This is a genomic window from Tianweitania aestuarii (assembly GCF_018457165.1).
GTDB classification, from domain to species: domain Bacteria; phylum Pseudomonadota; class Alphaproteobacteria; order Rhizobiales; family Rhizobiaceae; genus Tianweitania; species Tianweitania aestuarii.
In genome coordinates this window covers 167,718-398,403 of the sequence record NZ_JAFMNX010000002.1, presented here as the reverse complement: position 1 = coordinate 398,403, position 230,686 = coordinate 167,718, and the positions used below count along the sequence as shown (strand labels likewise).

The 230,686-nt window shown below is 61.4% G+C and carries 191 protein-coding genes, 2 tRNA genes, 2 other RNA genes and 1 pseudogene (2 of these 196 only partly in view); 124 read left to right on the top strand and 72 right to left on the bottom strand.

The genetic code is table 11. The features are described from left to right. On the bottom strand, positions 1–1,188 hold the 5' portion of the coding sequence (locus JYU29_RS09975) for a M3 family oligoendopeptidase (RefSeq protein WP_213984650.1). Its footprint begins 648 nt before the window's first position; only the first 1,188 of its 1,836 coding nucleotides appear in the window; it begins with the start codon at positions 1,186–1,188; its stop codon lies off the left edge, out of view. A 146-nt stretch (positions 1,189–1,334) separates the two neighbouring features. Here JYU29_RS09975 and JYU29_RS09970 point away from each other — a divergent pair, with 146 nt between their 5' ends. Together JYU29_RS09970 and JYU29_RS09965 are read left to right on the top strand one after the other, a co-directional pair. After that, positions 1,335–2,834, top strand: coding sequence for a sigma-54-dependent transcriptional regulator (locus tag JYU29_RS09970; protein WP_213984649.1), 1,500 nt, complete (start codon positions 1,335–1,337; stop codon positions 2,832–2,834). Positions 2,835–3,040: 206 nt separating this feature from the next. Next, complete coding sequence (locus tag JYU29_RS09965) at positions 3,041–5,029, top strand: peptidoglycan L,D-endopeptidase MepK (protein WP_250157330.1); 1,989 nt, start codon at positions 3,041–3,043, stop codon at positions 5,027–5,029. An 89-nt stretch (positions 5,030–5,118) separates the two neighbouring features. Here JYU29_RS09965 and JYU29_RS09960 read toward each other — a convergent pair whose 3' ends face one another. Both JYU29_RS09960 and JYU29_RS09955 read right to left on the bottom strand, forming a co-directional pair. After that, entirely contained in the window at positions 5,119–5,757 is a 639-nt protein-coding gene (locus JYU29_RS09960) for a 2-dehydro-3-deoxy-phosphogluconate aldolase (RefSeq protein WP_213984648.1), read from the bottom strand. 55 nt (positions 5,758–5,812) lie between these two features. Continuing rightward, a complete protein-coding gene (locus tag JYU29_RS09955; RefSeq protein ID WP_213984647.1) occupies positions 5,813–6,520 on the bottom strand; it encodes an N-acetylmuramidase family protein in 708 nt (235 codons plus the stop codon). 142 nt (positions 6,521–6,662) lie between these two features. Between JYU29_RS09955 and trhO the strand changes: the two genes are divergently transcribed. After that, positions 6,663–7,625, top strand: a complete 963-nt coding sequence (gene trhO, locus JYU29_RS09950) for an oxygen-dependent tRNA uridine(34) hydroxylase TrhO (protein WP_213984646.1) — start codon at positions 6,663–6,665, stop codon at positions 7,623–7,625. A gap of 78 nt (positions 7,626–7,703) precedes the next feature. Next, a complete protein-coding gene (locus JYU29_RS09945; RefSeq protein ID WP_213984645.1) occupies positions 7,704–8,504 on the top strand; it encodes a tellurite resistance TerB family protein in 801 nt (266 codons plus the stop codon). A gap of 60 nt (positions 8,505–8,564) precedes the next feature. On the opposite strand, the gene JYU29_RS09940 is transcribed toward JYU29_RS09945, so the two are convergent. Continuing rightward, a complete protein-coding gene (locus JYU29_RS09940) occupies positions 8,565–9,767 on the bottom strand; it encodes a pyridoxal phosphate-dependent aminotransferase (RefSeq protein WP_213984644.1) in 1,203 nt (400 codons plus the stop codon). Positions 9,768–9,958: 191 nt separating this feature from the next. Between JYU29_RS09940 and JYU29_RS09935 the strand changes: the two genes are divergently transcribed. The 3 genes from JYU29_RS09935 to JYU29_RS09925 all read left to right on the top strand — a co-directional run bounded on the left by JYU29_RS09935 (position 9,959) and on the right by JYU29_RS09925 (position 12,474). Continuing rightward, positions 9,959–10,915, top strand: a complete 957-nt coding sequence (locus JYU29_RS09935) for an EAL domain-containing protein (RefSeq protein WP_213984643.1) — start codon at positions 9,959–9,961, stop codon at positions 10,913–10,915. Next, positions 10,912–11,781 carry an EAL domain-containing protein gene (locus tag JYU29_RS09930; RefSeq protein ID WP_213984642.1) on the top strand — a complete coding sequence of 290 codons (870 nt, stop codon included), beginning with the start codon at positions 10,912–10,914 and terminating at the stop codon, positions 11,779–11,781. The genes JYU29_RS09935 and JYU29_RS09930 overlap by 4 nt, the downstream gene beginning before the upstream one ends. Before the next feature lie 78 nt (positions 11,782–11,859). Then, positions 11,860–12,474 (top strand): glutathione S-transferase family protein, encoded by a 615-nt coding sequence (locus JYU29_RS09925; RefSeq protein WP_213985024.1) that lies wholly within the window; start codon positions 11,860–11,862, stop codon positions 12,472–12,474. A gap of 3 nt (positions 12,475–12,477) precedes the next feature. Here JYU29_RS09925 and JYU29_RS09920 read toward each other — a convergent pair whose 3' ends face one another. Together JYU29_RS09920 and JYU29_RS09915 are read right to left on the bottom strand one after the other, a co-directional pair. Next, positions 12,478–13,497: a TerC family protein gene (locus JYU29_RS09920; protein WP_213984641.1), complete on the bottom strand. Its 1,020-nt coding sequence runs from the start codon at positions 13,495–13,497 to the stop codon at positions 12,478–12,480. A gap of 317 nt (positions 13,498–13,814) precedes the next feature. After that, on the bottom strand, positions 13,815–14,027 hold the full coding sequence (locus tag JYU29_RS09915; protein ID WP_213984640.1) for a cold-shock protein: 213 nt from the start codon (positions 14,025–14,027) through the stop codon (positions 13,815–13,817). A gap of 465 nt (positions 14,028–14,492) precedes the next feature. Between JYU29_RS09915 and JYU29_RS09910 the strand changes: the two genes are divergently transcribed. Further along, a complete protein-coding gene (locus JYU29_RS09910; RefSeq protein ID WP_431192846.1) occupies positions 14,493–15,542 on the top strand; it encodes a transglycosylase SLT domain-containing protein in 1,050 nt (349 codons plus the stop codon). Positions 15,543–15,604: 62 nt separating this feature from the next. Here the strand turns inward: JYU29_RS09910 and JYU29_RS09905 are convergent, their stop codons facing one another. Then, a complete protein-coding gene (locus JYU29_RS09905; RefSeq protein ID WP_213984639.1) occupies positions 15,605–15,820 on the bottom strand; it encodes a hypervirulence associated TUDOR domain-containing protein in 216 nt (71 codons plus the stop codon). A 202-nt stretch (positions 15,821–16,022) separates the two neighbouring features. On the opposite strand from JYU29_RS09905, the gene JYU29_RS09900 reads away from it, so the two are divergent. Further along, a complete protein-coding gene (locus JYU29_RS09900) occupies positions 16,023–16,421 on the top strand; it encodes a DoxX family protein (RefSeq protein WP_213984638.1) in 399 nt (132 codons plus the stop codon). Between the two features lie 52 nt (positions 16,422–16,473). On the opposite strand, the gene carB is transcribed toward JYU29_RS09900, so the two are convergent. The 4 genes from carB to JYU29_RS09880 all read right to left on the bottom strand — a co-directional run bounded on the left by carB (position 16,474) and on the right by JYU29_RS09880 (position 24,210). Beyond that, positions 16,474–19,956, bottom strand: coding sequence for a carbamoyl-phosphate synthase large subunit (gene carB, locus JYU29_RS09895; protein ID WP_213984637.1), 3,483 nt, complete (start codon positions 19,954–19,956; stop codon positions 16,474–16,476). Between the two features lie 201 nt (positions 19,957–20,157). Continuing rightward, positions 20,158–22,179 carry a TRAP transporter permease gene (locus JYU29_RS09890; RefSeq protein WP_250157384.1) on the bottom strand — a complete coding sequence of 674 codons (2,022 nt, stop codon included), beginning with the start codon at positions 22,177–22,179 and terminating at the stop codon, positions 20,158–20,160. A gap of 127 nt (positions 22,180–22,306) precedes the next feature. Then, positions 22,307–23,293 carry a TAXI family TRAP transporter solute-binding subunit gene (locus JYU29_RS09885; RefSeq protein ID WP_213984635.1) on the bottom strand — a complete coding sequence of 329 codons (987 nt, stop codon included), beginning with the start codon at positions 23,291–23,293 and terminating at the stop codon, positions 22,307–22,309. A gap of 125 nt (positions 23,294–23,418) precedes the next feature. After that, complete coding sequence (locus tag JYU29_RS09880; protein ID WP_213984634.1) at positions 23,419–24,210, bottom strand: alpha/beta hydrolase; 792 nt, start codon at positions 24,208–24,210, stop codon at positions 23,419–23,421. A 368-nt stretch (positions 24,211–24,578) separates the two neighbouring features. Between JYU29_RS09880 and ypfJ the strand changes: the two genes are divergently transcribed. Beyond that, positions 24,579–25,463 (top strand): KPN_02809 family neutral zinc metallopeptidase, encoded by an 885-nt coding sequence (gene ypfJ / locus JYU29_RS09875; protein ID WP_213984633.1) that lies wholly within the window; start codon positions 24,579–24,581, stop codon positions 25,461–25,463. Between the two features lie 60 nt (positions 25,464–25,523). Here ypfJ and carA read toward each other — a convergent pair whose 3' ends face one another. Beyond that, on the bottom strand, positions 25,524–26,750 hold the full coding sequence (gene carA, locus JYU29_RS09870) for a glutamine-hydrolyzing carbamoyl-phosphate synthase small subunit (RefSeq protein WP_213984632.1): 1,227 nt from the start codon (positions 26,748–26,750) through the stop codon (positions 25,524–25,526). A gap of 298 nt (positions 26,751–27,048) precedes the next feature. On the opposite strand from carA, the gene JYU29_RS09865 reads away from it, so the two are divergent. From JYU29_RS09865 to JYU29_RS09855, 3 genes are all read left to right on the top strand, one after another. Then, the gene (locus JYU29_RS09865; RefSeq protein ID WP_213985022.1) at positions 27,049–27,498 is read left to right on the top strand and encodes a GatB/YqeY domain-containing protein; all 450 of its coding nucleotides are present in this window, start codon (positions 27,049–27,051) and stop codon (positions 27,496–27,498) included. Positions 27,499–27,531: 33 nt separating this feature from the next. After that, positions 27,532–28,650 (top strand): hypothetical protein, encoded by a 1,119-nt coding sequence (locus JYU29_RS09860; RefSeq protein WP_213984631.1) that lies wholly within the window; start codon positions 27,532–27,534, stop codon positions 28,648–28,650. Between the two features lie 84 nt (positions 28,651–28,734). Continuing rightward, positions 28,735–29,427, top strand: coding sequence for a DUF2076 family protein (locus tag JYU29_RS09855; protein WP_213984630.1), 693 nt, complete (start codon positions 28,735–28,737; stop codon positions 29,425–29,427). Between the two features lie 12 nt (positions 29,428–29,439). Here the strand turns inward: JYU29_RS09855 and JYU29_RS09850 are convergent, their stop codons facing one another. Then, on the bottom strand, positions 29,440–31,107 hold the full coding sequence (locus JYU29_RS09850) for a Na/Pi cotransporter family protein (RefSeq protein WP_213984629.1): 1,668 nt from the start codon (positions 31,105–31,107) through the stop codon (positions 29,440–29,442). 234 nt (positions 31,108–31,341) lie between these two features. Between JYU29_RS09850 and dnaG the strand changes: the two genes are divergently transcribed. From dnaG to JYU29_RS09820, 6 genes and pseudogenes are all read left to right on the top strand, one after another. Further along, the gene (gene dnaG, locus JYU29_RS09845; RefSeq protein ID WP_213984628.1) at positions 31,342–33,285 is read left to right on the top strand and encodes a DNA primase; all 1,944 of its coding nucleotides are present in this window, start codon (positions 31,342–31,344) and stop codon (positions 33,283–33,285) included. A gap of 329 nt (positions 33,286–33,614) precedes the next feature. Next, on the top strand, positions 33,615–35,636 hold the full coding sequence (gene rpoD, locus JYU29_RS09840) for an RNA polymerase sigma factor RpoD (protein ID WP_213984627.1): 2,022 nt from the start codon (positions 33,615–33,617) through the stop codon (positions 35,634–35,636). Between the two features lie 10 nt (positions 35,637–35,646). Further along, complete coding sequence (locus tag JYU29_RS09835) at positions 35,647–35,907, top strand: DUF4160 domain-containing protein (RefSeq protein ID WP_213984626.1); 261 nt, start codon at positions 35,647–35,649, stop codon at positions 35,905–35,907. A 26-nt stretch (positions 35,908–35,933) separates the two neighbouring features. Further along, complete coding sequence (locus JYU29_RS09830) at positions 35,934–36,182, top strand: DUF2442 domain-containing protein (RefSeq protein WP_213984625.1); 249 nt, start codon at positions 35,934–35,936, stop codon at positions 36,180–36,182. 43 nt (positions 36,183–36,225) lie between these two features. Next, positions 36,226–36,650, top strand: a pseudogene (locus JYU29_RS09825) (secondary thiamine-phosphate synthase enzyme YjbQ). A 70-nt stretch (positions 36,651–36,720) separates the two neighbouring features. Further along, on the top strand, positions 36,721–37,014 hold the full coding sequence (locus JYU29_RS09820; RefSeq protein ID WP_213984624.1) for an HlyU family transcriptional regulator: 294 nt from the start codon (positions 36,721–36,723) through the stop codon (positions 37,012–37,014). Between the two features lie 11 nt (positions 37,015–37,025). Here JYU29_RS09820 and JYU29_RS09815 read toward each other — a convergent pair whose 3' ends face one another. The 6 genes from JYU29_RS09815 to JYU29_RS09790 are packed head-to-tail and all read right to left on the bottom strand — an operon-like array spanning position 37,026 to position 43,388. Further along, a complete protein-coding gene (locus JYU29_RS09815; protein ID WP_250157328.1) occupies positions 37,026–37,799 on the bottom strand; it encodes an ABC transporter ATP-binding protein in 774 nt (257 codons plus the stop codon). Beyond that, positions 37,796–38,632, bottom strand: a complete 837-nt coding sequence (locus JYU29_RS09810) for an ABC transporter ATP-binding protein (protein WP_213984623.1) — start codon at positions 38,630–38,632, stop codon at positions 37,796–37,798. The genes JYU29_RS09815 and JYU29_RS09810 overlap by 4 nt, the downstream gene beginning before the upstream one ends. Then, positions 38,629–39,546 carry a nickel transporter permease gene (nikC, locus tag JYU29_RS09805; RefSeq protein WP_213985020.1) on the bottom strand — a complete coding sequence of 306 codons (918 nt, stop codon included), beginning with the start codon at positions 39,544–39,546 and terminating at the stop codon, positions 38,629–38,631. Before nikC ends, JYU29_RS09810 begins: the two co-directional genes overlap by 4 nt. A gap of 29 nt (positions 39,547–39,575) precedes the next feature. Continuing rightward, the gene (locus JYU29_RS09800) at positions 39,576–40,640 is read right to left on the bottom strand and encodes an ABC transporter permease (RefSeq protein ID WP_213984622.1); all 1,065 of its coding nucleotides are present in this window, start codon (positions 40,638–40,640) and stop codon (positions 39,576–39,578) included. Positions 40,641–40,649: 9 nt separating this feature from the next. Beyond that, positions 40,650–42,293: an ABC transporter substrate-binding protein gene (locus JYU29_RS09795; RefSeq protein WP_213984621.1), complete on the bottom strand. Its 1,644-nt coding sequence runs from the start codon at positions 42,291–42,293 to the stop codon at positions 40,650–40,652. Positions 42,294–42,341: 48 nt separating this feature from the next. Continuing rightward, positions 42,342–43,388 (bottom strand): dipeptidase, encoded by a 1,047-nt coding sequence (locus tag JYU29_RS09790; protein WP_213984620.1) that lies wholly within the window; start codon positions 43,386–43,388, stop codon positions 42,342–42,344. Positions 43,389–43,542: 154 nt separating this feature from the next. On the opposite strand from JYU29_RS09790, the gene JYU29_RS09785 reads away from it, so the two are divergent. Beyond that, positions 43,543–44,748, top strand: coding sequence for an OpgC family protein (locus JYU29_RS09785; protein WP_213984619.1), 1,206 nt, complete (start codon positions 43,543–43,545; stop codon positions 44,746–44,748). A gap of 801 nt (positions 44,749–45,549) precedes the next feature. Here the strand turns inward: JYU29_RS09785 and JYU29_RS09780 are convergent. Both JYU29_RS09780 and JYU29_RS09775 read right to left on the bottom strand, forming a co-directional pair. Next, complete coding sequence (locus JYU29_RS09780; RefSeq protein ID WP_213984618.1) at positions 45,550–47,316, bottom strand: glucan ABC transporter ATP-binding protein/ permease; 1,767 nt, start codon at positions 47,314–47,316, stop codon at positions 45,550–45,552. Positions 47,317–47,539: 223 nt separating this feature from the next. Further along, the gene (locus JYU29_RS09775; RefSeq protein ID WP_431192855.1) at positions 47,540–56,104 is read right to left on the bottom strand and encodes a glycoside hydrolase family 94 protein; all 8,565 of its coding nucleotides are present in this window, start codon (positions 56,102–56,104) and stop codon (positions 47,540–47,542) included. 211 nt (positions 56,105–56,315) lie between these two features. Between JYU29_RS09775 and galU the strand changes: the two genes are divergently transcribed. The 5 genes from galU (at position 56,316) to JYU29_RS09750 (ending at position 61,602) form a co-directional block, all read left to right on the top strand. Further along, positions 56,316–57,182 (top strand): UTP--glucose-1-phosphate uridylyltransferase GalU, encoded by an 867-nt coding sequence (gene galU / locus JYU29_RS09770; RefSeq protein ID WP_213984616.1) that lies wholly within the window; start codon positions 56,316–56,318, stop codon positions 57,180–57,182. Between the two features lie 177 nt (positions 57,183–57,359). Further along, positions 57,360–58,670: a sn-glycerol-3-phosphate ABC transporter substrate-binding protein UgpB gene (gene ugpB, locus JYU29_RS09765; protein WP_213984615.1), complete on the top strand. Its 1,311-nt coding sequence runs from the start codon at positions 57,360–57,362 to the stop codon at positions 58,668–58,670. A 119-nt stretch (positions 58,671–58,789) separates the two neighbouring features. Then, positions 58,790–59,674, top strand: coding sequence for a sn-glycerol-3-phosphate ABC transporter permease UgpA (gene ugpA, locus JYU29_RS09760; protein WP_213984614.1), 885 nt, complete (start codon positions 58,790–58,792; stop codon positions 59,672–59,674). Then, positions 59,667–60,530: a sn-glycerol-3-phosphate ABC transporter permease UgpE gene (gene ugpE / locus JYU29_RS09755; protein WP_213984613.1), complete on the top strand. Its 864-nt coding sequence runs from the start codon at positions 59,667–59,669 to the stop codon at positions 60,528–60,530. The genes ugpA and ugpE overlap by 8 nt, the downstream gene beginning before the upstream one ends. A gap of 7 nt (positions 60,531–60,537) precedes the next feature. Further along, positions 60,538–61,602, top strand: coding sequence for a sn-glycerol-3-phosphate import ATP-binding protein UgpC (locus JYU29_RS09750; RefSeq protein WP_213984612.1), 1,065 nt, complete (start codon positions 60,538–60,540; stop codon positions 61,600–61,602). 73 nt (positions 61,603–61,675) lie between these two features. Here the strand turns inward: JYU29_RS09750 and JYU29_RS09745 are convergent, their stop codons facing one another. The 4 genes from JYU29_RS09745 to JYU29_RS09730 all read right to left on the bottom strand — a co-directional run bounded on the left by JYU29_RS09745 (position 61,676) and on the right by JYU29_RS09730 (position 73,220). Continuing rightward, on the bottom strand, positions 61,676–63,898 hold the full coding sequence (locus tag JYU29_RS09745; protein WP_213984611.1) for a mechanosensitive ion channel domain-containing protein: 2,223 nt from the start codon (positions 63,896–63,898) through the stop codon (positions 61,676–61,678). 223 nt (positions 63,899–64,121) lie between these two features. After that, entirely contained in the window at positions 64,122–65,543 is a 1,422-nt protein-coding gene (locus JYU29_RS09740; RefSeq protein WP_213984610.1) for an MATE family efflux transporter, read from the bottom strand. A gap of 143 nt (positions 65,544–65,686) precedes the next feature. Further along, a complete protein-coding gene (gene pbpC / locus JYU29_RS09735; protein WP_213984609.1) occupies positions 65,687–67,753 on the bottom strand; it encodes a penicillin-binding protein 1C in 2,067 nt (688 codons plus the stop codon). 1 nt (position 67,754) lies between these two features. Next, complete coding sequence (locus tag JYU29_RS09730) at positions 67,755–73,220, bottom strand: alpha-2-macroglobulin family protein (protein WP_213984608.1); 5,466 nt, start codon at positions 73,218–73,220, stop codon at positions 67,755–67,757. A gap of 356 nt (positions 73,221–73,576) precedes the next feature. Here JYU29_RS09730 and JYU29_RS09725 point away from each other — a divergent pair, with 356 nt between their 5' ends. From JYU29_RS09725 to preA, 7 genes are all read left to right on the top strand, one after another. Continuing rightward, a complete protein-coding gene (locus tag JYU29_RS09725; protein ID WP_213984607.1) occupies positions 73,577–75,229 on the top strand; it encodes an ABC transporter substrate-binding protein in 1,653 nt (550 codons plus the stop codon). A gap of 144 nt (positions 75,230–75,373) precedes the next feature. After that, complete coding sequence (locus tag JYU29_RS09720) at positions 75,374–76,411, top strand: ABC transporter permease (RefSeq protein WP_213984606.1); 1,038 nt, start codon at positions 75,374–75,376, stop codon at positions 76,409–76,411. Between the two features lie 12 nt (positions 76,412–76,423). Next, entirely contained in the window at positions 76,424–77,581 is a 1,158-nt protein-coding gene (locus JYU29_RS09715) for an ABC transporter permease (protein WP_213984605.1), read from the top strand. A gap of 10 nt (positions 77,582–77,591) precedes the next feature. Next, positions 77,592–80,066, top strand: a complete 2,475-nt coding sequence (locus tag JYU29_RS09710; protein ID WP_250157326.1) for an ABC transporter ATP-binding protein — start codon at positions 77,592–77,594, stop codon at positions 80,064–80,066. Between the two features lie 62 nt (positions 80,067–80,128). Continuing rightward, the gene (locus JYU29_RS09705; RefSeq protein ID WP_213984604.1) at positions 80,129–80,356 is read left to right on the top strand and encodes a DUF3072 domain-containing protein; all 228 of its coding nucleotides are present in this window, start codon (positions 80,129–80,131) and stop codon (positions 80,354–80,356) included. A gap of 266 nt (positions 80,357–80,622) precedes the next feature. Then, complete coding sequence (locus JYU29_RS09700; protein WP_213984603.1) at positions 80,623–82,011, top strand: NAD(P)-dependent oxidoreductase; 1,389 nt, start codon at positions 80,623–80,625, stop codon at positions 82,009–82,011. Positions 82,012–82,022: 11 nt separating this feature from the next. Continuing rightward, positions 82,023–83,360, top strand: a complete 1,338-nt coding sequence (gene preA, locus JYU29_RS09695; protein WP_213984602.1) for an NAD-dependent dihydropyrimidine dehydrogenase subunit PreA — start codon at positions 82,023–82,025, stop codon at positions 83,358–83,360. A gap of 39 nt (positions 83,361–83,399) precedes the next feature. Here preA and JYU29_RS09690 read toward each other — a convergent pair whose 3' ends face one another. Next, positions 83,400–84,032 (bottom strand): TetR family transcriptional regulator C-terminal domain-containing protein, encoded by a 633-nt coding sequence (locus tag JYU29_RS09690; protein WP_431192854.1) that lies wholly within the window; start codon positions 84,030–84,032, stop codon positions 83,400–83,402. A gap of 233 nt (positions 84,033–84,265) precedes the next feature. Between JYU29_RS09690 and aptA the strand changes: the two genes are divergently transcribed. From aptA to JYU29_RS09655, 7 genes are all read left to right on the top strand, one after another. Further along, on the top strand, positions 84,266–85,591 hold the full coding sequence (gene aptA / locus JYU29_RS09685; protein WP_213984601.1) for an omega-aminotransferase AptA: 1,326 nt from the start codon (positions 84,266–84,268) through the stop codon (positions 85,589–85,591). A 76-nt stretch (positions 85,592–85,667) separates the two neighbouring features. Beyond that, a complete protein-coding gene (locus JYU29_RS09680; RefSeq protein ID WP_213984600.1) occupies positions 85,668–86,918 on the top strand; it encodes a Zn-dependent hydrolase in 1,251 nt (416 codons plus the stop codon). Between the two features lie 52 nt (positions 86,919–86,970). Further along, on the top strand, positions 86,971–88,422 hold the full coding sequence (gene hydA / locus JYU29_RS09675; RefSeq protein ID WP_213984599.1) for a dihydropyrimidinase: 1,452 nt from the start codon (positions 86,971–86,973) through the stop codon (positions 88,420–88,422). A 9-nt stretch (positions 88,423–88,431) separates the two neighbouring features. Beyond that, positions 88,432–89,253 (top strand): ABC transporter ATP-binding protein, encoded by an 822-nt coding sequence (locus JYU29_RS09670; RefSeq protein ID WP_213984598.1) that lies wholly within the window; start codon positions 88,432–88,434, stop codon positions 89,251–89,253. 12 nt (positions 89,254–89,265) lie between these two features. Next, positions 89,266–90,147, top strand: coding sequence for an ABC transporter permease (locus JYU29_RS09665; RefSeq protein WP_213984597.1), 882 nt, complete (start codon positions 89,266–89,268; stop codon positions 90,145–90,147). Then, positions 90,144–91,283, top strand: a complete 1,140-nt coding sequence (locus JYU29_RS09660) for an ABC transporter permease (RefSeq protein ID WP_213984596.1) — start codon at positions 90,144–90,146, stop codon at positions 91,281–91,283. Before JYU29_RS09665 ends, JYU29_RS09660 begins: the two co-directional genes overlap by 4 nt. Before the next feature lie 20 nt (positions 91,284–91,303). Then, positions 91,304–92,275, top strand: a complete 972-nt coding sequence (locus JYU29_RS09655) for an ABC transporter substrate-binding protein (RefSeq protein ID WP_213984595.1) — start codon at positions 91,304–91,306, stop codon at positions 92,273–92,275. 67 nt (positions 92,276–92,342) lie between these two features. Here the strand turns inward: JYU29_RS09655 and JYU29_RS09650 are convergent, their stop codons facing one another. The 3 genes from JYU29_RS09650 to JYU29_RS09640 all read right to left on the bottom strand — a co-directional run bounded on the left by JYU29_RS09650 (position 92,343) and on the right by JYU29_RS09640 (position 95,791). Next, positions 92,343–93,041, bottom strand: coding sequence for a TerC family protein (locus JYU29_RS09650; RefSeq protein WP_213984594.1), 699 nt, complete (start codon positions 93,039–93,041; stop codon positions 92,343–92,345). Between the two features lie 113 nt (positions 93,042–93,154). After that, positions 93,155–94,804 (bottom strand): thiamine pyrophosphate-binding protein, encoded by a 1,650-nt coding sequence (locus JYU29_RS09645; RefSeq protein ID WP_213984593.1) that lies wholly within the window; start codon positions 94,802–94,804, stop codon positions 93,155–93,157. Positions 94,805–94,858: 54 nt separating this feature from the next. Beyond that, entirely contained in the window at positions 94,859–95,791 is a 933-nt protein-coding gene (locus JYU29_RS09640) for an alpha/beta fold hydrolase (protein ID WP_213984592.1), read from the bottom strand. A gap of 111 nt (positions 95,792–95,902) precedes the next feature. Between JYU29_RS09640 and ettA the strand changes: the two genes are divergently transcribed. The 4 genes from ettA to JYU29_RS09620 all read left to right on the top strand — a co-directional run bounded on the left by ettA (position 95,903) and on the right by JYU29_RS09620 (position 100,255). Continuing rightward, positions 95,903–97,552: an energy-dependent translational throttle protein EttA gene (ettA, locus tag JYU29_RS09635; RefSeq protein ID WP_213984591.1), complete on the top strand. Its 1,650-nt coding sequence runs from the start codon at positions 95,903–95,905 to the stop codon at positions 97,550–97,552. Between the two features lies 1 nt (position 97,553). After that, entirely contained in the window at positions 97,554–98,324 is a 771-nt protein-coding gene (gene tam, locus JYU29_RS09630) for a trans-aconitate 2-methyltransferase (protein ID WP_213984590.1), read from the top strand. A 99-nt stretch (positions 98,325–98,423) separates the two neighbouring features. After that, the gene (locus tag JYU29_RS09625) at positions 98,424–99,545 is read left to right on the top strand and encodes a beta-ketoacyl-ACP synthase III (RefSeq protein ID WP_213984589.1); all 1,122 of its coding nucleotides are present in this window, start codon (positions 98,424–98,426) and stop codon (positions 99,543–99,545) included. Positions 99,546–99,643: 98 nt separating this feature from the next. Further along, positions 99,644–100,255, top strand: a complete 612-nt coding sequence (locus JYU29_RS09620) for an MOSC domain-containing protein (RefSeq protein ID WP_213984588.1) — start codon at positions 99,644–99,646, stop codon at positions 100,253–100,255. Between the two features lie 6 nt (positions 100,256–100,261). Here the strand turns inward: JYU29_RS09620 and JYU29_RS09615 are convergent, their stop codons facing one another. Both JYU29_RS09615 and JYU29_RS09610 read right to left on the bottom strand, forming a co-directional pair. Further along, positions 100,262–101,107: an SDR family oxidoreductase gene (locus tag JYU29_RS09615; protein ID WP_213984587.1), complete on the bottom strand. Its 846-nt coding sequence runs from the start codon at positions 101,105–101,107 to the stop codon at positions 100,262–100,264. A 137-nt stretch (positions 101,108–101,244) separates the two neighbouring features. Continuing rightward, the gene (locus tag JYU29_RS09610; RefSeq protein ID WP_213984586.1) at positions 101,245–101,559 is read right to left on the bottom strand and encodes a DUF2293 domain-containing protein; all 315 of its coding nucleotides are present in this window, start codon (positions 101,557–101,559) and stop codon (positions 101,245–101,247) included. Between the two features lie 176 nt (positions 101,560–101,735). On the opposite strand from JYU29_RS09610, the gene JYU29_RS09605 reads away from it, so the two are divergent. The 3 genes from JYU29_RS09605 to JYU29_RS09595 all read left to right on the top strand — a co-directional run bounded on the left by JYU29_RS09605 (position 101,736) and on the right by JYU29_RS09595 (position 104,984). Further along, positions 101,736–102,743, top strand: a complete 1,008-nt coding sequence (locus JYU29_RS09605; protein WP_213984585.1) for an ArsR/SmtB family transcription factor — start codon at positions 101,736–101,738, stop codon at positions 102,741–102,743. Beyond that, positions 102,743–103,666: a methylenetetrahydrofolate reductase [NAD(P)H] gene (gene metF / locus JYU29_RS09600; RefSeq protein ID WP_213984584.1), complete on the top strand. Its 924-nt coding sequence runs from the start codon at positions 102,743–102,745 to the stop codon at positions 103,664–103,666. The genes JYU29_RS09605 and metF overlap by 1 nt, the downstream gene beginning before the upstream one ends. Positions 103,667–103,763: 97 nt before the next feature. Further along, the gene (locus tag JYU29_RS09595; RefSeq protein ID WP_213984583.1) at positions 103,764–104,984 is read left to right on the top strand and encodes an alanine racemase; all 1,221 of its coding nucleotides are present in this window, start codon (positions 103,764–103,766) and stop codon (positions 104,982–104,984) included. 3 nt (positions 104,985–104,987) lie between these two features. On the opposite strand, the gene JYU29_RS09590 is transcribed toward JYU29_RS09595, so the two are convergent. The 3 genes from JYU29_RS09590 to JYU29_RS09580 all read right to left on the bottom strand — a co-directional run bounded on the left by JYU29_RS09590 (position 104,988) and on the right by JYU29_RS09580 (position 106,400). Further along, on the bottom strand, positions 104,988–105,290 hold the full coding sequence (locus tag JYU29_RS09590; RefSeq protein ID WP_213984582.1) for a type II toxin-antitoxin system RelE family toxin: 303 nt from the start codon (positions 105,288–105,290) through the stop codon (positions 104,988–104,990). Beyond that, positions 105,291–105,512 (bottom strand): DUF6290 family protein, encoded by a 222-nt coding sequence (locus tag JYU29_RS09585; RefSeq protein WP_213984581.1) that lies wholly within the window; start codon positions 105,510–105,512, stop codon positions 105,291–105,293. It lies immediately after the preceding gene. A 69-nt stretch (positions 105,513–105,581) separates the two neighbouring features. Further along, on the bottom strand, positions 105,582–106,400 hold the full coding sequence (locus tag JYU29_RS09580; protein WP_213985018.1) for a glycoside hydrolase family 25 protein: 819 nt from the start codon (positions 106,398–106,400) through the stop codon (positions 105,582–105,584). A gap of 268 nt (positions 106,401–106,668) precedes the next feature. On the opposite strand from JYU29_RS09580, the gene JYU29_RS09575 reads away from it, so the two are divergent. From JYU29_RS09575 to murB, 17 genes are all read left to right on the top strand, one after another. Then, positions 106,669–108,729 (top strand): putative bifunctional diguanylate cyclase/phosphodiesterase, encoded by a 2,061-nt coding sequence (locus JYU29_RS09575; protein WP_213984580.1) that lies wholly within the window; start codon positions 106,669–106,671, stop codon positions 108,727–108,729. A gap of 158 nt (positions 108,730–108,887) precedes the next feature. Then, complete coding sequence (locus JYU29_RS09570) at positions 108,888–109,574, top strand: J domain-containing protein (RefSeq protein WP_250157325.1); 687 nt, start codon at positions 108,888–108,890, stop codon at positions 109,572–109,574. Next, positions 109,571–110,338: an N-acetylmuramoyl-L-alanine amidase gene (locus tag JYU29_RS09565; protein ID WP_213984578.1), complete on the top strand. Its 768-nt coding sequence runs from the start codon at positions 109,571–109,573 to the stop codon at positions 110,336–110,338. Before JYU29_RS09570 ends, JYU29_RS09565 begins: the two co-directional genes overlap by 4 nt. Positions 110,339–110,509: 171 nt before the next feature. Further along, on the top strand, positions 110,510–111,229 hold the full coding sequence (locus JYU29_RS09560; protein WP_213984577.1) for a lytic transglycosylase domain-containing protein: 720 nt from the start codon (positions 110,510–110,512) through the stop codon (positions 111,227–111,229). Positions 111,230–111,278: 49 nt separating this feature from the next. Beyond that, positions 111,279–111,694: RNase P RNA component class A (gene rnpB, locus JYU29_RS09555), an RNA gene on the top strand. 413 nt (positions 111,695–112,107) lie between these two features. After that, positions 112,108–112,593 carry a division/cell wall cluster transcriptional repressor MraZ gene (gene mraZ, locus JYU29_RS09550; RefSeq protein ID WP_213984576.1) on the top strand — a complete coding sequence of 162 codons (486 nt, stop codon included), beginning with the start codon at positions 112,108–112,110 and terminating at the stop codon, positions 112,591–112,593. Continuing rightward, positions 112,590–113,615 carry a 16S rRNA (cytosine(1402)-N(4))-methyltransferase RsmH gene (gene rsmH / locus JYU29_RS09545; RefSeq protein ID WP_213984575.1) on the top strand — a complete coding sequence of 342 codons (1,026 nt, stop codon included), beginning with the start codon at positions 112,590–112,592 and terminating at the stop codon, positions 113,613–113,615. Before mraZ ends, rsmH begins: the two co-directional genes overlap by 4 nt. Before the next feature lies 1 nt (position 113,616). Beyond that, positions 113,617–113,991, top strand: a complete 375-nt coding sequence (gene ftsL / locus JYU29_RS09540; RefSeq protein WP_431192845.1) for a cell division protein FtsL — start codon at positions 113,617–113,619, stop codon at positions 113,989–113,991. Further along, positions 113,988–115,706, top strand: coding sequence for a peptidoglycan D,D-transpeptidase FtsI family protein (locus JYU29_RS09535; protein ID WP_213984574.1), 1,719 nt, complete (start codon positions 113,988–113,990; stop codon positions 115,704–115,706). Before ftsL ends, JYU29_RS09535 begins: the two co-directional genes overlap by 4 nt. A 54-nt stretch (positions 115,707–115,760) precedes the next feature. Continuing rightward, a complete protein-coding gene (locus JYU29_RS09530) occupies positions 115,761–117,215 on the top strand; it encodes a UDP-N-acetylmuramoyl-L-alanyl-D-glutamate--2,6-diaminopimelate ligase (RefSeq protein WP_213984573.1) in 1,455 nt (484 codons plus the stop codon). Further along, positions 117,212–118,645 carry a UDP-N-acetylmuramoylalanyl-D-glutamyl-2,6-diaminopimelate--D-alanyl-D-alanine ligase gene (locus JYU29_RS09525; protein WP_213984572.1) on the top strand — a complete coding sequence of 478 codons (1,434 nt, stop codon included), beginning with the start codon at positions 117,212–117,214 and terminating at the stop codon, positions 118,643–118,645. Before JYU29_RS09530 ends, JYU29_RS09525 begins: the two co-directional genes overlap by 4 nt. A gap of 25 nt (positions 118,646–118,670) precedes the next feature. Beyond that, on the top strand, positions 118,671–119,753 hold the full coding sequence (gene mraY, locus JYU29_RS09520) for a phospho-N-acetylmuramoyl-pentapeptide-transferase (protein ID WP_213984571.1): 1,083 nt from the start codon (positions 118,671–118,673) through the stop codon (positions 119,751–119,753). 5 nt (positions 119,754–119,758) lie between these two features. Next, entirely contained in the window at positions 119,759–121,141 is a 1,383-nt protein-coding gene (murD, locus tag JYU29_RS09515; RefSeq protein ID WP_213984570.1) for a UDP-N-acetylmuramoyl-L-alanine--D-glutamate ligase, read from the top strand. 11 nt (positions 121,142–121,152) lie between these two features. Then, entirely contained in the window at positions 121,153–122,310 is a 1,158-nt protein-coding gene (gene ftsW / locus JYU29_RS09510; protein WP_213984569.1) for a putative lipid II flippase FtsW, read from the top strand. A 1-nt stretch (position 122,311) separates the two neighbouring features. After that, positions 122,312–123,454 (top strand): undecaprenyldiphospho-muramoylpentapeptide beta-N-acetylglucosaminyltransferase, encoded by a 1,143-nt coding sequence (gene murG / locus JYU29_RS09505; RefSeq protein WP_213984568.1) that lies wholly within the window; start codon positions 122,312–122,314, stop codon positions 123,452–123,454. Next, the gene (murC, locus tag JYU29_RS09500; protein ID WP_213984567.1) at positions 123,451–124,866 is read left to right on the top strand and encodes a UDP-N-acetylmuramate--L-alanine ligase; all 1,416 of its coding nucleotides are present in this window, start codon (positions 123,451–123,453) and stop codon (positions 124,864–124,866) included. Before murG ends, murC begins: the two co-directional genes overlap by 4 nt. After that, positions 124,863–125,831 carry a UDP-N-acetylmuramate dehydrogenase gene (gene murB / locus JYU29_RS09495; protein WP_213984566.1) on the top strand — a complete coding sequence of 323 codons (969 nt, stop codon included), beginning with the start codon at positions 124,863–124,865 and terminating at the stop codon, positions 125,829–125,831. Before murC ends, murB begins: the two co-directional genes overlap by 4 nt. A 58-nt stretch (positions 125,832–125,889) precedes the next feature. Here murB and JYU29_RS09490 read toward each other — a convergent pair whose 3' ends face one another. Continuing rightward, entirely contained in the window at positions 125,890–126,423 is a 534-nt protein-coding gene (locus tag JYU29_RS09490; protein WP_213984565.1) for an MAPEG family protein, read from the bottom strand. 347 nt (positions 126,424–126,770) lie between these two features. Here JYU29_RS09490 and JYU29_RS09485 point away from each other — a divergent pair, with 347 nt between their 5' ends. The 10 genes from JYU29_RS09485 to JYU29_RS09440 all read left to right on the top strand — a co-directional run bounded on the left by JYU29_RS09485 (position 126,771) and on the right by JYU29_RS09440 (position 139,335). Beyond that, positions 126,771–127,697, top strand: coding sequence for a D-alanine--D-alanine ligase (locus JYU29_RS09485; RefSeq protein ID WP_213984564.1), 927 nt, complete (start codon positions 126,771–126,773; stop codon positions 127,695–127,697). Continuing rightward, positions 127,685–128,611, top strand: coding sequence for a cell division protein FtsQ/DivIB (locus JYU29_RS09480; protein WP_347879874.1), 927 nt, complete (start codon positions 127,685–127,687; stop codon positions 128,609–128,611). Before JYU29_RS09485 ends, JYU29_RS09480 begins: the two co-directional genes overlap by 13 nt. Next, the gene (gene ftsA, locus JYU29_RS09475) at positions 128,608–129,918 is read left to right on the top strand and encodes a cell division protein FtsA (protein WP_213984563.1); all 1,311 of its coding nucleotides are present in this window, start codon (positions 128,608–128,610) and stop codon (positions 129,916–129,918) included. The genes JYU29_RS09480 and ftsA overlap by 4 nt, the downstream gene beginning before the upstream one ends. Positions 129,919–130,024: 106 nt before the next feature. Continuing rightward, positions 130,025–131,692 carry a cell division protein FtsZ gene (ftsZ, locus tag JYU29_RS09470; RefSeq protein WP_213984562.1) on the top strand — a complete coding sequence of 556 codons (1,668 nt, stop codon included), beginning with the start codon at positions 130,025–130,027 and terminating at the stop codon, positions 131,690–131,692. A 253-nt stretch (positions 131,693–131,945) separates the two neighbouring features. Beyond that, positions 131,946–132,896, top strand: a complete 951-nt coding sequence (lpxC, locus tag JYU29_RS09465) for a UDP-3-O-acyl-N-acetylglucosamine deacetylase (RefSeq protein ID WP_213985015.1) — start codon at positions 131,946–131,948, stop codon at positions 132,894–132,896. Between the two features lie 193 nt (positions 132,897–133,089). Beyond that, positions 133,090–133,926: an outer membrane protein assembly factor BamD gene (locus JYU29_RS09460; protein ID WP_250157379.1), complete on the top strand. Its 837-nt coding sequence runs from the start codon at positions 133,090–133,092 to the stop codon at positions 133,924–133,926. A gap of 12 nt (positions 133,927–133,938) precedes the next feature. Further along, entirely contained in the window at positions 133,939–135,615 is a 1,677-nt protein-coding gene (gene recN / locus JYU29_RS09455) for a DNA repair protein RecN (protein WP_213984560.1), read from the top strand. Positions 135,616–135,684: 69 nt separating this feature from the next. Then, positions 135,685–138,204 carry an NAD-dependent DNA ligase LigA gene (ligA, locus tag JYU29_RS09450; RefSeq protein WP_213984559.1) on the top strand — a complete coding sequence of 840 codons (2,520 nt, stop codon included), beginning with the start codon at positions 135,685–135,687 and terminating at the stop codon, positions 138,202–138,204. Between the two features lie 91 nt (positions 138,205–138,295). Continuing rightward, positions 138,296–139,042: an AzlC family ABC transporter permease gene (locus tag JYU29_RS09445; RefSeq protein WP_213984558.1), complete on the top strand. Its 747-nt coding sequence runs from the start codon at positions 138,296–138,298 to the stop codon at positions 139,040–139,042. Next, positions 139,039–139,335 carry an AzlD family protein gene (locus JYU29_RS09440; RefSeq protein WP_213984557.1) on the top strand — a complete coding sequence of 99 codons (297 nt, stop codon included), beginning with the start codon at positions 139,039–139,041 and terminating at the stop codon, positions 139,333–139,335. The genes JYU29_RS09445 and JYU29_RS09440 overlap by 4 nt, the downstream gene beginning before the upstream one ends. Here JYU29_RS09440 and JYU29_RS09435 read toward each other — a convergent pair whose 3' ends face one another. Beyond that, positions 139,336–141,162, bottom strand: coding sequence for an aminopeptidase P family protein (locus tag JYU29_RS09435; RefSeq protein WP_213984556.1), 1,827 nt, complete (start codon positions 141,160–141,162; stop codon positions 139,336–139,338). 199 nt (positions 141,163–141,361) lie between these two features. Between JYU29_RS09435 and JYU29_RS09430 the strand changes: the two genes are divergently transcribed. Further along, the gene (locus tag JYU29_RS09430) at positions 141,362–141,526 is read left to right on the top strand and encodes a hypothetical protein (RefSeq protein ID WP_213984555.1); all 165 of its coding nucleotides are present in this window, start codon (positions 141,362–141,364) and stop codon (positions 141,524–141,526) included. A gap of 48 nt (positions 141,527–141,574) precedes the next feature. Here the strand turns inward: JYU29_RS09430 and JYU29_RS09425 are convergent, their stop codons facing one another. Next, complete coding sequence (locus tag JYU29_RS09425) at positions 141,575–142,438, bottom strand: 50S ribosomal protein L11 methyltransferase (RefSeq protein ID WP_213984554.1); 864 nt, start codon at positions 142,436–142,438, stop codon at positions 141,575–141,577. Further along, positions 142,438–143,019, bottom strand: a complete 582-nt coding sequence (locus JYU29_RS09420; protein ID WP_213984553.1) for an SCO family protein — start codon at positions 143,017–143,019, stop codon at positions 142,438–142,440. The genes JYU29_RS09425 and JYU29_RS09420 overlap by 1 nt, the downstream gene beginning before the upstream one ends. A 301-nt stretch (positions 143,020–143,320) precedes the next feature. Here JYU29_RS09420 and JYU29_RS09415 point away from each other — a divergent pair, with 301 nt between their 5' ends. Then, positions 143,321–143,809, top strand: a complete 489-nt coding sequence (locus JYU29_RS09415; protein ID WP_213984552.1) for a CreA family protein — start codon at positions 143,321–143,323, stop codon at positions 143,807–143,809. Positions 143,810–143,848: 39 nt separating this feature from the next. Continuing rightward, on the top strand, positions 143,849–144,490 hold the full coding sequence (locus tag JYU29_RS09410; RefSeq protein WP_213984551.1) for a DapH/DapD/GlmU-related protein: 642 nt from the start codon (positions 143,849–143,851) through the stop codon (positions 144,488–144,490). 9 nt (positions 144,491–144,499) lie between these two features. Here the strand turns inward: JYU29_RS09410 and JYU29_RS18455 are convergent, their stop codons facing one another. Together JYU29_RS18455 and JYU29_RS09400 are read right to left on the bottom strand one after the other, a co-directional pair. Next, positions 144,500–145,585: a sensor histidine kinase gene (locus JYU29_RS18455; RefSeq protein ID WP_213984550.1), complete on the bottom strand. Its 1,086-nt coding sequence runs from the start codon at positions 145,583–145,585 to the stop codon at positions 144,500–144,502. An 838-nt stretch (positions 145,586–146,423) separates the two neighbouring features. After that, a complete protein-coding gene (locus tag JYU29_RS09400; RefSeq protein WP_213984549.1) occupies positions 146,424–147,689 on the bottom strand; it encodes a DUF2254 domain-containing protein in 1,266 nt (421 codons plus the stop codon). A 194-nt stretch (positions 147,690–147,883) separates the two neighbouring features. Between JYU29_RS09400 and JYU29_RS09395 the strand changes: the two genes are divergently transcribed. Continuing rightward, positions 147,884–148,366, top strand: a complete 483-nt coding sequence (locus JYU29_RS09395) for a DUF421 domain-containing protein (protein ID WP_213984548.1) — start codon at positions 147,884–147,886, stop codon at positions 148,364–148,366. A gap of 85 nt (positions 148,367–148,451) precedes the next feature. After that, the gene (locus JYU29_RS09390) at positions 148,452–148,682 is read left to right on the top strand and encodes a hypothetical protein (protein WP_213984547.1); all 231 of its coding nucleotides are present in this window, start codon (positions 148,452–148,454) and stop codon (positions 148,680–148,682) included. 18 nt (positions 148,683–148,700) lie between these two features. Here the strand turns inward: JYU29_RS09390 and JYU29_RS09385 are convergent, their stop codons facing one another. Next, positions 148,701–149,780 carry an FUSC family protein gene (locus JYU29_RS09385; RefSeq protein ID WP_213984546.1) on the bottom strand — a complete coding sequence of 360 codons (1,080 nt, stop codon included), beginning with the start codon at positions 149,778–149,780 and terminating at the stop codon, positions 148,701–148,703. 728 nt (positions 149,781–150,508) lie between these two features. On the opposite strand from JYU29_RS09385, the gene JYU29_RS09380 reads away from it, so the two are divergent. Further along, positions 150,509–153,067, top strand: a complete 2,559-nt coding sequence (locus tag JYU29_RS09380) for an RNA-binding domain-containing protein (RefSeq protein ID WP_213984545.1) — start codon at positions 150,509–150,511, stop codon at positions 153,065–153,067. A gap of 6 nt (positions 153,068–153,073) precedes the next feature. Here the strand turns inward: JYU29_RS09380 and JYU29_RS09375 are convergent, their stop codons facing one another. Then, positions 153,074–155,749, bottom strand: a complete 2,676-nt coding sequence (locus JYU29_RS09375) for an ATP-dependent helicase (protein WP_213984544.1) — start codon at positions 155,747–155,749, stop codon at positions 153,074–153,076. 51 nt (positions 155,750–155,800) lie between these two features. Next, entirely contained in the window at positions 155,801–156,853 is a 1,053-nt protein-coding gene (locus tag JYU29_RS09370; protein ID WP_213984543.1) for a serine/threonine protein kinase, read from the bottom strand. Between the two features lie 172 nt (positions 156,854–157,025). On the opposite strand from JYU29_RS09370, the gene JYU29_RS09365 reads away from it, so the two are divergent. Together JYU29_RS09365 and JYU29_RS09360 are read left to right on the top strand one after the other, a co-directional pair. Continuing rightward, positions 157,026–157,535, top strand: a complete 510-nt coding sequence (locus JYU29_RS09365; protein WP_213984542.1) for a hypothetical protein — start codon at positions 157,026–157,028, stop codon at positions 157,533–157,535. 18 nt (positions 157,536–157,553) lie between these two features. Further along, complete coding sequence (locus tag JYU29_RS09360; RefSeq protein ID WP_213984541.1) at positions 157,554–158,441, top strand: alpha/beta fold hydrolase; 888 nt, start codon at positions 157,554–157,556, stop codon at positions 158,439–158,441. A 56-nt stretch (positions 158,442–158,497) separates the two neighbouring features. Here the strand turns inward: JYU29_RS09360 and JYU29_RS09355 are convergent, their stop codons facing one another. After that, on the bottom strand, positions 158,498–159,703 hold the full coding sequence (locus tag JYU29_RS09355; RefSeq protein WP_213984540.1) for an acyltransferase family protein: 1,206 nt from the start codon (positions 159,701–159,703) through the stop codon (positions 158,498–158,500). Between the two features lie 141 nt (positions 159,704–159,844). Here JYU29_RS09355 and JYU29_RS09350 point away from each other — a divergent pair, with 141 nt between their 5' ends. Continuing rightward, positions 159,845–160,465: a glutathione S-transferase family protein gene (locus tag JYU29_RS09350; RefSeq protein ID WP_213985014.1), complete on the top strand. Its 621-nt coding sequence runs from the start codon at positions 159,845–159,847 to the stop codon at positions 160,463–160,465. Positions 160,466–160,646: 181 nt separating this feature from the next. Here the strand turns inward: JYU29_RS09350 and JYU29_RS09345 are convergent, their stop codons facing one another. Continuing rightward, the gene (locus tag JYU29_RS09345) at positions 160,647–161,141 is read right to left on the bottom strand and encodes a thioesterase family protein (RefSeq protein WP_213984539.1); all 495 of its coding nucleotides are present in this window, start codon (positions 161,139–161,141) and stop codon (positions 160,647–160,649) included. Between the two features lie 122 nt (positions 161,142–161,263). Between JYU29_RS09345 and JYU29_RS09340 the strand changes: the two genes are divergently transcribed. From JYU29_RS09340 to JYU29_RS09320, 5 genes are all read left to right on the top strand, one after another. Then, entirely contained in the window at positions 161,264–162,673 is a 1,410-nt protein-coding gene (locus tag JYU29_RS09340; protein ID WP_213984538.1) for an FAD-binding oxidoreductase, read from the top strand. A 109-nt stretch (positions 162,674–162,782) separates the two neighbouring features. After that, complete coding sequence (locus tag JYU29_RS09335) at positions 162,783–166,628, top strand: AsmA family protein (protein ID WP_213984537.1); 3,846 nt, start codon at positions 162,783–162,785, stop codon at positions 166,626–166,628. Positions 166,629–166,742: 114 nt separating this feature from the next. Further along, positions 166,743–167,858: a transglutaminase-like domain-containing protein gene (locus tag JYU29_RS09330; protein WP_213984536.1), complete on the top strand. Its 1,116-nt coding sequence runs from the start codon at positions 166,743–166,745 to the stop codon at positions 167,856–167,858. Positions 167,859–168,018: 160 nt separating this feature from the next. After that, complete coding sequence (locus tag JYU29_RS09325) at positions 168,019–169,302, top strand: CynX/NimT family MFS transporter (protein WP_213984535.1); 1,284 nt, start codon at positions 168,019–168,021, stop codon at positions 169,300–169,302. Positions 169,303–169,431: 129 nt separating this feature from the next. After that, entirely contained in the window at positions 169,432–170,286 is an 855-nt protein-coding gene (locus JYU29_RS09320) for a formate/nitrite transporter family protein (RefSeq protein ID WP_213984534.1), read from the top strand. 29 nt (positions 170,287–170,315) lie between these two features. Here JYU29_RS09320 and JYU29_RS09315 read toward each other — a convergent pair whose 3' ends face one another. From JYU29_RS09315 to msrP, 6 genes are all read right to left on the bottom strand, one after another. Then, the gene (locus JYU29_RS09315; protein ID WP_213984533.1) at positions 170,316–170,555 is read right to left on the bottom strand and encodes a ribbon-helix-helix domain-containing protein; all 240 of its coding nucleotides are present in this window, start codon (positions 170,553–170,555) and stop codon (positions 170,316–170,318) included. A 6-nt stretch (positions 170,556–170,561) separates the two neighbouring features. Then, positions 170,562–170,738, bottom strand: a complete 177-nt coding sequence (locus JYU29_RS09310; protein ID WP_213984532.1) for a DUF4169 family protein — start codon at positions 170,736–170,738, stop codon at positions 170,562–170,564. Positions 170,739–170,747: 9 nt separating this feature from the next. Beyond that, a complete protein-coding gene (locus JYU29_RS09305; RefSeq protein WP_213984531.1) occupies positions 170,748–171,329 on the bottom strand; it encodes an SspB family protein in 582 nt (193 codons plus the stop codon). A gap of 135 nt (positions 171,330–171,464) precedes the next feature. Further along, positions 171,465–171,821, bottom strand: a transfer-messenger RNA (tmRNA) gene (gene ssrA / locus JYU29_RS09300). 11 nt (positions 171,822–171,832) lie between these two features. Next, the gene (gene msrQ, locus JYU29_RS09295; protein WP_213984530.1) at positions 171,833–172,489 is read right to left on the bottom strand and encodes a protein-methionine-sulfoxide reductase heme-binding subunit MsrQ; all 657 of its coding nucleotides are present in this window, start codon (positions 172,487–172,489) and stop codon (positions 171,833–171,835) included. After that, positions 172,489–173,403: a protein-methionine-sulfoxide reductase catalytic subunit MsrP gene (gene msrP / locus JYU29_RS09290; RefSeq protein ID WP_213984529.1), complete on the bottom strand. Its 915-nt coding sequence runs from the start codon at positions 173,401–173,403 to the stop codon at positions 172,489–172,491. Before msrP ends, msrQ begins: the two co-directional genes overlap by 1 nt. A gap of 191 nt (positions 173,404–173,594) precedes the next feature. On the opposite strand from msrP, the gene JYU29_RS09285 reads away from it, so the two are divergent. The 6 genes from JYU29_RS09285 to JYU29_RS09260 all read left to right on the top strand — a co-directional run bounded on the left by JYU29_RS09285 (position 173,595) and on the right by JYU29_RS09260 (position 179,386). Then, entirely contained in the window at positions 173,595–174,512 is a 918-nt protein-coding gene (locus tag JYU29_RS09285) for a thymidylate synthase (protein WP_213984528.1), read from the top strand. A 42-nt stretch (positions 174,513–174,554) separates the two neighbouring features. Continuing rightward, a complete protein-coding gene (locus JYU29_RS09280; protein ID WP_213984527.1) occupies positions 174,555–175,073 on the top strand; it encodes a dihydrofolate reductase in 519 nt (172 codons plus the stop codon). Between the two features lie 149 nt (positions 175,074–175,222). Beyond that, on the top strand, positions 175,223–176,449 hold the full coding sequence (gene hflK / locus JYU29_RS09275; RefSeq protein ID WP_213984526.1) for an FtsH protease activity modulator HflK: 1,227 nt from the start codon (positions 175,223–175,225) through the stop codon (positions 176,447–176,449). Next, entirely contained in the window at positions 176,449–177,474 is a 1,026-nt protein-coding gene (gene hflC, locus JYU29_RS09270; RefSeq protein ID WP_213984525.1) for a protease modulator HflC, read from the top strand. The genes hflK and hflC overlap by 1 nt, the downstream gene beginning before the upstream one ends. 12 nt (positions 177,475–177,486) lie before the next feature. Further along, positions 177,487–177,672 (top strand): DUF2065 domain-containing protein, encoded by a 186-nt coding sequence (locus JYU29_RS09265; RefSeq protein WP_213984524.1) that lies wholly within the window; start codon positions 177,487–177,489, stop codon positions 177,670–177,672. Positions 177,673–177,820: 148 nt separating this feature from the next. Further along, a complete protein-coding gene (locus tag JYU29_RS09260; protein WP_213984523.1) occupies positions 177,821–179,386 on the top strand; it encodes a DegQ family serine endoprotease in 1,566 nt (521 codons plus the stop codon). A 125-nt stretch (positions 179,387–179,511) separates the two neighbouring features. On the opposite strand, the gene JYU29_RS09255 is transcribed toward JYU29_RS09260, so the two are convergent. Both JYU29_RS09255 and serB read right to left on the bottom strand, forming a co-directional pair. Then, entirely contained in the window at positions 179,512–180,084 is a 573-nt protein-coding gene (locus JYU29_RS09255) for a GNAT family N-acetyltransferase (RefSeq protein ID WP_213984522.1), read from the bottom strand. Next, positions 180,081–180,968: a phosphoserine phosphatase SerB gene (gene serB / locus JYU29_RS09250; RefSeq protein WP_213984521.1), complete on the bottom strand. Its 888-nt coding sequence runs from the start codon at positions 180,966–180,968 to the stop codon at positions 180,081–180,083. Before serB ends, JYU29_RS09255 begins: the two co-directional genes overlap by 4 nt. On the opposite strand from serB, the gene miaA reads away from it, so the two are divergent. Continuing rightward, positions 180,967–181,884 carry a tRNA (adenosine(37)-N6)-dimethylallyltransferase MiaA gene (gene miaA / locus JYU29_RS09245; protein ID WP_213984520.1) on the top strand — a complete coding sequence of 306 codons (918 nt, stop codon included), beginning with the start codon at positions 180,967–180,969 and terminating at the stop codon, positions 181,882–181,884. The genes serB and miaA overlap by 2 nt on opposite strands. Positions 181,885–181,904: 20 nt before the next feature. Here the strand turns inward: miaA and JYU29_RS09240 are convergent, their stop codons facing one another. After that, on the bottom strand, positions 181,905–183,701 hold the full coding sequence (locus JYU29_RS09240) for an ATP-binding protein (protein ID WP_213985013.1): 1,797 nt from the start codon (positions 183,699–183,701) through the stop codon (positions 181,905–181,907). Between the two features lie 348 nt (positions 183,702–184,049). Here JYU29_RS09240 and JYU29_RS09235 point away from each other — a divergent pair, with 348 nt between their 5' ends. From JYU29_RS09235 to JYU29_RS09220, 4 genes are all read left to right on the top strand, one after another. Next, the gene (locus JYU29_RS09235) at positions 184,050–185,831 is read left to right on the top strand and encodes an acetolactate synthase 3 large subunit (RefSeq protein WP_213984519.1); all 1,782 of its coding nucleotides are present in this window, start codon (positions 184,050–184,052) and stop codon (positions 185,829–185,831) included. Positions 185,832–185,865: 34 nt separating this feature from the next. Further along, positions 185,866–186,438: an acetolactate synthase small subunit gene (gene ilvN, locus JYU29_RS09230; RefSeq protein WP_213984518.1), complete on the top strand. Its 573-nt coding sequence runs from the start codon at positions 185,866–185,868 to the stop codon at positions 186,436–186,438. Between the two features lie 85 nt (positions 186,439–186,523). Continuing rightward, entirely contained in the window at positions 186,524–187,120 is a 597-nt protein-coding gene (locus tag JYU29_RS09225) for a LysE family translocator (protein WP_213984517.1), read from the top strand. Positions 187,121–187,182: 62 nt separating this feature from the next. Continuing rightward, entirely contained in the window at positions 187,183–188,310 is a 1,128-nt protein-coding gene (locus JYU29_RS09220) for an ATP-dependent DNA helicase (protein WP_213984516.1), read from the top strand. Positions 188,311–188,332: 22 nt separating this feature from the next. On the opposite strand, the gene JYU29_RS09215 is transcribed toward JYU29_RS09220, so the two are convergent. Next, a complete protein-coding gene (locus tag JYU29_RS09215; RefSeq protein ID WP_213984515.1) occupies positions 188,333–188,743 on the bottom strand; it encodes a SpoIIAA family protein in 411 nt (136 codons plus the stop codon). A 233-nt stretch (positions 188,744–188,976) separates the two neighbouring features. Here JYU29_RS09215 and JYU29_RS09210 point away from each other — a divergent pair, with 233 nt between their 5' ends. The 4 genes from JYU29_RS09210 to ilvC all read left to right on the top strand — a co-directional run bounded on the left by JYU29_RS09210 (position 188,977) and on the right by ilvC (position 194,011). Continuing rightward, positions 188,977–190,905, top strand: a complete 1,929-nt coding sequence (locus JYU29_RS09210; protein WP_431192844.1) for a potassium transporter Kup — start codon at positions 188,977–188,979, stop codon at positions 190,903–190,905. A gap of 49 nt (positions 190,906–190,954) precedes the next feature. Further along, positions 190,955–192,226: an FAD-dependent oxidoreductase gene (locus JYU29_RS09205; protein WP_213984514.1), complete on the top strand. Its 1,272-nt coding sequence runs from the start codon at positions 190,955–190,957 to the stop codon at positions 192,224–192,226. A gap of 81 nt (positions 192,227–192,307) precedes the next feature. After that, positions 192,308–192,961 (top strand): TetR/AcrR family transcriptional regulator C-terminal domain-containing protein, encoded by a 654-nt coding sequence (locus JYU29_RS09200; protein ID WP_213984513.1) that lies wholly within the window; start codon positions 192,308–192,310, stop codon positions 192,959–192,961. Between the two features lie 30 nt (positions 192,962–192,991). Continuing rightward, positions 192,992–194,011 carry a ketol-acid reductoisomerase gene (gene ilvC, locus JYU29_RS09195; protein ID WP_213984512.1) on the top strand — a complete coding sequence of 340 codons (1,020 nt, stop codon included), beginning with the start codon at positions 192,992–192,994 and terminating at the stop codon, positions 194,009–194,011. A 310-nt stretch (positions 194,012–194,321) separates the two neighbouring features. Here ilvC and JYU29_RS09190 read toward each other — a convergent pair whose 3' ends face one another. Continuing rightward, positions 194,322–194,612, bottom strand: a complete 291-nt coding sequence (locus JYU29_RS09190) for a PilZ domain-containing protein (protein ID WP_213984511.1) — start codon at positions 194,610–194,612, stop codon at positions 194,322–194,324. A gap of 135 nt (positions 194,613–194,747) precedes the next feature. Beyond that, positions 194,748–195,197 carry a BA14K family protein gene (locus JYU29_RS09185; RefSeq protein ID WP_213984510.1) on the bottom strand — a complete coding sequence of 150 codons (450 nt, stop codon included), beginning with the start codon at positions 195,195–195,197 and terminating at the stop codon, positions 194,748–194,750. Between the two features lie 140 nt (positions 195,198–195,337). Between JYU29_RS09185 and JYU29_RS09180 the strand changes: the two genes are divergently transcribed. After that, on the top strand, positions 195,338–196,063 hold the full coding sequence (locus JYU29_RS09180; RefSeq protein WP_250157323.1) for a hypothetical protein: 726 nt from the start codon (positions 195,338–195,340) through the stop codon (positions 196,061–196,063). Between the two features lie 2 nt (positions 196,064–196,065). On the opposite strand, the gene JYU29_RS09175 is transcribed toward JYU29_RS09180, so the two are convergent. Genes JYU29_RS09175 through JYU29_RS09165 form a run of 3 tightly spaced genes read right to left on the bottom strand, consistent with a single transcriptional unit; the run spans position 196,066 to position 199,309 of the window. Next, the gene (locus JYU29_RS09175; protein WP_213984509.1) at positions 196,066–197,274 is read right to left on the bottom strand and encodes an ABC transporter permease; all 1,209 of its coding nucleotides are present in this window, start codon (positions 197,272–197,274) and stop codon (positions 196,066–196,068) included. After that, complete coding sequence (locus tag JYU29_RS09170) at positions 197,274–197,975, bottom strand: ABC transporter ATP-binding protein (RefSeq protein WP_213984508.1); 702 nt, start codon at positions 197,973–197,975, stop codon at positions 197,274–197,276. Before JYU29_RS09170 ends, JYU29_RS09175 begins: the two co-directional genes overlap by 1 nt. Beyond that, positions 197,972–199,309: an efflux RND transporter periplasmic adaptor subunit gene (locus tag JYU29_RS09165; RefSeq protein WP_213984507.1), complete on the bottom strand. Its 1,338-nt coding sequence runs from the start codon at positions 199,307–199,309 to the stop codon at positions 197,972–197,974. The genes JYU29_RS09170 and JYU29_RS09165 overlap by 4 nt, the downstream gene beginning before the upstream one ends. A 110-nt stretch (positions 199,310–199,419) precedes the next feature. Between JYU29_RS09165 and JYU29_RS09160 the strand changes: the two genes are divergently transcribed. Continuing rightward, on the top strand, positions 199,420–200,328 hold the full coding sequence (locus JYU29_RS09160) for a PhzF family phenazine biosynthesis protein (RefSeq protein WP_250157322.1): 909 nt from the start codon (positions 199,420–199,422) through the stop codon (positions 200,326–200,328). A gap of 134 nt (positions 200,329–200,462) precedes the next feature. Continuing rightward, positions 200,463–200,538, top strand: a tRNA-Lys gene (locus tag JYU29_RS09155). A 185-nt stretch (positions 200,539–200,723) separates the two neighbouring features. Here the strand turns inward: JYU29_RS09155 and JYU29_RS09150 are convergent. Beyond that, complete coding sequence (locus JYU29_RS09150) at positions 200,724–201,395, bottom strand: OmpW/AlkL family protein (protein ID WP_213984506.1); 672 nt, start codon at positions 201,393–201,395, stop codon at positions 200,724–200,726. A 329-nt stretch (positions 201,396–201,724) separates the two neighbouring features. On the opposite strand from JYU29_RS09150, the gene JYU29_RS09145 reads away from it, so the two are divergent. From JYU29_RS09145 to JYU29_RS09125, 5 genes are all read left to right on the top strand, one after another. Beyond that, the gene (locus JYU29_RS09145; RefSeq protein WP_213984505.1) at positions 201,725–202,603 is read left to right on the top strand and encodes a glycine betaine ABC transporter substrate-binding protein; all 879 of its coding nucleotides are present in this window, start codon (positions 201,725–201,727) and stop codon (positions 202,601–202,603) included. Between the two features lie 85 nt (positions 202,604–202,688). Further along, positions 202,689–203,312, top strand: coding sequence for an ABC transporter permease (locus JYU29_RS09140; protein WP_213984504.1), 624 nt, complete (start codon positions 202,689–202,691; stop codon positions 203,310–203,312). Next, positions 203,309–203,959: an ABC transporter permease gene (locus JYU29_RS09135; RefSeq protein WP_250157321.1), complete on the top strand. Its 651-nt coding sequence runs from the start codon at positions 203,309–203,311 to the stop codon at positions 203,957–203,959. The genes JYU29_RS09140 and JYU29_RS09135 overlap by 4 nt, the downstream gene beginning before the upstream one ends. Continuing rightward, a complete protein-coding gene (locus JYU29_RS09130) occupies positions 203,956–204,882 on the top strand; it encodes an ABC transporter ATP-binding protein (RefSeq protein WP_213984503.1) in 927 nt (308 codons plus the stop codon). Before JYU29_RS09135 ends, JYU29_RS09130 begins: the two co-directional genes overlap by 4 nt. Before the next feature lie 8 nt (positions 204,883–204,890). Next, positions 204,891–205,658 (top strand): 2-keto-4-pentenoate hydratase, encoded by a 768-nt coding sequence (locus JYU29_RS09125; RefSeq protein WP_213984502.1) that lies wholly within the window; start codon positions 204,891–204,893, stop codon positions 205,656–205,658. A gap of 13 nt (positions 205,659–205,671) precedes the next feature. Here the strand turns inward: JYU29_RS09125 and JYU29_RS09120 are convergent, their stop codons facing one another. Next, on the bottom strand, positions 205,672–206,151 hold the full coding sequence (locus JYU29_RS09120; RefSeq protein WP_213984501.1) for a hypothetical protein: 480 nt from the start codon (positions 206,149–206,151) through the stop codon (positions 205,672–205,674). Between the two features lie 134 nt (positions 206,152–206,285). Beyond that, a complete protein-coding gene (locus JYU29_RS09115; protein WP_213984500.1) occupies positions 206,286–206,483 on the bottom strand; it encodes a hypothetical protein in 198 nt (65 codons plus the stop codon). Positions 206,484–206,778: 295 nt separating this feature from the next. On the opposite strand from JYU29_RS09115, the gene JYU29_RS09110 reads away from it, so the two are divergent. After that, positions 206,779–208,641 (top strand): sensor domain-containing phosphodiesterase, encoded by a 1,863-nt coding sequence (locus tag JYU29_RS09110; protein ID WP_213984499.1) that lies wholly within the window; start codon positions 206,779–206,781, stop codon positions 208,639–208,641. A 48-nt stretch (positions 208,642–208,689) separates the two neighbouring features. On the opposite strand, the gene JYU29_RS09105 is transcribed toward JYU29_RS09110, so the two are convergent. The 4 genes from JYU29_RS09105 to JYU29_RS09090 all read right to left on the bottom strand — a co-directional run bounded on the left by JYU29_RS09105 (position 208,690) and on the right by JYU29_RS09090 (position 211,568). Next, on the bottom strand, positions 208,690–209,106 hold the full coding sequence (locus tag JYU29_RS09105) for a PRC-barrel domain-containing protein (RefSeq protein ID WP_213984498.1): 417 nt from the start codon (positions 209,104–209,106) through the stop codon (positions 208,690–208,692). A gap of 201 nt (positions 209,107–209,307) precedes the next feature. Next, complete coding sequence (locus JYU29_RS09100) at positions 209,308–210,744, bottom strand: PepSY-associated TM helix domain-containing protein (RefSeq protein ID WP_213984497.1); 1,437 nt, start codon at positions 210,742–210,744, stop codon at positions 209,308–209,310. A gap of 120 nt (positions 210,745–210,864) precedes the next feature. Beyond that, entirely contained in the window at positions 210,865–211,392 is a 528-nt protein-coding gene (locus JYU29_RS09095) for a hypothetical protein (RefSeq protein ID WP_213984496.1), read from the bottom strand. Between the two features lie 86 nt (positions 211,393–211,478). Continuing rightward, positions 211,479–211,568: transfer RNA gene (locus JYU29_RS09090), tRNA-Ser, on the bottom strand. Between the two features lie 247 nt (positions 211,569–211,815). Here JYU29_RS09090 and JYU29_RS09085 point away from each other — a divergent pair. From JYU29_RS09085 to JYU29_RS09065, 5 genes are all read left to right on the top strand, one after another. Continuing rightward, a complete protein-coding gene (locus JYU29_RS09085; RefSeq protein WP_213984495.1) occupies positions 211,816–212,805 on the top strand; it encodes a glycosyltransferase family 2 protein in 990 nt (329 codons plus the stop codon). Then, positions 212,802–213,209 (top strand): GtrA family protein, encoded by a 408-nt coding sequence (locus tag JYU29_RS09080; protein WP_213984494.1) that lies wholly within the window; start codon positions 212,802–212,804, stop codon positions 213,207–213,209. Before JYU29_RS09085 ends, JYU29_RS09080 begins: the two co-directional genes overlap by 4 nt. Before the next feature lie 59 nt (positions 213,210–213,268). Then, on the top strand, positions 213,269–213,589 hold the full coding sequence (locus JYU29_RS09075; protein ID WP_250157320.1) for a hypothetical protein: 321 nt from the start codon (positions 213,269–213,271) through the stop codon (positions 213,587–213,589). 73 nt (positions 213,590–213,662) lie between these two features. Further along, on the top strand, positions 213,663–214,004 hold the full coding sequence (locus tag JYU29_RS09070; protein WP_189502602.1) for a RidA family protein: 342 nt from the start codon (positions 213,663–213,665) through the stop codon (positions 214,002–214,004). A 202-nt stretch (positions 214,005–214,206) separates the two neighbouring features. Further along, a complete protein-coding gene (locus tag JYU29_RS09065) occupies positions 214,207–214,917 on the top strand; it encodes a nitroreductase (RefSeq protein ID WP_213984493.1) in 711 nt (236 codons plus the stop codon). A gap of 58 nt (positions 214,918–214,975) precedes the next feature. On the opposite strand, the gene JYU29_RS09060 is transcribed toward JYU29_RS09065, so the two are convergent. Beyond that, the gene (locus JYU29_RS09060; RefSeq protein WP_213984492.1) at positions 214,976–215,791 is read right to left on the bottom strand and encodes an alpha/beta fold hydrolase; all 816 of its coding nucleotides are present in this window, start codon (positions 215,789–215,791) and stop codon (positions 214,976–214,978) included. 238 nt (positions 215,792–216,029) lie between these two features. Between JYU29_RS09060 and JYU29_RS09055 the strand changes: the two genes are divergently transcribed. The 6 genes from JYU29_RS09055 to JYU29_RS09030 all read left to right on the top strand — a co-directional run bounded on the left by JYU29_RS09055 (position 216,030) and on the right by JYU29_RS09030 (position 223,111). Next, positions 216,030–217,493 carry a UbiA family prenyltransferase gene (locus tag JYU29_RS09055; protein ID WP_213984491.1) on the top strand — a complete coding sequence of 488 codons (1,464 nt, stop codon included), beginning with the start codon at positions 216,030–216,032 and terminating at the stop codon, positions 217,491–217,493. Then, complete coding sequence (locus JYU29_RS09050) at positions 217,490–218,824, top strand: FAD-binding oxidoreductase (protein ID WP_213984490.1); 1,335 nt, start codon at positions 217,490–217,492, stop codon at positions 218,822–218,824. The genes JYU29_RS09055 and JYU29_RS09050 overlap by 4 nt, the downstream gene beginning before the upstream one ends. 113 nt (positions 218,825–218,937) lie before the next feature. After that, complete coding sequence (locus tag JYU29_RS09045) at positions 218,938–219,405, top strand: DMT family transporter (protein ID WP_250157319.1); 468 nt, start codon at positions 218,938–218,940, stop codon at positions 219,403–219,405. Next, positions 219,402–220,415, top strand: coding sequence for an NAD-dependent epimerase/dehydratase family protein (locus tag JYU29_RS09040; protein ID WP_213984489.1), 1,014 nt, complete (start codon positions 219,402–219,404; stop codon positions 220,413–220,415). Before JYU29_RS09045 ends, JYU29_RS09040 begins: the two co-directional genes overlap by 4 nt. Positions 220,416–220,538: 123 nt before the next feature. Then, entirely contained in the window at positions 220,539–221,894 is a 1,356-nt protein-coding gene (locus tag JYU29_RS09035) for an aspartate aminotransferase family protein (RefSeq protein WP_250157370.1), read from the top strand. 5 nt (positions 221,895–221,899) lie between these two features. After that, positions 221,900–223,111 (top strand): hypothetical protein, encoded by a 1,212-nt coding sequence (locus JYU29_RS09030; RefSeq protein ID WP_213984487.1) that lies wholly within the window; start codon positions 221,900–221,902, stop codon positions 223,109–223,111. A 63-nt stretch (positions 223,112–223,174) separates the two neighbouring features. On the opposite strand, the gene JYU29_RS09025 is transcribed toward JYU29_RS09030, so the two are convergent. Then, positions 223,175–224,920: a hypothetical protein gene (locus tag JYU29_RS09025; RefSeq protein ID WP_213984486.1), complete on the bottom strand. Its 1,746-nt coding sequence runs from the start codon at positions 224,918–224,920 to the stop codon at positions 223,175–223,177. Between the two features lie 267 nt (positions 224,921–225,187). Here JYU29_RS09025 and JYU29_RS09020 point away from each other — a divergent pair, with 267 nt between their 5' ends. Together JYU29_RS09020 and JYU29_RS09015 are read left to right on the top strand one after the other, a co-directional pair. Further along, positions 225,188–227,749: a GcvT family protein gene (locus JYU29_RS09020; RefSeq protein ID WP_213984485.1), complete on the top strand. Its 2,562-nt coding sequence runs from the start codon at positions 225,188–225,190 to the stop codon at positions 227,747–227,749. An 82-nt stretch (positions 227,750–227,831) separates the two neighbouring features. Beyond that, positions 227,832–228,683: a DUF1194 domain-containing protein gene (locus JYU29_RS09015; RefSeq protein ID WP_213984484.1), complete on the top strand. Its 852-nt coding sequence runs from the start codon at positions 227,832–227,834 to the stop codon at positions 228,681–228,683. A gap of 22 nt (positions 228,684–228,705) precedes the next feature. Here JYU29_RS09015 and JYU29_RS09010 read toward each other — a convergent pair whose 3' ends face one another. From JYU29_RS09010 to JYU29_RS09000, 3 genes are all read right to left on the bottom strand, one after another. Further along, complete coding sequence (locus tag JYU29_RS09010; protein WP_250157369.1) at positions 228,706–229,644, bottom strand: GlxA family transcriptional regulator; 939 nt, start codon at positions 229,642–229,644, stop codon at positions 228,706–228,708. 281 nt (positions 229,645–229,925) lie between these two features. Further along, a complete protein-coding gene (locus JYU29_RS09005; protein ID WP_213984482.1) occupies positions 229,926–230,063 on the bottom strand; it encodes a hypothetical protein in 138 nt (45 codons plus the stop codon). 190 nt (positions 230,064–230,253) lie between these two features. After that, a protein-coding gene (locus JYU29_RS09000; RefSeq protein ID WP_213984481.1) for a haloacid dehalogenase type II crosses the window boundary here: on the bottom strand, positions 230,254–230,686 show its 3' portion. It continues 284 nt past the right edge of the window; the window shows 433 of its 717 coding nt (coding positions 285–717); its start codon lies off the right edge, out of view; it ends in the stop codon at positions 230,254–230,256.

Here is a 230,686-nt window from a genome sequence, read left to right as displayed (position 1 = left end):
CGGCTTGCCCTGGTAGTTCAGGAGCACATAAGGGTGGGCTGACGGCACGGTGGGATGGGCAAAGGCGCCGGGCGCCTTGCCTGGACGCACGGCGGCGTCGATCCAGCGCTTGTCGAAGAAGTCGCGCGCGATGTCGGCCATCTTCGGGTCGAAGCGGTTATAGGCAGACAAAACGGTCTGCTTTGCGTCTTCCCAGCTGATCGATGCGGTGGGTGCTTCGGGCAGGGGGGCGTTGCGGTCCCAGTTGTTCATCTGCTCCATGCCGAGCCACTTGGCTTTCAAGGCATAATAGCGGTGCGACAGGCGGGGATAAGCGGCCTGCACAGCTTCGGTCAGCGCATCCACCACCGGACGCTCGACGCGGTTGGCGAGGTGGCGGGCGTCCGCGATATCCTCGAAGCCGCGCCAGCGATCGGAAATCTCGCGATCCTTGGACAGCGTGTTGGTGATCAGGCTGAATGTGCGCAGATTGGCCTTGAAGGTCTCGGCGAGCGCCTCCGACGCTTTCTGGCGCAGCGCCGGATCGGCGTCCTGCAGAAGGTTGAGGGTGGGCTCCAGCGTGAGTTCGGTGCCATCCACGGTGAAGCGCAGCGCCGTCATGGTTTCATCGAACAAGCGGTTCCAGGCGCCGCGGCCCGTGACCGACTTTTCATGGAACAGCTGCTCGACGCGGTCTTCGAGCTGGAAGGGCTTGTCCTTGCGCAGGTCGATCACCCAGGGGCGGTAATGACCAAAGGCCGGATCGGCATCGAGGGCGTCCGAAATCAGATCGTCGTCGACCTGGTTCAGTTCGAGCGTGAAGAAAAGGAGATGCGAGGAGGCATCGGTCATCTTTTCCTGAATGTCGCCATAGAGCTTGGCGCGCTTGGGGTCTGACGTGTCGCCGGCATAAACGAGGCCGGCATAGGACACGATCTTGCCGATCAGTTCCTCAAGCGCCTCATACTCTTTCATGGCACGGCCGAGACCACCGCCGGTCTTGTTTGCCGCTTCCGTTGCGAGCTTGCCTTTCCATGCGGTCTCGAAGCTCTTGGCGTCTTCTGCGGCCCGCGCGAGGTCAGCCTTGAGGGCGGCGGCGTCCATGGACGGGTAGAGGTCGGCCAGGTTCCATTCCGGCAGATCGCTGAGAATGGGCGTGGCGGACAGGGCGGCCGAGGTGGAATGGAGGGGTGTCTGACGATCGGCCATGATGGGTCTCGCTTTGCCTGCTGACGCCGATGTCCAAGCGAAAGGCTTTGTTCACCGGATTTCTTGAGCCGCTATTTAGGGTGCGATGGCAATATGATCCATAAGCCAATCTCGGCACCCAGACCTGAAAGGTGACGGCTTCCCCAATGGCAGGCCCCGTCCTCATCATTGACGACGATCCGGTTCAACGCCGTTTGGTGGATGCCGCGCTGCGGAAATTCGGCTTCGACACGCTTTCGGCCGAAGGCGGGCGGGCGGGGCTGAGCCTGCTCGACGGCCAGCAGGGCAGCGACGTCGCGATCATCGTGCTCGACATGGTGATGCCCGACATGGACGGTCTGGCCGTACTTGGCGAACTCGCCGCGCGCGGCGTCGATGCACCCGTGATCGTGCAAACGGCGCAGGGCGGGGTCGACAATGTCGTGGCCGCGATGCGCGCCGGCGCGTTTGATTTCGTGGTGAAGCCCGCTTCGCCGGAACGGCTGCACAATGCCGTCACCAATGCCTTGAAGGTCGGAAGTCGGGGGAACGAGCAGAAAAAGCGGCGCAAAGGCACGACAAGTGCGCTGACCTTCCGCGATCTCGTGACCCGCAGTTCGAGCATGGACCGCGTGTTGCGGCTCGGCCAGAAGGCGGCGGTGTCCAACATCCCGATCCTGATCGAGGGCGAATCCGGCGTCGGCAAGGAGATGGTGGCGCGCGCGATCCAAGGCACGAGCGACCGGCGATCGAAGCCCTTCGTGACGGTGAACTGCGGCGCGATCCCCGACAATCTCGTGGAAAGCATCCTGTTCGGCCACGAAAAAGGTTCGTTCACGGGCGCCACCGAAAAGCATGCCGGCAAGTTCGTGGAAGCCAATGGCGGCACGCTGTTTCTCGATGAGATCGGCGACCTGCCGATCGATATCCAGGTCAAGCTGTTGCGCGCTGTTCAAACCGGTGAGGTCGATCCGGTCGGGTCCAAGCAGACGATCAAGGTCGATATCCGTCTGATCTCGGCTACCCATCGCGACCTGATCCAGCGCGTGAAGGACGGGCTGTTTCGCGAAGACCTGTTTTATCGCCTGAACGTTTTTCCGATCATGGTGCCGCCCTTGCGGCAGCGGCCGGAAGATGTTGCGCCGCTGGTGCGCCATTTTATCGAGCGGCTGAGTGCGGGCGAAACGAAGGGCCGGGTGACCGGCATCATGCCCGACGCGCTGGCGATGCTCGAAGCTTATGACTGGCCGGGCAATATCCGCCAGCTGGAAAACGCCGTGTTTCGCGCTCTTGTTCTATCCGAAGGACGCTTGTTGCAGGCGGCGGATTTTCCGCAGATCCGCGCCCAGCTCGGCGACGTGGATCTCGACGCTGCCAATCACGTTCGTGCGCGACCGGATGATTCAACGTCGCCGGTGCCGAACGACGACATGGGAGTGCCGGCTGAGCCGCTTCATGGCTTAATGCGCACCTATGACGAGCGCGGCGAGATCCGGTCTTTGGCCGATATCGAAAGAGACATGATCCGGCTGGCGCTCGAGCACTACAACGGCCAGATGAGCGAGGTCGCGCGGCGTCTTGGAATCGGACGCTCGACGCTCTACCGCAAGCTCAAGGAATACGGCCTTGAAGGCGATGCCGATGGCGTCGAACGCCTGGCGTCGTGATGCCGCGCCTCCTAGAGGCAACCCCCTGCTAATAAACGCTTTACCATCGCGGCGCTAAACCGATCACCCGGAGGTGATCGCCTTCCTCTGACCGCATTTGGGCTTCAATAAGCTACGATTAACCATTAGGATCGACAATCGTGGTTATCGATTCACGAATGTCGCCCTCACGGTTGCTGGGGACATCTAGCCGACAAGGCGGTATTTTGACCAAGACCGACGACAATTCGATCGCGAACCGCTCGATTTTCTTTGGCCTGCCCAAGTGGGTTTTTGCGTCGTTTCTTCTTGCAGCCTGCATGTGCTCCGGAACGGTTGCCGCTTCGGCGGAAACCCGGACGTTGAAGCTCTACTTCATCCATACCAAGGAAAAGGCCGAGATCACGTATAAGCGCAACGGGCGATACATCTCGTCCGGCTTGACGCAGATCAACCGTTTCCTGCGCGATTGGCGCCGCAACGAGTCCACCAAGATGGACCCGCGGCTGCTTGATGTGATCTGGGAGGTTTATCAGGCTTCCGGTTCGCGCGATTACATTCATGTCGTGTCGGCTTATCGTTCGCCGGCGACCAACTCCATGCTGCGCGGACGCAGCCGGTCGAGCGGCGTGGCGAAGAAGAGCCAGCATATGCTCGGCCACGCCATGGACTTCTATCTGCCGGACGTGAAGCTCGCCAAGCTGCGCGAGCTCGGTCTGAAGAAGGGCGCTGGCGGCGTCGGTTATTATCCGAAATCCGGTTCGCCTTTCGTCCATTTCGATGTCGGCAATGTGCGCCATTGGCCGCGCATGTCGCGCTCCCAGCTTCTGGCCGTGTTCCCCAAGGGCGACACGATCCATGTGCCGTCCGATGGCAAGCCGTTGCCCGGCTACAAGCAGGCCCTGGCTGCCTATGAGGCCCGCCAGCGGAATGGCGGCACCGTTCAGCTCGCTTCCGAGTCCCGTCGCAAGTCGGGCGGCTTCCTGTCCGCCTTCTTTGGTGGCGGTGCGGATGACGAGGAAGATTCGAGCCCGGAGATGGTGGCACGGGCTTCGCCGCATGCGCCGGCTCAAGCCAGCCGCCGCAGCGCGCCAGCTGCTGCCGCCGCGCCAGCCGCCGCTGCACCTGCCGCGCCTGAGCCTGCTGTCGAGGAAACGCCGGATACGCCCGAAACCATCATTGCCGCTTTGCCTGCACGTAGCGTTCCGGTTCCCGGGTCTGCGCCGCGCCAGCCGACAACGGATGCGTCCGAAGCCATGATGGCTGCGCTCGCGCCCGCTGCTCCGACGCTTGATCCGAAGAAGGCCGTGGAAGAGGCGATTGCCGCGGGTGCCGCCACCACCGGCGCACCGGTTCTCGACGCCCCGTTCAAGCAGGAAGCGGATATCGCCTTCAACGTTCCGTTGCCGACCCAACGCCCCGACTATGCCTACGAGCCGGAAGGTGTGGCGCTGCCGGATTCCACCGCGCTGATGATCGCTCATGCCGAGCGTGATCTGCCGGCCGACGGCCCGACCGTTGCCGCAGCCGTTGTGGACGACGCGCCGCCTTCCGTGACCGCTGCCGCCGTTCAGTCGGGCAGGATCAGCCTGCAGGAACTCGCAGCCGGTGGTGCCGAAAAGGGCGCGCTCGAGGCAAGCGAAGCGACAACCGACGTCGCCAGCCTGCCGCAGGAACAGGTCGCCGAACTGGCCACCGCCTATGCCGCCATTCCGACCGCCCGTCCGGGTGCTCGCGAGCCTGGCTTTGCGATGACGGCGCTCGACACGCAGACATCCGGTGACGAGCCGGAAGAGCGCAAGGCACCGGTCGTGGCGCGCAACGAAGTCATTCTGAGCGGCAACGAAGGTGCGCCGTCGCAGCGTCTCGCAATGCTCGACCGCCAGTCCAACCAGCCGATCGCGCGGGCCATCGACTCCCGCGTGAAGACCACAAGCAAGGGCTCCAAGCCGCGCGCCGGTCAGGGCAAGGCCGAGCCGAAGTCGGTGTCGGTTCCAACCGAACCGGCCGTGGCACGCTGGGCGCTTTCGGGCGAAAAGGTCGCGCAGAACACGAGCGGCACGAAGGCACCGTCCTTCGCTTACAACATCGTTCGCACCGCGCCGCGCGAAGTCTATACGTCCGGCTTCCAGCAGACCGACCTGTCACAGAAGGCAAACCGCTTCAGCGGCAAGGCCGTGGAGTTCCTGCCGGTCGCGCAGTTCAACCAGAACTGAGACACAGATTTCATGGGTAAACGAAAAGGGCGGGACGCCGAAGCGTCCCGCCCTTTTTCATGTCGGGTCGATGATCGGCTGAATGAGCCTCAGGCCGTCTTCAGCTTTGCGGCTTCGGCTGCCAATGCGGTGATCTGGTCCCATGCGCCGGAGGCGATCAGGGCATCGGGGGCGATCCACGAACCGCCGACGCAGATCACGTTCGGCAGGCCGAGATAGGTGCCGGCATTGGACGGCGTGATGCCGCCGGTCGGGCAGAACTGGATGCCCTGGAACGGGGAGGCGAGCGACTTCAGGAAGGCCGCGCCGCCAGCCTGTTCGGCCGGGAAGAACTTCAGGATCTCATAGCCACGTTCGGCGGCCATCATGATTTCGCTGGCCGAGGTTGCGCCGGGCAGAAGCGGAACGTCGCTGTCGGCTGCGGCATCAAACAAAGCCGGGGTCTGGCCGGGGCTGACGATGAAGGTCGCGCCGGCTTCAACGGCTTGCGCGAAATGCTTGGGGTTGAGGATCGTGCCGGCGCCGACCACCGCTTCCGGCACTTCGGCCACCACGCGGCGGATCGCTTCAAGCGCCTGCGGGGTGCGCAGGGTGATTTCCACCGCAGGCAGACCGCCCTTGGCAAGGGCGCGTGCGAGGGGGGCTGCGTCTTCGGCGCGCTCAATCCGCAGAACCGGCATAACCGGCTGGTTTTGGAGGACGGCGCGCAGGCGGGGAAACGAGTTCATGCGAAAGCTCCAGGTGATGTCAGCTTCTAAACCGGTTCAAACAGCCCGGCAACGTTCACCGTTGAGATAGGTTGGGTTGGCGGCGCAACCAGTCCGAGAGGCGTTGGAGCAAGGAGCGGGGCTGCGGCTGGCTTGGGATTGCCATCGCAGGCGAGGGCGCGTTGGTCTGCTGCTTCAAGCGCTTCTGATGGCGGATAAAGGCTGCGGCGAGTTTTTGGTCGTAGCGGCTGGTGGCGTAGGCGGGGCCGTTATAGGCTTTGGCGAAGGCTGCCCAGTTGCGGGCGCGGATGGCTGGCATCAGGCCGGCCTTGTCGCAATAGCGCAGGGTGAGGCGGAGCTGTCCCGCAACGCTTTCGCGGCAATCCGCGACAAGCGCTTCGACGGATGGGTAGCCCAGCCAGCGCCAATGCCCGCCCATGACCTGGCCGATGCCCCAGGATACCGATTCATGTGCTGCCTGATGATCGATGGCAGCGGCCATGCGCAGCATCTTCCAGCGTTCGGCTTGGCTCGACGAATTGCGGATCGCGCCGGCGCGGGGATCGGACAAGCCGGCGGCGCGGGCCTGCTTGCGCTTCAGACCGGACAAACGGCGGTCGAAATAATGGCCTTCGAAGCGGATGAGGGGCTCGTCGCGATCGTTGATGCGGGCCGACGCCTTCCCGCCGCTTTCCACTTCCGCGATGGCGAGAAGGGCTGCGGGATCGAGGCCGTTGGCTTCGGCGAGCTTGATGATGGCGGCTTCGACATGAGGTTCGAACATGGCTGCTTCCTCGTTGGATGGAGGGCGCATCGTGCCTGCGGTGTGCCGCAGGTGGATAAGATCAGGCTCGGATTGGGCGGCGCGCGGTCACGTCGGGCTGAGTTTTCTTGCCAGAACGGCGATGAAGCGCTAACGGGCGGCCATGACTCTATCCACCCCTCCCGTTTCCCCCGAGATCGCCGATCTGCCGGTGCGCGTCGCGGCCTTGTATCGCTTTGCGCCGCTGGCCGACCTCGAGCCGATGCGCGCCGATCTCGTTGCGATCTGCCGCGAGCACGGCATCGCCGGCACGCTGCTTCTGGCGCATGAGGGCATTAACGGCACGATCGCCGGTTTGCCGGACCGGCTCGAAGCCGCACTGGCCGCAATCTGCGCGCGCACCGGTTTGAACGATCTGGAACTTAAGTTCAGCGGCGCGCCTGCCATGCCGTTTCGCCGTCTCAAGGTGAAGATCAAGCGCGAGATCGTGACGATGGGTGTGCTGGACATCGATCCGACCTTGTCGGCGGGGACCTATGTCGCGCCGGGCGACTGGAATGCGCTGATTGCCGATCCTGACACGATCGTGATCGACACGCGCAACGATTATGAAGTGCGTTTGGGCACGTTCACGAACGCCGTTGATCCGGTGACGACCACGTTCGGAGAGTTCCCGGCCTGGGTGGAAGCGCATCGCGCCGAACTCGAAGGACGCAAGATCGCGATGTTCTGCACGGGCGGCATTCGCTGCGAAAAAGCGACGGCCTATGTGCGCAGTGCGGGCTTCGAGGACGTGTATCATCTCAAGGGCGGCATCCTGCAGTATCTCGAGGATGTTCCGGCCGAAAACAGCCTTTGGCAGGGCGAATGCTTCGTTTTCGACGAGCGCGTGGCGGTTGGACACGGGCTGAAGCCGGGTGGTGCATTGCTGTGTCATGCCTGCCGCCATCCGGTCACGGAAGCCGATCGCGCGCATCCGCTTTACCGGGAAGGCGTCTGCTGTCCGCAATGTGCGGAGACGCAGGATCCGGCCGATCGCGCACGCTATGCCGAGCGTCAAAAACAGATCGAGCTTGCGCAAGCGCGGGGTGAAGCGCCGCATCTGGGACCGCGCTTCGCCGGATAGGGCTTCCTTGTATTTCACGCGATGGTTCTTACCTCCGCTTGGCCGGCATCCCGCCGCTCAAACAGACAGGAGCCCTCGATGTTCGACCCTAAGCAATTGCTCGATCAGTTTCTCGGTAGCCAGCGGCAAGGTGGTGCCAGCGGCGGAGCTGGTGGCGGCCTCGGCGGGCTCGGCGGCCTTGGTGGCTTGACGGGTGGGGCGGCAGGCGGTTCGCTGCGCGACCGCGCCGACCAGGTGCTGCAATATGCCAAGAACAATCCGGGCAAGACCACGGCGCTCGCCGGCATGCTGCTTGGCACCAAGAGCGGCCGCAGCCTCGGTGGCTCGGCGTTGAAGATCGGCGGCCTCGCGGCCATCGCCGGTCTCGCTTACAAGGCCTATCAGAACTACCAGCAGAACCAGACCAGCCCGGCTGGTGCGAACGCGGGTGCCGGCGCCAACACGGCGGCCGCTTCCACCGAGCTTTTGCCGCCGCCGGAAGATACCGGCTTTCATCCTTCGCGCCATCCACAGGGCGAGGATGCGTTCTCGCTGGTTCTGGTGCGGGCGATGATCGCTGCGGCACGCGCCGATGGTCATATCGATGCCGAAGAGCGCCAGAAGATCTCGGGCCGCCTCGGTGAAGCGGGTGTGGATTCGGAGATGGAGCAGTTCGTCAACGAGGAACTCGCCAAGCCCGTCGACGTCGATGCGCTTGTGGCGAGTGCCGTGACCGAGGAACAGAAGGTCGAGCTTTACACGGCGTCGCGCCTGACGATCGATCCGGAAACGCGTGCCGAGCGCGGTTATCTCGATCTGCTTGCCGGCCGGCTTCAGCTGCCGGATGCGCTGGTGGATCATATCGAGCAGACGGTGTCGGCTGCAAAAACGGCCGACTAAGCGCCCAACAAAAAAGCCCGGTTCAAACCGGGCTTTTTCTTTGATCCCTGCGCTTGGCGCTTATGCCAAGGCGTTGGTGAAGCGCTGGATGCGGATGCAGGCTTCTTCGAGAAGCGCTTCCGAGGTCGCGTAGGAGATGCGGAAGTTCGGGCCGAGGCCGAAGGCCGACCCGTGAACAACCGCCACGCCTTCGGCTTCAAGCAGTTCGGACACGAAGTCCTCATCCGTGTTGATGACCTTTCCGGATGCGGTCTTCTTGCCGATCACGCCCTGGCAGGACGGATAAACATAGAAGGCGCCTTCCGGAACCGGGCAGGTGATGCCGCTCGCCTGGTTGAGCATCGACACAACCAGATCGCGGCGGTTCTGGAACACGGCCTTGTTCTTCTGGATGAAATCCTGCGGGCCGTTGAGCGCTTCCACCGAAGCCCACTGAGCGATGGTGCAGGCACCCGAGGTCTGCTGGCCCTGGATCATGTCCATTGCCTTGATGAGCGCGACGGGACCGGCCGCGTAGCCGATGCGCCAGCCGGTCATGGCATAGGCCTTGGACACGCCGTTCATGGTCAGCGTGCGCTCGTACAAAGCAGGCTCCACCTCGGCGATCGTCTTGAACACGAAGTCGCCATAGGTCAGATGCTCATACATGTCGTCGGTCAGCGTCCAGACATGCGGATGCTTGAGCAGGACGTCGGCGATCTCGCGCAGTTCCTGTTCGGTATAGGCCGCGCCCGACGGGTTGGACGGCGAGTTCATCAAAAGCCACTTGGTCTTGGGCGTGATGCGCTTTTCCAGTTCGGCGGCAGTCAGCTTGAAACCATTGTCGATCGAGGTCTCGGCGAACACGCTAGTGCCGCCGCAGATTGCCACCATTTCGGGATAGCTCACCCAATAAGGACGCGGAATGATGACTTCATCGCCGGGGTTCAGCGTCGCCATGAAGGCGTTGAACAGGATCTGCTTGCCGCCGGTGCCGACGATCGTCTGCTCCGGCTTGTAGTCGAGATTGTTTTCGCGCTTGAACTTCGCGGCAATCGCTTCGCGCAGCGGCATGATGCCCGAAACCGGCGGATATTTGGTTTCGCCACGGCGGATCGCCTCGATGGCCGCATTCTTGATGTTGTCGGGCGTATCGAAGTCGGGTTCGCCAGCGCCCAGGCTGATCACGTCACGGCCCTTGGCTTTCAGGTCGCGTGCTTTCTGCGTGACCGCGATGGTCGCGGAAGGCTTAACGCGGGAAAGGGCATCGGCCAGGAAAGCCATGGGACAGTCTCCTCAAGGAAAAAGCGGCGATTGCAAGCCGCGACGCGACCTAAACCCCATCATGGCGGCGAGTTCAAGGTGTCGTTGCCGAAGAGAGAGACGTTGCGGAAGATTCCGCTCGTTAACGAGCAATAAAAGCTTCGCTGTCATGTTTCACGAATTATCGACCTGTGTCCCCGAGTGGATCGAGTATGACGCGGAATTTCAGCCGGGCGGAAATCGCGCAGGGCGAAGATGGTATCCATACGGCCGTGTGGGGCAGTTATGTCCTGCAGTCGGCGTTTCAGCCTATCTTTTCATTGGAAGAGGGCAGGCTCTCGCTCGTCGCGTTTGAAGCTTTGCTTCGGCCTGTGCATGGCACGACGGCCGTGTCGCCCAGCCAGTTCTTCCGCCAGGTTCCCGCAGCCGATCGGTTTGCGGTGGAAACGCTGACCCGCACGCTTCACCTGCTGAACGCCGGAAAATGTCTGGACAAGTCGGCCACGCTGTTCGTCAATTTCGATCCCTCTCAGTTCCAGGATCGTGAACTGGCCGACGGCGCGCTGCGTGACATGCTCGCTGTGCTCAAGGTCGCCGATCTCGAGCCCTCGCGCATCGTGTGCGAGATGACCGAGCAGGTATCGACTTGCGAGCCGGTGCTGTTCGGTTTCGTGGAAGCGCTGCGTGCCGAAGGCTTCCGGATCGCCGTGGACGATTATGGTTCTGGCGATTCGGATCTGCGGCGCGTCGAGCAGCTGAAGCCCGACATCGTCAAATTCGATGCCGCATGGATCAACCAGATGATGGCATCGGGCGCGGGAATGGCCTTGCTGAAGATGGTGGTCGCGAGCTTCAGCCAGAACGGCATCGAAACGGTGATCGAGGGTGTCGAAGAAGGCTGGCAGATGGAGCTTGCCCAACATGCCGGCGCGCCGATGGTGCAGGGCTATCTGCTTGCGCGGCCGCAGCTTGCCTTGATGAACTTCACGAGCTTCACCCTGTCGGGGCAGGGCACCCCGCGAGGCTTTGATCCCGCCATTCCGCTTTCGCTGGCGCAGATGCTGCCGAGCGAGTGGACGGCGGCACGGGCTTTGCCAGGTGCGCAGCGCAGCGAGGGCGTGCAGCTGAAACGAAGCCGCACCTTCGGACGTAGACAGGTAATGCGATGATTGACCAGGCGCGGATCGACAACGCGATCATTCTCGATGAGATTGGCATCGCAACCGCCGTGTTCGGCAGCTTTCGCCTGAAATCGGTGTTTCAGCCGATCTTCACGGCAGACGCATCGGCCCTCACGCCGTGGGGCGTCGAAGCGCGGTTGCGGCCCTTGCGCGAAGGCTTGCCGGTTGCGCCGACCGTTCTGGCTGAAACGCTGACCGCGGCGGAAGTGCCGTTCTTCGAAGCGCTGTGCCGCGCGCTGCATATCGACAACCATCCCAATATCGGCGTCGACGGAATGAGCCTGTTTTGCTCGATCGACGCGCGTCATGCGCTTGATCCGGCACGCATCCTGTCCGAGCTCGACCTCCTGTCCGCCAAGGTTGCCGAAGTCGGCATGGATCCGCAGCTGCTGGTTTGCAGCATCGCGGAAACCGAAAAGCTGGAAAGAAGCGTGCTGGTGCGCTTGGCCACTGCGATCCGCTTGCACGGCTTTTCGCTGGGTGTGGACGATTTTGCGGCGGGCTTTCCCTCGCTGGAACAGGTGGCCTGCGTCGAGCCGAACATCGTCAAGGTCGACGGGCCGTGGTTTCGCCGCGTGACCAGCGTGCCGCGGGCGAGCAAGCTGCTTGGACCGCTGTTTGCGGGCTTCCGCCAGTCTGGCGCGAATGTGCTGGTTGACGGCATCGAAACGGTGGACCAGCTGAATGCGGCCATCGATGCCGATGCCATGCTGGTTCAGGGGCCGTTGCTCGCAGCGCCTGCTTTGGCCGGCGCGCTGTTTCCGACCGAGCCGATCGAGCGCGCTTCACTCGGCACGCCGCAAGGCAATGTCGTGCGTTTGTCCGACCGTCGCCGGATCGATCAGCAGCGCTGATCGATCGATCACAGCTTCTCGCTGGTGGAATCACGATCGGCAGGCAAGATGCCGCCGATCTCCAGCGAGGATGCCGATATGCTGACCCTTTACAGCCAACCCGACAGCGGCAACTGCTACAAGCCGCGGCTTCTTCTGGGCAAGCTCGGGCGACCTTTCCGGCATGTCACCGTCAGTTCTGTGAACGGCGAAACGCGCACAGCCGGATTTCTCGCCAAGAACCCGAACGGCAAGGTGCCGTTGCTGGAACTGGATGATGGGCAGTTGCTCGCCGAATCCAATGCGATGCTGCTTTATCTCGGCGAGGGCACGCGGTTCGTTCCCGAGGATGCCTATCAGCGGGCGCTGACCTATCAATGGCTGTTCTTCGAACAATACAGCCATGAGCCCTTTATCGCTGTGCGCCGGGCGCTGACGATCTATCCCGAGCGGGCAGGGGAAGCGACGCCGGAGAAGATGGCGGCGACGCTTCTCGGCGGTAACAAGGCGCTCCAGGTCATGGACACGCAGCTTGCGCAAACGCCGTTTCTTGTCGGCGATTGGCTGACGGTCGCCGACATTGCTTTGTTTGCTTACACGCAGGATGCGGCGATTGCCGGCTTTGAAATGCGCCAGTTTCCCCATGTGGAAGACTGGCTCGGCCGGGTCCGTGCGGATACCGGCCATGTGCCGATGGACTGGCTCGGCGCCTGATTATCAGGGCTCGAGCTGACCCTGTGTCGGGTCTTCCTGGGCGCTGACATCCGGCTCGTTGCGGGTCTTCCACAAGGAATAGAAGATGCCGGCGGCCAGGATGCCGATCGTGCCGAGAAGCGACAGCATCGTATCCACATGGATGCCGAAGGGCACCAGCGCGACCTTGATGCCGATCAGCACGAGCACGATCGCAAGCGAGGTCTGCAGATAACGGAAGCGGTTCATCGCGGCTGCGAGGGCGAAATAAAGGGCGCGCAGGCCGAGGATCGCGAAGATATTGGAGGTGTAGACGATGAACGTGTCCTGCGTGACGGCAAACACCGCCGGCACCGAATCCACCGCAAAGATCAGGTCGACCGTTTCCACCATTATCAGCGCCACGCCGAGCGGGGTCAGGTAGAGCGCGAGCTTGCCGGTCTTCGTGTCGGGCTGGCGCACCGTGAAGTTGGAGCCGTCCAGCTTCTTGGTGATGCGGAAGTGCTTCTGCAGGAAGCGGAAGATCGCGTTCTTCTCGAGATCCGGTTCTTCATCCTGATGCGAGAACATCTTGATGCCGGTGAAGATGAGGAAGGCGCCGAAGAAAACGAGGATCCAGCTGAAGGAATGCACGAGGGCGGCGCCGATGCCGATCATCACGGCGCGGAACAGAATGACGCCAAGAATGCCCCAGAACAGGACGCGGTGCTGGTAAATGCGCGGGATCGCCAGGAAGCCGAAGATGGTGGCGATGACGAACATGTTGTCCATCGCCAGGCTCTGCTCGATCAAGTAGCCGGTGTAGAATTCAAGGCCCGCCTGTGAGCCGCGCGACCACCAGATCCAGCCGCCGAAGGCGACCGCGACCAGCACATAGCCGGCATAAAGCGTCAGGCTTTCCTTGGCCGAGATCTCTTTCTCCTCCTTGTGGAGGACGCCGAGATCGAACACCAAAAGCCCGATTACGATGGCGATGAACGCCACCCAGAAATAGATCGGAGTACCGAGAAAATCGCCCGTGAGGGCGCTGAGAAGCGTATCCATGATTACCGGACCATCTGCCAATTGAACATTGGTGCAGCTCCGACATCACGATTGCGCTTCATGCGCAGATCGCCAGAGGGGCCCGGTCGCTACACCCGCCAATTGGGCGAGATGGCGGCAAAAATCAAGATGGGGGCGGGCAGGCTCGCCTGCCTGTTCGATCACGAACTTGGGAGCGGGGAGGTCCGGCGAGCTTGTAAGTGTGCGGCGGACAAACAAAAGGCGGGGAAGAACCCCGCCCTTCAAATCAAGACCCGATTGTTTCTGCCTGCGCAGGAAGCCGGACCCTGTCGCATCCCAGGAGGGATGCGGACCGATTAGCCGGCCTTGGAAAGGTTCTGCGCTGCGGACTTGCCGGTGCGGCGGTCCTGGGCAACCTCGAAGTTGACCTTGTCACCTTCGTTAAGCGAGGTCATGCCCGAACGCTCAACGGCGGAGATGTGAACGAACACGTCCTGGCCGCCCGTATCGGGCTGAATGAAACCAAAACCCTTCGTGGTGTTGAACCACTTCACGGTTCCTGTCGGCATTGTAACTTCCTGTCGTCTGCGGTTTTCATCAATCCGTAAATCACGGATCAGGGGTCGAAATTTTGGGATTGACGTCAGAAAACGCGCGCAGCGCGGGCCATGAGGTCCGATCAGCCGAAATTCCAGAGCGGGATATACGCGAATCAGAAATACGGATCAAGATCATCCGTTAAGGGCCAAGCCTTGCTCGTTAAGGATTTGCGGCCCGGTTTGGCGGCTCCGGTGCTTGGTGGATCGGCTGGGCGCCTGGAGAAAAAAGATAAGCAAAAATCCGCTTCCGGTAAGCTGTTGATATAGCTCGATACTTCGGAAGGCCCTCTGCAGGACAAAGGTGGAACATGGCCTTTCTGCAACAGCCGGCAGATTAACGAAGCCTAAAGCCTGGTTGATCACGTAAGCTTCATCCTGTACGCAGGCCTTGGGACGGGCAAATCGGGCACTCAACTTTCAGGAGGCGGTGGGGCTTTGCCGACCAGCACGAACTGCTTATGCATTGTCGGACTCGGAGGCCTTCTGGCCAGCGCCGGATGCACTTCCACGACCGCGACCAACCAGAGCGCCTCGCTTGCGCCCGTTGCTGCCGCCACCCCCGCACCCGGCACCTTGCCGGATGCGATGGACATCGCTTCCGTTGATCGCAACACAGCTGCCGGCGACGCCACGCAACAGGGTACGCTGATCACCGCTGTTGCCTATGCCAGCCCGGCGCCATCAAGCGGCGGCGTTGCTGCGCTGGAGACGGCTGTCGCGCAGGCTGACACGACTGAGACTGCCACGGCGCAGCAGGCTGTTGCTTCGGCGGCCGCCGGAACGGATGCCGGCTCGACGCCGCAGGCAGCGGCATTCGTTGCCGAGAAACCATCTGCGCCCGTTGCCGTTGCTGCCAGCGTCGTTGCGCCGGCTGAGACAACCGAAAAGCCGGTTGTCGTCGCATCGCTCGAACCAAGCGCCACGAAGACGGTTGCGGCACGCAGCCCGGAACTCGATACGCTGATCGAGCGCTATGCGCATCTCTATGAAGTGCCGGTGTCGCTCGTTCGCCGTGTGGTGAAGCGCGAAAGCACGTTCAACCCTAAGGCGCGCAACGGCCCGTATTGGGGTCTCATGCAGATCCGCCATGATACGGCGAAGGGCATGGGCTATCAGGGCAGCGCCACGGGCCTGCTCAACGCCGAAACCAATCTGACCTATGCCGTGAAATATCTGAAGGGTGCTTATGTTACTGCGCGCGGCGATCACGATCAGGCGGTGCGCTTTTACTCGCGCGGCTATTATTATGATGCCAAGAAGCGCGGCCTTCTCGAAGAAGCCGGGCTGAAGGGCGGCAGTGCCGCGAAGGTGCGCACGGCCGTGATCGAGAGCGGCGAACAGAAGGCGGCTGAACTCGACCGCGGCGCCCGTATCGTCGCCAACAGCCTGCCAGGCGTTTCCAACCCGACGGCATCCCCTTCGCCGGCGCGCATGGCAAACGCCACTCAGGCATCCGGTTCGAACAGCCTGGCGATTGCCGAATAAAAACAGGCTGTTCAGCCTGCTTCCGCACACCTGCGGGCCGCGACTAAGCCGCGGCTCGCGTCCTACTCCTTGTGAAGTTCGGAGCCGCTTTTCAGCGCGCGGTCGCCATCTTCCTGTTTGACGAGATAGGCCGGCTCCTCCTTTGACGCATTGCGCTTGACCTTGGTGCCCTTGATCGTGCGCTGCACCGGCTTTTCGAAGCTTTCTTCCACCTTGCCCTCGGCGGTGTTGCCGGCCCAGTTCCATTCAACCTTCGTACCCTTGGCGATCTTGCTCATCCGTTTGTGCTCCTTGCTCGTGCGGGTTGAACAGCGAAGGGCTGACGGCAGTTCCCGTTGTGGCGGGTAAGGGCGGACTCTCCTGACTCGAATGGGTTGTGTATTCTTCGTGCAATCTTCCCTTGCGGAATGTGCGAGACGCAATACAAATCCTGTGCTGCTCGGGATGGCGGCGCAGCACAAGCGGAGGAGAGCAGGGGGCATGAAGTACGTCTATTACCTCGCCACAGTCGTCATCACGGCGTTCTATGCGCATAGCGTGTATGGCTACGCGACCGATCCTGCCTTCTGGGCGGGCGAATATGCCAAGGTGGGCTTTCCCACCTACCTCGTCGATGTGATGTTGGTGGTGAAGGCGCTCGGCGTCATCGCCGTGTGGGTGCGCAGGCCGGTCGCGCTGGCGCAACTCGCTTATGCCGGCTTCTTCTACCACACGCTGCTCGCCTGCATGGCGGATCTCGCTGTCGGCTCGCCGGTTGGCGCGATCGCGGCCGTGTTGTTCGTGCTGGTTGTGGTGTCTTGGGCAACGCAGAACTATGCCCGTAGCCCGGCGGCGGCCTATGCGCCGGGTGGGTCAATCATGATCAAGAATCTCGCCTGATCGGATTGAACGAAGCGCGCCCGCTTGGCCGGCGCGCTTCGTGTTCGATGTCTTAGCGGAAGTAATCCTGCAGCGGACGGACTTCCAGGCTGCCAGCCTTGAGGGCCGCGATCGCTTCGGCAACGGCTGCGGCGCCGGCGAGTGTCGTGTAATACGGCACTTTCTGCATAAGGGTCGCGCGACGCAGCGACTTGGAGTCGGACATCGCCTTCTGGCCGTCGGTGGTGTTGAAGACGATCTGCACCTGGCGGTTGCGGATGGCGTCTTCGACATGAGGACGGCCTTCCAGAACCTTGTTGATCTTCTCGGCTTCCACGCCGTTGTCGCGCAGGAAGCGCGAGGTGCCGCCGGTCGCCAAGACCTTGAAGCCGAGATCGGCCAGCTTCTTTACCGACGGCAGCACGCGCTCCTTGTCTTCATCGCGCACCGACACGAACAGCGTGCCCGAGCGGGGAAGATCGACGCCGGCGCCGAGCTGCGCCTTGGCAAAGGCGAGCGCATAATCGTGGTCGAGGCCGATCACTTCGCCGGTCGAGCGCATTTCCGGCCCGAGCAGGGTGTCAACTCCGGGGAAGCGCGCGAAGGGGAACACGGCTTCCTTGACCGCGATATGGCCAAGCTTATGCGGGTTCGGCTTCGTACCGTAATGAGCGAAGGCATCGTCCAGCGTTTCGCCGGCCATGATGCGGGCCGCGATCTTGGCAATCGGGCGGCCAACGGTCTTGGCAACGAAAGGCACCGTGCGCGAGGCGCGCGGATTGACTTCGAGAACGAAGATCTCGCCGTCCTTGATGGCGTATTGCACGTTCATCAGGCCGCCGACATTGAGGGCCTTTGCCATGGCCGCCGTTTGGCGCTCCAGCTCGGCCACCATCTCGTCGGACAGCGAGTGAACGGGCAGCGAGCAGGCGCTATCGCCGGAATGGATGCCGGCTTCCTCGATATGCTCCATGATGCCCGACACATAGACATTCTTGCCGTCGCATAGCGCGTCGACATCGACCTCGATCGCGTCGGTCAGATAGGTGTCGAACAGCAGCGGGTTCTTGCCGAGCAGCGTGTTGATCTGGCCGGTCTTGTCGTTCGGATACTTCTGCTTGATGTCTTCGGGAACGAGGCCCGGCACGGTTTCGAGCAGATAAGTCTGCAGCTGACCGTCATCATAAACGATCTGCATGGCGCGGCCGCCGAGCACGTAGGACGGGCGCACAACCAGCGGGAAGCCGAGCTCGCCGGCGATGAGGCGCGCTTGCTCGACGGAATAAGCGATGCCGTTCTTCGGCTGCAGGAGCTTCAGCTTGTGCAGGAGCTTCTGGAAGCGGTCGCGATCTTCGGCGAGATCGATCGCGTCCGGCGAGGTGCCGAGGATCGGGATGCCGGCCTGTTCGAGCGCGGAGGCGAGCTTCAGCGGCGTCTGACCGCCGAACTGCACGATCACACCATGCAGCGTGCCGGCCTTCTGTTCGGTGCGCAGGATCTCGAGCACGTCTTCGTCGGTAAGCGGCTCGAAATACAGGCGATCGGACGTGTCGTAATCGGTCGACACGGTTTCCGGATTGCAGTTGATCATGATCGATTCATAGCCGGCATCGGCCAGCGCGAAAGCGGCATGGCAGCAGCAGTAATCGAACTCGATGCCTTGGCCGATGCGGTTGGGACCGCCGCCGAGGATCACGACCTTCTTTCGATCCGACACGCGCGCTTCGTCAGCCATCTGGCCGGCAAAAGGCAGCTCGTAGGTCGAATACATATAAGCGGTGGGCGCGGCGAACTCGGCAGCGCAGGTGTCGATGCGCTTATAAACTGGATGAACGTCAAGCTTTTCGCGAATCTTCTGAATCGCTTGCCCGTCGCTCTTCACCAAAGAACCGAGGCGCGCATCGGAGAAGCCCATGGCTTTCAGCTTGCGCAGGTTCTTGGCGTCCCTGGGCAGGCCGTGCTCGCGCACGCGGCGTTCCATCGCGATGATGCCGCCGATCTGTTCGAGGAACCATGGATCGATCTTGCACATCTCATGGACGTCTTCGAGCGAGGTGCCCATGCGGATCGCCTGCGCCACCATGCGCAGACGGTCCGGCGTCGGGGTGCCGAGGGCAGCGCGGATCGCGTTGCGGTCTTCACCGATGCCGAGGCCCGGGATCTCGATCTCGTCCAAACCGGTGAGGCCGGTTTCGAGGCCGCGCAAGGCCTTCTGCAAGCTTTCCTGGAAGGTGCGGCCGATCGCCATGACTTCGCCCACCGACTTCATGGCGGTGGTCAGAACATTGTCGGCGCCGGGGAACTTCTCGAAGGCAAAGCGCGGGATCTTGGTGACGACGTAATCGATCGAAGGCTCGAACGAGGCCGGGGTCGCGCCGCCGGTGATGTCGTTTTCCAGCTCGTCCATCGTGTAGCCGACGGCAAGCTTGGCCGCGACCTTGGCGATGGGGAAGCCGGTGGCCTTCGATGCAAGGGCTGACGAGCGCGACACGCGCGGGTTCATTTCGATGACGACGAGGCGGCCATCGGCCGGGTTGACGGCGAACTGCACGTTTGAGCCGCCGGTCTCAACGCCGATCTCGCGCAACACCGCGATCGAGGCGTTGCGCATCATCTGGTATTCCTTGTCCGTCAGCGTCAAAGCCGGCGCGACGGTGATCGAGTCGCCGGTATGAACACCCATCGGATCGAGGTTTTCGATCGAGCACACGATGATGCAGTTGTCCGCACGATCGCGGACGACCTCCATCTCGTATTCCTTCCAGCCGAGAACGCTTTCTTCGATCAGCACTTCGGTGGTTGGGGAGGCGTCGAGGCCGGAGGCCACGATCTCGAAGAACTCGGCGCGGTTATAGGCGATGCCGCCGCCGGTGCCGCCCATGGTGAAGGAGGGGCGGATGATGGCGGGCAGGCCGACATAGTCGAGCGCCTGCGCGGCGATGCCCATCGCGTGGCTGACATATCGCTGCTTGCGATCGCCTTCGCCTAGGTTCCACTCGGTTTCCAGCGCATCGAGCCGCGCGTCGAGATCATCGCCGTTGCCGGCCTTCAAGGCGGCGCGGCGCGCCTTGTGCGCATCCTTGTCCGTGTCCTTGGCGGCCGACGCATTGGCCAGCATCGACTTCGGCGTTTCCAGGCCGATCTTGGCCATGGCTTCGCGGAACAGCGAGCGGTCTTCGGCCTTGTCGATAGCTTCGGCGTTGGCGCCGATCATCTCGACATTGTAGCGCTCGAGCACGCCCATGCGGCGCAGGGAAAGCGCGGTGTTCAGCGCGGTCTGGCCGCCCATGGTCGGAAGCAGCGCGTCCGGGCGCTCCTTGGCGATGATCTTGGCCACGACTTCCGGGGTGATCGGCTCGACATAGGTCGCATCCGCCAGTTCCGGATCGGTCATGATCGTGGCCGGATTGGAGTTGACGAGGATGATGCGGTAGCCTTCCTCCTTCAACGCCTTGCACGCCTGGGTGCCGGAATAATCGAACTCGCATGCCTGGCCGATCACAATCGGACCCGCACCGATGATCAGGATGGACTTGATGTCGGTGCGCTTGGGCATGGGCTCTATCCGTTTAACATGCGCGTTGCGCCCAAAAGCCGGACGGAATGAACCGGCCAGCTTGGTGCAGCGCTTAATCTTGGGCTAGGCCGGTCTTATAGGGGAGGATGCGCAAGCGCGTAACCCCAAAAAACGCGATCCACAGCGCAAGTTGCAGGAAAGACCTGCGCTGTGGATCGATGTTTGTCGCGTGGTCCGCCGTCAGGCTGCGGTCAGCACCTGATCATGGCCGCGCTGGCGCCACTGGTTCACCAGCACCGGCGCGATCAACAGCAGGCCGATCACCGTGGTGTAGACTTCCGGCATGATGAGCAGGAAGGCCGCAACGATCAGCAGGATGTTCTCCCAGGCCTTTGTCGGCGCCAGCATGTAGCGCGACAGGGCCGCACCCAGGGACGCGATGCCGATGACGCAGCCGGTCAGAGCAAGGAAGAAGTCCGGCCAGTTGAAGTCCTTCGTCACCAGAAGCAGCGATGGCGAGAACACGAAGACGAAAGGTACCAGCGCCTTGCCGAGCCCGAGCCGGAACGCCGTGTTGCCGGTCTTGAACGGATCGCCGCCGGCCATGCCCGCCGCGGCATAGGCCGCAAGGGCCACGGGTGGCGTGATGTCGGCAAGAAGGCCGTAATAGAACACGAAGAAGTGGGCGACGATCGGTTCGACGCCGAGCAGCGCCAGCGCCGGAGCTGCCACGGTGACCATGATGATGTAGTTCGCCGTGGTCGGCACGCCGCAGCCCATCAGGATACAGACGAAGCCCGTCATGATCAGCGTGAAGAACAGGATCAGCGTGTTGGCCTCGACCCAGGGCAGGACGACGGAGAACATCGATGCCAGATTGCCGGCGATCGAGGTCACGATGAAGGACATCTTGAAGCCGACGCCGGTCAGCGTCACCACGCCGACGACGATGCCAACCGTTGCAGCGGCGGCGCCCACGGCCAGCGCATATTTCGCGCCGTCGCGCAGACCATCGAAGATCTCCTGAACCGACAAGCGGCGGCGTGGATTGAGAAGCCCGACCAGCACGCACAGCGTGATGCCCCAGAAGGCTGCGAGGTAAGGGGTGTAGCCGGAAACCAGCACGCCGATCAGAACAGCGAGCGGGATGATGGTCGGCCAATCGCGCTTCAATGCGGCCGTGACATCCGGCATTTCATCGGGGCGCAGACCACGCAGGCCCGTGCGCTTGGCTTCGAAGTGAACCTGGATCAGAACGCCGAAGAAGTGCATCGCGGCGGGAATGATCGCGGCCAGAATGATCGTCGTATAGGGCAGGCCCAGGAACTCGATCATCAGGAAGGCGGCGGCGCCCATGATCGGCGGGGTGATCTGACCGCCGGTGGAGGAAGCGGCTTCCACGGCACCGGCGAATTCGCGCTTGTAGCCGAGCTTGATCATGGCGGGGATGGTGAGCGAGCCGACCGTCACCGTGTTGGCGACGGACGAGCCGGAAATCATGCCGAACAGGGCCGAGCCGAAAATCGAGACCTTGGCGGGACCGCCGGCAAAGCGCCCGGCAACCCAGGCGGCGCAATCAAGGAACAGCTGACCAAGACCGATGCGGGTGGCGAAAACGCCGAACAGAACGAAGTGGAAGACATAGGTCGCGACCACGCCGAGCGGCACGCCGTAGATGCCTTGCGCGGTGAGATAAAGATGGTCGACGAGCTGCGAAACGCTGGCACCCGGATGGGTGAGGATACCCGGCATCCAGGGGCCGAACAGCGCGTAAAGCATGAAGATGATGGCGATGATCGGCAGCGGCCAGCCGACGGAGCGGCGCGTGGCATCGAGCAGCAGCAGGATCAAGGAGCCGCCGAGGATCACGTCCAGGGTGGTCGGATTGCCGACGCGGAAGGCGAGGTCGTCGAGCGGGATCAGCGGCACATGCGCGACCGCGACCACCGACAGGATGGCCAGCGCCCAGTCATAAAGCGGAATGCCGATCGGGCGCCAGAACGAGGCTCGGGCGGGTTCCGAATAGCCCTTCTTCCACAAGGGGAAAACAAGGAACACCAGCGCCAGAACGAGCGCGAGGTGGATGCCGCGATGGACCATTTCCTGCAGCAGGCCAAAACCTGCCGTATAATAATGGAACAGCGACAGGCCAACGAGCAGGCTGCCGACGATCCAGTTCGCGGCCGGGCTCAAAGGGCGAAAGCGAAGCTCGGAATCGAACTGTTCTTCGAGTTCGCGTGCCCGCGCTTCGTCGAGTTCCATCCTGGAAAGGTGGATGGTGTCCTTGTTGTCGGCGTCGGTCACGCGAGGCTCCGGCATGGGGAAGAAGAAAGAGCGCCGCTCCCGAATGGAAGCGGCGCATTCACATTAGCTTTGGCGCGTCGGACGCTTACTTGAGCGCGCCGACTTCGCGGAAGTACTTTTCCGCACCGGGATGGAACGGAATACCGGCGCTGGTCACGGCATTCTCGACCGTGATCGCCTTGCCCTTGGCGTGACCGGCGGCCAGTGCCTTCTGCGTGTCTTCGGCATAAAGCGACTTGGTGATGTTGTAGATGAGCTCTTCCGGCTGCTTGGCGCTGGTCACCAGCTGGGCTGCAACGGAAAGGGTCTCGGTCGCGCCGACGCCCTTGTAGGTGTCTGCCGGAACGGTGTTCTTGGAGAAGAACGGGTACTTCTCGAGGATCTTGTCGGCTTCAGGACCGCTCACCGGCACCAGCGTGATGTTCATCGACGAAGCGATTTCGGTGATCGCGCCAGCCGGGAAGCCGCCGACGAAGAAGTAGGCATCAAGGCCGCCGTCGCGCATCTTCTCGCCGGACGGACCGGGCTTCAGATATTCGGCTTCGATGTCCTTTTCGCTGATGCCATAGGCTTCGAGAACGATGCGGGCGTCGACGATCGTGCCCGAACCCGGCTCGTCGATCGAAACACGCTTGCCCTTGAGGTCGGCAACCGACTTGATGCCGGCATCGGCGCGCGCAACGATGTGCAGCGTTTCAGGGAAGAGGGTCGCGATGAGGCGCAGGTCTTCGACCTTCGGCTTGCCCTCGTACAGGCCGGTGCCGGTATAGGCCCATGCCGCCACGTCCGACTGGGTGAAGCCGGATTCCGACGCGCCGCTCTGGATGGCGTTGATGTTGGCAACCGAACCGTTGGACGCGTTGGCGGTGGCGATCAGCCCTTCAACGCCGGCCGGGCCGGTTGCGCTGATGGAGTTGGCAATGATGCCGCCGACGGGGAAGTAGGTTCCCTGCGTGCCGCCGGTGCCGATGCGGAAGAACGCCTGCTGCGCGAAAGCGCGCGTGGCGCCCACGCCTGCAGCCAGAAGGGCCGTACCGATCGTGAAGGCGCGACGCGAGATTGCAAAGGTCATGGTTTTCCTCTCAAACCTGTTCAGGTCAAAAGGATAACCTTTGATCACAATGCCGTGTCAACGGGCAGGTGCCGAAAGCGGACGCTTTTTACCCAGTCGCCCGCACGTTTTGCGCGTAATTCTTTCTATTCCGCCGAAGCAGAGGCGGTGGCGACCGGCACGTCCTGGTTCTTCTGCATGGAAGCAAGCCATGTCTTCACGACGCTGACATCCGCCTCGCCGAGAAGATGGCCAAGTTCAACCGTCTGGCCTACGACCTCGGCGCCCTTGTTGCGCAAGGCATCGGCGAGGCCGGGGGCGAAACGGCCATAGGTCGCGTCGTTCTTGCCGGCGACGGCCAGGATGGAATCCTTGGCGAGATTGACGTCCGGCAGGGACTTCAAAACCATCATGGGCCGCAGGAGGGCAGCGCGCTGCACGAGATCGGGATGCAGGAAGGACAGGGCGGCAAGCAGATTGGCGCCGTTGGAATAACCGAGATAGATCGCGTTGTTCAGGTCGATGCCGTAGTCCTTCTGCGCACTCGCCATGAACTTAGCGAAGGCGTTGGCTTCCGAGCGGATATCGTCCTGATCGAAGGTGGTGGGCGTAACGCGCTTGTACCAGCGGTTCACGCCGTCCTGCACGACGCGGCCGCGGATGCCGAGCAGCGCCGAACCGGGTGCGGCTTTTGCCGCCAGATCCATCAGGCTCGTTTCGTTGCCGCCCGAGCCATGCAGCAGGATCAGCGTCGGCGACCCCTTGGCGGTGGCCTTGCGGTAATTCGCGACGAAGGCCTGCGAGCGGGTGATGGCAGAGGGCAGCGCGTTGATCGCGGCCGTCTTGGCTGCAAGATCGGCTCTGCTCGGCGCATTGGTGAGCGAGGCCTTTTCCACCAGGCACTTGGCTTTTGGCGTGCTCTTCTGGGAACTGGTCATTGAAGCACCGCACTCGATCTGCGCTGAAGCAGGCAGCGCTGCTGCGCCGACGAGGAAGCAAGAGATGACCGTGCTGGCAAGGATGCGCATCATGGTTCGACCCTGAAAGAGTTTGGTTGACAGAGGGTTAACGCGGCAACTTCTTGCGATGAACAAACATGTCATCGCCGATGGGCAGGCACTTCAAGTTATAATGCAGCACGAATGTGGCACTGCAGCATTGAAACACGCCTTTGTGAAGTTGTTTCGGTGGAACAAACAACAGGAAAGGAAATTGTTGCGCGGCTGCAACTTACGACCTTCCCGCAAGTTATCCGCCGAAGCCGGAGCAACATTGCTGCCGGCCTATCTGTGCGAGGGAAGTTGCCATGCAGTGGAGAGGGCGCCGTCAAAGCTCCAATGTCGAGGATCGTCGCGGTGGCGGCGGTGGTGGTTTCGGCGGCGGAGGTCGCATCCCAATCCGCGGTGCCGGCGGAGGACTGGGGATCGGCGGCATCATCATTCTGCTGATCGGTGCCTGGATCTTCGGCATCAACCCACTCGAGCTTCTTTCGGGCGGCGGCAGCATGGGTGGCGGCGGTCAAACGCAGACGCGCACGGCAGATACCACCAGTTCCGACGAGATGACCCAGTTCGTTTCAACCGTGCTGGCGGAAACGGAAGACACCTGGAACGGCATCTTTCAGGCGGAAGGCGAGACCTACAAGGAACCGCGCATGGTGTTGTTCAGCAACCAGGTGCGTTCGGCCTGCGGCACGGCGTCGTCGGCCTCAGGTCCGTTCTACTGCCCGAACGATGAGCGCGTTTATCTCGACACGACATTTTTCCAGGAACTGGACCAGAAGTTCGGCGCATCGGGCGATTTCGCACAGGCCTATGTGATTGCGCATGAGGTCGGCCACCACGTTCAGAACCTGACCGGCATCCTGCCGCGCTTCAACCAGATGCGCCAGACCATGAGCCCCGAAGAAGCCAACCGCATGTCGGTACGCGTCGAGCTTCAGGCCGATTGCTTCGCGGGCGTTTGGGCCCATTACACACAGCAGAAGGGCCTTCTGGATGCCGGCGACGTGGACGAAGCCCTGAATGCGGCAACCCAGATCGGCGACGACACGCTGCAGAAGCGCACACAGGGCTATGTCGTGCCCGACAGCTTCAACCACGGCACCTCTGCCCAGCGCCGCAACTGGTTCCAGCGCGGCATCGAAAACGGCCGCCTGAGCGACTGCGATACGTTCAACAATCCGGTGTGATTGAAGGCCCTGGGGCCGCTGAATAAAAAAGGCCGGCTTGGAAGCCGGCCTTTTAAGTTTCTAGCGTTCGGCGAGAGCTGGTTCGCCGCGGCGTTCGTGGATCAGGTTTACGAAGCGGCGGAACAGGTAGTGGGAGTCTTGCGGGCCGGGGGAGGCTTCCGGGTGATGCTGCACGGAAAAGACCGGCTTGCCCTTGAGCGCGATGCCGCAGTTCGAATTGTCGAACAGCGAGATGTGCGTTTCCTCGACGGTGTCCGGCAGGGACTGGCTGTCCACCGCAAAGCCGTGGTTCATCGACACGATCTCGACCTTCCCGGTGGTGTGATCCTTTACCGGATGGTTCGCGCCATGGTGGCCCTGATGCATCTTTGCGGTCTTGCCGCCGAGCGCCAGCGCCAGCATCTGGTGACCGAGGCAGATGCCGAAGGTCGGAAGACCGGCCTTGAGCAGGTCCTGGATCACCGGCACGGCATAGGCGCCGGTTGCTTCCGGGTCGCCGGGGCCGTTGGACAGGAAGATGCCGTCCGGCTTCATGGCGAGGATGTCTTCCGCAGCCGTGGTGGCCGGCACAACCGTGACCTTGGCGCCGAGACCCGACAGAAGGCGCAGGATGTTGCGCTTCACGCCGTAATCGATGGCGACCACATGCATGGTCGGCTCGGTCTGTTCGCCGAAGCCTTCGTTCCAGGCCCAAGGCGTTTCGTTCCACACCGAGCTCTGGCCCGAGGAGACGTCCTTGGCGAGGTCGAGGCCGACAAGGCCGGACCAGGCCTTCGCCTTTTCCTTCAGCGCGGGAATGTCGAACTTGCCGCTCGGATCATGCGCGATCACGGCGTTGGGCGCGCCTTTGTCGCGGATAAGCGCTGTGAGGGCGCGGGTGTCGATGCCCGAAAGCGCTACGACGCCGCGACGCTTCAGCCATTCATCGAGATTGCTGGCGGCGCGGTAGTTCGAGGGATTGGTGATGTCGGCCTTGAAGATCGCGCCGACCGCGCCGTTGCGGGCAGCAGGCGTCAGGTCTTCGATGTCTTCGTTGTTGGCGCCGATATTGCCGATATGGGGGAAGGTGAAGGTGACGATCTGGCCGACATAGGACGGATCGGTCAGAATTTCCTGGTAGCCCGTCAGCGCCGTGTTGAAGCAGACTTCCGCGACCGCTTCGCCGGTTGCGCCGAGGCCCTTGCCTTCGATCACCGTGCCATCGGCCAGCACCAGAACGGCGGTGGCGATTTCATCATCCCAGGGCTGGGTTGCCTGGTTTGCCGTTGTTTCGGTTGCCTGATCCATCTTCGTTCTCCACTGCCTCGCTGCGCCTTCGGTTTGGCTTTGGCTCTTCTCGAGCGCACGCTGTGAGCCGCGCTTGAAAAGGTGCGATGCAAAAGCCATATGGCGGGACGGTTGTCGGCCGAGCGCAAGCTCATGGACCGGAACCTCCCCCACATAATCCCCTTGGCTTCGCCGAACAACAGGAAAGCCGGTGTTTTTGCGCGGCATATTGCGGTTTCCCCTGCATCCGGCCTCGGAAGACCTTCCTGCCGCTTCGCAAAGCCACTATGGACTTGAACAAATGGAGACGACCATCATGCTGCGCGATCAATTCGCGAACGGCCTCAAGACCGCGATGAAGAGTGGCGACAAGCGCCGCACTTCCACGCTGCGGCTCATTCTGGCTGCCATCAACGATCGCGATATCGCCAATCGTGGCCACGCCAAGGATCCCGTGGGGGATGACGAGATCCTGGCGATCCTCGGCAAGATGGTGCGTCAGCGCGAAGAATCCGCCAAGGCTTTCGAGGAAGGCGGCCGGATCGAACTGGCGCAGCAGGAGCGCGAGGAAATCGAGGTGATCCGCGATTACCTGCCCAAGCAGCTCGGCGAAACCGAGGTGCGACAGGCCTGCCAGGGTGTCATCGCAGACACCAATGCGAGCGGCCTGCGCGACATGGGCAAGTGCATGAACGCGTTGAAGGAGCGCTATCCCGGCGCGATGGACTTCAGTAAGGCCAGCGGCATCGTCAAGGAGATGCTGCAGTAGGGCGGTTGGTCATCATGCTGCGGTGAACCGCGCGTGATCCGGCGCAGTCTTCGCAGGCTGGCCACGCTGCTCGCCTTTGTGGCGGCGCTGGCGAGTGGGCTCGAAACACTGCCGCACGCTCTGACCGCCGTGCGGCTGGTGCGCGTGGCGCTCGATCCTGTGCAACAAACGCAGATCGAGCTTGAAGCCGTGCCGTCCGAGCAGATCCTCGCCAATGCCAAACAGGCGCTGGGCGAGGGGGATGGCGAGCTGGCGGCTAGTTATCTTGTTCTGGCCGACGGGCGATCGCTGGCCGTGCCGGACGATCTTCGTCAGGCGGTGACGGATGCGAATGCCTTCGACGTTGCCGAGTTCGGCGGCGATGTCTGGGCGGGCTTCGTTCATGGCGAGGCCACGACGCCGGCGGGCTTCGGGGCGGCGCTGGCGCTCGATCTTACTGCCATCGGCGACGTGAAGGACCTCGTCGTCCAGGCTGCCGCTTATCCCGACCACGATATTCTGATCATGAGCCTCGCCAGCATCGGTTTGGCGCTGACCGGCGCGAGCGTGGTGTCTGTGGGTGCGGCCACGCCGGCCAAGCTCGGCGCTTCGACGCTGAAGATCGCGCGCAAGGCACGGCTTCTCCATCCGCGCTTTGTGAGGGTGATGATGCGCGAACTGGGCGGCGCGCTTCGCATTGGCAAGATCGAGGAAGCGGCGACGGCCTTGCGGCGGCTCGATATTACGGCGGCCCGGCGGGCTGCTGCGCAAAGTCTCGATCGAACCGTGCTGTCTCGCTTGCAGGATAGTGCCGCTGATCTCGGACGCGTCGGACGCCGGCAGGGTGTACGCGGCACGTTGGAAACATTGGCGCTGGTTGATCGACCAGCACGGCTGAGGCGGCTGGCAGCGATTTCCGAGCATTTCGGTCCGGGATATCGCGCGGTGCTGCGCCTCGTGTCGGATGCCGGGCGCGTGGCCGCGCGGTTGCTCAGGCCGCTGTTTCGTCTGCTTGAACTGCTTGGCACCGCGCTTCTCTGGCTTCTGACCGCGTTTCTCCTGTTTCGCCGCAGTGTGCGGGTGATCGCACGCGCCGTTGCAACGGTGTTGCCGCCTTATCCCCGTCGCCGCACTCGGCGGAACGTTCCAGTTCCGCCGGTAACATTATTGTAGATGATGCTCATGCTTCGGCGTCTTGGTGGCTGGATGGGCCACCACCATATTCCGCTTCAACAACGCAGTTGAAGGAGCCTAACCGTGGACACGAACGACCGGAAAGCGATCGAAAGCCTGTTCGATAAGCTTGGAACCGTGGAGCGGCAGGCACCGCAGCGCGACGCGGAAGCCGAACGCTTCATCCAGGAAGAAATCACACGTCATCCCGGCGCGCCTTATTACATGGCGCAAACGATCGTGGTGCAGGAGCAGGCGCTGGAAGCCGCACAGCGCCGCATCGAGGAACTGGAACGCCAGCCTCAGGCACAGCCGCAAAGCAGCGGTGGTGGTTTGTTCGGCGGCTTGTTCGGTGGCGGCGATCGCAGCGAACAACAGCGCCGCCCAGCCGGTGCCGTGCCGCGCGTCGGCAGTGCTGCCGCAGGAGCGGCGGGTGCGAGCAAGTGGGGTTCGGGTGCCGGTGCCACTCCGGGCGCCAATCCGGGTCCCGGTGCCGCAACCGATCAGCGCGGCTTTGGTGGTGGCCGCGGCATGGGCGGCATGGGCGGTGGCGGCTTTCTCGCCGGTGCTGCGCAGACCGCGATGGGCGTGGCTGGTGGCGTGCTGCTCGGCAACGCCATTGCCGGCATGTTCGGTGGTGACGAAGCGCAGGCTGCCGAGCCGGCTGCAGAGCCTGCCGCCGAACCAGCGGCGGCGGAAGCTCATGACGAGCCGCAGGTGGAAGATGCAAGCTTCGACGATGGTGGTTTCGATGATGGCGGCTTCGACGATATCTAAGCCGTCCTTCGCTCAGCTCGCGGCGCGAAGCCGCGAGTTGTTGAGCAGGCCACGTTCTTCCAGAACCGGATAAGCGATCGAAGCCAGAAGCGAGTTGATCTGCTTCAGGTCCCGGATCGTGTCGAGATGAATGGTGCTCGTCTCGACACTGCGCACGGAGCCTTCGCGCAGCCGTGCAAAGTGGCGGCGCGCCGTTTCCTTTTCCGTATCGCGCAGCCGGTCCTTTTCCGCCACTAGCTGACGCGCCGTCGTGGCGTCGCGCGACACCAGCACGTTGAAGGCAAGCCGTGCGTTGGCCGCGACCGAGGCATGGAAGGCCGCAAGCTCGCGCCAGCCTTCGCCGGTAAATTCCAGCTTGTGCTGCAGCTTCTTGCGAACATGCACCAGCATGTTGCGCACGATGATGTCGCCGACCTGTTCGAGTTTCACGCAGGCGCCGAGCAGTTCGGCGCAACGCTGCGCATCGTCTTCCGACATTTCGGCGGGATCGATACGGGCAAGATAAAGCTTGAGGCGGGCGTGACGGCGATCAACAAGGTCATCGAGACGCGACAGGGCGTCGATGCCTTTGGGATCGGCCGCTTCATACAATTCGAAGATCCGCGCCAGCATGACCTCGATGATCTCGCAGATGCGCATGGCCTCACGCGTTGCGTTGCCGAGCGCCAGATGCGGCGTCTTCAAGGCCTCGTCATGCAGGATGGTCGGCTCGATATTGCTTAGTTCCGGCTCGGCTTCCGCCTTGGTGGACATCCGCACAATCCCCTCGGATGCCGCAAGAATCAGGCTTGCCAGCGGGATGCCGGCAATCAGCATCAGGCAGTTGAAGGCGATGTGGGCGTTGACGATCTGGTCCGCGCTTGTTGCACCGAGAAGCGTGACGTCGGGCTCGAACGACAGGAACAAGGCCAGCACGGTAATGGACCCAAAGCCGCGCATCAGGAGATTGCCGATCGGAACAACCCGCACAGGGGCAGGCGAGGTCCGTGTCAGAAGCGGCGCGATCAGCGAACTGCCGAGATTGACGCCGAGCACCATCACCACGCCGAGTTCGGGCGGGATCACGCCGCGCGCCGCCAGCGTCACCAGAAGCAGCACGGCCGCGATGCTCGAATGAAATAGCCAGGTCACAAATGCCGACAACAAGAAGGCCGTGATCGGATCGCTCGAGAAATAATCGATGATCAACGGCAACAGCTTGCTTTCACGCAGCGGTTCCGAAGCATGCCCGATCATCTCGAGCGACAGAAGCAGCAGGGCGATGCCCACCAGAATGCGGCCAAGCTGGCGCCATTCGCGCTTCTCGGTCGCCATGAACATGGTGGTGCCGGCGGCAAGGCAGATCGGCACAAGCAAAGACAGATCGAAAGTCAGCAGGCGCACAACAAGAGCCGAGCCGATTTCGGCACCGCGCACGGCAAGCTGGCCGGCGATGCCCGACACGATGCCGGAACCTGCGAAAGACCCGACCAGCAAGGTCACTGCCGTCGAGCTTTGCAGCGCGATCGCCAGTCCCGCGCCGGTTGCAACGGCCGCCAGCGGATTGCGCATGGTGGAGCGCAGCTTGATGCGCAGCACATCGCCATAAGCGCGCTCGACACCGGTCTTCACCATGCGGGTCGCCCAAAGCAGCAGCGCGATGGCGCCCGCGAGATGCAGGAAGAACACCGATCCCGTCATGGCCGCCATCCGGCGTGCGGGCACTGTGCGCCCTGATGATTCAGCATTTTTCGCATTGATTTCGGCACGTTGTGGTTTAGCCGGATAATGGCTTCCAGTGTAAATGTATAGGGCGCTCCAAGCGACAAGGCGTGTCGCTGGTGTTTCTGAAAACCTGTGAACAGCGGGCACTGCGTTGTGCAAAGATGGTATTCGCAGCCGGGTGGGGCTATCTACCGCCTTTAGAGGTTTTCCATGCGCTTTTCCGACAGCTTTCTCGACGAGATCCGCGACCGCGTGCCGATTTCATCGCTGATCGGGACGCGCGTGTCGTGGGATCGGCGCAAGACCAATGCGTCGCGGGGCGATTACTGGGCGTGCTGCCCGTTTCATGGCGAAAAGAGCCCGAGTTTCCACTGCGAGGACAAGAAGGGCCGTTACCATTGCTTTGGTTGCGGCGTGTCCGGCGATCATTTCCGGTTTCTGAGCGAGTTGGACGGGCTGTCCTTTCCCGAAGCGGTTGAGCGGGTCGCCGAAATGGCGGGCGTGCCGATGCCGGCGCGCGATCCGATGGCCGAAAAGCGCGACAAGGAACGCGCTTCGCTGCATGACGTCATGGAAATGGCGACGGCGTTTTTCGAGGATCAGCTGCAGAATGCGGCAGGCGCCAAGGCGCGCGCTTATCTGCGCGATCGCGGCCTGACTTCCGTGACGCAGCGGGAGTTTCGCCTGGGATATGCGCCGGATTCGCGCAATGCCCTGAAGGAGCATCTGGCCGCGAAGGGTGTCGACAAGACCCAGATCGAAGCCTGCGGCCTTGTTGTGTTCGGCGAAGATATTCCCGTGTCCTATGATCGCTTCCGCGACCGGGTGATGTTTCCGATCGAGGATACGCGTGGGCGGATCATCGCCTTTGGCGGGCGCGCGATGTCGTCGGAAGTGTCGGCAAAATACCTCAACTCGCCGGATACCGAGCTCTTTCACAAGGGCAATGTCGTTTACAACTTTGCCCGTGCCCGCAAAGGCCAGGGCAAGGACGGCACGCTGATCCTCGTTGAAGGCTATATGGACGTGATCGCCCTGGCGCAGGCAGGGTTCACCAATGCGGTGGCGCCGCTCGGCACGGCTTTGACCGAAAACCAGATGGAACTGATCTGGCGCGCCACTGGCGAGCCGGTGCTGTGTTTCGATGGCGATGGCGCGGGCCAGCGCGCGGCCTGGCGTGCCGCCGACCTGATCCTGCCGACGGTCGCCGCTGGGCGCACGGCGCGCTTCGTGCTTTTGCCCGAAGGCAAGGATCCCGACGATCTGGTGCGAGAGCAGGGCTCAGAAGCGTTTCGCCGCGTGCTGGGTGACGCGCGGCCGCTGGGGGATCTGATCTGGAGCCGCGAAACCGGCGGACAGGTGTTTGAAACGCCCGAACGGCGGGCAGCACTTGAACAGGTGCTGCGCGAGATCACCGGGCGCATCAAGGATGAAAGCGTTCGTCGCCATTATCAGCAGGACATGCGCGACCGCGTTCATTCCTTTTTCGGCTCGACGCGACCCAACAACCGCTACAACAACAATGATCGCGGCGGCAGTGGGCGCGGCGGCGACAATCGCGGTGGTGGCAATACGAGGCCTGGCGGTGGATCGCGCGGTCCGATGGCGGTTTCGGAAAGCCTGACGCGCTCGGCACTGGTCAAGAACAGCGGCGCCCTGCCGATCCGCGAAGCCGCGATGCTGGTGGCGCTGGTCAATCATCCCGGCCTGATCGACGCGTTTTTCGACGACATCGAGCGGCTGGAGCTCGATCATCCCGTTCTGCGGCATCTGCATGCCGGCATTCTCGATGCGGCTGCCCACCATGCTGCCGGCGATCGCCAGGCGCTGTCGGATTATCTCACCAATTCGGGCTTGAGCGAGCCGCTGGAAAAAGCGAGCCTGCTCGTGCGGCGCGTCGGGATCTGGACCGTGCTCGAAGATGCCGATATCGCCGATACTCGCGACGCCTTCCTTCAGCTTCTATACTTGCACCGCAGCGCATCCACTCTACATAGGGAACTGAAAGCGGCCGAGCTCGCACTTGCAAGTGATACGACCGAGGAGAATTTCCGTCATCTCCTGGATATTCAGGCGCAGTTTCGCGAGTTCCAGGCTGTGGACGCTTTGATCGACGGGTTTGGGATTTCCTCGGGTCGGGCGCGGCAGAGTTGACGAACGACAAGGCGCATTGGGCGATCTTTGTCGATGAATGATTCGCTTTGCGAAGCGAATCATGACAGCTGCCTTGACCTTGTGGCCAAGACGCGGAATCAGGGACAATTCGATTTCGGATCGCGGAAAGGGTTTCCGCGAAGGACGTTAGTGACGCAAACAACAGAATGAACCGTGCGGCCAGCCGGGGGAACCCCCCTTTGTGACGAGGGTTAATCCGGCATTAATTGGGCTCGGCTACGCGGTGGATTGTGCGGGAGCGGCCCCGCCGCATTGATTGAGACGGATGTGCATTCGTGACGCAACCGTCTTCTTGGAGAAGCTGAATCATGGCAGTGAAAGAAAAGGAAGAGGTCGAAACGGAACGCGAAAGCGCTACCGATGGGCCATTGCTCGACCTTTCCGATGACGCCGTCAAGAAGATGATCAAGGCCGCGAAAAAACGCGGCTATGTGACGATGGACGAGCTCAACTCGGTTCTGCCGTCGGAAGAAGTGACTTCCGAGCAGATCGAGGACACGATGGCGATGTTGTCCGACATGGGCATCAACGTGGTTGAAGACGACGAAGCCGCCGAAGAAGGTGGCGAGCGCGATGCGGCCGATGGCGAAGAAGACGCCAACGAGCTGGCCGAGCGCACCGGCACCGCCGTTGCCGCGACCACCACCAAGAAAGAGCCGACCGATCGCACCGACGATCCGGTGCGCATGTATCTGCGCGAAATGGGTTCGGTGGAGCTTTTGTCGCGCGAAGGCGAAATCGCCATCGCCAAGCGCATCGAGGCTGGCCGTGAAACGATGATCGCGGGCTTGTGCGAAAGCCCGCTGACGTTCCAGGCGATCATCATCTGGCGCGACGAGCTCAACGAAGCCCGGATCCTTCTGCGTGAGATCATCGATCTCGAAGCCACTTATGCCGGTCCGGAAGCCAAGCAGGCGCCGGTTGTCGTGCATAATCAGGAAGAAGCCGAAAAGCCGAAGGTCGACGAGCGCGGCCGTCGCGTTCGCGAAGATGACGACATCACCAATGTCGGCGGCGAAAACCGCGTCGAAGACGACGACGACGACGACGACGAGGCCAGCCTCTCGCTGGCGGCCATGGAGGCAGAACTCCGGCCGCAGGTGATGGAAACGCTCGATGTCATCGCCTCGACCTACAAGAAACTGCGCAAGCTGCAGGACCAGGCCGTTGAAGCGCGTCTGGCCGATGCCGATGCGCTGTCGTCCAGCCAGGAGCGCGCCTACAAGAAGCTCAAGGATGAGCTGATCACGGCCGTGAAGTCGCTGTCGCTCAACCCTGCGCGTATCGAAGCGCTGGTCGAGCAGCTCTACGACATCAACAAGCGCCTCGTGCAGAACGAAGGCAAGCTGTTGCGTCTGGCTGAAAGCTATGGTGTTCGCCGCGAGGAGTTCCTGCGCGAATATCAGGGTTCGGAGCTCGATCCGAACTGGATGGGCCGGGTCGGCGAATTGTCCAGCCGCGGCTGGAAGGAATTCGCCAAGTCGTCCAACGCGGCGATTGCCGACATCCGTTCGGAGATCCAGAATCTCGCAACCGAAACCGCGATCTCGATCCTGGAATTCCGCAAGATCGTGAACCAGGTCCAGAAGGGCGAGCGCGAAGCGGCGATCGCCAAGAAGGAAATGGTCGAGGCGAACCTGCGTCTCGTGATCTCGATCGCCAAAAAGTACACCAACCGCGGCTTGCAGTTCCTGGACCTGATCCAGGAAGGCAATATCGGCTTGATGAAGGCCGTCGATAAGTTCGAATATCGTCGCGGCTACAAGTTCTCGACCTATGCGACCTGGTGGATCCGTCAGGCGATCACCCGTTCGATCGCCGACCAGGCCCGCACGATCCGCATTCCGGTGCACATGATCGAAACGATCAACAAGATCGTCCGGACATCGCGCCAGATGCTGCACGAGATCGGTCGCGAGCCGACGCCGGAAGAGCTGGCGGAAAAGCTCGCAATGCCGCTCGAAAAGGTCCGCAAGGTCCTGAAGATCGCCAAGGAGCCGATCTCGCTCGAAACCCCGGTGGGCGACGAGGAAGATTCACACCTCGGCGACTTCATCGAGGACAAGAACGCGATCCTGCCGATCGACGCGGCGATCCAGGCCAATCTGCGCGAAACCACCACGCGCGTTCTGGCCTCGCTCACCCCGCGTGAGGAGCGCGTGCTGCGCATGCGCTTCGGCATCGGCATGAACACCGATCACACGCTGGAAGAAGTCGGCCAGCAGTTCTCGGTGACGCGCGAGCGTATCCGCCAGATCGAAGCCAAGGCGCTGCGCAAGCTCAAGCATCCGAGCCGTTCGCGCAAGCTGCGGAGCTTCCTCGACAGCTGAGTTTCCGACGATGCCGACGATTTCCATTTTCTACGGCATCGTCATTCAGATGTTCTTGAACGATCATGCACCGCCGCACTTTCATGCGGTGTATGGTGAGCATGAAGCGTTCTTCGCCATCGAGAGCCTTTCAGTGATACGTGGGGCTCTCCCTAGGCGCGCTTTGGTTCTTGTGCTCGAATGGGCGCAAGAGCATCGCGCCGAGTTGCTGGAGGATTGGGAGCTATGTCGCTCGCGTCAGATGCCGAACAAGATCCAGGGTCTGGCTTGATCCAGTCCGCTGCGGAGTGGCGGGTCGTGGCCGTTCAGCCGCTTGAAGATTATCGTCTATCGGTTCGTTTTCGCGACGGTTTGGCCGGTAGGGTTGACCTTGGTCCCATGCTGGCGTCGGAGCAGGCGGGCGTTTTAGCACCGCTGCGCGATCCGCACCTGTTCCGCCAAGCCTACCTCGATGGAGGTGTTGTCACGTGGCCAGGCGAGCTGGATCTCGCCCCGGACGCGATGTATGACGAGATTAAAGCCCACGGCGCTTGGGTTGTCTCGTAAGCCCCCTGCATTTTCCTGACAGGCTCGCCACAGGTTCTTGTTCATGCCGCAAATCACCACGACGATCGCCACGCGTGGCGCAGGGCTTTACGAGTTTACGCGCGAAGCCGCGAACTTCGTAGCCAATGAAGGGGTGGAGACCGGTGTTTTGACGCTTTTCGTGCGTCACACATCCTGCTCGCTCCTGATCCAGGAAATGCCGATCCGGATGTCAGGCGTGATCTCGATGCGTTCTTTCAGCGTCTCGTGCCGCCGGCCGATCATCCTTCGATGGACTACCTCGTGCATCGCTTTGAAGGGCCGGATGATATGCCGGCGCATATCAAGTCGGCGCTGACGGCGGTGTCGTTGTCGGTGCCGGTCACGCGCGGCCGGCTGGCGCTGGGCACGTGGCAGGGACTATACCTGTTCGAGCATCGTGATGCGCCGCATCGCCGCGAGATCGTTCTTCACCTGCAACTTGACTGAGTGCGGCTGGAAGCGGGAAGGCTGATGCGCTAGGTCAGGTGTCACGTGATCAAGCCATGAGGAGCCACCAATGTCATTTCTGAAGAAGCTGTTTGGCGGCGGCGGCTCCGAAACCAAGACGGCAACACCCGCGGAGCCCGTCAAGGAGCTCGAGCACAAGGGCTTCCTGATCAAGGCGACGCCTTACAAGGAAGGCTCGGAGTTCCAGACCTGCGGCGTGGTTTCCAAGGAGATCGACGGCGCGGTGAAGGAGCACCGCTTCGTGCGCGCCGACCGTTTCCCCGACATCAACACGGCTGCCGACATTGCGATCGCCAAAGGTCGCCAGCTCGTGGACGAGCAGGGCGACCGCATCTTCGGCTGAGGTCGGCGCTGTTACGCCGACTGGCGGCGGGTGAAGCCTTCGCTCGCCCGCAAAAGGTTGATCGTATAGTCCTTGGTGATGCGGCGCTCGGCCAGCTCGGCCGAGGTCAGCTGCTCGACCTCGGCGCCATCCTGCATCACCATCAGCCGGTCGCACATATGGGTGACGACCGCGAGATCATGGCTGACCATGACAAAGGTCAGCGCGCGGTCGCGGCGGATCTGTTCCAGGAGGTTGAGCACTTCAGCCTGCACCGAGGCGTCGAGCGCAGACGTCGGTTCGTCCAGAAGCAAAATGGACGGTTCGACGATCAAGGCGCGGGCGATCGCCACGCGCTGCCGCTGTCCGCCGGAAAGCTGGTGCGGATAGCGGAAGCGGAAGCCGGAGCCCAGGCCGACTTCATCCAGCGCACGATTGATGCGGCTTTCGCCATCGCCGACGCCATGAATGTCGAGCGGCTCACGCAGTAGGCGGTCGACCGTATGGCGCGGATGAAGCGAGCCGTAAGGGTCCTGAAACACCATCTGAACGCGGCGGTAGAACGCCTTGTCGCGGCGGCGGCCCAATTGCTTGCCGTCGATCGTGATCGCACCGCCGCTGACTGGGGCCAAACCGGCGACCGCACGCAGCAAGGTGGATTTGCCCGAGCCGCTTTCGCCGACCAGGCCGAAGCTTTCGCGCGGCGCGATATCGAGGCTGACACCTTTCAGGGCGCGGAACTGGTCGTAGGTAACTTCAAGGTCGCGGACCGACAGGGCAGGGGTGGAAGCGGCTTCAATCATCATCGTGCCCATTCCGCCTGACGTTCAAGCACGGGAAGCGGATGGCGGCTTGCGCCGATCTTCGGCATGCAATTCAAAAGGCCTTGCGTATAGGGATGCTGCGCTTGCGACAGATCCTTGGCGGCGAGTTCCTCCACGACACGACCGGCATACATCACCAGTACGCGGTCGCAGAAGGACGATACCAGCCGCAGGTCGTGGGACACGAAGATCAGCCCCATCCCTTTGTCGCGCACCAGGCTGTCGAGAATGGCGAGGATTTCGAGCTGCACCGTCACATCGAGCGCCGAGGTCGGTTCGTCCGCAATCAGCAGTTCGGGACCGGCGATCAGCATCATCGCAATCATCGCGCGCTGGCCCATGCCCCCCGAGACTTCATGAGGGTAAAGGTCGAACACGCGTTCGGGATCGCGGATCTGCACGGCTTCAAGCATGGCGAGCGCCCGTTTGCGCGCTTCGCTGCGCGATACGCGCTCATGCGTGCGCAAGGTTTCCACGATCTGCCGGCCGATCGACATCACCGGATCGAGCGAATATTTCGGGTCCTGCAGAACCATGGCGATGCGCTTGCCGCGCAGGCGCCTGCGCTCGGCATTGCTGATCGTGAGAAGATCCTGGCCGTCGAAGCGCAGCCTGTCCGCCGTGACTTGAGCGCTGGGCGCGGTCAAACCGAGGATCGCGCGCCCGGTCTGCGACTTACCCGATCCGCTTTCGCCGACGATGCCGAGCCGCTCGCGACCGAGCGTGAACGACACGCCGCGCACCGCTTCCACGGTGCCGGTGCGGGTTGGAAAGCGAACGGCGAGGTTCTGGACGTCCAGCAAAGGCGCGCTCATTGGCCGGCACTCCGCGGATCGAGCGCATCGCGCAGACCGTCACCCAGCAGGTTGAAGCCGAGGCTGACCAGAAGGATCGCGACGCCTGGTGCGGCTGCGACCCACCATTGATCGAGAATGAAGCGCCGCCCCGATGCGATCATCGCGCCCCATTCGGGCAGCGGCGGCTGTGCGCCTAGGCCGAGAAAGCCGAGGCCGGCGGCGGTCAGGATGATGCCCGCCATATCCAAGGTCACGCGCACGATCAGCGAGGACATGCAAAGCGGCATGATGTGGCGCAACACGATGCGGATCGGCGAAGCGCCCATCAGCCGCACGGCCGAGATGTAATCGGAATTGCGCACCTGCATGGTTTCAGCACGTGCGATGCGGGCATAAGGCGGCCATGAGGTGATGGCGATGGCGATAACCGCGTTCTCGATACCGGGTCCGAGGGCGGCCACCAGCGCGAGCGCCAGAACCAGTTTCGGAAAAGCCAGAAAGATGTCGGTGATGCGCATCAAAACGGCATCGACCCACCCACCGGCATAGCCGGACACGGTTCCGACCAGAAGGCCGATCGGTGCAGCAATGACGGCAACGAGAACAACCACATAAAGGGTCAGCCGCGAGCCGTAGATGAGGCGCGAAAGGATATCGCGACCCTGATCGTCGGTGCCCAGCCAGTGATCCCAGGCGGGCGCCAGCAAACGCGCATTGGCGAGATCGCCGATCGTCGGCGAATAGGGTGCCAGCAGATCGGCAAAGATCGCCACCAGCACCAGAGCCAGAATGATGATCAGGCCGATCAGGGCCAGACGGTTTTCCGCGAAACGGCGCCAGGACACGTAGGCGCGGCCGAGCTTCGCCTGGGTGCGGGACGCAGGCCGGTCGCTCAAGAGCCATTCGCGGCGCGACAGCTTCCCTTCCGCCATCGGCGGGGGCGTCGTGTTTCCCATCACGCTCATCGTGCCCGCGTCCTTGGATCGAGTAGCCGGTAAAGCAGGTCCGACAGGAGGTTGATGGCGATAAACACAGAGCCGATGACGATCGTGCCGCCAAGCACGGCATTCATGTCCGCATTCTGCAGCGAGTTGGTGATGTAAAGGCCGAGCCCCGGCCATGCGAACACGGTTTCGGTCAGCACCGATCCTTCCAGAAGGCCGGCATAGGACAGGGCGATCACGGTCACCAGCGGCACGGCGGCATTGCGCAGGGCGTGCCGCCAAACGATGCGTCGTTCCGACAGGCCCTTTGCGCGCGCGGCGACGATATATTCCTGGCTCAGCTCGTTCAGCATGAAGGAGCGCGTCATGCGCGAGATGTAAGCCAGCGAGAAATAGCCGAGCAGAAGCGACGGCAAGGCTAGATGCGAGAGGATATTGTTGAAGGCCGACCAGTCACGCTGGATGATCGCATCCAGCAGATAGAAGCCGGTGATCGGCGTGAATGTGTATTCGTACACGACGTCGATTCGTCCGGGACCACCGACCCATTGCAGGCGGGCGTAGAAAACAAGCAGCGCCAGAAGTCCGAGCCAGAAGATCGGTACGGAATAGCCGACCAGCCCGATGATGCGCACGATCTGATCGAGCCAGCCGCCGCGCCGCACAGCTGCGAGCACGCCCAGCGGAATGCCAAGCACGGCGCCGAGGATTGTGCCGAGCGTCGCAAGCTCGATGGTCGCGGGAAACACGCGCTTGATGTCGGTCATGACCGGATTGGTGGTCAGAACCGAACGCCCGAAGTCGCCCGACAGCGCCTTTTGCACATAGATCACAAACTGCGTGGTCAGGGGCTCGTTGAAGCCGAGCTCTTCGCGTGTGCGCTCCACCACATTGGCCGGTGCCCGGTCGCCCACGATCGCGAGAACCGGATCAACGGGAATGACGCGGCCGATGAAGAAGGTCACTGCGAGCAGGCCGAGATAGGTTACGACGACCACCACGAGGAAGCTCAGCAGGGATTTCACGAGACTGCGGGCCCGGCGCCCTCGAGGCGCCGGCTGCGTGTCGGATGCGACGCTCATGACGTCAGATCAATCCTTGGTCACGGGACCAACGAAGTTCGTATCGAAGCTCGGACCGAGCTTGTAGTTCTTCACGTTGTTGCGCAGGCCCGCCACTTCGATCTGCTGGAAGAGCATGACGAAGGGGCTGCTATCCAGAGCTTCCTGCTGAAGCGTCTTGTAGGTTTCGGCACGCTTCTGGTCGTCGCGCTCCAGAAGAGCGGCCTTGGTCTGTTCGGTCAGCTCGGGAATGTCCCACGCGTTGCGCCAGGCCAGCGTCTTCGTTGAAGCATCGTCTGCATTGTCGGGGTTCGAGGTGAAGGCTTCCGCGTTCGAATTTGGATCCCAGTAATCCATGCCCCACTGGCCGATATACAGATCGTGGTTACGGGCGCGGTATTTGGTCAGCGTCTGCTTGCCATCGCCGGGAATGATTTCGACCTTGATGCCGGCCTGGCCTGCCGTCTGCTGGAACGCTTCCGCGATGCCGGTGACAGGCTGGGTGTTGCGAACGTCGAAGGTGACGGTGAGACCATCCTTGAGGCCTGCTTTTTCCAGCAGCTCCTTGGCCTTGGCAACATCGAGCTTGTAGGGGCTCGCTTCGAGCGCACCGAGCACGCCCTTGGCCTGATAGGTCTGGCGGATTTCGCCGATGCCCTTGATGAGGGTTGAACCGATCGCATCGTAATCAACCAGATACTTGAACGCTTCGCGCACTTCCGGCTTGGCGAGGTTCTCGTTCTTCTGGTTGAGGCTGATGTAATAAACGGTGCCCTTGGCAGCATCCGTCGTGGACAGGTCAGGGTTCTTGCTGACGGCTTCGAGATCGCCCGGATCGAGATTGCGGGCAACATCGATGTCGCCGGTTTCGAGCATCAGGCGCTGCGTCGCGCTTTCCTTGACATGGCGATAGATGACGCGGGCCAGCGCCGGCTTTTCGCCGTAATAATTGTCGTTGCGCTCCATCACGAGGATCTCGTTGGCGCGCCAATCGCGGATCTTGAACGGGCCCGAGCCCGCATAGTTGGTCTTCAACCAGGCATAGCCGAAGTCTGTGTCGTATTTGTTGTCGTCGCTCGGCGTGACGGCTTCGGCATGCTCCATCAGGAGCTTCTTGTCGACCACTGCGCCGACGGTCGCGGTCAGGCAGTTCAGCACAAAGCTTGGCGCATAGGACTTGTCGACGGTCAGCACGAAGGTGTTGTCATCAACAGCCTTGGCTTTCTCGGTGACATTGTCGCCGTTGAGGCCGAACTGGGTGAGGATGAAGGCCGGGCTCTTGTCGAGCTTGACCGCACGCTCCATCGAGAAGGCGACGTCTTCGGCCGTGAGCGGGTTGCCGGAGGCGAACTTCAGGTCGGGCTTGAGCTTGAACGTATAGGTCAGGCCGTCATCGGACACCGACCAGCTTTCGGCGACACCGCCAACCACCTTGGTGGTGTCGTTGATGTCGAGGCGCACCAGCATGTCATAGCCGTTGCCGATGAACTCGGCCGGGCTCAGCTCGAAGGATTCGGCCGGATCGAGCGTGATCGTGTCGTCGATCGCCCAGGCGAGAACGAGCGTGTCGGCAGGGGTGTCGGCCAGCGTCGGCGCCGTTCCGGCAACGAGGGCGGTCAGGGCTGCGCCGGCGAAAAGCAGGCGGGCATGGGTGTTGATCTTCGACATCATCATGTCAGTGGTTCCCGATTATGGTTGTTGTTTTCTGCCGTCGATGGTGGGTCAGCGAAGCGTCAGGCGCAGAACGCGGAACCAGTTTTCGCGGCAGATTTTGTTAATTTCGGCGTCAGCGTATCCGGCACCTTGCAGACCGGCAACGAGTTTTTGCAGGCCGGCAGCCGAGCCGATTTCGGCCGGGATCATGGCGCCATCGAAGTCCGAACCGAGCGCCACGCCGTCGATGCCGACCTGTTCGACCATATGATCGATATGGCGGATCATCGTGGCGATGCCGGTATCCGCGCGCTCCTGGCCGTCTTCGCGCAAGAAAGCGACGGCATAGTTCAGGCCGACGACGCCTTGCGTTTCCTTGATCGCGCCAAGCTGCTTGTCGGTGAGATTGCGCGCCGAGGGCGTGATTGCGTGGACGTTGGAATGGGTCGCGACCAGCGGCGCGGTGGAATGCTTGGCAACATCCCAGAAGCCCTGTTCGGTGATGTGCGACAGGTCGATCAGGATGCCCATTTCGTTACAGGCCTTTACCAGCGCGCGACCGGCATCGGTGAGGCCCGGGCCCGTGTCGGGCGACGACGGATAGGCAAAGGGCACGCCATGGCCGAACACGTTGTTGCGGCTCCAGACCGGGCCGATGGAGCGCAGACCGGCGGCGTAGAGCGTATAAAGGCCGGACAGATCCTCGCCGATGCCTTCCGCACCTTCGATATGGGCGATGGCGGCGAACGTGCCGGCTGCGATGGCGGTTTCGAGTTCATCAACGCTGCGGCAGATCTTCAACAGGCCGGCGCGGTCGAGGCGACAGGCAATGTCCATCTGCGCCATCGTTGTTTCCAGCGAGGGCGCGCGCTCGAGCGGCGAGGCGACCGGCGTGCTGTAATGCCCCTTGGCGTCGGGCCTGCCGAAGGACAGCCCGCCTGACGGCACGTAGATCGCGCAGAAGCCACCAACCAGACCTCCTTCCGCCGCTTTCTTGAGGTCGATATGGGCTGTGCCGGTTGCGGATTCGAACTCCTTTAAAGGATCGCGTCCCGCCTTTTCCCCACTCCACAAGCGCAGCAGCAAATCATTATGGCCGTCGAAGATCGTGTGCATGTCGGCTCCCGTTCTCGTGAATTGATCGGGCTGAAACAGGCCAGTGGTCAAGCCTCAACTGAATGCATCGCAATGATCCCCAGGAAAATATCGCAACGCAGCAAAACTGAACGACGCCGTGGGAACGATCATGTAGCTGAGGGCTTAATCACACATGACTGCTGATCCGCACTTGCCCCTCAAATCTCAATCCGCCCGCGATACGCGCATCGACGTGTTTCGCGCGCTCGCGCTTCTTTCGATTTTCGTCAACCACGTGCCAGGCACGATCTACGAGAACGCGACGCACAAGAACTTCGGCTTTTCCGATTCCGCGGAAGCCTTTGTGCTGATCTCTGGCATCGCCATCGGCCTGGCCTATGGCGGCAAGTTCGTTCCCGGCGTTCGCCTGCTGATGGCGCTGAAGGCGCTTCGGCGGGCAGGGGTGCTGTATGTCACGCAGATCATGACGGCGCTGGCCACGATCGCGATCTTCGTGCTCGGCGCGACCTGGCTCGCCAATCCCGCTCTTTTGGCGCAGATCAACATCGAGCCGATGATCGACGATCCGGCGCGCTCGCTGCTGGGGCTTGCAACGCTTGGCCATCAGCTCGGCTACAACAACATCCTGTCCATGTATGCGGCGGTTATGCTGTTGCTGCCCATGCTCCTGTGGTTGAGCACGATCAGCCTCGGTCTCATGGTCGGCGTATCGGGCACGCTGTGGCTGCTCGCCGGCATCTACCAGGTCGCTCCGCCGAATTATCCCACGCCGGGCATGTGGTTCCTGAACCCGCTGTCGTGGCAGTTCCTGTTTGCGATTGGTCTGGGCGGCATGCTGCATGTGCGCCGCGGCGGCAAGATCGTTGCCAACCCGTTCCTGATGGCGGCTGCTGCGGCTTATCTGGTGCTCGCCTTTGTTTGGGTGCGTTGGCCGCTTTGGGGCGTGGATGCCTCGCTCGGCCTGCCGGCCGTGTTGACGGGCTTCGACAAGACCTTCCTGTCGCTGCCGCGCCTGCTGCATGTGTTGTCGCTGGCTTATCTGCTGGTTGCCATTCCAGGCCTGTCGGAACTGGCACGCTTGAAGGAAAGCAATCCGCTTGCGAGCCTTGGCCGTCATTCCCTGCCTGTGTTCATCGCCGGTACGCTTTTGGCGATGGTGGCTCAGGTGATCAAGCTGTCGCGTCCCGAAAGCCTGATGCTGGACACGCTGCTGATCGGCACCGGCATTGCCCTGCAGTTCGCGCTGGCCTTTTATCTTGACTGGTACAAGGGCCTGCAGAAGAGCGCGGCCGCCGAGATCAAGCTGCGCAAGGAAGCCAAGCCGAGGCCGATTGCCGACGGCGCCCTGGTGCCCGTTCGCGTCCGCCGCAAGGACTAGGTTTTCGGTTCGATCGATCACAGGGCCCGTCGCGTCTCCGAATGCGGCGGGCCTTGTCGTATCCGCTTCAAACAAGCTTCTCTTCGAGCGTGCCTGTTGGTCTCGCGTATGGCGGTCACACCGATAAGTGCCGCATATCGTGAGTAGGGCGCGCATCCGCCTGTGTGGGGCCGGCCTTACGACGCCGACGAACGTTGTTGGATATAATCGCGGGCAAACGCCCAGCCGCCGTCCCTTCAAGCAGAAACTTATCCACGCCCGCAGCCAACCCTTCTATCCTCCATTCATCGCTCTTGTCGGGAACTCTGGTGCGCACCGGGGATCAGAGGAGGGCGGCGGTGTCCGGGTTGGTTGGGCTACGGTAGCCTGGCTTGGAGGGTAGTCAGTCCCTCCCTAAACCCGGGCCGAGGGCAGGTCAGTGTTGGTTTAGGCACCCTTCAGCCGTGGTGCGTTGGGACCACCCCGGATCAGCCCACTTGTTCGCGGCGAGCGCACCGACGGACGCGAGATCGCCCCGCCGTATAGATTTTAATCAGAGTCGCGGAACCTTGCGTCCGCTTCCCGAGCCTTCACCGGGCGGGAAGGCGTCACTGCATGCGCAGAAACAGACCAGGCTCGGCGCCGTCCTGGGATCTTTGACACCATCTGGCTACCCGTACTGTGCTCAACCCGTCAGACGTCATTTCCTGCGGCAAAGCCTCGACTGACAAGCCGCCGGACCATCTGGAAGACAGGCACAAACGAAAAACGCCCGCCGGGTTTCCCCGGCAGGCGTTTTGGTGATGGTCGGGAATGGCCGGGTTAGGCGGCTTCCGCCAGACGAGCCATCTTGCGGACGTCGTCGTCGGTCAGCAGGCCGCCGGCGCGCAGGAGGCTGGCGAAGCGGCCGTTGGTGGCGGCGAGCTCGTCGAAGCCACCCTTTTCCACGATGCGACCTTGATCCATGAACAGAACCATATCGGCATCACGAACCGTCGACAGGCGGTGGGCGATGATGAAGGTCGTGCGGTTGGCACGCAGATCGTCGATCGCCTGCTTCACACGCTCTTCGGTTTCCACGTCAAGCGCGCTGGTCGCTTCATCGAGCACGAGCACCGGAGCATCCTTGAGGATGGCGCGGGCAATCGCGATACGCTGGCGCTCACCACCCGACAGCTGTGAGCCGCGCTCGCCGGCAACCGTGTCATAGCCTTCGCTCTTGTTCAGGATGAACTCCTGCGCAGCGGCGGCCTTAGCGGCGGCATGGATGTCTTCATAAGATGCATCCTCACGGCCGACGCGGATGTTGTCCTCGATCGAACGGTTGAGCATGCCCGCATCCTGGAACACGGTGGCGACCGAAGCACGCAGCGAGCGGCGGGTCACGGCGCGGGTGTCGATGCCGTCGATCAGCACGCGGCCTTCCGACGGATCATAAACGCGCTGCAGCATGTTGATCAGCGTGGTTTTGCCGGCACCCGTCGGGCCAACGATGGCAACGGTCTGGCCAGCCTTCACTTCGAAGGACACGTCGTCCAGACCATGGTTCGCGCCGGGGAAGCGGAAGCTCACATTGTCGAACACGATGTCGCCGCGGATCTTCGGCAGGTCGACAGTGCCCAGCGGCTCCTGGCGTGCTTCAACGGCGTCTTCGAGGCGATAGAACTCTTCCAGCTTGGCGCGGGCTTCGAAGATCTGGTTGAAGAAGGCGTTGACCTGGTCGAGGCGGCCGATCAGCAGGGTCGCGAAGCCGGTGAAGGCAACGACGTCGCCGATGCGCATTTCGCCGCGGGTCACCATCCAGGCGCCGATCAAAAGCACGATCATCATCGACAGAGTCGAGGCGATGCGGTTGAGGCCGCTGGCCAGTGCCCACCAGTCGAGAACCGGATACTGGGCGCGGATCAGATCGCCGGTGTGGCGCTGCAGTTCACGCGCTTCGGTGCTGGTGCGGTTGAAGCTCTGCAGCACGGCCACGTTGCTGACGGCATCCGACACATGCGAGAAAACGCGGTGATAATGGCCCTCGACGGCAGCCTGGCCGTCCTTGGTGCGCTTCATGACCATGCGGCCGATCGCGATGTAAACGATGCCGAGTACCAACAGCACAGCAGACATCCTCAGGTCCATGCTGAGCGCGGTCGGAACCAGCAGCACGAGGGCAACAGCCGTTGCCAAATGGGTGCGCATGAATTCCAGCCACAGCGAAAACAGCGTTTCCACGGCGCGGAGCAGGGTGTGCAGGGAGTTGGACGTGCCACGCTGCTGATGCCACGAAAGCGGCATCGTGATCGTCTTTTCAAACGCATCCGACAACACGGCGACGCGGCGCTTATGCGCCAGGCGGTCGGCCGAACGGGCTACCAGCACGAAGGCGATAATGTTGAACAGGCCAAGACCCGCCCACATCGCCATGTTCGTAAACAGGTCACCGGACGAGGAAATGGAGTCGATGATCCGGCCGAACAGGATCGGCTCGGCGATGGTCACCAGAGCCAGAACCACGTTGGCGCCGCAGATCAAGGCGACCTTCTTTTTTTCAGCGCCCAGATAGGAAAGAGCGCGAAGATAAATATCGAAAAGAGACACGAGCAGGACTCCGGCCAGGTCTTAATTTGTGCGCCGCATCATGAGCGACTGATGAAATACCAATGTGAGCTTAGAGAATGCCCGGTCGGGAACATGGTTGCGCATTCGCAGCCATGTTCTTGATCTCTGCGGCGTTTGATGCCGCAGAGCCAACCAATTGATAACCAACACAAACTGGCGCTGAAGCCAGGAGGACATGAAGGTAAGGCATCTTTTCCTTCCCTTAGGGAATGGAACGAGGAACGATTACCCTGACTTCATGGACCCCTGCGCCTGAATGCTGCATGAACGCATCATTCAGGACAGCATCGTTGACAGATATTTCGCGTTTATCGCCGCACTGCACCTTGATCTGATAGGTGGCTTCGTCGAGCCGCAAGGTGGCTTCAAAACCATCCCAGCTCGAAGGCAGGACGGGCTCGATAAAGATGCGGTTGCCTTCGCGTCGGATGCCGAGAATGGCTTCCACGGCAGCACGATAAAGCCAGCCGGCAGAACCTGTATACCAGGTCCAGCCGCCGCGCCCGCCCTTGTCATCCGACGAATAGATGTCGGCTGCCACGACATAGGGCTCGACCCGGTAGCGTTCCGCCGCCTTCTCATCCAGCGCATGGTTGGCCGGCAACAGCATCTGGAAGGCGCGATAGGCAGCGTCGGCACGGCCGAGTTGGGCCAGCGCGAACACCGTCCAGGTTGCCGCATGGGTGTATTGGCCACCGTTTTCGCGCACACCCGGCGGATAGCTCTTGATGTAGCCCGGTTCCTTCGATGTCTTCGAGAAAGCGGGCGTGAAGAGCTTCACGATCTCGAGCTTGTCGTCGACCAGTTGGCGCTCGACCTGATCCATCGCGGTTTGCTGCCGCTCGGGTTCACCCATGCCGGACAACACGCTCCACGATTGGGCGATGGAGTCGATGCTGCATTCGTCGCTGTGTTTTGAGCCGAGGGGTGAGCCGTCATCGTAAGTGCCGCGACGATACCATTCACCGTCCCACGCCGTGGTTTCGAGGGCTGTCTTCAACCGCTCGACATGCTGTTCCCAGGCATCGGCGCGGGCCACATCACCGCGCTCACGAGCGATCGGGGCGAAGTCCGCCAGCGTCTTGGCCATGAACCAGCCGAGCCACACGCTCTGGCCTGCGCCGTTCTTGCCGACGCCGTTCATGCCGTCGTTCCAGTCGCCGCCGAGAATCAGCGGCAGCCCGTCCGCACCGGTGCGCTTGATGCCGAGATCGAGCGCACGGGCGCAGTGTTCGTAAAGCGTTGCCGTGGTTTCGGAGGTCTTGGGCGTGAAGAAGGCATCATGTTCGCCGTCTTTCAGCACTTCGCCCTCGATGAACGGGATTTCCTTGTCGAGGATCGATGCGTCACCGGTTGCCGTAATGGCGCTGAAGGTGCCGTAGGCCAGCCACACCACGTCGTCGGAGATGGTGGTACGGACACCGGCACCGCTGCGCGGCAGCCACCAATGCTGCACGTCGCCTTCGGGGAACTGGCGGCCAGCTGCATTCAGCACCTGCGCTTGCGCCAGGCTCGGATCATGCAGCTGGAAGGCGAGCGTGTCCTGCAGCTGATCGCGGAAGCCATATGCGCCACTCGCCTGATAAAAGGCGGAGCGCGCACGGATGCGGCAGGCCACAGCCTGATAAGGCAGCCAGGCATTGACCATGGCATTCATCGCCGGATCCGGCGTGTTGACCTGCAGCGTGCCGAGGAAGCGATTCCATTGCGCGTCGATGGCGTTCAGCCGCTCGTCGAAGTTGAGCGCGACATGCTTGGTGTAGAGGTCGCGTGCTTCGTCAGGCGAGCCTGCATCACCCAACAGATACAGGATTTCGGCGCTTTCGCCGGGGGCGATCGTCACGTCGCGGGCAATGGCCGAGCAGGGATCGATGCCGGCTTCCACCTTGTTAGACAAGGTCTTGCCGGTGATGGCTGCTTCGGGAGACCACACATCGCCGTGGCGACCCAGGAACTCGGCGCGATCCACGGTGACCGACTGCGACGGCGCATCGGATGCCAGGAACGCGCAGCGTTCGCCGAAATCGAGGTTGAACGGATTGCGCGCGAGCAAGGCGCCCGTCGCCGGCTCCTGCCAGGACACGATGTTCGGCGCATTGCGCGCGCGGTTCTGGCCAAGCACCCATTCAACATAGGCGTAGACCCGCAGGGTCACGGCCGCGTCGCTCTTGTTGTGGAGCGTGAGGCGCGACAGGCGGATGGCATCTGCGGGATCGACCACATGGGTCAGTTCCGTTTCCACAGCACCATGACGCGCCGTGAAGGTCGAGAAGCCCTGGCCGTGACGCGCTTCGTAGACCGCGTGTTCGTTGCGCACAACGCCTGCAACCGGCGAGAAGGTCGTGCCCGCCTTGATGTCGTGGATATAGATCGCTTCGCCGGGACGGTTGCTCACCGGGTCGTTCGACCACGGCGTCAGCTGGAAGTCGCGGCTGTTGCGGCTCCAGGTGAAGGCGGAGCCTTCGGCCGAAACATGGAAGCCGAAGTCCTGGTTGGCGATGACATTGATCCATGGCTGCGGCGTCGAGCGGCGGCCATCAAGACGGATGACGTAATCGCGTCCGTCACGGTCAAAGCCGCCGAACCCGTTCCAGAACTCGAGACCCGTTCCGCTGGCACGCTTTTGCAGCGTGGCGGGTGGCGTGTGGGTGAGGGTGGTGGATGAACGGCTCGTTTCCGCAACCGCCGGGCGATTGGTCGGCTGCTGTGTCGTCGTCGGCTTATCGCCGGTGCCATTGGCTTGCAGAAGGTCGAGTTCGGCGATCTCGGCACGCTCGATCTGGTCGGCAATGGTGCCATGACGGGCATGGAGAACGACGCGGGCGGTGGCAAGAAGCGTGCGATAGGTGCCTTCGTCCATCAGATCGCGGCGCACGTTGAAGATGTGCTGGCGCGGGCCGAGATCGTGGCTGTGCATGCTGGCATTCTCGCAATGCCACTCGATCGCCTGCTGCAGGTCCTGTGCGTAGGATGAGGCCTGCTCGTTGATGATCACGAGATCGGCAATGAGGCCGCGCGTGCGCAGATATTCCTGCACGCGCATGGCCTTGGCGATGATGCCGAGATCGGCCTGATCGCTGATGCGCAGAACGAAGATCGGGAAATCACCGGAAATCGCCAGCGACCAGAGTGCCGACTGCGCGCCCATGCCGGCGGAAATGGAATCCGGTGGCGTGCGAGTGACCGGGCTCGGGAACAGGAGATAGCGCGCGAGGCGCTGCACATTGGCAGCTTCGGCCAGCGACAGGCCAACATGGCGCGTTTGCACCTGGCTGTGGGTCCAGCCCATCATGCTCTGGCGGCTGAAGCTTTCGGGATGATCGAGCCGGTCGATTACCTCCTGCAGATTTTCCCGGCTCGAACCAACCATGGTCCAGAAGGTGAGGGCGGCTTTCTTCATGGCCGGCACACGCACACGTGCGCGCAGTGCCATGACGGGATCGAGCGTGAAGCCGGCGCTGCCGGTCAGATGCGCTTTCGGCTCGAGGGCTGCGGGATCGGCGATGGTGCGGCCGCGGCCGATAAAGGCGCGGCGGTCCGTTTCGGCCTCCGTTTCGCGAATGCCGCCGGCATCGGTGGTCACGAAATGAGCGAGGGTGATGTCCGGCTCGCCCGTGGAGCGCTTGCGGCGCGTGGCGTAGATCGCGCCGCTTTGCGCGTCGATCTCGGTTTCCACGAACATCTTTGAGAAAGCGGGGTGAGCACTGTCGGCCATATCAGGCGCCAGAACGATTTCGCCGAACGAGGTGATCTCGATCGTGCGCTCCGTTTCGCCTTCGTTGTAGACGGTGATGCGGCGCGCTTCGCCGTCGCCTTCGGTGACCGCGATGACTTCCACTTCGGTCAGGATATGACCGACACGCTTGGAAAACACCGACCGGTCATTGGCGAAAATGACGCGGGTTTCTTCGCCCTCGACTCGCTTCGGCTCGGCCGTTGCCGACCACCACCGGTTGTCGTCGCAGTCGCGCACGAACAGGAAGGAGCCCGACCGGTCTTCCGACGCATCGCCGGTCCAGCGGGTGACGGCAAGATCATTGAAACGACTGTAGCCGGTGCCGGTCGCCGTGGTCATGACGAAGTAGTGGCCGTTGGAGATGAGGTTGGTGGAAACCACCCCGGCCAGCGGGTTTTCGATCAGCCGCGTATCCGGCGACAGTTCCTCGCCACCGGTTGCAGGCTGCTCGGCGGCTTCCGTGCGCACGGTCGTAACTGGCACGGCGCGCGGAGCCTTTTCCTGCAGAAGCAGTTCGGCCGCCACGATCACGGGATCGGAATGGAAGCGATCGCGCATGCGACCTTCGAACACGACGTTTGCCACGGCCACGATCGACATGCCGGTATGGTGTGCCATGTAGTTCTGGACCACCGCATGATCCGAGCCTTCCGGCACGCGGGACGGCGTGAAATCCACGGCGTCATAGAAGCCATAACGGCCACGTGCGCCCATCGTCGTCAAACGATTTAGGTTCGTTACTGCTTCATGCGGCATGAACTGCGAGGCGAGCAGGGTCGCGTAGGGCGCGATCACCGTGTTGTTGGCGAGACCGCGCTTGAGGCCAAGACCGGGCACACCGAAATTGGTGTATTGGTAGGTCATCTCGCGGTCGCGCGCATTGAACGCAGCTTCCGAAATGCCCCATGGAATGCCCTTCGAGCGGGCATAGCTGATCTGGCGGCGGATGATGAGATTGTTGGTCTGGTTGAGAATGCCGCCTTGCGGCTCCTTCATGACCAGCGGTGGCATGAGATATTCGAACATCGAGCCCGACCACGACACAAGCGCGCCGCGGAACCCGATTTCGGTGATGGGACGGCCAAGCCGCAGCCAGTGCTCGGTTGGCAGATCACCCTTCGCGATCGCGAACAGGCTGGTCAAACGCGCTTCGGATGCCAGCAGATCATAGCAGCTCTCATCCAGTTGATGCGTGTCGGTGCGGTAGCCGATCGACAGGAGCTTGCGGTCTTCGCGGAACAGGAACGAGAAATCCATTTCGAAGGCAAGCAGCCGTGCGCGGTCATGGAGCGCGCCCAGGCGTTCGCGCAAAGCCGCAACACCGGCTTCATCCGTATGCGCGTCGTTGACATGGGCTTCGCAGGTCTGAGCCAGCTTGGCGGCCCAAAGCTGCAGTTCTTCCGATGCCGTCGATTTCACTTCGGCATGAATGGAACCGGCGAGCTTGCGGATTTCGCCGGACAGGACAGCAAGGTTGATCGTGCGGATCGAGGCTGTTTCGGGTTCGCTCTGCAAGGTCGCGACCGCGCGCCGCATACCGGTGATGCGATCGCTCAAGCGCTGACGCAGGGGGCGCAGCGGGCGGCGATCGTCGGGTAGGGCGGTAAGGGTTTCGTCGAGGATGGTGGTGACATCCAGCACGCCGTCGAAGTCGCCCTGGAGATAGGCGGCCGGCGCTTCTGCCCAGTCGGAGCAGGCGCGTGCAACCGCAATCAGGTGGCCGGCGAGATTGCCGCTATCCACTGCGGAGACATAGAGCGGCAGGAGCGGCTGGAGGGTTTGCGTGTCGTACCAGTTGTAGAGATGCCCGCGATAACGCTGCATCTTTTCCATCGTTGAAACGGTCTGGTCGATGCGCTCCGCGGTTTCGGCCAGACTGATCCAGCCAAAGTCGCGTGCCGACACAGCGGACAGGAGATAAACGCCGATATTGGTCGGCGAGGTTCGGTGCGCAACGATGCCGACCGGGTTTTCCTGGTAATTGTCCGGCGGCAGGAAGTGTTCGCCCGATGTGACGAAGGTTTCGAAATAAAGCCAGGTGCGGCGCGCCACGACGCGCAGGGACTGCTGGTCGTCAGCCGACACTTCGAGGCGGTCTTCAGACTGCGCGGAGCGGCTGATCAGCCAGGCAAAAGCCGGCGAGCCGATCCAGAACAAGGCAAACAGTGCGCCGAGGAAGGCACCGCTGGAGTTGGCGATCGTTGGAACGGCGACGCCCACCACGGCGATCACAAGCGCGCCATGCATGGTGTTGAAGGTACCGAGCAGATCGTTGCCGCCCTTCGATGCCTGCGAAGCGGTGCGCCATTCCAAGAGATCCCGGCGGCTGACGAACATGCGGTACAAGGTGCGGATGATCGCATCGCCCATCAGCCAGGCCGAATGCGCGACCAGCACGACCTTCAGCACGACATGGGCGGTGGCAAAGGCGATGTCGCGCAGAACGCCGCTGACATGGCCGCGCATGGTGACGTCGAAGGACCGCGGGAAGAGCGAGTCCATCAGTTCGAAGGTCTGCGCCAGGAACAAGGTGATGATCAGAAGTGCCTGCCACTGCACCGCAAAGGTGAAGGGCAGCAGGCTCCAGCCGGCGATCGAGGCCAACACCCAGAAGATCGGGGTGAGGGTGCGGCGCAGATTGTCGACCATCTTCCAGCGCGAAAGGCCGGGAACGCCGGATTTGGGATCGAATAGATATGGCAGAAGCTGCCAGTCGCCGCGTGCCCAGCGATGGTGGCGCGAAGCGTCCGTTGTGTAGCGGGTCGGATAATCCTCGATCAGCTCGACATCGGTGACGAGCTGCGCACCAGCCAGTGAGCCTTCCAGAAGATCGTGGCTGAGCACCGAATTCTCGGCAATGCGTCCCTTCCAGGCCGCTTCCACGGCGTCGATGTGGTACAAGCCCTTGCCGGTAAACGTGCCGCTGCCGAACACGTCCTGATAAACGTCGGACACGGCAAAGACATAAGGGTCGAGGCCGCGATTGGCCGAAAACACCCGCTGGAAGAACGAGGCTTCATCGCCCGTCGTCAAAGACGGGGTCACGCGCGGCTGCAGGATCGCGGCGCCGCTGACGACAAGGCCGGTCTTCGGATCGTTGACCGGGCGGTTCAGTGGATGCTGCATCTTGCCGATCAGGCGGGTCGCCGCTTCACGCGTCATGCGCGTGTCGGCGTCGAGGGTCATGACATAGACCACGCCGTCCGGCAGCGGAGAATCCGGCGTCAGGAAGGTGGTGTCGTCATCGCCGCGCAGAAGCAGGTTGAGCTCATGCAGCTTGCCGCGCTTGCGCTCCCAGCCCATCCACACACCTTCCGCCTCGTTCCAAAGGCGACGACGGTGAAGGACGTGGAAGCGCGCAGTGGTGTCGCGCGGATAGCGCTCGTTCAGGATGCGGATTTCTCCGCGCGCGTAATCGAGAAGGTTCTGATCCTCGGGCGAAATCTCGTGTTTGCTGTCGTTCCAGTCGGTCAGCAGCGCGAAAGACAGTTCGCCCTTCATATTGGCGAGGAAGTGCACTTCGAGATTGCGCACACTTTCGTCGATGTCGTCACGCGAACCGATCAGCGCCGGCACAACGACCAGCGTCCGGGCTTCGGCCGGCACGCCTTCCTTGTATTCATAGCCGATCATGCGCGACGGCGTCAGGAAGAGCAGCGTCAGCGTATTGTAGAGACCGACCGCGCCTTCGATCGCGGGGATCGCAAAAAGGATCAGAAGAACGGTCATGGCCGCGGGCGTCGCACCCAAAGCCCAAAGACCAAGACCCGCCGCCAGAAGAAGAAGCGCGGTCAGAACCGCGACAGGTCCGGCAACTGCGATCCAGCCTGCCTTGCGCCAGGCGCGGTGAAAACGCTGCGCGAATGTCGGCTGATAGCCAAGCTCGCGCTCGAATTCTTCACGCCGGGATCCGACCAGGAAGACGCCGGCATCGCCGTCGGTCCCGGCATGGTCCAGCGTCAACCGCGCGACCTCGACTTCGGTCTTGCCCGAGCGTCGTGCGAGCGTCTCGATCGCCTTGCGGTATTCATTGCGCGACGCGAAATCGAGTTCGGAGAAATGCGCGGTCTTGCGCAGTTCATCGTCGACATAGCTCAGGGCTTCGAACCAGTCGCTCCATTCAACATCGTCCACAAGGCGCAGGCTGCGGATGATGTTGCCGGTGGTGACATTGCCGGACGAAAGCGTCTGGTGTTCGTTGTGGATCACGACGTCGGCGTCGCCGCCGGCGTTTTCCAGTTCCGTTTCGAGCCAGCGCAAGGCTTCGCCCGCGTTACGGGAGCCGTCGCGCAAGCGATAAAGAAGCTGCGTCGCAAAGGATTTGTCCTGCGCGTGCTTCGCCAGCGGCTTGAGCGCTTCTTCGCCGGCCCGCACCGAACCCGAGCCGAGGATGCGATCGGCGACCACATTGGCGATCTGGCGCATTTCGCGCGCGCGATCGACGCGCAGAGCGAGACGACGCAGGTTCTCGATCAGAACGAAGCGCAGGATCGAGGGCAGGGCCCAAAGCTCGCCGATCTTGAGCGGCTGAACGGTCTGGAAGCCCTGAACAAGCGCCTGGAACGAACTTTCCGAAACGGCACTGTCGGTATGAGCGACATAGATCCACGCCAAAGCAAGGGCGCGCGGGATCTCCTGTCCGCTGCCAACGCGGATCAGGGGCAGTTCCCGATAAAAGCGATGAGGCAGATCGCGACGAACCTGGTGGATGGTTTCTTCCACCACATGATTGTTGTCGAGCAGCCATTGGGCGGCGGGGGTAATCGTGTCGCCGCGTGCCACTGCATCATTCGTCGCGCGATAAACGGCCAGGATCCGCGCCGCATTGTCGTTCAGCCGCTCCTGCACGTCGAACGGCTGCAGATCGCTCAGGAAGCTTTGGCTGTTGTTGGCAAAATCCGCGCCGAGAGAGCGAAGGCTTTCTTCTCGGATGAAGGTGGACCGGATCGGCAAGTCCGCTGCTGCGGGAAGCGCCACGTCTGAGAAACTCAGGCGCGAAGAATCCGTCCGAACATCCATATTCTTATCCATGCTCATGATTTCGCAGCCTCAAGGTCTAAGGCCAGCGACCCGGTTCAACCGATTTGAGGCTAAATGGTTGCCAAGGCAATCGGAAAAAGGGTGCATCGTTCTTTGTGTACCGGCCTGCGCTTGCAATATCGCGCTTTAACGGAACCATTGTGTAACTTCTTTGCTGCACCATATGCTCAGCCATCCCTGTCAGATCGAAGCTGAACGCTGCATGACCAAAAACATTCGCAAAGCCGTAATTCCAGCAGCGGGCTTCGGTACCCGCATGCTTCCAGCCACCAAGAGCGTCGCCAAGGAGATGCTCACCGTGGTGGATCGTCCTATCATCGATTACATCGTGGAAGAGGCTTTCGCCTCCGGGATCGAGCATATCGTGGTGGTGATCGGTCGCGGCAAAGGCGTGATCGAAGATCATTTCGATCATGCTTTCGAACTCGATTCGTCGCTGCGCTCGAAGAACAAGCTCGGCGTTGCCGACAAGCTCACATCCATGACGCCCAAGGCCGGCTCCATTTCGTTTGTGCGTCAGCAGGAAGCGCGTGGTCTCGGCCACGCCGTTTGGGCTGCCCGCCATGTGATTGGCGACGAGCCGTTTGCCGTTCTCCTGCCTGACATGCTCATGGTGGATCAGCAGCCTTGCATGCAGTCGCTGGTGTCGGTCTATGACAAGGCCGGCGGCAACGTCATCGCGGTCGAGCAGTGCAAGCCGGAAGAAGCCCACAAGTTCGGCATCGTGTCGCTGTCGGACGGCGACGACCGTCGCATCACCGGCATGGTTGAAAAGCCGCCACAGGGCACGGCGCCGTCAAACCTCTATATCTCCGGCCGTTATATCCTGCAGCCGCAGATCTTCGATTTGTTGCAGAACCAGACACCCGGCGCCGGCGGTGAAATCCAGCTGACCGATGCGCTCATCAAGCTGATGGAAACGCAGGACATTCGTCCTTATGAATTCTCCGGCCGCACCTTCGACTGCGGCTCGCCGGCCGGTTTTGTGAATGCCAACCTTCATATGGCAATGATGCGCCCGGACATTGCAGGCGAGATCGAAGTCGGCGAATACGCCGGAAAAGTCTGATTTCGCAGCAACAATCTTGCTGATTTGAGGAAGCCGGCTTACCGATTGTAAGTCGGCTTTCTTGTTTGTTGTTGGATTGTCACGAAACTGTCATAAAAGAGTTGTCGCGCAGTCATTCAGCGTGAATACTCCCGTGAGCGGAAGACCACATTTCGCCAAAGATATGGGAGCGAGATTATGAAGACCATTGGGCTTACAGCCATTGTTGCCGCGTCGGTGACGCTGCTTTCGACATCGGCGTCGTTTGCCGTGACTGAGATCAGCTGGTGGCACGCCATGACGGGCGCCAACAACGAGGTCGTCGAGACGCTCGCCAAGGAATTCAACGAAAGCCAGTCCGACTACAAGGTCGTGCCGGTGTTCAAGGGCACCTATCCTGAAACGCTGAATGCCGGCATTGCCGCTTTCCGCGCGCGCCAGGCGCCCGATATCATTCAGGTCTTCGATGCCGGTACCGGCGTCATGATGCAGGCCGAAAAGGCGATCAAGCCGGTCGCCGAAATCCTGTCGATGGGCGGTGCGACCTTCGACAAGAGCAAATACCTCGGCGGCATCGTTTCCTATTATTCGAAGCCGGACGGCACGATGCTGTCCTTCCCGTACAACTCGTCCTCGCCGATCCTGTATTACAACAAGGACGCCTTCCAGAAGGCTGGTCTCGACGTCGACAATCCGCCCAAGACCTGGTCGGAAGTGTGGGACGCCGCCAAGAAGATCAAGACCAGCGGCGCTGCCAATTGCGGCTTCACCTCGACCTGGTTGACCTGGATCCAGACGGAGAACTTCGCTGCCTGGAACAACCTGCAGTGGGGCACGAACGAGAACGGCATCGCGTCGCTCGACGTCGAGCTGAAGGTCAACTCGCCGGAATTCGTGAAGCACTTCCAGGATATCGCCGATCTCGCGAAGGACGGCACCTTCAAATATGGCGGCCGCACTTCTGAGGCGAAGAACCTGTTCCTGTCGGGCGAATGCGCCATGCTGACCGAATCGTCGGGTGGTCTCGGCGACGTCGTGAAGTCGGGCATGAACTTCGGCACCGGCAAGCTGCCTTATGAAGAAGGCGTCCAAGGCGCGCCGCAGAACACGATCCCCGGTGGCGCGAGCCTTTGGGTGTTCGGTGGCAAGGATGAAGAGAAGTACAAGGGCGTCGCCGCCTTCTTCGAGTTCCTGTCGCAGACCCCGATCCAGGCTCGCCTGCATCAGGTATCCGGTTACATGCCGGTGACGCTGGCTGCTTACGAGGACACCAAGAAGTCCGGCTTCTATGAAAAGAATCCGGGCCGTGAGATCCCGATCCAGCAGATGATGGGCAAGGAGCCGACCGCCAATTCGAAGGGCGTGCGCCTCGCCAACCTTCCGCAGGTTCGCGACATCCTCAACGAGGAATATGAGAAGATGCTGGCCGGTCAGCAGACCGCACAGCAGGCGCTCGACAACGCCGTTCAGCGCGGCAATGAGGCCATCAAGCAGGCACTCGGCAACTAAGCTTGCCGGCAAAATGAAATGTGTTAGATGAAGCAACGGCTTACCCTTCGAGAGGTGAGGGGTAGGCCGCTCTCGCATCCGGTCCGGGTGCGGGAAAGCTCTTATCGTGAGGACCCCGTTTGAGCCCCCGCGTCACGTTTCCCAACAAGTTCCTGCCTTATCTGCTGGTTGCGCCGCAGCTGGCGATTACGCTGGTCTTCTTTTACTGGCCGGCCAGCCAGGCGATCTACCAGTCGACGCTGCGCGAAGATCCCTTCGGTCTCGACAGCGCCTTTGTCGGTCTGGACAACTTTCGCCGCGTATTGTCCGACCCGAACTACCTGAACTCCATTCAGGTGACGGTGATCTTCTCGGTTGCCACGGCCGTGCTTGCCATGGCGGTCGCCATGTTCCTTGCCGTGATGGCTGACAAGGTGATCCGCGGGAAGGGGTTCTACCGCACACTGATGATCTGGCCCTATGCGGTGGCACCCGCGATCGCCGGTATGTTGTGGCTCTTCATGTTCAACCCCTCGATGGGCACATTCGCCTACATGCTGCGCTCGGCCGGCATTTACTGGGATCCGCTGTTGAACGGCCCACAGGCCATGCTGCTGGTGATCGTTGCCGCGGCCTGGAAGCAGATCAGCTATAATTTCCTGTTCTTTGTCGCTGGCTTGCAGGCAATCCCGAAGACACTGGTTGAAGCCGCTGCCATTGATGGCGCGGGCGAAACGAAGCGCTTCTGGACGATCATCTTTCCGCTGCTGGCCCCCACCACCTTCTTCCTGCTCGTGATCAACACGACCTATGCCTTCTTCGACACGTTCGGCATCATCCATGCCGTGACAGGCGGCGGTCCGGGCAAGGCCACTGAAACGCTGGTCTACAAGGTCTATAACGACGGCTTCGTGAACCTCATCCTCGGCGAAAGCGCTGCGCAATCTGTGATCCTGATGGTGATCGTCATCGCGCTTACCGCCGTGCAGTTCCGCTATGTCGAAAAGAAGGTGCATTATGGCTGAGGCGCGCATGATCGGCCAATCCAGTGTTTCCCGGATCATAGCGCATGTGACGCTGATCATTGGCATCCTGATCGTCGCCTTTCCAATCTATTACACCTTCGTGGCGTCGACTCATTCGCTGCAAACGATCCTGCGCCCGCCGCTGCCCTTGCTGCCCGGACGCGAGTTCTTCGCCAACTATTATCAGGCGCTGTTTGGCGGCATCGGTCAGCTCGGCGGCGTGACTGTCTGGACACTGCTGCTCAATTCCACCATCGTGGCGCTCGGCATCGCGCTGGGCAAGATCTTCATTTCGATCCTGTCCGCTTATGCGATCGTGTTCTTCCGCTTTCCGCTGCGCATGGTGTTCTTCTGGCTGATCTTCATCACGCTGATGCTGCCGGTCGAGGTTCGCATTCTGCCGACCTACAAGGTGATGGTCGATCTCAATCTGATCGATACCTATGCCGGCCTGATCGTGCCCCTGATCGCCTCGGCGACCGCGACTTTGCTTTTTCGCCAGTTCTTTCTCACCATTCCCGGTGAGCTGGTGGAAGCCGCGCGCGTGGATGGGGCAGGGCCTTGGCGCTTCTTCAAGGACATCCTTCTTCCCCTGTCGGCCACCAACATCGCAGCCCTGTTCGTGATCCTCTTCATCTATGGCTGGACGCAGTATCTCTGGCCGCTGCTTGTTACCAATCGCAACGACATGAACACGATCGTCATCGGACTGCGGAAGATGATCTCTTTCGCCGATGCAGACACGCCGTGGCATCTGGTGATGGTCACTTGCATCTTGTCGATCGTACCGCCGGTTCTGGTGGTTGTGTTCATGCAACGATGGTTCGTGCGCGGCCTCGTTGAAACGGAGAAATAAGACCGGAATGGCAACCGTTGAGCTGAAAGGCGTCCGCAAGGTTTATGGTGGCAGCGTCGAGGCCGTGAAGGGCGTCGACATTTCCATTGCCGACAAGGCGATGTGCGTGCTGGTCGGCCCGTCCGGCTGTGGCAAATCCACGCTTTTGCGCATGATCGCCGGACTGGAATCCATCACCCACGGCACGATCGACATCGATGGCCGCGTGGTCAACGAGGTCGGTCCGGCCGAACGCGACATCGCCATGGTGTTCCAGAACTATGCGCTTTATCCGCATATGAAGGTCTACGACAACATGGCCTACGGTCTGCGCAACCGGGGCATGAAGAAGGACGAGATCGACGCGCGCGTGAAGCGTGCCGCTGAAACGCTCGAGCTTTCTGCGCTGCTTGATCGTCGCCCGCGCGAACTGTCCGGCGGTCAGCGTCAGCGCGTCGCCATGGGCCGCGCCATCGTGCGCAATCCCAAGGTCTTCCTGTTCGATGAGCCGCTGTCCAACCTCGACGCCAAGCTGCGCGGCCAGATGCGCGTCGAGATCAAGAACCTGCAGCGTTCGCTTGAAGTCACCAGCGTTTACGTCACGCATGACCAGCTCGAAGCCATGACGCTGGCCGACCAGCTCGTGGTGATGAATGGCGGCCTGGTGGAACAGGTCGGCAAGCCGCTCGACATCTACGAGAAGCCGGCGTCCACCTTTGTCGCGAGCTTCATCGGCGCGCCCCCCATGAACCTGCTTGGTGGCAATGGCGGCAAGACGGGTGCGCCGCTGACGGTGGCCGATCTGTCCGATCTCGGCGTCAGCGTTCCGCCCGGCACCACCACGCTCGGCATTCGGCCGGAAGACATCGAGCAGGGCGATTATGCCGGCGAGGGCCTGAAGACCCAGCTGACCGTGGAAGCCGTGGAGCCTGTCGGCGCCGAAAGCTTCCTGCATGGCAAGGCGGGCACACACCGCCTCGTTGTTCGCGTGCCCGGCCGTTCAATCGCCGAACCGGGCGCCGTGCTGCCGATCTTTGCGCCACGCGCCAAGCTGCATTTCTTTGATGCCAACGGAAAGCGCGTCGAAGGCTAAGCCTTCGAATTGGTGGATGCGTTGACACCAAACGCATCCACTCGCGGCCAGCTCGCTTGAGGGTTTGAACCCCTCAGGTCGCTCCCGCTTCCTTCGGTTCCTTCGACGTTTCCGAACCAGACGCACCCAGTCCAAGGATCGCCGGCTGATCTGCGGCCGGCTTGGCGCCCGCCGCAGCGTGATAGGTTACCTGCGGGAACGGGATCTCGATGCCATGCCGTTCGAACGCCGTCTTGATCGCTTCGTTGTAGCGGCGGCCGATCGCCCATTGCGAGCCCGGCAATGTCTTGATGCGGCCGCGAACCGTAATGGCGGAATCGCCGAACAGCGTGATGCCCTGGATATCGAGCGGCTCGATGATCGAGGCGCTGAAATCGGTCTGCATCAACTCCTCGAAAGCCTCGTTCATGGCCAGACGCACCGTGTCGATGTCGCTGTCATAAGCCACGCCGATCTCGGCGAGATGATAGGAGAAGCCCTTCATCGAGTTGGACACCATGTCCACGGACGAGAACGGGATCAGATGCAGCGTTCCGTCCAGCGAGCGGATCGACACGGAGCGGATGGTGAGTTTTTCCACCACGCCTGATTTTCCGCCGGCTTCCACGACGTCGCCTTCGTTCATGATGTTTTCCAGCTGAATGAAGACGCCCGTGATGATGTCCTGAACGAACTTCTGCGCACCAAAGCCGATGGCCAAGCCGAGAACGCCCGCACCAGCCAGCAACGGGGCGATGTTGATGCCGATCTGCGCCAGCGCCAGCATCACCACGAACACGGTCAGGGCAACGGTGAAGGCATTGCGGAAGAGCGACAGAAGCGTTCGTTCGCGCGCCGTGGGTATCGTGCCGAAGTTCGGGTTCAACCGGTATTCCACCCAGGATGAAACGGCGAGATAGATCACGAAACCGACCAGCAGGATGATCAGCGCCGAGATCACCGAGCCGGTGAGACGCTGGCCCGTTTCGCTGGCCGCCCAGCCCAGGAAGTCGATCAGCCCCCAGGCCTGCGCGATCGCGATCAGGATGCCGATGAGAACGACCGTGCGCACCGCCTGCATCACGCGCGGCACAAAGGCGTGCAGACGCGCTTCAAGCAGTGGCAGGCGCTCCTTCACGTCTTCGGGCAACCAGATGCCGGCGCGCATGAAACGCGAGATGAAGGCGATGATCAGGAGGCCGATTGCGACCGACACGATCGACTGGATCGTGGCGCCCAGAACGAAGGGAAGGGCGTCTTCGGGATTGGCGAGCCACAGAACGAAGATGGCGACGAGATAGATGATCGCGATGATGTGCCAGTAGGTGCCCACGAAGGCGAGCGTCTTGGCCAGAACGTCGTTATGGCCTTCGCTCACCCGGTGCATCATGGCGCGTCGAACATTGTCCTTGTTCTGCAGCACGATGACGATGCCGATGATCAGCGTCGTCAGCATCACCAGGATGCGCAGGGCCTGCGCGGCGTTCGGACTGACCGTTGCGGCGAGCACGGGTGCGAAGAACATGAAGGTGTAGCCTGCGAGGCCGATGATCCGCGCAACCCAGAAGTACCAGTAGGCCGCCGTGGTATCGCTCATCCGGATGAAGCGCAGCCGTGGGCTATGGGGCTGAAGGAGAACGAGCAGAACGACCCGGCAGGTTTCCACCGCCAGAAAGGCGTTGAGGAGCAGGGTGTGGTTGATGGTCATCCGACCATGGGAGCCGCCCAGAAGATAAAGGCTGACCGCGTATCCGGCAGCCCATGCGGCAATCACCGCGCCCATCCGCAGGAGCAGTCCGAAGAACATGCCGAAGGCCCGCGGGACCCAACCGGCTGTGCTGACACGCTTGTAGATCTTGTGTTCGAGCCAGGCTGCGATGCCGCGCAGCAGGAAATAGCCGCCGATCAGGATGCCGGCGAGAATGCCGATCTGCGTGAGAAGACCGAGAAACTGCGAATAATCGCGGGTGGCGGAACCGGCAAAGACCTCGTCCACCTCACCCACGAGATCGACCATGGCACCGACCGTGTTCGATGCGCCTTCCGCTATGGTGCGGGTATATTCGGCGATCTGGCGTGCAATGGTGGGATCCGCCATGCCTTCGGCCTGCTGAGCAGCCTGTTCCGCGTTTTGGGGAGGTGCGGCCGTGCGCAGGCGCTCGATCAGCTCGTTGCGCGTTTTTTCGTTTTCCAGCAGCCGGACAAGATCATCCACACTCGCCTGCGGCGCTTCGGTCTGGCTGGAAGCGTCGACCTGTGCGAGGGCAGGGCTGGATAGGAGGAAAAGCGCGAACAAAAGGCGCAGCAATTTAGACATTATAGACGGCAGCGGTCCCGTTTATCGTGCGCACGAACATGCAATCATGAGAGCGAACGTCAACCTAGATGGTGACGATCTTGCCAACGCCGCCAGTAAAAGGCGGCGATCAGACAAGCGTTTTCTGCTGCCAACGGCATGGTGCGAGTGCTCCAGAAGCCTGATCAAAAGGGCAAAAGAACGACGCGGATGATCGCGCCGGGCTGAACGCGCCCGGTCGACCTCAATGCACCGCGACCACGACATCTTCCGGAAGCGGTGCGGGTTTGAAGGTGTCGCGGCGCGTCCAGCGGTAAACCAGAAGCACGGCGACCACCGCCAGACCGGCAAACAGGCCGATCCAGATGCCAAGGCCGCCCATGTTGAAGTGGAACGCCAGAAGCGCGCCGAGCGGCAGGCCGATGCCCCAGTAGCCGATCGCGGCATAGATCATCGGGATGGTGGTATCCTGTAAACCGCGCAGCATGCCGCTTGCCACCGCCTGCGCGCCGTCGACGATCTGGAACAGGCCGGCCACAGCCAGAAAGACGATAGCGAGATCCACGACGCGTGCATTGGCAGGATCACCGAGATCGATGAAGGCGCCGATCAACAAGCCCGGAAACACGATCATCACCAGCGCCGCCACGCCCATGAACAGCACACCCATGACGAATGCCGTCCAGCCGGCGCGTGTGACGCCCGCCTTGTCTTCGCCACCGAACGCCAGACCCACGCGCACGGTGACGGCTTGTCCAAGCCCCATCGGCACCATGAAGGTCACGGACGCGATCTGCATCGCGATGGCATGCGCGGCAAGGGAATCGGTGCCGATCAACCCGATTAGGAAGGCGGCAGCGTTGAAGATCGAGACCTCGAAGGTGAGGATGGCGGCAATCGGCAAGCCGAGCTTCAACAAGGCCACGAAGCGCGGCCAGTCGGAGCGCCAGAACCGTCCGAAGATATGGTAGCGCCGAAAGGGCGCTTTCCACGCGACAACCGCCGCCAGTCCCAGAAACATCAGCGTGCTGGACAGCGTGGTCGCCGCGCCTGACCCCGGCACGCCCATTGCGGGGAAGCCGAAATGCCCGAAGATCAACAGCCAGTTCGCCAGAATGTTGAAGACGATGGCGAAGGCCACCACGACGAGCGCCCAGCCGGGCCGCTCCAGCGCGGAAATGAAGGAGCGCAAAACGAGATAAGCGTGAAACGGCAGCGTCGCCCATTGCAGCGCCCGCACATAAGCGCCGGCGCCCGCTGCCAATTCGGGTGATTGGCCCATCAGCAGAAAAATTGCTTCCGCGTTCCACAGAAAGATCCAGGCGGGAACGGAATACAGGATCGCGAGCCACAAGCCCTGCCGGATGGTCCGGCGCGTTTCGCGCACGGCAAACCGGTTGCGGCCAAGTTCACGCGCCGCCATCGGCGACGTCGCCGTGACCAGGCCGATGCCGAAGATCGTCGGCAGAAAATACAGGCTGGTGCCGAGTGCTGCCGCAGCGATCGCGTCCGGTCCGAGCCGACCGACCATGAGAACGTCCGTGGTGGTCATCGCGATCTGGCCGAGATTGGTCATCACCATCGGCCAGGCGAGCGCCAGCATCGCCATGATTTCCATACGCCAAAGCGAAGAGCGGCTCTGCGCGGGAAGCGCGAGGCTGGTCATCCCATCACCTGCAAGTGTCAGCGCGGCAGCCGTTTCGGCGCACAGCCCGCTTGTCGCCTTCCTTGCGACAGGTCAGCGGCGAGGTCAATTGGGCCAGTGCCGATCTGCCGATCGGTTAAGCAGATGCCGCTTTGGTGGTCAGCTTATTCGGCAAACACGTTGACGCTGGCGGCGCGTCCGGCCGCATCGATCACCGTCAACGTCGAGAAACCCGCTCCATCCGGCGTCCAGCTGGCGGTGCGTCGCCGAACGATGCCTTCCAAAGGCTTGCCGTTGGCCAGCCATCGGAAGGGTGCGCGTCCGCCCTGCAGTTTCAAGGACAGGGCAAGCGGCTCGCCGCTCGCCGCGTCCAGCGCCATGCGTGCGCCTTCCGGCGGGAAGATGATCTGCGGTGCGGCTTCGCTGACCTTTGGCGTCGTGTCCAAGGCGCTGGTGAAGCGGCGCAGCGTCACCGGCAGATCGGCGCGGTTCTGCCGCAAGGCACCGGCGGGCGCCGGCGGCAGCTGGATCTGCCCGACGCCGGAGCGCTTGAAGCCTTCGAACAGGATCGGCGCAGCGGAGGCGAAACCGGACAGGCCCGGCACCGATCCACCATCGGCGCGACCGACCCACACGCCCAAAACATGCCTTCCGTCATAGCCGATCGACCAGGCATCGCGGTGACCGTAGCTCGTGCCCGTCTTATAGGCGAGCCGCAGATCGGGCGCGCCTTCCGGCGGCATCACGCCCGACAGCATGTCGCCGATCTGCCAGACCGCCTGCGGCTCCATCATGCCGGTGAGGATCGGGCTGTCCTGCGGCACCTCCGTCAGCACCGCCGCACGGCCACGATTGGCAAGCGCGGTGTAAAGCTGAACGAGATCGCGCAGGGTCAGACCCGCGCCGCCGAGGCCGATCGCCAGTCCAGGCTTTTCCCCGCGCGGCAGCTGCACCGACACGCCGGCCTGCCGGAAACGTCCGACCAGCCTTGCGGGACCAACGGCATCCAGCAGGCGGATCGCCGGAACGTTGAGCGACATCTGCAGCGCTTGCCGGACCGGCACATCGCCCTGGTAGTGCATGTCGAAGTTCTTGGGCCGATAGCCCGCGAAATCAGCTGGCCGATCCTCGATGATCGTTTCCTGCGCGACCAGCCCTTCCTCGAAGGCCAGCGCATAGATGAAGGGCTTCAGCGTCGAGCCGGGCGAGCGCGGCACCCGCGTCATGTCGATCCAGCCGGCGCGCTGATTGTCGAAGAAGGCGGCCGAGCCGACATCGCCGATGATCTCGCCCGTACCAGCATCGGCCATGATCATGGCAACCGACAGTTTCGGTCCGAGCCTCACCGCCGCTTCGCGCGCTACGGCTTCGAGCCCGCTTTGCACGCCGGCGTCGAGCGTAAGCTGCATGCGGGTTGCGTCGGGCGTGTCGCGCTGCATGCAATGCGTGGCATGAGCGGCAAGCGCGGGCAGGGCACGACGGCGCGACGGCACGAGGTCGCCTTTCGCGCGTGCCGCCTCAGGTGCCTCAAGCAGCCCTGCTTCCACCATGCGGGCGAGAACCCGGTCGCGCGCCGCAACGGCTCGGTCATGGTGGCGATCGGGTCGGCGGCTTTCCGGCGATTGGGGCAGGGCGACCAGCAGGGCCTGTTCGCCGACGCCCAGCCCGCGCGGCTCGCGTCCAAACCAGGCGAGCGACGCCGACCGCACGCCTTCGAGATTGCCGCCATAAGGCGCAAGCGTGAGATAGCGCTCCAGGATCTCGCGCTTGCTCAGGCGGCGCTCGATCTGCAAAGCACGAAGCGCCTGTCTGAGCTTTGCGCCCATCGAGCGTTCCTCGCGTGGTTCCAGCAAACGAGCGAGCTGCATCGTGATCGTCGATCCGCCCGACACGATGCGCCCATGCGTGACGAGTTGGCCGGCGGCGCGCAGAACGGCGAAGGGATCGACGCCGTGATGGTCCCAGAAGCGGCGGTCCTCATAGGTGACCAGCATGTCGATCAAAGCCGGATCAATCGTGTCGAGATCGACCGTCAACCGCCAGCGACCATCGGGCGCCGCAAAGGCGCGCAGCAAAGCGCCGTTTCGATCAATCACTTCGCGCGACACGGCGGGCGGCTGATCGAGCGGGGGCGGGTAGGCGCGATCGAGCGCAAGCAGGCTCTGCCACGCACCGATCGTCAAACCAGCGGCAAGGCCAAGTCCGATCGTGAGCTTACGAAGAAGCCGCATCTCAGGGCGCCTTGACCTCCATCATGCCGCTCGCCGTGCGGGCCGAGAATTCTGGGCGGTACATGTCCTCGACGCTGGCGGCGGGGTGGGCATACACGCCGGGCGTCACGGCCCGCACGACATAGGCCACCGTCACGTCACGCGGGCTGTCGGCCGTGCGGTTGAAGGCAGCCACGAAGCGGTCGTTGCGGAATTCGAGATGCGCGGCTTCTGTTTCCTCCAGCCAGTCGAAGTTCGCCAGGCTGGCGCTGTTGACGATCGACGGATTGTCGATCTCGAAGCCGGCGGGCAGGAGGTCGGTGAGGAGCACGCGCGAGGGCCACGCATTGTCTTCGCGCATCTTCAGCACCACAACGAAGCGCTGGTTCTGCTCGACCTCGCTCGGGCTCACCGGCTCGCCATTCAACTGGTAGTAGCTGCGCTCGATCGTAAAGCCGTTGCCGCCGGCCGGCAGCGGCTGCACCGGCGGAGCTACGGCGGTGACAACGGCATCAACGGGGGCCTCTCCGTTGTTGGTGATCGTGATCGGCTGATCCTGCAGCGTGTTGCCGTCGATACGCTGTGCATAACCGCCACTCTGCGGCGTTCCGTTGATGTCGAGCTTCATGCCGCCGGTGGAGGCGACAACTGCGCGGGCAGCCAGCGTCATCCAGGCTTCTTCCTGGGTGCTCGTCGAGCTGCGCGTGCTACGCTCCTTCGAGACGAGGCTGATCATCTGCGGAATAAAGGCGGGCGACGGCTTGGTTTCCGCCGCCAGAGCCAGCATGGCCGCTCCATCGCGCAGGTCCGAACCGTAGTCAGAGCGATAAAGCTGGTTTTCCGTTTTGCTGCTGGCCAGCCGGAAGGCCGAGCCGAAGGCTGCTTCTGCGCGATTGGTGTCGCCGTAAAAAGCGAGGGCGGCGCCCAGCTGCGCGCGCGCCATCGGCGTTTTGAACTCCTCCAGGCGAGTGTCGGCATAATAGCGCAGATCGCCGATCGAGGCCTTCTTGTTGCGCGCCAGAACATAGAATGCGTAGGCGATCTCGCTGTCCCTGGACTGAAGGTCGACATCATAGGCAATCGAATTGCCGAGGTTCTGGACCGCCAGCATCATGGCCTGCGCCGGCACCTCATAACCCTGTTCGCGAGCCCGCGTCAGGAAGTCGGTGACATAGGCGTCGAGCCAGAGATCGCCGTAGCCCGGACCCCAAAGACCGAAGCTGCCGGACGACGACTGGTTGGACAGAACCCGCGCGATCGCATCCTGGATGCGGCCCGCAATGGCTGGATCATCGGGGATGCCTGCGGCCTTTGCCAATTCCGAAAGATAAAGCAGAGGCATGGCGCGGCTCGTCGTCTGCTCGGCACAGCCATAGGGATAGCGGTCGAGCGTCATGACCAGCGAAGCCACGTCGAAGGCTGCGTTCGGCGTGACGCCGATAGAGACGGTTGCGCCATCGAGGATCGAGGAAGCCAGCAGCTCGCGATCCACCGTCAAACTGGCTGACGGTGCGAGCGCCACGACATTGCGGGTGGTGACCGGCGCATTGGAGGGGCGCAGCGGCAGGAACAGTTCCTGTTCGACCTCAGTGCCATCGGGATGCCGCAGGCTGACCATGATCCGGCCGTCACCCGTTTGCATACCGGTCAGCGGCACCTTGATTGTGGCCTTGCCGCCAGCGGCAAGTTTGACTGGATTCGTGCCGGCGTCGGCAACGATCTGGTCGTTGGTCGTTATGTCGAGGGTCCAGCTGCCGGCTGGACCATCGGTGTTGGCGAGGTCGAGACGCAGCTCGGCGGCGTCGCCGGGTGTCATGAAACGGGGCAGGCCGGCAGTGATCACCACCGGATCCCGCACGATCACGTCCTTTTCCGCATGGCCGACGGCATCTTCGGTCCAGGCCACGGCCATGACGCGCACGGTGCCGTTGAACTGCGGCAGGTCGAACGAGATGTCCGCCTTTCCTTTATCATCCAGCGCAACCGGACCGGAAAAGAAGGCGACGAGCTTTTCCTTCGGCGGGTTGCCGCGCACCTGCATGTCGCCGCCATCACCACCGGTGCGAATACGGCCGGTGGCGCCGAGTGAACCGTCGATCAAGCGGCCATACAGGTCGCGGATCTCCAGCCCGAGCTGGCGCTGGCCGTAATACCAGCCTTCGGGATCGGGCGCCTTGTAGCTGGTCAAGTTGAGGATGCCGACATCCACGGCGGCCACCGTGACGTAGGCTTGTTTATTCGCCGCGCCCGGCACCGAAACCGGGATCACGAGCGGCGCGCGTGGCGCGCTTTTCTCCGGTGTGTCGAGGGCGACGTCGAGCTTGCGGGCGCCAGGATCGACCGCCAGCCACTTGATGCCGATCGCGCGCATCGGCAAACGGCTTTCCACTGCTTCGCCCGGCCGGAACAAGGTGGCGGTCACATACGCGCCGGCACCGAACGCTTCCGTCACCGGAACGTCGATCGTGGTGCCGCCTTCCGGAACGGTGGCGGTGATGGTGGACACCAGCCGCTCGGACCCGATCGTGATCAGGGCTTCACCGCCAAAGCGCGGTGTGACCTTCAGCTGCGCGGTGTCGCCGATGGCATAAGAGGGCTTGTCGAAGGCGATTTCGAGCGCGTCCGGCGTTTCGGTCGAGCTTGCTTCCACATACCAGCCCGCCTCGAATTCGCGGCTGGTGGCCGGACCGGCTGGATCATCGGTCTCGATTTCCAGGCGATAACGGCCCCAGGCCACCGGGGTCGCGATCTGCGCTTCGGCGTCGGCTGTCGCATCGACCTTGCCTTCCGCGATCTTGGATGTGCGAATGATGGGCTCGTAATTCCAGGAGCCGTTCGCCCGATACCACTGGTAATCGCGGTCGATTTTGATCAGCCGCCAGGACAAGCCGGGTGCATCGATGCGGTTGCCTTGCGGATCGGCTGCAATCACGGAGAACCGCGCCGTCGATCCTTCCGGCACCGAGTCGCTGCCGCCTTCGAGCCTGATGCCGATCATATCGGTTTCGGGTCGGATCGCGACATCGGTGCGGCGCTCCACGGCGCGGCCGCCGCCTTCGCGCATGCGCACCACGACTTCGGCGTTCAGGAGGCGCGTGGTGGAAGGCGGTGCATCGACGGAGATGTCGAAGCTGGCCTTGCCTTGGTCGTCGAGCACCGGCAGATTTTCGAGCGGCAGAACCTGGCCCTGTTCCTCGCTGTCTTCATCGGCCAGACCAAACTGGTATCCGGGAAAGCGTGCCCAGTCCCGGGTGGTGCGGACATTGACCTCGCCTTCGATTGTAAGACCGGCAGCCGGAGCGCCGTAAAGAAAGCGGCCGTCAACCGTCATCGTGTCGGCTTCGCCCACCGCAATCTCGGGCCGCGCCGCGGTCAGATCGAACTCGATGCGATCCGGCACGAAGTCCTCGACAAGAAAGCTCTGCGTAGCAAGCGCCGGCTGCTTCGGGTCGGCGTGGATGCGCAGCTGCCACGTGCCGCGCATGGCGTTCGGCTGGGTGGCGAAATCCACCGCATAGCCGCCGAGCGAAGCGTCGGACACCACGATGCGGCGGTCTTCCACGCCGTCGGGGCGCGTGAAGATGAAGGTGAGCGGCAGGGCGCCGACGGCCTTGGCTTCATTATCGCGCACGAGGGCTGCGGCATGCACGGTTTCGCCGGAGCGGTAGATGCCGCGTTCCGTCCACGCGAAGGTGTCGAGCGCGCCGGGGGGCGCACGCCCCGTGACGCCACGGTCGGACAGGTCGAAGCCCGCGCGCGTCATGTCGAGGAACACGAAGTCGTCGCCCGAACGCGCCAGCAAGGCCGTCGGCACCAGGCCGTCCTTGCCGCGCACCAGGCCCGGCGTGAATGTCGCCTTGCCGTCGTCATCGCTGGTTGCGGTGCCCAGAACCTCGTTGTTGCGGGCAAGCAAAGTCAGCTCGACACCTTCCATCGGCTCGGCGCTGTTCAGCGAGCGTGCGAAAACGGTGAGCCCATCCTGGCCGGTAAAGGTCGCAAGACCGATATCGGAGACCACGAACCATTGGGTGGCCTTGTTGCTGTAGGTTTCGCCGCGTTCATCCGCTGGCGTCGCCACCATGACGTAAACGCCGGGTTTGCGCTCGGGCAAAGCTTCATCGACGGGAAAGGAGGTGATCACCTCCTTGTTGAGCTCGTTGGCCACGTCGATCGTGCCTTCCCAGGCCGGCATGCCGAGATCGCTTTCAACCGTGGACAGGCTGTAGCCGTCGAGCTGGCGCAGGAACTGTTGGCCGGACAAAAGCTGGCTCAGCGCGCGATCGCCGATGCGAAACAGCTGCAGCTTGGCCGAGTCCATGTTGACGGTGACGAGCGGCAAGCCGTGGCGGCCGGCAGAAGGCAGCACGAAGGCATCGCCGGTAAAGCGCGTCGATGGCGTGCGGTCGCGCACATAAAGGTTCAGCGTCACCGGCGCCTGCAGGCTTTCGCCGATGGCGGCCGGCAATCCGCTGCGGAAGGTGACGCGGTATTCGTGTCCGTGTTCCAGCCCGTCGATGCAGATTTGCTTGTTCTTGGCCTCGATCGACGGCGGCGCCTTGCCGTCCAGCGTCACGAACGTCGCGTAATCCGTGCCCGACTTCACCAGCTCTTCGGAAAACTGCGCGCAGATGCGCGGCGTATCGGAATCGGCATCCACGGAATTGTCGACGATGCGAAAACCCTTGCGCATCTTCAGGTCGGCAAAGGCTGCCTGTGTTTCGGCATCGTTGACGAGATCGAGGCTCGCTTCGTAGGCGCTGAGGGCGGGACGATACAGGTCCTTGCGGTCGAGCGCGGCACCCAAGGCGGCCAGTGCCTTAGCGCGCTGCGTTGCGGTTCTGCTCACGAGATAGGCGTTCAGGGCTGCCGACGTCGCATTGGTGTTGAAGGTCTGCTGATCGCTATAGCCCGAAGGGCTTGCGGCAAGCGATGCGCGTGCCAGCTCGGCCCAGATCGCCCCGTCATCCGGCGAAAGCGCGAGGGCCTTGGTATAAAGCGCGGTTGCTCCCGTTGGATCGGCTTCAACCGTTTGCCGGGCTTCGTTGAGAAGATCGTTCAGGCCGGCCCCGGCCGTGTCCTGCCCTGCCGTGATCGTCGCACGGTATTTGCGCGCTTCATCGACGATATCGGCTGGCAGGTAGGTCAGCTTGGCCGGTGCGCCGAGGTCAGGTTCGGCATTCTTGTCGACCACCTTGCCGGCGATGGCGCCCGGCGCTTCGATCGTGGTGTCGAAATCCGACTTGAGGAAGCACCACTGCGCCTTTGTGTTGTAGGTGAAAGCGCGGCAGCTCTGGTCGTCGAGGCAAGTCGCTTCGCATTGATCGAGCGACAGGCCCTTTTCTGTGCGCAGGTCGAAGCCGAAATAATCGACATCCGGCGTGGTTTCGATCGTGCGTGCGGACTGCGCCGAAGCACTCGATATCATCGCCAGCCCAAGCAAAAGGGCGCTCAACCAGCTGCTGACTTTCCTTGCCTCCTGCAACGCCATGTCATCCCCCGAGACCTGTCAGTTGGACAAGCACATGAACGCTGCTCGGCGCGTGAGTCAATCTGTCAGAGCGAGCCAACGAAAGTTGAACCGCCGGTATCACAAGCCGGCGAAAGGCTGGTGATCAGCTTCGTGGCAGCGACACCTGCAGGCATGAACTCATCGAAATTTGCCTGCCCCATCGACTTCGAAGTCGTGGTCTAATTTTCCTTTTATCTGTCGCAATCGCACCAACCGAAATGAAGCGAACGTTGCAGATTTGCGGTCGGGAACACTTAGAAAAAGAGCGCTTTGACATCTCGGGCGCAATGCTGAATTGTAGCGAAACTAAGGCAACATCAAGTGGGAGAACCTCGATGACCTTCTTCAAGAACAATGGGAACAAAGTACCGGACCACATCCACGCTGCCGCCGAGCAGGTGAAGGCAGGTGGTCTGGATCGGCGCGAGTTCCTGGCGCTTGCCAGCGTCTTCGGTGCGTCCGCCGCGATGGCCTATGGCATGATCGGTTTGCCAACGCCGGCTCGCGCTCAGGATGCCGAGCCGACCAAAGGCGGCGTGTTGAAGGTTCAGATGTTCATCAAGGCGCCAAAGGATCCGCGCCTCGCGGACTGGACCGAGATCGCCAACACGATGCGTCAATCGCTTGAAGCGCTGGTTTATTACACGCCGGAATACACGTTCGAGCCCTATCTGCTTGAAAGCTGGGAAGTGAACGAAGACGCCACCGAATACGTCATGAAGCTTCGTCCAGAAGCGGTTTGGACGAACGGTGACCCGTTAACTGCCGAGCATCTGATGTTCAACCTGACCCGCTGGTGCGACAAGTCGGTTGAAGGCAACTCGATGGTCGCCCGCATGGGTACGCTGGTGGACCAGGAAACCGGCAAGATCCGCGAAGGCGCCGCTACGATCGTCGACGATCATACCGTCAAGGTCACGCTCACCGAGCCGGACATCTCCTTTATCCCGAACCTGGCGGATTATCCCTGCCTCGTCGTTCACCCGACCTTCGACGAGGATGGCTCGGACTTCACCCGCAACAAGATCGGCACCGGCCCGTTCCAGCTGGAATCCTTCGCGGTCGGCGAGCGCGTCGTCTACAAGCGGCGCGAGGACGGCAAGTGGTGGGGCGGCGAGGTCATGCTCGATGGCTGCGAGTTCATCGACTACGGCACCGATCCATCGGCCGCGGTGAACGCCTTCGAGTCTGGCGAAGTTCATGCGAACTATGAAACCACGCCCGATTACCTCGACATCATGGATGGTCTCGGCCTGGAGCGGAACGAGGCGGTGACCTCGATCACCATCGTTGCGCGCACCAACGTCACCAACAAGCCGTATGACGATCAGCGCGTACGCAACGCTCTTCAGCTCGGCGTCGACAATGCCGTGGTGATGCAGCTTGGCGTCGACAATGCCGGCGTGGTGGGCGAAAACCACCATGTCGCGCCGATCCACCCTGAATATGTCGAACTGCCGAAGGTGCCGCGTGATGTCGAAAAGGCCAAGGCGCTTCTTGCGGAGGCCGGTGCGGCCGATTTCGAGCACGAACTGATCTCGTCGGACGAAGACTGGCACAAGAACACGGGCGACGCGATCGCCGCTCAGCTTCGCGATGCCGGCATCAAGATCAAGCGCACCGTTCTGCCGGGCTCGACCTTCTGGAACGACTGGACGAAGTATCCGTATTCGCTCACCAACTGGACCATGCGTCCGCTCGGCGTGCAGGTTCTGGCGCTTGCTTATCGCAGCGGCGAAGCCTGGAACGAAACCGGCTGGTCGAACAAGGAATTCGACGAAAAGCTCGCCAAGGCGCTGTCGATCGTCGATCCCGAAGAGCGCAAGACGGTGATGGGCGACGTCGAGAAGATCCTGCAGGACTCCGGCATCATCATCCTGCCTTACTGGCGCAAGGTGTATAATCACTACCAGCCGGTGGTGCACAACTACATCCAGCACCCGATGCAGCAGGTCAATCTGGGCAAGGTCTGGCTCGAGGAGGCCTGATCCCCAAGGGCGGCGTTCCGGCGCCGCCCGCTTCATGAAGGTCTGATCCAGGCCTTCAGCCACTCGTTTGTTTCGACGCGAATGGACTGACCCCAACCTCAGGCACGCCCCGGCGGGCGTGCTCGATCCGCGGCAGGGGATGCGATGTTTTCTTTCATCTTGCGCAGACTGGGCGTCATGGTGCTCACCATGTTTGCGTTGACTGTGGTTGTCTTCTTTCTCGTCAATCTTGAACCCAACCTCAAGAAACTGGCGATCACGCAAACGGAGTCGCGCGCGACCGAGGAGCAGCTGGAATCCTGGCTGACGCGCAACGGCTACCGCCAGAACTTCTTTGTGCGCTACGGCCAATGGCTGGGCGTGATGCCGAAGCAGCCGAACATCGACCCCGCGACCGGCGAGGCCGTGCCGCGCTTCCGCTTCTGCGACGAACCGTCTGAAGCCGCTTATTCCGGCCTGTTGCAGGGTGAGTTCGGCTGTTCCACCAAGTTCCGCGTGTCGGTTGCCGAGCGCCTGTTTCCGGCGCTGGGTGCCACCGGCATTCTGATGTTCTGGGTTATGGCGGTGATGGTGCCGATCTCGCTGCTGATCGGCGTTCTGGCCGGCATGCGCGAAGGAACGCGGACCGATCGCACCCTGTCGATGGCGTCGATCACCACGACAGCAACGCCGGAATATGTGTCGGGCGTCATCTTCACCGTCATCTTTGCATCGTGGCTGGGATGGCTCAACGGCTCGGCTGCGTCGGCGACCAATACAGGCATCACCTTTTCCAACTTCACGCTGCCGGTCATGACCATGGCCATCTACGGCATCGGCTATATCGCCCGCATGACACGCGCTTCCATGGTGGAGGTGATGACGCAGCAATATATCCGAACCGCACGTCTAAAGGGCCTGTCGTTCAGTTCCGTGGTCATCAAGCATGCGCTGCGCAATGCCCTGATCGCGCCGTTCACCGTCATCATGCTGCAGTTTCCATGGCTGCTGACGGGCGTCGTGATCGTTGAAACGATGTTTCGTTACCAAGGCTTCGGCTACGCGCTCGTGGAGGGTGCTGCCAACAACGACATCGACCTTCTTCTCGGCTGTTCGCTGATCTCGGTTTTCGTTGTGCTGTTCACGCAGCTCATCTCCGACATCGGCTATGCCTATCTCAACCCGCGCATTCGCGTGCAGTAGGGCGGATACCCGATGCAACTGGAATATCTCGGCATCACGGGCATCGTTCTCGGCGTTCTCAAACAGTTCTGGCCGGTGTGGCTGGCGCTTGGGCTCGTGCTGGTTGTGAGCCTGACCTTCAAGAAGCGGCTTGGGCTTTACGGGCATCTGTTTGACTCCGGCGTTGGCGTCACCGGCATTCTGATCTGCCTGTTTTGGCTGTTCACGGCCATGTTCGCGTCCGTGATCGTGACCTTTGATCCCCTGGCTCAGGTCGCCATCATGAAGGGCGCGCTGCCCGGCGCGGTCGATCCGCAATCGGGGGCCGCCTATCTCTTCGGCGGCGACCGTCTGGCGCGCGATATCTTCAGCCGCATGGTTTACGGCAGCCGCATCGTTTTGATCATCGCCCCGGCCGCCACCGCTTTTGCCTTGATGGTCGGCACGACGCTTGGCCTGCCGGCGGGCTATTACGGCGGGCGCATCGACTCGGTTCTATCATTTCTGGCGAACCTCGTTCTCGCATTCCCGGTGATCCTGCTGTTCTACCTGCTGGTCACGCCGGGCATCATGGACACGCCGATCCCTTACACGCTGGCGGCGGTGTTCTTTCTGTTTCCGATCGTGTTCTTTGCGGTGCTGTTCTACACGCGCTTCAAGACGCGACCGGAGCGGCTTTATCCGCTGCTCGGCCTGACATTCGTGCTCGGCGCCTGGATCTATGCCGGATTGGTGTTCGACGCCGATCCGCTCGATCTGATTTCAATCTCGCCGAACCAGCTCAATATCTTCGTGGCCGTTGTGTTCGCCTCAAGCCCCGGCGTGTTTCGCATCGTGCGCGGCCTGGTGATGGACATCAAGACGCGTGACTATGTAGCGGCGGCGCAAACACGCGGTGAGACGCCCTGGTACATCATGCTTTGGGAAATCCTGCCCAATGCCCGCGGCCCGCTGATCGTGGATGCCTGTCTGCGCATCGGTTACACCACGATCCTGCTCGGCACGCTCGGTTATTTCGGCCTGGGCCTGGCACCGGAAAGTCCGGATTGGGGCACGTCGATCAAGGAAGCGAGCCGCCTCCTGCGCGCGCAGATCCATCCGGCCCTGCCGCCGACGATCGCGCTCATGTCCTTCGTTTTGGGGCTCAACCTGCTGGCCGATGCCCTGCGTGAGCAGTCGATGAAAGATTGAGGAGACGGCCATGAACCAGCACGTCAGCAATCTGCAAGGTGAACCCGGCACCCAGCCGATCCTCGAGATCGAGAACCTGTCGATCTCCTTCTTCACCCGCAAGGGTGAGATCCCCGCGGTGATGGATTTCTCCTGCTCGGTGATGCCGGGCGAGGCGATGGGGATCGTCGGCGAAAGCGGCTGCGGCAAGTCGACCGTGTCGCTCGGCATCATGCGCGATCTTTCGAATGTCGGAAAGATCGTCGGCGGCCGCATCAAGTTTCAGGGCAAGGACATGGGTGACATGTCCGAGGAAGAACTGCGCGCCATTCGCGGCAACAAGATCGCCATGATCTATCAGGAGCCGATGGCCTCGCTGAACCCGGCCATGAAGATCGGCCAGCAGCTGATGGAAGTGCCGATCATCCACGACAAGGTTTCAAAGGAAGAAGCCTACAAGCGCGCGCTGGAAACCGTGCAGGCGGTGAAGCTGCCGGATCCCGAGCGCATGATGCGCTCCTATCCGCACCAGCTGTCGGGCGGTCAGCAGCAGCGCATCGTGATTGCGATGGCACTTCTGTCGAAGCCGGCGCTGCTTCTTCTCGACGAACCCACCACCGCCCTCGACGTGACGGTGGAAGCCGGCATTGTCGAACTCGTGAAAGGGCTCGGCAAGGAGCTCGGCACGTCCATGATCTTCGTGTCGCACAATCTCGGTCTGATCCTCGAGACCTGCGACCGCATCACCGTGATGTATTCCGGCGAAGCGGTGGAATCCGGGCCGGTCAAGGACGTGTTCGATCATATGCGGCACCCCTACACGCAAGGGCTGTTCCGCTCCATTCCGCTGCCGGGCGCCGACAAGAACTCGCGCCCGCTGATCGCCATTCCCGGCCAGCTGCCGCTGCCGCATGAACGGCCGAAGGGCTGCAATTTCGGTCCGCGTTGCCATCACTTCGTGGAAGGCGTGTGTGATGCGGCCGAGATCCCGATGATCGATGTGCCGGGTCATCCAAACCATGCCAGCCGCTGCATCCGCTTCGACCAGATCGACTGGGCGGCCGTGCCGGAAGGCGTGAAAACCGAGAAGCCGCCGGTGACGCCCGGCGCGCCCGTGCTGAAGATCGACAATCTCAAAAAGTATTATCAGGTCGCCGCCAACGCGATGTTCGGCGCGGCCGAAACCCGTACGGTCAAGGCCAACGAGTCCATCTCGTTCGAGGCGCGCGAAAGCGAAACGGTCGCGATCGTGGGCGAAAGCGGTTGCGGCAAGTCGACCCTCGCCAAGGTGTTGCTCGGTCTGGAAACTGCGACCTCCGGCGAGGTCCTGCTCGGCAACAAGCCGATCCAGGGCACCGCCATCGAGGGCCGCGACGTCGAGACGATCTCCTCGATCCAGATGGTGTTCCAGAACCCTTTCGACACACTCAATCCCAGCCATTCGGTCGGCTCGCAGATCATCCGCACGCTGGAGAAGTTCGGCGTCGGCAAGACGCTGGCCGATCGCCAGCAGCGCATGTTCGAGCTGCTTGATCTCGTGAAGCTGCCGCGAGCCTTCGCCACCCGCAAGCCGCGCCAGCTTTCAGGCGGACAGAAGCAGCGCATCGGCGTCGCACGCGCCTTTGCCGGGCGGGCCAAGGTCGTCGTGGCCGACGAGCCGGTGTCGGCGCTCGACGTGTCGGTGCAGGCCGCGGTGACCGAGCTTCTGATGGACATTCAGCGCGAGTCGAAAACGACCATGCTGTTCATCAGCCACGATCTGTCCGTCGTGCGCTATATCGCCGATCGTGTCGTGGTGATGTATCTCGGCTATATCGTGGAGCAGGGCACCACCGACCAGATCTTCGCGCCGCCTTATCACCCCTATACCGAGGCGCTGCTGTCGGCGATCCCGATTGCCGATACGAGCGTGGTGAAGAAGCACATCGTCCTGGAAGGCGACATTCCGTCGGCCATGAACCCGCCGACCGGCTGCCCGTTCCAGACCCGCTGCCGCTACAAGCATCTCGTGCCGGACCACCTCTGCGAAACTGAGGTGCCGCCCTTGCGCGAACTCGATGACGGCCATCGCAGCCTGTGCTGGCTGCCGGATGATGTGCTTGCCGGCATGGAGCCGGTCATCAGCTTCGCCGCCAAGAACAATCCTGACGCTGCGAGCGGCACGCCCGATCAAAGCCACGCACAACCCGTTCACGGCGGGCAACCGGTCGAAGAAGACGCACTCGGCGAGCCGCTGACGCCGGCCGAGGCCCAGGAGGCACAGGTCCGCACCGATGTGCACGGCTCGCGGGCAGTGTCTGCCTTGCCGGGCGAATCATCTCCGGAGAAGCTGCAAACGGAAGCCGGCGATGGTCGCCAGGGCGCGAGCGCCGAGGTCGAGCCCGCCTTGGCCAGAACACCGGAAGAAGAAGCTGCATCGGGCGAGGGCGTTGCGCAGCCGATTCATCCGGTGGAAACAGCAGCCTCACCGTCAGATGCGCGGCGCAAGCTTGGATTGGACGATTAGGCGCGGATTCGGAACATCCATCATGTTCGTGCATTGTTCTTGTCGAAACAAGAGGTGCTGTTATGGCTGACGAAGACGAGCTGAACCCGAAGAACCATCCCACCGATAACGCCGAAAAGGACCCGGATGATTGGGTCACGGGCGACGAGCCGATGACCGGCGCGCAGCGGTCCTATCTGAAGACGCTTTCGGAAAAGGCGCATGATCCCGAGGCTTATGCCGAGGACATCAGCAAGGCCGAGGCCTCCAAGCGCATCGATGCCCTGCGTGAAAAATCCGGCATGGAATAAGGCGAAACGCCTGCTTCCAAAGAACACGACATGTCCAAGTCTTGAAAGAGCAGTCGCGAGCCGGCTGCTCTTTTCTTTGTCGGGCTCAAGCATTGCCTTTGTTCAAGCGAGCTGACGCCGGCTTCATGGAGATGATGGCAAGCAAAACAGGAGACTGAGCCTCTTCTTTCATTTTGCTTTATCTGTGTTTTGACCAGTTGATAAAAATTTTCGACGTGGTAGCGTCCCTTAAAAGCCAGCGTTAAAGCCAGCTACGGGGAACATCGATGAACGTACGCCTTTCAAAGGGAGGCATTGTGGGCGCTCGGCTCTCGCCGACCCAGCTTGCCGAAAACTTCGCCGATCTTCATCCGCCGTTCGATCGGCATGAGGCGCTTGTTGAAAGCGATCGGTGTTACTTCTGCTATGATGCGCCCTGCATGCAGGCATGTCCGACATCGATCGACATTCCGCTGTTCATTCGCGAGATCTCCACCGGCAATGCGATCGGTGCCGCCAAGACGATCTTCGACCAGAACATCATGGGTGGCATGTGCGCCCGTGTTTGCCCCACCGAAACGCTGTGCGAAGAAGTCTGCGTCCGCGAAATCGCGGAAGGCAAGCCGGTCAAGATCGGCATGCTGCAGCGCTATGCCACCGACACTGCAATGGCCCAGAACAAGCAGTTCTACAGCCGCGAAGCGTCGACGGGCAAACGGGTCGCCGTGGTGGGCGCCGGTCCCGCAGGTCTGGCGGCGGCGCATCGATTGTCCATGCACGGGCACAATGTCACGATTTTTGAAGCCCGGCCAAAAGCCGGCGGCCTCAACGAATATGGCATCGCCACCTACAAGAGCACCAACGACTTCGCGCAGGCTGAGGTTGACTACATCCTTGGCATCGGCGGCATCGAGATCAAGCATGATCGCATGCTGGGCCGCGATTTCTCGCTGTCCGAACTGACCGCTGACTTCGATGCCGTGTTCCTGGGCATGGGGCTTGCCGGCGTCAATGCCTTGCGCACTGAAGGCGAGGACGCGACGGGCACCGAAAACGCGGTCGATTTCATCGCAGCCTTGCGGCAGGCCGAAGACAAGGCTGCCTTGCCGATCGGCAGGCGCGTGGTGGTGATCGGCGGCGGCATGACCGCAATCGACGCTGCCATTCAGGCCAAGCTGCTTGGCGCCGAAGAGGTCACGATCTCCTATCGGCGTGGCAAGGAGCAGATGAATGCGTCGGGCTATGAACAGGATCTCGCAACCGCAAACGGTGTCGTGATCCGCCACTGGGTGGCACCCAAGCGCGTGCTGTCGGAAGGCGGCAAGGTCACCGGCATCGAGCTCGAACACACGACCATCGAAGGCGATCGGCTGGTCGGCACGGGCGAAACGATGGTGATCGAGGTCGATCAGGTGTTTCGGGCCATCGGGCAGAGCTTCCGGCCGAAAGTCCTGAATGGGTCGGGTGAAGCCACCGCCTTCGAAGGCGGCAAGATCCGCGTTGACGCCGAAGGCCGCACGTCGCTGCCGAACGTCTGGGCCGGTGGCGACTGCGTGTCGCTTGGCGAAGACCTCACCGTCTCGGCGACGGCCCAGGGGCGCGACGCCGCTGAAAGCATTCACCGCATGCTCACCCAAGGCGAGGCTGTCGCGCCTGCCATGCTCGAACGCGTTTGAGGGAACGGATCATGGCTGACATCCGCAACAACTTCATTGGCATCAAGTCACCTAATCCGTTCTGGCTCGCTTCCGCGCCGCCCACCGACAAGGCCTACAACGTCGTGCGCGCCTTTCAGGCAGGTTGGGGCGGTGTCGTCTGGAAGACGCTGGGTGAGGAGGGGCCGCCCGTTGTCAACGTCAACGGTCCGCGATACGGCGCGATCTGGGGTGCGGATCGCCGGCTGCTCGGCTTGAACAATATCGAGCTCATTACCGACCGGAACCTGCAGCTCAACCTGCAGGAAATGAAGCAGGTCAAGAAGGACTGGCCGGACCGCGCCATCATCGCTTCCATCATGGTGCCCTGCGAAGAAGAGGCCTGGAAGGCGATCCTGCCGCTGGTGGAGGAAACGGAAGTCGACGGCATCGAACTGAATTTCGGCTGCCCGCATGGCATGAGCGAGCGCGGCATGGGATCGGCCGTTGGCCAGGTGCCGGAATATATCGAAATGGTGGCGCGCTGGTGCAAGCAATATACGCGCATGCCGGTGATCGTGAAGCTGACGCCCAACATCACCGACATTCGGTATCCCGCGCGCGCGGCCAAGCGTGGCGGGGCCGACGCCGTGTCGTTGATCAACACGATCTCTTCCATCACCGCCGTCAACCTCGACAGTTTTTCGCCCGAACCCTCGATCGATGGGCGCGGCAGTCATGGCGGCTATTGCGGCCCGGCCGTGAAGCCGATCGCGCTCAACATGGTGGCCGAGATTGCGCGGGATGGGGAAACGCGCGGCCTTCCGATCTCGGGCATCGGTGGCGTTACCACATGGCGCGATGCGGCCGAGTTCCTGGCGCTGGGCGCCGGCAATGTGCAGGTCTGCACGGCGGCGATGACCTATGGCTTCAAGATCGTTCAGGAAATGATCGAAGGCCTCAAGAGCTGGATGGACGAGAAGGGGCACGCGACGCTCGACGACGTGATCGGCCGCGCCACGCCGAACGTCACGGACTGGCAGTACCTCAACCTCAACTATGTCACCAAGGCCAAGATCAATCAGGATCTGTGCATCAAATGCGGCCGCTGTCACATCGCCTGCGAGGACACCTCGCACCAGGCGATCACCCATCTCGTGGACGGCGCCCGGCACTTTGAGGTGATCGAGGAGGAATGCGTCGGCTGCAACCTGTGCGTCAATGTCTGCCCGGTGTCCGGCTGCATCGACATGATCCCGCTTGCCGCAGGCGAGCTTGACCGGCGCACCGGCAAGGTGGTGCAGCCCACCTACGCCAACTGGACGCAACATCCAAACAACCCGATGGCGCAAAAACCAACGCCCGTTCAGGTGCCGGAGCCCGCGGAGTGAGGGAGGCGTGAGGCCTGCCTCCCTTCATCGAAAGGCAGGTCAGCCCTTTGGCCGCAACCCCTCAATGAACAACTGCTCCAGAAACCGCGCTGCATCCTCGTAACGCCCGGCAGCACCCTTGTCGGGGCCGAGCACTGCGCGCACTTGAACATCGAAGTCGGCATAATGCTGTGTTGTTGCCCAGATAGAGAAGATCAGATGATGCGGATCGGTGCGCGCGATCCTGCCGGCTTTCATCCAACCCCGGATCACCGCCACTTTTTCGTCGACCAGCGTTTTCAGTTCGCCTGCGATCATCGGCATGATGCGCGGCGCGCCTTCCAGGATCTCGTTGGCGAAAAGCCGGCTTTCGCGGGGATAATCGCGCGACATTTCCAGCTTGCGACGGATATAGCCGCGCAGCTCCGTCAGGGGATCGCCGACATCGTCGAGGGCGCGCAGCGGCTGCAGCCACGTATCGAGCAGGCGCTGCATCAGGGCCGAATAGATGTCGTCCTTGCGCCGGAAATAATAAAGCAGATTGGGCTTCGACATACCGGCCGCATCCGCGATGCGGTCGATGGTCGCGCCTCGAAAGCCATGGCGGGAAAAGATGTCGAGCGCCGCTTCGAGGATCAGCTCGCGCTTTTCGGCCTGAATGCGTGTTCGAGGAGCAACTGCATCCACAATGATCACGAAGCTCCGTCGATCTGCTCAGCTCTTGTGCTCTGGACCAAAAGGCTGGACCAGTTGATTGCGTCGGGTGGTGCGCCCGCCACCCGCTTGCGCTCGATTAGTATCTGCTTGACCGCCCCTGCGGCAATGCTAACCTTTGCCCGTTCGGTCAAAATTGCCGGCAGAAATGGTGTGGAATCCCAAGCCATTGCCGTGATGCACGCACGGGGTGAGAGCAAGGAGACTGAAGCATGCTGAACCGGGTTAACGCCCCCAACGACCTTTCCGCTTTCTGGATGCCGTTCACGGCGAACCGGCAATTCAAGCAGTCGCCGCGCATGCTGGTGGCTGCAAAGGACATGCATTACACATCAGCCGATGGCCGCCAGATCCTGGATGGCACGGCGGGTCTGTGGTGCGTCAATGCCGGTCACTGCCGGCCGAAGATCGTTGAAGCCATCCAGCATCAGGCTGCCGAGCTCGATTATGCGCCGGCCTTCCAGATGGGCCATCCGATCGCGTTCGAATTCGCCAACCGCCTTGTGGATATGGCGCCGGACGGGCTGAACCACGTCTTCTTCACCAATTCCGGATCCGAGTCGGTTGAAACGGCGCTGAAGATCGCGCTAGCCTATCAGCGCGTGAAGGGCCAGGGCTCGCGCACCCGCCTGATCGGCCGCGAGCGCGGTTATCATGGCGTCAACTTCGGCGGCATTTCGGTGGGCGGCATTGTCGGCAACCGCAAGATGTTCGGCACGCTGCTGACCGGCGTGGATCATCTGCCGCACACTCATCAGCCTGCCAAGAACAGCTTCACCAAGGGCGTTCCCGAGCATGGCGCCGAACTCGCCGACGAGCTCGAACGCATCGTCACGCTGCATGATGCGTCGACGATCGCTGCCGTCATCGTCGAGCCGGTCGCCGGGTCCACAGGGGTTCTGGTTCCGCCGAAGGGCTATCTCCAGAAGCTGCGCCAGATCTGCGACAAGCACGGCATTCTGCTGATCTTCGACGAGGTCATCACCGGGTTTGGCCGCCTCGGCACGCCGTTTGCGGTGGATTATTTCGGCGTGAAGCCGGATATCATGATTACCGCCAAGGGCGTCACAAATGGTGTCGTGCCGATGGGCGCCGTGTTCGTGACGAGCGAGATCCACGACGCCTTCATGAACGGGCCGGAGCATCTCATCGAATTCGCACACGGCTACACCTATTCGGGCAATCCGCTCGCCTCTGCCGCCGGTCTGGCCACGCTTGAGACCTACAAGGAAGAAGGGCTGCTCACACGCGGACCCGAAATCGCGCCGTATTTCGAAGAAGCGCTGCATTCGCTCAAGGATGAGCCGCATGTGATCGATATCCGCAACATCGGCCTTGTCGGCGCAATCGAGCTGGACCCGATTGCCGGCGAGCCGACCAAGCGTGCCTTCTCGGCCTTCATCAAGGCGTTCGAGCGTGGCGCGCTGATCCGCACCACCGGCGACATCATCGCGCTTTCGCCGCCGCTCATCATTTCGAAGGGGCAAATCGACGAACTGATCGACCACGTCCGCGCCGTGTTGCGGGCGGTGGACTAAAAGGAGGATGATCGCTGCGGCTGCCAACGGTGGCCGCAGCGATGAACTGCAACGACGTTGCATTGGGGAGCAATGAATGGCCGCGCCCGGCGAGAACCTGCGCATCAATTCCGACCGGCTCTGGGACAGTCTGATGGACATGGCCAAAATAGGGCCTGGCATCGCTGGCGGCAACAATCGTCAGACGCTGACCGATGAAGACGGGGAAGGGCGCAAGCTCTTCCAGTCCTGGTGCGAAGCCGCAGGCCTCACCATGGGCGTCGATGAAATGGGCACCATGTTCTTTCGCCGCGAAGGAACGGACCCCAATGCGCTTCCGGTTTATGTCGGCAGCCACCTCGATACGCAGCCCACCGGCGGCAAGTATGACGGCGTGCTGGGCGTGCTGGGCGGCCTCGAAATCATCCGCTCGCTCGATGATCTCGGCATCAGAACGAAGCATCCGATCGTGGTCACCAACTGGACCAACGAGGAAGGCACGCGCTTTGTCCCTGCGATGCTCGCATCCGGCGTCTTTGCCGGTATGCTGGAGCAAGATTGGGCTTACGACCGCACCGACGCCAAGGGGAAGCGCTTCGGCGATGAGCTCGTGCGGATCGGCTGGAAAGGCGAGGAGCCGGTCGGCGCCCGCAAGATGAAGGCCTTCTTCGAGCTTCATATCGAGCAGGGCCCTATCCTCGAGGATGAAGGGATTGACATCGGCGTCGTCACGCATGGCCAGGGGCTGAAATGGCTGCAGGTCACGCTGACCGGTAAGGAGTCGCATACAGGCTCGACCCCGATGCCCAAGCGCCGTAATGCCGGCCTCGGCATGGCGCGCGTCACCGAGCTCGTGCATGAGATCGCGATGGATTATCAGCCGGACGCGGTCGGCGCGATCGGCCATATGGACGTCTATCCGAATTCCCGCAACATCATCGCCGGCAGATGCGTCTTCACGGTCGACATCCGCTCGCCCGACAAGGAAGTGCTGGACGAGATGGATGCGCGCATCCGCGACGGGATCGCAACGATCTGCGAAACACTGGAGATCAGCGCCGCGGTCGAGCAGGTCGGCCATTTCGACCCGGTCGCCTTTGACGAGACCTGCGTCAAGGCCGTGCGCGATGCCGCTGACCGCCTCGGCTACTCCCATCGCAACATCGTGTCGGGTGCTGGCCACGACGCTTGCTGGATCAACCGCGTCGCACCGACGGCCATGATCTTCTGCCCCTGCGTCGACGGCTTGAGCCACAACGAAGCGGAAGAAATTTCAAAAGAATGGGCGTCCGCAGGCTGCGACGTGCTGTTTCATGCCGTCGTCGAAACAGCGGAGATCGTCAGTTGACGCTATCCATCTGATCTCCTGGACGCACACATAAAAAGAGTTGGGGAACTCCATGTCCAAAGTCATAAAGAACGGCACGATCGTCACCGCAGACCGCACCTACAAGGCGGATGTGCTGATCGAGGGTGGTGTGATCGCCAGGATCGGCCAGAATCTGTCGGGTGACGAGAGCTTCGATGCCACCGGCTGCTATGTCATGCCTGGCGGCATCGATCCGCATACCCATCTCGAAATGCCGTTCATGGGCACCTATTCCGCCGATGATTTCGAAAGCGGCACGCGCGCCGCCCTTGCCGGCGGCACCACGATGGTGGTGGATTTCTGCCTTCCGAACCCCGGCCAGTCCCTGCTTGATGCCATTAAGATGTGGGACAACAAGTCGGTCAAGGCGGCCACCGACTACACCTTCCACATGGCGGTCACCTGGTGGGGCGAGCAGGTGTTCAACGAGATGGCCGAGGTCGTCGATCGCGGCATCAATACCTTCAAGCACTTCATGGCCTATAAGGGCTCGCTGATGGTGGATGACGACGAAATGTTCTCGTCCTTCCAGCGCTGCAGCGATCTCGGCGCGCTGCCGCTCGTTCATGCCGAAAACGGCGACGTGGTTGCAGCGCTCAGCCAGAAGCTTCTCGCCGCCGGCAATAACGGCCCGGAAGCCCACGCTTATTCCCGTCCGGCGGAAGTCGAGGGCGAGGCCACCAACCGCGCCATCATGATCGCCGACATGGCGAATTCGCCGCTTTATGTCGTGCATGTCTCCTGCGAACAAAGCCACGAAGCCATCCGGCGCGCGCGCCAGAAGGGCATGCGCGTGTTCGGCGAGCCGCTGATCCAGCATCTCGTGCTCGACGAAACCGAATACATGAACGGGGACTGGGACCATGCCGCGCGCCGCGTGATGAGCCCGCCTTTCCGCAACAAGCAGCATCAGGATTCGCTCTGGGCCGGTTTGCAGGCCGGCTCGCTTCAGGTCGTCGCCACCGATCACTGCGCCTTCACCACCGAACAGAAGCGCACCGGTTTGAACGATTTCACCAAGATCCCGAACGGCACCGGCGGGCTGGAAGACCGGCTTCCGGTTCTTTGGACGCGCGGCGTCGCCACCGGCCGGCTCACCATGAACGAGTTCGTGGCGGTCACCTCCACCAACATCGCCAAGATCCTGAACATGTACCCCAAGAAGGGCGCCATCCTCGAGGGATCGGACGCCGACATCATCGTGTGGGACCCCAAGCGCTCGAAGACGATTTCGGCCGGATCGCAGCAGTCGGTGATCGACTACAACGTGTTCGAAGGCGTCGAAGTCACCGGCCTGCCGCGCTTCGTGTTCACGCGCGGCGAACTGGCGATCACCGAAGACACAGTCGACGCCAAGCCCGGCCACGGCGAGTTCGTGGCGCGCCAGCCCTTTGCGGCCGTCAACCGCGCGCTGTCGACCTGGAAGGAAATCACCGCACCGCGCAAGGTCGAGCGCGCGGGCATTCCGGTGTCGGGAGTGTAACGTCCCTTCATGGACAGCCACGTCAGCCATCCCGACCAAGCCACCGCCTCAGCACCTTCCGTCATCTCCGCGGCGGGGCTCGGCCTAACATTCCCGACCAATGACGGCCCGGTTCGGGCGCTGGCCGATGTCGATCTCACCATCAACAAGGGCGAGTTCGTGTCCTTCATCGGCCCGTCGGGCTGCGGCAAGACCACGTTTTTGCGGGTGATAGCCGATCTCGAACAGCCGACGGCCGGCACGATCAGCATCAACGGCATGAGCCCGCGTGAAGCGCGCGAACGCCGTGCCTATGGCTATGTGTTCCAGGCCGCTGCCCTTTATCCCTGGCGCACGATTGAGAAGAACGTCGCGTTGCCCCTGGAGATCATGGGGATCGCCGAAGCGGAAAAGCGCGAGCGGATCGCCCGCACGCTGGCGCTCGTGAACCTCACGGGCTTCGAGAAGAAGTTTCCCTGGCAGCTGTCGGGTGGCATGCAGCAGCGCGCCTCGATTGCGCGTGCGTTGTCTTTCGATGCCGATCTTCTCCTGATGGACGAACCCTTCGGCGCGCTCGACGAAATCGTGCGTGATCATCTCAACGAACAGCTGCTGCAGCTTTGGGCGCGCACGGAAAAGACGATCTGCTTCGTAACGCATTCCATTCCCGAAGCGGTGTATCTTTCGACCCGCATCGTCGTGATGTCGCCGCGCCCGGGACGGGTAACCGATGTGATCGAATCCACCCTGCCGCGCGAGCGTCCGCTCGATATCCGCGAAACGCCGGAGTTCCTCGCCATCGCCGCGCGCGTGCGCGACGGTCTGCGCGCCGGCCATTCCTATGATGATTGAGCGCTAGAGCCCATGAGCGAAACGCGCGGCAACAGGATCGTCCCCGTTCTGGTCATGCTGATCGCGATCGTCGCGATCTGGTATGCCGGCACCTATTTCATGAATGCGCCGTTCCAGCGCGACCTCGACCGAAGGGCAGAGGTGGAGCGCTCGAGCGGTGACCTGTTTCTTGCGACCATGACGCAGGCGAAGCCGACGCTGCCGGCACCGCATCAGGTCGCGGCCAACTTTTTCGAAAACACGTTTCTTCGCAAGATCACGAGCAATCGCAGCCTGATCTATCATGCGGGCGTCACGCTATCCTCGACCCTGCTCGGCTTCGTGATCGGCACGGTGCTGGGCATCCTGATCGCGGTCGGCATCGTGCATTTCACCTCGCTCGACCGCAGCCTCATGCCCTGGATCATCGCCTCGCAGACCATCCCGATCCTGGCGCTGGCACCCATGATTATCGTGGTGCTGGCGGCGGTTAATCTGACAGGCTTGCTGCCGAAGGCGCTGATCTCGACCTATCTGTCTTTCTTCCCCGTCGCGGTCGGCATGGTGAAAGGCCTGCGCTCGCCTGAGATCATCAACCTCGACCTCATGCACACCTATCATGCCTCCAAGGCGCAGACCTTCTGGAAGCTTCGGTTGCCGGCCTCCGTGCCCTTCCTGTTCGCGTCCATGAAGGTGGCGATCGCCGCCAGCTTGGTTGGCGCCATTGTCGGCGAGTTACCTACGGGTGCGGTGGCCGGCATCGGCGCCAAGCTGCTCGCCGGTTCTTATTACAGCCAGACGATCGATATGTTTGCGGCACTTGTGGCCGGCAGTCTCGTTGCCGTTCTGCTGGTAACGGCCGTTGATGTCGTCGGCCGCATCGTTGAACGGCGCATGGGAGCGCGACCGGCATGAAGTCTACCCTTGCCTGGCAATCGCTCGTTGCGCTCCTGCTTCTCCTGCTCGCGCTTCTTCAGCTGCCTTTGGTGAAAGCTACTGCGGATGGTGCCGCACCGGTCTTGATGCAGACTGTGCCGTTTCGCATCTACGGGCTTATTCTGGCCGGCATCGGCATCGATGCGCTTTACCAAAGCCGTTTTCTGCGCGCCATTTCGCTGTTTCTGTGCGCCCATCTCGCCACGTTTTTCCTGTTCACCCAGATCGCCGGTGCCAATGGTACGGCGCGGCCGGCCTTCTATCTGGTGCTCGCCGCATGCTGGCTGCTTGCCTGGCGCTGCGTGACCGTTCTGTCGGAGCTGAAGCCTGCAGGCCGCTTCGGACGCATTGCCTTGTCGCTCATCATCCCCGCGATCTTCGGCGCCTGGATCCTGATCATCTGGGAAGCGGTGACGCGCGGCCTCGGCATTCCCTTCATCCTCCTGCCACCGCCGAGTGCGGTGTTCGCCAAGCTCATATCTTCGCTGTCGATCATTGTCGCAGACGTGAACCAGACCATCCTGAAATCGGTGCTGGCCGGTTACATCATGGGCTGTGCAGGCGGCTTCGTTGCGGCCATCATTGCCGATCGTTTCCCGTTCATGCGCCGTGGTCTGCTGCCGATCGGCAATCTCGTTTCAGCTTTGCCGATGATCGGCATCGCGCCCATCATGGTGATGTGGTTCGGCTTTGACTGGCAGTCGAAGGCGGCGGTCGTGGTGATCATGACCTTCTTTCCCATGCTGGTGAACACGGTGGCCGGCCTTGCCGTCACCTCCACGATGGAGCGCGATCTGATGCGCACCTATGCGGCCGGATACTGGCAGACGCTCGTCAAGCTGCGTCTGCCCGCCGCCGCGCCCTTTATCTTCAACGCGCTCAAGATCAACTCGACTCTGGCGCTGATCGGCGCAATCGTAGCGGAGTTTTTCGGCACGCCCGTGGTGGGCATGGGGTTCCGCATCTCGACCGAAGTCGGCCGCATGAATGTCGACATGGTTTGGGCGGAGATCGCAGTGGCAGCGGTCATCGGATCGCTGTTTTATGGCGGGGTGGCTTTGGTGGAGAGAGCCGTCACGTTCTGGCATCCGTCTTTCCGGAACGGGAAGGCGTAACTTCAGAGGGAACAATAAGAATGAAGCATCTGACGGGAATTCTATTGGCGAGCGCGCTGTCCATGGCAGCACTGCCGGCCTTTGCGGCTGACGAGGTCACCTTGCAGTTGAAATGGGTCACGCAGTCCCAGTTTGCCGGCTATTACGTTGCGCAGGACAAGGGCTTCTACGAAGAGGAAGACCTTGACGTCACGATCAAGCCGGGCGGCCCTGACATTGCGCCGGAGCAGGTGATCGCCGGTGGCGGTGCCGATGTGATCGTCGACTGGATGGCGCCGGCGCTCGCTGCGCGCGACAAGGGCGTCAAGCTCATCAACATCGCGCAGCCCTACCAGAAATCGGGTCTGGAGATGATCTGCCCCAAGGACGGTCCGGTGAAATCGGAGGCCGACTTCAAGGGCAAGACGCTCGGCGTCTGGTTCTTCGGCAACGAATATCCGTTCTATGGCTGGATGAACAAGCTCGGTTTGTCGACCGACGGCGGCCCGGATGGCGTGACCGTGCTCAAGCAGTCGTTCGATGTTCAGCCGCTCGTTCAGAAGCAGGCCGATTGCATTTCGGTCATGACCTATAACGAATATTGGCAGGCGATCGATGCCGGCTTCAAGCCGGAAGACCTTCTTGTTTTCAATTACACGCAGCTCGGCAACGACATGCTGGAAGACGGGCTTTATGTCATGGAAGACAAGCTGTCCGATCCAGCCTTCAAGGACAAGATGGCGCGCTTCGTGAAGGCCTCCATGAAAGGCTGGAAATACGCCATGGAAAACCCGGACGAAGCCGCCGAGATCGTGGTCGACAATGGCGGCCAGGACGAGAACCACCAGAAGCGGATGATGGGCGAAGTGGCGAAGCTGCTCGGTGATGCAACCGGCAAGCTCGATCCGGCAGCCTACGAGCGCACCGCCAAGCTGGTTGTGGATCAGGAGATCGTCTCGAAACCGCCGGAAGGTGGTTACACCATGGAAATCTTCGAGGCGGCCAACAAGTAAGACTGGTCTCTTCGATCAAAGAAAAGGGCGGCTCCAGGGCCGCCCTTTTTCGTTTGTGTGTGGATTGTCAGTGCGCCGCAGCGGCGCCGGGACCGTGAATGCCAGCCCATCCCAGATAGGTCTCGAGGAAGCCCAGCTGCTGCGGGAACTCGCCGATCGCACCTTCGAGCAGCATCTTGATCGCGACATAGAGAATAACGAGCAGGCCGACCCAGGCGATCCAGCGGTATTTGTGCAAGAGGCGCGCCACGAACGTCGCGGCAAAGCCCATCAGCGCGATCGACAGCATCAGGCCGACGATCAGAACCGTCGGATGTTCCATGGCTGCACCGGCCACGGCGAGCACGTTGTCGAGCGACATGGACACGTCGGCAATCACGATCTGCCAGGCTGCCTGCGCAAATGTCTTGCGCTTGGCGCCTGAAACGCTGCCGTCGGCGCCTTCCAGCGCTTCCTGCGCTTCGGCTTCATCCGCATGCGAGACGCTGAGCTCGCGATACATCTTCCAGCAGACCCACAGAAGCAGGAGACCGCCGGCGATTAGCAGAATGGGTCCGATGGCCAATAGCCATGACGTGATGAGCGCGAAACCGATACGCAGGACGGTCGCGGCAATGATGCCGACGAGGATGGCCTTCTTGCGCTGATCGGCAGGCAGACCCGCTGCCGCCAGGCCGATCACGATCGCATTGTCGCCTGCCAGAACCAGGTCGATTGCCATGACCTGAAGAAGCGCCCAGAAGCCGGCGGCTGTGAAGATTTCCATGATCGACCCGCTTTAGGAGTATCGGTGGGAAAGTGAGAGATCCGGCTTTTGCATAGGAGCAGCAGAGTGTCTAGCTGCCAGTTCACTTCGACGTCATTGCTCGGCGCCAGCGTTCAACGCTTTTCGCGAATGTCGCTCAATGTGCGGCTCGGCGTCAGCGCTTCCGGATCGAGCTTGATCTCGATGATCGCCGGTCTGCCGCTTTCCCGTGCCCGCTTGAAGGCCGGCGCGAAGTCGGCCGTGGTTTCCACCGTCTCGCCGTGCCCGCCATAAGCGCGCGCAAGTGCTGCGAAATCGGGATTGGTCAGCGTCGTGCCCGAGACGCGGCCGGGATATTCGCGCTCCTGATGCATGCGGATCGTGCCGTAGATGCCGTTGTTGACGACGATCACGATGATCGGCAGTCCATACTGCACCGCGGTGGCGAATTCCTGCCCGTTCATCAAAAAGCAGCCGTCGCCGGCAAAGGCGATGACTTCGCGCTCCGGAAACAGGCGCTTGGCGGCGACCGCCGCCGGTGTGCCATAGCCCATCGAGCCGGATGTCGGCGCGGCCTGCGTGCCATAGCGGCGGAACTTGTGAAAGCGGTGGATCCAGGTCGCGTAGTTGCCGGCGCCGTTGCAGATGATGGCATCGTCGCCGAGCACCTCGCCGAGATGCTGCATGATTGGCCCCATCTGCACAGCGCCCGGACCCGTTTGCGGCGGTGTCGACCACGCCTGATACGCGTCATTGAGCGCCTTCGTGTGTTCGCCCCAGGCCGGCGCTTTCTTCGGTGTCATTGCGGCAAAGGCGTGGGCGAAGGCTTCCGGCGAGGCATTGATCGCGAGCGTCGGGCGATACACGCGGCCAAGCTCGTTGGCGTCAGCATGCACATGCACCAGGGTCTGGTCGGGGTAGGGGCTCTTGATCAGCGTGTAATCAGAAGACGGCATTTCACCGAAGCGCCCGCCTACCAGCAGCACGAGGTCGGCCTGCTTGATCGCAGCGGCCAGCTTCGGGTTCGGGCCGATCCCGACATCACCGGCATAGTTTGGATGGCTGTTGTCGAACAGCATCTGGCGGCGGAAGGAACAGCCGACCGGCAGGTTCCAGTTCTCGACCGCTTGTTCGAAAGCCGCTACCGATCCCTCGCTCCAGCGCGTGCCGCCGAGGATCACGACCGGGCGTTCCGCCTTTTCGAGCCGCGCCTGCAACTCAGTCATCTGCGCTGCACCCGGCGCGGTTTCCACCGGCGTGTAAGACAGGGCGGCTAGCGCTTCGACTTTGTCGGTCAGCATGTCTTCCGGCAAGGCGATCACCACCGGTCCAGGCCGGCCGGAGGTCGCAACCGCAAAGGCGCGGGTTACGAGTTCGGGGATGCGGGCGGCGTTTTCGATCTCCACCACCCATTTGGCAAGCGAGCCGAACACCGCCTTGTAGTCGACTTCCTGAAACGCTTCGCGGTGCCGGATGCCGCGTGCGATCTGCCCGACGAAGAGGATCATCGGCACCGAATCCTGCATCGCGATGTGAATGCCGGGCGAGGCGTTGGTTGCACCCGGGCCGCGCGTCACGAAGCAGACACCGGGCTTGCCGGTCAGCCGTCCCTCGCTGTCGGCCATCATCGCAGCACCACCCTCCTGGCGGCAGATGATGGTGTCGATCGCGGAGTCATGCAGCGCATCAAGCACGGCGAGGTAGCTTTCGCCCGGCACGCAATAGATCTGTTTGACGCCATTCGCTTCGAGTGCGTCGACAATGAGTTGGCCGCCGGTCTGCATGCTGGTTCCTCCCGAGCTTCAATGGCGTTTGCGTAACAAGCCTGAAGCCAGCTGTCACCGCCTGGCCGTGACCCGATCCGCCCAGGCCAGAAAATCGGAGGTGATGATGTTTCGATTCAACGCGTTGAGGGATTCGTGGCGCGTTTCCTCGTAAAGCCTTGTTTCCAGATTCGAAAAGCCGAGCCGTTCAAGCCGCCGGCGAAGCGCCTGCGTGGCCTTGCCGTTCTCGGTTGCCGGATCTTCCATGCCGCCGACGAGCTGGAGCGGCAGGCTCTTCGGCACCGATCCGAAGCGGGCATCATCCGCGCCGGCAAAGATCAGCGCGAACAGGTCCTGCCACAGCGATACGCTGGCATCCCAGCCGCAAAGCGGGTCGGCGATGTAGGCATCGACTTCATCCGGATCATGGCTCAGCCAGTCGAACGGCGTACGCGCTTGGGGAATGGCCTTGCCCCAGGCCTGAAAGGTCAGCCGCGGCAGGATGTGCGAGGGTACATCGGATCCCATGCGGAAGCGCTCAAGGCCCAGCAGGACGCGGGCAAGGCGGCCTTGCAGGCCGGCCGAAAAGTTAGCGTTCCAGATCGCCGCTGCCTGCATCTTTTCGGGAAAGCGCTGCACCAGATTGAGCGCGACCAACCCGCCCATCGAATGGCCAAAGCAGATTACCGGCAGACCGGGATACTCTTCTGCGGCAAGATCGAGCACGGCCGCCGCATCCTCCAGCACCAGCCGGTCCCCATCATCGGGAGAAAAGCGGCCGAGCGGCGCGCCCGGCGCCTTCGTTCCGCCATGGCCGCGATGATCATGTGCGAGAGTATGATAGCCGCGTTCCGCCAGCGCTTGCGCAAAGCGCCCATAGCGTTCGGCATGTTCGGCCAGCCCGTGATTGATCTGCACCACGCCGCGCGGTTCAGGTGCCTCACTGCGATAAAGCCGCAGCGCCGCACCCGATGCCGCGTTCACCGTTTCAACCCGGTCGAAACTCATGAGCGCTTCCCACAGGAAAACAGCGATCCGCCCTTACGCATTGCCCCGATCCTCCCTTTGGCTTACATAGCGCGCAATTCACCGCACGATCAGGGATTGGAATAGCGCGCAATGGCACGCCAGTTCATCTATCATATGTCCGGCCTGTCCAAGGCCTACGGCGCCAAGAAGGTGCTGGAAAACCTCAACCTTTCTTTCTATCCGGATGCCAAGATCGGCATTCTCGGCCCCAACGGCGCCGGTAAGTCGACCGTCCTCAAGATCATGGCCGGCATGGACAAGGAGTGGACGGGCGAAGCTTGGCTCGCCGAAGGCGCTACCGTCGGTTATCTGGCGCAGGAGCCCGAGCTCGATCCGGCGCTCGACGTCAAGGGCAACGTCATGGAAGGCGTGGCCAAGAAGACGGCGATCATCGACCGCTACAACGAACTCATGATGAACTACTCGGACGAAACCGCCGAGGAAGCAGCCAAGCTGCAGGACATCATCGACGCCCAGAACCTTTGGGATCTCGAACAGCAGGTCGAGATGGCGATGGAAGCCCTGCGCTGCCCGCCATCGGATGCCGACGTGACCCAGCTGTCGGGTGGTGAGCGCCGCCGCGTGGCGCTCTGCCGTCTGCTTCTGCAGCAGCCGGACCTGCTCCTCCTCGACGAACCGACCAACCATCTGGACGCCGAAACCACGGCGTGGCTTGAGAAGCATCTGCGCGCTTATCCCGGCGCCGTGATGATCATCACCCACGATCGCTACTTCCTCGACAATGTCACCGGCTGGATCCTCGAGCTCGATCGCGGCCGCGGCATTCCTTACGAGGGCAACTACACCAAGTATCTCGACGCCAAGGCCAAGCGCCTGATCCAGGAAGGCCGCGAAGATGATTCGCGCCAGAAGGCGATCTGGCGCGAGCGCGAATGGATTGCTTCCAGCCCCAAGGCGCGCCAGACCAAGTCCAAGGCCCGCATCAAGGCCTATGAGGATCTGGTTGAACAGGCAGATAGCCGTCGTCCGACCGATACGCAGATCGTCATTCCTGCCGGCGAGCGTCTCGGACAGGTCGTCATCGAGGTCACCGATCTCGACAAGAGCTTCGGCGATCGCATGCTGATCGAAGACCTGAACTTCAAGCTGCCTCCGGGCGGTATTGTCGGCGTCATCGGTCCGAACGGCGCGGGCAAGACCACGATGTTCAAGATGATCACCGGTCAGGAAACGCCGGACGACGGCACGATCCGCGTCGGCGAAACAGTGAAGCTCGGTTATGTCGACCAGAGCCGTGACGCGCTCGATCCGAACAAGACAGTTTGGGAAGAGATCTCGGGCGGTTCCGAGATCATCAAGCTCGGCAAGCACGAAGTGAACAGCCGCGCTTATTGCTCGTCCTTCAACTTCCGTGGCGGCGACCAGCAGCAGAAGGTCGGCAACCTGTCAGGTGGTCAGCGCAACCGCGTCCACCTCGCCAAGATGCTGAAGAACGGCGGCAACGTCCTGCTGCTCGATGAGCCGACCAACGATCTCGACACCGAAACGCTCGGCGCGCTCGAGGATGCCCTGGAGGCCTATGCAGGCTGCGCGGTCATCATCAGCCACGATCGCATGTTCCTCGACCGCATGGCCACCCACATGCTCGCCTTCGAAGGCGACAGCCATGTGGAATGGTTCGAAGGCAACTTCGAGGAATACGAAAAGGACAAGGTCCGTCGCCTCGGACCGGAAGCGGCCAACCCAAGCCGCGTCACCTACAAGCGGTTGACCCGCTGACATGACACGCGACTGGTCTGCGGCGCAGTATCTGCTTTATGCCGATGAGCGCACGCGGCCTGCGCGTGATCTCCTGGCCCAGATCCCGACCGACGATGCCCGCCGCGTCGTCGATATCGGCTGCGGGCCAGGCAATTCCACCGAACTCCTCGTTGCCCGCTGGCCTCAAGCCGAAGTCAGCGGCTTCGACACGTCGCCGGCGATGCTGGCGGATGCCCGCAAGCGGTTGCCGGATGTGGCCTTCTTTGAGGGCGACGCGGGCACATGGATGCCGGACGGCGATACCGATGTCGTGTTCGCCAACGCCATCTTTCAGTGGCTGCCCGATCACCGGCAGGTGCTTGCCCGCATCCTGAGCGGCATGAAAGCCGGTGCCGTGCTGGCCGTGCAGATGCCGGACAATCTTGGCGAACCGACCCATCGGCTGATGAGCGAAACCGCGCGTGCTATGCCGTTCGCTGCCAAGCTCACGGAAGCGGCGCGCGATCCGCTGCTGCCCGTTTCCAGCTATTATGACGCGCTGACCGCCTGTGGCGCGTCCGTCGATATCTGGCACACGATCTACAACCACCCCATGAAGGATGCGGCGGCGATTGTGGAATGGGTGAAGAGCACAGGCTTGCGCCCGTTCCTCGCTCCGCTCGACCAAACGGAACAAGATCAGTTTCTTCATGCCTACCAGGCCGCGATCGACGCCACTTATTCGCCGACAATTGACGGCACGCGGCTACTGCGCTTTCCCCGCTTGTTTATAGTCGCTCGCAAGACCTGATGCTGCATTGCGTCATATGGTTAAAGCCGCTTAAATGAGCCTGACATGAATTAGCTTGCGCTTGTGTCCAGGACCGGCGCGAGGTCAGGAAAAACAAGCATGAAGCGCGTGGTCATCAGCGGCATCGGGGCCGACATCCCGACGGCCTCCATCAGCAATGATGAACTGGTGGCATCCTTTAATGCCTGGACCGAGCGCGAGAATATCGGCCGCACCGAGCGCGGCGAGCCGCCGCTGCCCGGTTCCACCAGCGCCTTTATCGAACACGCATCCGGCATTCGCGCCCGCCGCGTGCTTTATCCCGAAGGCGTGCTCGACATCGATCGTATGTCGCCGGTGATGCCGCAGCGCGAAGACCATGAGACTTCCGTCCAGGCCGAGTTCGGTGCTGCGTCCGCGCGCAAGGCGCTGGCGGATGCGGGCAGGGCGGCGGACGATGTCGACATGATCATCTGCGCGTCTTCGCATCTGCAGCGCATGTATCCGGCTGTTGGCATCGAGATCCAGCAGGTGCTGGGCACGCCGGGGTCCGCGATTGACCTCAGCCTCGGCTGCTCGTCCGCGGCGGGAGGCCTCCACATGGCCTTCAACCTCGTGCGCTCCGGCGCGCAGAAGCGCGTTCTGGTTTGCACGCCCGAACTGATCACCGGCCATCTCAACTTCCGCGACCGGCAAACGCATTTCATCTTCGGCGATGCGTCGGTGTCCATGCTGGTGGAAGCGCTGGAAGAAGGGGAAGAGCGGGAAAACTGCTTTGAGGTCTTGGACACCCGCCTGTGGACGCAGTTTTCCAGCAATATCCGCTCCAACTTCGGCTATCTCGCACGGCTCACTCAGGGCAACGCGTCGGTGCTCGACATGGAAGGGCTGTTGATCAAGCAGGCCGGCAACAAGGTGTTCAAGGAAGTCACCCATGCCGGCCACGAGTTCATCCTCGACTTTTTGAGAGATCACGGTCAGACGCCCGAGGATATGCGCCGCTTCTGGCTGCATCAGGCCAATGCGCGCATGAACGGCATGATCCTGCGCATGGCGTTCGGCCATGATGTGGATCACGACCGCGCTCCGATCATCCTCGGCGAGCACGGCAACACGGCCGCTGCTGGTGCGATCGTCGCGCTCGAACAAAACCGGCACGACATGAAAACCGGGGATTTCGGCCTGATCTGCGCCTTTGGCGCGGGCTACTCCATTGGCGGCGCGCTGCTGCGCCGGCTTTGATCCACATGATTGGCTGATGGGTTGTTCAGCCCAATTGGCTGGACAGCAGGGCGTTGCCGCTTCATGGCTGGCGCTCGCACAACCGGAACGCTTCTTTCATGCACGACCTGTTTCCGCGCACTCTCGACGACATCAAAATCCAGCCCGGCCGCACGATCTACGGCCAGGTGGCCGGTCTGTTCGCTGCGCCGGAGCGCACCTTCGTCACGCAGGCGGTTGATCGGCTGGATCTGACCTTTGAGGGTATCACCGGCGATTTTCACCAGGGCATCACGCGGCGCTCGGGCGGCCGCGAGCCCTGGTATGCGCGCGGCACGGAGATGCGCAACGAACGCCAGCTGTCGATTGTTGCGCCCGACGAGATGAGCGAGATCGCCCAAGGTATGGGTTTGCCGGAGGTGCGTTGCGAATGGATCGGCGCCAACATCCTGATGGAAGGCGTGCCGCATCTGTCCATGCTGCCTGCGGGAACGTTGATGTTCTTTCGTTATGGCGTGACGCTGAAGGTCGACAGCCAGAACCAGCCCTGCAAGCTCGCCGGCCGATCGGTCGGCGAACAAGCCGGCATGGCCGACGTCCACGGCGCGTCCTTGTTGTTTCCCAAAATCGCCAAGCGCCGGCGCGGGCTCGTCGCCTGGGTGGAAAAGCCCGGCACGATCTCGGCAGGCGAAACGGTCTCGCTTCGCCTGCCCGAACAGTGGGTCTATTAGACGCGATCAGCCCTTGCGGTTGCTGCCCGCACCCTGGGCAAGAACCGCGACGTCGTCCCATTCCTCCCAAAGCGCGATGCGCTTGGCATATTCTTCTTTGATCATCGGCAGGCCGACATCGCCGAAGAACACGCGCAGCGGCGGTTCGGCGGCGTCCACGACCCGCAGGATCGCTTCGCCGGTGGCTTCCGGATCGCCAGCGACCGCCTTGCCGCGGCGCGCCTTGCTGTTGTCGCGCACGCCTTCATAAGCCGGCAGCGTCTTCGAATGCGAGGCCGAAGCGCCACCCCAGTCGGTCGAGAAGCCCGACGGCTCGACGATCGTCACATGGATGCCGAACCCGGCCACTTCCTGCGACAGCGTTTGGCTGAAGCCTTCCAGCGCCCATTTCGAGGCGTGATAAAGCCCGACATTCTGGAACGCGTTGACGCCGCCGATCGACGACACCTGGATGATGTGGCCGCTCTTTTGCTCGCGCATGATCGGCAAGGCGGCCTGTGTCACCCAAAGAGCGCCGAACACATTGGTTTCGATCTGGGCGCGGGCGTCTTCTTCCGAGACTTCCTCGATCGCGCCGAACAAGCCATAGCCGGCATTGTTGACGACGATGTCGAGCCGGCCGAACTTGGCTTTGGCTTGCGCGATGGTGGCGTCCACCTGCGCCTTGTCGGTGACGTCCAGCTTCAACGCCAGAACATTGTCGGCGCCATATTGGTCGACCAGCGGCTGAAGCGTGGCGGTATCACGCGCCGTCGCGGCAACCTTGTCGCCGCGCGCAAGAGCGGCTTGCGACCAGATGCGGCCGAAGCCCTTGGATGATCCCGTGATGAACCAGACTTTCGATGATGCCATGATGAAAGGCCTTTCTGAGCGTCGCGCCTGAAGATAAGGCGCGGCAGAAATCGATGATGTGTGAAAAGCGGCGGGGCCGCACTCGCGTAGATGCGTCCTCCTCGCTCTGCTTCAAGGGGCAGGGCATTCACCGCGCGTCAGCCCTCGTCGTCGGGATCGAGCAGCCGCGTGGCGCGCCAACGTGTCAGAACCTCGTTGACGGCATCCAGCACGAAGAAGCGCGCGGCATCGCGGTCGTAGCCTTCATCCATCAGCGCGTCATACTCGGTATGCTGATGGCGCACATGCGCGAGCGTCGTCAGCCACACGGCGATCGACGGCGGCAGATCGGCCATGCGCCGCTGGCTCGCTTCGGTGCGGATCGCGTCGATATCGGCATAGGGCGCGCCGGGCAGAAGCAGCGTCAGCGCCTTTGCGATGGCCTTATGCCGGCCCGTAGCAAAGCGCGGCATCAGCCGAGATACCGCCGCGCGATGGCGGGGAGGGCGGTCCTCATGCCGTTCGCCTGCCAGCCATCAGGATCATGCGTCATTTTCTGCTTTCCCCGCGACGTTAGCAGTTGCAATCGGCTCATCATCCACATAAACATATCTTTATGTCTATTGCTCCATTCGGAGGCGCCGATCCCATGGGCGACAAGCTCGAACTGCTGACCCTTGTAGATACGTTGAAGGCGGCGGCCGAATCCAGCCGTTTGCGGATCCTGTTTCTGCTGGCCTCCGGCGATCTCACCGTCAGCGATCTTACGGCGATCCTCAACCAGTCGCAGCCTCGCGTGTCGCGCCACCTCAAGCTTTTGCAGGAAGCGGGGCTGGTGGATCGCTATCAGGAAGGCTCCTGGGCGTTCTTCCGGCTGGCCGAATCCGATGGCGCGCGTGAGCTGATCCTCGGTCTCCTTGCTCGCATCGCCGATGACGATCCGCTGGTCGAGCGCGACATCGAGCGCTTGTTTGGCGTGCGCCAGAAGCGGCAGGAAAAGGCGACGCATTATTTTCGTTCCAACGCTTCGAGCTGGGATCAGATCCGCTCGCTGCATGTGCCGGACAAGGCAGTGGAAGCCGCCTTGCTCGAGCTCATCGGCACGCGTCCTTTCCAGTCGATGGTTGATCTCGGCACCGGCACCGGCCGGCTGCTCGAACTCTTCGCGCCGCTTTATCGCCGCGCAGTCGGCATCGACATGTCGCGTGAGATGCTGGCCGTCGCCCGCGCCAATCTGGAGCGCGCCGGCATCACCAATGCGCAGGTGCGTCAGGGCGATGTTTATGCCCCGCCCGTGGATCGCGATGCGTTCGATCTCGTTACCGTTCATCAGGTGCTGCATTACCTGGATGATCCGGCCTCCGTGGTCAAGGAAGCCGCCCGGCTGCTGCGCCCGTCGGGTCGGCTGGTGATCGTCGACTTTGCGCCGCACGGCCACGAATTCCTGCGTGAAGAGCATGCCCATAACAGGCTCGGGTTCGCAGACAAGCAGATCGAGGACTGGATGACCGAGGCCGGGCTTGATCTTGAAGACACGCTCAGCTTCGCGCCCGACAACGGCAACGAGGGCCTGACGGTCAAGCTTTGGCTCGGTCGCGATCGCCGCCTCCTGATCGCCGATACGACAACCGCCCATTCAGCAAGAGAGACGGTTTGATGAACCAGCCCAACTTTTCCCGCCGGCCGGATCTTGGTGCCCGCATCCGTGTCTCGTTCGAGTTCTTCCCGCCGAAGACCGCCGAGATGGAAGCCAAGCTTTGGAACACGGTGAAGCGTCTCGAACCGCTCGAGCCGCATTTCGTTTCCGTGACCTATGGTGCTGGCGGTTCGACGCGTGAAAGAACGCTGCGCATCATCAGCCGCATCATCGCGGAAACCGGCCTTGCACCGGCCGCGCATCTGACCTGCGTCGATGCTTCGCGCGCCGAGGTCGACGAGGTCATTGCAAGTTTCCTTCAGGCCGGTGTCACGCGCTTCGTGGCGCTGCGCGGCGATCCGAGTGCCGGCGTGGGCGCTGCCTATGAGCCGCATCCCAATGGCTACACCAATGGTGCCGAACTCACCGCCGCCCTGCAGCGCCAGGGTGCCACCGACATTTCTGTCTCCGCTTATCCGGAAAAGCATCCGGAAAGCCCGGATTTTGCCACCGACATCGACATGCTCAAGCGCAAGGTCGATGCGGGCGCAACGCGCGCGATCACGCAGTTCTTCTTCGAAAACGATGACTACGAAGGCTACGTCGAACGCGCGCGCAAGGCTGGCGTCTATATCCCAATCGTTCCCGGCATCCTGCCGATAGAGAACTTCCGCCAGGTCGCCAATTTCGCCGGCCGCACGGGCGCGACGATCCCCGCCTGGGTGGCGCAGCGCTTCGAAGGGCTGGAAGAGGATCGCCAGACACATGCTTTGGTGTCAGCTGCCGTTGCCGCCGAACAGGTGCTGGATCTGATCGAGCGCGGCGTAGAAGATTTCCATTTCTACACGATGAACCGCGCCGAGTTATCATTCGCCATCTGCCATCTGATCGGCATTCGATCGGCCGAAGCAGCCTCCGTTCAGTCTGCCGCAGCGGCTGCCTGAACAGGCTCGTCGGCAAATGAGGGTCGACGCTTTGCGTCCGCGCTTTATGTTCATGGCAGTGAGTGCCCGGACTTGAAGCAAGGACGACCCTGATCTGATGCAGCGTTTTGATACCGCACGGGATGCCGCCATGAAGCTGCGTCCCGACGATCCCATCTACTGTTTTCATCCCGAAGTGCTGAAAGCAGACGCCAAACGCTTCATGGAGCTCTTTCCCGGCAAGACCGCTTATGCCGTGAAGACCAACGGCGAGGAGCTTGTGCTAAAGACGCTGGCGGAAGCTGGCATCGACACGTTCGACGTGGCTTCTCCGGGTGAGTTCAAGGCGGTTCGCAACGTCGCGCCCAATGCCGAGATGCTCTATATGCATCCGATCAAGGCGCAGTCGGACATCAAGCTTGCGCTCGAAACCTACGGCATCCGCGTCACCGTGGTGGATCACGAGGACGAGATCACCAAGCTCACCCGCGTGGTGCGCGCGCTCGACATCGATCCCGGCCAGATGACCGTGTTCGTGCGGCTCCAGACCAAGGGCCATGCGGCCTACGAACTGTCCAAGAAGTTCGGGGCAGGGCCGGCGCATGCGGTGGAGCTGCTGCAGCGTCTTGCCCGTACCGGCTACAAGGTCGGGCTATGCTTCCATGTCGGCAGCCAGATCGAAGATCCGGACACCTATGAGCGCGCTCTGGCATCCGCCGACTGGGTGCGCAACCGCGCCGATGTTGAACTGGCGGAACTGGATGTCGGCGGCGGCTTTCCGGCCGAATACGGCCATGATCCCAATCGCAAGACGCCAAACCTGCCCTCGCTCGACGAGCTGATGGGGCGGCTGCGTGGCGACATCAACGAATGGGGCTTCGGCGACATGCCGCTGGTGGCCGAACCTGGCCGCGTCATCGTCGCACGCGCCTTCTCGCTGATCGTGCGTGTTCTCCTGCGCAAGGGCCGCCGGCTTTACATCAACGACGGCATCTGGGCGTCGCTGTCGGATAGCTGGACCGGCAAGATCACGCTGCCGGCCCGCTTCCTTCCCGACCCGGCCATCCGCCAGCGCAACGGCGACGAAAACAAGATCGTGCCGTTCAAGGTCTGCGGCGCGACCTGCGATTCCGTCGACATCCTGTCACGCCCGTTCTGGCTTCCGGAAACCGTGGACACCGGCGACTGGATCGAAATCGGCCACATCGGCGCTTATTCGCTGTCCTTGCGAACCCGCTTCAACGGCTTTTATCCCGACACCTTCGTACAGGTCGACACACCCTTCCACGAAGGCGACGCCCCGCAAGGCTTCGCAAGTCTGGAAACAATGGCGGACTGACCCTCAGTCCGTTTGCCTGCGCTTGGTGGCCGCGACCGCACGCGATCCATAAACCTCGCGACGATGTGCGAGGTAGATCACGAGGATGGTTTGACCATCCTGTTCACGCAGCGAGGTGATTAGGCGGTAGTCACCGACGCGCAGCTTCCAGTATCCCGCCAACTCAGCACGATAGGGGATCAGCCTTGATCTGACGTCGTCCATCACCTCGAGCGAGTTTAGAACGCGCTGGATGCGGGTCTGAACTGCGCGGTCAAGTTCGACGAATTGCTTGAAGGCATGGGGATGCCATTGAACGACGGCCATTCAGTGGTCGAGCCGCAGCCTGCGCATGACCTCGGCATTGGAAATCGGCACGACGCTTTCTTCAGCCAACCCTGTCACGATCGGCGCATCTTCGATCTCTTCAAGGCGATCGAGCAATGCTTCGCGCACCAATTGGGACGCGCTCACGGACGACGACGACAGCACTTTGTTGAGAAGCGCTTCGGTAGCGTCGTCGAGATCGATGGTGATGCTGCTGGCCATGCCGATACTCCCCGGAAAGGAAACCTAACATGGCCGTGAAAGCAAAAGGAAGCGGGCTTGTCGCCTAGCTCAGCTCGTATGCTTGGCTATCCAGGCGTGCCACTCTTTCTGAGTGCCGTTAAACACGTTGATGTCGGCGTCGCCCTTGATGCCCGGTACCTTGCCAGTGCCGGTATATTGCCAGAACAGGAAGTCCTTGGTGCCGTAGCGCACATGCGGGTGCGCGGCGACGGAGCGCAGCCACCAGTCATAGCCTTCGAAAAGGTCGAGGCGGTTGTCTTCGTAGAAGTCGATCGACGTGTAGATGATCGGCTTCTTGCCGTAGTGCTTGGTCAGGCGCTCGAGGAAGATCTTCATTTCCGCGCGCACCACGGAAGCCGGCGGACGCTTTTTGCAGCTCGGCGACAGGTGGTTCCATTCCATGTCGAGCACGGGCGGCAGGGAATTCTTTTCCTTCGGCACGTTGCGGATGTACCAGTCGGCCTGGTCCTTCGCGGTGCGGCAGAAATAATAGAAATGATAGGCGGCGCGCGGAATGCCGGAAGCTTTCGCTTGGCTCCAATGCGCGGCGAACATGTCGTCGAGGCGGTCGCCGCCTTCGGTGGCCTTGATGAAGGCAAAGGACACGCCGCTTTCCCTAGCGATGCCCCAGTCCACCGGTCCCTGATATTTGGAAACATCCGTGCCGTGGATGGCATAGGAGGTCGGCGCCAGTGCCTTGTCCCAGGGATGCGGCTTGCGATCGTTGAAGCGCGGATAAGCGAGGCCGGTCTGGAACGAGGTGGTGCTGGTGCTGGTTGCGGTCGGCGACAAATCGCCGAAGTCGTAGCTCGTGGTCGAACATGCCGCCACTGAGCCCAGGATGGACAGGCACAGGAAGCTGCGCAGGATCGGAAGTCTCAAAGCCACAACAGCTCCTCTCGTTGAACCAAGGCCATCAATGCCGCGAGATGGTAACCAAAGTCTTGACCGGTTTCACGGTTTCGAAGCAACGCCGTCGCTTCTAGCCTCAGTTTGGCGGTGCAGTCACTGATAAATGCGTGATGGCCTGCGTGTCGGCGCGCTATGACTTTTCCGTGAGAAGAACTTTGTTCGTGACTTGCTAATATAATTAAGATTAAGACGCGGCGGGGGGCGTTGCTAGCGGAAAGACAGCATGAACATCAATTACGCCGGCCTTGCCGAGGGCGACCGTGTTTCTCTCGCCGTCGCGGAGCTGAGCCGCATCTGCGTGTGGCGAGCCGATGCAAACGGTGTTCTGCGAGATACACATGGCTGGCACACCGCCGACGGCAACCATGTCACGGCCGAGAACTGGCCGGCCGCGATCCACCCTGAAGATCTCGCTGGCCTGTTCGAAATCTGGAGCGTAGCGCTGAAGGACGGAACGCCGTTCGATCTGCGCTTCCGCGGCAAACAGGCGGATGGCAGTTACCATGCCTACAAGGCGCATGGATTGCCACTTTGTGGTGCATCCGGCGCGGTCGAGGAATGGATCGGGGTCGTCGAGAACATCCAGTGCGAACTCGACGCGGCAGCAACGGCGCGCATGGCGGAGGAGCGCTTGCGCCTCGCTTTGCAGGGCGGCAGCTACGGTGTCTGGGATCACGATCTGCGAACCGGCGAGCTTTGGGGCGCCAATTCGATTTCCCAGTTCATCCAGCTGGACAAGCCGGTGACGACCTTGGACGATCTTCTGGCGATCGTGCATCACGAGGATCGGCATCTGATCACCGGGATCGCCTCGCATGAATCCGTACAAGCGGACATGCACTTTTGCCACGAGTTCCGTGTTGTGGATCCGCGGACGCAAAGTGTGCGCTGGATGGAAGCGATTGGAACATTGATCGCCGATGGCCTCAACCCGCCCGCGCGAAGCCTTGGTCTCATCCGCGAAGTCACCGAAAAGAAGATCCAGCGCCAGCGGCTCGAATATGAAGCGCGCCACGATCCGCTGACGGGCCTGCCGAACTGGCGATCGGTCACGGCCGAACTGCTGGCTCTATCATCGGCCAAGCGATCGGCGGCCCTCATGCTGGTGTGGATCGACGGTCTGCGCGAAGCCGGCGAGCTTTATGCCAACAATCGGGGCTGGACGCTTCTGCGCGAAGTCGCCACGCGTTTTCGCAGCGTGCTGCCGGGTGACGAGATGATCGCCCGCACTTCGACGGAGCTCGCCGTTGTGGTTCCCGACGCAACGCATGAAACGATCGGCGCGGTGGCCGAACTCTTGCAGGACGCACTCGAAGGCCCATTCGAGATCGGCGAAGGGCAGGTCGCGCTCAGCGCCCATATCGGTATCGCGCTTTTGCCGGATCACGGCCTCGTTGGATCGGACCTGCTGCTTTCGGCCGATCTTGCTTTGTCGAAGGCAAAGTCGGGGCTGAACGGCACCACCTGCCTGTTCAAGCCGGCTTTGCGGGACGATGCGCGGCAGGAACACGACCTCAATGCCGACATTCGCCGCGCCGTCCGGGCCGGTGAGTTCGAGCTCTTCTATCAGCCGCAGGTCCGGCTCGACGACGGGCGCATCGTTGGCCTGGAAGCGCTTCTGCGCTGGCGTCATCCCGAAAAGGGCGTGCTTGCGCCCGCTGCCTTTCTGTCCGTGGTCAAGAAGAGCCCGATTGCCAGCCATCTCGGCGACTGGGTCATCGACCGGGCCGCAGCCGATATCGCAGCCTTGAACCGGCATCGCCCTGCCTGTGACCAGATCCGTGTTGCCGTGAACCTCTTCTCGCGCCAGTTCGCTCATGGCGATGTGGCCTCGACAATCGAGAGAGCGCTCGCCACGCACCATGTCGCGCCGCATCTCTACGAAATTGAAGTCACCGAGCGCGTGATCCTGCGCAACGACGACGACACGATCCGCTCGACCCTGACGCGGCTGCGCGATCACGGCTGCCCTGTCGCCTTCGATGACTTCGGCACCGGCTATGCCTCGCTCAGCATGCTCAAGAAGTTTCCGATTACGCGGCTCAAGATCGATCGTGAGTTCGTGGAGCATCTGGAGCGTTCAAAGGAAGACGGCGCGATCGTGGATGCCGTTTTGTTTCTCGGCCGCACCTTCGGCCTGTCGATCACGGCGGAAGGCATAGAAAGCCAGAAGCTCGCCACCATCCTGCGTGATCGTGGCTGTGAAGAAGGCCAGGGCTATCTGTTCGGTCGGCCCATGCCCTTGAACGAGATCCACACATTGCTCAACACGGTCGCCGCCTAGCTCGGATGCGCCTCGGAAGATCGACGGCATTCGTCGCTACCCGTTGGGCAGTCGTTTACGGTTTGCGTCGGTCAGAACCGATGATGCTTCCGCTCGAACGGCGATTCGGTTAGAGGTCGAACATGGATTCGGTCTGGTCTCGGCTCGGCGCCGCTTTGATGAGCCTCCCGGCACGCGGTGCTTCGGGCATCGGCGCGCTGCTTGAAGCCATCCGCACGATGTTTGTGGGCGATGCGACGCTGCGGCGCCAGGTCGGCTTTTCCATCGCCATGATCGCTTTGTCCGCCAAGATGGCGCGCGCCGACGGCGTCGTGACGCAGGACGAAGTCCGCGCCTTTCACAAGATCTTCGAGATCCCGCCGGATGAGCTGCGCAACGTCCAGCGCCTTTATAATCTGGCGCAGGCCGACACGGCCGGCTTCGAAGTCTATGCCGGTCAGCTCGCCAATCTGTGCGGCAGTGGCGATGACAACTGCCTCCTGCTGCAGGACATCCTCGACGGTTTGTTCTTTATCGCCGAAGCCGATGGCATCGTGCATGAGCGCGAGGTCGCCTATCTCAGCCGCGTTGCCGAGATCTTCCGCATCGATGCGCTGCACTTCGAACGCCTGCTGGCGCGTCACGCTAGGCCGCTGGGCGCCGATCCCTATGCCGTGCTCGATCTGCCGGCGAACACGGACTTCCCGGTCGTGCGCAAGCGCTACCGCACGCTCGTTGCCGAAAACCATCCGGATCGGCTGATCGCGCGTGGCATGCCGGCCGATTTCATCGCTATCGCCACCAACCGGCTGGCGGCTATCAACAGCGCCTATGAGATGATCGAAAAGAGTCAGGTTCCGGCGTGAGCGCCTTCCGGGCCGATTTCGCTGCCGCAACCGTTCGACCGTCGCCCAACTTCGGCGAGCGCCGCGGCTGCGATCGGCCGAGCTTCATCATTCTTCATTACACCGGCATGATCACGGGGCAGGCGGCCGAAGACTGGCTGTGTGCGCCCGAGAGCGAAGTGTCGTCCCATTACCTCGTTCATGAGGATGGGTGTGTCGTCCAGATGGTGCGTGAAGCCGATCGCGCCTGGCACGCCGGAAGGAGCGTTTGGGGCGGAAATGCGGATATAAATTCGCATTCTGTGGGCATCGAGATCGTCAATCCCGGTCATTTTCTCGGCTACCGGCCATTCCCGGACTGCCAGATCAGGTCCGTCATCGCTCTCTGCCGCGACATTGCGACACGTTCCGTGATCGCGCCCGAACGCGTTCTGGCGCATTCCGATGTTGCCCCGGGCCGCAAGATCGATCCCGGCGAACTGTTTCCATGGGCTGTGCTTCACGCGGCCGGCATCGGCCATTTCGTGCAACCTGAACCACTCGCTGACGACTGCCCGCTTGCGCTTGGCTCTTCTTCTCCGCAGGTCGCCGAAGTCCAGCAAATGCTTGCCGATTACGGCTATGGCCTCGCTGTCAGCGGTGTTCTGGATGAGACGACGCGCATCGTTGTGGAAGCGTTTCAGCGGCACTTCCGGCCTGTGCGGGTTGATGGCCTGATCGACCACTCCACGCGGTCCACAATCAAGCAACTGCTACGAGGCTGCACCTCGACAGCCCGCGCATAGGCGATCACGGAATATTACAGAGGCGCGATCAACGTTACTTCTCGGGCCATTTTTCGTGCAACCTTTCCCGGCATCTCACAACTCATCCGACGCCGGGCTGGGTTCTGACCCCCTCGGCCAGTGCAGTAAAGCCGGCTGATGCGCCGGCAGTCAGATTAGATATAGGTTTCAATGACAAGCAGGACCGTGTTTGCGGTGGCCTTGGCCGCCGGCGTATCGACTTTTGCCTCTTTCTCTGTTGCTCAGGCTGAAGGTGGTCGCGCCTTCAACCCCAGAAGCGTCGATACCATGACCACCGGCTCGATTGGCAACGAAGCCAAGGGCGACGACACCGCATCGACGGTTGTCGCCTCCGTGTCCGCCAAGGGCACGGCCAACGCGCATCGGCCGGCACTCACCGCCGTTGAGCGTTCGAGCAAGAAGAAGTTCTCCGCTCTGCCGGGCGTGAAGCCGATTTCGCTTGATGACGGCAAGGAGCCCGTGGCGGAAAAGGCTGTGGCCAAGGCCGTGGTGAAGGGACGCAAGTTCTCCACGATCGTGTCGCGCTATGCTTCGGCCTATGGCGTTCCGGTCAGCCTGGCCCATGCGGTGATCAGCGTTGAAAGCAACTACCGCCAGGATGCGCGCGGCAGTGCGGGCGAAATCGGGCTGATGCAAATCAAGCCGGCAACGGCCCGCATGCTCGGTTATACCGGCAGCACCAAGGGGCTTTATGATCCGGACACCAACATCAAGTACGGTATGAAATATCTCGCTAAGGCGCATGATCTGGGCGGCGGCACCACCTGCGGCACGATCCTGAAATACAATGCCGGCCACGCCGCAAAGCGCATGAACCCGATCTCGGCAGCCTACTGCGCCAAGGTCAAGCGCAAGCTCGCCGGCGCCTGAGTTCAGGCCAAGGCTTGCATTTCGCTGGCAGTCGGCCTTTAAGGCACTGCCAGCCGGCCGGGCGGCCGCAGCCGCAAGCACCGAAAGGTCGTGGCTGAGGAAAGTCCGGGCTCCGGGAAACACGGTTCCGGCTAACGGCCGGCGGGGGCGACCCCAGGGAAAGTGCCACAGAAAGCAAACCACCTCGGTGATCGGTCGCAAGGCCGTATTAAACGAGGTAAGGGTGAAAGGGTGGGGTAAGAGCCCACCGCGAGCCTGGCAACAGGGTCGGCACGGTAAACCCAACCGGGAGCAAGACCGAATAGGGGTGGCGCGAAGGGCAACCTTCGGGGCGGTTTCCAGCCTTGTCACCCGGGTAGGTTGCGTGAGGCGCATGGCAACATGCGCCCAAGAAGAATGGCCGCCACGTTTCTGCCTTTGCGGGCAGGGGCCATACAGAACCCGGCTTATAGGCCGGCTGGCATTTCATCTCCCTCATGTCTGACAACCGCGATCTTCCCCGCTGGGGAGGCACGTGCCGGCGATGCAGTTTTTGCCGCCGGGCGCCGCGTCTTTTCTGCCCTTGGCAACACTTTGTTAGCCTTAACGGCGGATAAACGGGGACTGCCTGATCAAACGGAGACGCACGTCCAGACTCAGCCTCGCACCAGCCACAAAGCCCTGTTCCCATTGACGCCCATAGGGCCCCATGGTATCCCAAATGCAGTTTCGTTTGTTGTCCCAGTATCATCAGGAAGCGAAGGCGATCCGGTTGCCGCAATGGCCGCTGGAGGGTTCTGTCGCGTCTGAAAACTGGGTGAAAACAGGCGGTTGCGAAAGGGTTGGTTGCGGCGTCGGCGGGACGACGGGCAGCTTCAGGGGAATGGTTTCGGCGCGGCATGCAGCGGTTTCTGTCCAGCGCGGTAAACAGGATCGACGCGAAAAATCGCGTGTCGGTGCCCGCGCACTTCCGGCAGATCATCCAGAGCCGCGGCTATTCCGACCTCTACGCGCTGCGCTCGTTGGATACGCCTGCACTGGATGTCGGCGGACCGGATCTGCTGGACCAGTTCGAGGCGCGAATCGCAAGGGAAGACCCGCTTCTGCAAACGGCAGACGATCTTTCCTTTTTTTATCATGGGGACGGCGCCTTTCTGCGCTTCGACAGCGAGGGGCGCATCAGCGTGACGGATTTCATGCGCGATCATACCGGCATCACGACGGACGTGGCCTTTGTGGGTCGTGGGAACTGGTTCCAGATCTGGGAGCCTTCGCAGCTGGAAAGCCATGCGGCGGCGGTTCGCGCCCGGCTTCTGGCGCGCAAGCGCCGCGCGGATGGCGATCAGGCTATCAATCAGGCCATCAACCAGGATCGTTCGGCATGAGTGCGGATCACGGTTCGATCGAAGCTGATCACGCCCGCCATGTCCCGGTTCTCCTGGCGGAGGTTCTGGCAGCGCTTCAGCCTGCAGCCGGCAAGACCTTCATCGACGGCACCTTCGGCGCAGGCGGCTACACCACCGCATTGCTGAATGCGGGTGCCGACGTGATCGCCATCGACCGCGATCCCGACGCCATCGCGACCGGGCAGACGCTGGTTGAGCGCGCCGCTGGTCGTTTGCGCCTCGTGCAGGACGTGTTCTCCAACCTCGACGCGCATGCAGGCCTCGCCGGTGGCGACGGTCTGGTGGATGGGATCGTGCTGGATGTCGGCGTGTCCTCGATGCAGCTCGATCAGGCCGAGCGCGGCTTTTCCTTTCGCGGTGATGGTCCGCTCGACATGCGCATGGCGCAAAGCGGCAACACGGCTGCCGATGTCGTCAACACCTACAAGACCACCGATCTCATCCGCATCTTCGGCATTCTCGGCGAAGAAAAGCAGTCGAGCCGTATTGCCCGCATGATCGAGCAGCGCCGCGCCGTGCAGCCGTTCGAGCGTACGCGCGATCTCGCCAACGCGATCGAAACGCTGGTGGGCCGTAATCCCAAGGTGAAGATCCATCCGGCGACCCGTTGTTTCCAGGGTCTGCGGATCTTCGTCAACGACGAGCTCGGCGAACTCGCCAAGGCGCTGTTTGCCGCCGAGCGCGTGTTGAAGCCGGGCGGCGTTCTGGCTGTGGTCAGCTTCCATTCCCTGGAAGACCGCATAGTGAAACGCTTCCTGGCCGACCGCTCCACCCAGTCGGGTGGCTCGCGCCATCTGCCCGCCGTCAATCTCCAAACGCTGACCTTCGAGCGCCCGGCACCGGCCGTGTCGCCATCGGAAGCGGAAGAAGACACCAACCCGCGGGCGCGTTCGGCAAGGCTGCGTTCCGCGCGCCGCACGGATGCCGATCCGCGTCCTGCCGATTTTTCGCTGTTCGGCCTGCCCAGGCTGCCCGACATTCAGGTCGAGAGGGACCGCTGACATGATGTTCCGCGCCACCGATATGGTGATGATCGGCTTGATGGTGGCGGCTGCGGCCTTCACCTACAAGACCAAGCACGAGGCCGAAAACCAGTTCGACCTCTTGGCCAAGACCGAAAGCCAGATCCGCTACGAGGAAGACACGATCTCCATCCTCAAGGCGGATTGGAGCCTGCTGACCCAGCCCGCGCGCCTGCAGCGCTTGACCGAGACCTATGCCACCGAACTCGATCTTCTGCCGGTCGAGCCGCAGCAGATCGTCACGCTCGACGCCATCCCGCAGCGCCCGCCGGAAGTGCCGGATCCCAACATCGATTCGATCGCCGAGATGCTCAAGCGCATCGACAAGACCTCCACGGGAGCCATCAAACCATGATCGGCAAATGGCGTAAGGGTAAGACTAGCACGGCACTGGGCAGCGGCATCGTGGTGGATGGCGAGCGCAAGGCGTTCGGCAGCCGCGCCCGTCCGCGCCTGATGATGACCATGGCCGTGTTCCTCGGCCTTTATGCCGCTTTGTCCGGCCGCATGGTGCATCTGGCCATGACCGATCCGGAAGAGGGCTCAGGTCCGGCGTCACGCGTCACCGCCTCGCGTCCCGACATCGTTGATCGCAACGGCGAAGTTCTGGCGACCGACATCAAGACGGCGTCCTTGTTTGCAGAACCGCGCCGCATCGTGGATGCCGATGAAGCCATCGAGAAGCTCGCCACGATCCTGCCCGACATCAACTACGAGCAGACCTACAACAAGCTGAAGAGCGGCGCGGGCTTCGTGTGGCTGCGCCGTCAGCTGACGCCCAAGCAGCAGGCCGACATCATGAATCTCGGCGTGCCGGGCTTCGGCTTCCGCACCGAAAAGCGTCGTTTCTATCCCGGCGGTTCCACCGCTGCCCACATCATCGGCCTTGTGAACATCGACAACAAGGGCATCTCCGGCATGGAGAAGTATATCGATGACCAGGGCCTGGCCGATCTGCAGGCGAGTGGTCTGGCGCAGCCCAAGGACCTCGCGCCCTTCCAGCTGTCGATCGATCTGCGCGTCCAGCACATCGTGCATGACGAGATCACCCAGGCGCTCGATCGCTACCATGCGATTGCGGCCGGTGCCGTTGTGCTCAACGCCAAGACCGGCGAAGTGCTGGCGATGGCGTCCGTGCCGGATTTCGATCCGAACAACCCCTTCAATGCCCATGACAAGGATCGCCTGAACCGCATGTCGGCCGGCACCTACGAGATGGGTTCGACGATCAAGAGCTTCACCACGGCGATGGCGCTGGATTCGGGCAAGATGAACCTGAATTCCACCGTTGACGCCAGCAAGCCCTTCCGCTTCGGCAACCAGACTATCCGCGATTTCCACGGCAAGAACCGCGTTTTGACCCTGCCGGAAGTGTTCATCTTCTCGTCCAACATCGGTTCGGGCCACGAGGCCGATATCGTCGGCATCGACGGCCACCGCGAGTTCATTCATCGGCTTGGCCTGCTCGACCGCATGAACACCGAGCTTCCCGAAGTGGCGCGCCCAAGCGAGCCCAAGGTCTGGAAGAAGGTGCATTCCATGACGATCGCGTTTGGTCACGGCATGTCCACGACGCCGCTGCAAACGGCTGTCGGCGTGGTTGCCTTGATGAATGGCGGCTTCCTGATGAACCCGACCTTCCTGCCGCGCACGCCGCAGCAGGCGATGGACGGTGCCAAGCGCGTCGTCAGCCAGCAGACCAGCGACGAGATGCGGTATCTCTACAAGCTCAACGCCACCAAGGGCACGGGCGGTTCGGCCACGCGCGCCACGGTTCCCGGCTACCGCATCGGCGGCAAGACCGGCACGGCGGAAAAGGTCGTGAACGGCCGCTATTCCAAGGATGTGCGCTTCAACGCCTTTGTTGGCGCCTTCCCGATCGACGATCCGCAATATGTCGTTTTGTCGATCGTGGACGAACCCAAGCCTGAAAAGCCGGGCATGGGCGCCACCGCCGGCCTGAATGCGGGACCGATGTTTTCCAACATCATCCGCCGTGCTGCGCCGCTCCTTGGGGTGCAGCCGGATTTCCGCCTCGAAGAACAGCCATTGCTGGTATCCTCGCAGTGATTCTGAGGCGCTGAACGCATCGGACACTGTGCAACCTCGAGTGATGGGACTGCGATGAAGCTCTCGGATTTTGCTGATATCCTGCCGTTGAAGGGCCAGGACGTTTCCGCAGTGGATGTGAGCGCGCTGACCGCAGATTCCCGCCAGGCAACGCCGGGAACCGTCTTCTTCGCTTTGTCGGGAAGCAAGACGGATGGCGGCCGCTTTGCCGCCGATGCTGCTGAAAAGGGTGCCAGTGCGATCGTTGCCGGCGAGGGGGCTTCGCTCGGCGATCTCTCCATTCCCGTGATCCGCGTCGCCGATCCGCGCGGCGCTCTGTCCTTGTCGGCGGCGCGCTTCTTCGGCGGCCAGCCCGAAACGATGGTTGCCGTCACCGGCACCTCGGGCAAGACTTCGGTTGCGTCCTTTACGCGCCAGATCTGGGATCGCGGCGGCTACCAATCTGCCAGCATCGGCACCACCGGCGTCGTTGCGCCGGGCCGTAACGATTACGGCTCGCTGACCACGCCGGACCCGATCGCGCTGCATCATCTGCTTGCCGATCTGGCCAAAGCCGGCGTCACCCATGCGGCGATGGAGGCGTCCAGCCACGGCCTCGACCAGCGCCGGCTCGATGGCGTCAAGCTCAAGGCCGCCGCCTTCACCAATCTTGGCCGCGACCACATGGATTATCATCCAACGGTCGAGGACTATCTTTCAGCCAAGCTTCGGCTGTTCCGCGATCTTCTGCCAAAGGATGCGCCGGCTGTGATCTTTGCCGATGATCCCTGGTCGGATCAGGCGATCGCCGCTTCGCAGGATGCCGGTTTGCGCACGCTCACCGTCGGCCGCAAGGGGGCGCTTCTGACGCTCAAGCGCGTCGAGCATGAACGTTATCGCCAGCGCGCCGAGATCGAAGCGGAAGGCCGCATCTTCGAGATCGACCTGCCGCTCGCCGGTGACTTCCAGATCGCCAATGCCTTGGTGTCCGCTGGTCTTGCCATTGCGACCGGCATGCCGATCGAATTGACGCTGGCGGCACTCGAGAAGCTGAAGGGTGCGCCCGGCCGTCTCGATCTCGTTGGCTCGAAGGCAAACGGCGCGCCTGTTTATGTCGATTACGCCCACAAGCCGGACGCGCTGGAAAACGTGCTGGCCTCCGTGCGTCCCTTCACCACCGGCCGCATCGTCGTGGTGTTCGGCTGCGGCGGAGATCGGGATCGCGGCAAGCGGCCGATCATGGGCGAGATCGCGACGCGCCTTGCCGATGTGGTGATCGTCACGGACGATAATCCGCGCTCCGAAGTGCCGGCCGATATCCGCGCCGCCATTCTGGAAGCCGCCCCCGGCGCCACCGAAATCGGCGACCGCCGCAGGGCGATCCACGAAGCGGTTGCGATGCTGCAGTCCGGCGACACGCTGATAATCGCCGGCAAGGGGCACGAGGAAGGCCAGACGATCGGCACCGAGACAATGCCCTTTTCCGATCACGCCGAAGCGTGTGCGGCGCTCGCGGAGCGTGCGGCATGAGCGCATTATGGACCGGCGATGCCATGACGGCGGCCATGAATGGCCGCTCCTTCGGTGTTCTTCCGTCGTCGATCACCGGCATCTCGATCGATAGCCGAACGCTTCAGCGCGGCGACGCTTTTTTCGCCATTTCAGGCGATCAGTTCGATGGCCATGATTTTGCGACAGCTGCCGTCAAGGCCGGCGCATCCGTTCTCGTGGTGGCGGAAGGCAAGCTGCCGGCGCTCGGCCGTTTGACGACGCCGAAGATCGTCGTGCCGGATGTGCTGGCAGCGCTTGGCAAGCTCGGTCAGGCCGCGCGCGCCCGCACCAATGCCCGCATCATCGCGGTTACCGGCTCCAACGGAAAGACCACCACCAAGGAAGCCCTGCGGCATGTGCTGGCGCCGTCCGGCAAGGTGCATGCAGCCGACAAGTCGTTCAACAATCACTGGGGTGTGCCGCTGACCCTGGCGCGCATGCCGGCCGATGTCGATTTCGGCGTGTTCGAGATCGGCATGAACCATCCCGGCGAGATCCGCACGCTGGTGAAGATGGTTCGCCCGCATATCGCAATCATCACCATGGTGGGTGCCGCGCATCTCGGCTTCTTCCGCGACCTCGATGAAATTGCCGAAGCCAAGGCTGAGATCTTCGAAGGGCTGGAGATCGAAGGCACGGCGCTCGTCAATCGCGACGATCCGCGTTTCAGCCTTCTGGCAAATCTTGCCCGCGCCAAGGGTCACGGCAACATCAAGAGCTTCGGCGAAAACCCGCAAGCCGATATTCGTCTGCGCGACGCCGAACTGTTCGGCGACCGCTCCGAGATCGCCGTTTCCGTCAATGGCCGCGATGTGGTGGCGACCGTTGGCGCGCCTGGTCGTCACATCGTTCAGAACGTGCTTGCCGTGCTGGGTGCCGCCGATCTGGCCGGTGCCGATCTCGACAAGGCCGCATCCGCGCTGGCCAGCCTTCAGGCCGAGCAGGGGCGGGGCCGCCGTCACGTTCTGCCCGTCGATGATGGCACCGCCGTTCTGATCGACGAGAGCTTCAACGCCAATCCGGCATCGATGCAGGCAGCCTTGTCGTTGCTCGGCACGACGCAGCCCGGTACAGGCGGTCGCCGCATCGCCGTTCTCGGCGACATGCTGGAGCTCGGCGACCAAGGCCCCGACCTGCACGCCGATCTGGCCGACCCCATTCTGGCCGCGCGCGCCGATGCCGTGTTCCTCGGCGGACCCGACATGCGCCGCCTTGCCGAAACGCTTCCGGCCGATTTCCCCAAGGTTTATGCCGAAAGCGCCACGGAATTGACGCCGCTCATCCTGAATGCGATCCGGTCCGGCGACGTGGTCATGATCAAGTCATCCAAGGGCATCGGCTTTTCCAAGATCGTCGACGCAATGCTGGCACAATTTTCGTCCGCCAAAGCTGACGACATGACGGCTTGAAGCCGTCGCAGAGAGGTCTCCATTCATGTTCGTTTTGCTCGTCCAGTTCGCTGACGACCTCTCACTCTTCAACGTTTTTCGTTATATCACCTTCCGCACGGGTGGCGCGCTGATCACCTCGGCGCTGATCGTCTTCATGTTCGGTCCGACCATCATCGATTCGCTGCGCATTCGTCAGGGCCGCGGTCAGCCGATCCGTGCCGATGGCCCGCAGACCCACTTCAAGAAAGCCGGCACGCCCACGATGGGCGGCTTGATGATCATGTCGGGTATTCTCGGCTCGGCGCTTTTGTGGGCGAACCTTTCCAGCCTGTATGTCTGGGCTGTGTTGTTCGTCACCGTCGGCTTCGGCGCGATCGGCTTCTACGACGACTACATGAAGGTCACGAAGCAGAGCCATCTCGGCGTGTCGGGCAAGGTTCGTCTGGTGCTCGAATTCCTGATCGCCGCGGTTGCCGCCGGCCTGATAATGTATGCCGGCAAGGAGCCGTTCGCCTCCTCGCTGACCTTTCCCTTCTTCAAGGACGTTCTGCTCCACCTCGGCCTGTTCTTCATTCCCGTGGCCTGCTTCGTGATTGTGGGCGCGGGTAATGCGGTGAACCTGACCGACGGTCTCGACGGCCTTGCCATTGGCCCGGTGATGATCGCGGCAGGCTCGTTCGGCATCATCTCCTATCTTGCCGGTAATGCCGTCTTCGCGGACTACCTGCAGATCCACTGGACGCCCGGCACCGGTGAGCTTTGCGTGTTGCTCGGTGCCGTCATGGGTGCCGGCCTCGGCTTTCTTTGGTTCAACGCGCCGCCTGCCGCTATCTTCATGGGCGACACCGGTTCGCTGGCGCTCGGCGGTTTGATCGGCACGGTTGCCGTTGCCACCAAGCACGAGATCGTTCTCGCCATCATCGGCGGCCTGTTCGTGATGGAAGCCTTGTCCGTGATCATTCAGGTCGGCTTCTTCAAGATGACCGGCAAGCGCGTGTTCCTTATGGCGCCGATCCACCACCACTTCGAAAAGCTCGGCTGGACCGAAAGCCAGGTCGTGATCCGCTTCTGGATCATCGCCATCATTCTGGCCCTCATCGGCCTGTCGACCCTCAAGCTTCGGTAAACATCATGATCTCCGCTCGGTCCTTTGAGGGGAAGGCGGTCGCTCTCTTCGGACTGGGCGGCTCCGGCATTGCAACCGCACAAAGCCTCGTTGCAGGCGGTGCGTTTGTTCAAGCCTGGGACGACAATCCCGAAAGCGTCGCGAAGGCTGAAGCCGCCGGCATCCCCGTTGTCGATCTGCGCACCATCGACTGGTCGCGCATCGCCTCCTTCGTGCTGTCGCCCGGTGTGCCGCTCACCCATCCCAAGCCGCACTGGACGGTCGACTTGGCGCACGGTGCAGGTGTCGAGATCATCGGCGACATCGAGATCTTCGTGCGCGAGCGAAAGCGCCTCGCACCCGATGCTCCGCTCGTCGCCATAACCGGCACCAACGGCAAGTCCACCACCACGGCTCTCATCGCCCATATCGTGAAGTCAGCCGGTCGCGACACCCAGATGGGCGGCAATATCGGCCGCGCCGTTCTCACCCTCGATCCGCCTGAGAGTGATCGGCACTATGTCGTCGAGTGCTCGTCCTACCAGATCGATCTCGCGCCGTCGCTGAACCCGACCGTCGGCATTCTCCTCAACGTCACGCCCGATCATCTCGACCGCCACGGCACCATCCAGCACTACGCCGACATCAAGGCGCGTCTCGTCGCCGGAAGCGATTCTGCGGTGATCGGTGTTGATGACAGCTTCTGTGTCGCCATCGCTGATCGCCTAGAGCGCACAGGCACAAAGGTGACCCGAATTTCGGCCCGACTGCCTCTGCCAAATGGTCTTTTTGCCGAAGATGGACATTTATTTTGGGCAAATGGCGCTGCCAAACGCGCAATCTGCACGCTGGAAGGCATTGGTTCACTGCGGGGTCGGCACAACGCCCAGAACGCGCTGGCGGCCGTCGCGACCTGTCTCGAACTCGGGTTGAGCGAAGCCGAAATCCAGAATGGTTTGAACACCTTCCCGGGTCTGGTTCACCGGATGGAGCAGGTCGCGCGGCGCGGTCAGGTGCTGTTCGTCAACGACTCCAAAGCCACCAACGCCGAAGCCGCCGCACCCGCTCTTTCAAGCTTCCCCAAGATCCGCTGGATCGCCGGCGGACTGCCAAAAGCTGGGGGAATTGAAGCACTTAGGCCCTTCTTCGGCCGCATCACCAAGGCCTATCTCATCGGCGAAGCCGCCCCTGCCTTCGCGGCAACGCTCGGTGAAACGGTTCCTTATGAAATTTCAGGGACTTTATCATCAGCCGTTAACCATGCCGCCCGCGATGCCGAGGCCGATGGCGAAACGGTGGTCCTGCTTTCGCCCGCATGCGCAAGCTTCGATCAGTTCAAGAATTTCGAGTTGCGCGGCGAGGCATTTCGCCAAGCAGTTCAAGAACTTACCGGCATCGAGCCGGTCTAAGGGGTAGGCTAATGCTGAGCAGATTGGATCGCAGTCCCGTCTCGAACTGGTGGTGGACCATCGACCGCTGGTTTCTGTCCGCCTTCGTCATGCTGATGGTTCTGGGCATCGTCCTGTCCTTCGCCGCCAGCCCCGCCGTGGCCGAGCGCATCGGCCTCGATAGCTTCCATTTCGCGACCCGCCAAATCATCTTCATGATCCCGGCCTCCATCGTCATGATCGGTGTTTCCTTTCTTGATGCGAGGCAAATCAGGCGCTTAGCCCTTGGTTTGCTGGCGATCATGATCGTTCTCATGGTGGCGGTCTTGTATGTCGGCGTGGAAGTCAAAGGCGCGCGCCGCTGGATTTCCTTTGCTGGTCTTTCTGTTCAGCCATCCGAGTTCCTCAAGCCTGCTTTTGTGGTGATCACTGCCTGGCTGTTCGCAGAACATGCTCGCCAGCCTGATATTCCGGGCAATCTGTTCGCGATGATCCTGCTCGGTCTCGTTGTGGCTCTCCTCGTTGCACAGCCTGATTTTGGCCAAACCATGCTGACGCTCGCCACCTGGGGCGTGATGTTCTTCGTGGCCGGAATGGCCTGGTTCTGGATCATCGCACTCGGCGCTGCCGGCATCACCGGAGTTTTCGCCGCCTACACGCTCCTGCCGCACGTCGCCGGCCGTATCGACCGCTTCCTCACGGGCGAAGGCGATACCTATCAGGTCGATATGGCCATGCAGGCCCTGCTCAACGGCGGCTGGCTCGGGAAAGGACCAGGTGAGGGCACGGTCAAGCGCGTAATCCCCGACAGCCACGCCGACTTCGTGTTTTCCGTTGCGGGTGAAGAATTCGGTATGGTGCTTTGCTTCTTCATCATGTGTATCTTCGCGTTCATCGTGCTGCGCGGCCTCAATACGGCGCTCAAGGAGCATGACGATTTCACGCGCTACGCCGTAACCGGCCTCGTGACGGTGCTTGGTCTGCAATCCTTCATCAACATGGGCGTCAATGTTCAGCTTTTGCCAGCAAAAGGCATGACGTTGCCCTTCATTTCCTATGGTGGTTCGTCGGCAATCGCGATTGCGATCTCGATGGGCATGATCCTCGCTTTGACCCGGAAGCGGCCTGAAAAGCGCTCGCAGATCCATTATTCGATGACGCGCGCGCGCTCGATGGCGGCGGCGGAATAAGATGCCGGGCCGTTCAGCCCTCAAGGGCACCATTCTTCTTGCCGCCGGCGGGACCGGCGGCCATCTTTTTCCAGCCGAAGCCCTGGCACACGAGCTTGGCGCGCGCGGCTGGGATGTTCATCTCGTCACGGATACCCGTGCCGGACGCTATTCCGGCACATTTCCGGCCGTTGCCACGCATCAGGTTGCGGCATCCACCTTCGGATCCAAGAATCCGCTTGCGCTCAGCAGGGCTCTCTGGACGATCTGGCGGGGCGTCAAGCAATCAACGGCTTTGATCAACAAACTGAAGCCGAAAGCGGTCATCGGCTTCGGTGGTTATCCGACCTTGCCGCCGCTCTACGCCGCCAGCCGTCGCGGCGTCCCAACGCTTGTTCATGAGCAGAATGCCGTTATGGGACGCGCGAACAAGGGCCTCGCCGGCCGAGTTTCCGGCATTGCCGGCGGCTTTTTGCCTGAGAACTCCGGAGTACATGCGGGAAAAACAGTCGTTACTGGAAATCCTGTGCGGCCTGCCGTCATCACGGCCGCCGCTCGACCCTTCAATCTTCCTGGCCTGGAAAATCCATTTCGTCTGCTCGTTTTCGGCGGCAGCCAAGGTGCACAGTTCTTTTCCGACGCCGTTCCAGCTGCCGTCGCGCTTCTGCCTCACGGCTTGCGCAAGCGCTTGAGCGTCGTCCAGCAGGCTCGGGCCGAAGACGAAGAGCGGGTTCGTGCGGAGTATGATAAGCTTGGTATGTCGATGGAAGTGTCGCCGTTCTTCAACGACATGGCCGAGCGCATCGCTGACGCTCATCTGGTGATTTCGCGCTCCGGCGCATCGACTGTCTCCGAAGTCGCGGTTATCGGCCGGCCAGCGATCCTGGTGCCGTATCCGCATGCACTCGATCACGATCAAGCGGCCAATGCCGCTGCACTCGCCGGATCCGGTGGCGCGGAGGTGCACCAGCAGGCTACGCTGACGCCGCAGCGGATTGCGGATCTGATCGCCGCCCGCATGCAGGACCCACAAGCGCTGGCCCGTATGGCTGCCGCCGCGCGATCGGCAGGCAAGCCGAACGCGGCGAGCTTGCTCGCTGATTTCGCAGAAGCTATTGCATCCGGCCAAACCGCAGCACAGTTCAAACAAGGAGTGCGGCCATGAAGATGTCGACCACAATCGGCCTCGTGCATTTCATCGGGATCGGTGGCATCGGCATGAGCGGCATCGCCGAGGTGCTGAAGAATCTCGGCTACGAGGTGCAGGGCTCGGATCAGGCAGAAGGCGCAAATCTCCAGCGTCTGCGCGACAAGGGCATCAACTGCTTTGTCGGCCACAAGGCAGAGAACCTCGGCAAGGCTGAGGTCGTGGTCGTGTCCACCGCAATCAAGAAGACCAATCCTGAGCTGATTGCCGCGCGCGAAAAGCTGCTGCCGATCGTGCGCCGTGCCGAGATGCTGGCCGAACTGATGCGCTTTCGACAGGCTGTCGCGATCGGCGGCACGCATGGCAAAACCACGACGACCTCCATGGTCGCGTCCCTGCTGGAAGCTGGCGGGCTCGATCCGACCGTCATCAATGGTGGTATCATCAACGCGCTCGGCACCAATGCTCGCATGGGCGAGGGCGAGTGGATGGTGGTCGAGGCCGACGAAAGTGACGGCACCTTCCTGAAGCTACCGGCCGAAATCGCGGTTGTCACCAATATCGACCCGGAACATCTCGATCATTACGGCAGCTTCGACAATGTGCGCGCGGCGTTCCGCCAGTTCGTTGAGAATGTGCCGTTTTATGGCTTCGGTGTGATGTGCATCGACCATCCGGAAGTGCAGGCACTGGTTGGCCGCATCGAGGATCGCCGCGTTGTGACTTATGGCGAGAACCCGCAAGCTGATATGCGCTTTGCTAACCAACGCTATGAGAATGCATCTTCCGTGTTCGACGTCGTGATCCGCGACCGCAAGGCAGGCACGATGGTTGAGATGAAGGATCTCAGGTTGCCGATGCCTGGCAGGCACAATGTGTCGAACGCGACGGCCGCTATTGCCGTGGCTTACGAGCTCGGCTTGCGTGAAGAGGCGATCCGGCGCGGATTGGCATCGTTCAGCGGTGTGAAGCGCAGGTTTACCCATACCGGAAGCTGGAACGGCGTCGATGTGTTCGACGATTACGGCCACCATCCCGTCGAGATTCGCGCCGTACTCAAAGCTGCGCGGGAATCGACGAAGGGCCGGGTCATTGCCATTGCTCAGCCGCATCGCTTCACGCGCTTGCGTGATCTGTTCAGCGATTTCGCCTCCTGCTTCAACGATGCCGATACCGTTCTGCTTGCGCCGGTTTACACTGCTGGTGAAGATCCGATCGAAGGCGTGAATTCCGAGACGCTTGCTGTTGCGGCCCGCTCCGCCGGTCACCGCGACGCACGCTATATCGAAGGTCCACAGATGATTGCGTCGGCGGTACGCGAGATTGCAAAGCCCGGCGACTATGTCGTGTTTCTTGGGGCCGGAAACATCACGCAGTGGGCATATGCGCTTCCTGGTGAGCTCAACGGCGGTGCAGTGGCGGCAGCATGACGGCAGGCAGCGATCTTCTTGCCCGATTTTCAGACCGTCTGAGCGGACTGCGCGGCCGACTGACGCCAGATTCGCCTATGGAAAAGATTACTTGGTTTCGCGCCGGCGGCCCGGCTGATGTGCTTTTCCAGCCCGCGGATGAAGAAGACCTTGCTGCCTTCCTGAAGGCGGTGCCGGAAGACATCCCGGTTATGGTCGTGGGGATCGGCTCAAACCTGCTGGTGCGCGAAGGCGGTATTTCCGGTTTCGTTGTCCGGCTTTCAGCCAAAGGCTTTGGAACGGCCAAGGCGATATCTGACACACGGATCGAAGCGGGGGCCGCGACGCCGGACAAGCATGTCTCGGGTGTCGCCTATGACGCCGCGATCGGCGGCTTCCATTTCTTCCACGGCATTCCCGGCGGCATAGGTGGCGCCTTGCGTATGAATGCGGGGGCCAACGGGTTTGAAACGCGCGAGCGCGTGGTCGAGGTGCGTGCGCTGACCCGCGAGGGTGAGCGCGTTGTGCTGTCAAACGCCGATATGGGCTATGCCTATCGCCATTCTTCGGCGCCGAAGGACCTGATCTTCACTTCGGCAGTTTTCGAAGGCTATTCCAACGATCCCGCCACGATCCGCGCCAATATGGACGCCGTACGCGATCATCGTGAAGCGGTGCAGCCCATTCGTGAGAAGACTGGCGGCTCGACCTTCAAGAATCCTGAAGGCACTTCAGCCTGGAAGGAAGTTGACCGTGCGGGTTGCCGTGGGCTGATGATTGGCGCTGCGCAGATGTCGCCGATGCATTGCAACTTCATGATCAACACTGGCAACGCCTCGCCTTATGATCTTGAAACGCTTGGCGAAACGGTGCGTGCTCGTGTGTTTGCGACATCCGGCATCAAGCTGGAATGGGAGATCAAGCGCATAGGCAGCTTCAGGGAGGGACGAGAGGTGAAGCCGTTCCTTGGCGAGGCGTCTAACTGACCCTTTCCGGTGGCGAGTTGGCCCTGAGTCTTGCGACGACAGTTTCAGGTCCAGCGCTTCAAAGTACCGAAATGATCGCCAAGGCGACTGCCAGGAAGAGCATGCCGAGGTTTGGGTAGAAGGTCAGCGCAAAACCAAAGGCGCGTGCTCGCGCTCCACGCTTGTAGCCAATCCAGAACAGCAGCCTGCCCAAGCAGAAAAGCGCTGCAAGCGTTGGGAAGATATAGTCATAATCTCCCACCAGACACGCTAGGGCGAGATGAACAGGAACGGCGAGGGTCACCTGTTCAAGCGTGTTCTGAAGGAAGGCTGAAGCGACACGGATTTGCTGGCTTTGTTCGGTAAACGCGCTGCCGGCGATGTCCTGCACCGAGAAGAAGCGCAAGCGCGCGACAGTTCCGATCGCTAGGGCCAGCCAGAGCACGACGAAGAGATCGCAAGTTAGAACAAGCTTCAGGCGATCTGGAAGTGGGGTGATGGTATCAGGGCTCAGAATGACTGCAGCAGCCAGGGCAACTCCTGTCACCAAGGCGGCTACCGCCATTCCCAACGCCACCCCGCGTTGCTCCTGTTCGAAGCTGGTTCCATCCATCGAAGCGTCCTTCCTGAGCTCTCACATCCATGCAGTCGTTGAAAGAGTGCCTGTTGTGCCGGCATATCCGCCTGAATTGGTGGCAGAAAACGTGAAGGCGCAAGCTGATTTCCAACCGCGATGCTCTGAGTCCATTCTGCCATAGCCACCTTCGTTTTTCAGACTTCCTGACATTCTGGCTTGTCACCGAATCCAAGCTCTGATTCCTAGGTGCCAAGCGTTTCCTGTTTTGAGTCGTGCAACCCGTACGGCGGGTTTCCAGCTGGTAGAGCTTTCTGCCCGCAAGGCTCAAGCCATGTTCGAGCGCTAAAGGTGAGATCGGAATAACTGCAGGGGCGCAGGGGCAAATGGCAAAGAAGCATGTGGCGGTGCTGATGGGTGGGATCTCTGCGGAGAGACCCGTCAGCCTTTCCAGCGGGAAGGCCTGTGCGGATGCGCTCGAGGCTGAAGGCTATCCGGTCACTCGCGTCGACGTTGGTCACAATATTGGCGCGGTTCTTGCTGAGTTGCGGCCCGATGTCGCCTTTAATGCGCTGCATGGACCTTACGGTGAAGACGGTAAGATCCAGGGCGTCCTTGAATATCTGCAGATCCCCTACACCCATTCCGGCGTGCTCGCTTCATCGTTGGCCATGAATAAGAAGCTCGCCAAGCGCATTGCTGCGGCGGCTGGTATTCCTGTGGCCGAGTCGCGGGTGATGGATCGTCATGCGATCGGCAGCAAACATCCGCTGAAGCCGCCCTACGTCGTGAAGCCGGTGTCAGAGGGCTCGAGCTTCGGTGTCGTAATCGTCAAGGAAGATCAGGCGCATCCGCCACAGCGTCTCAGCGCATCCGATTGGCCGTATGGCGATATCGTGATGGTGGAGCGCTACGTTCACGGTCGCGAGTTCACCTGCGCTGTGATGGGCGACGTTGCGCTCGGCGTTTGTGAGATCCAGCCGACCGGTCACGGCTTCTATGATTATGATGCGAAGTACGCGCCGGGCGGCTCGAAACATGAGATCCCGGCAAAACTTTCACCGAATATTTACCAAACTATACAGAAACTGTCTCTCAAGGCGCATCAAGCCATGGGGTGTCGGGGCGTATCCCGATCCGACTTCCGCTACGACGACCGGTTCTCCGAAAACGGGGAGGTTATCTGGCTGGAGGTTAATACCCAACCTGGAATGACGCCGACATCGCTGGTGCCTGAAATCGCCCTCGAGGCGGGACATTCGTTCGGCGAACTCTTGAGTTGGATGGTGGAGGACGCGTCGTGTTCGCGTTGAAGTCGGCTTCCGGTGATCGTTCAAAGGGTTTTTCGCCCCGCGACGGCATGTCCGAGACCATGGTGGTGCCACGCTTCCTGCGTCGGCCGATGCGGATGCTGGGGCGTCTCGAAGATATCGAGGCGCGCATCCCGCGTTTTGCTGCGGCCGGCATGACGCTGACCCTGCTCGGTGCGTCCGCAATCTATGGCGCGTATCTTGGCGGCCATATGCCGGCGGTCATGCAGGCAGTGACCGCGCGTACCGGCTTCGCTGTCTCCGATATTCGTATCACCGGCGACGAACAAACGTCGGAACTCGACGTTCTCGATCAGCTGCAGCTCAATGGCTGGACGGCACTCGTTGGTTTCTCGGCCGATGCAGCGCGTGAGCGTTTGCTGTCGCTTCCATGGGTGGAAAGCGCGACCGTGCGCAAGATCTATCCTGATGCGATCGAGGTTGCTCTGGTTGAGCGCAAGCCGTTTGCGATCTGGCAGCATGACGACGAGTTGACGGTGATCGAAAGCGATGGCCGGCCGATCGCTCCATTTGATGGTCGCAATGCACGCGATCTGCCGCTGGTTATTGGCGCGGGTGCGCCGGAGCGGGCTGCAGGTTTCGTGGCCGAGATGAGCGCATATCCTGCGCTCGCTTCCCAGGTGAAGGCTTATGTCCGCGTCGCCGACAGGCGCTGGGACGTGCATCTCGCCAATGGCGTGCAGATCAAGTTGCCGGAAGGCGATGTGGATGGCGCCATCAAGGAACTGCTGGCGCTGGACCAAAGCCAGGGCTTGCTGTCGCGCGACATCGCTGCCGTGGATCTGCGCTTCGCGGAGCGTTTCATTGTTCAACTGACGCCCGGTGCCGTTGAGCGCCGCACGGCCCAACTTGAAGCCGAAAAGAAGGCCGCGAAGAAAGCGGGTCGACAGATATGAGCTGGCTCGGCGGAAATTCAGACAACAGCGCCAAGCGCTCCGGTATCGTTTCCGTGCTGGACATCGGCTCGCACAAGATTTGCTGCATCATCGCAAAGCTCAAGCCGCGCGAAGAAAGCCAGTTACTGCGCGGTCGCACGCATCGCGTTCAGGTTATCGGCATTGGTCACCAGAAATCGCGCGGCGTGAAGTCTGGCGTGATCGTAGATCTCGATCGCGCCGAGCAGGCGATCCGCCTTGCGGTGGATGCAGCCGAGCGCATGGCTGGGCTGACAATTGACTCACTGATCGTCAACGTTTCGGCTGGCCGGCTCAAGAGCGATGCTGCGACAGCGACCGTCAATCTCGGTGGACATGAGACCGATGAAGCGGATGTGCGTCGCGTTCTGGAAGCCGGTGCCCGTCAGGCACTGCGTCACGAGCGCCAGGTGCTCCACACGCTGCCGGTCGGCTTTCTGCTCGATACCGAGCGAGGTATTCAGGATCCGCGCGGTATGGTGGGCGACGTTCTCGGCGTCGACATGCATGTGCTGACTGCCGATACGGCACCGCTTCGCAATCTCGAACTTTGCATCAACCGCGCGCATCTATCGGTCGAGCGCATGGTCGCCACACCTTATGCGAGCGGTCTGTCTGCCCTGGTCGATGACGAAGGCGAGATGGGCGCGGCTTGCATCGACATCGGTGCCGGTACGACAAGCATGTCGGTCTTTTTCTCCGGCAAGATGGTTTACGCATCCTCGATCCCGATTGGGGGCGCGCATGTGACGATGGATCTTGCGCGAGGCCTTTCGACCGCGATGGATGATGCCGAGCGCATGAAGGTCATGCATGGCACGGTGATGCCGGCTGCAGGCGATGATCGTGATCTCGTGACGGTGCAGCCGATAGGCAGCGAAGCCGACGATGGCGGCATGCAGGTTCCGCGCGCTGCGATGAACCGGATCATTCGTGCCCGTGTCGAAGAAACGCTGGAGATCGTGCGCGACCGACTGAACCAGTCGGGCAGCGGTCATCTTGCAGGCAAGCGGGTGGTTCTGACCGGCGGCGGCGCACAGCTGCAGGGCCTGGCGGAAGCTGCGCGTCGCATTCTCGGGCGCAATGTTCGTGTCGGCCGGCCTCTCGGAGTGGCAGGACTGCCCGAAGCAGCAAAAGGACCGGCCTTCGCAGCGGCGGTCGGCCTGATGATCTACCCGCAGGTGGCAGAGTTCGAAGTAGGCCAGGTGGCGGGCGGTGTTTCTCACAGGCTGACCGGCACAGGCGGACGGTTTGGTCGCGTGGGTCAGTGGTTGCGACAGAGTTTCTAGAGTTCAGCGCGGGCTTCGGCCCTGTTTCTTGAGTTTAGCGAGGGCGCAAGCCCTCAAGGCAGCCGCGGCGGCGAAGCGGCAGGAAAAGACGAGAAGGACGACAAATATGACCATCAACCTTTCACGGCCGGATATCACCGAGCTGAAGCCGCGCATCACGGTGTTCGGCGTGGGTGGTGGCGGCGGCAACGCCGTCAACAACATGATCACGGCCGGTCTGCGCGGCGTCGACTTCGTTGTCGCCAACACCGACGCGCAGGCGTTGACGATGTCCAAGGCCGAGCGTCTGATCCAGCTCGGCGCCAATGTGACCGAAGGTCTTGGCGCGGGTTCGCAGCCTGAAGTTGGTCGCGCCGCCGCTGAAGAGTGCATCGACGAGATCGTTGATCACCTGTCGAACACCCACATGTGCTTCGTCACCGCCGGTATGGGTGGCGGCACGGGCACGGGTGCAGCACCGGTTGTCGCTCGCGCTGCTCGCGAAAAGGGCATTCTTACGGTTGGCGTCGTCACCAAGCCGTTCCACTTCGAAGGCGGCCGCCGCATGAAGACGGCCGACACCGGTATCGAAGAGTTGCAGAAGTGCGTCGATACCCTGATCGTCATCCCGAACCAGAACCTGTTCCGGATCGCTAACGACAAGACCACCTTTGCCGACGCCTTCTCCATGGCCGATCAGGTGCTGTATTCCGGCGTTGCCTGCATCACCGACCTGATGGTCAAGGAAGGCCTTATCAACCTCGACTTCGCCGACGTGCGTTCGGTGATGCGCGAGATGGGCAAGGCCATGATGGGCACGGGCGAAGCTTCGGGCGAGGGCCGTGCAATGGCTGCTGCCGAAGCCGCAATTGCCAACCCGCTGCTCGACGAAAGCTCGATGAAGGGCGCACGCGGTCTCCTGATTTCGATCACCGGTGGCCGTGACCTGACCCTGTTCGAAGTCGATGAAGCAGCAACGCGTATTCGCGAAGAAGTCGATCAGGATGCAAACATCATCCTCGGTGCGACCTTCGACGAAGAGCTGGAAGGCGTCATCCGCGTGTCTGTGGTTGCTACCGGCATCGACAAGGCTGCCAGCGATTTCGTAACGCCGCCGATCACCGTTCGCCAGCCGATGAAGCCGCAGGCTCAGCAGAAGCCGCAGGCCGCAGCACCGGCTCCGCAGCCGCAGCCAGCCCAGCAGCAGGCGCCTGAGCAGCAGCCAGCTCGCGCTGCCGTTGATCCGGTCAACGAAGCGTTGCGCATGGCCGACATGCATCAGGAAACTCAGCGCCAGCAGGAGGCCGCCCATCCGGCGGACGACTTTCGACCGGTAAGCAAGCTGTTCCCGGCAGCTCAGCCAGAGATGCGTCCGGCCGCACCGCAGCCGATGCAGCAGGCTCCGCTTGCTCAGGCGCCTCAGCCGCAGCCGGCACAGACTGCCGTCCGCATGCCGCGCGTTGAAGACTTCCCGCCGGTTGTTCGCGCCGAGATGGATCATGCGTCCCGTGCTGGTGAAGGCGAAGATCGCGGCCCGATGGGCCTCTTGAAGCGCTTGACCACCGGTTTGTCGCGTCGCGAAGAAGAGCCGGCCCGCCTTCAGCCAGCTCAGCCGCGCGAGCCCCGTTTGCGCGAAGCGCAGCCGCAGCCGCGTTCGGCCGGTCAGGACGCTGGTCTCTACGCACCGCGCCGTGGCCAGCTCGACGATCACGGTCGCCAGGCTCCACAGCCGCGCGCTGTGCAGGAAGAGGATCAGCTGGAAATCCCGGCCTTCCTCCGCCGCCAGTCGAACTAAGCCAGCTTCACCGCTGATGAGACTTGTAACGGGCGGGCGCAATGCGCTCGCCCGTTTTTGCAAACAGCATTTATTTACAAGAGCTTAACGTTTTACCGAGGCGACTTACCTCGTAACAAGGGGTAAGAATTGGTGATTTTGTTGAAGCGGCTTCGGGCTCTATCTTGCAGCCAAATCAAAGCCGCAAATGGCGCGATTCCGCTAAGGCTGTTTTGCCTGTGGCCTGCTGGACGAACGCATGACTGGACGAGATATGGGTGCCCAAACGCTGGATTATCAGACAACGCTGAAGTCGCGTGTGTCCTTGTCGGGCGTCGGCGTGCACGGTGGCAAGCCTGTCTCGATGCATTTCAATCCTGCGGATCCCGATACGGGAATCACTTTCGTCGTGTCGAGATCAGGCGAGCAAACCGGCGAAATTAGGGCGTTGTTCTCCGAGGTCGGCTCCACCGATCTTTGCACAGTGTTGGGTGATCCGGCTGGTTTGCATGTCGCGACGGTCGAGCATGTGATGGCTGCGCTTTATGCGATGGGCATCGACAATGTAACGATCGAGATGGACGGCAATGAAGCGCCGATCCTTGATGGGAGTGCCGCGCCTTTCGTGGATGCCTTTGAGCAGGCTGGTCTTGAGAAGCAAACGGTTTCGCGTCGCTATATCCGCGTTTTAAAGCCGGTTCGCGTCGCCAATGGTGCTTCCTGGGCCGAGTTCTGGCCGTTTGCCGGCACCAAGTTCGAGGTTGAGATCGATTTTGCCGATAAGGCAATCGGCCGTCAGGCGTTTTCCGCGCCGCTGGAAGCCGACTTCTTCCGCACGGAAATTTCGCGTGCCCGTACTTTCGGCTTCATGAAGGATGTCGAGCGTTTGTGGGCCGCTGGTTATGCGCTGGGCTCCTCGCTGGAGAACTCGGTTGTGATTGGCGAGGATGGCCGCATCATCAATCTCGAAGGTTTGCGTTATTCCAACGAGTTCGTGCGTCACAAGATGCTTGATGCAATGGGCGATCTGGCTTTGGCCGGTGCACGCTTCCTTGGCTCGTTCCACTCGTTCCGCGGTGGCCACAAGCTGAATGCCGCTGCCTTACGTGCGCTTCTTTCGGATCGTTCAGCCTTCGAAATCGTGGAAACCACGCGTCGCGAGCGTGGCCGGTCGATCGAGATGGTTGCCGTGAACGCGCCTGTCTTCGCGCCTTGGAATATTTGATTTCGGGTCGAGCAGATTAGCTCGCCTATCTGTGTGCAGGCTACATGAACATGGCTTGCTGCCACAAAATTGCGCCAATGCGTGAACATAGCGTTGCTCCTCATGGGCTATGTGGTCTATGGCGGGGCGACGAAATCCGCATGCAGCCAAGTGCGGAGAGGGGTGTTTGATGGCCGTTTCGACCTTTCGAACGATGACAGCGCGTAAGATCGCGCTTCTGAGCGGACTGGCAGTTCTGCCGTTGAGCCTGGGCGCTTGCGCGTCCAACGACGACATTGATCTGGCCACCTATGTCGAACAAACCGAACCAGCCGATCAGCTTTACAATCAAGGCCTTGCGAACCTCAACGCTGGCCGCCTCAACGAGGCGAGCAAGAAGTTCGAGGCCGTGGACCGGCAGCATCCTTATTCGGAATATGCTCGCAAATCGATGGTGATGGGCGCTTTCACCAACTACCGACAGGGTCGGTATGAGGAAGCGATCAATCAGGGTAAGCGCTATGTTCAGCTTTACCCGTCCTCGGAAGATGCTGCGTATGCGCAGTACATCGTTGGTCTGGCTTACTTCCGCCAGATCAAGGACGTGACGCAGGACCAGAAGGAATCGCGTCGCGCCATTGAAGCGATGGAAGAAGTCACGCAGCGCTGGCCCGACTCGGAATATGTCGAGGACGCGCAAGCCAAGATCCGCTTTGCCCGCGACCAGCTTGCCGGCAAGGAAATGCAAGTCGGCCGTTATTATCTTGAGCGCCGGGAATACATCGCTGCTGCAAAGCGCTTCCGCTACGTGGTCGAAGTGTATGGCAATACGCGCCATGTCGAGGAAGCCCTTGCACGTTTGACCGAAACCTATCTTGCGATGGGTTTGGCGACGGAAGCACAGTCGGCTGCTGCAGCTTTGGGTCAGAACTACCCAGACAGCCAGTGGTACAAGGATTCCTATGCGTTGCTGCAGTCCGGCGGGCTTGAGCCGCGCGCCAATCCCGGCTCTTGGCTCTCCAAGATCGGCTCTGCGATTACCGGCACGTAATCCTCACGCCTGATGCTCACGCATCTTTCGATCCGCGACATCGTCCTGATTGAACGTTTGGAAATCGACCTTTCGGCCGGTCTCTCCGTGCTGACCGGCGAAACGGGTGCGGGCAAGTCGATCTTGCTCGACTCGCTTTCATTGGCTTTAGGCGCGCGCGGCGACGGTGCTCTCGTTCGCCACGGCGCGACACAAGGCCAGGTATCAGCCAGCTTCGACGTGCCGCTCAACCATGCCGCACGCTCATTCCTGCGCGACAACTCGATCGATGATGAAGGGGGAGACCTCATCCTGCGCCGGGTTCAAACGGCGGATGGCCGAACGCGCGGCTTCATCAACGATCAGCCTGTCAGTGCCGGCTTGATGCGCCAGTTCGGCCGTTTGCTGGTGGAAATTCACGGACAGCATGACGAACGCGCGCTAGTGGAACCGGCGGCGCACCGTACGATCCTCGATTCGTTCGGCGGAAATGGTGGTGAGGCGACTGCCGTTGGACAGGCGTGGCGTGCCTGGAAGACGGCCGAGCAGGCTCTGGCTAGCCATCGCGCCAAGGTGGAAGCGGCAGAGCGGGAAGGGGATTACCTCCGCAATGCCGTAAAAGAGCTGAGCGAACTCGATCCGCAATCCGGCGAAGAAGAAGAGCTTGCCACCACGCGTACCGCAATGATGGCTGCGGAAAAGATCGCTTCGGAGATTTCGGACGCGCAGGAGGTGTTGTCCGGTTCAAGTTCGCCCGTGCCGCAGCTTTCCAGCCTGTTACGCCGCTTGCAGCGCAAGGCGCCGGAAGTGCCGGGCTTGCTGGATGAGATCATTACGTCATTGGACGAGGCCTTATTGTCGCTCGATGGAGCGCAATCCTCCGTTGAAGCCGCGCTGCGGGCTAGCGAGTATGATCCGCGTGTTCTGGAGCAGACTGAAGAGCGGTTGTTCGCGCTGCGTGCTGCCGGGCGAAAATACAATGTGTCCGTTGATGACCTCGTCAAGCTGCGCGACGGCATGGTGGCCGATCTGGCCGATCTCGATGCGGGTGCCGAGCGTCTCACATCGCTGGAAGAAGACGCCCGAGCGGCGCAGCAGGTGTATGATGCGCGGGCAGCCAAGCTCAGCACTTTGCGTGAGGCGGCCGCAGCTGGTCTGGTGAAAGCTGTAATGGCGGAGCTACCGGCGCTGAAGCTGGAGCGCGCAGAGTTCATCGTCGAGATGTCGACTGATCCGAGCTTGCGTGGCGAGGACGGCAACGACCTCATAGAGTTCTGGGTGCGCACAAATCCCGGTACCCGTGCTGGACCTATCATGAAGGTGGCCTCCGGCGGTGAGTTGTCGCGTTTCTTGTTGGCACTCAAGGTGGCCTTGGCCGATCGCGGTTCGGCGCCAACGCTGGTGTTCGACGAGATCGACACGGGCGTGGGCGGTGCGGTGGCCGATGCGATCGGGCAGCGGCTCGCGCGCTTGTCGCAAACTGTGCAGGTGCTGTCCGTCACCCATGCCCCGCAGGTCGCCGCGCGAGCAGGCGTACACTATCTCATCACCAAGTCCGGCGCGTCGGATCGCGTGTCGACTGGTATCGCTTCGATTGACCGGAAGGCGCGCAAGGAAGAGATCGCGCGCATGCTGTCCGGCGCGACCGTTACCGAAGAAGCGCGTGCGGCGGCCGAACGTCTTCTTGCCGGGACTTCCCCAGCCTCCTGACAGCGCCATCTTGAGCGAAACGCGTAGGCGATGCAAAAGTCTGCGCTTCCAAGCGTAAGGCGTTCGTTCATGGCTCATTCCGACACACCCCTTTCCGAGTTCAGCGAAGCAGAGGCCGCCGAGGCTCTCGCCGCGCTTGCCGAGGAGATCGCGGGCCATGATCGCCGCTATCACGCGGAAGATGCGCCGACGATTTCGGATGCAGAGTATGATGCACTACGCCGCCATAACCTGGCGATCGAACGCGCTTTTCCGCAGCTTGTTCGTGACGATTCGCCGTCGCGGCGTGTTGGTGCTGCTCCCTCTGGCCGCTTCGCCAAAGTGCCGCACGCGGTGCCGATGCTCTCTCTCGACAACGCTTTCCATGACGAGGACGTCGAGGATTTTGCCCGGCGTGTTCGGCGTTTTCTTGGCTTGAACGAAAACGCAAAGCTCGCGATCACTGCCGAGCCGAAGATCGACGGGCTTTCGCTTTCATTGCGCTATGAACGCGGCGAGCTGGTTCGTGCGGCTACCCGCGGTGACGGCGCTATCGGCGAAGATGTTACAGCGAATGCCTTGGTCATCGAAGACATTCCACTCCGTTTGCATGGCTGGAAGCCTAACGTCTTCGAGGTGCGTGGCGAGGTTTACATGAGCCATGCCGATTTTGCCGCGCTGAACGAACGACTAGCGGCCGGAGCCGAGCCGGTGCCGGAAGCCACAGATGAGCCAGGTAGTGAAGAAGCGCAGAGCGCACAGCCAACTGCTGCTGTACGACAGTTTGCCAATCCACGTAATGCAGCTGCGGGTTCGCTGCGGCAGAAGAACCCGGAAATCACCCGGTCGCGACCGCTGCGCTTCTTTGCCTATGCTTGGGGTGAGGCCAGCGAGCTGCCGGGTAAGTCACAGTTGGAGGTCGTTGAAGCGCTTGGCCGCGTCGGCTTCGTCACCAACCTGCAACCGCAGCAGGGACGCGATGCGCCGCTCATGCAGCGGTTCGAGACCGTAGAGGGGCTGCTTAAGCACTACCACCTGATCGAGGAACAGCGCGCCAGCCTCGGCTATGACATCGATGGTGTGGTTTATAAAGTCGACGATCTTGAGCAGCAGCGTGAGCTTGGCTTTGTGTCGCGCAGTCCGCGCTGGGCAATCGCGCACAAGTTCCCGGCTGAGCGCGCAACGACAACTGTGCAGGCGATCGACATCAATGTGGGGCGCACCGGCAAGCTGGCGCCGCTGGCGCGTTTGCAGCCAGTAACGGTTGGGGGCGTCGTGGTCTCGAATGTCACGCTTCATAATGAAGATTACATCGAAGGACGCGATTCCGACGGTAATCCGATCCGTGAAGGACGCGACATCCGCCTTGGCGACACGGTGGTGATTCAGCGCGCCGGCGACGTGATCCCGCAGGTGGTGGATGTCTTGCTGGAGAAGCGGCCAGTCGATGCGGTTCCGTACCAGTTTCCCAAGCATTGTCCGGTGTGCGGCTCCAAGGCGGTGCGCGAGATCAATCCGCGCACCGGACGGCTGGACTCTGTGCGGCGTTGTACGGCAGGCTTGACCTGTCCGGCGCAGGGGCGGGAAGGGCTGAAGCATTTCGTGTCGCGCCATGCCTTCGACATCGTCGGCTTTGGTGAGACTTACATCGAGGCGCTGTTCGATGCCGGGCTGGTGCATGAGCCGGCCGATATCTTCAAGCTTGAATTCGAACCGCTGAAAGCAGCGTTGGAGCAGCGACGCCAGGCACTCACGGACGCGCGGCGCGGGGTTGATGCGGACACCAAGAAGGCGGCCAAGAAGCCTGAGACGTCGAAGACGATCGACAATCTTCTGGCCGCGATCAATGACCGCCGCAGCATTGCGCTTGATCGCTTCATCTTCGCACTAGGCATTCCCGAGATCGGTGAGACAACAGCGAAGGCTTTGGCGCGACATTTCGATGATGTGCCCGGCATGATCGCCGGCATCGATGCTGCACGCGACGGTCAGGCAAGCGAAGCTTGGGCGGAGCTCAATGCGCTGGAAGGCATCGGGGCAAAAACCTTCGAGCGCTTGATGGAGGTGGATGAAGACAAGCTCACCAATCCACTATGGCTGCCCACAAAGGACGGCGAACTTGGCCTTTCGGCAAAGCAGCGCGTAGCGTTGCGCGAGCGCTTCGACGACGAGGCTGGCATTCGTTTGGGGCTTGCGGCGGCTAAGGTGGGGCAACCCGGTGAAGCCTATTTGGCTCTGTCACGTGACAGCGACATCGGCACTGTTGCGACCCTGTCGTTGATCCACTTCTTCGAGGAGGAGCATAACCGTCGCGCAGTGCAGGCGCTGCTCGATGCAGGCGTCTCCACCGTGAACAAGCGTGTGAAGGTGCCGGCCTCCTCGCCTGTCGCGGGCAAGACGATCGTTTTTACCGGTTCGCTGGAGCGGATGTCGCGTGATGAAGCGAAGGCCATGGCTGAGGAACTCGGTGCCAAAGCGGCTGGTTCGGTTTCCAAGAAGACCGATCTAGTGGTGGCAGGGCCGGGCGCTGGCTCAAAGCTTACAACGGCAAACGAACTCGGCATCGAAGTCATTACCGAGGATCAGTGGTTCGAACGCATCGGCCGCTGAAGGCTGGATCAATGGATTTGGTGTGACGCAGCTGGGTGTTTGACCTAAGCGCAGGGCTGTGAACCCTTGTCTGACCACGCGATGCCGAACCATGCCATTAGCCAACCCGTCTAGAGAGCACCTCAGCGACTTCTGGAGAGGTCTACGGGTAGGCTTGCCGATCTTCGTGGCCTCGGCGCCGTTTGCGGTTCTGTTTGGTGCCATGGCCGTGGAGAATGGGCTGAGTGTCGTTGAAGCGGTGCTGATGAGCGCTGTTATCTTCGGCGGCGCAAGCCAGATGGTTGGCATCGAGCTGTTCGGCCAACATATTGCACCATGGCTGATCATCTTGTCGATCTTTGCCGTCAACTTCCGTCACGTGCTGTATTCGGCAGCGTTGGGAAGAAACGTGCCGCATTGGTCCCCGCTGATCAAAGCCGTCGCCTTCTTTTTTCTCGTTGATCCGGTGTTTGCGGAATCTGAGCGTCGGGTCGAGAACGGGAAGCCTGTCGACCTCGCTTGGTACGCCGGTATCGCGTTGCCCATGTTTGGATCCTGGGTCTTCATGACCTGGCTCGGAGCAGCTTTTGGCGGGCAGGTCATGCTCGAAGCACGTGGCATCGGGCTCGACTTCCTGCTTCCGATCTACTTTCTGGGGCTCGTAATGGGCTTTCGCGGTCGGCCACGTTGGCTGCCTGTGGTAGCTGTCAGCGCAATCGCTTCGATGGTGGCTTATCGCACGATTGGCTCGCCCTGGCATGTCAGCGTCGGTGCCATGGCGGGTATTCTGCTGGCGGCTGCGCTGCCGCCACGCGTCATACCCGTCGAACAGGCTGCAATGGAAGCCACGCCGTCATGAGCATGAATCTCTGGATCATCCTGCTCGGCGGTCTAGCGACCTACCTGACTCGCATCGGCGGGCATATCGTGCTGTCGCAGTTCAACACCATTCATCCGCGTGTTCAGGCGGGGTTGGAAGCCGTTCCTGCTGCCGTTTTGACGACGCTGGTTGCCCCGGCCGCCATGAATGGCGGACCGGCTGAGTGGGCGGCATTGCTGGCTGCCGCCATCGTTGGATTGCGTGGACCAATGTTCGCAGCCTTCGTCGCCGGTGCCGCAGTGCTTGTCGCCATGCGGCACTGGCTCAGCTGATCAGCCCTCCAGAGGCTGCGTTTTCTCGATCAGCCAAGTGGCTGCGTCGCCCGACACGAGCGAGCCAAGCTCGCGCTGAACCCAAGCATGGTAGGTGTCGAGCCAATCGCGCTCTTCAGGCGACAGTAGGTTCACATCGATCAACTGGCGCTCGAAGGGGCAAAGCGTCAGTGTCTCGAAGCTGTGCATCGGGATATCGCCGCCATCCACATCAGCGGCATGTTCCACGACGATGAGGTTTTCCAGCCGGATGCCGTAGGAGCCGGGTTTGTAATAGCCGGGCTCGTTGGACAGGATCATGCCTGGCAGGAGCTTTTCCGTGCCAGTCTTCGCGATGCGTTGTGGGCCTTCATGCACGGCAAGATAGGAGCCGACGCCGTGGCCGGTGCCATGGGCAAAATCAAGGCCTGCCTTCCAGTGGTTCACACGCGCGACCGCATCAATGTCGCAACCGCGCGTGCCGGCGGGAAAGCGCAGCAGCGAAATGTTGATCAGGCCTTTCAGAACGATCGTGTAATGCCGCTTCATGTCATCATTCGGCGTGCCGATGATCGTGGTGCGGGTGATATCGGTCGTGCCGTCCTGGTACTGCGCGCCGGAATCCACGAGATAAAGCTCGTTTTGTGCGAGTACGCGGTTGGTCTTGCGCGTCACGCGATAATGCATGAGCGCACCATTCGGGCCTGAGCCAGAGATGGTGTCGAAGGAGATGTCGCGCAGGGGCATCTGAGCCTCATCGCCAGCCGTGCGGCGGAAGGCTTCCAGCTTCTCGACGGTGGTGATCTCGTCTACCGTTCCACCCTGCTGCTGGCTTACCCAGTGCAGGAAGTTCACCATGGCTGCACCATCGCGACGGTGCGCTGCACGACTGCCTTCGAGTTCAGCTGCGTTCTTGGTGGCGCGGGGAAGGCGAGCGGGATCAGAGAGTGGCACAACACGTCCGCCATTGTCTTCCACGATCAAACGCAGCTTCTCGGCGGCAAGGACAAAGTCGAGGCCGACGATGGCATCTTTCGCTACCCTGCCGAGTGCTGCTTCGAGATCTGCTGGCGCATGAAGATCGCAGAGTTGAGTCAGGTAAGCGCGCGTTTCGATGTCAAGCTTGCGCTCGTCGATAAAGAGCTGCGGCAAGCCTTGCGCCGGCAGAATGGCGAAGCTCAGAGCGAGCGGCGTATGAAGAACATCACTGCCGCGGATATTGAAAGCCCAGGCAACAGAAGACGGGTCCGTCAAAACAGTCGCGTCTATGTTCGTGTCGTGCATACGCGCCGCCAATCTCGGCAGCTTGTCCTTGGCCAGCTCACCGGCATAGGCTTCGGGCTGGATTGCAATGCGGCCAAGTGGCGGCTCCGGTTGATCGTCCCAGATCAGGTCCACGAGATTGTCGACGGCGATCAAGGATGCGCCACGCTGTTCAACGGCCTGCCGCAGCGCACGAACTTCCGCCACCGTATGCAGCCATGGTTCGAAAGCCAGCCGCGTTCCGCGTTCCAGGTTCTGTTCGATCCAAACGGGCGGCGGAGCGTCTACCAAGCTCTCATAGGTGAAGGTTTGTGGATCGGCCTGGTTTCGAACCTGCAGCGTATAACGGCCATCCACGAAGATCACGGCGCTGTTCTTGAGGATCAATGCGATGCCGGCTGAACCCGTGAACCCTGTCAGCCATTGAAGGCGTTCGGCGCGGGGCGGGACATACTCGCCCTGATGCTCGTCAGCACGTGGCACGAGAAAGCCGTCAACACCCCTTTCCTGCATCAGGCGACGCAGCTTGGCGACGCGCTCGCGGCCTTGGGACGGATCGGTCAGCGATTCAAAAGATTGGAACATGGTACGCTCTTCTGGTGGTGCAGCAGGTGTCTTAGCATAGCAGGCGGCGAGGCATAACAAGGGCTAAGGTGGTGCAGAGTTAAGCAGCTGAAATTTGTGCATTGCAAAACGGCATTGCTGCCATGCACAATTCTGCATAGCAAATTAGGTCAGGGTCGCTTACCTTTCTCCTCAGAACACAAGCACATGGGGAATTGAGATGACTGCACAGACCGCTAAGCGTGGCTTCTTCCGCAACGCCCTCAACGCTTTGATCGAGGCTCGCTACCGCGAAGCTCAGCGCATGGTTGACGCTTTTGATGCCCGAAACGGCCATACGCGCGCTGACGCGTTGGCCCGCCGGTCGATCTCGGCCGGCTACTAAGCTCTTCGAAGTTCATGCAGGAAGCGGCCGAAAGGCCGCTTTTTTGTTTCAGCGCTTGAGATGCAGCGTGACCCAGCCTTCAAGCGGCAGGGTCCGAACATGGCGAAAGCCTTGTGCGACGTAGGCGGCAATTACAGCGTTGCGCTGACGCTGAAGAATGCCGGACAAGATTACGGATCCACCGGGCACAAGGTGGTTGCGCATCTCGGGTGCCAGGCGCATCAACGGTTTTGCTAGGATATTCGCGACGATCAGGTCGAAAGGCGCCGCAGCTGCGATAGCGTTGTTTGCAAAGCCGACAGCCGTTTTGCCACGAACCAGATCGCCGACGTGATTTAGGCGCGCGTTTTCCACCGCAACACGGACAGCAACCGGATCGATATCCGTTGCCAACACAGGTCGCCGCGTAAGCTTCGCCATGGCGATGGCGAGCACGGCACTTCCGGTTCCCAGATCCAGCATCCAGCGAGGATTTTCTCGTCTGATGATCTCGCCGATGACCGTCAAGCAGCCGGCGGTTGTTCCGTGATGCCCTGTGCCGAAGGCTAAGCCTGCTTCGATTTCGATGCCGATGTCATTGGCTTGCAGACGATCGCGATCGTGATGGCCATGAACGAGAAAGCGACCGGCGCGCACCGGCTTCAAACCTTGCAGTGAGGCCGTCACCCAGTCGATTTCAGGCAGGTCTTCGCGGTTGATCTCGGTATCCGGTGCGGCTGACCGGATGCGCTCTTCTGCCGTTTCGTCTTCGGCGTCGGCATAGATGGAAATCTCATGTCGATCGGCGGCTTCATCCAGTTCGACGAGGGCAATTGGATAGCCATCTTCCTCGAACAGGGTTTCCAGCGTGCGGTGAAGATCGCGAACGGCTTTGCCTTCGCCGACAACAAACAGTCTGACCTGATCGACCATCAGACGCCTGCCAGCCGCTTCAGCTTGGCAATTGCCGTTTCCGGATTTTCCTCATAGGCAATGGTGCCGAAGAAGTCGCCTGCGGGGTTCAACAACAGCACGGAGGCCGTATGGTCCATCGTGTAGTCGTCGCCTTCCAGCGGCACCCTGCGGGAATAGATGCCGAACGACTTTGCCATCGCGGCGACTTTGTCCGGTTCGCCGGTGAGGCCGATGATGCGGTCGGAAACGTTGCCGACATAGGACTTCATGATCGCAGGCGTATCGCGCTCCGGGTCCACCGACACGAAGTAAGCGCGAATGTCCTTGCCTTCGTCGCCCAGCGTCTTCAGCCATCCGTCCATCTCGAACAGAGTGGTGGGGCAAACTTCCGGGCAATGGGTGAAGCCGAAGAAGACAGCCGAAGGATGACCGCGGAATGCGGCTTCGGTGACCTGGTTGCCGTCTTGATCCACCAATGAGAAGGGATCGCCAAAAGCGCGTGCTTCAGAGGTTGTCGAGCCTTGGTAGATCACGAAGGACCCCACGCCAACAACCACGGCCGCCAGCACGGCAGCGGCAATGAGCATGATACGCATCATCGACGAACTCCTTCATCACCGATCAGAAACACCAGGACATCCCGGATTGGATGAGCGCCATGAAGATGTCAGGGCCCTTGGTCATCCAAAGCGCAAAGCTCAATCCCGTTGCGATAGCGGCAGCCAGCAGACCCGCCAAAAGGCGGAGCGGTGCGGCGGCAATGGGCGGGATCGGGCGCATGCCGTTTAGATACTCATTCGCTCGTTCTGCGGAAAGGGCGCATCTTGACGCTGGACAGCTTGCACTCGTGTCAGGATGCACCATGTTCAAGCCAGTATCACGCCGAACAAAGGAAACTTGATGTCGCTTCGTGCAACTGCCGCGGCCGCTTTGATTGCAATCGTTGGAATGGCGCCTGTTGCTCACGCTGAAGAGGTCGGCAAGGTGGGTGTGGATTGGCTCGGCAACGACATCGTCGTCGATGCGATCTCCGACCCGAAAGTTTCCGGTGTGACCTGCCACGTCTCCTATTTCGAGCGTGGATTGTTCGACAGGCTGAAGAAGGGCAACTGGTTCGAGGATCCCTCGGACTCCTCCATTTCCTGCCGGCAGACTGGACCGATCTCGATCGGTGACATCAGCCTGTCGAAGAGCGGGGAAGAGGTGTTCGACCAGCGGATCAGCCTGATCTGGAAGCAGCGGTTGGTGAAGCGGATCTATGACCGGCAGAACGACACGCTGATCTACCTTTCCCATTCGCGTCAGGTGCAGGATGGGTCTGCCAAGATGGCGATCTCGACTGTTCCGCTTTACGGACAGGCCGTGACCTGGACGAACGGCAAACCCTGATCCTTGCGTTAACGCCATCCGGCTTTGTAAAGCATTCGGATGGCCGATCCTGAAGATCTTCGCTTTATCCCGGACGAACCACGCTTTCACCAGAGCGCGGAGTTGAAGGGCTGTAAGCTTGGGCGGCATGTGGTGATTGCGGAACGGGTGATCCTCAGGGATGTGACCGTTGGCGATTACAGCTATTTCGAACGCCATGCGGAAGGGGCGCATGCGACGATCGGGAAGTTCTGTTCGATCGCTTCGAACACGCGCATCAATGCTTTGGCGCATCCGATCGAGCGGATTACGAGCCACAAGGTGAGCTACAGGCCGAACGAGTTCTTTCGCTTTCTGGGTGTCGACCAGGCTGTGCGGGAGGAGCGGGCGCAGGCGCGGGTGACGATCGGACACGATGTGTGGATCGGGCATGGGGCTGTGATCTTGCCGGGTGTCACGGTCGGCAACGGGTCGGTGATCGGTGCGAATGCCGTCGTGAGCCGGGATGTGGCTGCGTTCACGATCGTGGCGGGCGTGCCGGCAAAGGCGTTGCGGCCGCGTTTCGAGCCGGCGATTGTAGAACGGATCGAGCGGCTCGGCTGGTGGGACTGGCCGAAGGAACGGCTGTTCGAGGCCATTCCCGATATGCAGACTTTGGCGATCGAAGACTTTCTCGCCAAATGGGAAGCGCTCAGCCCTTGAGTGCAGATCTCAAGCTTCCGAGAAGAGGTGGAAGTGCGTGCGCTCGGGCAGCGGCATGTGAATGATGACCTGCAAGCCGGCCGGATGATAGTTCAGCTCGACATCGGCGGCGGCCTGCTGGCGCAACACCCGTTCGAGGAACTGCGTGCCGAAGCCGCGGCGACGGGGAACGGGGAGGGGTGGGCCACCTTGTTCCTGCCATTCGATGCGCAGCATCATGCGCTCGGGCGCGGCTTCCACTTTCCATGATGCCGAAACGCTGCCGCCGGGTTGCGACAAGGCACCATAGCGCAGCGCGTTGATTGTCAACTCGTGGATGGCCATGCCGAGCGGTACGGCAAGATGAGACGGCACTTTGATGTCCGGCCCATCTATCTTCGCTTCACCCTTGAAGTCAGGGCCTGCTTCCGGCTCGAGCTGGGAAGTGAACAAGGCGCGCAGGGGCGCTTCCTGCCATTTGTCTTCGGTCAGGACTTCATGAACATGAGCGAGCGCGGAAATGCGGCCGAGCAGAGTGTGGCGGAATTCCTCGACCGTCAGGGAAGAGCGCGCCGTTGAGCTCATCAGCGCCTGAACGGTGGCGAGCGTATTCTTGACGCGGTGATGAAGCTCGCGAACCAGAAGGCGCTGGCGCTCCTGTCCGACGGCAAGATCAAGATCGGTGCGTGCCATGGTCTCGACCTGGCGTCGCGCATGATACTGGCGCTGCCGGCCGGCGAGCATGGTCTTGACGTTGCCGACAAAGCTCAGCGGAAGGGATGGGTGCTCCACGAATGTGACGTTGCCGAGCTTCGCGTAGCGCTCGAGACGATCATGATCGTCGGCGCTGTCGGCGCGTTCGATCAGCATCAGGAACGGGAAGTCCGACCAGGGCGGCTGACCTTCGAGCATGCGCAGAAGCCCGCTGAGGTCCATGCCGGACAGACTTGCTTCCGAAATCATTGCACCGCCTGCCATGGATGCGAGTGCAACCAATTCGGCAACATCTTCGCACCGGTAGTGCCTTACGCCGTTTCGGTCGAGCAAATACTCAGACTGCGTCAGGTCCATGTCCGGAGGGGCGAGAACAAGGAGCGTATCCTCGGTAATCGTCACTGCCAATCCCTGTATAATTTTGTTGTTGTTTTAGAAACGGGAAACTGAACTGCCGCACTCCGGTTCCGGAAACGACACGAAAGAATCAGGACGATGCGGAAAGCGTGCTGCCCATTGGCGTTCGGGCGATGCGCTTCTTGCTTTGAGCCTGTGGCTGCCGCCTTCATTGTTGGATCGATTTCCCGTAACTCTCCTGCGGTTAGGCACGGCTTCGCGCCTTCCCGACCGTGAAGGTTCGGGAAGCGGACGCAAGTTTCCGCGCCTTCGATTGATTAGATGTACGGCGCGGCCAACTCGCGTCCGTCGGTGCTTTCACCCCGATGCCGGTGGGCGGGCTCGGTGCAGACTAGTCGCCACCTCACCGAGTGCTCCCGCACTGACCAGCACAGGGTCCGGGTTTGGGGAGGGACTGACTACCCTCCAAGCCGAACTACCGTAGTTCAACCAACCCGGACACCGCCGCCCTCCTCTGATCCCCGGTGCGCACCAGAGTTCCCGACAAGGGCGATGAGGGGAGAATAGGCGGAAGGTTTGGGGGCGTGGACAGATTTTCGCTGAAAGCGCAGAGTTGGTAGACTTTAAAGCCAATCTTCTCCCGCAGGGCGGATTGAGGAGGGAAGTTCAGCTTTGCAGCTTCGTCATCCTCGGGCTCGTCCCGAGTATCCATGCTCGTTCTAGAACAGGCCACGCGCTTCGGCCGCTTCGTTTCGCTGGCGATGCGGAAGCGTTTAGGCATGGATCCTCGGATCAAGTCCGAGGATGATGAAGGGGACGGCGCCGACGTGGACGCCGACTCTCGCTCGGGTGCAGGTTCACGGCCCGTCAAAGGCGTGGTGCGTTACAGCTCGGCGATCTTGGAAGCCACGGCGCGGAGACGATGCTTGTCGTCGTCGATCACCAGAGCCTGCTCAGCCCGCTCCATGGCAAGGCGGGAGTGTTTCTTGGCATTGAGCAGATAACGGCTTTCGCCTTCCAGCGTGGCCAAGTCGCGGAGGGCCTTTTGCAGGCGCAGACCCACTTCGACGACAGGTGCGCCATCGCGCGCGATGGGCGTGAACAGGTCGTCGAACAGGTCGTCAATGGCAATGCCGGGGACGTAGAGGTTCGGAAAGCGGACTTCCTCCGCGCCCTTCTCGGTCTGATGTGCCCAGATTGACAGAACACGCACGGCTCGCCCGATCACATCGATTGCAGTCCCTGGATCGTTGATGCCGGGCGAAAGCGCTCGGGAAGCGATCTCGCTCAAGACTGAAGCGCCGAAGCGTGGATCCTGATCAAAGGAGCGGGTGTCGCCGACGGTAAAGTAGCCGCGGATTGAGGATTCTTGATTGTCGTCATCCACTGAATCGGCCCAGGCGATGGGCTCCATGGGTGTGGTGAACTGGCCGGGGATCACGGCTACATAGATGCGTCCCTTGCCGTTCTCGGCGATGTCCTGAAGACCGCCGGCATCGACATGCTGGACGTAGCCGATCGAGGATCCATAAATCGGACGAGCCGAAGCGGGAACGTCCTTTTCAAGATCGACGAGTTCGTTTCCGCCGAGAAACGGTGCGCTCTTGCGCACACGCATCGCTTCCGCCGTGGCGCTTTCCACGCGCTCCGTGGTTTCGGTGACGCGCCCGAGCCGCGAAAGGTGATCGATCCAGCGCAGAAGCGTCAGAACGATGAGAACGACCACGAAGATGGTGACCGCAAAAAGAACAACGCGGCCGCTTTCGCCGTAAGCGCCCGTCGACAGAACGATGATGCCGACAAGGCTGAACAGAAAGGAGCCGACGAAGGTCGACAACATGTTCTGCGTCGTCGTGTCTTCGATCACGAGGCGTGTCGCGCGCGGCGTGACATTGTTGGTTGCAGCCGAATAGGCCGACACCATCGTGCTCAACGAAAAGGTCGTGACCGCGAGCATGCTGGAGGCGAGGATGGTCAGGATGTTATCGACCGCATCGGCACCGATCTTGGTAGGCAGATCCTGCGGAATATAGGGCGAGATGATGATGGCCAGAAGCGCTGTACCGATCGCGGCGAGCGAGAACAGCGATGCCCGAAACCACATGCGCCGCGTCAGCTGTGACAGGATCCAGTACCAACGTGACATCATGAGAAAGGCGTATCCGGTGAAAGGCGGTGGTGGTTCTCTGAACCCGCGAAACGGGGAAGATAGGGGACGAGGCCGCGCTATCCAGCGATACGCCCCTGCTTAAAGCGCTGATGGCCCTCCACGCTCCCCGCATGTTTGTGCTGACGGAACCGGCTTGCGCCCTATTTCCAACGTAAGGCTTGGGAGTGTGACGCATGAAATGGCAGCAAATGTTGTTCCAGGATTGGGAGGGTGTGGTCCGCACGCTGCTGGTGGGTGTTCTCGCCTATATCGCGCTGGTGATCTTCCTGCGCGTGTCCGGCAAACGAACGCTCGCCAAGCTGAACGCATTTGATCTCGTCGTCACCGTTGCGCTTGGTTCAACGCTGTCGGCCATCCTGTTGCAGGAATCGATTGCGCTGGCGGAAGGCGCGACTGCGCTGCTGCTGTTGATTGGCATGCAATATGGCGTCACCTTTCTTTCAGTGCGCTCCAAGGGTTTTGCCAAGCTCGTACGGTCCGAGCCCCAGCTGCTTGTGCGCAACGGCGAGGTGCTGGAGCGCGTGATGCGCAAGGAGCGTGTGACGCAGGACGAGACGCTGAGCGCCATTCGTTCAAGCGGCGGCCGCAGCATCGAGGATGTCGAGGCCGTGATCCTGGAAAGCGATGGGTCGCTGAGCGTCATCTTGCGAGGCTGAACAATTCGCGGGGCTAGCCGTTTAGACAATGAGGGACCGTCAAAGAACGGACGGTTCTCAGTCACAGCGCAGAATGGAGTGCATCATGAGCGATAAGAACAACACGCCCCGGGCCACGCCGAGCAATACCAATCTGAGCGAAACCGATCTCGCCTCCGACAAGATGGGCAACAACCAGCTGCAGGGGAACGATCAGGAAACGGTACACAATCAGCGGCAGGCCGTTCCCGATGCGAAGAAGGAAACGGAGGGTGTCGTCGAAAGCTTCGAGAACATGGATCCGAAGACCCGCGCAGAGCGTGAGAACAACCGCTGAGGCGGATAAAGAGGCGGCCTAGGCCGCCTCTTTCTTTTGATCGGCGCGAGTGGCTTCCGCCAGGCTTTTAATATTCTCCGCGACCTGCTCCCAGGCGAAAGACAGCGTAAACAGGCGCTCGACTTCCCGCAGATCGCGATCGAGCGTCATGCGCTGGCTTCGCAACTCGACCACGGCATCGTGCAGTGCAGCCAGAGGGCCGTTGAGACCCTCGGCCTGAGGTACGTCGTTGCCAGCTGCGTAAGCGTGGCCGAAATCATGCAGATAATGACAGCAGGATTTCATCGCCTCATCGCTGGCCGTATCCAGATGCGCCATCAGATCCTGCGCCAATGGCATGCTCGAGGAGCGGTCGGCGAGGGCAAGCGTGTACCAGAGGCGGTCGACTTCGCGGTAAACGCGCCAGTTGCGGGCGGGCCAGCCTTGGGTGCCGGGGCGCTTGCGGCTTTGGGTCATCATGTCCTGCGCCTTGCGCAATTCGGCTGCGATCGTGTCATGGATGGCGATGAGGTCGGCTTTTTCGCCGGAACGCGCGCGGCCCATTGAGGCGTTCAGAAGATTGCCGCAAAGGCAGACGGCCTGTCCGAGATGGTAGCGGGCGCGCTGATGGGCGCGCACCGGCATGATGACGGCGCCCACGATCGCGCCGCAGCAGGAGCCGAGCGCGATGGCGGCGGCGCGCCAGAAGGCACCTTCCACCATCTCGAAATCGGGCGCGACCACCAGCATGGCAACGGCCACAAGGCCGTAATTGTAGCGCGGCCAGTAGCCGCTCACCAAGGCCATGATGCCGACCGAGATGGCGAGGGAAAGAAGCGTGTGCCATTCGCCGAAGCCGATGATGGCTAGGCAGATGAGGCCGACGATCATGCCGATCACCGCGCCGACGACTCGATCAATCGCCACGTTGATCGTGCCGCCGACGCTCAACTGCAAAACGAAGATGGCGGAAAACACCGACCATGACGGGTCGGGCAGGCGAAGAATGAGCGCCAGCAGATAAGCGGCGGCAACCGCAATGATCGTTTGAACCGCAAGCCGCATCGGCTCGCGATTGGCAAACAGCGGGGTGAGCTGCTCGCGCAGGCGCTTCAACATCGGACGTCTCATGATTTCAGCCGGCGGTCAGATCAACCGGCGCGGCATAACTATGAGATGCGGTGAAGGTTCCTCGGCCTTCTTGCGACAGGCGATCCGCATGATCAGGTCGGCGTGACGAAGCCGTTCAGCGCGCATTTCGCTTTGGTCCATCGCCGTTTTCCCATGCGCCAATGCCTTCCCGCGCGCCTGAGCTTGGGAAGCGGACGCGAAATCCCGCGCCTTTGATAATTTAGATACGGCGCGGGCGTTTCGCGTCCGTCGGTGCTCTAGCCCTGATGCCGGTGGGCGGGCTCGGCGCAGACTAGTCGCCACCTCGCCGAGTGCTCCCGCACTGACCGACATAGGCCCGGGTTTGGGGAGGGACTGGATACCCTCCAAGCCGGACTACCGTAGCCCAACCAACCCGGACACCGCCGCCCCCCTCTGATCCCCGGTGCGCACCAGAGTTCCCAACGAGGGCGATGAGGGAAGGATAGATGGGGTGGGGAGGGGCGTGGATAGATTTAGCGTAAGAAATTACAAGTGATCTACGAAACAATGATGTGGATCAGCAAACGCACATCTTGTTCGAGCCCACTTAAGTGTCGGAAAAAGTGTTATTTTGCGTCTCTTGATGGAAGAAGCCTTCTTCAAAGCATCTTCTTGGTGTAATGCTCTCCTTCTAGTCGTCACCGTCCACGTCTGGCACTAAAATCCAGATAACCGAGTATCATCGTGAGGCCTTAATGTCGGGACCTAACGGTTCTACCGCTGCTATCTCTTTGTGGCTAAGCTCTCCCTCCGAGCTCACAGAGGAGGCTTTTCTGACCAACTTCAGTTACGATGATCATCATTTGATCGCCAGTGAAGGAGCGCTTTGGGACTTCAAGCAAGAATGGCCGTTTTCCCTTTCAGATCCGTATTTTGCCGGCATATGTCGTCTCATATGTGCTTTTTCCAATACGGATGGCGGTATAATTATCTTTGGAGTCCACGACAAGAAAAGAACCAGCGGGCATAATAAAGTAGATATCAATCTGGACCGCTTTAGACTGGCTGTGAAGCAGTCTATAAGCAATATGCCTGATCTTGACTTGAAGTCGTTGCCGCTATCCGAACGAGGCGGTGTAGACATCCTTTTAGTAAATCGACGAAGGCAAGGTATACCGCCGCTTACGTTGGTTAAGGGATATCAGAAATCCCCGTCAACGACAATTTGGGTACGGGAAGGCCATGAGGTAGTAGCTGCAACTCCAAAACATTTTCCAGTTGTTTTCTGTCGGCAAAGCGCCGACAGAGCCCCGGAAGTCTCAACCGGTGTTGATGGCTCGTTACCCCCTAGCCCTGCGTCCGTTAGGCGCTTTGTAGGACGAACAGAGGTTATTTCTCAGCTATTTGAATGGCTTGAAGGCTCGGATGAACCGAGATCATACATCTACGGCAAAGGTGGTTCGGGGAAAACAACAATTGCGTACGAGTTTGCTCGGCTGATCAAGGAGTACGGCGGATCCGTCAAGATCGGCGGAGCGGACACAATCGATACGGTCGTTTTCATCAGCGCTAAGCGACGTCAGTTAATAGCATTGACGGGAGCGATAGGTGAGGTTGAGAGTGTCGACTTCTCGAACGAACGTGAGCTGTTATCAGCAATCCTTCGTTTCTCTGATTGGACATCAGACCTAGACTACATAAATAGTCTAGAATTGAATGCTCTTAGATCCGAGCTTAAGGATCTGCTTTCTGTCCTATCGGCTCTGATTATAATCGATGATATCGATACACTTACAACAGACGGGGTTGACCCAGGGTCGGACCACCTTTACCGGCTGCTATGTCGTGCGCCTAAGCAGTCTCGAGTACTTTATACATTAAGAAATGCACCTACGCAGTCGCTTACAAATTCGGTTGAAGTTCCAGGTTTGTCAGGACGTGAGTACGAAGACTTTGTCTTAGAATGCTGCTCGCAATTTAGGGTAAAAGAACCTACGCTTGCGTTCAGGGACAACGTTCTACCTGTGCTTTCTGAAAGAAGACCGCTTGTAATCGAGAGCATAGTAGCTCTTGTCCGAACTGCTGGAAGTTACGAGCGTGCTTCCGAATTATTTGAGCAGAACGCCGGGGATAGTATTCGTGATTATGTGTTCATGCGCGAGTGGGATGCGCTTCCAGCGGGCAATCTTCCGAAGCTACTTCTCTGCGCGCTAGTTGAATTTGATCGACCAGCCACGTTCGCAGAATTGCAAACAGCTCTCCAAGCTGATGCGTCCAAAGTCACAGACGCTATACATGCTACCAGGGAAATGTTCCTTGAGGCAGATGATGCAGGCGCAGAATCTTTTTATGCTCTCGCATCGTTAACGAAAAGCTTCGTGGCAGGTCGGAAGAACAGCCTTGAAGGATACAGTGTCCTCCGTGAGCGAGTTAAGAATTTTAAGAAGACCGCTCAGATCAGCAATCCTAGAGTTGCTGCTTTGGTCACCAAGGTTGAGCGATCGCTACCAAAAAGATTATCGGAGCATCTCCCTGAGCGCGCGTACGAGGCGCTGAAGATTGTCACTGACAAGAACCTTCCGCCGTTGGTAACAGAGGATCCAGTTTTCAGAGCTCTGTGTGGATACGTGTATGCGGCTCAGCCGAGGCCAAGGCTTGCCGACTGCCGAGAAGCATTCCGATACGCTATTGAAATGCGACATGAACCGGATTTCAGATACGTTAACATGTGGCACAGTGCGGAAAGAAGAAGTGGTGCTCATGATGGTCGCGCAATACGCGCCACAGAGGTTGTCATTGCGGGTCGTCGGTATTCTGCTCAAGAAAAAGTTAATATGCTTGCTCTGAAAGCGTCTAATCTATTTGCAAGGGGCCGTGAACGGCTCCTTACAGAGCCGACTGACGGCATGAGCGACTTAAGGGAGTCCCTGAAAATCCATCTTAGAGTATTTCGAGCGAATGTTGAGATGGATAGTCCTTACGCTGATAGGAGCAGCGTTTATGCAAGGAATACAGCCTATCAACTTCTGAGACCTATATCTCAAGGAAATACTCCGTGGGTATTCTTTGAGGAGATTGGAGGAATACTTGAGATGCCTGATATCTACCTAGATCCTCTTGAGGATCCGCTGATCGAAATGATTGCGGCATTCACAGCGCGAACTCTGCGGCCCGAACTTACAGGACGCATCAAGAATAAGGCTAAGGGCTTGTCGTCCAAGTTGAATATCGAGGGTAAGTGGCTGTCCACTTCTGTGCAGCGACGAGTAAGAAGTGTACTCGAAACCTTCGACGCCCGATTTAGAACAGCTTAGTTCCCCTCAAACCCCCGTCACAAACCCATCCAGCACTCTTTTCTGTCCCGCCTTGTCGAAATCGATCGTCAGCTTGTTGCCCTCGATCGCGGCCACGTTCCCATTCCCGAACTTCTGGTGAAACACGCGGTCGCCCACTGAGAAGGCCGAGGGGGTGTCCATGGTGGATTTGGCGATGAGTTCGCCTTCGATGGTGCGGGTCTTAACGGAGCCTCGGCCGGCGCCGCGTTGGGAGTCGCTTTCGCCGTAGCCGATGCGTTCGATGCCCTGGCCTGAGCGCGTGCCCCAGTTGCGGTCGGTGGCGGCGGTTTTGTTGGCTTGGGCGCGGGCCCAGCCGGGGGTGGCGTAGGTGTTGGAGAAGGATCCGGAGCCGGGGGAGCCGACATTGTCGAAGCGCGACGCGCCATAAGGGTTCTGGCGCCCCGCATTGCCGTAACCGCCGCCGCGCCCTTGTGCGAAGGCGCCGCCATAGCCGCCATAGGACGAGCCGGATTCCTGCACGTCGACATGGGCTTCGGGCAGTTCGTCGAGAAAGCGCGAGGGGATGGTGGACTGCCACAGGCCGTGAATGCGGCGGTTGGACACGAACCAGATGTGCAGGTTTCGCTTGGCGCGGGTGACGCCGACATAAGCGAGGCGGCGCTCTTCTTCCAGACCGGAGCGGCCGCCTTCGTCGAGCGAGCGCTGGTGGGGGAAAAGGCCTTCTTCCCAGCCGGGCAGGAACACGGTTTCGTATTCCAGGCCCTTGGCCGAATGGAGCGTCATGATGGTGACGGCGTCCTGTTCGGCGTTCTGCTCGGCATCCATGACCAGCGCGACATGTTCGAGGAACGAGCGCAGCGATTCATATTCCTCCATGGAGCGCACGAGCTCCTTGAGGTTTTCGAGCCGGCCCGGCGCTTCGGCCGAGCGGTCATTCTTCCACATGTCGGTGTAGCCGGATTCCTCGAAGATGATCTCGGCGAGCTCGGTATGCGGGGTGTTGTCGAGCATCTTCTGCCAGCGGCGGAAGTTCTCGACCACATTGCGCAGCGAGGCGCGGGGCTTGGGCTTCAGCTCCTCGGTTTCGACGATGTCTTCGGCGGCGGTCAGCATCGGCACGCCGCGGGCGCGCGCGATGTCGTGCAGGGTGCGGATCGTGGTTTCGCCGAGGCCGCGCTTGGGCGTGTTGACGATGCGCTCGAAGGCAAGATCGTCGGCCGGCTGGGCGACGACGCGGAAATAGGCCATCGCGTCGCGGATTTCCTGACGCTCATAAAAGCGCGGACCGCCGATGACGCGGTAGTTGAGGCCGAGCGTCACGAAGCGGTCTTCGAACTCGCGCATCTGGAAGGAGGCGCGCACGAGGATCGCCATGTCGTTCAGGTTGTGGGTACGGCCGTCCCTGTCCGGTCGCTGCAGCTGCTCGATCGTTTCGCCGACCGCGCGCGCTTCTTCTTCCGAGTCCCAGGCGGCGTGGACCATGACCTTGGAGGCGTCGGGATCGGCGTGTTCGGTGAACAGCGTCTTGCCGAGACGACCCTCGTTATGGGCAATCAGATGCGAGGCGGTGCCGAGGATGTGGGCGGTGGAGCGGTAGTTGCGCTCGAGGCGGATCACGGTTGCGCCCGGAAAATCCTTCTCGAAGCGCAGGATGTTGTCCACCTCCGCGCCGCGCCAGCCATAGATCGACTGATCGTCATCGCCAACGCAGCAAATATTGATTTGCTGCGATTCGTTTGCGCTCACGGCCGCATCGCGCCTGTCGGCGCTGGCCTGCGCGGGCGCGTCCGAACGGTCGGACGGGCGGTTATCACCGCCTTGGGGTGTCATGTCCTGCCGGGACCTGGGCCGCTGAGCAAGGAGGCGCAGCCACATATATTGGGCGGTGTTGGTGTCCTGATACTCGTCCACCAGGATGTAGCGGAACTTGCGGTGGTATTCGGCGAGCACATCCGGGTGCTCGCGGAACATGCGGATCGGCAAACACAGGAGATCGCCGAAGTCGCAGGCGTTCAGCGTCTTCAGGCGGTCCTGATAGGCCTGGAACAGCTCGCGGCCCTTGCCGTTGGCGAAGGAGCGCGCGTCGCCTTCCGGAATGTCCTTGGGCGCATAGCCCTTGTTCTTCCAGCCATCGATCATGTTGGCGAAGGTGCGGGCGGGCCAGCGCTTGTCGTCGAGGCCTTCGGCCTGGATCAGCTGCTTGATGAGGCGGATCACATCGTCGGTGTCGAGGATGGTGAAGTTGGAGCGCAGGCCGGCAAGTTCGGCATGGCGGCGCAGGAGCTTGACGCCGATCGAGTGGAAGGTGCCCAGCCAAGGCATGCCTTCCACCGCTTCGCCGACCAGCACGCCGATGCGCGTTTTCATTTCGCGCGCGGCCTTGTTGGTGAAGGTCACGGCCAGGATCTGGGAGGGATAAGCGCGGCCGGTGGCCAGAATATGCGCGATGCGGGTGGTGAGAACGCGCGTCTTGCCGGTGCCGGCGCCTGCCAGAACGAGCACGGGGCCCTCGGTGGTTTCGACGGCCTGGCGCTGTTCGGGGTTCAGGCCGCTGACATAATCGGGTGTCTGCGCTTGAGGCCCACCACGCGCGGCCATGGCGCGCGCGGCAATGCCGCCGCCTCCCTTGCGGGCGGGAGGATTAGGCGCCGGTTCGCCGCCGGGCTCGTCGAAGAAAGGCAAGTCAAAGGGATCGGACATATCCGGCAATGTAGTGATTCGAGACTAAAGTGCCAGACAATCCGTTCGCGCTTAGTTCTGGCTTGCGTCGGAATTGGGCTCCTGGCTGGCGATGCGACGGTCGGTCATGTTGAGGCGGCCGGCGGAAATTTCAGAGGTGAGCTTGCGCAGGAACGGGTCCGACGCGGTGCGCTCTTCCAGCTCCTGCATGCGGTTCATGGCGATCAGCTGGAGAAGGTCGGTGCGAACATTGCCCTCCTCGTCGCGCGGCAGCCGGTCGACCTGCTGCACGAGATCGGCCGAGGTGCCGTGGCGCTCGACGCGCTGTGGGTCGAGCTCGACTCCGGCTTCCACGAAGGCATAGATGCCGGTGCCCTTGCGCGGAAACGGGTAGGTGGCGAGCGCAACATCGGTGACGCCCGGCAGTGCACTCAGCGAATCACGAATGGTCGCGCCTTCGTTGTCGATTCGGTCGCCGGTGCCTTCGCCGTCCGACCAGTTGAAGATGCCGCGGGTCACGAGATTATAAACGCGCTTGCCCGTGGCCATCCAGATCCGCGACGGCAGCGAGCGGCGGGCCAGCAGGCGTTTGCCGGTAGGGGTGAGGAGATGCGGCGCAAAGGCGCGCTTCTGCTTCAGGAGATGGCGGAAATCCTCATAGGCCATGGTGTGGAACAGGGATCCACGCCGGCGATGCAGGGATGCCAACTGAAAATCGATTACGGCAGCGTTGCCATCCGGCGTCATCAGCCAATTCTGCGGCTTGGCGAGATCATTATGCGTGATGCCGGCCCGGCGCATGTTGCGCAGAAGAAGGGCGGCGTCGCGATAAAAAGCGGCATGGCTCGGACGCGCCAGGTGCAGCGGCGTGCCTTCGCTCCAAGTCCGAAACAGACCATCCTTATCGGTGGCCAGGAGCTGCGGTGTGCCGGGCAGGCCGCGCACCGCCTTCAGCGCGCGAATTTCGCGGCGCGCGAGCGTCCAGGCAAGCGGCTTCGACCACCAAGGGGCGGCGGACACGATGCGGCGGATCACCGAGGTTTCGGGGTCGTCGGTGAGATGGCCCTTATGCGTCTCGGAAAAGACGTCGCGCTTGAGCACGGTATCGGTAACGAAGTTCTGCATTGCGCCTCAACTGGATGAACCCGTGTTTAGCGAGACGAACGCTCGGACACAACGATCTCCAGCCTTGTGGAACCGCATGAAGCAATGTTCATTGCTCAATTGGGAGGCTTCATCAGTCCTGATTATCCGGCGGAGATCGGAAACAGATCCGGATGCGGCAGGAGAACACAGAGTGAGCGACCAGGCTTTAACCCACACTTTCGCCAGGGATCGCCAACGCGGCATCCCCAACAGCGATCTTCCGTTCGTGCTGTGGAAGAACAGGCTTCCCGAAGATGCGCGGAACGGCGAAGCCGCGTGCCGCTTGTTTGAAGCCAATGGCTGGAGCGGCACCTGGGTTTATACGGTTTACCCGTTCTGGCATTTTCACACGCAAGGCCATGAAGTGCTGGCCTGCGTGTCCGGTCATGCGGTGATCGGCTTTGGCGGCGAGACCGGCATCACGGCCAAGATCGAGGTCGGCGATGTGTGCATCGTGCCGGCGGGCGTCGGACACAAGCGTGTCAGTGCTTCAACCGATTTTCGCATGGCGGGTGGCTATCCGCCGGGACAAAGCGGCGACATCAACCATGCCGGCGATCTCGGCGATGACGTGATCGACGAAGCGATCGCGCAGGTCGGGCTGCCGGAGACCGATCCGGTGACAGGCGAGGCTTTGAACAACTGGTTCGTGACCCGCTGAGATCTTGCAGGAGCCATCATGAAGACGATCGAAGCCGGCGCGCTGAGTGTGGCCTATCTGGAAAGCGGGCCGGCGGATGGGCCGGTCGCGATCCTGTTGCACGGCTTTCCTTATGACGTGCATGCCTTTGATGCAGTGGCTGAGCGGCTGAGCGGACAGGGGTGGCGTTGCGTCGTGCCTTATCTCAGGGGCTATGGCGCAACGCGGTTCCTGTCGTCCGACACGCTGCGATCGGGCCAGCAGGCGGCGCTCGGCAACGATCTTCTGGCGTTCATGGATGCGCTCGGCATCGAACGGGCGGTGCTTGGCGGTTACGACTGGGGCGGGCGTGCCGCCTGCATCGTTGCCGCCTTGTGGCCGGAGCGGGTGGTCGGGCTGGTGAGCTGCAATGGCGGCTACAACATTCAGGACATCGCCGGCGCCAAACACCCTGCCGATCCGGACGCCGAGTTTCGCTACTGGTATCAATATTACTTCCACACCGAACGCGGGGTAGAGGGGCTTTCGCGCAACCGGCGGGAGCTGACGCAGTTCATCTGGAAACTGTGGTCACCGACCTGGAACTTCGATCAGGCGATGTTCGACCAAAGCGCGGAGGCCTTCGACAATCCGGACTTCGTGGACGTGGTGATCCACTCCTATCGCCATCGCTTCGGCGTGGCTGCCGGCGATGGGGATCTGGACGCTCTGGAACAGCGGCTAGCCGACCAGCCTGACATCACCGTGCCGACCGTGGTGCTGGATGGCGCCGACGACGGTGTCCACCCGCTCCAGTCAGACGACAAGGGTGCCCGACATTTCACCGGCCGCTACCGCCGCGCCATCGTGCCGGGCGTCGGCCACAATTTTCCGCAGGAAGCGCCGGAGGTGTTTGCGGATGCGGTGGTGGAGGTGGGGCGGGGTTGAAACCTCGCTGCGCCGGATGAGCCAGTCGCGACGATGAAGAGGGTTCCGGCGGTTCTCTAGATCCCGGCTCTGTCGATTTCTCGATCGACAACGGCTTCCGATTTTGAGGCACCGACCTTCTTTTTCGGTTGCCGCGTCAATGCTCGTCCAAGGGCAATGCCGGGGCGCTCGATCCATCTGTATGTGACCAACGAAGTCACAGCCAAGACAAAGAAGGTTGGAGGAAGTGCTGCCCAACCCAGTGTGCCCGAGGTGGAGAAGGTGTCAGGAAAACCGATCACCATAAGGGCGTGAATGATGATGCCTTGCATCAGGTAGATGCTATAACTCACATCGCCGAGAACGAGAGACGGCCGTGCCGTCAGCAAGCCCCTATACGTGTTTCCTGCCGCCACAGTCAGGAAGAAGCAAAAGAGCGGAGCATAGGCCCAGGCCGCGTAGGCAGGCCGCGGGATAAGCAAGGCAGCCGTGAGGCAGAGCGCGCCAAGCAGCGAGGCTGGACCCAATCGCAAGAGAGCACAGAATCTCGGAAGTTTCAGCGCTTCTGCTGTCGCCATTCCCCAGAAGAACGGTGCAGCGAAGTTGATGATGAAGCCGGCAAACGAATAGGCGGGCAGTGTACTGCTCAGCGCTGCGATGGCCATGAAGGCGGGCATGCGGACGAGCGGATGCCGCGGCAGGACGCTGACGCCAAGCGCGAGAAGCGGCAGAAGAATGTAGAACAGCGCTTCGTAGCGCAGCGTCCAGGCGACGCCGGCGATTACAATCGAAGAACTGTAGCCGCCTATATCGGGAAAGCCCCAAAGGAAGATCCAGTTCAGGATGGGCGCAAGAATGCTCGCGTCACCGTTCCAGCCGGTTCGTGCAAGGGACACGAGAACAACCGCTGCAACCGCGGTGAACCATAGCGGCGCAATGCGGAAGATGCGTCCGACATAAAGCTTCAGCCACCCGACCTCTGCGCGGTCGATACGCAGATAGAAAAGCAATCCGGTGATCATGAAGAATACGGACACCGCGGCCGGGCCAAGATTGGCAAGGAGCGGGTTGGATGGTGCGACCCATTCGCCTGAAATGACGTAGTTCCAGCCGATCAGATAATGGTGGGCAACAACGGAAAAAGCGAGGTAGCCTCGCAATCCATCGATACAGCCGATCCTGCCGGCGGGTGAGGGCTCCGACCTCACCATGAGAGCGGCCGCAATCGCAACGCCGAAGCCAGTAGTCAGGCTAACATACGCAATCCAGCCGACGTCGACCATGCTGCACCCCAGGGATCATCGGCATGGCTAGTAATCAAAGTGTCGGTCGCTGCATAGCGCTGATGGCGCGCAGGTTGGCGGTTGCGGAGAATGGCTTATCTAGAAGCCCATGACCTCTCCAATGGCGCAGGCGGACACAAGATGATCATCTTTCACCACCTCAACAACTCCCGTTCGCAGCGTGTGCTGTGGATGCTGGAGGAACTGGGTCTGCCTTATGAGATCAAGCGCTACGAGCGGTTGCCGAGCATGATGGCGCCGCCGGAGTTGAAGCAGGTGCATCCGCTGGGCAAGGCGCCGGTGATCGAGGATGAGGGTCGGGTGATCGCCGAAAGCGGGGCGATCGTGGAATATCTGGTGGCCAAATCCGGCGGACGCCTTGGGCCGCCCGATGATATCGATGGCGCGCTGCGGTATCGGACCTTCCTGCATTATGCGGAAGGTTCGCTGATGCCGCCGCTTCTTTTGAAGCTGGTTCTGAGCAAGATCCCGATCATGGGGCGGATCGCGATGAAGCGGATCCAGCCGATGATCGACGTGCATCTGGATTTCGTGGAAAGCGCGTTGAAGCAGCGGCAGTGGTTTGCCGGCGACGAGCTTTCGGCCGCCGACATCATGATGAGCTTTCCGCTGGAAGCGGCACGCGCCCGGGCCGGGCTTGATCGCAGCCGACCGAAGACGATCGCCTGGCTGACCAAGATCCAGTCGCGGCCAGCCTATAAACGTGCGCTCAAGAAGGGCGGGCCTTACGACTACGGCTAAGGGCGTCAGTGTTCCTTAGACGACAGGTCGCAGAAGATGGTGACGCTGGCGAAGAACAGGAAGACTGCGAGAACGGCTGCAAGCGTGATGTAGGTTTCGGTTGGCATGGCTTGGTGCTCCTTGTGTGGGAACCGTTCTAGGAGACACCGCGCCGACCGGACTTGATCCAGATCAAACCAGCTCAGGATTTTCTGATGATGCCGATCTTGCGGCCGGCGCGGTCCGGCTGGGGGAGTTCGGCATGGGCGGCAAGCATGGCGTCGATGTTGGCCTTGATGTCGGCGGGGAAGGGCGTGACCTTGGGGCCGGCCATGTCGACATGCAGCGTCAGGCTTTCCGATGTCGCGGCAAGCCAGCCATCGACGTGGTGAATTTCCTGGAACACGTGGAGGCGCTTCTCGTCGGCATCGAGCACCTGCGTCGAAACGATGACCTGCGCGCCGAGATGAAGTTCGCGGACATAACAGATGTGGACTTCCGCCGTGTAGGTGGTGAGCTTGCGCGTCGCCGCATAGGTCGCGCCGATGCCGAGCACGTCCCAGGCCTGATCGAGGCCGCGATCGAACAGGACATTGTAATAGGCCATGTTGAGGTGGCCGTTGTAGTCGATCCAGTCCTTCTGAATATCGAGCGGCGTGGATGTGAAGGGAGCGGGCAGGGGCTTTGTCGAGTTCATGGGCAATCTCCTCATATGACCTCAGGAAAAATCGGTGCGTCCGTCCGGGATAAACGATAGAAGGCGCATGATGAAAGAGCCCGTCGCTGCGTCGCGGGTTTGAAGACGATCGGGAGAGTGTCATGGCGTTGAAGGATGCGGTTGCAGCAGCGCGCAACGAAGACGGGATTGCAGTTGTCGTTTCTGCGCTGAAGGAACGCTTCGGCGGTCGGGTGCAGACCGGCCAGAGTTTTCGCGAACAGCACGGGCATACCACGACCTATATTCCGACCCAGGCGCCGGATGCGGTTGTATGGCCCGAAACAACGGAAGAGGTCAGCGAGATCGTGAAGCTGTGCGCGGCCAACCGCGTGCCGGTGATCCCGTTCGGCGTGGGCTCTTCGCTTGAAGGCCAGGTGAATGCGCCGGCGGGCGGTATCTGCCTGGACATGGCGCGCATGAACAAGGTGATCGCGATCGATGCCGACGATCTCGACGTGACGATCCAGCCGGGTCTGACGCGCGAGGAGCTGAACGTCCATCTGCGCGACACCGGCCTGTTTTTCCCGATCGATCCGGGCGCCAACGCGACGCTCGGCGGCATGGCGGCGACGCGCGCTTCCGGCACCAATGCGGTGCGCTATGGCACGATGCGCGACAATGTTCTGGCGCTTGAAGTGGTGATGCCGGATGGCTCGATCATCAAGACCGCCAAGCGCGCCAAGAAGAGCAGCACGGGCTATGATCTGACGCGGCTGATGGTGGGCTCGGAAGGGACGCTCGGGGTCATCACTGCGATCACGCTCAAGCTTTACGGCATTCCGCAGGCGATTTCGGGCGGCATCTGCACGTTCCCGAGCCTCGATGCGGCTTGTCAGGCGGTGATCATGACGGTGCAGATGGGCATTCCTGTCGCGCGCATCGAGATCGTCAACGCGCTGCAGATGGAAGCGATCAACCGCTACAACAAGTCGGATTATCCCGAGCAGCCCTGTTTGTTCCTGGAGTTCCACGGTTCGGAAACGGGCGTGGCCGAGCAGGCGGAATTGTTCGGCGAGATCGCAAGCGAGCTGAACGGCGGACCGTTCCGCTGGACCAAGGTTGCGGAAGAACGTGCCAAGCTTTGGAAGGCGCGGCACAACGCTTATCATGCCGCCGAAGCGCTGGCGCCGGAGAAGAAGGCGCTGTCGACCGATGCCTGCGTGCCGATTTCGCGCTTGGCGGACTGCATCGCAGAAACCGAGAAGGACATCGCCGAAACCGGTTTGATCGCGCCGATCGTGGGTCATGCCGGTGATGGCAATTTCCACACGCTGGTTCTGATCGACATGAACGATCCGGACGAGATCGAGCGTGCGGAAGGCTTCATCGAGCGGCTGGCGCGGCGCGCGATCGCCATGGACGGAACGATCACCGGCGAGCACGGAATCGGGCAGGGCAAGATGGCCTATCTGCGCGAAGAGCTTGGCGGCGCCGTGGACGTCATGAAGGCGATCAAGGCGGCCATCGATCCGCTCAACATCATGAATCCCGGCAAGATCTTAACGGCTTAAGCTGTTAAAGCGATTCAACGCGGGAAAGAACGGGATCGCCTGGCTTGAGCGCTTCAAGCCGGGCGCTTAAGCCTTTACACTGAATGAAGCAAAGCCGGTTCGCGCCGGTATGAGCCTTGGAGCAGGTATTCTGGCCCGTTTGTTCGTCATCGTTGGAAGCTTGATCGTTCTTGTGCTGACAACAGCGCTGATCGGTCCGTATTTCATCGACTGGACGAACTACCGGGCGCAGTTCGAGGCCGAAGCGAGCAAGATCCTGGGGCGGCAGGTGACGGTGGAAGGCGATGCCAGCGCGCGGCTTCTTCCGTTCCCGTCCGTGACCTTTTCCGACGTGCATGTGGCGGGCACGCGGCCCGGCGAAACCGCCATGACGGCGGAAACATTCTCTATGGATGCCGAGCTCGCGCCGCTGATGTCGGGCGAGTTTCGGATCTTCGACATGCGGTTGGTGCGCCCGCATCTGCGGGTCGCCGTGGACCAGAACGGGACGATCGACTGGGCGGTGCCGTCATCGACGCCGTTCGATCCGCACCAGATTTCCGTGGAAGCGCTGACCATCACCGACGGCAAGATCGATCTCGTGCATGGGCCGAGTGGGCTGACGCACAGCGTGACGGATCTGGATGCCAGCCTGTCGGCGCGCACGCTGGCGGGCCCCTGGCGCATGGATGGCACCATGAAGCTCGATGGTCTCCCATCGACGCTCAGCATCAGCACCGGTGCGGTGGATGAAACGGGTGGCATGCGGTTGCGGATTGCAGGCGGTCCGGACGCTTATCCGATCGCGGTTGATCTCGACGGCACGCTGCGATTTGCCGATCGCAAGCCCAATTATGCCGGCGCGCTGCGGCTGACGGCGAGCAATGCGATGCCGCCCAAGCCGCGCGAGGGCGAGCCTGCGGCACCGCCGCCTGTGCCCGATTACCGGGTTTCGGGCGCGTTCGACCTGTCGAGCGAGCGGCTGGCGCTGAACGAGGCGCGGTTCGAGACCGGCCCGATCGAAAGCCCCTATACGGCAGATGGCACGGCGGAAATCTCCTTTGGAGCCGCGCCGCGCTTTGTTATTCGTGCCGATGGCGCGCAGGTGCGGTTCGATGAAACCGTTGCCGGCGCTGATGCTAAAGGCGTGACGCTGGAACAGAGGCTGACTGCGCTGGAGCGCGTGGTGAGTGCCTTGCCGCGTCCGACCATTCCCGGCACGGTTGAAGTGAACCTGCCAGCGGTGGTTGCCGGCGATACGACGATCCGCGATGTCAGGCTTTCGGCGCAACCGGCGCCGCAGGGCTGGCAGCTCGACACGTTTGCGGCGAGCCTGCCGGGAAGAACGCGTTTGGAAGGCAGTGGGCTGTTGCGCGCCGGCGATGATTTCGGCTTCAGCGGCCGCTTGCTTCTTGCGGTGGCGCAGCCCTCCGGCTTCGCGGCCTGGCTGTCGCGGGATGTCGACGAAGCGATCCGGGTGCTGCCTGCTGCGGGCTTCGATGCGACGGTCGAGACTAGCCGGGGTCGGCAGGAGCTGCGCGATCTCGAATTGCAGCTCGGCGATGCCCGCTTCAAGGGCGAGATCGCGCGCGCGCAAACGGGCAATGCGCGGCCTTCCATGAATGTGAAGCTCGATGGCGATGCGCTGGATGTCGAAGGGCTGGCGGCTTTCGCCTCGATCTTCGTGAGCGATGAGGGGCAAACGCGGCTGGCGGATCATGACCTCGACTTCCAGATCAAGGCGGGACCCGTTCGCGCATCGGGGCTGGTGGCGGAAACGCTGGACACGGCCTTGCGGCTGCGCGGCGAGCGGCTGGAAATCGACCGTCTGGCAATCGGCGGCCTGGCAGGAACGAGCATCAGCGCAACAGGCAGCGTCGACAATCTCGGCGGTGTGCCGACGGGCGATATCGATGCTTCGCTGGTCGCCACCGATCTCGCGCCGCTGATCAATCAGCTGGCTGGTCGCTATCCCGCGATAACGGCGCTGCAGGCGCTGAACGATCGTGCCGTGGCGTATCCCGGTCTGTTTGCTGACACGCAGATCGACGTGGTCGCGAGTGCTGCTAGCGCCGAAGGCTCGGAAGCGCAGCCGCGCGGTCTGGCGCTGAGCGCGCGGGGCACGAGCGGCGGCACCAGCCTGCAGCTGACGGCCAGCACGGCGGATCTTTCCAGGCCGCTGCCCGACATGGCCATGACGATCTCGCTCGATGCGGCCAATGATGATGGCGCAGCTTTGCTGGCGCTGAGCGGCGTCACCGCGCTGCCGCTCGGGCTGCTTGATCGCGCTGAAGCCAGTTTGTCGCTCGATGGTTCGCTTGGAAATGGCCTGCGCACCGCCTTTGCGCTGCGTGGCGAAGACATCGATGCCGGTTTTGATGGTTCCGTCTCATTTGGCGAGGCCGAGCCGCGGGCGCAGGGTGAAGCGCGGCTTTCGGCCGGCGATATCGAGCCATGGCTGATGACGGCCGGTCTCGGCATGCCGGGCATGGGGTTTGGTACACCGGTGGGTCTGGCAGGCTCGCTGTCGCTCGAAGCCGGGAAGCTGACGACGAGCGTGGAAGGTTCGTGGAACCACGACGATGTCGAAGGCAATGTGACGGCCGAGCTGCGTAATAGCCGGCCGCATATCACCGGCAATCTGTCGGTTGGCGATGTGGATCTTGCGCAAGCCGCAGCGATGCTGCTTGGCGGCGACAGCGTGGCGACCACGGTTGATCGCAGCTGGCCGCAGACGCCGTTTGCGACAACGAGCACGCTGCCGCTGACGCTCGACATGCGCCTGGCGACCGGCGAGCTGGAAGTGGGCGCGGGCGTTCTGTTCACGAATGCCGCGATGAACCTGAAGCTGGACGACGAAGGTCTGCGGATCAGCGATCTTGCCGCCAACTATGCCGGCGGGCGCTTGAGCGGGTTGGCCAGCCTTCAAAACAGCGTCGGCAGCGCGTTGTTTTCAGCGCAGCTTGCTTTGAACGATGCGGATATTCCCGCACTCACCGGCCAGTCTGCCTTGAGTGGACGCGGGGACTTCGGCGTGACGGTCAGCGGCAGCGGCAAGTCGGTGGATGGCGTGGTGGCTGCGCTGTCCGGTTCGGGAACGGCCAAGCTGCGCGATGTTACGATCGAGGGGTTGAACCCGAACGCGCTTCCGGCGCTCATTGCGCAAGCCGACACGATCGGCCGCACCGTGGATGACAAGGCCGTGCAAGCTTTCGCGCCGGCGATCCTCGGGCAGGGGCGGATGCAGGCCGGTAATGCCGATGTCGCGTTCAGCATTGCCAACGGTACGCTGCGCATGCCGCTGACGCAGTTCGCGGCGGAGGAGGCGACGCTTTCAACTGAACTGGCGCTCGATGCCGGACAGAACACGCTGAATGGACGCGCGACCGTGGCTTACGAGGCCGGTGACAATGCGCTCGCCGGTTCCGAGCCGACTGTGGCGCTGAACATCGGCGGATCGCTGGAAGAGCCTGAGGTCAGCTATGACACGACCGCTCTCGCGCAGTTCCTGACGCAGCGCGCGCTCGAGATCGAGCAGGCGCGGGTGGAGGCCATGCAGGCGCAGCTTCTGGAACAACAGCGCTTGCGGCGTGAAGTTCGCTATTACGAAGCGCTGCAAACGGCACGCGAAGAAGCCGCGGAGGCTGAACGCGTGCGGCAGGAAGACGAACGACGGCGGGCAGCCGAAGCCGCGCAACAGGAAGCGGAGCGGGCAGAACAAGCCGCAGCCGAGGCAGCACGGCGCGAGACCGAGCGTGCTGAAGAAGCGGCACGCGCGCGGGAGGAACGTCGCACGCAGCCGGAGCCTCAGAACTCTGTTTCGACCCCGCGCACACCGCCGACGGATTTTCCGGCACCTTTCCAGATGCCGACGGAGATCCCGGATGCGCAGGGGCTTCAACCGCTGCAGCCGCCGTCCGCCCCGGGTGCCGGGGGTACGCTGCCGGGTGTTTTCGAGAATCAGCCGGGCGGCTGAGGGCCACGAACCGTCTGGCGCTTGCGCATGCAAAACGGTATGAGGAATCACAAATCCCGGTTGAGTTGGAGCGCCCGGACGCGCTTGTTCGACCGTCTGTATCAGGAGAGTGTCATGACCTTGGTATCGCGCCGCAAAGTGCTTCAGTTCGGACTTGCCGTTGGCGCGATGGCCGTTATGCCGCGTTTCGCTTTCGCGGCGGCACAGCCGGACCGTGTTTATGCGCCGGCTGCATCCGACTGGCGCGCCTTCAACCTGTCCACCACCGTCACGCCGCCCGACACAGCCGGTGCGACCTCCGTCTGGCTGCCGGTGCCATCCGTCGATACCGCTTGGCAGCGCACGCTGGACACGAACTGGACCGGCAATGCGGCGCAGGCCGAGTTCGTCACCGATCCCACCTCGGGCGCGACCATGCTGCATGCGCGGTTTGATGCCGGCCAGACAGACCGCATGGTTGTGCTCACCACGCGGGTTGAAACGCGCAACCGCACGATCGACTGGTCGAAGAAGAGCGATGTGCGCGAAGATCCGGCCGTGCTTGAGGCGGCGCTGAAGGGCAGCAGCCTTGCGCCGATCGATGGCGTAGTTGGCGACATTGCTGCGAAGGCGACGGCAGGTGCGAACACCGATGTCGAGAAGGTGCAGGCGATCTATAACTGGATCGTTGCGTCCTGTTATCGCAACCTCGATACGCCGGGCTGCGGCTCGGGCGATCTCACCGCGCTGCTGGCCAATGCTGCGCCGGGCGGCAAATGCGCCGATCTGAACGGCCTGTTCGTTGCGATGGCGCGCGCGTCGGGCGTTCCGGCGCGTGACGTCTACGGCGTGCGCGTTGCGCCGTCGGCGTTCGGCTACAAGCAGCTTGGCGCGAACACCGCCGATGTGACGGGCGCACAGCATTGCCGCGCCGAAGCCTGGCTCGAAGGCTATGGCTGGGTCGCGATGGATCCGGCCGACGTGTTGAAGGTCATGCGCGCAGAAACGAAGGAATGGATCCGCGATCGCCGCGATCCGCTGGTCGCTCCGGTTGACGCAGCCTTGTTCGGCAACTGGGAAGGCAACTGGGTCGCCTTCAACAGCGCACGCGATGTGGCGCTGCCGGGTGCGGCTTCGGCTGCGAGCGTGCCTTTCCTGATGTATCCGCAAGGCATGGCCGACGCGTCGCAGCGCTTCGACGAGCTGGATGCCAAGGCCTTCTCTTACAAGATCACTGCTGCGGAGGCCTGAGCCGGTCAGGCTTCGGTTCTTTCCGCCGCCGGCGCAATTCAGCGCCGGCGGCGTTTTGCTTTATGCAAGTAGCGGCTAGCTTGGAGGCGCTGCGCCTGCGTAACGGCTGTGCCAATCGAAAGCGGTTGAAGGCGCGGGCGTTTCGTGGCTTGGCTCCGGCATGACCCAGCCTTCTTCTTCACCAGCTGCATCTTTGGACGCGAGCGAGATCACGCTGATCGATGCGCAAGCCGATGATGCGCCCGCGCCGCTTGTCACGCCGGTGCGCTCAACCGCCGCGCGCTTTCTTCTCGGGCTGAGCCTTGTTCTGATCGCAGCCAATCTGCGGCCGGTTTTCTCCAGCCTTTCGTCGATCCTGCCTGAAGTGGTGGAAGGGGCCGGGCTTTCCACGACGAGCGCGAGTGTGTTGACCACCTTGCCGGTTGTTTGCCTCGGCCTGTTTGCGCCGATGGCACCAAGGCTCGCGCAACGGTTTGGTGCCGAGCGTGTGTTGCTGGCGGTTCTCTTGTTTCTGGCTGTTGGTACCGGTCTTCGCGGCACGGGCTATACGCCGATCCTGTTTTTCGGCACGGTGCTGGCGGGTGCCGCGATTGCGACGGGCAACGTGCTTCTGCCGGGCCTCGTGAAGCGCGACTTTCCCGATCGAGCCGCGATGATGACGGGGCTATACACGATGGCGCTGTGTGCCGGTGCGTCGGCTGCCGCAGGGATCACCGTGCCTGTGGAACATGCGTGGGGAAGCTGGCAGATCGCTTTGGCGATCTGGGCGCTGCCGGCTCTTCTTGTCGCCTGTTTATGGGCGCCGCAAACGGTCCGGCTCAATGCCGCACATTCGCACAAGAAGCACTGCGTGGAGGGGCTTTGGCGTGATCCGCTGGCGTGGCAGGTCACGGTGTTCATGGGGCTACAATCGGCCTTCGCCTATATCGTGTTCGGCTGGCTTTCCCCGATCTTGCGCGAACGCGGGCTGGATGCCGCAACGGCCGGACTGGTGGTTTCGACCGATGTGATGGTGCAGGTCGCGGCCTGTCTCGTCATTCCTTCGATCGCCATTCGCTGCCGCGATCAAAGGGCGATCAACACCGTTCTGATCAGCTGTGCGATGTTGCCTCTGCTCGGCTTCATCTTTGCGCCCTTGTGGATGGTGTGGATCCTGGCCGTGGTGCAGGGGATCGGGCAGGGTGGGCTGATCGCGGTCGCCATGACGATGATCATGCTGCGTTCGCCCGATGCACGGGTGGCATCGTATCTGTCGGGAATGGCGCAGGGTGGGGGGTATGTGATCGCATCGCTCGGGCCGCTGCTGGTGGGGTTGATCCATAGCTGGACCGGCAGCTTCGTGGCCTGCGCCTGGCTGATCGTGTTGATCGGCGCGGGTGCGATCACGGCAGGGTTGGGTGCGGGGCGTGCCCGGCATGTTCAGGTCCGGCAGATCGAGGTCTAGCCCTCAGCTTGGCAGACTCGTTCTCCGGCTTGGTGGTGCGAAGGATTACCTGACCGGAATGGGATCGAAGTTTGATCGAAAAGGTTGAGGAACGCGGCCAGCTGCGTCGCGCATGCAGAAAGCCGCTTCATGACCGCAGACGCGCCAGAAAATCGTTTGAGCCCCGCTTCCGAGGTGGGGGACCTCAATGAAGAAGAGGTCGAAGCTGTCGACAAGCAAAGCCGGCCAAGTGCGGCGTTGATCCATGAGACCATTCGCGCCGAAGGCGAGCGTGAACTGGAGCGCAGTGCCTTTGCCTTGATGATGTCGGGACTGGCCGCTGGGCTGTCGATTGGCTTTTCGGTTGTTGTGCCGGCCGTTCTCATGACGGCTCTGCCCGACGCACCGTGGGAGCATCTGCTCACTGCGCTCGGCTATACGATTGGCTTCCTGATCGTCGTGCTTGGCCGCCAACAGCTTTTTACGGAAAACACGCTGACGCCAGTGTTGCCGCTCTTGCATGAACCCAGCTGGCATCGGTTGCGGCTGGTGCTGCGCTTGTGGGGTATCGTGCTTGCGTCCAACATCGTGGCGACCTGGATCTTTTCCGCCGTGCTGGCTCATACGCCGCTGTTTGATGCGGAGATAAAGGCGGCGATCGCCGAGTTTTCCCGGTCCACCATGCAATCGCCGTTCGGCGCGATGTTCCTGAAGGCGGTGCTTGCAGGGTGGCTGATCGCCCTAATGGTGTGGTTGATGCCGGCTTCGGGTGATTCCAAGCCGTTCGTCATCATCATCGTCACCTATGTGGTGGCAGTGGCGCATCTCGCCCATATCATCGCCGGATCGGTCGAAGCGTCCTACCTCGTTCATATCGGCGAGGCCACGATGAGCGATTACGCTTTTCGGTTCTTCGTACCGACGCTGCTCGGTAACACGCTGGGCGGTGTTCTGCTGGTGGCCTGCTTCAACTTCGGTCAGGTCGCACCTGAGTTGCAGAACTGAAGCCGATCGCTCCGCAAAGATTGCGCGGGTTATTCAACGCTGTCAGGCGCGAGGGTTCGCGCCTTCAGGTCTGCCAGAACGAACAAGCGGATGGCCGAGGACAGGTTGGTGGCGGGGTCGCGTGCGGCGTCGATCTCGGCGATCAGGGCGCTGATGCTGGCGCCGCGTTCGGCTGCGATGCGCTCGAGTTCGTCGGAGAAGGCGGTTTCGAGCGATATGCTCGTGCGATGGCCGCCGATGGTCACGGAGCGTTTGAAAACGCCGCTCATCGGGCGTCAGGTCTCGCGGCGGTGGTTGTCGAGCTGTGTTTGGGCGCGCTCGCCTGCCTTCGCCTCGGCCTGTTTTTCAGCCTTGGTGCGGCCAAAGCGGGCGCGATTTTCATCGGCCTTGCGGGCATCCTCCGCACGATCGCGCTGTTTGCGAATGGTGCGGAGGTTTACGATGTCGCCCATGAAAGGCGCTTACTTCTTGCGGAAGGCGTCGAGCGAGACGACGTCAGCGCCGGGCTTGGGTGTTTCGTCTTCTGCCTGCTCTTCTGACGCTTCGCTTGCAGCCGGTTCCGCTGGTTTCTTGCTTTTGTCCGCCTTTGGTGTCTTGGCGGGCAGGGGCTTTGGCTCGGCAGGCGCATTGTTGTCGACGGCCTTCAACATCGGCGTCGGCTCGACAGGCGCTGCAGCCGGTTCAACCGGCTTCACGTCGAATTCCAGCTCGAAATTGACGGACGGGTCGTAGAAGCCGCGAACGGCTGCGAAGGGGATTTCCAGCTTTTCCGGCACGTCGGAGAAGGACAGGCCGACCTCGAAGCCGGTGTCGGTGACCTTGAGGTCCCAATACTGGAACTGGACCACGATCGTCATCTGCTCGGGATAGCGTTCCTTCAGGCGCGAAGAAATCCGCACGCCGGGTGCGCCGGTCAGGAAGGTGATGAAGAAATGATGGTTGCCCGGCAAACCGGTGCGCGCGACCTCGATCAGCACTTTGCGCATAACGCCGCGCAGTGCTTCCTGGGCCAGAATATCGTAGCGAATGTGGTCTTCGGCCATGGAGCCAGGCAGGTCCAGTTGAATCGTCGGCGTAGCTTTAGAGAAGCTTGGCAGCCACGTAAACTCACAACGATATGGGGCAGCCTTCGACGTGAGGGAAGGTGCGGTGCATTGGATGGTCATTGAAGGGGAAGAAGTGGAGGTTTCTGTTGCCAGGTACCTCCGAACCCCGCCTAGGAGTGCGAACCCCAAGGGCTTGATTTGAAGCTATCGCACCGCTTACGCGGCGAGACGTGCTTCCGCATAGTTGTCGTTTGCAACTACTATTATAGCCCGATAACGGTGGTACAATGCCGGGAAAAAGTCCGCTCTTTACACCCTCGTCGATCCTATTTCGCCCCCATCACCAGCCGCTCAGAACGAGCGGTTCGTGGTGGAGGCGCCGGGTACCGCCCCCGGGTCCGAATGGCTTATTTCAACGGCCGTTTATTTCCATAGTCAGGCGAACCCGACAGCGCTGATATAGGTCGTTTATCCGGCGCTGCAAAGGGGTGGCGGTGGCTTCAAGTCTTGTTTGCAGCGTTGATCGCCTGCTGACGCTTGCTCGGGCCCTTCTTTGGAGCGGAACGGGCCGATGAACCGGGCCACTTGATGCGTGTGGCCAGAAGCAACAGGGCGACGACAAGCCAGATCCAGCCTTCGGTGCGGATCACCTTCATCTGCCAGAGATAATGCACGACACCCAGCAACACGGCCGGATAAACCAGCCAGTGCAAACGTCGCCAGTTGGCTCCGAGCTTGCGGATCGAGGCCTTATTGGAGGTGATCGCCAGCGGGATCAGCAGGATAAAGGCGCTGATGCCGAAGATGAGATAGGGGCGGCGAAAGAGGTCGTTGATCGCCTGCGACATAAGGAGGCCCATGTCGAACACGGCCCATGCCATAAGGTGCAGGACCACATAGATGAAGGCGAGCAGGCCGATCGCGCGGCGATAGCGGATGAGGTTGAGCCCAACGAAACTGCGCAGCGGGGTGATTACAAGACCGCCGACCAGGAACCAGAGCGCGATCTTGCCCAGGCGGTGTTCGATCTCCTTCACCGGATCGACGCCGAGATCGTTGGTGACAACGAGCCAGATCAGCCAGGCCAGCGGGATAAATCCCGCAAGCCAGACGGCCCAGTTCGGCACACGCTTCAGCCAGGCATCGAGGCGGGCCATCAATAGTTTTTCGCCAAATCCATGCCGGCATACATGCCGGCAACTTCGTCGCCATAGCCGTTGAACTTCAGCGTTTCCTGACGGCTGGCAAAGAATCCGCCACCGATCTTGCGCTCGGTCGCCTGGCTCCAGCGCGGATGGTTCACCTCGGGGTTCACATTGGCATAAAAGCCGTACTCGCTTGGCTGCAGCTGCTGCCAGGTGGTTGGCGGCTGTTCGGCGACAAGGCTGATCTTGACGATGCTCTTGATCGACTTGAAGCCGTATTTCCACGGCACGACGAGACGAAGAGGCGCGCCGTTCTGCTTCGGCAGGTTTTCGCCGTAGAGACCGGTGGCCATGATGGTGAGCGGGTTCATCGCTTCATCAAGACGCAGGCCTTCGACATAGGGCCAGTTGATACCGCCGGCGCGCTGGCCGGGCATTTCTTCAGGGCGGAGCAGCGTCTGGATGGCAACATATTTGGCCGAAGGTTGCACGCCGAAGCGGTTGAGCAGGCCCGACAGTTCGAAGCCGATCCAGGGGATCACCATCGCCCAGGCTTCTACGCAGCGGAACCGGTAGATGCGCTCTTCGAGCGGGCGGTCCTTCATGATGTCGGCGAGATCATACGTGCCCGGGCGATCCACGAGGCCATCCACGGTCACCGACCAGGGATCGGTCGTGAGTTGACCTGCATTGGCGGCGGGATCGGTCTTGTCCCAGCCGAATTCGTAGAAGTTGTTGTAGTTGGTGATTTCTTCGAGCGTGTTCGGCTCGACGTCGGTGGAAAACTGGCTGGGCTTCGCCGCGATCTTTGCCAGAGCAGGCGAGGCAAGCGCAGTGGCGCCGATGCCGGCGATCAGAGCGCGACGGTTCAGCCAAAGGGGTTTCGGCGTTACATGCGACCAGTTCAGTTTTGTCCGGTTCACCATGGTGGATCTCCTGTCGCTTCCTGAGCGGAATATAGGGCATGCGCGCGTGCAGCGTTAGCTGCCTTGATGCGTAAGAAACGAAGGGGCTGCGGGCAAAGTTTCCGTTTCGCCGTTCACAGAGTCCTGAGAGGATGCCCGATGCCTTTGATGCATACTCCCGCGCCCGATCAGAATCGCGTAGATGCAGGATCATGTTGAACCGCTCTCCCGAGGCGCTCCTTGCGCCGGAAAACCTGTATCTCGATCTGATGCGCCGTGTTCTTGAACGCGGCGACGAGCGGCTTGACCGCACCGGCGTCGGCACACGCTCGCTGTTTGGCGAGATGCTACGCTTCGATCTCTCGAGCGGGCATGTGCCGATCTTGACCACCAAGAAGGTGTTCTGGAAAACGGCAGTCAAGGAAATGCTGTGGTTCCTGACCGGCCGCACCGACCTGCGCTCCCTGCTGCAGCAGAACGTGCGGATCTGGAGCGACTGGCCGCTGGCGAAATATCGCGAGGCGAGCGGCGAAACGATCAGCCAGAAAGCGTTCGAAGACCGCATCCTGTCCGACGACGCGTTTTCGGCGCGCTGGGGCGAGCTTGGACCGATCTATGGCAAGCAATGGCGGCGCTGGCAGGGACCGGACGGGCGCGTGCATGACCAGATCGGCACGCTGGTGGAGACGCTGAAAACCAATCCGGCGAGCCGCCGCATGCTGTTTCATGCCTGGAACGTGGCCGATCTCGGTGAGATGGCGCTGCCGCCCTGTCATATGGTCTATCAGTTTCACGTCTCGAAAGGACGGCTGTCCTGCATGATGATGCAGCGTTCGGTCGATCTGCTGCTCGGCGCGCCCTTCAACTGGGTCGGCACCGTGGCGCTGATGCTGATGCTGGCGGATCAGGCCGATCTCGAACTCGGCGACTTCGTCTGGGTCGGCGGTGACGTGCATCTTTACCTCAACCATCTCGACGCTGCGCAGGAACAGATGTCGCGTGAACCGCGTCCCATGCCGACGATGCGACTGACGCGAAAAGCGGCAAACATTGACGATTATACGATCGAGGATTTCGTGGTCGACGGTTATGATCCGCATCCGGCGATTGCGGCCGAGGTAGCCGTTTGAAAACAAGCTGCTAAGGTGCCTGCCTTGCAGGGGGAGACGGGCATGGATGTGACGCTTGTTGTGGCAGTGGCACAAAATGGTGTGGTGGGCCGCGACGGGCAACTGCCCTGGCGCCTGTCCAGCGATCTGAAGCGCTTCAAGGCCGATACGATGGGCAAGCCGATTGTGATGGGTCGGCTGACCTATGAAAGCATCGGCAAGCCTTTGCCCGGGCGACTGAATATCGTTGTTACGCACAATCGCGACTATCATCCTGAAGGCGTCGAGATCGCGCACTCGCTGGCCGATGCTCTGTCTTTGGCGCGAACGCGCTCGAAAGCCTTGCCGGATGCGGATGAAATCTGCGTGATTGGCGGTGGGCAGCTTTTCGAACAGGCGATGGGCATCGCGGACCGGTTACGGGTCACGCATGTTCTGGCGGATGTGGAGGGCGATGTGACCTTTCCGCCCATTGATCCGCAACGTTTTGTCGAGACAACGAGCCTCGAAGTGCCGGCAGGCGACAAGGACGAATACCCGACGCGCTGCGTGGTCTATGAGCGCCGCCGCGCCTCGCCCTGAGCGGTCGCACACGGCTTTAACTGCTTAACCTTCTTCCAAGTGGTTGTTCGGTCGCGTTGAAAGCGTGGCTGCGGGTGCCTATAGAGGGCTTAAGGGTGTGGTGGAGCGAATAATTCCCCGCAAGCACGGCACGTTTCGAAAGGACTTGAATGCCCTGGAATAATCAGAGCAACGGCGGCGGCGGGCCGTGGGGTGGCGGCAACAATAACAACGGCGGCGGCGGCAACAACAATGGCGGCTCCGGTGGCAATGGCGGCCCTTGGGGACAGGGACCGAACCGACCGAGCGGACCGCAAGGCACGCCGCCCGACCTCGAAGACATCATCCGCCGCGGCCAGGATCGGCTGCGTCGTGCGCTGCCAGGTGGTGGCCGTGGCAACAATGCCGGCGGCGGCAGCGGTCTGGGCAGCGGCAGCCCTGCGCTGTTCGGCCTGATCGCAGTCGTTGTTCTCGTTTTCTGGGCCTTTCAGTCGGTTTACACCGTGCAACCCGATGAAGTGGCCGTCGAACTGCGCTTCGGCAAGCCGAAGGCCGAACTCTCCGAGCCTGGTCTGCATTTCCATTGGTGGCCGATCGAAACGGTGGAAGTCGCCAACATCGCCGAAAAGCTGGTCAACATCGGCGAAGCGCGCGGCGGGCAGAACTCATCCGGCCTGATGCTTTCAGGCGACCAGAACATCGTCGATGTGCGGTTCTCGGTGGCCTACCAGGTTTCGGACCCGATCTCCTATCTCTTCAAGGTTGCCGATCCCGACGAGATGGTGCGGCAGGTGGCCGAAAGCGCGATGCGTGAAGCCGTGGGCCGTCGTCCGGCGCAGGACATCTTCCGTGACGATCGCCAGGGCATCGCCGAGGCTGTTCGCGGGATCATCCAGGGCACGCTCGACCAGTATCAGGCGGGCATCAACGTGAATGCGATTTCGATCGAAGACGCAGCACCGCCGCGTGAAGTGGCCGATGCGTTCGACGAAGTGCAGCGCGCCGAACAGGACGAAGACCGCTTCGTGGAAGAATCTAATCAGTATTCCAACCAGAAGCTCGGCCAGGCACGCGGTCAGGCTGCTCAGCTTCGCGAAGAAGCGGCGGCTTACAAGAACCGTGTCGTGCAGGAAGCTCAGGGTGAGGCGCAGCGCTTCGTCTCGGTCTATGACCAGTATGCGCTGGCACCGGAAGTGACCCGTCAACGCTTGTTCCTTGAAACGATGGAACGCGTTCTGCGCAACTCCAACAAGGTCATCGTCGAGCAGGGTGCAAGCAGCAACGGATCGGGCGTCGTGCCTTACCTGCCGCTGCCGCAGCTGCAGAACCGGCCAGCCGAGGAGGCTCCTCCGCAACCGACCTACAACAATAATCAGGCCACGGGAGGGTCGAACTGATGACGAATCGTCTTCCCGCAATCCTCATCATCGTCGCCGTTCTGGCGCTTCTGCTTTATTCCTCGATCTTCGTGGTGAATGAGCGCCAGCAGGCTATCGTTCTGCGCTTCGGCGAGATCGTGGACGTGAAAACTGAGCCGGGCATCTACTTCAAGGCGCCGTTTGGCTTCCTTGATGCCGATAATGTGCAACTGGTCGACGACCGCATCATGCGCTTCGACCTCGACAATATCCGTGTCCAGGTTTCGGGCGGCAAGTTCTACGAGGTCGACGCCTTCGTGGCCTATCGCATCCAGGATGCACGCACCTTCCGTTCGGCGGTTTCGGGTAGCGTGCAGCTGGCTGAACAGCGCCTGCGCACGCGTTTCGACGCGGCTTTGCGCCGGGTCTACGGTCTGCGCGGCTTCGAGGCAGCGCTTTCGGAAGAGCGCGGCGACATGATGAAGGAGGTCGCCGACCAGCTTCGTCCGGATGCAACCTCGCTCGGTCTTCAGATCACGGATGTCCGCATCCGCCGTACCGATCTGACCCAGGAAGTGTCGCAGCAGACTTATGAACGCATGAAGGCTGAGCGTCTGGCCGAAGCCGAGCGTCTGCGGGCGCGCGGTCGTGAAGCGGCTCAGCGTATTCGTGCGCGCGCCGACCGTGAGGTCGTCGAGATCACGGCCGAAGCGCAGAAGGAATCGGAAATTCTGCGCGGTGAAGGCGAGGGCGAACGCTCGAAGATCTTTGCCGATGCGTTCAGCCGCGATCCGCAGTTCTTCGAGTTCTATCGCTCGATGGCGGCTTACGATCAGGCGCTGAACGGCCAGGGCACGACCATGCTCCTGTCGCCGGATTCGGACTTCTTCCGGTTCTTCCAGAACCCGATGGGGAACGGTGCGGCGCCAGCTAACCCGGCCTCTCCGGCTGCGTCCGGTCCGGCAGCTCAGTCTGCTCCGGCTCAGTCTGCTCCGGCTTCGGCTCCTGAAGCTCCGGCGGAGGCGGCACCTGCGCCTGCTTCGCCGGCACCCGCCGCCCAGTAATCGTTCGCTCGCGTGAACGATTTTCTGGACGCAATCGGCCTCGTTCTGGTGATCGAAGGCCTGGTTTATTGCGGCTTTCCCTTTTTCGCGCGCCGCCTCGCCGAGGAGGTGCGCGGAACATCCGATACGGTGCTGCGGGCTGGCGGTCTGATCGCCATGCTTGCCGGCGTCGTGCTGATCTGGGTCATCCGGGGCTGACGCCTTTCACACAGGATTTATGGGGTGCATGAGAAATGAGGGTCGCAAACGCGCCTCATTTCTCGCAATCATGCACCCCATTGCTTCGCTCGGGATTCTTCTGATCCCCAGCGCTGGATCCAGGATATCGGGTGATCGGAGAAGTGTCATGACGTCAACCGGGGTACGGACCAGCATCCGCCTTCTGACAGCTGTGGCGCTTGTCGCCACCAGCAGCCTTTCACCAGCTTTCGCGCAGCCGGCAGCGCCCGCCGTGCCGCCTGCTGCACCCGCTCCAAGCGTTCCACAGGGGCAGCCGGCGCAGCCGTCGCCGATCCAGGGGCCGGCCTCCGTTGCCGATCTTGCCGAAGATCTGCTTGGCGCCGTTGTGAACATCTCGACCTCCCAGCATGTGACGGGGACGGAAGGGGATGGTCCCGTTCCGATGCCGGAACTGCCGGAAGGTTCGCCGTTCCAGGACTTCTTCGACGACTTCTTCAAGAACCGCGAAGGCCAGAACCAGGGGCCGCGCGACGTGCAGTCGCTCGGCTCGGGCTTCGTGATCGATGCGAAAGAAGGCATCGTGGTCACCAACAACCATGTGATCGCCGATGCCGACGCGATCGAGGTGATCTTTGCCGATGGCGGCAAGCTCAAGGCCGAGCTTCTTGGCCGCGACACCAAAACCGATCTGGCCGTGTTGAAGGTCGATCCGGCGGCGCGCAAGCTAACATCGGTTCAGTTCGGCGATTCCGACCAGATGCGGATCGGCGACTGGGTGATGGCCGTCGGCAACCCGTTTGGTCTCGGCGGAACCGTGACGGTCGGCATCATCTCGGCGCGCAATCGCGACATCAATTCCGGCCCCTATGACGACTTCATCCAGACCGATGCCGCCATCAATCGCGGCAATTCGGGCGGTCCGCTGTTCAACATGCGCGGTGAGGTCATCGGCATCAACACGGCCATCATCTCGCCCTCGGGCGGCTCGATCGGCATCGGCTTCTCGATTCCGGCCAAGATGGCGTCGAGCGTTGTGTCGCAGATCCGTGAATTCGGTGAAACGCGGCGCGGATGGCTGGGCGTGCGCATCCAGCCGGTGACCGACGACATTGCCGAAAGCCTGAACATGGACCGCGCGCATGGCGCGCTCGTTGCCGGCATCATCAAGGGTGGACCTGTCGATAATGGCGTGATCCAGCCGGGCGATGTGGTGCTGAAGTTCGATGGCAAGGAAGTCCGCGAAATGCGCGACCTGCCGCGCGTCGTGGCCGATAGCCCGGTGGGCAAGGCGGTCGACGTGGTGATCGTGCGCAAGGGTGTCGAGCAGACGGTACAGGTAACCCTGGGCCGGCTGGAAGACAGCGAAGAAATGGATGTTGCCGAGGGCACCGACGCACCGGAAGCCGAAGCGGAACAGCCGGACGCAGTCGAAAATGCCGCCACACTGGGCATGACGATCGGTGAGCTGACCGACGAACAGCGCGAGGCGTTTTCGATCGCCAAGGAAGTTTCCGGCGTCCTGATTACGGAAGTCGCCGAAGGGTCGGCTGCGAGCGAGAAGGGCATTGAGCCTGGCGAAGTGATCACCGAGATCGGGCAGGAATCGGTGTCATCACCGAAGGATGTGCTCGATCGTGTTCAAAGGCTGAAGGAGCAGGGGCGCAAGAACGCGCTTCTGATGCTGGCCTCAAAGACCGGCGAGCTTCGCTTCGTGACGTTGCGTATCGAGTAAGGCTCACAGGCTTTACCGAGGCCCAGCAAGCCTATGGGGCGCTGGGCTGTTTCGCTTTTTGGGACGGTTGCGTAAGCGCTACCGTCCTGCTTTAGCGACTTCAAAGATCGAGTCTGGAAGAGGGCTCAAGTGCCTGCTTCCCTTGTCTTCTTCCAGTCCGTGCGGCTCAGCCGATAAAGCGCATGACGCTTGAGATGCGGGTGGGTTTCGGGCACGTCGTCATGGTCGAAGTCACCGGCTTCGTCATGCACCATGCCGATACGCTCCATGACCGCCAGCGACCAGGTGTTGGATGCGACGGCGAAGGAGATGATCTCCTCCAGGCCGACTTCCTCGAATCCGAAGCGCAGCCATTCGCGCGCAGCTTCGGTGGCATAGCCTTTGCCCCAGGTGTTGCGCTTGAGGCGCCAGCCAATTTCAGTGGCATCGGGTGACAGATGCACGATGCTCGGATTTTTGCGGATGCCGACAAAGCCGACGGTCTCGCCGGTCTGCGCGAGTTCCACGGCGGCGAAGCCGTAACCATCGCGATCGATCTCGGATTTTAGGCGATCCATCACAGCATCCGACTCGTCTCGGTCGCGGCGCATGGGAAAGAAGCGCATGACTTCGGGGTCGGAGTTGATCTCGTGGAAGAGCTCGCGGTCGCGATCTTCCCAATTGCGCAGGATCAGGCGTCTGGTGCGGAGCGGTTTCACGAAACGAAATCCGATTGGCTGTAGCCCTGGAGATAGAGCAGGGCGGTGAGGTCGCCATGGTCGATGCGGATGGATGCCTGTTCGGCGACGGTCGGCTTGGCATGCAAGGCGACGCCGCTGCCGGCGAGCTGGATCATGCCGAGATCGTTGGCGCCGTCTCCGACGGCAAGCGCGTCGTCGAGCGTTACGCCGCGTTGCGTGACGATTTCCTGCAGCGCTTGCGCCTTGGCTTCGCGGCCAAGGATCGGCTCGGCGACCAGTCCGGAGAAGCGGCCATCTTCGGAAAGCAGAGTGTTGGCGCGGTTTTCATCGAAGCCAAGCTTTGCGGCAATCGGGTTGGTGAAATCGAGAAAGCCGCCGGAGATCAGCGCGGTGTGGGCGCCATTGGCGTGCATGGTCGCCACAAGCGTTCGGCCGCCGGATGCAAGATGGATGCGGCTGTCGATCACCTTAGCGATGACGCTGGTTTCCAGACCCTTCAGCAAGGCGACGCGCTCGCGCAAAGCAGGCTCGAATGCGATCTCGCCGTTCATGGCGCGGGCGGTGATGGCGGCGACGTGCTCCTTCAAGCCGACTTCGGCTGCCAGCTCGTCGATGCATTCCTGATCGATCATCGTCGAATCCATGTCGGCGATGAGGACTTTCTTCCTGCGGTTTTCCGCAGTCTGCACTATGATGTCGACGGGGTGATCGGCTAGAGCTTCACGGCCGAGGCGTTCGATGGCGTGCTTGTCGAGGTCGGCCGCAGGCGTGAGATCGCAGGCGACGCTTTCGCTAAGCCAGGTTGCCGGACCGGCACCGATCGCTTCCGCAACGCGGCCGGTAAGTTCGGCAGTGAGGGTTGGGCGCGCGGGATGACAAACGAGTGTGACGACGAGGGACATGAGCGTTTCGGCTGACAGTTCGAGGACGGCGGCAGGCTTGATCCGCAATGCAACCCTGATAGCGGGGCCGACTGCCAGCGGCAAGTCGGCGCTGGCCCTGCGGCTGGCGCGCGCTAACGGGGCGCTCATCGTCAACGCCGACTCCATGCAGGTTTACGACGTGCTGCGGGTCGTGACGGCGCGCCCCGGCGAGGCCGATCTCGGCCAAGCGCCGCATCGGCTTTACGGGCATGTTGCGCCGACAATTGCGTTCTCGACGGGGTCGTGGTTGCGCGATGTCGCGGCACTGGCTGCGCGAGACGGTGAACGGCCCCTGATTTTCGTTGGGGGCACGGGGCTTTATTTCCGTGCTCTGGTGGAGGGGTTCGCCGAAATGCCGACGATCCCGCCGCATATTCGCGATCGCTGGCGTTACAAGCTGCACGAAGAGGGGCCTGACAAGCTCCATCGCATCCTGCGCGCCGAAGATCCCAAGATGGCTGCCGCGCTGCGTCCCGGCGACGGGCAGCGGATCGTGCGGGCGCTCGAAGTGCTGGAAACGTCGGGTCGGTCGATTTCCGAATGGCAGGCGGATAGCAGACCAGCCTTGATCGATCGGGCGAGTGCGTCGTTCCAGGTCATCGAACCAGACCGCGCGGTGCTGGTGGAGCGGATCAATCGGCGCTTCGATCGTATGGTGGAAGAGGGCGCGCTGGATGAGGTGGCCGCGCTGCTTGCGCTCGATCCCGATCCGGCTGTGCCTGCGATGAAGGCGATCGGCGTGCGCGAGCTTGGCGAAGTGCTGGCCGACCGCATGCCACTGGCGGATGCGATTGAGCGTGCCAAGATCGCGACAAGACAATATGCGCGGCGGCAATCGACCTGGTTCCGCAACCAGTTCGGGCCGGAATGGCAGCGGATTTCCGGCTTCGAGTAGGCGCCTGGTCGGGCCGCGCGCTAAAGCTTGCCGAAGCGGGTGTCCGTTGCGCGGCGCAGATACAGCGAGGGTTCGCGATCGCGGTCTGCCGGAGCGGACATGCGCTCGGCTGCGGACGGTAACGGCTCCGAGCTCCTTGTTTCGCTGGCCGTGCCCTGATCCGGTTGCTGGGTCGCGCGCAGACGATGGATGATGCGTGCGAGATCGACGTCGTCGCTGTGACCGGTGTCGTCGTCGTCGCCATTATGGTGGCCGGGCAAGAGCCGGGCCGGCTGTTCTTCAAAGGTCAGGCGCATCGTGGTGGCAACGCCTTCGCCGAAGGCGATCGCTTCGCGCTGGCCCATCGACGACAGGAAGGACAGGGTGGAGGCAGACGAGTCCGAGATTGCCGAGCGGATGATCGCCTTGTCGTGCTCGTTGGCGAGCCGCATGGCAAAGATCGTCGAGCATTGCGACAGGATGGTCGCGTCAAGCTCGCCCGGGCGCTGCGTGACGACGCCGAGATAACAGCCATATTTGCGGCCTTCCTTGGCGATGCGCGACAAAGCGTGGCGCACGGGCGCGAAGCCGAGAGCCGGATCGGACGGCATGTAGCGGTGGGCTTCCTCGCACAGAACGAGGATCTTCAGCTTGTTTTCGCTGCCTTCTGCCAGATCGAAGGCGAGGCGGGCCAGAACCGAGCACACGGCATTGACTACTTCCGACGGCATGCCGGCCATGGAAAAGCAGGTGATCGGCTTGCCTTCATGCGGCACGCGGAACACGCTGCCGATTGCGCGATGCAGCGTGTCTTCGATCAGGTGCGAGGCGAACATGAAACGATAGCGCGGATCCGCTACCGCCGCATCGATGCGGGCGCGCAACGAGCGCAGAACGGGGCGCATGTCCTTGCTGTCCAGCATGCCCAGACGCTCGTCGAGCTGTCGGGTGATGTCGGCGATTCTGTAGGGGATCGGCGTATCGGCGGTGATGCCGCCATTATCGCTGGAGCGACGCACGAGGCCGGCTTGCGCACCGGCACGATAGTTCTGCTTGGCTTGTGGAATGAGCTCGCGCAGAAGATCGACTTCGTTCGTGTCCGGTGCTCGACCGCGAAACAGCACTTCCGCCAGCTCTTCGAGCCGGAACATCCAGAAGGGCAGGTCGAGGCTGGACAGATCGATGCGGTGCGCCTGACCGGGGAAAGCAGTGGCGAATTCGTTGTGCGGGTCGAAGATCAGCACGCGCAGATCGGGACGCGCGGCGACTGCCTTGCGAACCAGAAGCGACACGGCCGTTGATTTGCCCACGCCACTCGTGCCGACAACCGCGAAATGCCGGTTGAGACAATCGTCGATGGCGACGCTGACATCGATGGACGCATCCTGGCTGAGCGTGCCGACCGAAATGGCGCGGCGGCCGCCCAAATCATAAAGGGCTTCAAGATCACGACCGCGAATGCGATGGGCATTTGCACCGAGATGCGGATAGGTGGTGATACCGCGGTTGAAGACAGGACCTGCCGGCGTGTCGCGCACTTCGCCGACGAGCTCGATCTTGACGTTGATGGCGTTCTCCGCGCCCGTTTCCCAAGTCGGCGCGGCGGTCGCGATTTCATAGACGAAGCCGACGGTGCGGATGTCGCCGAGATTAACGGAGATCATCCGCCCGACCGTCCAATGCGAAGCTTGGTCGGCATCATCGGCTCTTGCCGCGATCACCGCTTGCGCGCCGTCACAGGCGATGATGCGGCCGAGAATGCGCGTATCCGGTTGTTGCTGGGCGCGGCGCTCCTGCAGCGTTGCCCCGTTATACGGCAAGTGTGTTCCGGCGATCATCATCAGCTTCGCGTTTGTCCTGTCAGCGGCTTAGCGAAGCGGGGTTAAGGCAGGGTTGGGCTTATTTGTTGTATGCCGAATATCGCGACACTTTCTCACCGAACCGGCCCGGCACTTTCTCCTCAAACCGGCCCGGCACTTTCTTGTTAAACAGGATTGACGCTTCGGAAAGATGCCTCTACGGTCCGTCACCATGACAACAGCACTCATTCTCGTAGTAGGAAGGCGCGTGGGCAAGGCGGTGTAACCGCCGGGCGAAAGCACCCCATGCGCATCACGAAGGCTCCCTCGGGGGCCTTTTTTATTGCCTCGATTTCACACGACATACGGCTAAGAAGCGGGACGACAATGACCAGCGAAGACAGCGGCAAACGCGAAATGACCGGCGCGGAGATGGTGGTTCAGGCGCTCAAGGATAACGGCGTCAAGCACCTCTTCGGCTATCCGGGCGGCGCCGTTCTGCCGATTTACGACGAGCTGTTCCAGCAGGACGAGATCCAGCACATCCTCGTTCGCCACGAGCAGGGCGCCGGACACGCAGCCGAAGGCTATGCAAGGGCAACCGGAAAGGCCGGCGTGATGCTGGTGACTTCCGGCCCCGGTGCAACCAATGCCGTGACGCCGTTGCAGGACGCGCTTCTCGACTCGATCCCGCTGGTCTGCATCTCGGGCCAGGTTCCCACCGGTTTGATCGGCTCCGATGCGTTTCAGGAAGCCGATACGGTCGGCATCACGCGTCCGTGCACCAAGCATAACTGGCTGGTGCGCGATGTGAACGACCTCGCGGCCATCCTGCACGAAGCCTTCCACATCGCGACGACGGGGCGTCCGGGTCCGGTTCTGGTGGACGTGCCAAAGGACGTGCAGTTCGCCACTGGCACCTATACGCCGCCGCAGCTGGCTCCGCGCACGTCTTATCGCCCGAAGGTCCAGGGGGATCTGGAAGCGGTGAAACAGGCGATCGCCCTGATGGCGACGGCCAAGAAGCCGGTGATCTATTCGGGCGGCGGCGTCATCAATTCGGGTTCGGAAGCCAGCCAGTTGCTGCGCGAACTGGTGGAACTGACCGGCTTCCCGATCACGTCGACGCTGATGGGTCTCGGTGCTTATCCTGCTTCGGGTGACAACTGGCTCGGCATGCTCGGCATGCACGGCTCGTATGAAGCCAACATGGTGATGCATGATTGCGATGTCATGCTGTGCGTCGGTGCGCGCTTCGACGATCGCATCACCGGCCGTTTGGACGCGTTTGCGCCGAACTCGCGCAAGATCCACATCGACATCGATCCGTCTTCGATCAACAAGAACGTGCATGTCGAGGTTCCGATCATCGGCGATGTCGGCCGCGTGCTCGAAGACATGGTGCGCTTGTGGCGCGCTTCGGGCCAGACTGACCGCAAGGCGCTCGCGCCATGGTGGGAGCAGATCCAGCGCTGGCGCGCACGCGACAGTTTCGCTTTCCGTGAGAACCGCGACGTGATCATGCCGCAGCATGCGGTGCGCCGTTTGTATGAACTGACCAAGGGTCCGAACACCTACATCACGACGGAAGTCGGCCAGCACCAGATGTGGGCCGCCCAGCATTACGGCTTCGATCAGCCGAACCGCTGGATGACCTCCGGTGGTCTGGGCACGATGGGCTATGGTTTGCCGGCAGCTCTCGGCGTGCAGATCGCGCACCCAGACGCGCTCGTGATCGATATTGCCGGTGACGCTTCCGTGCAGATGACGATGCAGGAAATGTCCACGGCCGTTCAATATGAAGCGCCAATCAAGATCTTTATCTTGAACAACCAGTATATGGGCATGGTCCGGCAGTGGCAGCAGCTGCTCCACGGCAACCGGCTGTCGCATTCCTATACCGAGGCGATGCCGGACTTCGTGAAGCTGGCGGAGGCTTACGGTGGTCACGGCATTCGCTGCGACAAGCCGGATGAGCTCGACGATGCGATCAACGAGATGGTGTCGGTGAAGAAGCCGGTTCTGTTTGATTGCCGCGTTGCCAATCTCACCAATTGCTTCCCCATGATCCCGTCGGGCAAGGCGCATAACGAGATGCTGTTGCCGGACGAGGCGACGGATGAAGCGGTGGCGAATGCGATCGACGCCAAGGGCAAGATGCTGGTTTGAAACCGGCGCGGATCAAGAACAGAGACTGTTTATCATGAATGCCCATCTTCAGCCGACCGGTTCGGCCTATTTCATCCAGAAGTCGCTCGAAAAGCCGGTCAGCCACACGCTGTCCGTGCTGGTCGATAACGAGCCAGGCGTGCTTGCACGCGTGATCGGCCTGTTTTCCGGACGTGGCTACAACATCGAGAGCCTGACCGTTTCGGAAACCGAGCATCAGAGCCATCTGTCGCGCATCACGATCGTGACGCGCGGCACGCCGCATGTCATCGATCAGATCCGCCATCAGCTCGAGCGCATCGTGCCGGTGCATCGGGTGGTGGATCTCTCCAACCGCGCTGCCGAACTTGGCCAGGAAAAGCCGCTCGAGCGCGAACTGGCCTTGGTCAAGGTGTGCGGCACGGGTGAGGAGCGCATGGAAGCGCTGCGTCTGGCGGAAGCGTTTCGTGCCAGCGTGATCGACGCCAACACCGAGCACTTCATCTTCGAGATTACCGGCCGTGTTTCGAAGATCGAGCAGTTCATCGCGATCATGCAGCCGCTCGGTCTGGTGGAAGTCTGCCGAACTGGCGTTGCGGCCATGAATCGCGGCCCGCAGGGCATGTAAGCGCTCACCTTCATTCTTCTGCCATTCAAACAAAGCGTTGGCATGGCTTTGCCAGCGCTTGGCTCCTCGTGCCGAGACCACAGCCATGCCGCTTAGCAGTTTCCTGCCGCTGATCATCTACGGCTTCGTGAGCTCAATCACGCCGGGGCCCAACAATTTCATGTTGCTGGCATCAGGCGTCAACTTCGGCTTTCGGCGCTCGATCCCGCATATTCTCGGCATCGGCGCTGGTTTCCTGTCGCTGATGCTGGGTGTCGGCTTCGGCCTTGGCGCGCTGTTGAGCGCCTTTCCGCCCTTGCATCTCCTGTTGAAGATTGTGGGCGGGGCGTATCTTCTTTATCTGGCCTGGAAGATCGCCAGTTCACGCACGCTCGGCAGCGCGAAGGAAACGCGGCCGCAGCCCATGACCTTCCTGCAGGCGGCGGCTTTTCAGTGGGTCAACGTCAAGGCCTGGGTGATGGCGATCGGCGCCATGTCGATCTACGCCAATCCCGATGCGCCGTTTGTGTCGGCTGTCTTGATCGCCAGCACGGTCGCTTTGGTGAACCTGCCTTGCGTTTCGACCTGGGCAGGATGTGGTGTGGCCCTGCGCGGTTTCCTGGCAGATCCCGTACGTTTGAAGTGGTTCAACATCGCCATGGGCCTGATGCTCGCCGCAACGCTGTGGCCGATGTTGCAGTGAAGGCTTCAGGATGAAGCCATGCGAGACTTGCCCTTGGCGCGCGAATCCGCTCTGACCCGTTCATGAAATTTTCTCCGCAACAGGATGAAGCGCTGCAGGCGGTTGCGCGCTGGATGAAGTCCGGCAAACCGCAGATCTTTCGCCTGTTTGGCTATGCCGGCACAGGCAAGACGACGCTTGCGCGGCATTTCGCAGAGAATGTCGACGGCAGTGTCCAGTTCGCGGCCTTCACCGGCAAGGCGGCGCAGGTGCTCCGCTCCAAGGGCGCAAGCAATGCGCGGACCATCCACTCGTTGATCTATCGCCCGCGCGGCGAGGAGGCGGTGGAGAACGAGGACACCGGCAAGACGTCGATGTCGCCGACCTTCGCGCTGAACCGCCAATCACCGGTTGCGAAGGCGAAGCTGATCATCGTCGATGAATGTTCGATGGTGGACGAGGCGCTTGGACGCGATCTCATGAGCTTCGGCACGCCGATCCTGGTGCTTGGCGATCCCGGCCAGCTGCCGCCGATCTCCGGTGGCGGGTTCTTCACCGAGCATGAGCCGGATCATCTGCTCACCGAAATCCACCGTCAGGCCCGTGACAATCCGATCATCCAGCTTGCTCTCGATGTGCGCGAAGGCAAGGAGTTCATGTATGGCGACTTCGGCGCTGCGCAGGTGATCAGCAAGGATGAGGTCACGCAGGACCTTGTTCTCGGTGCCGATCAGGTGCTTGTCGGCACGAACCGGACGCGGCGCCGCTACAATGCCCGGTTGCGCGAGTTGAAGGGGTTTACGGGTGCAACCCCGCAGGCCGGCGACAAGCTGGTTTGCTTGCGCAACGACCCGTCGAAGGGTCTGCTGAACGGGTCTTTGTGGAAAGTGATGACGGCGTCGCGCGAAACGGCGAAGCCCGGGGTCAATTTGCTGGTGACGCCGGAAGAAGATGATCCGGATCGCGGCGTGGCCAAGATCAAGCTGCTCAAGGCTGCGTTCGAGACGCCGGACGAGGAAATCTCCTGGCAGCAGAAGAAGCGGTTCGACGATTTCGACTATGGTTATGCGCTGACCGTGCACAAGTCGCAGGGTTCGCAGTGGAACAACGTCGTGTTGTTCGACGAAAGCTGGGCGTTCAAGGATACGCGCCAGCGCTGGTTGTATACGGCCGTGACGCGCGCGGCCGAGCGGCTGACGGTGGTGCGCTGAGACGCAGCACCGTCGCGCTCGATCAGATGTCGAGCGGCTGTGGGGTTGCGCCGATCCAGGCCCAGGCTTCCTGTTCTTCGTTTTCCTCGAAGCGCTTCAACTCGACATCGATCGAAGGCGCGAAGAAGCCGCTGAAGTGGGACACCCAGTCCGGGCCGCCGATCGAAGCGCATTTGCGGATATGCGCGTTGGCGTGTTCCTGGCCTTCCTTTTTCGTTTCTTCAGACAATTCCGACCAGTCTACGCCTTCGTAGTTGGTGAAGTGCACGAGCACGTCGATGCGCGGGTGCAGCGCATAAGCGCCTTCCAAGAGGCCATATAGGTTTTCCAGATCAGCCGCCGAAACATGGTTGGCGATCTCGCAAGCGAAGACATCGCTACGGTCTGTTTCGATCCGCCGAACGTTAGGCACGGCAGTAAGTGAAGAAGGCATCGTGTCTCCTCGTGTTTCCCGTTATGGGTCGCAATGCGGGAAACAGCACCGCGTTCCCGTCGATCGATCGTGTAAAGCTTGAACCTAAATAGGTCATCTTCGTTGATGAGCCAGCGTTGATCCATCGGTCATGCAGTGTTGCGCCCGTTTCTGTTTATGGGCACATCCCATGATCTCGATTGATCTTGCGTGAAAGCAGGCGTAAGAGCCCGCCCGCCCGGAAGGAGGGCTTCATGAGCATTGAAGAGACTGCAGGCTCTGCTTCTACCCCACAGGCGGCCGCGCCGCACAAGGTGGAGGGACATGGCGAGCAGAGACTGCCTATCCTGATGCTCGGTGCGCTGGGCGTCGTTTACGGCGACATCGGCACGAGCCCGATCTATGCCTTTCGCGAGGCGCTGCGGGCGTCTGCCGGCGGCGAGATCGCGACGCGCGAGGACATTCTGGGCGTGTTGTCCCTGATCGTCTGGGCGCTGACGATCATCGTGACGATCAAATACATTCTGTTCGTGCTGCGCGCCGACAACCGGGGCGAGGGCGGTACGCTGTCCTTGATGGCGCTGGTGCGCTCGACCTTCGCCAACCGGCCGGCCTTGCTGCTCTTCATCGGCATGGTGGGCGCATCGCTGTTTTACGGTGACGCCGTGATCACGCCGGCGATTTCCGTTCTGTCGGCCGTTGAAGGCATGAACACGGTGACGGCGAGCTTCCAGCCCTATGTCGTTCCGATCACGCTGGTGATCCTGGCGATGGTGTTCTACGTGCAGCGCTTCGGCACGGCCAAGGTCGCCATCATCTTTGGTCCGGTGACGGCAATATGGTTCCTGGCGATCGGAGCCTCCGGCCTCGTTCACATCGCCGACGACGTTGAAATCCTCTACGCGATCAACCCCTATTACATCGTGATCTTTTTGATCGACTCGCCGGCGGTGGCCTTTGTGACGATCGGCGCGGTATTTCTGGCGGTAACGGGAGCGGAAGCGCTTTATGCTGACCTCGGCCATTTCGGCCGCAAGCCGATCGTGATGGCTTGGCTTGTCATGGTGTTTCCGTGCCTGCTGTTGAACTATTTCGGGCAGGGCGCCTTCGTGCTTTCCCATGGCGGCGCGATCGGTCATCCGTTCTTCGAGATGAACGAAGGCTGGGCCTTGGTGCCGATGGTGCTGCTGGCGACGGCGGCTACCGTGATTGCCAGCCAGGCGGTGATTTCCGGCGCGTTTTCGCTGACGCGGCAGGCGGTGCAGCTCAACATGCTGCCGCGGCTTGAGGTCCAGCATACGTCCGCCGAACAGTCCGGGCAGATCTATATGCCGCGCGTCAACACTCTGCTGGGCATCGTGGTGTTCATGCTGGTGATCGGCTTCCAGGAGTCGAGCGAACTCGCTTCGGCCTATGGTATCTCGGTGACCGGCAACATGATGATCACCACGGTGCTCTTGTTCGTGGTCATGCTGCGGATCTGGAAGTGGCCGCTGGCTGCTGCCGTGGGTGCGACCGTGGTATTCCTGTCGATCGACATCGCCTTCTTCGTGTCGAACATCGTGAAGGTGTTCGACGGCGGCTGGTCATCGATCCTGGTGGCGGTGACGGTCGTGACACTGATGGCGACATGGGTGCTCGGCAGCCGCGCCTTGTTCGACAAGACGCGCAAGAACGAGGTGCCGCTCGACTTCTTTATCGAGCAGCTGGCCAAGAAGCCGCCGACGCTGGTGCCGGGAACGGCGGTGTTCCTGACGGCCGATCCTCAGCGCACCCCGACCGCACTTCTGCATAGCCTCAAGCACTACAAGGTGTTGCACGAAAAGAACGTGATCCTGTCCGTGGTGACGGCGCAGACACCGCGTGTGCCGGAAAGCGAACGGGCGCAGATCGAGCAGCTCAATCCGCTGTTCATGCGGGTATCGCTGACCTTTGGCTATATGGAACGGCCCAACATTCCGCGCGCGCTGGCGATCTGCCGCAAGCTCGGTTGGAAGTTCGACATCATGACGACGTCCTTCTTCTTGTCGCGGCGTTCGTTGAAGATTTCGGCGAACTCCACGCTGCCGCAATGGCAGGACCGGTTGTTCATCACCATGGCGCGCTCGGCTTCCGACGCGACCGAATATTTCCAGATCCCCACAGGCCGTGTGGTGGAAATCGGCACGCAGGTGGCGGTTTAGGTCGTCACGGGCTAAGCACTCCTTCGCAGACCGCGCGAAGGAGTTTTCCATGCAGCACAGTTTGAGCATCGCCATTGTAGGGGCCGGACCGGGTGGTCTGGCCACTGCCTTGCTGCTCAAGCGTCGTGGCCATGATGTTCGGGTGTTCGAGCGATTCGATCAGGCGGCTCCCGTTGGCTCCGGTTTGATCCTGCAGCCGACCGGCCTCAGCGTGCTGGCCTATCTCGGTCTTCTGCCGGCAATGCTGGCGCGCGGCCAGCGAATTGACCGGCTGACCGGTGCCGATGCGCGAAGCGGTCGCACCGTGCTTGATGTGCGCTACGATGCGCTGGCTGGTGGCCGTTTTGGATTGGGAACGCATCGGGCGGCCTTGTTCGACGTGCTGCACGAAGCGGTGGTGGCCGCGCGCATTCCCATCATGACCGGAACCGAAGCCGAAGCCTTGCACGGCATGGGCGACGGCATCGGCTTTGACGCCGGTGGTCTGCGTCACGGGCCGTTCGATCTCATCGTGGATGCAAGCGGCGCGCGTTCGACATTGCGCCGGCATGCGGCGCGGCCGGTCGAGCCGAGGGCGCTGACCTATGGCGCGATCTGGGCAACGCTCGACTGGGTGGATGAGGGCTTCGATCCGCATGCGCTGCAACAGCGTTATGAGCGCGCGCATACGATGGTGGGCGTTCTACCGGTGGGGCGGGTTGATCCGGCAGGCGGAAAGAAAGCCGCCTTTTTCTGGAGCCTCAAGCCGGCAGAGGTCGAGGCACTTAAGGCTGCCGGGCTTGATGCCTGGAAGGCGAGGGTGCTGGAGGTCTGGCCGGCCTGTGCGCCTTACCTCGACCAGATCTCGAATTTCGATCAGCTGAGCCTCGCACGCTACGGGCACCACACCTTGCTGCCGCAGCGTGGGGAACGGATCGTGTTCATAGGCGACGCTGCCCATGCCACAAGCCCGCAGCTGGGGCAGGGCGCGAACATGGCTTTGCTCGATGCGGCTGCGCTGGACGAGGCCTTGCGGCGCAGCGAGCATCTCGATCAGGCGCTGGATAGCTATGGGGCGCTGCGGCGCAACCACATCAGACTGTTCCAATCCTTGTCGCTAATGCTGACGCCGTTCTACCAGTCCGATGGTCGGATCTTGCCGTGGATGCGCGACACGGTGGTGGCCTTGGCAGCACGGGTTCCGCCGGTGCCTCAGATACTGGGAGCGATGGTGGCGGGAACGCTGCTCGATCCGCTTGGGCGCATAGGCCTGGCTGAACCGGATTGGACGACTAGCAGCCAGTTGGCTTCTCCCACCGCGAGCACGCAAGAATCCGCGTGAGCCGACAAACGGCTCTTGTGAGCGACGTCGGGATGCGCTAGTCAACCGAACCGTAACGTACGGTACAGTTGAGCAGGCGTGTTGCAGATAGCTACCATCCCCAGCGAAGAAGCCCCATCCGAGCGCCAGGAAGCGGTGCTCGATGCTGTGCTTTCCTTGCTCGTCGAGCAGGGCCATGCGCTGACGATGACGGCGGTGGCGCGGCGTGCGAGCTGTTCCAAGGAAACGCTCTACAAATGGTATGGCGACCGCGACGGCCTCCTTGCCGCGACCGTGCGCTGGCAGGCTTCCAAGGTTCGTGCAGGCAACTACGATGCGCAGCATCTCGACAGCAGCGCCTTGCGTGAAAGCCTGCAGGGCTTTGCCGTCAACTGGCTGGCCGTGATTTCAAGCCGAACCTCGATCGCGCTTAATCGCGTGGCGGTCGGCGGGGCAGGATCGGGCCGCGATGCACTTGGCGCGATCGTTCTGGCGAACGGGCGCTTTGCGATCGGCGAGCGGTTGAAGCCGGTTCTGGAAGCCGGACGTGCGGCCGGGCTGCTCGCTTTCGAGGATGCCGAGGAAGCGTTTCGTACCTTCTTCGGACTTGTCGGCCGCGACGTTCAGATCCGGCTTCTGCTTGGCGACGCCATGGCGCTGGATGAAGCCGAGATCGAAGCCGATGCGCGGCGCGCTACAAACCAATTCCTCGCGCTCTACGGCGCGGGAAAATCACCGGCCAGGGCCGGATACTAATCAACGAATAGCAAAGCGGAAGGAAACACCATGCGCGTTTATTACGATCGTGATGCCGATCTCAACCTCCTCAAGAACAAGAAGGTTGCCGTAATCGGTTACGGCAGCCAGGGCCGCGCCCATGCGCTGAACCTGAAAGATTCGGGCATCACCGACATCGCGATCGGCCTCAAGGAAGGCTCCGCGACGGCCAAGAAGGTGGAAGCCGACGGTCTCAAGGTCATGACCGTTGCCGAGGTCGCCAAGTGGGCCGACGTGATGATGATGGCAACGCCTGACGAGCTGCAGGCCGACATCTACAAGACCGACATCGCGCCGAATATCCGCGACGGTGCAGCGATCGCCTTTGCGCACGGCCTCAACGTGCATTTCGGCCTGATCGAGCCGAAGAAGACCATCGACGTCATCATGATCGCGCCGAAGGGCCCGGGTCACACTGTGCGCGGCGAGTATCAGAAGGGCGGCGGCGTGCCTTGCCTCGTGGCTGTCGATCAGGATGCTTCCGGCAATGCACTCGACGTTGCGCTGGCTTACGCATCGGGCGTCGGCGGCGGCCGTTCGGGCATCATCGAGACCAACTTCCGCGAAGAATGCGAGACCGATCTGTTCGGTGAGCAGGTCGTGCTGTGCGGTGGTCTGGTCGAGCTCATCCGCGCCGGCTTCGAAACGCTGGTGGAAGCCGGCTATGCGCCGGAAATGGCTTATTTCGAGTGCCTGCACGAAGTGAAGCTGATCGTCGACCTGATCTATGAAGGCGGCATCGCCAACATGAACTACTCGATCTCGAACACCGCAGAGTGGGGCGAGTATGTTTCGGGTCCACGCATCATCACGGAAGACACCAAGGCCGAGATGAAGCGCGTGCTCAAGGACATCCAGAGCGGCCGCTTCACCTCCGAATGGATGCAGGAATACAAGTCGGGCGGCGCGCGCTTCAAGGGCATCCGCCGCACCAACGACAAGCACCAGATCGAAGAAGTCGGCGAAAAGCTGCGCGGCATGATGCCGTGGATCGGCAAGAACAAGTTGGTGGACAAGTCGGTCAACTAATCTGGACGGCTGCGTCTGACATCCGATCCACGCTTCCTTGTTTGCGCGTCCTCGGGGCAAGCCCCTGCGGGCGCGCGGAGGATTGGGAAAAACAAGCTGGTCGACAAATCCGTCAACTAATCTGGACGGCTGCGTCTGACAGCCGATCCAAGCTTCCTTGTTTGCACGTCCTCGGGGGCAAGCTCCTGCAGGCGCGCGGAGGATCGGCAAGAACAAGCTTGCGCCTGGTTCTGATATGATGAGCCGAGCGCGGCTTACTGGATACGAAAGCGCGTTTGCGGTCTCGGCTGCGGGCGCGCTTTTGTTTTGATCAGCCGTAATGCCAGTGCGGCTTGGGTTCGGTGCCCAGGATTTCGACGCCAACCCGGTCACCGGTGCGCCAGCGCAACTCGCATTGATAGGCGATGTTGTCGACCGAGACGTACAGGAGAAAGCTCTTCGGGACCGCGACATCAGCGGGCACGCGCAGTTCGGCGCCCTGGCTGTGCATGTTGCGGATCGTGCAGCGGATCTCGGACTGTGTGCCGTGAAGGATCGCGCCGCCCTTCAGGACGCGCTGACGGTGCAGTGCCCGTTCATTCTGCTCGCTGGGGTCAGACATGCTTCAGCCGGAGGTTGTTTCTTGTGTCAGAAAATAGGCGCTTGGCGTCTTGTGCAAGACCCTGGCTTGATGCGCAAGAAAAAGGCCGGGCGGTTTTCACCGGCCCGGCCTTTGATCCTCATCGATGCTGAAGGCTCACCGGAACGGCGAGTAGCACTGGCGACGCGGCCCATGATAGGGCTGATACGTGTTGTCCGAGGCGCGATACGAGCGGTAACGGTTGTAGCACCAGTTCACGTGGCTCGACCGATAGGCACGCGCGCGCGGCGCGACGTAACGGGGTCTGGCATAGCGATAGGTCGGCGCGACACCGAAATAAACCGATGGGCCGCGATGACGATAGTAGCCGCGATGGCGGCGGTGATCGCGATAATGATGGCGTCCATGATGACGATGCCAGCGACGATCGCGGTGGTGACGATATTGTACCTGTTCAGCTTTGACGCCGTCAGCCGGTTGGACGACATTCGCCAGCGTGCGAAGGCTGGCCGATGCGCCTTCGGCGGATGCGGTGGGTGCAGTCCCGACAACGGCAGAAATCATCAGAAGACCGGCCATTGCCAGCTTCGAGAACATGCTCTTCATGGCATTCCTCCATTGGTGGTGTGGATCATGTCTTGTGCCTGCAGCAACAGATCGCACCATGGTGATGAACCCGTGCTGAATGCGTTGGATGCCGGCAGGTTCCGGCTTGCTTTCGCAGATAAATGCGCCACTCATGCGTCATGATCCGCTTTGACCTGCCCCAAAATCAGATGATTGGCGTCGACGACGTCGTTCTGCGTCTCGATCCATCGCCGCTGCCGTTCGAAGAAAACTACCGGGCTGAAGTCGAGGCGAACTGGAAGAAGGAGAAGGCCGCGCAGCCGGCCTTGTTCAACGGCCGCATCTTGATGTTTGCGGATCTGCAGCTTCAAGACCGGGTGCTGGAAGGTCGCTGTCATCTGACCGACTATGCGACTTTCATGTATTGGCGCTCGATACGGCCGCATTCCGACGTCGCGCACTGCTTTGCACATCCTGCGCTGGTCTCCAGTGATGGTGCGCTCGTGGCGGCCCGGATGAGCCAGCACACTGCCAATCCCGGAAAGGTCTACTTTGCGGCTGGATCGTTCGAGCAGGACGATCTGCGGGATGGGCGGATCGATCATGTCGCGAACATGGAACGCGAGGTGATGGAAGAGACTGGCCTCGATCTCACGCGCTTCCGTCATGAGCCGAATTATCGTGTTCTGGCGATGGTAACCGGAACCGTGATCTTCCGGCGTTATCAGCTCGATATGACAGCGGACGAAGCAGCGCGCGGCATCGAGGCGCATGTCGCTCAGGATCCCAATCCGGAGATTGAGGGGCCGGTGATCCTCAGGGATGCCAGCGCTGAACCGGATGGCCTTCTGCCCCATATGCAGGCGTTCCGGGATTGGCACTTCGCCAATCCGATGCGGCTTTGACCTTACTCGTGGCGCAAGGCGTCGATCGGGTTCAGCCGTGCGCCGCGTAGCGCGGGAAAGAAGCCGAACACCATTCCGATCAGGGCGGAAAACACCACCGCGATCAGGATGACCGTCAAGCTTGGCGCAAAGGGGATGGACAGGAAGCTCGCGGCACCGCCGGCAAGACCCAGCCCGAGCCCGATGCCGAGCAGACCGCCGAGCAGCGACAGAACCGTGGCTTCCACCAGAAACTGGATCAGGATGTCCTTTTCATGCGCGCCGATCGCCAGGCGGATGCCGATCTCGCGGGTGCGCTCCGTCACGGATACCAGCATAATGTTCATGATGCCGATGCCGCCCACAAGCAGGCTGACGCCGGCGACCGCGCCCAGCATGCCGGTCATGGCCGTGGTTGCGCTGGTCATGGCGTCGGCGATCTGGGTCATGTCGCGAACTTCGAAATTGTCGTCGCGTGTCGGCTGGATGCCGCGGGCTTCGCGCATGATCGCAGTGACATCAGCGACCGCCTGCGTGGTCGAGGCGCCATCGTTGACGGACACATAGATCGTGTCGATGTAGCGATTGCCGGCAATGCGGCGCTGATAGGTGGTGAGCGGCATCAGAACGAGATTGTCCTGATCCTGGCCGAAGCCGGTATAGCCCTTGGAACCCAGCGTGCCGATGATGCGGCAGCTCGTCTTGCCGACGCGGATGATCTCGTCGAGCGGATCTCCGGAGCCGAAGAATTGCGTACGGATTGTCTGCCCGATCAGGCACACGCCGGTGCCGCCACGCACTTCCTGTTCGGTCAAGGCGCGGCCGAGCGAAACGGTCCAGTCGCGGGCCGTAAAATACTCGGTGTCCGTGCCGGTGACCTGCGCGGCCGTGTTCTGCGCGCCGTAAACGATGCGGACCTGAGACTGCGACTCGCCGGAAACCGCACGAACGTCTTCGAGGCTCTTGTTGAGGACGTCGAGGTCCTTCTGCTCCAGGCGGCGCACCGTGAAGTTCGACGTGCCGGAGCGATCAGGGCGCGAGGCACGCACCACGAGGAGGTTGCTGCCGAGCTTGGAAATGTCCTCGCGCACCTTTGCCGTCGTGCCGGAGCCGATCGTCACCATGGCAATGACGGCGGCCACACCGATCACGATGCCGAGCAGGGTCAGCACGGAGCGCATGGCGTTGCGGCGAACGGAGCGCAGCGCCAGGCGAATGGTTTCCCACAGCATCAGGCGCTCTCCATCTCATAGCCCTGCGAGGCGATCTTGCCATCGAGGAAGGAGATCGTGCGATCGGCGTAGGAGGCGATGTCGCCCTCATGCGTGACCATGGCGATCGTCAGGCCTTCGTTGCGGTTGAGGCCGGTGAGCAGGTCCATGATTTCGTGGGAGCGCTGCGTATCGAGATTGCCGGTCGGCTCGTCGGCCACCAGCAGGGTGGGACGGGTGACGATGGCGCGGGCGATCGCCACACGCTGCTGCTGGCCGCCGGAAAGCTCGGCCGGCGTGTGATGCTCGCGCCCAGCAAGACCCACCTGCGCCAGCGCCTGCATAGCCGCATCACGCCGCTCCCTGGCAGGCATGCCACGATAGATCAGCGGCAGCTCGACATTTTCGGCAGCGGTGGTGCGGGGCAGGAGATTATAGCCCTGGAAAACGAAGCCAATATAGAGGTTGCGCAGCACGGCGCGCTGGGCACGATCGAGCCGGCCTGCATCGACACCGAGAAAGCCGTGCAGGCCGGAGGTCGGCGTGTCGAGGCAGCCGATGATGTTCATCGACGTCGACTTGCCCGAGCCGGACGGCCCCATGATGGCGACGAACTCGCCCTTGCGGATCGCGAGATCAACGCCGGCAAGCGCATGGACCTGCGCTTCGCCCTGGCCATAGGATTTCCAGACATCGCTAAAGGTGACGAGCGCGTCGGTCATGAGCTGCCAGGCGCGCTGCCTGCGGGTTCATCAGAGCCGCCTTCGCCGCCCTGGCGCGCAAGGCCGAGGATGATCTGGTCGCCGGCCTCCAGACCGGACTTGATCTCCGTGCGCTCGCCATCGGTTGCACCGGGGATCACGCGAACTTCTTCGGCGACACCATTGCGCAGGACATAAAGTGGCCGGCCTTCTTCACTGTTGGCACCGCGACGCGAGCGACCGCCGCCACGCATGCCGCGTGGCCGGCCGGGCGAAAACAGGTTGCGGAAGCTGAAGCCCGAGCGGCCATTCGCGGAAGGCGGCGCAAAGCGGAAGGCGGCATTCGGTACGGTCAGAACATCATTGGCTTCGCGCGTGATGATTGACGCGGTTGCCGTCATGCCCGGGCGAAGCTGCATGTCGGCATTATCGACATCGAGCCGCGCTTCATAGGTGACAACGCCCTCGGTCGTGGCCGAGGCATAAGCGATGTCTCGGATGGCTGCCGTGAAGCTGCGGTCGGGAAAGGCATCGACGGTGAAGTTGGCCTTCTGACCCTTGGCGATCGAACCAATATCGGCCTCGTCGATGGTGGCCTTCAGCTCCATGCGCTTGAGGTCTTCGGCCACGACGAACAGCACCGGCGCCTGCATCGACGCGGCCACCGTCTGGCCGGGATCAACCGAACGCGTCAGCACGAGGCCGTCGATCGGCGCATAGATCTTGGTTTTGGCGAGATCGGCTTCCTGCAGCTTGAGATCGGCCTGCGCGACGGCGAGATTGGCTTCGGCGATCTGCACCGAGCTTTGTGCGCGGTCTCGCGTTGCGGTTGCCGTTTCGAGAGCCTGTGGCGCGACCTGGCCACGTTCGGCAAGGCTTTGCGCGCGCTTCAGCGTTGCTTCGGATTCGCGCAGCGTGGTTTGCGCATCGCTGACCTGCGCCTGCGCGGCTTTGACACCTGCTTGCGCGCGTTCGACCTGAGCGGCGAGGCGCGTGGTGTCGAGTTCGGCCAGAACCTGATCCTTGCTGACCTCTTCGTTTTCGCGGACGGTCACATTGCGGATGACACCGGACAGTTCGGAGGAGATATCGACCTGCGTCAGCGGCTGCAGCGTTCCGGTGGCCGAAACCTGAACGGTCAGGGATCCTTGTTCGGCTGGTACGGTGCGATAGGCAACCGTCGGCGTTTCGTTGCCATAGCTGGTGTAGCCGTACCAAGCGGCCGCCAGCAGTCCGAGCAGCGCCAGAACGCCGAGCCAACGGCTGCGTTTGGTTCTGCGACGGCTGGCACCCAAACCCAGTGCCAGTTCTGGATTGGGCGGCGTCGTTGTCGGCCGCTCGATCCGTTGGTCCATTGACGCAGCCCTTCCGATAGCTTCCAAAACCTTCTCAACCGACAGATCATGGCTCAAGGTCTGCAAAGCAAATTAAATCTTGGCCATGTTGCCGACAGTGGAGAGGCACGATGACCCATTCCTACATGATCTACGGTGTCTTCACCGACACCGCGCTTGCCGGTAATCCGCTGGCGATCGTATTCGATGCCGATGATCTGGATGACCGGGCGATGCAGGCCATCGCGCGCGAGTTCAACTTTTCGGAAACCGTGTTTCTGACGCAGCCGGCCAACCCCGTTGCGACGGCTGGCGTGCGCATCTTCACGCCCGATTATGAGCTGCCGTTCGCCGGACACCCAACAGTGGGAACAGCCATCGCGATCGCCCAGCAGCGCGGCTCGAAAGAACAAGCGGCGCTGCTTGTTCTGGAAGAGAAGGTTGGGCTGGTCCGCTGCGCGGTGTCGTTTCGTGGGGAACAATGGTTCGGCGAATTCGATCTGCCCCGCTTGCCAGAACAGCTGTCGCTGCAAGTGGAAACCGAAACGATCGCGGCGGCACTCGGCATTGAACCACATGAGATCGGTTTCGAGAACCACCAGCCGAGTTATTGGACCGCGGGCAATGAATTCGTGTTCATTCCAGTCTCTGGCCTGGATGTCGCTGCCCGCATTCGGCTCGATCCACACATCTGGGACAATCTGGGGCTGGTGCGCGCAAGCGGATCGGTGGCGTCGCCCTATGTCTACTGCCGCGAGACCGTTCGGCATGACTGCAATTTCCATTCCCGCATGATGGTGTCGGGCAATGGTGTCTATGAGGATCCCGCCACAGGCTCGGCCGCCGCGGCGTTTGCCGGGGCCATCAATCAATTTGACAAACCGGTGGATGGTCCTTGCCAGATCTGGATCGAGCAGGGCGTCGAGATGAACAGGCCATCTTCGATCCGGCTCGAGATGGACATCGAGGCCGGCGCAATCTCGGCAGCGCGGATCGGAGGCCATGCCGTGAAGGTTGCGGAAGGCACACTTGCGGTATGACGTTGGGGCATCAGGGTTGCTGTCCGCTTCCTGTGCATGAAGTGTGATTTTCTTGAATGAGGTGGGTTGTCAGGCCGGATCAGTGAAGCTATAGACGCGCCACTCGCGGTGTTGAACCCAGCGCCGCGACGGTCGGGTGCGTAGCTCAGTTGGTAGAGCAGCTGACTCTTAATCAGCGGGTCACAGGTTCGATCCCTGTCGCACCCACCAAAGACCTTCTTCAATTACCAAACAATCCGAAACGCGGTGGCGAAGATATTGCCGGCGCGTTGCGCTGTGTTGAGCTCCGTGCGTTTCGGAAAAGATTTCGGCGGCACTCGTTCCAAGCGCCGCCGTGACCTTCGTCAGATATGAAGGCCGGCAGGGCAGGCATGATGCCCGTCCCGCCGAAATCTCTAGAAGCGGTAGGTGACGCCGGCGCCGATCACCCAGGGATTGAGCTCAGCCTTCCCCGAAAGCTTGGTGTCGCCGAGCTTCGCAGTCCAGTCTGGTTCGAGGAAGATCTTCTTCACGTCGACATTGAAGCCCCAATGGTCGTCAACCATGTAGTCGAAGCCGACCTGCAGCGCGGCACCGAAGGTGTTCTCGATGTCCATGTCGGTGAAAGGGCCAGAGTCCTTCTGATTGAAGAACATCGTGTAGTTCACGCCGGCGCCGACATAAGGCTTGAATGCGCCGAAGTCGGTGAAATGGTATTGCAGGGTCAGCGTGGGTGGGAGCACCCAGGTGCTGCCGACCTTGCCAAGACTGTCGATCGATCCACCGGTGTGGACATTGGCCTTGGTGGTGCCAAGGATTAGCTCAGCCGCCAGGTTGTTGGTGAAGTAGTAGGTGATGTCGAGTTCGGGCGTTACCGAGTCAGAATAATGCAGATCGGATCCAGCAATTCCGTCCACCGAGCCTTCATCTTCGGTGAGCACGCCCAGTGCGCGCAAGCGGACCTGCCATGGACCAGGCGCTTCGACGAGCGCGCCGGGCTGATCGAAGGCGCTGAGGTCCGCAGCCATGGCTGGCGCGCACAAAAGCAGGAGGGCGGATGTCAGCGCCGCTGCGGAGGTCTTGATCATGTTCGTTCCTTCGTGGTCGATCGGTTGTAAGCCGAGGCGGACCATGAGGAACTGGGCGAGGGGAGCATTGAGCTGGATCAAAGATCGGCCAAATCGTTTTTAGCTTGTGTCAGGCATCGGTGATGCTGGTGCAGAAAAGCCACAGTCGCTGTGCCGAGCGATGGCTGCACCGGCCGACGCTTATGCGACTTAAGCCGCATTCCGGGGGCGTATCCTTCCAATGCCGTTCGATGCTAACTTTTTTGCTTCATCGCGGTATGTTGAGCGGTTCCAACCTGTTGCTCGTGACCTAGATGGGAAATTATCCGCTGATCCAACCGGAGCCATCCATGATCTCGAAATCCCTTAAAGCTCTCAGCCTCGGCATTGCCCTCGTTTCTTCCGTCGCTGCCGCACAGGCCGAGCCGGTCAAGATCGGTAGCAAGAATTTCACCGAACAGTTCATTGTCGCGGAAATCTACGCCAAGGCGCTGGAAGACAACGGCATCGAGGTCGAGCGCCGCTTGAACCTCGGCGCAACCCAGATCGCTCACACGGCGCTGACCTCCGGCGAGATCGATCTTTATCCCGAATATACCGGCACGGCGCTCGCTGCCGTGGTGAAGGGCGAGCTCACCAGTGACGCGGACCAGATCTACAACACGGTGAAGGACTATTACGAAAAGAACCTTCAGCTGACGCTGTTGCAGCCGACCGCAATCAACAATGGCTATGCCATCGTGATGCTTCCGGAGCGTGCGGCCGAATTCAACCTGAAGACGCTGAGCGATGTTGGTCCGGTGTCGAACCAGCTGACCTTCGGCGCCGAGGGCACGTTTGCCGAGCGCAAGGACGGTTTGCCGGGCATGAAGGACGTCTACGGCATCCAGTTCAAGGAATTCGTACAGTTCGCCAAGCTCGGCATTCGTTACAACGCCTTGACGAGCAAGCAGATCGACATGACGTTCGGTTTCAGCACCGACTGGCAAATCGATGCGGAAAAGCTCACGGTGCTACCCGACGACAAGAACCTTTTCCCTCCCTATTATCTCGTGCCGATCGTGCGTGAGGATGCCTTGGAAGCGAACCCGAAGATCGCCGAGGTTCTGAACAAGATTGCGCCGCTGCTGACCAACGAGAAGATGCGCGCGATGAATGCAGCGGTTGAGCGTGACCGCGAAGAGCCGGCCGATGTCGCAGAGAAGTTCTTGGAAGAGAACAAGATCTGAACACTAGCCCTTGGAATAGCGGGGCCTGCCTTGTGCGGGTCCCGTTTTGCTTATTTGCGCGGATAAGAAGCATCGGCATGAGCACGTGACCTGGACGCCCAAAAACATCGACACGATCCTCGAAGCGGCAGGGCAACATCTGCTGCTGTCGCTTTTGTCGGTGGCGATCGGATGCGCGATTGCGCTGGTGCTTGGTATCTGGAGCGCCCGACGGCCGCGCCTTTACACCGCCTTGCTGACGATCACCGGCATTATCTTTGTTATTCCAAGCCTGGCGCTGTTCGCCTTTCTGATCCCCGTCATGGGCTTGGGCATGAAGCCGGCTCTGACCGGTCTTTCGTCCTATTGCCTGCTGATCTTGCTGCGCAATGTCGTCACCGGCCTTCGCAGCGTGCCCGAAGAGGTGCTCGATGCGGCCGATGGCATGGGGTTCAGCCGTTGGCAGCGGTTGATCCGCATCGAACTGCCGCTTGCCTTGCCGCTGATCGTGTCCGGTGTGCGGATCGCGCTCGTGACGGTGATCGGCATCGCCACCGTTGCCGCGTTCATCGATGCTGGCGGTCTGGGATCGATCATCCTGTCGGGCATCGACCAGAGTTATCCCGAAAAGATCATCGTGGGCGGCGTGGCGACGGCTTTGATGGCCATCGTGTTCGATCTGCTGCTGACCTGGGCCGAGCGCGCCTTGTCACGGGGGAGGCAGGCATGACCCTGCTCAATCAAGCCGTTACCTGGATCATCGAGAACCCCGCGCAGTTCAATCGCGCGCTGGGGCAGCATCTCCTGATGTCGTTCGTGTCGATCCTGTTCGCCCTGGCGATCGGCCTCCCGCTTGCCGTGGTGATCCTCAATCGCAAGGCTGCGGCGTTCCTGGCCGTCAACTCGGTCAACGCACTGCGCACGCTGCCCAGCCTGGCAATCCTTGCCATCATGATGCCGATCCTCGGTATCGGCCTATGGCCGTCGATCGTGGCGCTGACGATTTTGGCGCTGCCGCCGATCCTGCTCAACGCCTTTATCGGTCTGCGCGATGTTGATCCGGATGCCCTCGAGGCGGCGACGGGCATGGGGATGAGCCGCTCGCAGATCCTTTGGAAAATCCGCGTACCGCTGGCCGCGCCTGCGATGTTTGCCGGTCTTCGCACCGCTTGTGTGCAGGTTCTGGCCGGCGCGACGCTCGCGCCCTTTATCGGCGGTGGCGGTTTGGGGGACTTCATTGCGGTCGGCATCGCCGGCATGGACATGTCGCGGCTTCTGGTCGGCGCCGTCCCTATCGCTATTTTGGCTCTGCTCGCCGAATTCCTGCTTTCCATGGCCGAGCGACTTCTGTTTTCTGAAAGGAACCCTGCGACATGATCGAAATGGAGCATGTCACGAAGCGCTTCGATGGCGGTGGCACAGCCGTTGACGATCTCACTCTCGAGATTCCGCAAGGCGTGACGGTTGCGCTGGTGGGGCCTTCGGGCTGCGGCAAGACCACGACGATGCGGATGATCAACCGGCTGATCGAGCCTTCGGAAGGCCGCATCACCGTCAACGGCGAGGATGTGCGCTCGGTTGATCCCGTGATCTTCCGCCGCCACATCGGCTATGTCATTCAACAGGTCGGCCTGTTCTCGCATATGACGATTGCGCAGAATATCGGCTCGGTGCCGAAGCTGCTGGGCTGGTCTGCCGACAAGATCAAGGCGCGCAACGAGGAGCTGATCGCGCTGGTCGGGCTCGATCAGTCCATGCTGACGCGTTACCCGCGCCAGCTTTCAGGCGGACAGCGGCAGCGTGTCGGCGTGGCGCGCGCTCTGGCTGCCGATCCGCCGGTTCTGCTGATGGATGAGCCGTTCGGCGCCATCGATCCGATTGCCCGCACGCGGCTGCAGAACGAGTTTCGTCAGATCCTGCAGGGCGTGAACAAGACCGTCGTGATGGTCACGCATGACATCGACGAAGCCGTGCGCATGGGCGACCGCATCGCCATCATGCGCGCAGGCAAGATCGTTCAATATGATACGCCCGACGAAATCCTGTCTCGCCCGGTGGATGCGTTCGTGGAAGACTTCGTGGGTGCCGACCGCGCGTTGAAGCGTCTCAGCCTGTATGAGGTCAGCAAGGTCATGCAGCCCGGCGTGGACCCGGCGGCGGCGGCGAAGATCGCCCCGGATGCCGATCTCAGGAACGCGCTCAGTGCGATGATTGCCGCAAACACCGACCGTCTCGCCGTGGTGAACGCAGCCGGTGCTCCGGTGGGCACTGTCACACGCGACGCGATTACCGCGCTTTGAGTGACGCCTTGAACGCTCTGGCTGAGCGGATTGCAGATGACATTCGCGAAAGCCGGGCGTTCCGGCTTTCGGGCTTAAACCGCCTGGATCTACCGCAAGCTTATGCTGTTCAGGATGCGGTTGTGGATCGGCTGGCAAGCGATCCTCGAGCACACGCGATCGGCGGCTACAAGCTTGCTTTCAACAAGCAGGCTTCCTTCGACTATTACGGGATCACCGAACCCTGCAGCGCACCGGTTTTCGCTAACCGCATCCTGCCTTCCGGTTCTTCGCTTCGGCTGGATAGCTATCGCCAGCTGGTGATCGAGCCGGAGATTGCTGCCGTGCTCGGAGAAGACCTGCCGACATCAGCCGTGACCATCGAACAGGCCGGCAACGCGATCAGCCACTATGTCGCGGCCTTCGAGTTGCTGGATGTGCGCGGTGCGTTCGACTTCGATCCAAGTGCAGCGGAAGCCGTGGCGCAGGGGGTTTACAATGTAGGTGCGGTTCTCGGCAAAACCCGGCTGAAGCCGGAAAATCTGGAGATCAGTGCGCTGCCGGTTTCGCTAATACTCGGTGGTGCGGAGCCAATGGAAGCGCGCGGGGCCGCGCCTCAAGATCCAGTTGATGCCGTTTGCTGGCTTGCCAATCATCTTGGCGCCCGGGGGCAAGGCTTGAAGGCCGGAATGATCGTGCTTTGCGGCACACATTTGCCTGCGCAAACAATCCGCCAAACTGGTGTTCTTCAGCTCGACATGGGGCCGCTTGGCCGCGTGGAGCTTGCCTTGACCTGACGCTTGGCCGTTCTCAGGGCGTCCAGAACAGGCAGAAGGCGCAAGCCGCTACGAAAATCGCGAAGAATAAGGTGCGCAACAGGACATTCTTGCGCAGATGATCCAGAGCGAAATGAGTTGCGAGGACGGCTGCGGCATACAGGAAGCGCCAGTCGACGAGGGATGACGGAGCACTGCTTTGTCCCCACCCGAAGCGCGCCACCACGACGCCGACGATCGTGGCGATAAGCGCGATCGTCGTCCAGAATACGACCTCGGTGGCGTGCGACAACACGAAGGATGCGGCGCGCAGCGGCATGATCATCAACAAGGCGGCCGTTAGGAAATACAGGCCGGCAAGCGGAACGAAGGTAGGCGCGGAGGCTATGCTGTCGAGCCGGCGCAGACCGATTGCACCGAAGGGATAACCCTTTTGCGCCAGAAACAGGCAGGCAATGACCAGAAGTGCGGTGAGAACCGCAAGGAGAGCGAAGGAGAGGGCAGCTCTCTGCATGGCACCGGGAATCTCTTTGGGGGAACAGATACCCTGCAGTGCCAGCCCATGCCGCCAAGTTCAAGCGGCATGTCATTCGAGACGGATCTGGAAAGACGAGATACAGATCGTGCGAAGCAGTCAGGCTTGCTGTTTCAGCAGGTTTCCAGGCAAAGCCCGGCCAGTCTGCCTTCTTCCCGCAAGGTGCTGACCACGTCGTCGGTCGAGACATCGACGGCAGGGTGCTGTCGCAACAATTCGTTGGCAACTTCAACCAGATTGAAGCGCCTGTTGCTGCCGGCTGCGTTCAGGATCGTATCGGCAATGCCGACTGCCAGGGGTAGAATTGTCATGCTCTTTGTCCTCGGATCCCGCCGCGTCACCTCCCAGCATGTCTTTTGTTAAGGCAGAACAAAGGCACTGATCGCGATCTTGTGAAAATTTCCGAAGTTGTTGCACAATCGATCTACATGTCTTTTCTACACGCTAAATTAGTTGAACGTCTCGTATGGAGGCGTAAGGTCTCAGGCGTTGGACTGCACTGCCAGGCAACTGCTCGTGGATTACGTATGCAATGTCTGGTTGTCTGTTCAGGAAAGGCCAGCTTTCGACCTCTGACTCATTTGGTGAATAGCGTGGAGCGTGTCAGTGCCGAGTAAGCAGGCCCTTGAACGGCTGATCACGTTGCAAACGACCGTGCTCCAGATGATCGCCTATGGCGAGCCGGTGCAATTGATCGCCGAGAAGATCTGTCGCGAGGCTGAAGATCTTTCCGGGGATTCGAAATGCGTGATCTTCGGCGTCGATCACGACGCGCGAATGTATCTCATTGCTGCACCTAACTTCCCACCGGCCTCTCTACGTCGGTTTGCACAGGTCAACCTGCCGCCAGCACATGTTGAACCAACCGCCGTCAATGAAGCGATTTCGATTCCCGACATCACGAAGGATCCAAGGTTTGCGACCTGTCTTGACGTTTTGCTTCCGTTTGGGCTGCGAGGCTATTGGTCCAGCCCGATACGCGCACGAGACAATCGTCTGCTGGGCAAGATCGCTTTCTATTACAGTAGCAATCGTGGGCCGAATGACACTGAAGAAGCCATAGCCTCCGGTCTGGCGCGGCTGTGCTCCATCATGCTGGAGAACGAGGAGATCCAGCGCAAGGCAAAGGAGCTTGCCTTCACGGATGCCTTGTCGAAGCTTCCTAATAGGGCCAGCTACAACGATCGTCTGTCGCTCCTGATGAGTGATGCGACATCGCCTTTCGCGCTTCTGCTGCTCGATATCGATCATCTGAAATCCGTAAACGACACGATGGGTCATGCCGTCGGCGATGCGCTCATCCAGACTTTGGGCGCGAGGCTCAAGGTCATCGGTGACACCATCGAAGCTTTTCGACTTGGCGGAGATGAGTTCAGCTTGATCGTGCATGGTTGCGACACCGAAGAAGCCATGGACCAGGTGGCGCGCAGCATCATCGCTGAGGCGAGCACGCCTTTCGATGCCAACGGCTATTGCGTGATGCCTTCTGTCACGATCGGGGGCGCGATCTTCGATCCGTTCGAACAGGAAGTCGGTAACCTGTCGGAGCAGGCGGATCTGGCGCTTTACCATGGCAAGGAGATGGGCCGCGGTTCGTTTGTTGCCTACAAGCCCGATCTGCAGACCTCGATGGTCAAGCGCGTGAAGCTGATGAGCGATCTCGGCGACGCTTTGAGGGAAGGGCGGATCGAAGCCTTCTTTCAGCCGATCGTGCGCATCGACAATGGCGCGATCGTCGGAATGGAAGCGCTGGCACGCATGCTGTCCGATGATGGAAAGATCATTCCGGCAGCCGACTTCTACAAGGCCACCAGCGACCCACAGCTCGCCTATGCGCTCAGCGGAGCCATGCTGAAGCAGATCGCCAGCGCGGTGCGGGGTTGGCTCGACCTCGGCATTCCGTTCCAGCACGTCGGCTTCAACGTCACGCAGGCCGATTTCAAGCAGGGCGATATCGAGCATCGCATCACCGAAGCATTTTCCAGCGCAGGCGTGCCGCTCAAGCACATCATCCTGGAGGTCAATGAAGCGGTTTATCTCGGACCGGGAGACGACTTCGTGGCCCGCGCAGTCGAACGGCTCCGGGCTGCGGGCATTCTTGTGGCGCTCGACGATTTCGGCACCGGCTTCGCATCACTGACGCATCTGCTGAGCTTTCCGGTCGACATCATCAAGATCGACCGGGCGTTCATCAAGGACATCGTTAAAGACAAGAACAGCTGCGTCATCGTGGAAGCGCTGCTCGGCATTGCCGGTAAGCTTGGGATGCGCATCGTCGCCGAAGGTATCGAAACGAGCGAGCAAGCCGAGAAGCTCGCTGCGCTGGGCTGCCGTTTGGGCCAAGGCTATCGCTTTGCGCCGCCCGTGCCGCGAAAACTCGCAACGGAACTGCTGGAGCGGTTGGGTGAAGGCGTGCAGCGTTCGACGGGCAACGAACCTGGTGAAGCGGCACAATTCTCCCAGAAATAAAGCCGCCTCCGAACGGAAGCGGCTTTATTCGAACAGCAGATGTTCAACTTAACGGCCGCGTGCGATCGCCGTGCCGTAATGATCGTCAATCCTGCGGGCATAACCGCGTTCCATCCAGCCCGGCTCGTCGGCTGCGGAATAGGAAGGCGCACCGCTGAAACGGTCTCGCTCGAAGGCAACGACATAGCCACCTTCTTGCACGTCGTAAGTCAGAGTGTTCCAGGGAATGGGGAAATAGTCGCTGCCGAGCCCAAGAAAGCCGCCGAGCGACAGCACCGCATAGGCGACCTTGCCTGAACGCTTGTCTATCATGACATCATAGATCGAACCGAGCTTGTCGCCCTTTCGATCAAAAACCCACGTGCCTTCCACTTTGCTTGCTGCAATGAGGCTCGGGGTTTCATCCGTCGAGATGTCAGTGTCCGCGCTGCCGATCCGGGTGGCTGGCGGTATAAAATCGGACATGTTTGTCTCCTTTTCCCAAGCCCTTGTAATTCTCTTTTTGCCCTAGGGTTCCAAGATGAACAGCGACAGAGTTGGTAGCGGACGACGAGGGCTCGGTCGGTCGTATTCGGACCCTCGCATGCGAAGTGGTCTTCTCTGCCCGAGCAGCAACAGGAAAGCTCGTCCGTCAGCCGGTTGGCCGACAGACGAGCCAGGAGATACTTAGGCCATGCCTCTGTTCGGGATGCTCCGCATGACCAACAAGTCGAACGCCAGCATCACGATCAGCGAGAGGCCGACCAGCGGGAAGATAATGCCCCCGATGGCCAGAAGGGCGATCAGCCCGCGGAAGATCTTGGGATCGGATGGCATGGCCGGCACGCCGAGTGACCCTGCCGGGCGACGCTTCCACCACATGATGCCCGCAGAAACGGCCAGCAGGATGATGCCCATACAAGCAGCGAGCAGGAACAACTGGTTAGCCAGGCCGAATTCCTGACCCATGTGGACGTTGATGCCGAATTCCAGCCAGCGGCCCAAAGGCCCGTAATCGGTATAGCGCATATCGAGAAGAGGGTTCCCGCTATAGCGATCGAGATGCACCACGCGCTGCTGCGACAGATCGTCGGGGTAAACGGAGCCGGTGAATACGCCCGTGGGCGTCGACGGAATGCTGACGGCAAAGCCGGAATGCAGGCCAAGCTTCTCGAAGGTCGCGACAGCAGAGTTCAGGCCGATATCACTTGTTGCAAAGGCACCGTCTGACGGCGCTGGCGCAGCCATCGGCTGTCCGTGATCATGCTCTGCGTGGTTGTGTTCCGTTGTTGGAACGGCCGATTGCGGCACCTGCGCTTGTTCCAGGCTCCAGCTCGTCAGGCCCTTGTCGGCGAGCTTTTCTTGCGACATCGGCACGTTGACGCGCACCCCGTCCGGATAGCCGTAATTGTTGCCGTTCGCCCATTCGTTGACCTTGCCGCCCCAGACATTCGACCAGGGCATGCCGGTGATTGCGAGGAATACGATCACGCTGCCCACGACAATGCCGAGAACGGCATGCGTATCGCGCCAGAACATCCTGTTCCTTGGTGCGCCGCGAACGGTCAAAACTCCACCGAGGCCAGCGCGTCTCGGCCACCAGAGATAGATGCCCGTCGCAACGAGCAGGATCGACCATCCCGCTGCAATTTCGATCGCGCCTCTGGCAACAGTGCCGAAGAATTTCAGGCTGTGAAGATAGCGGATAGTCCATGCGACCGTGCCGCGATCGGGCAGGGATCCCAGAACGTTTCCTGTGTAGGGGTCGACGTAAACGGCACGTCGCGCACCGTCATCAGCCGCGACGGTAATCTCCGCCGACGCGTTTTCGATCCGCGGGTCGGTGTATTTGACGGCCTGGCCGGGTACGGCCGCCAGGGCTGAAGCAACCATGGTCTCGGGCGCAACGCGCTCCACACCTTCCACAACCGCAACCCGCAGAAGGTCACGGTGCATGATGCCATCGATCTCGTCGCGAAAGAGGTAGAGGGCACCGGTAATCGCAAGGGTGATCATGAAAGGCAGAACAAGCAGCCCTGCATAGAAGTGCCAGCGCCATACAGCGCGATAAAGGTCGGCAGACCTGGTTGCGCTCACGGTCTTGGCCGGAGCGCTGCGGGACATAGGAACGGACATGGATTTCAATCTCGAACTGAGAAGGCGTGCGCCTTCAAACGATCCCGCGGGTGCAAACCTAAATGCTCTGGCCGAGCGATTTCCTGCACACGTCGGGGACGGTCATAGTCAGCGAGATGAAAGTGGCGGGCCTCTTGGCGGTCTTGGTCGCTCGGATGGAAGGATCGCGACCTGATCTTCGGCCGGCCGGGCGATCCAGGCCGGGCCATGCTCCGACCAGTTCAATGTGATGGATTGGAAATCCGGCTCTGCGAAACCGACCGTTGCCAGGCCGCAGCCAAGAACGCAGCAACTCGGCAGCTTCCGCTGGTCTTGTTGCGTCTCGCCAGGATCGACGCTGGTTATGCACAAGGTGTTGCCGAACTGGTCGAGCAGCACACCGTGCTGAGCGGCTCCAGCGCTTCCGGCCAACATGAACGACTGGACGAGCATCATCACCGCCACAAGTGCGGCAACGAACAGATTTCGTCCGTTGTTCAGTTTCAGCATCCGGGCTCTCCCCGATCCGCCAATAGCATCGAACGAAGAAGCATGGAACATAGCCCGCTGCGGCAACATGCCCTTGCGTGAAAAACCAGGAGACAGATCGCGGATGGCAAGCGGCCATGCGTGGCGCGATGGCTCGGAACTGCACACCTGAAAGGCTCAGCTTGAGCCGAAGCGTGCAGAGAAACGCCCGATCTTACGAGGCATGGGGACGGTTGAAGCTGTTCTTGGCTGGGTGGCGGAGAGGAAGGGATTCGAACCCTCGAGAAGCTTCCACCTCTACGCCCTTAGCAGGGGCGCGCCTTCGACCACTCGGCCACCTCTCCGTCGAATGCCCGCATAAAGAAAAGACTGCGCACAATCAACTGAGATGCGCATGTTTTCTCCAGCCAAATTCGCGAGCGGGTGCAGAAATCGAGAAGGCAGGCTCAAAACGGGTGCTGAAGCGCATTTTTCCGTTTTCGTTTTCCCGATCTTCATTCCTGCCGTGGCAAGGCGATCATGTGGTTCGCGGCAGATGTTCTCACGAGCCACCGATGTAGCTTGTCGTATCAACGGACCTGTTGAACCATCGTGTCAGACGCTCTTGTCGCAAGATCTCTTGGAACCGAACCGCCACGGCTTTCGATCATCGTGCCTTGTTACAACGAGGAAGATGCGCTCGACCATTTCTGGCGGACCATCGCGCCGCATCTCGACGATATGGATGTTCAATGGGACATTGTCTTCGTCAACGACGGCTCGTCCGACGCAACGCTTCTGAAGCTGGTGCAACTGCATCGCGCAGACCAACGTGCCAAGATCGTGGATCTCACACGCAATTTCGGCAAGGAGGCTGCGATGACAGCCGGCCTCGATCATGCGGGTGGCGATATGGTCGTGGTCATGGATGTCGACCTGCAGGATCCGCCTGAACTCCTGATCGACATGGTCGACCTCTGGCGCCAGGGCTATGACGTCGTTGTGGCGCGGCGGGTGTCGCGGTTCGACGACACCCAGTTGAAGCGAGTTTCGGCCGGCAACTTCTATCGCGTGTTCAACCGCATCAGCCCGTCGAAAATACCCGCGGATGTCGGGGATTACCGCTTGATGGACAAGCGCGTGGTGGCCGCCTTGCGGGCTTTGCCGGAGCGCGTGCGCTTCATGAAGGGATTATTCGCCTGGGTTGGGTTCCCCACCGCTGTGGTGGACTACGAGCGTCCAGTTCGTCAGCGCGGTACGACCAAATTCAATTACTGGCGGCTCTGGAATTTCGCGCTGGATGGCATCACGTCGTTTTCCACGCTGCCGCTGCGCATCTGGAGCTATCTTGGCTTGTTTGTCGCCGTTGTGGCCTTCGTCTATGGCGTGATCATTATCGGGCGAACGATCATCCTCGGCATCGACGTGCCGGGCTACGCCTCCTTGCTGGCAGCCGTTCTCTTTCTCGGCGGCATGCAGCTGGTTGGGCTTGGCATTATCGGGGAATATCTTGGCCGCATCTATTCGGAAACCAAGCGGCGCCCGATCTATCTGACGGGAGGCCTGTACGGCCTCAAGCAAGAGAAGGCCGAGCGACCATGATGTCGGCATTTCGGTCCGATGCGCTGTCGCGCGAGGTTCTGGCCTTTGCGTCCGTCGGTGTGGCAGCGACGATCGTGCATTACACCGCGGCGTTGATCGCTGCGCAGTGGCTGCCGGTCACGTTCGCCAACCCGATCGGCTTCATCGCGGCCGTGCTCGTTTCCTATTTCGGGCATGTGCAGTTCACCTTTCAGCTGAAAGGCGAGGAGCGCCGGCATCGTCATCGCCTGCCGCGGTTCCTGGTAACGGCGGTCTGCGGCTTCGTGGCAGGGCAGACAGTGCTCGTTACATTGACGTCCTTCACCTATTCGCCGGACTGGTTGGCGCTCGGCGTCGCTGTTGCAAGCGTGCCGGTCATCACCTTCGTGCTGTCGAAGCTTTGGGTGTTTCGCAAGGTTGCGTGATTGATCGGATCGCTTCGCTGCTCTCGGCGTTAAAACGACAATCGATCGGGAGCATGATCATGCAGATGTCCACCAAACCTTCGAAGGCGCTTGTTGCAGTTGCGCTGCTGAGCATCACGACCGCTTCTGCAATGGCTGCGCCGCGCACCGATGTCAGCCAGCTTTCCTGCGCACAGGCCAAATCGGTCATCGTCGAACGGGGTGCGGCCGTGGTGACGACTGGCCCGCACACTTACAAGCGCTTCGTGTCCGATGCGCGCTTCTGCGACGCCGGCAATCACTACCTGCATCCAGCCTTCACGCCGACGCAGGACAAGCGGTCCTGTTATATCGGCTACACCTGCGAGAACTGGAATTACTACTTCACCGAGCGCGATTGAGGTTTTGTAGAGGTTCCACCCACGGCTGATTGCGGTTAAGCAGCTCCTGTTTTCAGAACGCAGGAGCTGATCCATGACCATTCGCCGTATCAACGCAGGCGCTCGCATGAGCGAAGCCGTGATCTACAACAACACCATCTACCTCGCCGGCCAGGTTGGCGAAGGCAAGACCGTGACGGAGCAGACCAAGTCCGCTTTGGCCGAGGTCGAAAGCATCCTGAAGGAAGCGGGCTCCGACAAGTCGAAGATCCTTTCCGCCCAGATCTGGCTCGCAGATATGGCCGATTTCGCTGAAATGAACGCGGTTTGGGATGCCTGGGTCGGCGGCAAGGATGCTCCTGCGCGTGCGACCGGTGAAGCCAAGCTCGCTACGCCAGACTACAAGGTCGAGGTCATCGTGGTGGCCGCTGCCTGATAATTTCGGCTGGCCGGCACGTATCGAAACGTGCCGGCCAGCCTCCATAACAAGAGCTTAGATTTCTAAGTGTTACCAAAAGTGCGAACAACTTCCGGGGTGTAGGCACCCCCATGTGATTGCCCGATCCGCAAAATCGTGCCAATCGACCCTGATTAACCGCCATGCGGATCGATCGGTCGATTCCCGAAGGACGAAGGCGATGCTTGCTCCCAACTTGCAGAGCGATGAACGCTCTGAAACTGAAATCATCGACGAGGCAATCCTGACGCGCCGGTCTGTGCGCGCCTTCCTGCCGAAGCCGGTGGACGATTACCTTATCCGGGATATCCTGGATCTCGGCTCGCGTGCGCCTTCGGGCACGAACATGCAGCCCTGGAAGGCCTATGTCGTTCAAGGCGAGGTGAAGGCGAAGATCGCCGACGCCATTCTCGGCTCCGGTATTCGCGCCGAGAAGATCGAGTGGGAGGAATATCGCTATTACCCCGACAAGTTCTTCGAACCCTATCTGACGCGCCGGCGCACCGTCGGCTATGCGCTTTACAATGCGCTTGGCATCCAGCGTCGGGAAGTCGAGCGTATGCGTGCCCAGCACGACCGCAACTTCGTGTTCTTCGATGCGCCGGTCGGCATCATCTTCACCATCGATCGTCGCTTGAACCAGGGGTCATGGCTCGATCACGGCATGATGCTGCAGACCGTGATGATCGCAGCGCGGGCAAGGGGCCTGCATACCTGTCCGCAGGCAGCGTTCGCGCCGTATCACAAGGAGATCCGACCGATCCTCGGCATTCCCGATGAGGAAGTCGTGGTTTGCGGGATGGCGCTCGGCTACGAAGACACGTCGAAGCCGGAGAACAATTTCCGCACCGAGCGCGAGCAGCTCGACAACTGGGTGACCTTCGTCAAGTAAGCCTGGCCCTTGACGATCCGAAATTAAAAAGGGGACCCGAAGGTCCCCTTTGTTGTTTTTAGAGGAACGCCAAAAGATCGGCGGTCAACTTGTCCTTGTCGGTGAAGAACAGGCCATGCGGTGCGCCGCTGTAGCGCTTGAACGTTGCCGATGGGATCAGCTTGGCGGCCTGCTCGCCGGCTGCCTTGATCGGCACCGTGGCATCATCCTCGCCATGAATGATCAGGGTCGGCAGGTCGAACTTGGCGAGATCAGCGCGGAAGTCCGTTTCCGAGAAGGCGCGCACGCAATCGATCGTGCCCTTGGGCGAGCCCATCATCGCGACGTTGGAAGCCCATTGCATGATCTCGGCGCTGACGGAAAAGTTGAGCATGCCCGCGCCGAAGAACTGCTTGCCGAAGCTCGCCAGAAAGGCCGGCCGGTCCTTGCGCAGCTGTTCCACCATGTCGTCGAATACCGATTTGTCGACGCCGTCGGGATTATCTGCGGTTTTCAGGAGATATGGCGTCACGGCGGATATCAGCGCTGCCTTCGACAGGCGCGCGGTTCCATATTTTCCGATGTAGCGGGCGACTTCGCCGCCACCCATGGAAAAGCCGACGAGCGAGACGTCGTGCAGGTCCAGCGTTTCGATGATGGTCTGCAGGTCGCTTGCAAGCGTGTCATAGTCATAGCCGCTAAAGGGCTGGCTGGACCGGCCAAAGCCGCGACGGTCATAAGTGATGACGCGATGGCCCTTTGCCGTCAGCGTCGGCCACTGATATTCCCACATGTCACCGTCGAGCGGCCAGCCATGGATCAGAATGACCGGCTTGCCGGTGCCCCAGTCATTATAGAAGAGTTCGGTTTCATCTGCGGTCTGGATAAAGGGCATGAGGGTCTCCTGTGATGATGCCATCACAATCCCGTTTTCGCCGAGGCGTTCCTTTACATCAGTGCTGCCTGATATGAAGCAATGGCTTGCGGGTGACAGTTCCTTTGGGAGACGCGTGCGCTTTGTTGACAAAGCATTAGGCGTATAAACAACAACCGCACCGCAGATCTTACCGCAACCTCTGCCTTAACCTTCCCCAATCCTTTTGCTGCCATAGCCGAGCCGGGGAGATCATGACGTGAAGTCAGCAGGCCGGGCGAATGGAGATGAGCAACCAGGGGCAGCCGCCGTTCCGTTGGCGGTTGATCTCGATGGCACTTTGATCGCGACCGACCTTCTGTGGGAAGGCCTGTTTCTTCTTCTGCGCCGCAATCCCTTGCTCCTCTTCATGGTGCCGATCTGGGCGCTGAGCGGACCAGCGCGGTTAAAGCATGAGATTGCCCGCCGCATTGAGATCGATCCCGCCACTTTGCCTTATCGCCAGGAAGTGCTCGCTCGCATCCAGCTTGAAAAGGCCGCCGGGCGCCGGATCGTTCTGGCCACGGGCACGCCGAAGACGTTCGCCGATGCAATCGCCGAGCATCTCGGTTTGTTCGATGCGGTGCTTGCGACGGAAGGGCTGCACAACCTGACCTCAAAGAACAAGGTCGAGGCGCTCGAAAACATCTACGGCAAAGGCGGCTTCGATTACATCGGCAACAGCCGCCACGATCTCGCACTCTTCAACGCCGCACGCACCGCGATCGTCATTGCACCGGACCGGCATGCGTTGCGTTGGCAGGTGGCGAATGGCTGCGAACTGATCACCACGCCCAAACCGACGTGGAAAACGCTGGTGCGTATGCTGCGAGTTCATCAGTGGCTGAAGAACGGGCTGATCTTCGTGCCGCTGTTTCTGGCGCATGAGTATTTCAACCTGCCCGCCATCATCAGCTGCGTGCTGGCCTTTCTGTCCTTCAGCGCGGCCGCGTCGGCGATTTACATCATCAACGACTTCTTCGACCTGGCGCTCGACCGGCAGCACAAAACGAAGCGGCATCGCCCCTTTGCCAGCGGCATGCTGACGATCCCTTTCGGGCTGCTGTGTTCAGGCCTGCTGCTTCTTGTGAGCGCGCTTACGGCGCTTTCCCTGCCGCCTTTGTTCTGGCTGGTTCTCGCAACCTATCTTGTGACCACCACCGCTTATTCCGTGTCGATCAAGCGCATGCTCCTGATCGACGTGCTGACCCTGGCCGGCCTTTACACCATCCGCGTTCTGGCGGGGCAGGCGGCTACCGGCTTTGATCCGTCCTTCTGGCTGCTGGCTTTCTCGATCTTCTTCTTCCTCTCGCTGGCGCTGGTGAAGCGCTATGTCGAACTGCGCTCCACGGTTGCCGATGCCAAACAGCGCATTGCAGGGCGGGGTTATCGGCCGGAGGATCAGGAAGTCATCGCGCAGGCCGGCATGGGCGCAGGCTTTGCCGCCGTCGTGGTTCTGGCGCTTTATATCGACAGCTCCGCTGTCTTCGAGCAGTACAACCATCCCTATATGATGTGGCCGCTGGCGCCGATCATCCTTTACATGATCTTGCGGATCTGGATCCTCGCGCGGCGCGACGAGATGCACGACGATCCCGTGGTCTTCATTCTAACAGATTGGCGCAGCCAGCTGATGGCTGCCATCGGGCTGCTGCTGCTGATCATCGCGGTGCTTCTGCCATGAACGGGCCGTTGCGCAGCTTCGGTCAGCCGGCGGGTTCGGGCAGGTCAGGCATTTCGCCTGCTGACGGCATCGCACGGCTGAATGCGGGCGCTCTCGCCAATGGCAGCCTTCTTGGCTTCGGCAATGGCCGCTCTTATGGCGACAGCTGCTTGAACGATCTCGGCACGCTGATCGACATGCGCGCCCTCAACCGCATCATCCGCTTCGACGCGGCCAGCGGGTTGATCGAGGTCGAAGCCGGCGTGATGCTGTCCGACATCATCGCCTATGCGGCCGGGCAGGGCTGGTTTCCACCGGTGGTTCCCGGCACGCAGTTCGTCAGCGTGGGCGGCGCGATCGCCAACGACATTCACGGCAAGAACCACCATCGCGCCGGCACCTTCGGCTGTCATGTCGAGAGCTTCGTTCTGTTGCGCTCGGATGGCGAGGTCCGACACTGCAGTTCGACAACGAATGCCGACCTATTCGCAGCGACGATCGGTGGCATGGGACTGACCGGCCTGATCCTGTCGGCAACGATCCGGCTGATGCGGGTGCCATCGCTTGCAATCGATCAAACAGCCACGCCCTTCCGAGATCTGAACACGTTCTTCGATCTCGCGCCGGAGGCCGATCGCACCAACGCCTACGCCGTCGCCTGGATCGACCAGCTGGCATCCGGTGATCGGGCCGGGTGCGGTGTGCTCCTGGCCGGCAACCATGCCGATGACGGCGACTTTCAGGCGGCCAAACCCGGACGATTGCGTGTGCCGTTCCAACCGCCGATCAGTTTGCTCAACCGCCCTTTCATCCACGCCTTCAATGCGGCTTACGGCTGGAAGCAGGGGCGGAAGCAGCAATCGCGCGTCGGCTATCAGAGCTATTTCTTTCCGCTGGATGGCGTGCGTGACTGGAACCGGCTTTATGGCCCGCGCGGATTGTTGCAGCATCAGAGCGTCGTTTCGGAAGAGGCCGCGCGGGAGGCGGTGCCAGCTCTGCTGGCTGCCGGACGCAATGCCGGCCATGCCTCGTTTTTGACCGTGCTGAAGCGCTTCGGGGATCGGCCATCACCCGGCCTGCTGTCCTTTCCGCGTTCCGGCTACACGCTCACCCTCGACTTTCCGGATGCCGGCGCGGCGACGCGGCACCTGTTCGAGCGGCTGGATGCGATCGCGATTGATGCCGGAGGCGCGGTCAATCCTTACAAGGATGCGCGCATGAGCCCGGCGGTGTTTGCGCGCTCTTTTCCGAACTGGCGTGAGCTGGAAGCCCTACGCGACTCAGCCTTCCTGTCGAACTTCTGGCGGCGCACGGCGCTCGCTCTGGAGCCAAGCACGATCCATGCTGTTTGAGACAATGAGTCAGAGCTTCAAAGTAACAAACGAAGTTTGTTCAATTTTTCCGGATCGTTTCACCAAAGATTCCGGTCTTAGCGTGTAGGACAAAAACCGGTGAGGGCAGGTCGATGAGATATATCGGGTTCATTCTGTTCACGGTGCTGACCAATGCGGCAGCACAGCTGATGCTGAAGCACGGCATGATGACGCTTGGCCCGTTGAGCTTTGCCGGTGTGAACCCGCTCGTGAAGATCCTTCAGATCGTGTTCAGCCCTTGGATCTTTCTCGGCCTCTGCACCTTCGTCATCTCCATGGCCTCGCACCTTTTCGTGCTTTCGAAGGTCGAGCTGTCCTTCGCCTATCCGTTCCTCAGCCTTGCTTATGTGGCGGTGGCGATTTTCGCTTACTTCGTGTTCCACGAGGACCTGAATGCCTGGCGCATCGCCGGCATTGCTGCGATCTGTGTGGGCACCATCCTGATCGCGCAGGGCGGGAGCGGTCATGACGTCGTTGCGTCGGCGGATGGCAGCCCGGTTCCTTCCACGCCTGCAACGTCCGATCCATCAACCGTTCAAACAAGCGAGCTTACCCGATGAGACATATCATCTTCGGCGGCGATGGTTTCGTCGGTCGTCACCTCGCCCCCAAGCTCGCAGCCGAGGGCGAAGAGGTGGTGGTGGCGGATATCGCCAAGAGCCCGCTACCGCATTACGCGGCGGCCGTGCGGCACGTGCCCTGCGATGTCACGGATAAGGCGTCGATCGCAGCTGTCGGCATTTCGGGCGAGGACATGGTCTACAACCTGTCGGCCAAGATGCTGTCGCCGATCCAGGTGCGCGCCAAACGCCACGACTTCTTCTTTCCCGTGAACTATTACGGCACGGAAAACATCATCGCGGCGATGGACAGCGCCGGCGCGCCCGAGCTCGTGCATTTCACAACCGACATGATCTACGGCCACACCGTCACGACGCCGATGACGGAGGATCATCCGGTCGCGCCGCTCGGCGAATACGGCTTGTCCAAATGGAAAACCGAGGAGCTCGCCGCCGATTGGCGCAAGCGCGGCATGGACATCACGCTGTTTCGCCCGCGCCTCATCATCGGACCGGGTCGTCTCGGCATCCTGGAAAAGCTTTTCAAGCTGATCGACGCCAATCTGCCAGTGCCGATGATCGGGTCGGGCAAGAACCCCTACCAGTTCATTTCCGTGTTCGACTGCGCCGAAGCCGCCCGTCTCGCCTGGAAGGCCGGCGTGCCGAACGAGGCCTATAATCTCGGTTCCCTCAAACCGCCGCCGGTGCGCAAGCTGCTCGGCGACCTCATCAAGCATGCCGGTTCAAAATCGGTGCTGGTGCCGACGCCAGGCTGGGCTGTTAAGCGAACGCTTGACCTGCTCGACCGCATGAACAAGCCCCTGATGGACCCCGAGCAGTACCTCATTGCCGACGAGGAATGCGTGCTGGACGTGTCCAAGGGGGGGCGGGATCTCGGCTGGGTGCCGCAGTTTCGCGACGAGGACATGCTGATTGCCGCTTACAGCGAATACCGCGCAAAAAAGAACGGCCGCCCCGTTCCGAGCGCAGAACATCTCGCGGCGGAGTAGGAGACGAGCATGAGTGTCGTGACCAGTCCAGCCGATCGCGCTCACCTGTCCGGCGAAGCGCTCCCGCACCATGCGCAGGCTCTCTCAAAGCCGAACCTGATCAGCGTCGAGGAAGCCAAGGCGATGGATGTCGCCCGCATGACCGACCTGTTCAAGGCGCATATGAACCCTGGCCAGCTCCATTTCATGAAGCTGCTCGGCTTTCACAAGATCAAGGTCGAGCGTGCCGAAGGCATGTTCTATATCGACCAGACCGGACGCAAGATCCTCGACTTCTTCGGCGGCTTCGGTTCGCTGGCCTTCGGCCACAACCATCCGCGTCTGCTGGCTGCGCGCCAGAAGTTCCAGGAAGAGAACCGGCACGAGATCGCCATCGCCTTCATGTCGCAATATCAGGCGGCGTTGACGCACAATCTCGCGGCGTGCTCACCCGGTGATCTCGACATGGTGTTCCTGGGGTCGTCCGGCTCCGAAGCCATGGAAGCTGCGATCAAGGTTGCCGAACGCGCCGCCGGTCCGAAGAAGCCCAAGATCGTTTATGCCACGAACTCCTTCCACGGCAAAACAAAGGGCGTGCTGTCGATCACCGATGGTTCGCTTTATCGCGGCGATTTCCGACTGTTGGACAACACGGTGCGTGTGCCGTTCAGCGACATCGACGCGATCGAGCACGCCTTCCGCAGTGATCCCGCGATTGGCACGATCGTGCTGGAAACCGTGCAGGGCGGCGGCGGCATTATCACTGCACCGACGCCATTCTGGCAAAAGCTGCGGGCGCTGTGCGACAAGTATGGCGTTCTGTGGGTCGCCGACGAAGTGCAATGCGGCTATGGCCGCACCGGGCGCTTCTATGCCTTCGAACATCACGGCGTCGTGCCGGATGTGACGGCCTTGGCCAAGTCGCTCGGCGGCGGCAAGACCGCAATGGGCGCGATGATCGCGCGCCGCGACGTCTTCATGAAAGCCTATGGCACGCCGAAATCCGCAATGATCCACGCACCGGCCACCTTCGGCGGCATGGGCGAAGCCTGCATTACGTCGATCGAAGCGTTGAACGTGCTTTACGACGAGCAGCTGATCGACAACGCGGCGTCGACCGGCGCTTATCTGCTTGAGCGTCTCGAAGCGCTGCATGAAAAATATCCCAAGATCATCAAGGATATTCGCGGGCAGGGGCTGATGGTCGGCCTCGAGTTCCAGGACTTCAGCCAGACCCTGCCGATGGTTCTGCGGCCGATGGTGTCGGTGCTCGACGACAAGCTGAAGGGGTCGCTGTCGGGCTTCGTCGGTGCGCTGCTTCTGCGCGATTATGACGTGCTGGTGGCCTTTACTGAATACAACCGCAACGTCATTCGCCTCGAACCGCCACTGATCTGCAGCCGCGAGAATGTAGACACCTTCATCGCTGCGCTCGACGCGCTGCTCGGTCGCGGCATCGTCGCGATCGTGAAGGATTTCGTTAAAAGTCAGATGGGCTGACGGCGATGGCGGTTTCGGACGTAACTTCGGGCAAGACGCCTACACACTTTGCCGCGTCGCTGCTTGATTGGGGCAGCCGGCTGCTTCATGCGGTGCTCACTCAGCGCGTGGTGACGATTGCTGCGGGCGTGATTTTCGTTCTGTTCATACTGGCGCTGGCGGCGGTGCCGTTCCTGCATCCGGACTACAATTGGGATCTCACCGCTTATCTTGCGATCGCGATGGAGAACACCATTACCGATCATGACGAACTGCATCGCACGGTGTGGGGCATCATGCAGGCGGGTGCAACGGAGGATCAGTTCCGCCAATTGACCACCGTCAACGCCTACAACATGGCGCAATATGCCAACCCCGAATTCTTCTACTCACAGCTTGTCTTCTACCGCGTGAAGATCGCCTACACGATGCTCCTGCGCGAGTTCGGCCCGATCATCGGCTATGTCGAGACCACGCAGTGGATCAACACGCTGAGTGTGCTGGTGATCGGCGCCGTGCTGATGCTGTGGATGCGCCGTGCGCAGATCCTGCAATCGGCCTTGCTCATCATCCCGCTGATGCTGCTCGGCGGCTTCCTGTGGATGGCACAACTCGCCGTGCCGGACATGCTGGGAACAGCCGTGATGCTGGTTGGCGTTTATCTCATACGGATCGGGCGCGACTGGTGGGCCGTGCCGCTGTTGTTTCTCGGCTTCCTGATCCGCACGGATATGATCATCTTCCTGTTCGCGCTGATCCTGGCTTCAGCCCTGCTGGGCGGGCGCATTTTGCCGGTGCTGACGGCTTTCGTGCTCGCAACCCTCGCTTACGCCCCGATCTCGCATATCGGCGCGCATCCCGGCTGGTGGACGCATTTCTATTTCACCAATGTCGAGATCCAGAACGACATGCGCGGCTTTCACCCGCCGTTCTCGCTGCTGGCCTATATCGAAGGCGTGCTGCGCGGCGTGTCCAGTTCCTTCCGCTTCCAGAATTGGCTGACCGTCTTCGTCATGCTCGTGCTGGCCTGGCTGGTTCTCCTGCGTGCCAACCGCGTGCCGCGGCAAGGCATCACGGTTATCCTGCTCACCGCTTCCATCCTGGGCATCGGCGGCAAGTTCGTGGTGTTCCCGCTGCCCGAAAGCCGGGTCTATTTCCCGTATCTGGTGGTTCTCGGCCTGTCGCTGCTGGAACTCTGGCGGCCACGCTTTGACCTTGAGGGAAGAGCAGCGGCCTAAGCTTCAGACTGCACGAGAACGGCCGGCCCCCAATCACAAGCGCCGGCCTTTCTCGTTGTCTGCTCAGTTCGGCAATGAAGGCGCGAAACGCGGATGCACCAGCGCGTCATAGCAAGGCGTCAGCTGGATGCGCTTATGCTCGGTCAAGGCGGGTTGATAGAGCGCCAGCAGCTTCGTGTTGTTGATGGTGGCCGGGCAGGTCGGCACGAGCACCAGATCGGTTGCCGAAATCGCTGCCAGGGTTCGTTCGTTCGGCGGTGGAACGGTGCGGAAGGGGTCAGCACCGATGGAAACGCCGAGCGGCGCTTGTCTGTCCATCAGCCAAGGGAAGGGGTTGGTGAAGGTCGCTGCCAGGATCGTCTCGAACCGGATGCCTTTGTCAGCCTCGATCGCCTTTACGGCATCGATGGCCTCGTCGGCGTCTTGCAGGAACAAGAGCTGGAAGGCCACTTCCGAATAAAAGGTCGGGCTCGGATATTCGCCGATTGCCGTGAGATCCTCATAGAACTGGCGATGAGCGGGATAAAAGGCCTTCATGTTGGCGGCCCGTTCGAAGAATTCCGGTCGCGCGTTGACCTGGCCGAGTGTCTTCAGGTTGGTGTTGGCCAGAACCGGATTGTTCAAGCCGCCGATATAGGTTCGTGCCGCGCGCTGGAAGATGTTGGAGGTTGTCGGAAAGGCGATCGCGGCAACCAGCGCCAAAACGGAAACGAGCAGCATGGGGCGGGCAAACAGCTTCTGCGCTTTCAGGATGATCAGCAGAAGCGCCGGCCAGAGCGCGATGAAGCCCTGACTGCCGGTGTTCTGCGTTTCAAAGAACAAGGCGGCCAGAACCGCGGCGGCAAACCAGGCGACCGGCAGGTTGAAGAGCGCGGCGCCGCGCTCGATCAGCGTGCCTTGAGTAAACGCAGGTTTGGTCCAGAACCGGCCGCGGATTTCGATTGTGGCCAGCACGACGATCAGCACCGCCGAAAAGAAAATGATGTCGAAGTTGAGCGCGATCTGTTCGCGAAAGCGCGACAACAATCCACCGCTGTTGAGCGACACCAGCGTCGCGATATCGTTGATATATGCACTGACGATGCCGCTGCTCAGCTCCACCACGCCGAGGATCGCGAGGAATACGGCTGTGATGCCGATCGCCATGCGCAACGGCACGCGCCCGGCGAGAAAGGCGTAGGCGCAAAACAGGCCACCGGCGATGAAGCCGGTGATCTTGAGAAAGAACATCGCCGACAGCGTCAGCGCCACCAGCGCAAGCAGGGTCGTGCGGTCCTTCACGAACAGCAGCGTCGCGATGATGAGGTAGAGCAGCTGGCAGGATTGGCGGTTGTAGATGCCGAACGCTTCTGAACCCATCACAGGGTAGAACTCGCGCGCGTTGAACGGCAGAAGCGAGAAGAACAGGAAGGGCAGCAGCAGTGCCAGCGCCGTGCCGCGCGAGCGGCTGCCGACATCCCACAGAAGTCCGGCCATCAGCGGTGCGCTCACGATCAGGATCGACCACGGCGCCATTAGCGATGGCTGGCCATGCGGGAACATCAGCGTCAGAAAGGCAGTGAGATAATAGCTCAGCGGCCCGACAGGCGTGAAGAAGTCGACGTTCGGCACCTGTCCCGAAAGGATGCGGTTAGCCGCGTCGTAATAGATGTAGACGTCCCAATACATCGGGCCGATCGTTAGCGTGATCGGCAGGCTGAGCAGAAACACGCAAAGACAGATCGCCAGGATCAGCAGGGTCATGGGTGCCGTCAGCACCTGCGTCCAGGCGCGGCGTTTGACACGTCTTGCTTCCACTGCTGCCGTCATACCCTGCGCCCCCGCTTGCCGATGTCTCGAAATGGCTCGCCGGTGCATGGTAGCCGGCGTTCAAGCCAGGTCATGCAGGAGGTGCGCCAGATCTGCGGTCATCGGCTCCATAACGGATTTGCTCTTCAATCGAGGTTAACGGCAGCGCTTCCTGACACGCCTTGGCAGCTCAGGTCGCGACACGTTTTCCGGGTGTCGCAAACAGGCTGCATTCGGCCTGAAACGCTCTATAGTCTGCGGCACAAATCAAGGTTGGAGTGGTTGAACATGGCAGCGTTTCCGGCGAAGGCGAAGGTCGTCATCATCGGGCTGGGCGGCATCGTGGGCGCGTCTGTCGCGCACCATCTGATCGAGCGCGGCTGGGACGATATTGTCGGCATCGACACATCCGGCATTCCCACCGATGTCGGTTCCACCGCCCATGCGTCCGACTTCTGCTACACCACCAGCCACGATTTCCTGTCGGTCTGGACGACGCAATATTCCATCGATTTCTTCGAGAAGATGGGCCACTATGCCCGCGTCGGCGGCCTCGAAGTGGCGCGCGTCGGCGACGATGCCCGCATGGACGAGATCAAGCGCAAGATCGCTTCGGCCAAAGCGTTCGGAACGCGCGCAAGACTGATCGAACCGGCCGAGATCAAGGAGAAATTCCCGCTGATCGAGGAAAGCCTGGTGCAGGGCGGGTTGTGGGATCCGGACGCTGGCCTCGTCATTCCGCGTTCGCAGACAGTTGCCGGCAAGTTGGTCGATCAGGGTGTGGCATCCGGCAAGCTGCAGGCGTTCGCCAACACGGAAGCCACCGACCTCGTGATCGAGAACGGCCGGATCAAGGGTGTTGTGACGAGCCGCGGCACGATCATGGCAGATTACGTCGTGGTCTGCACCGGCATCTGGGGCCGCCTGACCGCAGCCATGGCTGGCGAAGACCTGCCGGTCATGCCGATCGATCACCCGCTGACTTTCTTCGGCCCCTATACGGAATTCGCCGGCACCGGCAAGGAGATTGGCTGGCCGCTGATGCGTGACCAGGGCAACTCCGCTTACATGCGCGACACCGGCGATCCTCGTACGGCCGAGGGCGGGCAGATCGAATGGGGCTACTACGAGGAGCACAATCCGCGCCTCGTTCACCCGCGCGACATCTTGTCGAAGCGCGAGTCGCGCCTGTCGCCCTCGCAGCGCGACCTCGACATGGAACAGATCATGGAGCCGCTCGAGCGCGCCATGGAGCTGACGCCGATCCTGGGCGAACTCGGCTATAACGAGAGCCACTCCTTCAACGGCTTGTTGCAGGTGTCCAGCGACGGCAACGCATCCATGGGCGAAAGCCAGAAGGTGCGTGGCCTGTGGTATGCTGTCGGCGTCTGGGTGAAAGACGGTCCCGGCATGGGCAAGCTTATCGCCGACTGGATGACCGATGGCCGTACGGTCATCGATCATCATGCGATCGATTATTCCCGCTACTACCCGCATCAGCTGGAAGAACAGCATATCTGGGATCGCTGTTCCGAAACGGCGATGAAGGTCTACAACCCCGCCGTTCATCCGCGCGAGCCCTTCTCGAAAGGCCGCAGTGTCCGCCGCTCGCCCTTCTATGAGCGCGAAAAGGAGCTTGGCGGCTACTTCATGGAGCTCGGCGGCTGGGAGCGTGCGCATGGCTATGCCGCCAACGAGCCGCTGCTGGAAAAGTACGGTAGTCGCGTGCCGATGCGTGAGAACGAGTGGGATGCAAGGCACTTCCACCGCGTGTCCAATGCCGAACATCTCGCGATGAGCGAGGATGTCGGCATCGTGAACCTGTCGCATTTCTCGATGTACGACATCGAAGGACCGGATCATGTCGCGCTGCTGGAATATCTCTGCGCGGCCAAGATCGGCGGCGACGGCAATATCGGCAAGGGCATCTATACGCACTTCCTCGATGAGGAAGGCATGGTGCGCGCAGACTTCACCGTCATCCGCATGGCCGACCGCTGCCGCCTCGTTGACGGCGCAGATGCCGGCCCGCGCGATTACCGTTACATGAAGCGGATGGCTCAGGATAAGGGCTTCGACGTCACCATCACGGATGTGACGGAGAAGTTCGTCACCATCGGCATCTGGGGACCAAACGCGCGCGCGACCTTGGCAAAGGTCGTGGAAGATCCGGCCGGACTTGAGCCTGAGGCATTCCCCTTCGCCGCGATCAAGCCGATCAAGATCGGCGGCGTCGATGTCACTGCTTTCCGCATCTCTTATGTCGGCGAGCAGGGCTGGGAGCTGCATATGCGCTATGAGGACGGGCTTGCCGTTTGGGACGCGCTGCGCACCACCGGCGTGATGCCGTTCGGCGTCGAGACCTATGCCAACACGCGCCGCATGGAAAAGAGCCTGCGTCTGCAGAACGCCGATCTCTTGACCGAATACAACCTTCTGGAAGCCGATCTCGCGCGCCCGAAGGTCAAGGAAGCGGACTTCGTCGGCAAGGCCAAGCATTTGGAATACAAGGCACGCGACCATCAGCCGGCAATGCTTTGCACACTGGTAATGACCGACAACACGGATGCCAATGGCGTCGCGCGTTATCCGGTCGGCATCATGCCGGTCATGGATCCCGACAGCGGGGAAACGCTGGTGGACGACCTTGGCCGCCGCTCCTTCACGTCGTCGGTCGCTTACGGTCCAACGCTCGGCAAGAACATCGCGCTCGCCTATCTGCCGCATGCCTATGCACAGGAAGGCCGCAAGCTCAGCGTGGAATATTTCGGCGAGACCTATCCGGTGGAAGTCGCAGCAGTCGGCTACAAGCCGCTCTATGATCCCGAGAACCTGAAGCCGCGCAGCTAAACGGTTGCCGCTCGCGCTTTCGTGAGCGGCAGTGCCGTCGTGGCGGCTATCGCGGCGGCGGGAACCGCGTATCATTCCGGGCATGCAGTGCGTGCCCGGTTTCCTGTCAGGGCTGAGCAGACTGGCCGTGGCGAGCTTCGCCGCGCTTCTCCTTCCTGTTGCCGCGCAGGCTGCAGAGCCCGTCGATGTCGAGCTGGTGCTGGCTGTCGACGTGTCGCTGTCCATGTCTCCAATGGAGCTCGACATCCAGCGCCGCGGCTATGTCGCAGCGTTGACGCATCCGAACGTCGTGCAGGCCATTCAGGATGGTGTCCACGGCAAGATTGCCGTGACCTATTTCGAATGGGCGGGCGACGCTATGCAGCGCGTGGTCGTGCCGTGGACGGTGATCGCGAACCAGGCCGATGCCGAGGCTTTCGCCGCCAGGCTGGAAGCCGGCGTTCCCAACAGTGCGCGCCGCACCTCGATCTCCGCGGCACTTACGTTTGCCGGGGATCTGCTGGCGGAAAGCGGCTTCACCGGCATGAAGCGCGTCATCGACATTTCAGGCGACGGTCCGAACAATCAGGGTGAGCCAGTCGACAGCGTGCGCGACCGCATTACCGATCAGGGCATCACCATCAACGGCCTGCCTTTGATGACCAGCGGCGGCCGCATGTCGGGCTATGATTTCGCCGATCTCGACACCTATTACACACGATGTGTGATCGGCGGGCCGGGATCGTTCATGGTGCCGGTGAACGAGTGGAGCCAGTTTCCCGAGGCGATCCGGCGCAAGCTCGTGCTCGAACTGGCAGGGCCGTTCATGCCCATCCCTGCTGCCTATCAGGGTGCCAAGCCATCCGTGCTGCTGGTGCAGTCACGGGATGCTTACGACTGCCAAATCGGCGAGAAGATGTGGGGCAACCGCAGCTGGATGTGGGAAAGCCGGTAAAGGATCGGCTGCCCTTGCCAGATTATGCCGCGAGCAGCTGCTTGCGGTCGGCGCGCTCCTGCTGCGGTGAGCGGGCATAGAGTTCGCGATAACATTTCGAGAAATGCGACGCCGACACGAAGCCGCAGGCCACCGCTACTTCCACCACCGGCAGCGACGACTGGATCAGAAGGTGGCGCGCGCGGTCGAGCCGGATCTCGAGATAATAGCGGGCTGGCGACCGGCCCATTTCCTGTCGAAACAGCCGCTCGATCTGGCGGCGCGAAAGATCGACATCGTCCGCGATCTCGATCAGCGAAAGCGGCTCCGACAGATTGGCTTCCATGAGCTCGATGATCGACAGAACCTTCGAATTCTGGACGCCGAGACGCGCGCGTAGCGGCAGGCGCTGGCGGTCGGTTGGGCTGCGGACACGGTCGGTCAGCACCTGCTCGCAGATGCGGTTGACCAGCGAGTCGTCGAAGTCCTCGCCGATCAGCTTCAGCATCATGTCGAGCGCAGCCGTGCCGCCGGCACAGGTATAGATGTTCTGGTCGATCTCGAAGAGGTCGGCAAAGACGTTGGCTTTGGGGAAGGCTTCGGCAAAGCCCGGCAGGTTCTCCCAGTGGATCGCGCAGCGCTTGTTGGCAAGCAGTCCGGCGGATGCCAGGATATGCGCACCGGTGCAAAGCCCGCCTATCGCCACGCCGCGATTGTATTCCTCGCGCAGCCAGGCAAAGGCGGACTTGTTCTGGTAGTTTTCCACATTGGTGCCGCCACAAACGATCACCATTGATGGCCGATCCGGACCAGCCATCTTCTTGCGCTCATCTTCAAGCGACGTATCGGCCTTGATCTCGATATTGTTGGAGCCCTGCACGGGCTTGCCGTCCAGACTGGCCAAGCGCCATTTATAGGCTTCATAGCCCAGCATGCGATTGGCCGAGCGCAGCGGCTCAATCGCAGTCGCAAAGGCGATCATGGTGAATTCGGGTACTAAAAAGAAAACGATCGAGCGCTTGAGCGTCTGCTTTGACGACACCGTTGTTACCCCTTTTCAGATCCTGTCGTCATGATCCGCGACAGTTAGGCTGAGCCAACAGTGATTAAGTGACCGAATAGTGGCGGCGTCAACTCGAAAAAAGGTGCAGCACTACTATGCCCTCAAGAAACGCGATGTGCCGTGGAGCAGCAGCCGCAACAAAAAACCGCGCCGATCCTTCGATCAGCGCGGTTGATGCAGTGCAGTATAGATAAAGCGGCTTAAACCAGGACGCCGAGGCGTGCGCCGACCATGGCTGCAGTCTGGCCAGGCATCGTGCGGCTCAGCCGCTGACGCTCAAGGGTGGTCACCATATTGCGGGAATGGCGCTTGCCGAAGAAGCGGTTGAGAAATTTCATGACACGTTTTCCATGCAGAAGAGGTTACACGGTGTGCCGTCGGGTGTTGGCTCGGTGGGGCAGGCCGTTGATGACGCGGATATAGGCATCTACTGCCTCGCTTGCAGCAGGGAATGCGAAGCGCTTGGCATCAAATGCGACATCCGTATGCGACATCGAAGCAGGACCAAAGCTGCGCGCTTGCGCCAGATCATTCGCCTTCTGGCAAAAGCAGCGCTGCCGCGCCGTTCAGATCCAGCACCTCCGCATAAGGGAGCCAAGCGACTTCTGCGGTCTCGTTGCGCCGGTTCACCCAAATGCCGCGCAAGCCGAGTTCATGGCGTGCCTTCATGTCCAGGTACATTCCCGCCGCCACATGCACCGTTTCGTTTGGCGTCACGCCCATGGTTCGATAGCCGTGTTCGAACAAAAGCCGCGATGGCTTGTAGGCCTGTGCCTGCTGGGCGGTGATGACGTAGTCGAATGGCACGCCGATATTGGCGACCGTCGGTGCAATCAGGTCGTCGTCGGAATTCGTGAAGATAGCTAGTTTGTAATGCTGGCTAAGCCGCCTGAGAACATCCGGCACTTCAGGGTGCGGCCCCATCCGCATGGGGGACGTAGCGATTTGCTCGATCTCATCG

Coding starts and splice junctions, on each gene's coding strand:
- JYU29_RS09315 (WP_213984533.1), bottom strand. CDS start 170,555: ATGAGCGGCGTTTTCAAACGCTCCGTGACCATCGGCGGCCATCGCACG.
- JYU29_RS09065 (WP_213984493.1), top strand. CDS start 214,207: ATGCTTGCTCCCAACTTGCAGAGCGATGAACGCTCTGAAACTGAAATC.
- JYU29_RS09945 (WP_213984645.1), top strand. CDS start 7,704: ATGTTCGACCCTAAGCAATTGCTCGATCAGTTTCTCGGTAGCCAGCGG.
- serB (WP_213984521.1), bottom strand. CDS start 180,968: ATGTCCCTCGTCGTCACACTCGTTTGTCATCCCGCGCGCCCAACCCTC.
- ilvN (WP_213984518.1), top strand. CDS start 185,866: ATGAATGCCCATCTTCAGCCGACCGGTTCGGCCTATTTCATCCAGAAG.
- dnaG (WP_213984628.1), top strand. CDS start 31,342: ATGCGCTTTTCCGACAGCTTTCTCGACGAGATCCGCGACCGCGTGCCG.
- JYU29_RS09490 (WP_213984565.1), bottom strand. CDS start 126,423: ATGGATGGAACCAGCTTCGAACAGGAGCAACGCGGGGTGGCGTTGGGA.
- JYU29_RS09335 (WP_213984537.1), top strand. CDS start 162,783: ATGAGCCTTGGAGCAGGTATTCTGGCCCGTTTGTTCGTCATCGTTGGA.
- JYU29_RS09605 (WP_213984585.1), top strand. CDS start 101,736: ATGGGCGACAAGCTCGAACTGCTGACCCTTGTAGATACGTTGAAGGCG.
- JYU29_RS09775 (WP_431192855.1), bottom strand. CDS start 56,104: ATGGATAAGAATATGGATGTTCGGACGGATTCTTCGCGCCTGAGTTTC.
- JYU29_RS09595 (WP_213984583.1), top strand. CDS start 103,764: ATGCAGCGTTTTGATACCGCACGGGATGCCGCCATGAAGCTGCGTCCC.
- JYU29_RS09240 (WP_213985013.1), bottom strand. CDS start 183,701: ATGATCGCCGGAACACACTTGCCGTATAACGGGGCAACGCTGCAGGAG.
- ugpE (WP_213984613.1), top strand. CDS start 59,667: ATGGCTGAGGCGCGCATGATCGGCCAATCCAGTGTTTCCCGGATCATA.
- JYU29_RS09955 (WP_213984647.1), bottom strand. CDS start 6,520: ATGTTCGAACCTCATGTCGAAGCCGCCATCATCAAGCTCGCCGAAGCC.
- ypfJ (WP_213984633.1), top strand. CDS start 24,579: ATGCAGTGGAGAGGGCGCCGTCAAAGCTCCAATGTCGAGGATCGTCGC.
- JYU29_RS09625 (WP_213984589.1), top strand. CDS start 98,424: ATGAAGCGCGTGGTCATCAGCGGCATCGGGGCCGACATCCCGACGGCC.
- JYU29_RS09655 (WP_213984595.1), top strand. CDS start 91,304: ATGAAGCATCTGACGGGAATTCTATTGGCGAGCGCGCTGTCCATGGCA.
- JYU29_RS09560 (WP_213984577.1), top strand. CDS start 110,510: ATGACAAGCAGGACCGTGTTTGCGGTGGCCTTGGCCGCCGGCGTATCG.
- nikC (WP_213985020.1), bottom strand. CDS start 39,546: ATGGCGGAAGGGAAGCTGTCGCGCCGCGAATGGCTCTTGAGCGACCGG.
- JYU29_RS09225 (WP_213984517.1), top strand. CDS start 186,524: ATGCCGCTTAGCAGTTTCCTGCCGCTGATCATCTACGGCTTCGTGAGC.
- JYU29_RS09185 (WP_213984510.1), bottom strand. CDS start 195,197: ATGAAGAGCATGTTCTCGAAGCTGGCAATGGCCGGTCTTCTGATGATT.
- JYU29_RS09730 (WP_213984608.1), bottom strand. CDS start 73,220: ATGGCGTTGCAGGAGGCAAGGAAAGTCAGCAGCTGGTTGAGCGCCCTT.
- JYU29_RS09740 (WP_213984610.1), bottom strand. CDS start 65,543: ATGACCAGCCTCGCGCTTCCCGCGCAGAGCCGCTCTTCGCTTTGGCGT.
- JYU29_RS09935 (WP_213984643.1), top strand. CDS start 9,959: ATGACGCGGAATTTCAGCCGGGCGGAAATCGCGCAGGGCGAAGATGGT.
- JYU29_RS09160 (WP_250157322.1), top strand. CDS start 199,420: ATGACCCATTCCTACATGATCTACGGTGTCTTCACCGACACCGCGCTT.
- JYU29_RS09535 (WP_213984574.1), top strand. CDS start 113,988: ATGATCGGCAAATGGCGTAAGGGTAAGACTAGCACGGCACTGGGCAGC.
- JYU29_RS09190 (WP_213984511.1), bottom strand. CDS start 194,612: ATGTCTGACCCCAGCGAGCAGAATGAACGGGCACTGCACCGTCAGCGC.
- JYU29_RS09330 (WP_213984536.1), top strand. CDS start 166,743: ATGACCTTGGTATCGCGCCGCAAAGTGCTTCAGTTCGGACTTGCCGTT.
- JYU29_RS09930 (WP_213984642.1), top strand. CDS start 10,912: ATGATTGACCAGGCGCGGATCGACAACGCGATCATTCTCGATGAGATT.
- JYU29_RS09650 (WP_213984594.1), bottom strand. CDS start 93,041: ATGGAAATCTTCACAGCCGCCGGCTTCTGGGCGCTTCTTCAGGTCATG.
- JYU29_RS09105 (WP_213984498.1), bottom strand. CDS start 209,106: ATGTCCGATTTTATACCGCCAGCCACCCGGATCGGCAGCGCGGACACT.
- JYU29_RS09900 (WP_213984638.1), top strand. CDS start 16,023: ATGAAGTACGTCTATTACCTCGCCACAGTCGTCATCACGGCGTTCTAT.
- preA (WP_213984602.1), top strand. CDS start 82,023: ATGGCTGACATCCGCAACAACTTCATTGGCATCAAGTCACCTAATCCG.
- JYU29_RS09705 (WP_213984604.1), top strand. CDS start 80,129: ATGGCTGACGAAGACGAGCTGAACCCGAAGAACCATCCCACCGATAAC.
- murD (WP_213984570.1), top strand. CDS start 119,759: ATGATCTCCGCTCGGTCCTTTGAGGGGAAGGCGGTCGCTCTCTTCGGA.
- JYU29_RS09435 (WP_213984556.1), bottom strand. CDS start 141,162: ATGTTCCAATCTTTTGAATCGCTGACCGATCCGTCCCAAGGCCGCGAG.
- JYU29_RS09205 (WP_213984514.1), top strand. CDS start 190,955: ATGCAGCACAGTTTGAGCATCGCCATTGTAGGGGCCGGACCGGGTGGT.
- JYU29_RS09030 (WP_213984487.1), top strand. CDS start 221,900: ATGGCGGTTTCGGACGTAACTTCGGGCAAGACGCCTACACACTTTGCC.
- JYU29_RS09665 (WP_213984597.1), top strand. CDS start 89,266: ATGAGCGAAACGCGCGGCAACAGGATCGTCCCCGTTCTGGTCATGCTG.
- JYU29_RS09350 (WP_213985014.1), top strand. CDS start 159,845: ATGATCATCTTTCACCACCTCAACAACTCCCGTTCGCAGCGTGTGCTG.
- JYU29_RS09170 (WP_213984508.1), bottom strand. CDS start 197,975: ATGACCGACGCGCTCGTCACCTTTAGCGATGTCTGGAAATCCTATGGC.
- msrQ (WP_213984530.1), bottom strand. CDS start 172,489: ATGGCCCGCCTCGATGCCTGGCTGAAGCGTGTGCCGAACTGGGCCGTC.
- msrP (WP_213984529.1), bottom strand. CDS start 173,403: ATGGTGAACCGGACAAAACTGAACTGGTCGCATGTAACGCCGAAACCC.
- JYU29_RS09785 (WP_213984619.1), top strand. CDS start 43,543: ATGACTGCTGATCCGCACTTGCCCCTCAAATCTCAATCCGCCCGCGAT.
- JYU29_RS09620 (WP_213984588.1), top strand. CDS start 99,644: ATGCACGACCTGTTTCCGCGCACTCTCGACGACATCAAAATCCAGCCC.
- JYU29_RS09815 (WP_250157328.1), bottom strand. CDS start 37,799: ATGATGATTGAAGCCGCTTCCACCCCTGCCCTGTCGGTCCGCGACCTT.
- JYU29_RS09410 (WP_213984551.1), top strand. CDS start 143,849: ATGGCCGATCCTGAAGATCTTCGCTTTATCCCGGACGAACCACGCTTT.
- JYU29_RS09005 (WP_213984482.1), bottom strand. CDS start 230,063: ATGAAATTTCTCAACCGCTTCTTCGGCAAGCGCCATTCCCGCAATATG.
- JYU29_RS09660 (WP_213984596.1), top strand. CDS start 90,144: ATGAAGTCTACCCTTGCCTGGCAATCGCTCGTTGCGCTCCTGCTTCTC.
- carB (WP_213984637.1), bottom strand. CDS start 19,956: ATGCCCAAGCGCACCGACATCAAGTCCATCCTGATCATCGGTGCGGGT.
- JYU29_RS09210 (WP_431192844.1), top strand. CDS start 188,977: ATGAGCATTGAAGAGACTGCAGGCTCTGCTTCTACCCCACAGGCGGCC.
- JYU29_RS09070 (WP_189502602.1), top strand. CDS start 213,663: ATGACCATTCGCCGTATCAACGCAGGCGCTCGCATGAGCGAAGCCGTG.
- JYU29_RS09885 (WP_213984635.1), bottom strand. CDS start 23,293: ATGACCTTTGCAATCTCGCGTCGCGCCTTCACGATCGGTACGGCCCTT.
- hflC (WP_213984525.1), top strand. CDS start 176,449: ATGACGAATCGTCTTCCCGCAATCCTCATCATCGTCGCCGTTCTGGCG.
- JYU29_RS09800 (WP_213984622.1), bottom strand. CDS start 40,640: ATGAGCGTCGCATCCGACACGCAGCCGGCGCCTCGAGGGCGCCGGGCC.
- JYU29_RS09355 (WP_213984540.1), bottom strand. CDS start 159,703: ATGGTCGACGTCGGCTGGATTGCGTATGTTAGCCTGACTACTGGCTTC.
- metF (WP_213984584.1), top strand. CDS start 102,743: ATGAACCAGCCCAACTTTTCCCGCCGGCCGGATCTTGGTGCCCGCATC.
- JYU29_RS09150 (WP_213984506.1), bottom strand. CDS start 201,395: ATGATCAAGACCTCCGCAGCGGCGCTGACATCCGCCCTCCTGCTTTTG.
- JYU29_RS09135 (WP_250157321.1), top strand. CDS start 203,309: ATGACCCTGCTCAATCAAGCCGTTACCTGGATCATCGAGAACCCCGCG.
- JYU29_RS09310 (WP_213984532.1), bottom strand. CDS start 170,738: ATGGGCGACATCGTAAACCTCCGCACCATTCGCAAACAGCGCGATCGT.
- aptA (WP_213984601.1), top strand. CDS start 84,266: ATGCTGAACCGGGTTAACGCCCCCAACGACCTTTCCGCTTTCTGGATG.
- JYU29_RS09640 (WP_213984592.1), bottom strand. CDS start 95,791: ATGAGTTTCGACCGGGTTGAAACGGTGAACGCGGCATCGGGTGCGGCG.
- JYU29_RS09025 (WP_213984486.1), bottom strand. CDS start 224,920: ATGACGGCAGCAGTGGAAGCAAGACGTGTCAAACGCCGCGCCTGGACG.
- recN (WP_213984560.1), top strand. CDS start 133,939: ATGCTCACGCATCTTTCGATCCGCGACATCGTCCTGATTGAACGTTTG.
- JYU29_RS09050 (WP_213984490.1), top strand. CDS start 217,490: ATGAACGGGCCGTTGCGCAGCTTCGGTCAGCCGGCGGGTTCGGGCAGG.
- ftsA (WP_213984563.1), top strand. CDS start 128,608: ATGAGCTGGCTCGGCGGAAATTCAGACAACAGCGCCAAGCGCTCCGGT.
- hydA (WP_213984599.1), top strand. CDS start 86,971: ATGTCCAAAGTCATAAAGAACGGCACGATCGTCACCGCAGACCGCACC.
- JYU29_RS09905 (WP_213984639.1), bottom strand. CDS start 15,820: ATGAGCAAGATCGCCAAGGGTACGAAGGTTGAATGGAACTGGGCCGGC.
- JYU29_RS09020 (WP_213984485.1), top strand. CDS start 225,188: ATGGCAGCGTTTCCGGCGAAGGCGAAGGTCGTCATCATCGGGCTGGGC.
- JYU29_RS09345 (WP_213984539.1), bottom strand. CDS start 161,141: ATGAACTCGACAAAGCCCCTGCCCGCTCCCTTCACATCCACGCCGCTC.
- murC (WP_213984567.1), top strand. CDS start 123,451: ATGAAGATGTCGACCACAATCGGCCTCGTGCATTTCATCGGGATCGGT.
- JYU29_RS09415 (WP_213984552.1), top strand. CDS start 143,321: ATGTCGCTTCGTGCAACTGCCGCGGCCGCTTTGATTGCAATCGTTGGA.
- JYU29_RS09040 (WP_213984489.1), top strand. CDS start 219,402: ATGAGACATATCATCTTCGGCGGCGATGGTTTCGTCGGTCGTCACCTC.
- JYU29_RS09395 (WP_213984548.1), top strand. CDS start 147,884: ATGAAATGGCAGCAAATGTTGTTCCAGGATTGGGAGGGTGTGGTCCGC.
- JYU29_RS09890 (WP_250157384.1), bottom strand. CDS start 22,179: ATGGAACTCGACGAAGCGCGGGCACGCGAACTCGAAGAACAGTTCGAT.
- ugpB (WP_213984615.1), top strand. CDS start 57,360: ATGAAGACCATTGGGCTTACAGCCATTGTTGCCGCGTCGGTGACGCTG.
- JYU29_RS09590 (WP_213984582.1), bottom strand. CDS start 105,290: ATGGCCGTCGTTCAATGGCATCCCCATGCCTTCAAGCAATTCGTCGAA.
- JYU29_RS09530 (WP_213984573.1), top strand. CDS start 115,761: ATGAAGCTCTCGGATTTTGCTGATATCCTGCCGTTGAAGGGCCAGGAC.
- JYU29_RS09400 (WP_213984549.1), bottom strand. CDS start 147,689: ATGATGTCACGTTGGTACTGGATCCTGTCACAGCTGACGCGGCGCATG.
- mraZ (WP_213984576.1), top strand. CDS start 112,108: ATGCAGCGGTTTCTGTCCAGCGCGGTAAACAGGATCGACGCGAAAAAT.
- JYU29_RS09320 (WP_213984534.1), top strand. CDS start 169,432: ATGACCGCAGACGCGCCAGAAAATCGTTTGAGCCCCGCTTCCGAGGTG.
- JYU29_RS09810 (WP_213984623.1), bottom strand. CDS start 38,632: ATGAGCGCGCCTTTGCTGGACGTCCAGAACCTCGCCGTTCGCTTTCCA.
- JYU29_RS09360 (WP_213984541.1), top strand. CDS start 157,554: ATGAAGACGATCGAAGCCGGCGCGCTGAGTGTGGCCTATCTGGAAAGC.
- JYU29_RS09960 (WP_213984648.1), bottom strand. CDS start 5,757: ATGAACTCGTTTCCCCGCCTGCGCGCCGTCCTCCAAAACCAGCCGGTT.
- JYU29_RS09585 (WP_213984581.1), bottom strand. CDS start 105,512: ATGGCCAGCAGCATCACCATCGATCTCGACGACGCTACCGAAGCGCTT.
- JYU29_RS09680 (WP_213984600.1), top strand. CDS start 85,668: ATGGCCGCGCCCGGCGAGAACCTGCGCATCAATTCCGACCGGCTCTGG.
- JYU29_RS09925 (WP_213985024.1), top strand. CDS start 11,860: ATGCTGACCCTTTACAGCCAACCCGACAGCGGCAACTGCTACAAGCCG.
- JYU29_RS09670 (WP_213984598.1), top strand. CDS start 88,432: ATGGACAGCCACGTCAGCCATCCCGACCAAGCCACCGCCTCAGCACCT.
- ftsW (WP_213984569.1), top strand. CDS start 121,153: ATGCTGAGCAGATTGGATCGCAGTCCCGTCTCGAACTGGTGGTGGACC.
- JYU29_RS09920 (WP_213984641.1), bottom strand. CDS start 13,497: ATGGATACGCTTCTCAGCGCCCTCACGGGCGATTTTCTCGGTACTCCG.
- hflK (WP_213984526.1), top strand. CDS start 175,223: ATGCCCTGGAATAATCAGAGCAACGGCGGCGGCGGGCCGTGGGGTGGC.
- JYU29_RS09430 (WP_213984555.1), top strand. CDS start 141,362: ATGACTGCACAGACCGCTAAGCGTGGCTTCTTCCGCAACGCCCTCAAC.
- JYU29_RS09120 (WP_213984501.1), bottom strand. CDS start 206,151: ATGCAGAGAGCTGCCCTCTCCTTCGCTCTCCTTGCGGTTCTCACCGCA.
- JYU29_RS09285 (WP_213984528.1), top strand. CDS start 173,595: ATGTTGAACCGCTCTCCCGAGGCGCTCCTTGCGCCGGAAAACCTGTAT.
- JYU29_RS09180 (WP_250157323.1), top strand. CDS start 195,338: ATGATCCGCTTTGACCTGCCCCAAAATCAGATGATTGGCGTCGACGAC.
- JYU29_RS09850 (WP_213984629.1), bottom strand. CDS start 31,107: ATGACGGGATCGGTGTTCTTCCTGCATCTCGCGGGCGCCATCGCGCTG.
- JYU29_RS09795 (WP_213984621.1), bottom strand. CDS start 42,293: ATGATGATGTCGAAGATCAACACCCATGCCCGCCTGCTTTTCGCCGGC.
- JYU29_RS09460 (WP_250157379.1), top strand. CDS start 133,090: ATGACAGCGCGTAAGATCGCGCTTCTGAGCGGACTGGCAGTTCTGCCG.
- JYU29_RS09700 (WP_213984603.1), top strand. CDS start 80,623: ATGAACGTACGCCTTTCAAAGGGAGGCATTGTGGGCGCTCGGCTCTCG.
- mraY (WP_213984571.1), top strand. CDS start 118,671: ATGTTCGTTTTGCTCGTCCAGTTCGCTGACGACCTCTCACTCTTCAAC.
- JYU29_RS09235 (WP_213984519.1), top strand. CDS start 184,050: ATGACCAGCGAAGACAGCGGCAAACGCGAAATGACCGGCGCGGAGATG.
- ftsL (WP_431192845.1), top strand. CDS start 113,617: ATGATGTTCCGCGCCACCGATATGGTGATGATCGGCTTGATGGTGGCG.
- JYU29_RS09390 (WP_213984547.1), top strand. CDS start 148,452: ATGAGCGATAAGAACAACACGCCCCGGGCCACGCCGAGCAATACCAAT.
- JYU29_RS09525 (WP_213984572.1), top strand. CDS start 117,212: ATGAGCGCATTATGGACCGGCGATGCCATGACGGCGGCCATGAATGGC.
- JYU29_RS09880 (WP_213984634.1), bottom strand. CDS start 24,210: ATGACCAGTTCCCAGAAGAGCACGCCAAAAGCCAAGTGCCTGGTGGAA.
- JYU29_RS09080 (WP_213984494.1), top strand. CDS start 212,802: ATGATGTCGGCATTTCGGTCCGATGCGCTGTCGCGCGAGGTTCTGGCC.
- JYU29_RS09280 (WP_213984527.1), top strand. CDS start 174,555: ATGGATGTGACGCTTGTTGTGGCAGTGGCACAAAATGGTGTGGTGGGC.
- JYU29_RS09970 (WP_213984649.1), top strand. CDS start 1,335: ATGGCAGGCCCCGTCCTCATCATTGACGACGATCCGGTTCAACGCCGT.
- JYU29_RS09915 (WP_213984640.1), bottom strand. CDS start 14,027: ATGCCGACAGGAACCGTGAAGTGGTTCAACACCACGAAGGGTTTTGGT.
- ettA (WP_213984591.1), top strand. CDS start 95,903: ATGGCACGCCAGTTCATCTATCATATGTCCGGCCTGTCCAAGGCCTAC.
- JYU29_RS09325 (WP_213984535.1), top strand. CDS start 168,019: ATGACCCAGCCTTCTTCTTCACCAGCTGCATCTTTGGACGCGAGCGAG.
- JYU29_RS09425 (WP_213984554.1), bottom strand. CDS start 142,438: ATGGTCGATCAGGTCAGACTGTTTGTTGTCGGCGAAGGCAAAGCCGTT.
- JYU29_RS09575 (WP_213984580.1), top strand. CDS start 106,669: ATGAACATCAATTACGCCGGCCTTGCCGAGGGCGACCGTGTTTCTCTC.
- murG (WP_213984568.1), top strand. CDS start 122,312: ATGCCGGGCCGTTCAGCCCTCAAGGGCACCATTCTTCTTGCCGCCGGC.
- JYU29_RS09115 (WP_213984500.1), bottom strand. CDS start 206,483: ATGACAATTCTACCCCTGGCAGTCGGCATTGCCGATACGATCCTGAAC.
- JYU29_RS09220 (WP_213984516.1), top strand. CDS start 187,183: ATGAAATTTTCTCCGCAACAGGATGAAGCGCTGCAGGCGGTTGCGCGC.
- JYU29_RS09750 (WP_213984612.1), top strand. CDS start 60,538: ATGGCAACCGTTGAGCTGAAAGGCGTCCGCAAGGTTTATGGTGGCAGC.
- JYU29_RS09820 (WP_213984624.1), top strand. CDS start 36,721: ATGTCATTTCTGAAGAAGCTGTTTGGCGGCGGCGGCTCCGAAACCAAG.
- carA (WP_213984632.1), bottom strand. CDS start 26,750: ATGGATCAGGCAACCGAAACAACGGCAAACCAGGCAACCCAGCCCTGG.
- JYU29_RS09010 (WP_250157369.1), bottom strand. CDS start 229,644: ATGATCGCCTTTGCGACTGCGATTGAGCCGCTGCGCTCGGCCAATCGC.
- JYU29_RS09710 (WP_250157326.1), top strand. CDS start 77,592: ATGAACCAGCACGTCAGCAATCTGCAAGGTGAACCCGGCACCCAGCCG.
- ftsZ (WP_213984562.1), top strand. CDS start 130,025: ATGACCATCAACCTTTCACGGCCGGATATCACCGAGCTGAAGCCGCGC.
- JYU29_RS09835 (WP_213984626.1), top strand. CDS start 35,647: ATGCCGACGATTTCCATTTTCTACGGCATCGTCATTCAGATGTTCTTG.
- rpoD (WP_213984627.1), top strand. CDS start 33,615: ATGGCAGTGAAAGAAAAGGAAGAGGTCGAAACGGAACGCGAAAGCGCT.
- JYU29_RS09060 (WP_213984492.1), bottom strand. CDS start 215,791: ATGCCCTTTATCCAGACCGCAGATGAAACCGAACTCTTCTATAATGAC.
- JYU29_RS09375 (WP_213984544.1), bottom strand. CDS start 155,749: ATGTCCGATCCCTTTGACTTGCCTTTCTTCGACGAGCCCGGCGGCGAA.
- JYU29_RS09305 (WP_213984531.1), bottom strand. CDS start 171,329: ATGGCCGAAGACCACATTCGCTACGATATTCTGGCCCAGGAAGCACTG.
- JYU29_RS09385 (WP_213984546.1), bottom strand. CDS start 149,780: ATGTTGAAGCGCCTGCGCGAGCAGCTCACCCCGCTGTTTGCCAATCGC.
- JYU29_RS09440 (WP_213984557.1), top strand. CDS start 139,039: ATGAGCATGAATCTCTGGATCATCCTGCTCGGCGGTCTAGCGACCTAC.
- JYU29_RS09610 (WP_213984586.1), bottom strand. CDS start 101,559: ATGCCGCGCTTTGCTACGGGCCGGCATAAGGCCATCGCAAAGGCGCTG.
- JYU29_RS09145 (WP_213984505.1), top strand. CDS start 201,725: ATGATCTCGAAATCCCTTAAAGCTCTCAGCCTCGGCATTGCCCTCGTT.
- rsmH (WP_213984575.1), top strand. CDS start 112,590: ATGAGTGCGGATCACGGTTCGATCGAAGCTGATCACGCCCGCCATGTC.
- galU (WP_213984616.1), top strand. CDS start 56,316: ATGACCAAAAACATTCGCAAAGCCGTAATTCCAGCAGCGGGCTTCGGT.
- JYU29_RS09015 (WP_213984484.1), top strand. CDS start 227,832: ATGCAGTGCGTGCCCGGTTTCCTGTCAGGGCTGAGCAGACTGGCCGTG.
- JYU29_RS09175 (WP_213984509.1), bottom strand. CDS start 197,274: ATGCTGTGGGAAACCATTCGCCTGGCGCTGCGCTCCGTTCGCCGCAAC.
- JYU29_RS09035 (WP_250157370.1), top strand. CDS start 220,539: ATGGATGTCGCCCGCATGACCGACCTGTTCAAGGCGCATATGAACCCT.
- JYU29_RS09260 (WP_213984523.1), top strand. CDS start 177,821: ATGACGTCAACCGGGGTACGGACCAGCATCCGCCTTCTGACAGCTGTG.
- JYU29_RS09100 (WP_213984497.1), bottom strand. CDS start 210,744: ATGTCCCGCAGCGCTCCGGCCAAGACCGTGAGCGCAACCAGGTCTGCC.
- JYU29_RS09380 (WP_213984545.1), top strand. CDS start 150,509: ATGTCGGGACCTAACGGTTCTACCGCTGCTATCTCTTTGTGGCTAAGC.
- lpxC (WP_213985015.1), top strand. CDS start 131,946: ATGGGTGCCCAAACGCTGGATTATCAGACAACGCTGAAGTCGCGTGTG.
- JYU29_RS09615 (WP_213984587.1), bottom strand. CDS start 101,107: ATGGCATCATCGAAAGTCTGGTTCATCACGGGATCATCCAAGGGCTTC.
- ligA (WP_213984559.1), top strand. CDS start 135,685: ATGGCTCATTCCGACACACCCCTTTCCGAGTTCAGCGAAGCAGAGGCC.
- JYU29_RS09130 (WP_213984503.1), top strand. CDS start 203,956: ATGATCGAAATGGAGCATGTCACGAAGCGCTTCGATGGCGGTGGCACA.
- JYU29_RS09715 (WP_213984605.1), top strand. CDS start 76,424: ATGCAACTGGAATATCTCGGCATCACGGGCATCGTTCTCGGCGTTCTC.
- JYU29_RS09645 (WP_213984593.1), bottom strand. CDS start 94,804: ATGCAGACCGGCGGCCAACTCATTGTCGACGCACTCGAAGCGAATGGC.
- JYU29_RS09370 (WP_213984543.1), bottom strand. CDS start 156,853: ATGCAGAACTTCGTTACCGATACCGTGCTCAAGCGCGACGTCTTTTCC.
- pbpC (WP_213984609.1), bottom strand. CDS start 67,753: ATGCGGCTTCTTCGTAAGCTCACGATCGGACTTGGCCTTGCCGCTGGT.
- JYU29_RS09790 (WP_213984620.1), bottom strand. CDS start 43,388: ATGCACACGATCTTCGACGGCCATAATGATTTGCTGCTGCGCTTGTGG.
- JYU29_RS09420 (WP_213984553.1), bottom strand. CDS start 143,019: ATGATGCGTATCATGCTCATTGCCGCTGCCGTGCTGGCGGCCGTGGTT.
- JYU29_RS09570 (WP_250157325.1), top strand. CDS start 108,888: ATGAGCCTCCCGGCACGCGGTGCTTCGGGCATCGGCGCGCTGCTTGAA.
- JYU29_RS09940 (WP_213984644.1), bottom strand. CDS start 9,767: ATGGCTTTCCTGGCCGATGCCCTTTCCCGCGTTAAGCCTTCCGCGACC.
- trhO (WP_213984646.1), top strand. CDS start 6,663: ATGACTCTATCCACCCCTCCCGTTTCCCCCGAGATCGCCGATCTGCCG.
- JYU29_RS09075 (WP_250157320.1), top strand. CDS start 213,269: ATGCAGATGTCCACCAAACCTTCGAAGGCGCTTGTTGCAGTTGCGCTG.
- JYU29_RS09215 (WP_213984515.1), bottom strand. CDS start 188,743: ATGCCTTCTTCACTTACTGCCGTGCCTAACGTTCGGCGGATCGAAACA.
- ilvC (WP_213984512.1), top strand. CDS start 192,992: ATGCGCGTTTATTACGATCGTGATGCCGATCTCAACCTCCTCAAGAAC.
- tam (WP_213984590.1), top strand. CDS start 97,554: ATGACACGCGACTGGTCTGCGGCGCAGTATCTGCTTTATGCCGATGAG.
- JYU29_RS09720 (WP_213984606.1), top strand. CDS start 75,374: ATGTTTTCTTTCATCTTGCGCAGACTGGGCGTCATGGTGCTCACCATG.
- JYU29_RS09745 (WP_213984611.1), bottom strand. CDS start 63,898: ATGTCTAAATTGCTGCGCCTTTTGTTCGCGCTTTTCCTCCTATCCAGC.
- JYU29_RS09445 (WP_213984558.1), top strand. CDS start 138,296: ATGCCATTAGCCAACCCGTCTAGAGAGCACCTCAGCGACTTCTGGAGA.
- miaA (WP_213984520.1), top strand. CDS start 180,967: ATGAGCGTTTCGGCTGACAGTTCGAGGACGGCGGCAGGCTTGATCCGC.
- JYU29_RS09485 (WP_213984564.1), top strand. CDS start 126,771: ATGGCAAAGAAGCATGTGGCGGTGCTGATGGGTGGGATCTCTGCGGAG.
- murB (WP_213984566.1), top strand. CDS start 124,863: ATGACGGCAGGCAGCGATCTTCTTGCCCGATTTTCAGACCGTCTGAGC.
- JYU29_RS09165 (WP_213984507.1), bottom strand. CDS start 199,309: ATGGACCAACGGATCGAGCGGCCGACAACGACGCCGCCCAATCCAGAA.
- JYU29_RS09340 (WP_213984538.1), top strand. CDS start 161,264: ATGGCGTTGAAGGATGCGGTTGCAGCAGCGCGCAACGAAGACGGGATT.
- JYU29_RS09725 (WP_213984607.1), top strand. CDS start 73,577: ATGACCTTCTTCAAGAACAATGGGAACAAAGTACCGGACCACATCCAC.
- JYU29_RS09045 (WP_250157319.1), top strand. CDS start 218,938: ATGAGATATATCGGGTTCATTCTGTTCACGGTGCTGACCAATGCGGCA.